Annotated in this window: 204 protein-coding genes, 6 tRNA genes, 1 pseudogene and 1 riboswitch (2 of these 212 running past the window's edge); of the genes and pseudogenes, 80 read left to right on the top strand and 131 right to left on the bottom strand. The window is 71.7% G+C overall.

Annotated features, from left to right (window positions below; genetic code table 11):
* The 5 genes from ABC270_RS07535 to ABC270_RS07515 all read right to left on the bottom strand — a co-directional run.
* On the bottom strand, positions 1-2,213 hold the 5' portion of the coding sequence (locus tag ABC270_RS07535; RefSeq protein WP_412880207.1) for an FtsK/SpoIIIE family DNA translocase. The gene continues 715 nt to the left of window position 1, outside the view; 2,213 of the gene's 2,928 nt are visible here — the first part of the coding sequence; the start codon lies at positions 2,211-2,213; its stop codon lies off the left edge, out of view.
* Positions 2,214-2,338: 125 nt separating this feature from the next.
* The gene (locus ABC270_RS07530; protein WP_412880206.1) at positions 2,339-4,015 is read right to left on the bottom strand and encodes a ribonuclease J; all 1,677 of its coding nucleotides are present in this window, start codon (positions 4,013-4,015) and stop codon (positions 2,339-2,341) included.
* Positions 4,016-4,063: 48 nt separating this feature from the next.
* Positions 4,064-5,041, bottom strand: a complete 978-nt coding sequence (dapA, locus tag ABC270_RS07525) for a 4-hydroxy-tetrahydrodipicolinate synthase (RefSeq protein ID WP_022903605.1) — start codon at positions 5,039-5,041, stop codon at positions 4,064-4,066.
* A 316-nt stretch (positions 5,042-5,357) separates the two neighbouring features.
* Positions 5,358-5,867 carry a dihydrofolate reductase gene (locus tag ABC270_RS07520; protein WP_412880205.1) on the bottom strand — a complete coding sequence of 170 codons (510 nt, stop codon included), beginning with the start codon at positions 5,865-5,867 and terminating at the stop codon, positions 5,358-5,360.
* Positions 5,868-5,920: 53 nt separating this feature from the next.
* Positions 5,921-6,778, bottom strand: a complete 858-nt coding sequence (locus tag ABC270_RS07515) for a thymidylate synthase (RefSeq protein ID WP_412880204.1) — start codon at positions 6,776-6,778, stop codon at positions 5,921-5,923.
* Between the two features lie 28 nt (positions 6,779-6,806).
* On the opposite strand from ABC270_RS07515, the gene ABC270_RS07510 reads away from it, so the two are divergent.
* Positions 6,807-7,727, top strand: a complete 921-nt coding sequence (locus ABC270_RS07510; RefSeq protein ID WP_412880203.1) for a TIGR01777 family oxidoreductase — start codon at positions 6,807-6,809, stop codon at positions 7,725-7,727.
* 59 nt (positions 7,728-7,786) lie between these two features.
* On the opposite strand, the gene ABC270_RS07505 is transcribed toward ABC270_RS07510, so the two are convergent.
* Together ABC270_RS07505 and ABC270_RS07500 are read right to left on the bottom strand one after the other, a co-directional pair.
* Positions 7,787-8,197, bottom strand: a complete 411-nt coding sequence (locus ABC270_RS07505; protein WP_412882054.1) for a tetratricopeptide repeat protein — start codon at positions 8,195-8,197, stop codon at positions 7,787-7,789.
* A 52-nt stretch (positions 8,198-8,249) separates the two neighbouring features.
* Complete coding sequence (locus ABC270_RS07500) at positions 8,250-8,996, bottom strand: 4-hydroxy-tetrahydrodipicolinate reductase (RefSeq protein ID WP_412880202.1); 747 nt, start codon at positions 8,994-8,996, stop codon at positions 8,250-8,252.
* A 23-nt stretch (positions 8,997-9,019) separates the two neighbouring features.
* On the opposite strand from ABC270_RS07500, the gene ABC270_RS07495 reads away from it, so the two are divergent.
* Positions 9,020-9,529, top strand: a complete 510-nt coding sequence (locus ABC270_RS07495) for a GNAT family N-acetyltransferase (protein WP_412880201.1) — start codon at positions 9,020-9,022, stop codon at positions 9,527-9,529.
* 60 nt (positions 9,530-9,589) lie between these two features.
* Here the strand turns inward: ABC270_RS07495 and ABC270_RS07490 are convergent, their stop codons facing one another.
* Complete coding sequence (locus tag ABC270_RS07490) at positions 9,590-10,192, bottom strand: histidine phosphatase family protein (protein ID WP_412882053.1); 603 nt, start codon at positions 10,190-10,192, stop codon at positions 9,590-9,592.
* 8 nt (positions 10,193-10,200) lie between these two features.
* Positions 10,201-11,535: a M16 family metallopeptidase gene (locus tag ABC270_RS07485; RefSeq protein WP_412880200.1), complete on the bottom strand. Its 1,335-nt coding sequence runs from the start codon at positions 11,533-11,535 to the stop codon at positions 10,201-10,203.
* A 245-nt stretch (positions 11,536-11,780) separates the two neighbouring features.
* Here ABC270_RS07485 and ABC270_RS07480 point away from each other — a divergent pair, with 245 nt between their 5' ends.
* On the top strand, positions 11,781-12,428 hold the full coding sequence (locus ABC270_RS07480; protein WP_412880199.1) for a TetR/AcrR family transcriptional regulator: 648 nt from the start codon (positions 11,781-11,783) through the stop codon (positions 12,426-12,428).
* A gap of 264 nt (positions 12,429-12,692) precedes the next feature.
* Positions 12,693-13,220 carry a YbhB/YbcL family Raf kinase inhibitor-like protein gene (locus tag ABC270_RS07475; protein WP_412880198.1) on the top strand — a complete coding sequence of 176 codons (528 nt, stop codon included), beginning with the start codon at positions 12,693-12,695 and terminating at the stop codon, positions 13,218-13,220.
* Positions 13,221-13,433: 213 nt separating this feature from the next.
* Here ABC270_RS07475 and ABC270_RS07470 read toward each other — a convergent pair whose 3' ends face one another.
* The gene (locus tag ABC270_RS07470) at positions 13,434-15,707 is read right to left on the bottom strand and encodes a polyribonucleotide nucleotidyltransferase (RefSeq protein ID WP_412880197.1); all 2,274 of its coding nucleotides are present in this window, start codon (positions 15,705-15,707) and stop codon (positions 13,434-13,436) included.
* A 303-nt stretch (positions 15,708-16,010) separates the two neighbouring features.
* On the opposite strand from ABC270_RS07470, the gene ABC270_RS07465 reads away from it, so the two are divergent.
* Positions 16,011-17,243, top strand: a complete 1,233-nt coding sequence (locus ABC270_RS07465) for a coiled-coil domain-containing protein (RefSeq protein WP_412880196.1) — start codon at positions 16,011-16,013, stop codon at positions 17,241-17,243.
* Positions 17,244-17,418: 175 nt separating this feature from the next.
* Here ABC270_RS07465 and ABC270_RS07460 read toward each other — a convergent pair whose 3' ends face one another.
* The 5 genes from ABC270_RS07460 to ABC270_RS07440 form a co-directional block, all read right to left on the bottom strand.
* Entirely contained in the window at positions 17,419-18,381 is a 963-nt protein-coding gene (locus ABC270_RS07460; RefSeq protein WP_412880195.1) for an FAD:protein FMN transferase, read from the bottom strand.
* The gene (locus ABC270_RS07455) at positions 18,381-18,644 is read right to left on the bottom strand and encodes a hypothetical protein (RefSeq protein WP_412880194.1); all 264 of its coding nucleotides are present in this window, start codon (positions 18,642-18,644) and stop codon (positions 18,381-18,383) included. Before ABC270_RS07455 ends, ABC270_RS07460 begins: the two co-directional genes overlap by 1 nt.
* 111 nt (positions 18,645-18,755) lie before the next feature.
* Complete coding sequence (locus ABC270_RS07450; protein WP_412880193.1) at positions 18,756-19,373, bottom strand: CE1759 family FMN reductase; 618 nt, start codon at positions 19,371-19,373, stop codon at positions 18,756-18,758.
* 164 nt (positions 19,374-19,537) lie between these two features.
* On the bottom strand, positions 19,538-19,807 hold the full coding sequence (gene rpsO / locus ABC270_RS07445) for a 30S ribosomal protein S15 (protein ID WP_058725132.1): 270 nt from the start codon (positions 19,805-19,807) through the stop codon (positions 19,538-19,540).
* A gap of 102 nt (positions 19,808-19,909) precedes the next feature.
* On the bottom strand, positions 19,910-20,356 hold the full coding sequence (locus ABC270_RS07440) for a VanZ family protein (RefSeq protein ID WP_412880192.1): 447 nt from the start codon (positions 20,354-20,356) through the stop codon (positions 19,910-19,912).
* Between the two features lie 103 nt (positions 20,357-20,459).
* On the opposite strand from ABC270_RS07440, the gene ABC270_RS07435 reads away from it, so the two are divergent.
* The 3 genes from ABC270_RS07435 to ABC270_RS07425 are packed head-to-tail and all read left to right on the top strand — an operon-like array spanning position 20,460 to position 22,919.
* Positions 20,460-21,512 (top strand): glycoside hydrolase family 6 protein, encoded by a 1,053-nt coding sequence (locus tag ABC270_RS07435; RefSeq protein WP_412880191.1) that lies wholly within the window; start codon positions 20,460-20,462, stop codon positions 21,510-21,512.
* 47 nt (positions 21,513-21,559) lie between these two features.
* A complete protein-coding gene (locus ABC270_RS07430; protein ID WP_412880190.1) occupies positions 21,560-22,609 on the top strand; it encodes a M4 family metallopeptidase in 1,050 nt (349 codons plus the stop codon).
* A gap of 40 nt (positions 22,610-22,649) precedes the next feature.
* Positions 22,650-22,919 carry a protealysin inhibitor emfourin gene (locus ABC270_RS07425; RefSeq protein ID WP_402744376.1) on the top strand — a complete coding sequence of 90 codons (270 nt, stop codon included), beginning with the start codon at positions 22,650-22,652 and terminating at the stop codon, positions 22,917-22,919.
* 435 nt (positions 22,920-23,354) lie between these two features.
* Here the strand turns inward: ABC270_RS07425 and ABC270_RS07420 are convergent, their stop codons facing one another.
* The 3 genes from ABC270_RS07420 to ABC270_RS07410 all read right to left on the bottom strand — a co-directional run bounded on the left by ABC270_RS07420 (position 23,355) and on the right by ABC270_RS07410 (position 26,960).
* Positions 23,355-25,598, bottom strand: a complete 2,244-nt coding sequence (locus ABC270_RS07420) for a HelD family protein (protein WP_412880189.1) — start codon at positions 25,596-25,598, stop codon at positions 23,355-23,357.
* 154 nt (positions 25,599-25,752) lie between these two features.
* Positions 25,753-26,589, bottom strand: a complete 837-nt coding sequence (locus ABC270_RS07415; protein WP_412880188.1) for an aldo/keto reductase — start codon at positions 26,587-26,589, stop codon at positions 25,753-25,755.
* Positions 26,589-26,960, bottom strand: a complete 372-nt coding sequence (locus ABC270_RS07410; RefSeq protein WP_022902133.1) for an FKBP-type peptidyl-prolyl cis-trans isomerase — start codon at positions 26,958-26,960, stop codon at positions 26,589-26,591. Before ABC270_RS07410 ends, ABC270_RS07415 begins: the two co-directional genes overlap by 1 nt.
* 69 nt (positions 26,961-27,029) lie before the next feature.
* Between ABC270_RS07410 and ABC270_RS07405 the strand changes: the two genes are divergently transcribed.
* Together ABC270_RS07405 and ABC270_RS07400 are read left to right on the top strand one after the other, a co-directional pair.
* A complete protein-coding gene (locus ABC270_RS07405) occupies positions 27,030-28,346 on the top strand; it encodes an MFS transporter (protein WP_412880187.1) in 1,317 nt (438 codons plus the stop codon).
* A 203-nt stretch (positions 28,347-28,549) separates the two neighbouring features.
* Positions 28,550-29,629 (top strand): YihY/virulence factor BrkB family protein, encoded by a 1,080-nt coding sequence (locus tag ABC270_RS07400; protein ID WP_412880186.1) that lies wholly within the window; start codon positions 28,550-28,552, stop codon positions 29,627-29,629.
* A gap of 19 nt (positions 29,630-29,648) precedes the next feature.
* Here ABC270_RS07400 and ABC270_RS07395 read toward each other — a convergent pair whose 3' ends face one another.
* From ABC270_RS07395 to ABC270_RS07385, 3 genes are all read right to left on the bottom strand, one after another.
* The gene (locus ABC270_RS07395; RefSeq protein ID WP_402744371.1) at positions 29,649-31,121 is read right to left on the bottom strand and encodes an aspartate ammonia-lyase; all 1,473 of its coding nucleotides are present in this window, start codon (positions 31,119-31,121) and stop codon (positions 29,649-29,651) included.
* Between the two features lie 191 nt (positions 31,122-31,312).
* On the bottom strand, positions 31,313-31,609 hold the full coding sequence (locus tag ABC270_RS07390; protein WP_412880185.1) for a hypothetical protein: 297 nt from the start codon (positions 31,607-31,609) through the stop codon (positions 31,313-31,315).
* Between the two features lie 55 nt (positions 31,610-31,664).
* On the bottom strand, positions 31,665-32,921 hold the full coding sequence (locus ABC270_RS07385) for an inorganic phosphate transporter (protein ID WP_412880184.1): 1,257 nt from the start codon (positions 32,919-32,921) through the stop codon (positions 31,665-31,667).
* A 116-nt stretch (positions 32,922-33,037) separates the two neighbouring features.
* On the opposite strand from ABC270_RS07385, the gene ABC270_RS07380 reads away from it, so the two are divergent.
* The 3 genes from ABC270_RS07380 to ABC270_RS07370 all read left to right on the top strand — a co-directional run bounded on the left by ABC270_RS07380 (position 33,038) and on the right by ABC270_RS07370 (position 36,852).
* Positions 33,038-34,726, top strand: coding sequence for a cation:proton antiporter (locus tag ABC270_RS07380; protein ID WP_412880183.1), 1,689 nt, complete (start codon positions 33,038-33,040; stop codon positions 34,724-34,726).
* A 124-nt stretch (positions 34,727-34,850) separates the two neighbouring features.
* On the top strand, positions 34,851-36,389 hold the full coding sequence (locus tag ABC270_RS07375) for an ABC transporter permease (protein WP_412880182.1): 1,539 nt from the start codon (positions 34,851-34,853) through the stop codon (positions 36,387-36,389).
* Positions 36,390-36,567: 178 nt separating this feature from the next.
* The gene (locus ABC270_RS07370) at positions 36,568-36,852 is read left to right on the top strand and encodes a hypothetical protein (protein ID WP_412880181.1); all 285 of its coding nucleotides are present in this window, start codon (positions 36,568-36,570) and stop codon (positions 36,850-36,852) included.
* Here the strand turns inward: ABC270_RS07370 and ABC270_RS07365 are convergent, their stop codons facing one another.
* The gene (locus tag ABC270_RS07365; protein ID WP_412880180.1) at positions 36,853-37,353 is read right to left on the bottom strand and encodes an 8-oxo-dGTP diphosphatase; all 501 of its coding nucleotides are present in this window, start codon (positions 37,351-37,353) and stop codon (positions 36,853-36,855) included.
* A gap of 52 nt (positions 37,354-37,405) precedes the next feature.
* Here ABC270_RS07365 and ABC270_RS07360 point away from each other — a divergent pair, with 52 nt between their 5' ends.
* A complete protein-coding gene (locus ABC270_RS07360; RefSeq protein WP_290132328.1) occupies positions 37,406-37,756 on the top strand; it encodes a tryptophan synthase subunit alpha in 351 nt (116 codons plus the stop codon).
* Positions 37,757-37,846: 90 nt separating this feature from the next.
* Positions 37,847-38,737: an aminodeoxychorismate lyase gene (locus ABC270_RS07355; RefSeq protein ID WP_412880179.1), complete on the top strand. Its 891-nt coding sequence runs from the start codon at positions 37,847-37,849 to the stop codon at positions 38,735-38,737.
* 85 nt (positions 38,738-38,822) lie between these two features.
* On the opposite strand, the gene ABC270_RS07350 is transcribed toward ABC270_RS07355, so the two are convergent.
* Complete coding sequence (locus tag ABC270_RS07350; RefSeq protein WP_412880178.1) at positions 38,823-40,022, bottom strand: amidohydrolase; 1,200 nt, start codon at positions 40,020-40,022, stop codon at positions 38,823-38,825.
* Between the two features lie 180 nt (positions 40,023-40,202).
* Between ABC270_RS07350 and ABC270_RS07345 the strand changes: the two genes are divergently transcribed.
* Together ABC270_RS07345 and ABC270_RS07340 are read left to right on the top strand one after the other, a co-directional pair.
* Complete coding sequence (locus tag ABC270_RS07345; protein ID WP_412880177.1) at positions 40,203-41,393, top strand: Fic family protein; 1,191 nt, start codon at positions 40,203-40,205, stop codon at positions 41,391-41,393.
* Between the two features lie 188 nt (positions 41,394-41,581).
* Positions 41,582-43,765, top strand: coding sequence for a S9 family peptidase (locus tag ABC270_RS07340; protein ID WP_412880176.1), 2,184 nt, complete (start codon positions 41,582-41,584; stop codon positions 43,763-43,765).
* 47 nt (positions 43,766-43,812) lie between these two features.
* On the opposite strand, the gene ABC270_RS07335 is transcribed toward ABC270_RS07340, so the two are convergent.
* From ABC270_RS07335 to ABC270_RS07325, 3 genes are read right to left on the bottom strand one after another with little or no spacing between them, the layout of a single operon-like run.
* Complete coding sequence (locus ABC270_RS07335) at positions 43,813-45,354, bottom strand: CYTH domain-containing protein (RefSeq protein ID WP_412880175.1); 1,542 nt, start codon at positions 45,352-45,354, stop codon at positions 43,813-43,815.
* Positions 45,351-46,163 carry a hypothetical protein gene (locus ABC270_RS07330; RefSeq protein WP_412880174.1) on the bottom strand — a complete coding sequence of 271 codons (813 nt, stop codon included), beginning with the start codon at positions 46,161-46,163 and terminating at the stop codon, positions 45,351-45,353. The genes ABC270_RS07335 and ABC270_RS07330 overlap by 4 nt, the downstream gene beginning before the upstream one ends.
* On the bottom strand, positions 46,160-46,498 hold the full coding sequence (locus tag ABC270_RS07325) for a PadR family transcriptional regulator (RefSeq protein WP_412880173.1): 339 nt from the start codon (positions 46,496-46,498) through the stop codon (positions 46,160-46,162). The genes ABC270_RS07330 and ABC270_RS07325 overlap by 4 nt, the downstream gene beginning before the upstream one ends.
* An 89-nt stretch (positions 46,499-46,587) precedes the next feature.
* Between ABC270_RS07325 and ABC270_RS07320 the strand changes: the two genes are divergently transcribed.
* Positions 46,588-46,860: a mycoredoxin gene (locus ABC270_RS07320; RefSeq protein WP_058724840.1), complete on the top strand. Its 273-nt coding sequence runs from the start codon at positions 46,588-46,590 to the stop codon at positions 46,858-46,860.
* Positions 46,861-46,990: 130 nt separating this feature from the next.
* On the opposite strand, the gene ABC270_RS07315 is transcribed toward ABC270_RS07320, so the two are convergent.
* The gene (locus ABC270_RS07315; protein ID WP_412880172.1) at positions 46,991-49,126 is read right to left on the bottom strand and encodes a DEAD/DEAH box helicase; all 2,136 of its coding nucleotides are present in this window, start codon (positions 49,124-49,126) and stop codon (positions 46,991-46,993) included.
* Positions 49,127-49,634: 508 nt separating this feature from the next.
* On the bottom strand, positions 49,635-50,879 hold the full coding sequence (locus tag ABC270_RS07310; RefSeq protein ID WP_412880171.1) for an aminoglycoside phosphotransferase family protein: 1,245 nt from the start codon (positions 50,877-50,879) through the stop codon (positions 49,635-49,637).
* Between the two features lie 80 nt (positions 50,880-50,959).
* Between ABC270_RS07310 and ABC270_RS07305 the strand changes: the two genes are divergently transcribed.
* A complete protein-coding gene (locus ABC270_RS07305) occupies positions 50,960-51,991 on the top strand; it encodes an FUSC family protein (protein WP_412880170.1) in 1,032 nt (343 codons plus the stop codon).
* 223 nt (positions 51,992-52,214) lie between these two features.
* On the opposite strand, the gene ABC270_RS07300 is transcribed toward ABC270_RS07305, so the two are convergent.
* Entirely contained in the window at positions 52,215-52,544 is a 330-nt protein-coding gene (locus tag ABC270_RS07300) for a hypothetical protein (protein WP_412880169.1), read from the bottom strand.
* Positions 52,545-52,747: 203 nt separating this feature from the next.
* On the opposite strand from ABC270_RS07300, the gene ABC270_RS07295 reads away from it, so the two are divergent.
* The gene (locus ABC270_RS07295) at positions 52,748-53,425 is read left to right on the top strand and encodes a response regulator transcription factor (protein WP_058724844.1); all 678 of its coding nucleotides are present in this window, start codon (positions 52,748-52,750) and stop codon (positions 53,423-53,425) included.
* A complete protein-coding gene (locus tag ABC270_RS07290) occupies positions 53,422-54,960 on the top strand; it encodes a sensor histidine kinase (RefSeq protein ID WP_412880168.1) in 1,539 nt (512 codons plus the stop codon). The genes ABC270_RS07295 and ABC270_RS07290 overlap by 4 nt, the downstream gene beginning before the upstream one ends.
* Positions 54,961-54,976: 16 nt before the next feature.
* On the opposite strand, the gene ABC270_RS07285 is transcribed toward ABC270_RS07290, so the two are convergent.
* The 15 genes from ABC270_RS07285 to rplU all read right to left on the bottom strand — a co-directional run bounded on the left by ABC270_RS07285 (position 54,977) and on the right by rplU (position 71,169).
* The gene (locus tag ABC270_RS07285; RefSeq protein WP_412880167.1) at positions 54,977-58,450 is read right to left on the bottom strand and encodes an error-prone DNA polymerase; all 3,474 of its coding nucleotides are present in this window, start codon (positions 58,448-58,450) and stop codon (positions 54,977-54,979) included.
* 10 nt (positions 58,451-58,460) lie between these two features.
* A complete protein-coding gene (locus ABC270_RS07280; protein ID WP_412880166.1) occupies positions 58,461-60,008 on the bottom strand; it encodes a DNA polymerase Y family protein in 1,548 nt (515 codons plus the stop codon).
* A gap of 155 nt (positions 60,009-60,163) precedes the next feature.
* Complete coding sequence (locus ABC270_RS07275; protein ID WP_412880165.1) at positions 60,164-60,973, bottom strand: hypothetical protein; 810 nt, start codon at positions 60,971-60,973, stop codon at positions 60,164-60,166.
* Positions 60,974-61,078: 105 nt separating this feature from the next.
* A complete protein-coding gene (locus ABC270_RS07270; protein WP_412880164.1) occupies positions 61,079-62,587 on the bottom strand; it encodes an anthranilate synthase component I family protein in 1,509 nt (502 codons plus the stop codon).
* Entirely contained in the window at positions 62,566-63,504 is a 939-nt protein-coding gene (locus ABC270_RS07265; RefSeq protein WP_412880163.1) for an aldose 1-epimerase family protein, read from the bottom strand. Before ABC270_RS07265 ends, ABC270_RS07270 begins: the two co-directional genes overlap by 22 nt.
* Positions 63,505-63,605: 101 nt before the next feature.
* A tRNA-Ala gene (locus ABC270_RS07260) sits at positions 63,606-63,681 on the bottom strand.
* A gap of 119 nt (positions 63,682-63,800) precedes the next feature.
* On the bottom strand, positions 63,801-64,172 hold the full coding sequence (rsfS, locus tag ABC270_RS07255) for a ribosome silencing factor (RefSeq protein WP_412880162.1): 372 nt from the start codon (positions 64,170-64,172) through the stop codon (positions 63,801-63,803).
* A 130-nt stretch (positions 64,173-64,302) separates the two neighbouring features.
* The gene (locus ABC270_RS07250; protein ID WP_412880161.1) at positions 64,303-65,670 is read right to left on the bottom strand and encodes a hypothetical protein; all 1,368 of its coding nucleotides are present in this window, start codon (positions 65,668-65,670) and stop codon (positions 64,303-64,305) included.
* The gene (gene nadD, locus ABC270_RS07245) at positions 65,667-66,266 is read right to left on the bottom strand and encodes a nicotinate-nucleotide adenylyltransferase (RefSeq protein ID WP_290132347.1); all 600 of its coding nucleotides are present in this window, start codon (positions 66,264-66,266) and stop codon (positions 65,667-65,669) included. The genes ABC270_RS07250 and nadD overlap by 4 nt, the downstream gene beginning before the upstream one ends.
* An 11-nt stretch (positions 66,267-66,277) precedes the next feature.
* Entirely contained in the window at positions 66,278-66,484 is a 207-nt protein-coding gene (locus ABC270_RS07240; RefSeq protein ID WP_058724852.1) for a hypothetical protein, read from the bottom strand.
* Between the two features lie 36 nt (positions 66,485-66,520).
* Entirely contained in the window at positions 66,521-67,786 is a 1,266-nt protein-coding gene (locus tag ABC270_RS07235) for a glutamate-5-semialdehyde dehydrogenase (protein ID WP_412880160.1), read from the bottom strand.
* 321 nt (positions 67,787-68,107) lie between these two features.
* On the bottom strand, positions 68,108-68,923 hold the full coding sequence (gene proB / locus ABC270_RS07230; RefSeq protein ID WP_412880159.1) for a glutamate 5-kinase: 816 nt from the start codon (positions 68,921-68,923) through the stop codon (positions 68,108-68,110).
* Between the two features lie 7 nt (positions 68,924-68,930).
* The gene (obgE, locus tag ABC270_RS07225; protein ID WP_412880158.1) at positions 68,931-70,490 is read right to left on the bottom strand and encodes a GTPase ObgE; all 1,560 of its coding nucleotides are present in this window, start codon (positions 70,488-70,490) and stop codon (positions 68,931-68,933) included.
* Between the two features lie 101 nt (positions 70,491-70,591).
* Positions 70,592-70,846, bottom strand: coding sequence for a 50S ribosomal protein L27 (gene rpmA / locus ABC270_RS07220; RefSeq protein ID WP_022904186.1), 255 nt, complete (start codon positions 70,844-70,846; stop codon positions 70,592-70,594).
* A 14-nt stretch (positions 70,847-70,860) separates the two neighbouring features.
* Positions 70,861-71,169, bottom strand: coding sequence for a 50S ribosomal protein L21 (gene rplU / locus ABC270_RS07215; protein ID WP_058724856.1), 309 nt, complete (start codon positions 71,167-71,169; stop codon positions 70,861-70,863).
* A 179-nt stretch (positions 71,170-71,348) separates the two neighbouring features.
* On the opposite strand from rplU, the gene ABC270_RS07210 reads away from it, so the two are divergent.
* Positions 71,349-71,621, top strand: coding sequence for a DUF4031 domain-containing protein (locus ABC270_RS07210; RefSeq protein ID WP_412880157.1), 273 nt, complete (start codon positions 71,349-71,351; stop codon positions 71,619-71,621).
* A gap of 113 nt (positions 71,622-71,734) precedes the next feature.
* Here the strand turns inward: ABC270_RS07210 and ABC270_RS07205 are convergent, their stop codons facing one another.
* Both ABC270_RS07205 and ABC270_RS07200 read right to left on the bottom strand, forming a co-directional pair.
* Entirely contained in the window at positions 71,735-72,640 is a 906-nt protein-coding gene (locus ABC270_RS07205) for a hypothetical protein (protein WP_412880156.1), read from the bottom strand.
* 2 nt (positions 72,641-72,642) lie between these two features.
* Complete coding sequence (locus ABC270_RS07200; RefSeq protein ID WP_412880155.1) at positions 72,643-75,495, bottom strand: Rne/Rng family ribonuclease; 2,853 nt, start codon at positions 75,493-75,495, stop codon at positions 72,643-72,645.
* Positions 75,496-75,832: 337 nt separating this feature from the next.
* Between ABC270_RS07200 and ABC270_RS07195 the strand changes: the two genes are divergently transcribed.
* Both ABC270_RS07195 and ABC270_RS07190 read left to right on the top strand, forming a co-directional pair.
* The gene (locus ABC270_RS07195) at positions 75,833-76,435 is read left to right on the top strand and encodes a vitamin K epoxide reductase family protein (RefSeq protein WP_412880154.1); all 603 of its coding nucleotides are present in this window, start codon (positions 75,833-75,835) and stop codon (positions 76,433-76,435) included.
* A gap of 101 nt (positions 76,436-76,536) precedes the next feature.
* Positions 76,537-77,388: a DsbA family protein gene (locus ABC270_RS07190; RefSeq protein WP_412880153.1), complete on the top strand. Its 852-nt coding sequence runs from the start codon at positions 76,537-76,539 to the stop codon at positions 77,386-77,388.
* 311 nt (positions 77,389-77,699) lie between these two features.
* Here ABC270_RS07190 and ABC270_RS07185 read toward each other — a convergent pair whose 3' ends face one another.
* Genes ABC270_RS07185 through ileS form a run of 5 tightly spaced genes read right to left on the bottom strand, consistent with a single transcriptional unit; the run spans position 77,700 to position 84,175 of the window.
* Entirely contained in the window at positions 77,700-78,548 is an 849-nt protein-coding gene (locus ABC270_RS07185) for a DsbA family protein (RefSeq protein ID WP_412880152.1), read from the bottom strand.
* Between the two features lie 37 nt (positions 78,549-78,585).
* On the bottom strand, positions 78,586-79,005 hold the full coding sequence (gene ndk, locus ABC270_RS07180) for a nucleoside-diphosphate kinase (protein WP_412880151.1): 420 nt from the start codon (positions 79,003-79,005) through the stop codon (positions 78,586-78,588).
* Positions 79,006-79,038: 33 nt separating this feature from the next.
* Positions 79,039-79,473, bottom strand: coding sequence for a DUF4233 domain-containing protein (locus ABC270_RS07175; protein WP_412880150.1), 435 nt, complete (start codon positions 79,471-79,473; stop codon positions 79,039-79,041).
* Positions 79,470-80,936, bottom strand: coding sequence for a bifunctional folylpolyglutamate synthase/dihydrofolate synthase (locus tag ABC270_RS07170; RefSeq protein WP_412880149.1), 1,467 nt, complete (start codon positions 80,934-80,936; stop codon positions 79,470-79,472). Before ABC270_RS07170 ends, ABC270_RS07175 begins: the two co-directional genes overlap by 4 nt.
* Complete coding sequence (ileS, locus tag ABC270_RS07165) at positions 80,933-84,175, bottom strand: isoleucine--tRNA ligase (RefSeq protein ID WP_412880148.1); 3,243 nt, start codon at positions 84,173-84,175, stop codon at positions 80,933-80,935. The genes ABC270_RS07170 and ileS overlap by 4 nt, the downstream gene beginning before the upstream one ends.
* 250 nt (positions 84,176-84,425) lie before the next feature.
* On the opposite strand from ileS, the gene ABC270_RS07160 reads away from it, so the two are divergent.
* A complete protein-coding gene (locus ABC270_RS07160; protein WP_412880147.1) occupies positions 84,426-85,463 on the top strand; it encodes a cation diffusion facilitator family transporter in 1,038 nt (345 codons plus the stop codon).
* A 77-nt stretch (positions 85,464-85,540) separates the two neighbouring features.
* Here the strand turns inward: ABC270_RS07160 and ABC270_RS07155 are convergent, their stop codons facing one another.
* Positions 85,541-87,046 carry a hypothetical protein gene (locus tag ABC270_RS07155; protein WP_412880146.1) on the bottom strand — a complete coding sequence of 502 codons (1,506 nt, stop codon included), beginning with the start codon at positions 87,044-87,046 and terminating at the stop codon, positions 85,541-85,543.
* Between the two features lie 118 nt (positions 87,047-87,164).
* Positions 87,165-87,782, bottom strand: coding sequence for a TetR/AcrR family transcriptional regulator (locus tag ABC270_RS07150; RefSeq protein WP_412880145.1), 618 nt, complete (start codon positions 87,780-87,782; stop codon positions 87,165-87,167).
* A gap of 31 nt (positions 87,783-87,813) precedes the next feature.
* Here ABC270_RS07150 and ABC270_RS07145 point away from each other — a divergent pair, with 31 nt between their 5' ends.
* The 4 genes from ABC270_RS07145 to ABC270_RS07130 are packed head-to-tail and all read left to right on the top strand — an operon-like array spanning position 87,814 to position 93,068.
* Positions 87,814-89,472: an ABC transporter substrate-binding protein gene (locus ABC270_RS07145; protein ID WP_412880144.1), complete on the top strand. Its 1,659-nt coding sequence runs from the start codon at positions 87,814-87,816 to the stop codon at positions 89,470-89,472.
* 40 nt (positions 89,473-89,512) lie between these two features.
* A complete protein-coding gene (locus tag ABC270_RS07140; RefSeq protein WP_412880143.1) occupies positions 89,513-90,529 on the top strand; it encodes an ABC transporter permease in 1,017 nt (338 codons plus the stop codon).
* Positions 90,526-91,413 carry an ABC transporter permease gene (locus ABC270_RS07135; RefSeq protein ID WP_412880142.1) on the top strand — a complete coding sequence of 296 codons (888 nt, stop codon included), beginning with the start codon at positions 90,526-90,528 and terminating at the stop codon, positions 91,411-91,413. The genes ABC270_RS07140 and ABC270_RS07135 overlap by 4 nt, the downstream gene beginning before the upstream one ends.
* Positions 91,410-93,068 carry an ATP-binding cassette domain-containing protein gene (locus ABC270_RS07130; RefSeq protein ID WP_412880141.1) on the top strand — a complete coding sequence of 553 codons (1,659 nt, stop codon included), beginning with the start codon at positions 91,410-91,412 and terminating at the stop codon, positions 93,066-93,068. The genes ABC270_RS07135 and ABC270_RS07130 overlap by 4 nt, the downstream gene beginning before the upstream one ends.
* 263 nt (positions 93,069-93,331) lie before the next feature.
* Here the strand turns inward: ABC270_RS07130 and proP are convergent, their stop codons facing one another.
* Positions 93,332-94,909 (bottom strand): glycine betaine/L-proline transporter ProP, encoded by a 1,578-nt coding sequence (proP, locus tag ABC270_RS07125; protein WP_412880140.1) that lies wholly within the window; start codon positions 94,907-94,909, stop codon positions 93,332-93,334.
* A 258-nt stretch (positions 94,910-95,167) separates the two neighbouring features.
* Between proP and valS the strand changes: the two genes are divergently transcribed.
* Positions 95,168-97,759 (top strand): valine--tRNA ligase, encoded by a 2,592-nt coding sequence (gene valS / locus ABC270_RS07120; protein WP_412880139.1) that lies wholly within the window; start codon positions 95,168-95,170, stop codon positions 97,757-97,759.
* An 86-nt stretch (positions 97,760-97,845) separates the two neighbouring features.
* Positions 97,846-98,073 carry a hypothetical protein gene (locus ABC270_RS07115; protein ID WP_412880138.1) on the top strand — a complete coding sequence of 76 codons (228 nt, stop codon included), beginning with the start codon at positions 97,846-97,848 and terminating at the stop codon, positions 98,071-98,073.
* A 179-nt stretch (positions 98,074-98,252) separates the two neighbouring features.
* On the opposite strand, the gene ABC270_RS07110 is transcribed toward ABC270_RS07115, so the two are convergent.
* Positions 98,253-99,089 (bottom strand): alpha/beta fold hydrolase, encoded by an 837-nt coding sequence (locus ABC270_RS07110; protein ID WP_412880137.1) that lies wholly within the window; start codon positions 99,087-99,089, stop codon positions 98,253-98,255.
* Between the two features lie 122 nt (positions 99,090-99,211).
* On the opposite strand from ABC270_RS07110, the gene ABC270_RS07105 reads away from it, so the two are divergent.
* Positions 99,212-99,796 carry a TetR/AcrR family transcriptional regulator gene (locus ABC270_RS07105; RefSeq protein WP_412880136.1) on the top strand — a complete coding sequence of 195 codons (585 nt, stop codon included), beginning with the start codon at positions 99,212-99,214 and terminating at the stop codon, positions 99,794-99,796.
* A gap of 256 nt (positions 99,797-100,052) precedes the next feature.
* On the top strand, positions 100,053-102,080 hold the full coding sequence (locus ABC270_RS07100) for a M3 family metallopeptidase (RefSeq protein WP_412880135.1): 2,028 nt from the start codon (positions 100,053-100,055) through the stop codon (positions 102,078-102,080).
* A 224-nt stretch (positions 102,081-102,304) separates the two neighbouring features.
* Here the strand turns inward: ABC270_RS07100 and clpX are convergent, their stop codons facing one another.
* The gene (gene clpX / locus ABC270_RS07095; RefSeq protein ID WP_242090858.1) at positions 102,305-103,585 is read right to left on the bottom strand and encodes an ATP-dependent Clp protease ATP-binding subunit ClpX; all 1,281 of its coding nucleotides are present in this window, start codon (positions 103,583-103,585) and stop codon (positions 102,305-102,307) included.
* Between the two features lie 218 nt (positions 103,586-103,803).
* On the opposite strand from clpX, the gene ABC270_RS07090 reads away from it, so the two are divergent.
* Positions 103,804-104,520: a YcnI family copper-binding membrane protein gene (locus tag ABC270_RS07090; RefSeq protein ID WP_412880134.1), complete on the top strand. Its 717-nt coding sequence runs from the start codon at positions 103,804-103,806 to the stop codon at positions 104,518-104,520.
* A gap of 71 nt (positions 104,521-104,591) precedes the next feature.
* Positions 104,592-105,197 (top strand): copper resistance CopC family protein, encoded by a 606-nt coding sequence (locus ABC270_RS07085; protein ID WP_412880133.1) that lies wholly within the window; start codon positions 104,592-104,594, stop codon positions 105,195-105,197.
* Between the two features lie 168 nt (positions 105,198-105,365).
* Here the strand turns inward: ABC270_RS07085 and ABC270_RS07080 are convergent, their stop codons facing one another.
* The 5 genes from ABC270_RS07080 to ABC270_RS07060 form a co-directional block, all read right to left on the bottom strand.
* Positions 105,366-106,025 (bottom strand): ATP-dependent Clp protease proteolytic subunit, encoded by a 660-nt coding sequence (locus ABC270_RS07080; protein WP_058725494.1) that lies wholly within the window; start codon positions 106,023-106,025, stop codon positions 105,366-105,368.
* Between the two features lie 29 nt (positions 106,026-106,054).
* A complete protein-coding gene (locus tag ABC270_RS07075; RefSeq protein WP_058725495.1) occupies positions 106,055-106,684 on the bottom strand; it encodes an ATP-dependent Clp protease proteolytic subunit in 630 nt (209 codons plus the stop codon).
* A gap of 158 nt (positions 106,685-106,842) precedes the next feature.
* Positions 106,843-108,150, bottom strand: coding sequence for a trigger factor (tig, locus tag ABC270_RS07070; protein ID WP_412880132.1), 1,308 nt, complete (start codon positions 108,148-108,150; stop codon positions 106,843-106,845).
* Between the two features lie 36 nt (positions 108,151-108,186).
* Positions 108,187-108,263, bottom strand: a tRNA-Pro gene (locus ABC270_RS07065).
* A gap of 136 nt (positions 108,264-108,399) precedes the next feature.
* Entirely contained in the window at positions 108,400-108,690 is a 291-nt protein-coding gene (locus ABC270_RS07060; protein WP_412880131.1) for a hypothetical protein, read from the bottom strand.
* A 54-nt stretch (positions 108,691-108,744) separates the two neighbouring features.
* Between ABC270_RS07060 and ABC270_RS07055 the strand changes: the two genes are divergently transcribed.
* A tRNA-Gly gene (locus ABC270_RS07055) sits at positions 108,745-108,815 on the top strand.
* Between the two features lie 145 nt (positions 108,816-108,960).
* Here the strand turns inward: ABC270_RS07055 and ABC270_RS07050 are convergent.
* The 9 genes from ABC270_RS07050 to ABC270_RS07010 form a co-directional block, all read right to left on the bottom strand.
* Positions 108,961-109,251: a DUF1905 domain-containing protein gene (locus ABC270_RS07050; protein WP_412880130.1), complete on the bottom strand. Its 291-nt coding sequence runs from the start codon at positions 109,249-109,251 to the stop codon at positions 108,961-108,963.
* Between the two features lie 16 nt (positions 109,252-109,267).
* Positions 109,268-110,968, bottom strand: a complete 1,701-nt coding sequence (locus ABC270_RS07045; protein ID WP_412880129.1) for a glycosyltransferase — start codon at positions 110,966-110,968, stop codon at positions 109,268-109,270.
* Positions 110,965-112,125 carry a hypothetical protein gene (locus ABC270_RS07040; RefSeq protein WP_412880128.1) on the bottom strand — a complete coding sequence of 387 codons (1,161 nt, stop codon included), beginning with the start codon at positions 112,123-112,125 and terminating at the stop codon, positions 110,965-110,967. The genes ABC270_RS07045 and ABC270_RS07040 overlap by 4 nt, the downstream gene beginning before the upstream one ends.
* A 243-nt stretch (positions 112,126-112,368) precedes the next feature.
* Positions 112,369-113,328: an endo-beta-N-acetylglucosaminidase H gene (locus tag ABC270_RS07035; protein ID WP_412880127.1), complete on the bottom strand. Its 960-nt coding sequence runs from the start codon at positions 113,326-113,328 to the stop codon at positions 112,369-112,371.
* Positions 113,329-113,412: 84 nt separating this feature from the next.
* Positions 113,413-116,457: an alpha-mannosidase gene (locus ABC270_RS07030; protein ID WP_412880126.1), complete on the bottom strand. Its 3,045-nt coding sequence runs from the start codon at positions 116,455-116,457 to the stop codon at positions 113,413-113,415.
* A gap of 74 nt (positions 116,458-116,531) precedes the next feature.
* Positions 116,532-117,902, bottom strand: a complete 1,371-nt coding sequence (locus tag ABC270_RS07025; protein ID WP_412880125.1) for a glycoside hydrolase 5 family protein — start codon at positions 117,900-117,902, stop codon at positions 116,532-116,534.
* A gap of 11 nt (positions 117,903-117,913) precedes the next feature.
* Complete coding sequence (locus ABC270_RS07020) at positions 117,914-118,879, bottom strand: carbohydrate ABC transporter permease (protein ID WP_412880124.1); 966 nt, start codon at positions 118,877-118,879, stop codon at positions 117,914-117,916.
* Positions 118,876-119,748, bottom strand: coding sequence for a carbohydrate ABC transporter permease (locus ABC270_RS07015; protein WP_058725503.1), 873 nt, complete (start codon positions 119,746-119,748; stop codon positions 118,876-118,878). Before ABC270_RS07015 ends, ABC270_RS07020 begins: the two co-directional genes overlap by 4 nt.
* A complete protein-coding gene (locus ABC270_RS07010; RefSeq protein WP_412880123.1) occupies positions 119,748-121,037 on the bottom strand; it encodes an ABC transporter substrate-binding protein in 1,290 nt (429 codons plus the stop codon). Before ABC270_RS07010 ends, ABC270_RS07015 begins: the two co-directional genes overlap by 1 nt.
* Before the next feature lie 101 nt (positions 121,038-121,138).
* Here ABC270_RS07010 and ABC270_RS07005 point away from each other — a divergent pair, with 101 nt between their 5' ends.
* Both ABC270_RS07005 and ABC270_RS07000 read left to right on the top strand, forming a co-directional pair.
* On the top strand, positions 121,139-122,176 hold the full coding sequence (locus ABC270_RS07005) for a LacI family DNA-binding transcriptional regulator (protein WP_412880122.1): 1,038 nt from the start codon (positions 121,139-121,141) through the stop codon (positions 122,174-122,176).
* Between the two features lie 137 nt (positions 122,177-122,313).
* Complete coding sequence (locus tag ABC270_RS07000; protein ID WP_412880121.1) at positions 122,314-122,466, top strand: hypothetical protein; 153 nt, start codon at positions 122,314-122,316, stop codon at positions 122,464-122,466.
* A gap of 132 nt (positions 122,467-122,598) precedes the next feature.
* Here ABC270_RS07000 and ABC270_RS06995 read toward each other — a convergent pair whose 3' ends face one another.
* From ABC270_RS06995 to ABC270_RS06985, 3 genes are read right to left on the bottom strand one after another with little or no spacing between them, the layout of a single operon-like run.
* Positions 122,599-123,444 carry an EamA family transporter gene (locus tag ABC270_RS06995; protein ID WP_290132390.1) on the bottom strand — a complete coding sequence of 282 codons (846 nt, stop codon included), beginning with the start codon at positions 123,442-123,444 and terminating at the stop codon, positions 122,599-122,601.
* Positions 123,445-123,455: 11 nt separating this feature from the next.
* On the bottom strand, positions 123,456-124,118 hold the full coding sequence (locus ABC270_RS06990; RefSeq protein ID WP_412880120.1) for a response regulator transcription factor: 663 nt from the start codon (positions 124,116-124,118) through the stop codon (positions 123,456-123,458).
* Between the two features lie 18 nt (positions 124,119-124,136).
* On the bottom strand, positions 124,137-125,657 hold the full coding sequence (locus tag ABC270_RS06985) for a sensor histidine kinase (protein ID WP_412880119.1): 1,521 nt from the start codon (positions 125,655-125,657) through the stop codon (positions 124,137-124,139).
* Between the two features lie 95 nt (positions 125,658-125,752).
* On the opposite strand from ABC270_RS06985, the gene ABC270_RS06980 reads away from it, so the two are divergent.
* Entirely contained in the window at positions 125,753-126,328 is a 576-nt protein-coding gene (locus tag ABC270_RS06980) for a hypothetical protein (RefSeq protein ID WP_412880118.1), read from the top strand.
* A gap of 79 nt (positions 126,329-126,407) precedes the next feature.
* Here the strand turns inward: ABC270_RS06980 and ABC270_RS06975 are convergent, their stop codons facing one another.
* Genes ABC270_RS06975 through ABC270_RS06945 form a run of 7 tightly spaced genes read right to left on the bottom strand, consistent with a single transcriptional unit; the run spans position 126,408 to position 134,947 of the window.
* Complete coding sequence (locus tag ABC270_RS06975; RefSeq protein ID WP_412880117.1) at positions 126,408-128,075, bottom strand: dipeptide ABC transporter ATP-binding protein; 1,668 nt, start codon at positions 128,073-128,075, stop codon at positions 126,408-126,410.
* Positions 128,072-128,656 carry a GbsR/MarR family transcriptional regulator gene (locus tag ABC270_RS06970; RefSeq protein WP_412880116.1) on the bottom strand — a complete coding sequence of 195 codons (585 nt, stop codon included), beginning with the start codon at positions 128,654-128,656 and terminating at the stop codon, positions 128,072-128,074. Before ABC270_RS06970 ends, ABC270_RS06975 begins: the two co-directional genes overlap by 4 nt.
* The gene (locus ABC270_RS06965; protein WP_412880115.1) at positions 128,653-130,062 is read right to left on the bottom strand and encodes a serine hydrolase domain-containing protein; all 1,410 of its coding nucleotides are present in this window, start codon (positions 130,060-130,062) and stop codon (positions 128,653-128,655) included. Before ABC270_RS06965 ends, ABC270_RS06970 begins: the two co-directional genes overlap by 4 nt.
* A gap of 41 nt (positions 130,063-130,103) precedes the next feature.
* Positions 130,104-130,994, bottom strand: coding sequence for an ABC transporter permease (locus ABC270_RS06960; protein WP_412880114.1), 891 nt, complete (start codon positions 130,992-130,994; stop codon positions 130,104-130,106).
* The gene (locus ABC270_RS06955; protein WP_412880113.1) at positions 130,991-131,932 is read right to left on the bottom strand and encodes an ABC transporter permease; all 942 of its coding nucleotides are present in this window, start codon (positions 131,930-131,932) and stop codon (positions 130,991-130,993) included. Before ABC270_RS06955 ends, ABC270_RS06960 begins: the two co-directional genes overlap by 4 nt.
* Entirely contained in the window at positions 131,932-133,335 is a 1,404-nt protein-coding gene (locus tag ABC270_RS06950; RefSeq protein ID WP_412880112.1) for a M14 family zinc carboxypeptidase, read from the bottom strand. Before ABC270_RS06950 ends, ABC270_RS06955 begins: the two co-directional genes overlap by 1 nt.
* A gap of 16 nt (positions 133,336-133,351) precedes the next feature.
* Positions 133,352-134,947 (bottom strand): peptide ABC transporter substrate-binding protein, encoded by a 1,596-nt coding sequence (locus tag ABC270_RS06945; RefSeq protein WP_412880111.1) that lies wholly within the window; start codon positions 134,945-134,947, stop codon positions 133,352-133,354.
* A gap of 180 nt (positions 134,948-135,127) precedes the next feature.
* Between ABC270_RS06945 and ABC270_RS06940 the strand changes: the two genes are divergently transcribed.
* Together ABC270_RS06940 and ABC270_RS06935 are read left to right on the top strand one after the other, a co-directional pair.
* Positions 135,128-135,769, top strand: a complete 642-nt coding sequence (locus ABC270_RS06940) for an FMN-binding negative transcriptional regulator (protein ID WP_412880110.1) — start codon at positions 135,128-135,130, stop codon at positions 135,767-135,769.
* Positions 135,766-137,238: an amidohydrolase gene (locus tag ABC270_RS06935; protein ID WP_412880109.1), complete on the top strand. Its 1,473-nt coding sequence runs from the start codon at positions 135,766-135,768 to the stop codon at positions 137,236-137,238. The genes ABC270_RS06940 and ABC270_RS06935 overlap by 4 nt, the downstream gene beginning before the upstream one ends.
* Before the next feature lie 15 nt (positions 137,239-137,253).
* Here the strand turns inward: ABC270_RS06935 and ABC270_RS06930 are convergent, their stop codons facing one another.
* Genes ABC270_RS06930 through ABC270_RS06920 form a run of 3 tightly spaced genes read right to left on the bottom strand, consistent with a single transcriptional unit; the run spans position 137,254 to position 139,342 of the window.
* On the bottom strand, positions 137,254-138,183 hold the full coding sequence (locus ABC270_RS06930; protein ID WP_412880108.1) for an Fpg/Nei family DNA glycosylase: 930 nt from the start codon (positions 138,181-138,183) through the stop codon (positions 137,254-137,256).
* Positions 138,184-138,201: 18 nt separating this feature from the next.
* The gene (locus ABC270_RS06925) at positions 138,202-138,690 is read right to left on the bottom strand and encodes a ribose-5-phosphate isomerase (RefSeq protein ID WP_412880107.1); all 489 of its coding nucleotides are present in this window, start codon (positions 138,688-138,690) and stop codon (positions 138,202-138,204) included.
* Positions 138,691-138,712: 22 nt separating this feature from the next.
* Positions 138,713-139,342 (bottom strand): helix-turn-helix domain-containing protein, encoded by a 630-nt coding sequence (locus tag ABC270_RS06920; RefSeq protein WP_412880106.1) that lies wholly within the window; start codon positions 139,340-139,342, stop codon positions 138,713-138,715.
* Between ABC270_RS06920 and ABC270_RS06915 the strand changes: the two genes are divergently transcribed.
* Positions 139,341-139,868 carry a GNAT family N-acetyltransferase gene (locus tag ABC270_RS06915; RefSeq protein WP_412880105.1) on the top strand — a complete coding sequence of 176 codons (528 nt, stop codon included), beginning with the start codon at positions 139,341-139,343 and terminating at the stop codon, positions 139,866-139,868. The genes ABC270_RS06920 and ABC270_RS06915 overlap by 2 nt on opposite strands.
* A gap of 214 nt (positions 139,869-140,082) precedes the next feature.
* Here ABC270_RS06915 and ABC270_RS06910 read toward each other — a convergent pair whose 3' ends face one another.
* Positions 140,083-140,724: a mycothiol-dependent nitroreductase Rv2466c family protein gene (locus tag ABC270_RS06910; RefSeq protein WP_412880104.1), complete on the bottom strand. Its 642-nt coding sequence runs from the start codon at positions 140,722-140,724 to the stop codon at positions 140,083-140,085.
* Positions 140,725-140,848: 124 nt separating this feature from the next.
* Here ABC270_RS06910 and pepN point away from each other — a divergent pair, with 124 nt between their 5' ends.
* The 3 genes from pepN (at position 140,849) to ABC270_RS06895 (ending at position 145,004) form a co-directional block, all read left to right on the top strand.
* Complete coding sequence (pepN, locus tag ABC270_RS06905) at positions 140,849-143,389, top strand: aminopeptidase N (RefSeq protein WP_412880103.1); 2,541 nt, start codon at positions 140,849-140,851, stop codon at positions 143,387-143,389.
* Between the two features lie 84 nt (positions 143,390-143,473).
* The gene (locus ABC270_RS06900) at positions 143,474-144,523 is read left to right on the top strand and encodes a mechanosensitive ion channel family protein (protein ID WP_412880102.1); all 1,050 of its coding nucleotides are present in this window, start codon (positions 143,474-143,476) and stop codon (positions 144,521-144,523) included.
* Between the two features lie 10 nt (positions 144,524-144,533).
* Positions 144,534-145,004: a globin gene (locus ABC270_RS06895; protein WP_412880101.1), complete on the top strand. Its 471-nt coding sequence runs from the start codon at positions 144,534-144,536 to the stop codon at positions 145,002-145,004.
* Between the two features lie 100 nt (positions 145,005-145,104).
* Here ABC270_RS06895 and ABC270_RS06890 read toward each other — a convergent pair whose 3' ends face one another.
* Together ABC270_RS06890 and ABC270_RS06885 are read right to left on the bottom strand one after the other, a co-directional pair.
* Positions 145,105-145,947, bottom strand: a complete 843-nt coding sequence (locus ABC270_RS06890) for an NAD-dependent epimerase/dehydratase family protein (protein ID WP_412880100.1) — start codon at positions 145,945-145,947, stop codon at positions 145,105-145,107.
* 100 nt (positions 145,948-146,047) lie between these two features.
* Complete coding sequence (locus ABC270_RS06885) at positions 146,048-146,749, bottom strand: DUF8185 domain-containing protein (protein ID WP_412880099.1); 702 nt, start codon at positions 146,747-146,749, stop codon at positions 146,048-146,050.
* 44 nt (positions 146,750-146,793) lie between these two features.
* Between ABC270_RS06885 and ABC270_RS06880 the strand changes: the two genes are divergently transcribed.
* Complete coding sequence (locus ABC270_RS06880) at positions 146,794-147,648, top strand: acyl-CoA thioesterase (RefSeq protein WP_412880098.1); 855 nt, start codon at positions 146,794-146,796, stop codon at positions 147,646-147,648.
* 78 nt (positions 147,649-147,726) lie between these two features.
* Here ABC270_RS06880 and ABC270_RS06875 read toward each other — a convergent pair whose 3' ends face one another.
* The gene (locus tag ABC270_RS06875) at positions 147,727-148,182 is read right to left on the bottom strand and encodes an acyl-CoA thioesterase (protein WP_412880097.1); all 456 of its coding nucleotides are present in this window, start codon (positions 148,180-148,182) and stop codon (positions 147,727-147,729) included.
* Positions 148,183-148,212: 30 nt separating this feature from the next.
* Positions 148,213-149,898 carry an energy-dependent translational throttle protein EttA gene (ettA, locus tag ABC270_RS06870; protein ID WP_412880096.1) on the bottom strand — a complete coding sequence of 562 codons (1,686 nt, stop codon included), beginning with the start codon at positions 149,896-149,898 and terminating at the stop codon, positions 148,213-148,215.
* 193 nt (positions 149,899-150,091) lie between these two features.
* On the opposite strand from ettA, the gene ABC270_RS06865 reads away from it, so the two are divergent.
* Entirely contained in the window at positions 150,092-150,817 is a 726-nt protein-coding gene (locus ABC270_RS06865; protein WP_412880095.1) for a hypothetical protein, read from the top strand.
* Positions 150,818-150,987: 170 nt separating this feature from the next.
* On the opposite strand, the gene ABC270_RS06860 is transcribed toward ABC270_RS06865, so the two are convergent.
* The 3 genes from ABC270_RS06860 to msrA all read right to left on the bottom strand — a co-directional run bounded on the left by ABC270_RS06860 (position 150,988) and on the right by msrA (position 152,655).
* The gene (locus ABC270_RS06860; RefSeq protein WP_412880094.1) at positions 150,988-151,683 is read right to left on the bottom strand and encodes a single-stranded DNA-binding protein; all 696 of its coding nucleotides are present in this window, start codon (positions 151,681-151,683) and stop codon (positions 150,988-150,990) included.
* 162 nt (positions 151,684-151,845) lie between these two features.
* Positions 151,846-152,091, bottom strand: a complete 246-nt coding sequence (locus ABC270_RS06855; RefSeq protein WP_412880093.1) for a methyltransferase — start codon at positions 152,089-152,091, stop codon at positions 151,846-151,848.
* A 36-nt stretch (positions 152,092-152,127) separates the two neighbouring features.
* A complete protein-coding gene (gene msrA, locus ABC270_RS06850; RefSeq protein WP_412880092.1) occupies positions 152,128-152,655 on the bottom strand; it encodes a peptide-methionine (S)-S-oxide reductase MsrA in 528 nt (175 codons plus the stop codon).
* 181 nt (positions 152,656-152,836) lie between these two features.
* Between msrA and ABC270_RS06845 the strand changes: the two genes are divergently transcribed.
* Positions 152,837-153,163: a hypothetical protein gene (locus ABC270_RS06845; protein ID WP_412880091.1), complete on the top strand. Its 327-nt coding sequence runs from the start codon at positions 152,837-152,839 to the stop codon at positions 153,161-153,163.
* A gap of 88 nt (positions 153,164-153,251) precedes the next feature.
* Entirely contained in the window at positions 153,252-154,442 is a 1,191-nt protein-coding gene (locus tag ABC270_RS06840; protein WP_412880090.1) for a hypothetical protein, read from the top strand.
* A 105-nt stretch (positions 154,443-154,547) separates the two neighbouring features.
* Here the strand turns inward: ABC270_RS06840 and ABC270_RS06835 are convergent.
* Both ABC270_RS06835 and ABC270_RS06830 read right to left on the bottom strand, forming a co-directional pair.
* A tRNA-Arg gene (locus ABC270_RS06835) sits at positions 154,548-154,620 on the bottom strand.
* A gap of 14 nt (positions 154,621-154,634) precedes the next feature.
* On the bottom strand, positions 154,635-155,195 hold the full coding sequence (locus tag ABC270_RS06830; protein ID WP_412880089.1) for a P-loop NTPase family protein: 561 nt from the start codon (positions 155,193-155,195) through the stop codon (positions 154,635-154,637).
* A 154-nt stretch (positions 155,196-155,349) separates the two neighbouring features.
* On the opposite strand from ABC270_RS06830, the gene ABC270_RS06825 reads away from it, so the two are divergent.
* From ABC270_RS06825 to ABC270_RS06815, 3 genes are read left to right on the top strand one after another with little or no spacing between them, the layout of a single operon-like run.
* Positions 155,350-156,063: an acylneuraminate cytidylyltransferase family protein gene (locus ABC270_RS06825; RefSeq protein ID WP_412880088.1), complete on the top strand. Its 714-nt coding sequence runs from the start codon at positions 155,350-155,352 to the stop codon at positions 156,061-156,063.
* A complete protein-coding gene (locus tag ABC270_RS06820; protein ID WP_412880087.1) occupies positions 156,060-156,932 on the top strand; it encodes an N-acetylneuraminate synthase family protein in 873 nt (290 codons plus the stop codon). The genes ABC270_RS06825 and ABC270_RS06820 overlap by 4 nt, the downstream gene beginning before the upstream one ends.
* Complete coding sequence (locus ABC270_RS06815; RefSeq protein WP_412880086.1) at positions 156,929-158,329, top strand: DUF6716 putative glycosyltransferase; 1,401 nt, start codon at positions 156,929-156,931, stop codon at positions 158,327-158,329. The genes ABC270_RS06820 and ABC270_RS06815 overlap by 4 nt, the downstream gene beginning before the upstream one ends.
* Here ABC270_RS06815 and ABC270_RS06810 read toward each other — a convergent pair.
* Entirely contained in the window at positions 158,258-158,533 is a 276-nt protein-coding gene (locus tag ABC270_RS06810) for a YbbN family protein (RefSeq protein WP_412880085.1), read from the bottom strand. The two genes, ABC270_RS06815 and ABC270_RS06810, sit on opposite strands and share 72 nt — an antisense overlap.
* A gap of 28 nt (positions 158,534-158,561) precedes the next feature.
* A complete protein-coding gene (locus ABC270_RS06805) occupies positions 158,562-158,852 on the bottom strand; it encodes a hypothetical protein (RefSeq protein ID WP_058726796.1) in 291 nt (96 codons plus the stop codon).
* 61 nt (positions 158,853-158,913) lie between these two features.
* Here ABC270_RS06805 and ABC270_RS06800 point away from each other — a divergent pair, with 61 nt between their 5' ends.
* From ABC270_RS06800 to ABC270_RS06780, 5 genes are all read left to right on the top strand, one after another.
* A complete protein-coding gene (locus ABC270_RS06800) occupies positions 158,914-159,369 on the top strand; it encodes a MarR family winged helix-turn-helix transcriptional regulator (RefSeq protein WP_412880084.1) in 456 nt (151 codons plus the stop codon).
* Positions 159,366-160,604 (top strand): MFS transporter, encoded by a 1,239-nt coding sequence (locus ABC270_RS06795; protein ID WP_412880083.1) that lies wholly within the window; start codon positions 159,366-159,368, stop codon positions 160,602-160,604. Before ABC270_RS06800 ends, ABC270_RS06795 begins: the two co-directional genes overlap by 4 nt.
* A 100-nt stretch (positions 160,605-160,704) precedes the next feature.
* Positions 160,705-161,340: an oligoribonuclease gene (orn, locus tag ABC270_RS06790; RefSeq protein ID WP_412880082.1), complete on the top strand. Its 636-nt coding sequence runs from the start codon at positions 160,705-160,707 to the stop codon at positions 161,338-161,340.
* 75 nt (positions 161,341-161,415) lie between these two features.
* A tRNA-His gene (locus ABC270_RS06785) sits at positions 161,416-161,491 on the top strand.
* Positions 161,492-161,753: 262 nt separating this feature from the next.
* Positions 161,754-162,098 (top strand): metallopeptidase family protein, encoded by a 345-nt coding sequence (locus tag ABC270_RS06780; RefSeq protein ID WP_412880081.1) that lies wholly within the window; start codon positions 161,754-161,756, stop codon positions 162,096-162,098.
* Between the two features lie 79 nt (positions 162,099-162,177).
* On the opposite strand, the gene ABC270_RS06775 is transcribed toward ABC270_RS06780, so the two are convergent.
* The 5 genes from ABC270_RS06775 to ABC270_RS06755 form a co-directional block, all read right to left on the bottom strand.
* The gene (locus ABC270_RS06775; RefSeq protein ID WP_412880080.1) at positions 162,178-162,741 is read right to left on the bottom strand and encodes a nucleoside/nucleotide kinase family protein; all 564 of its coding nucleotides are present in this window, start codon (positions 162,739-162,741) and stop codon (positions 162,178-162,180) included.
* Positions 162,734-163,513, bottom strand: coding sequence for an energy-coupling factor transporter transmembrane component T family protein (locus ABC270_RS06770; RefSeq protein ID WP_412880079.1), 780 nt, complete (start codon positions 163,511-163,513; stop codon positions 162,734-162,736). Before ABC270_RS06770 ends, ABC270_RS06775 begins: the two co-directional genes overlap by 8 nt.
* 38 nt (positions 163,514-163,551) lie before the next feature.
* On the bottom strand, positions 163,552-165,156 hold the full coding sequence (locus tag ABC270_RS06765; RefSeq protein WP_412880078.1) for an ABC transporter ATP-binding protein: 1,605 nt from the start codon (positions 165,154-165,156) through the stop codon (positions 163,552-163,554).
* Positions 165,153-165,803 carry an ECF transporter S component gene (locus ABC270_RS06760; RefSeq protein ID WP_412880077.1) on the bottom strand — a complete coding sequence of 217 codons (651 nt, stop codon included), beginning with the start codon at positions 165,801-165,803 and terminating at the stop codon, positions 165,153-165,155. Before ABC270_RS06760 ends, ABC270_RS06765 begins: the two co-directional genes overlap by 4 nt.
* Positions 165,798-165,907: riboswitch (TPP riboswitch) on the bottom strand. (Overlaps the previous gene by 6 nt.)
* 98 nt (positions 165,908-166,005) lie before the next feature.
* Positions 166,006-166,329, bottom strand: coding sequence for a hypothetical protein (locus ABC270_RS06755; protein WP_058726789.1), 324 nt, complete (start codon positions 166,327-166,329; stop codon positions 166,006-166,008).
* 130 nt (positions 166,330-166,459) lie between these two features.
* Here ABC270_RS06755 and glgX point away from each other — a divergent pair, with 130 nt between their 5' ends.
* The 3 genes from glgX to treZ are packed head-to-tail and all read left to right on the top strand — an operon-like array spanning position 166,460 to position 172,883.
* Positions 166,460-168,667, top strand: a complete 2,208-nt coding sequence (gene glgX / locus ABC270_RS06750) for a glycogen debranching protein GlgX (RefSeq protein ID WP_412880076.1) — start codon at positions 166,460-166,462, stop codon at positions 168,665-168,667.
* The gene (gene treY, locus ABC270_RS06745; protein WP_412880075.1) at positions 168,664-171,132 is read left to right on the top strand and encodes a malto-oligosyltrehalose synthase; all 2,469 of its coding nucleotides are present in this window, start codon (positions 168,664-168,666) and stop codon (positions 171,130-171,132) included. The genes glgX and treY overlap by 4 nt, the downstream gene beginning before the upstream one ends.
* A complete protein-coding gene (gene treZ / locus ABC270_RS06740; RefSeq protein ID WP_412880074.1) occupies positions 171,129-172,883 on the top strand; it encodes a malto-oligosyltrehalose trehalohydrolase in 1,755 nt (584 codons plus the stop codon). Before treY ends, treZ begins: the two co-directional genes overlap by 4 nt.
* An 89-nt stretch (positions 172,884-172,972) precedes the next feature.
* Here the strand turns inward: treZ and ABC270_RS06735 are convergent, their stop codons facing one another.
* Together ABC270_RS06735 and ABC270_RS06730 are read right to left on the bottom strand one after the other, a co-directional pair.
* On the bottom strand, positions 172,973-173,767 hold the full coding sequence (locus tag ABC270_RS06735) for a polyprenol monophosphomannose synthase (protein ID WP_412880073.1): 795 nt from the start codon (positions 173,765-173,767) through the stop codon (positions 172,973-172,975).
* A 190-nt stretch (positions 173,768-173,957) separates the two neighbouring features.
* Entirely contained in the window at positions 173,958-174,962 is a 1,005-nt protein-coding gene (locus tag ABC270_RS06730; protein WP_412880072.1) for an aldo/keto reductase family protein, read from the bottom strand.
* A 197-nt stretch (positions 174,963-175,159) separates the two neighbouring features.
* On the opposite strand from ABC270_RS06730, the gene ABC270_RS06725 reads away from it, so the two are divergent.
* The 3 genes from ABC270_RS06725 (at position 175,160) to ABC270_RS06715 (ending at position 177,563) form a co-directional block, all read left to right on the top strand.
* Complete coding sequence (locus ABC270_RS06725; protein WP_058726641.1) at positions 175,160-175,720, top strand: YceI family protein; 561 nt, start codon at positions 175,160-175,162, stop codon at positions 175,718-175,720.
* 290 nt (positions 175,721-176,010) lie between these two features.
* Positions 176,011-176,577: a TIGR03086 family metal-binding protein gene (locus ABC270_RS06720; protein ID WP_412880071.1), complete on the top strand. Its 567-nt coding sequence runs from the start codon at positions 176,011-176,013 to the stop codon at positions 176,575-176,577.
* On the top strand, positions 176,574-177,563 hold the full coding sequence (locus ABC270_RS06715) for an aldo/keto reductase (protein ID WP_412880070.1): 990 nt from the start codon (positions 176,574-176,576) through the stop codon (positions 177,561-177,563). The genes ABC270_RS06720 and ABC270_RS06715 overlap by 4 nt, the downstream gene beginning before the upstream one ends.
* Positions 177,564-177,719: 156 nt before the next feature.
* Here the strand turns inward: ABC270_RS06715 and ABC270_RS06710 are convergent, their stop codons facing one another.
* Positions 177,720-178,688: an oxygenase MpaB family protein gene (locus tag ABC270_RS06710; RefSeq protein WP_412880069.1), complete on the bottom strand. Its 969-nt coding sequence runs from the start codon at positions 178,686-178,688 to the stop codon at positions 177,720-177,722.
* Positions 178,689-178,787: 99 nt separating this feature from the next.
* Between ABC270_RS06710 and ABC270_RS06705 the strand changes: the two genes are divergently transcribed.
* A complete protein-coding gene (locus tag ABC270_RS06705) occupies positions 178,788-180,473 on the top strand; it encodes a long-chain-fatty-acid--CoA ligase (protein ID WP_412880068.1) in 1,686 nt (561 codons plus the stop codon).
* A gap of 126 nt (positions 180,474-180,599) precedes the next feature.
* Here the strand turns inward: ABC270_RS06705 and ABC270_RS06700 are convergent, their stop codons facing one another.
* The 9 genes from ABC270_RS06700 to ABC270_RS06660 form a co-directional block, all read right to left on the bottom strand.
* On the bottom strand, positions 180,600-182,501 hold the full coding sequence (locus tag ABC270_RS06700) for an APC family permease (RefSeq protein ID WP_412882052.1): 1,902 nt from the start codon (positions 182,499-182,501) through the stop codon (positions 180,600-180,602).
* 109 nt (positions 182,502-182,610) lie between these two features.
* Positions 182,611-183,459 (bottom strand): ABC transporter permease, encoded by an 849-nt coding sequence (locus tag ABC270_RS06695; RefSeq protein WP_412880067.1) that lies wholly within the window; start codon positions 183,457-183,459, stop codon positions 182,611-182,613.
* Positions 183,456-184,484, bottom strand: a complete 1,029-nt coding sequence (locus tag ABC270_RS06690; RefSeq protein WP_412880066.1) for an ATP-binding cassette domain-containing protein — start codon at positions 184,482-184,484, stop codon at positions 183,456-183,458. Before ABC270_RS06690 ends, ABC270_RS06695 begins: the two co-directional genes overlap by 4 nt.
* Before the next feature lie 87 nt (positions 184,485-184,571).
* Positions 184,572-185,297: a hypothetical protein gene (locus ABC270_RS06685; RefSeq protein ID WP_412880065.1), complete on the bottom strand. Its 726-nt coding sequence runs from the start codon at positions 185,295-185,297 to the stop codon at positions 184,572-184,574.
* Positions 185,298-185,379: 82 nt separating this feature from the next.
* Complete coding sequence (locus ABC270_RS06680) at positions 185,380-186,960, bottom strand: inositol monophosphatase family protein (RefSeq protein WP_412880064.1); 1,581 nt, start codon at positions 186,958-186,960, stop codon at positions 185,380-185,382.
* Positions 186,957-188,012: an ABC transporter ATP-binding protein gene (locus tag ABC270_RS06675; protein ID WP_412880063.1), complete on the bottom strand. Its 1,056-nt coding sequence runs from the start codon at positions 188,010-188,012 to the stop codon at positions 186,957-186,959. The genes ABC270_RS06680 and ABC270_RS06675 overlap by 4 nt, the downstream gene beginning before the upstream one ends.
* A 35-nt stretch (positions 188,013-188,047) precedes the next feature.
* Entirely contained in the window at positions 188,048-188,860 is an 813-nt protein-coding gene (locus ABC270_RS06670; protein WP_412880062.1) for an ABC transporter permease, read from the bottom strand.
* A complete protein-coding gene (locus ABC270_RS06665) occupies positions 188,857-189,894 on the bottom strand; it encodes an ABC transporter permease (protein WP_412880061.1) in 1,038 nt (345 codons plus the stop codon). Before ABC270_RS06665 ends, ABC270_RS06670 begins: the two co-directional genes overlap by 4 nt.
* Positions 189,891-191,048: an extracellular solute-binding protein gene (locus ABC270_RS06660; RefSeq protein WP_412880060.1), complete on the bottom strand. Its 1,158-nt coding sequence runs from the start codon at positions 191,046-191,048 to the stop codon at positions 189,891-189,893. Before ABC270_RS06660 ends, ABC270_RS06665 begins: the two co-directional genes overlap by 4 nt.
* A 215-nt stretch (positions 191,049-191,263) precedes the next feature.
* Here ABC270_RS06660 and ABC270_RS06655 point away from each other — a divergent pair, with 215 nt between their 5' ends.
* The 3 genes and pseudogenes from ABC270_RS06655 to ABC270_RS06645 all read left to right on the top strand — a co-directional run bounded on the left by ABC270_RS06655 (position 191,264) and on the right by ABC270_RS06645 (position 192,689).
* On the top strand, positions 191,264-191,677 hold the full coding sequence (locus ABC270_RS06655; RefSeq protein ID WP_412880059.1) for a DUF3054 domain-containing protein: 414 nt from the start codon (positions 191,264-191,266) through the stop codon (positions 191,675-191,677).
* Positions 191,674-192,279 (top strand): annotated as a pseudogene (locus tag ABC270_RS06650) (LacI family DNA-binding transcriptional regulator); the annotation flags it as partial. The gene ABC270_RS06655 and the pseudogene ABC270_RS06650, both read left to right, overlap by 4 nt.
* 152 nt (positions 192,280-192,431) lie before the next feature.
* Positions 192,432-192,689, top strand: coding sequence for a substrate-binding domain-containing protein (locus ABC270_RS06645; protein WP_412880058.1), 258 nt, complete (start codon positions 192,432-192,434; stop codon positions 192,687-192,689).
* A gap of 41 nt (positions 192,690-192,730) precedes the next feature.
* Here the strand turns inward: ABC270_RS06645 and ABC270_RS06640 are convergent, their stop codons facing one another.
* Together ABC270_RS06640 and ABC270_RS06635 are read right to left on the bottom strand one after the other, a co-directional pair.
* Positions 192,731-193,384 (bottom strand): spermidine/putrescine ABC transporter substrate-binding protein, encoded by a 654-nt coding sequence (locus ABC270_RS06640; protein WP_412880057.1) that lies wholly within the window; start codon positions 193,382-193,384, stop codon positions 192,731-192,733.
* Between the two features lie 70 nt (positions 193,385-193,454).
* Positions 193,455-194,369 carry a DUF3097 domain-containing protein gene (locus tag ABC270_RS06635; RefSeq protein WP_412880056.1) on the bottom strand — a complete coding sequence of 305 codons (915 nt, stop codon included), beginning with the start codon at positions 194,367-194,369 and terminating at the stop codon, positions 193,455-193,457.
* A 79-nt stretch (positions 194,370-194,448) separates the two neighbouring features.
* Here ABC270_RS06635 and ABC270_RS06630 point away from each other — a divergent pair, with 79 nt between their 5' ends.
* The 7 genes from ABC270_RS06630 (at position 194,449) to ABC270_RS06600 (ending at position 202,827) form a co-directional block, all read left to right on the top strand.
* Complete coding sequence (locus ABC270_RS06630; RefSeq protein ID WP_412880055.1) at positions 194,449-195,498, top strand: zinc-binding dehydrogenase; 1,050 nt, start codon at positions 194,449-194,451, stop codon at positions 195,496-195,498.
* Between the two features lie 278 nt (positions 195,499-195,776).
* Positions 195,777-197,012 carry an ROK family protein gene (locus ABC270_RS06625; protein WP_412880054.1) on the top strand — a complete coding sequence of 412 codons (1,236 nt, stop codon included), beginning with the start codon at positions 195,777-195,779 and terminating at the stop codon, positions 197,010-197,012.
* A gap of 114 nt (positions 197,013-197,126) precedes the next feature.
* A complete protein-coding gene (locus tag ABC270_RS06620; protein ID WP_412880053.1) occupies positions 197,127-198,467 on the top strand; it encodes an extracellular solute-binding protein in 1,341 nt (446 codons plus the stop codon).
* Positions 198,467-199,537: a carbohydrate ABC transporter permease gene (locus tag ABC270_RS06615; protein ID WP_412880052.1), complete on the top strand. Its 1,071-nt coding sequence runs from the start codon at positions 198,467-198,469 to the stop codon at positions 199,535-199,537. Before ABC270_RS06620 ends, ABC270_RS06615 begins: the two co-directional genes overlap by 1 nt.
* Complete coding sequence (locus tag ABC270_RS06610) at positions 199,537-200,433, top strand: carbohydrate ABC transporter permease (RefSeq protein ID WP_412880051.1); 897 nt, start codon at positions 199,537-199,539, stop codon at positions 200,431-200,433. The genes ABC270_RS06615 and ABC270_RS06610 overlap by 1 nt, the downstream gene beginning before the upstream one ends.
* 7 nt (positions 200,434-200,440) lie before the next feature.
* The gene (locus ABC270_RS06605; protein ID WP_412880050.1) at positions 200,441-201,772 is read left to right on the top strand and encodes a 6-phospho-beta-glucosidase; all 1,332 of its coding nucleotides are present in this window, start codon (positions 200,441-200,443) and stop codon (positions 201,770-201,772) included.
* Entirely contained in the window at positions 201,769-202,827 is a 1,059-nt protein-coding gene (locus ABC270_RS06600; protein ID WP_412880049.1) for an N-acetylglucosamine kinase, read from the top strand. Before ABC270_RS06605 ends, ABC270_RS06600 begins: the two co-directional genes overlap by 4 nt.
* A gap of 325 nt (positions 202,828-203,152) precedes the next feature.
* On the opposite strand, the gene gap is transcribed toward ABC270_RS06600, so the two are convergent.
* The 11 genes from gap to mnmA all read right to left on the bottom strand — a co-directional run bounded on the left by gap (position 203,153) and on the right by mnmA (position 218,755).
* Complete coding sequence (gene gap, locus ABC270_RS06595; protein WP_412880048.1) at positions 203,153-204,208, bottom strand: type I glyceraldehyde-3-phosphate dehydrogenase; 1,056 nt, start codon at positions 204,206-204,208, stop codon at positions 203,153-203,155.
* Positions 204,209-204,302: 94 nt separating this feature from the next.
* Positions 204,303-205,253: a GlxA family transcriptional regulator gene (locus tag ABC270_RS06590; protein WP_412880047.1), complete on the bottom strand. Its 951-nt coding sequence runs from the start codon at positions 205,251-205,253 to the stop codon at positions 204,303-204,305.
* 59 nt (positions 205,254-205,312) lie between these two features.
* The gene (locus ABC270_RS06585; protein WP_412880046.1) at positions 205,313-206,032 is read right to left on the bottom strand and encodes a methyltransferase domain-containing protein; all 720 of its coding nucleotides are present in this window, start codon (positions 206,030-206,032) and stop codon (positions 205,313-205,315) included.
* A complete protein-coding gene (locus ABC270_RS06580) occupies positions 206,029-207,270 on the bottom strand; it encodes a type III polyketide synthase (RefSeq protein WP_412880045.1) in 1,242 nt (413 codons plus the stop codon). Before ABC270_RS06580 ends, ABC270_RS06585 begins: the two co-directional genes overlap by 4 nt.
* A 221-nt stretch (positions 207,271-207,491) precedes the next feature.
* A complete protein-coding gene (gene gatB / locus ABC270_RS06575) occupies positions 207,492-208,994 on the bottom strand; it encodes an Asp-tRNA(Asn)/Glu-tRNA(Gln) amidotransferase subunit GatB (protein WP_412880044.1) in 1,503 nt (500 codons plus the stop codon).
* The gene (gene gatA, locus ABC270_RS06570) at positions 208,994-210,538 is read right to left on the bottom strand and encodes an Asp-tRNA(Asn)/Glu-tRNA(Gln) amidotransferase subunit GatA (protein ID WP_412880043.1); all 1,545 of its coding nucleotides are present in this window, start codon (positions 210,536-210,538) and stop codon (positions 208,994-208,996) included. Before gatA ends, gatB begins: the two co-directional genes overlap by 1 nt.
* A gap of 12 nt (positions 210,539-210,550) precedes the next feature.
* On the bottom strand, positions 210,551-210,850 hold the full coding sequence (gatC, locus tag ABC270_RS06565) for an Asp-tRNA(Asn)/Glu-tRNA(Gln) amidotransferase subunit GatC (RefSeq protein ID WP_058725353.1): 300 nt from the start codon (positions 210,848-210,850) through the stop codon (positions 210,551-210,553).
* Positions 210,851-210,975: 125 nt separating this feature from the next.
* Entirely contained in the window at positions 210,976-213,342 is a 2,367-nt protein-coding gene (locus ABC270_RS06560) for a transglycosylase domain-containing protein (RefSeq protein WP_412880042.1), read from the bottom strand.
* 333 nt (positions 213,343-213,675) lie between these two features.
* Positions 213,676-215,037, bottom strand: coding sequence for an alpha/beta hydrolase (locus tag ABC270_RS06555; protein ID WP_412880041.1), 1,362 nt, complete (start codon positions 215,035-215,037; stop codon positions 213,676-213,678).
* Between the two features lie 182 nt (positions 215,038-215,219).
* Positions 215,220-217,559, bottom strand: a complete 2,340-nt coding sequence (gene ligA, locus ABC270_RS06550; protein WP_412880040.1) for an NAD-dependent DNA ligase LigA — start codon at positions 217,557-217,559, stop codon at positions 215,220-215,222.
* 65 nt (positions 217,560-217,624) lie between these two features.
* Entirely contained in the window at positions 217,625-218,755 is a 1,131-nt protein-coding gene (mnmA, locus tag ABC270_RS06545; RefSeq protein ID WP_412880039.1) for a tRNA 2-thiouridine(34) synthase MnmA, read from the bottom strand.
* Between the two features lie 38 nt (positions 218,756-218,793).
* Here mnmA and ABC270_RS06540 point away from each other — a divergent pair, with 38 nt between their 5' ends.
* The 3 genes from ABC270_RS06540 to ABC270_RS06530 all read left to right on the top strand — a co-directional run bounded on the left by ABC270_RS06540 (position 218,794) and on the right by ABC270_RS06530 (position 221,149).
* Positions 218,794-220,140, top strand: a complete 1,347-nt coding sequence (locus ABC270_RS06540; protein WP_412880038.1) for an MFS transporter — start codon at positions 218,794-218,796, stop codon at positions 220,138-220,140.
* A gap of 106 nt (positions 220,141-220,246) precedes the next feature.
* A tRNA-Leu gene (locus ABC270_RS06535) sits at positions 220,247-220,326 on the top strand.
* Between the two features lie 127 nt (positions 220,327-220,453).
* A complete protein-coding gene (locus ABC270_RS06530; RefSeq protein ID WP_412880037.1) occupies positions 220,454-221,149 on the top strand; it encodes a DedA family protein in 696 nt (231 codons plus the stop codon).
* A 211-nt stretch (positions 221,150-221,360) separates the two neighbouring features.
* Here the strand turns inward: ABC270_RS06530 and rdgB are convergent, their stop codons facing one another.
* Genes rdgB through murI form a run of 3 tightly spaced genes read right to left on the bottom strand, consistent with a single transcriptional unit; the run spans position 221,361 to position 223,530 of the window.
* The gene (gene rdgB / locus ABC270_RS06525; RefSeq protein WP_412880036.1) at positions 221,361-221,957 is read right to left on the bottom strand and encodes an RdgB/HAM1 family non-canonical purine NTP pyrophosphatase; all 597 of its coding nucleotides are present in this window, start codon (positions 221,955-221,957) and stop codon (positions 221,361-221,363) included.
* Positions 221,954-222,688 carry a ribonuclease PH gene (gene rph / locus ABC270_RS06520; RefSeq protein ID WP_412880035.1) on the bottom strand — a complete coding sequence of 245 codons (735 nt, stop codon included), beginning with the start codon at positions 222,686-222,688 and terminating at the stop codon, positions 221,954-221,956. The genes rdgB and rph overlap by 4 nt, the downstream gene beginning before the upstream one ends.
* Positions 222,685-223,530, bottom strand: coding sequence for a glutamate racemase (gene murI / locus ABC270_RS06515; protein WP_412880034.1), 846 nt, complete (start codon positions 223,528-223,530; stop codon positions 222,685-222,687). Before murI ends, rph begins: the two co-directional genes overlap by 4 nt.
* Positions 223,531-223,654: 124 nt before the next feature.
* On the opposite strand from murI, the gene ABC270_RS06510 reads away from it, so the two are divergent.
* On the top strand, positions 223,655-224,944 hold the full coding sequence (locus tag ABC270_RS06510; RefSeq protein ID WP_412880033.1) for a nicotinate phosphoribosyltransferase: 1,290 nt from the start codon (positions 223,655-223,657) through the stop codon (positions 224,942-224,944).
* A gap of 9 nt (positions 224,945-224,953) precedes the next feature.
* Here the strand turns inward: ABC270_RS06510 and ABC270_RS06505 are convergent, their stop codons facing one another.
* The 3 genes from ABC270_RS06505 to ABC270_RS06495 all read right to left on the bottom strand — a co-directional run bounded on the left by ABC270_RS06505 (position 224,954) and on the right by ABC270_RS06495 (position 228,311).
* Entirely contained in the window at positions 224,954-225,214 is a 261-nt protein-coding gene (locus ABC270_RS06505; protein WP_022904204.1) for a DUF3039 domain-containing protein, read from the bottom strand.
* A gap of 260 nt (positions 225,215-225,474) precedes the next feature.
* Positions 225,475-227,046 (bottom strand): ABC transporter permease, encoded by a 1,572-nt coding sequence (locus tag ABC270_RS06500; protein WP_412880032.1) that lies wholly within the window; start codon positions 227,044-227,046, stop codon positions 225,475-225,477.
* Positions 227,022-228,311, bottom strand: coding sequence for an ABC transporter ATP-binding protein (locus tag ABC270_RS06495; protein ID WP_412880031.1), 1,290 nt, complete (start codon positions 228,309-228,311; stop codon positions 227,022-227,024). The genes ABC270_RS06500 and ABC270_RS06495 overlap by 25 nt, the downstream gene beginning before the upstream one ends.
* Positions 228,312-228,635: 324 nt before the next feature.
* On the opposite strand from ABC270_RS06495, the gene ABC270_RS06490 reads away from it, so the two are divergent.
* Positions 228,636-229,331 carry a phosphocholine cytidylyltransferase family protein gene (locus tag ABC270_RS06490; RefSeq protein WP_412880030.1) on the top strand — a complete coding sequence of 232 codons (696 nt, stop codon included), beginning with the start codon at positions 228,636-228,638 and terminating at the stop codon, positions 229,329-229,331.
* Between the two features lie 86 nt (positions 229,332-229,417).
* Positions 229,418-229,898: the 5' portion of an ABC transporter permease gene (locus tag ABC270_RS06485; RefSeq protein ID WP_412882051.1), read on the top strand. It continues 299 nt past the right edge of the window; the window shows 481 of its 780 coding nt (coding positions 1-481); the start codon lies at positions 229,418-229,420; its stop codon lies beyond the right edge, outside the window.

The raw sequence follows: 229,898 nt of genomic DNA, 5'->3' as shown, positions 1-229,898 counted from the left end.
GGGCGCTGCGTCGCGAGCACCAGGTGGATGCCGGCGGCGCGGGCGAGCTGGGTGATGCGCACGATCGACTCCTCGACGTCCCTCGGGGCGACGAGCATGAGGTCGGCGAGCTCGTCGACCACCACGAGCAGGTACGGGTACTTCTTGAGCTTCCGCTCGCTGCCCGCCGGCAGGATGATCTCGTTGTTCTCGATCGCCTTGTTGAAGTCGTCGACGTGGCGGAACCCGAACGACGCGAGGTCGTCGTACCGCATGTCCATCTCCTTCACGACCCACTGCAGTGCTTCCGCAGCCTTCTTCGGGTTCGTGATGATCGGTGTGATGAGGTGCGGGACACCGGCGTAGATCGACAGTTCGACGCGCTTCGGGTCGACGAGCACCATGCGGACCTCGGACGGCTTCGCGCGCATCAGGAGCGAGGTGATCATCGAGTTGATGAACACCGACTTGCCGGAACCGGTGGAGCCGGCGACGAGCAGGTGCGGCATCTTCGCGAGGTTCGCGACGACGAAGCCACCCTCGACGTCCTTGCCGACACCGATGGTCATCGGGTGCTTCGACTTGCGCGCCGCGTTCGACCGGAGGACGTCGCCGAGCGACACCGTCTCGCGATCGGTGTTCGGGATCTCGACGCCGATCGCGCTCTTGCCCGGGATCGGCGAGAGGATGCGGACCTCGTTCGAGGCCACCGCGTACGACAGGTTCTTCGACAGCGCCGTGACCCGTTCGACCTTCACGCCGGGCCCGAGCTCGATCTCGTAGCGCGTGACCGTCGGCCCACGGGAGAACCCGGTGACCTTCGCGTCGACCTTGAACTCGGTGAGGACGCCGGTGATCGCCGCGACGATGTCGTCGTTCGCCTGGCTGCGCGCGACCGAGGGGGTCCCCGCGCTCAGGGTGGTCGCCGCCGGCAGCCGGTACGGCTTGTCCGGGTCCTCGTCGTCGGCGGTCGCCGTCAGGCCGTCCGCCGCGTCGTCCGCGGGGTCCTCGGCCGGGAGGCTCGGGGAGACCACCGGGGACACCCCGACATCCGGACGGGTCGCCTCGCCCACCGTCGGCTCGGCCACGGGAGTGGGTGCGGGTGCGGCAGGGACCTCGGCGCCGAAGTCGCGGAGCGCCTGCTCGGCCTGCTCGAGGTCCTGTTCGACCGAGTCGTTGAGGTTCACGGACCCGGGCTCGGACGGTGTGTGGTCGACGAGCCCGGCGGCTGCGCCCGCGTTCGGCGAGACCGACGGCGGCGCGGTGGGGGCCGCCTGGGTCGCCGCCGCGGGCAGCACGGGGCTGTCGAAGGCCGGGTCTTCCTCACGCCCGGACTTGTTGCGCCGCCACCACGGGACGGTCTCCACGGCCTCGTCAGCCGGGGCGCCGTCCTCGCCGAAGCCGAGGTCGTCGAACAGCTGGAACTCCTGCGAGTCCTTCTTCGCCCTGCCACGCGGCTTCCGCGGGGTCGGCTCGGGGACGGCGTCGACTGCCTCGTCGACGGGGGCCGGAGCGCCGAAGAGGTAGGCGTAGAGCTCGTGCAGTCGTCGCCCGGTCTTGTTCGGCGGCGTCTTCGTGATGATGAACAGCGACAGGACGAGGAGCACCACGGCCACGGGCACGGCGACCCACGCGGTCGCGATCGTGACGAGCCACCCGATGACCACCCAGCCGAGCACCCCACCGGCGGCGGCGAGGGCGGGCATGCCGTCGGACGCGCTCGGGGTCCCGCCGAAGACGTGGCACAACGACGAGATCGAGACGAGCAGGATGCCGAGACCGATCCCGATGCGGGTGTTGTCGTGGACCGAGGCCGGGTGCCGGAACAGCCACCCGGCGAACACGACCATGATGACCGGCAGCGCGAAGGCGAGCCGCCCGAACAGGCCGCCGAACGTGTAGGCGTCGAGGTTGACCGACACCGCGCTCGTCGGGTTGAGCCACTCGACGACCGCGCCGGCGATCGCGAGCAGGACGAGCAGGAACGGGAAGCCGTCGCGACGTTGGTCCTTCTCGAGGGACTCCTTGCCGAGGACGCGGAAGAGCGCGCCGACGCCGTGCGCCATCGCGAGCCACGCGGTGACGAGCGGGTTCTGCTCACGGAACACCGGCGGTTGCGTGGCCGGCGGGAGCTTCTTCGTCGTGGCCTGGGTGCGCGACGTCCCGCGCGTCGTGCTCGTGCGCGACGACGAGGACGCGCGTGAGCGCGTGGTCGACTTGGTGCCTCCGGCCATGGGCAAGACCCTAATCCTGCCCGCGGACAAACGAGCGGAGGCCCGCCGCAGCGTCCGTGACGGACGTGCGGCGGGCCTCCAGGCCGACGGCGCAGGCGCAGGGCGCGCGAGCGCGACCGTGACTGCTACGCCTCGATGACCACCGGCACGATCATCGGGCGACGGCGGTGCTTCGAGTTGACCCAGCGGCCGACCGTACGACGGACCACCTGGCTGAACGCGTGCTGGTCGCGCGTGCCGTTCGCGGCGGCCTCGGCAAGCGCCTTCGCGATCTGCGGGCGGACGTCGTCGAAGACGGAGTCGTCCTCGGCGAAGCCGCGCGACTGGATCTCCGGGCCGACCACGCACTGTCCGGTGGTGAAGTCGACGGCGCAGAAGATGGAGATGAACCCTTCTTCTGCGAGGACCCGACGGTCCTTGAGGTCGGCTTCGGTGATCTCACCCACGGTCGAACCGTCGACGTACACGTACCCGACGTCGAGCTGGCCGGCGACGCGGACCTCGCCGTCCTTGAGGTCGACGACGATGCCGTCCTGCCCGAGGATCACGTTCCGCGGCGGGACGCCGGTCTGGATCGCGAGGTCGGCGCTCGCGTACAGGTGGCGGTGCTCGCCGTGCACGGGGAGCACGTTCTTCGGCCGCAGGATGTTGTAGCAGTAGAGCAGCTCGCCGGCGCTCGCGTGTCCGGAGACGTGCACCCGCGCGTTGCCCTTGTGCACGACCTTCGCGCCGAGCTTCGTCAACCCGTCGATCACCCGGTAGACGGCGTTCTCGTTCCCGGGGATGAGCGACGAGGCGAGGATGACGGTGTCGCCCTCGCCGATCTCGATCTGGTGCTCGAGGTTCGCCATGCGCGCGAGGACGGCCATCGGCTCGCCCTGCGACCCCGTCGACATGTAGACGATCTGGTCGTCCGGGACGTTCTTCGCCTTCTTGGTGTCGATGAGCACGTCGTCCGGCACGCGGAGGTAGCCGAGCTCGGCGGCGATCGTCATGTTCCGGATCATCGAGCGCCCCATGAACGCGACCTTGCGGTTCGCGGCGGCCGCGGCGTCGAGGACCTGCTGGACACGGTGCACGTGCGACGAGAAGCTCGCGACGACGACCTTCTTGCGGGCGCGCGTGATGATGTTCTCGAGAACCGGGCCGATGTCGCGCTCGGGGGCGGTGAAGCCCGGGACGTCGGCGTTCGTCGAGTCCGGCAGGAACAGGTCGACGCCCTGCTCGCCGAGGCGGGCGAAGGCACGGAGGTCCGTGATGCGGTCGTCGAGCGGGAGCTGGTCCATCTTGAAGTCGCCGGTGTGCAGCACGCGGCCCGCGGGGGTCGTGATCGCCACGGCGAGGGCGTCCGGGATGGAGTGGTTGACCGCGACGAACTCGAGGTGGAACGGGCCGAGCTGCTCGGTCTGGTCCTCCTGCACGACGAGCGTGTAGGGCTTGATCCGGTGTTCCTTGAGCTTCGCCTCGACGAGCGCGAGGGTCAGCGTGGAGCCGATCAGCGGGATGTCGCCCTTGAGCTTCAGCAGGTACGGGACGGCGCCGATGTGGTCCTCGTGCCCGTGCGTGAGCACGACGCCGAGCACGTCGTCGAGACGGTCCCGGATGGGCGCGAAGTCCGGCAGGATGAGGTCGACACCGGGCTGGTGCTCCTCCGGGAACAGCACGCCCGCGTCGACCACGAGGAGCTTGCCCTCGTACTCGTACACGGTCATGTTGCGACCGATCTCGCCGAGCCCACCGATGGGGACGACGCGGAGGGTGCCGGCTTCGAGCGGCTGCGGTTCGGAGATCTGGGTGGGCATTCGGTCCTGACTGTCGTGCGACGCGCTACCGCTGCGCCGCGGTCTTTCCTAACGTGTGGTGCCTGGCACCTTCGGCAGTGCGCCGCCGGCCGCTGCGTTGCGGTCGGGGCGGAAGTTCGAGAAGTCGGCACCGGGGATGTCCCGGACCGCTTCGAGCGAGGTCTCGATGGCGTAGGCCTCGGTGTCCTCGGGGCCGACGAGCGGGAGCCGGACACGCGGGCTCCCGATGCGGCCGAGCCCGTGCAGCACGTACTTCGCCGCGACGGTCCCGGGGACGTGGGTCATGATCGCACGGACCAGGGGTTCGACGCGCTTGTGTTCGGCGGTCGCGGTCGCGAGGTCGCCGCGGTTCACGGCGTCGACGATGGTGCGGTACGGCGTGCTCGTGATGTTCGCGGTGACACCGATGAGCCCCGTGGCGCCGATGGACAGGTGTGGGAGCACGTTGGTGTCGTCGCCGGAGAAGTACATGAGGTCGGTGTTGTTGAGCACCCGGGACACCTCGGCGAAGTCGCCCTTGGCGTCCTTCACGGCGAGGATGTTCGGATGGTGCGACGCCCGCACGATGGTCTCGTACGTGATCGGGATGCCCGTGCGACCGGGGATGTCGTAGAGGATCACCGGCAGGTCGGTCGCGTCGGCGATCATCCGGAAGTGGGTGAGCACGCCCGCCTGGGTCGGCTTGTTGTAGTACGGCGTGACGATCATGACGCCGTCCGCGCCGGCCTTCTCGCTCTGCTTGTAGAGGTGGATGGCGTGCGCGGTCTCGTTCGAGCCACCGCCCGTGATGATCTTCGCGCGGCCGGCGGCGACGGACTTGCCGACCTCGACCAGGCGGAGCTTCTCGGGGTCGGTGAGCGTCGACGTCTCGCCGGTGGTGCCCGTGACGACGATGCCGTCGGCTCCGGCCGTGATGCAGTCGTCGATGTGCTGCTCGACGCCGGGCCAGTCGACCTCGCCGTCGGCGGTGAACGGGGTCACGAGGGCGACGAGGACCTGACCGAAGGGATTCTCACGCGTGGACACGGGGACCAGCGTACCGGGGTCGGGCGGCCGGCCCGCAGTCCGCCCGGACGGTGCGACGTCACGTCGGCACGGAGGCGCGGTGCGGCCCCGGCGCGGCTGCTGCCGGCCGCGGGCGGTCGGGTCCGGAGTGGAACGCCCCGCACGGCGCGGTTCGCATCCGCACAACCGAAGACGGAGCGCACCACGCGAATCCGCAGTGCGCACTGCTTTTGGTTGTGCGCTGGTCGCGCTGCGCCCGACGCGGCGCGGCGCGCTGCGCGCTCAACGCGGCGCGCAACGCGCGGCGCGCAACGCGCGGCGCGCAACGCGCGGCGCGTTACGGGCGGCGCGCTCCGCGCGCGCGCTCCGCGCGCCGCCACTCGAGGAAACGGAAGCGCGTGCCGCCGACGCGCGACTCGTGCCACGGGCCCTCGTCGGCCAGCACCCACCCGTCGCCGAGCTCCGGCGCGACCGTGTCTCCCGGGACCTCGACGTCGACGACCGTCTCGAACACCCGGTCGGCGAAGGCGAGCCCCGCGGCGTACACCTGCCCGCCGCCGATGATCCACACGGGCTCGTCGGTGTCGAGCGCCGTCGCGAGGTCGTGCACCACCTCGGCCCCGGCGGCAGCGTCCGTCGACGCCCACGATGCGTCCCGCGTGAGCACGACGTTCCGACGCCCCGGCAGCGGCCGGAAGCGCGACGGCAGGGACTCCCACGTCCGCCGGCCCATCACCACCGTGGCGTCGCCCGTGACCTGCCGGAAGTGGGCGAGGTCCTCCGGGACGTGCCACGGCATGCCGCCGTCGGCCCCGATGACCCCGGACCGCGACCGCGCCCAGACCATGCCGACCCCGTGCACGGGCTCCGTCCACCCGCCGGGTGCAGCAGCGGACGGCATCAGACCGCGACCGCGGCCGCGATGGTCGGGTGGTGGTGGTAGCCGACGACCTCGATGTCCTCGTACACGTAGTCGTCGATGGAGTCGCGCGGCGCGAGCGTCAGCGTCGGCATCGGGTACGGCGTGCGGGTGAGCTGCTCGCGGACCTGCTCGACGTGGTTGTCGTAGACGTGGCAGTCGCCGCCGGTCCACACGAAGTCGCCGACCTCGAGCCCGGTCTGGGCCGCGATCATGTGCGTGAGGAGCGCGTACGAGGCGATGTTGAACGGCACGCCGAGGAACATGTCCGCGCTCCGCTGGTAGAGCTGGCACGAGAGCTTGCCGCCGACCACGTAGAACTGGAAGAACGCGTGGCACGGGGCGAGCGCCATGTCCGGCACGTCCGCGACGTTCCACGCGGACACGATGAGGCGACGCGAGTCCGGATCGTTGCGGATCTGCTCGATGACCTGGGCGATCTGGTCGACGTGCTCGCCCGACGGGGTCGGCCAGGACCGCCACTGCACGCCGTACACCGGGCCGAGGTCGCCGTCCTCGCCCGCCCACTCGTTCCAGATGCGGACGCCGTGCTCCTGCAACCAGCGGGCGTTGCCGTCGCCCCGCAGGAACCACAGCAGCTCGTACGCGACCGACTTGAAGTGCACCCGCTTGGTCGAGATGAGCGGGAAGCCCTTCGAGAGGTCGTAGCGCAGCTGGGCACCGAAGATGCTGCGCGTGCCGGTGCCGGTGCGGTCTCCCTTGGGCGCGCCCTCCTCGAGCACACGACGCAGCAGGTCCTCGTAGGGAGTCGGGACGGTGGGATCGGGCTGCACGGTCTCGTCGGTCACGACCACGAGCCTACGACGGACCGGGGACATCTCCGGGTTCCTGAGTAGCGTTGTGGGCATGCCCGACACCACTCCCCAGCCCCTCTCGATCGTGGTCGCCGGCGCGTCCGGCTTCATCGGCACACCGCTGGTCCGCGCACTGCGCGACGCCGGGCACCGCGTCTCCACGCTCGTGCGGCGCGAGCCGCACTCCCCCGCCGAGTTCCGCTGGGCGCCCGGGTCGCGGCCGCTCGACCCCGCGGTGCTCGACGGCGCTGACGTCGTGGTGAACCTCGCCGGCGCGAACATCGGCAAGCTGCCGTGGACGGCGTCGTACAAGCAGGAGATCCTGCGGTCGCGGGTGTCCGCCACCGAGACGCTGGTCGAGGCGATGCGGCACGCGACGAACCCGCCGGCGCTCTTCCTGTCCGGCTCCGCGTCCGGCGTCTACGGCGACCGTCCGTCCGACGTGCTCGAAGACGACGCGGCCGCCGGCACGGGCTTCCTCGCAGAGGTCTGCACGGCGTGGGAGGGTGCGGCGAACGCGGCCCCGGACGGCGTCCGCGTCGTGACGCTCCGCACCGGCATCGTCGTCGGGCAGGGCGGTGGCGCGCTGGCCCCGCTCGTCCCGCTCACGAAGGCGGGGCTCGGCGGCAGGCTCGGCACGGGCGGCCAGTTCTGGCCGTGGATCGCCCTCGACGACGAGGTCGGTGCGATCGTCCACCTCGCCACGAACCCCGACGCCGCCGGGGTCTCGGGCCCGGTGAACCTCGCGGGTCCGGAGCCCGCCGTGTCCGACCGCATCACGCACCGCGTCGCGGAGGACCTGCACCGCCCCTACCTCTTCCGGATGCCCGAGTTCGCGCTGCGGCTCGTCCTCCGCGAGGCAGCGGACGAGATGCTCCTGTCGAGCCAGCAGATGGTCCCGACGAAGCTCCTCGAGTCCGGTTACGCCTTCCGGTACACGCGCGCCGAGGACGCGGTGGACGCCGCGTTCTGAACGCGACCGGGTGACGGGCCTGGAGGCACGGGGCGGGCCCGCCCCGTGCCTCCAGGCAGTCAGTGGCGTGCTCTGGTGAGCGCTTCGCGCATCGCTGCGCGCGCCCGCTTGCGGTCGCCGGCGGCGTCGTAGACGACACCGAGGCGGTACCAGCCCCGCCAGTCCGACGGGTCCTGCTCGACCGCCTCCTTGTAGCGCGGGAAGAGTGCGTCCGCGGCCTCGCGGGTCGGTCGGCCGGAGGGTCGGACCTCGACGACGTCGTCCGGAGCACCGCCCTCGGCTTCCAACCGGGCGCCGAGCCGGGTGATGCGGAAGCCGAAGCGGAGCTCGAGGACGAGCAGGAGGGCGCCGATCACCGCGACGACGAAGAGCGCGATGCCGATGCCGATCCCGACCGGCACCCCGGTGGCGATGAACGCGACCGCACGCTGCCCGACGAGCACGATGTAGAGCACGAGCAGCACCGCCATGAGCGCGGCGCCCCAGAACGGTGAGCGCAGAGCGGAACGCACGAGGTCCGCCTCAGCCGATGCCGAGGATGCTGCCGAGCCCCACGGTGAGGCCCCGCACCGCCCCGACCGCGGAGAGCGCGGCACGGATCCCGGCGACGTAGGCGACGTCGTCGTTCGTGTCGTGCCGGATGGTCAGGGTCTCCCCCGGGCCGCTCAGCAGGACGTCCTGCACGGCCTTGATCCCCGGCAGGCGCAGGGAGTGGATCGGGATGCTCGCGACCTGCTGCCCGCGGGCGCGCTGGTCGACGTGGGGTGCGTCGACCGGCCCGACCTCGCGGCGGGCGTCGGCGATGAGTTCCGCGGTCCGGACGGCGGTGCCGGACGGCGAGTCCACCTTGCCGGCGTGGTGGGTCTCGACGATCTCGACGGCGGGGAACCACGGTGCCGCGATCGTCGCGAGGTGGGTGCCGAGCACGGAGCCGATCGAGAAGTTCGGGACGACGAGGACGCCCTGGTCCGGTCGGGCCTCGAGTCCGGCACGGAGCTTGGCGAGTCGGTCCTGCGACCACCCCGAGGTCCCGACGAGCACGTTCGCACCGCCGGCGAGCGCGTTGTCGACGATCGCCGGGCTGAGCGCCGGGACCGTGACGTCGACGACCAGCTCGGCGCCCTGGAACACCGACGGCGGGGCCTCGTGCGCCCCGTCCCTGGAGGAGAGGCGGGCGACGAGCTCGAAGTCCGGCAGTTCCTCGACCACCGAGGCCACGAGGGCCCCGAGCCGACCGGTGGCGCCGACGACGGCGACGGGAGTGACCATGCCCTCCATCCTAGGATCGGGGCATGACCGTCGACGTCAGGACCGTGCCGGCCGACCTGCCCGAGGTGGACGCACTCCTCGACGCGTACCTCGACGAGCGGGAGCGCACGTTCCCGGCCGCGCAGGGGGCGTACGCACGGAAGCGGACGCCGGCAGCCGAGTTCGTGCCGCCGAACGGTGTGTTCGTGGTCGCGTACGACGACGGCGTGCCGGTCGGGTGCGGCGGGTTGCGACGTATCCCCGACGGCGTGCTCGACGGCGGAGCGGGCACCGCGGCCGCCACCGTGGACGTCCGCTTCGAGGTGAAGCACGTGTTCGTCGCGCCGGGCGGCCGCGGGCGCGGGGTCGCCACGGCGGTCATGGACGCCCTGGAGCAGCAGGCCGTGACGTTCGGTGCGACCAGCATCGTGCTCGACACGAACGACTCGCTCGCCGCGGCCGGCGCGATGTACCGCAGCCGCGGCTACGAGCGCACCGAACCGTTCAACGAGAACCCCAACGCGACCGCCTGGTACCGGAAGCCGGTCCGCTGACGCGACCTGTGCCTCCAGGCCGGGGTGGTGCGCGACGGACGCGACCCGCCGGAGCCGCGATCAGACGGGCTGGTCCACCGGCAGGCCGGTCCGGAACTCGACCGGCAGGTGCGCCAGGTCGTTCAGCGTGACGACCTCGGCGGGCTTCGCCGAGCGGATGCGGATGATCGTGAGGGCGGTGTGCGCCACGTTGGTGCCCATCCACCGCCACTCCGGTGCCTGGAAGGCCTCGCGCACGAACCAACCGATCACGGCGTTGTGCGTGATGAGGAGGTCGTGCCGGTCCTCGCGCGCCGGCGTGAACCACTCGGCCACGGCGTCGCCCATCTGGGCCTGGCCGGCGACGATCTCCTCCTCGGTGATGCCGCCGTACCAGCCATGGTAGGCGTGCGGCATGTCCGGGGTGGGTCCGGAGGGGATGCAGTCGAAGAGGAGCGTCGACGGCTCGGGCTGGATCGACGGCAGGCGCTGCGCGATGAACGCCGCGGTCTCGCTCGGGGCCTCGAGCGGCGAGTGGTACACGCCGTCGAACGGGACGCCCCCGAGGCGATCGGCGACGAGGGTCGCCTGACGCTTGCCGCGCTCGGACAGCTTGCCGTCGCGGAGTCCGTGCTCGGCGTCCTGGTGTTCACCGTGCCGGACCAGGTACAGGTAGTGCGACATGTCGATGCTCAACCCCCGGTGCTGATCGCCGTCTCGAGGTCCTCCCGGCGCACGGCGCCGACCACCGAGGTGATCATCGGGCGGGTCAGGAGGTCCGCCGCGAGTTCCTGGACGTCCGTGCGGCTGACGCGGTCGACACGCTCGAGCGCCGTGGCGAGGTCGGTGTACTCCCCCGTGCCGAGCTCGGAGCGCCCGAGGCGGGTCATGCGGGCGTCGGAGTCCTCGAGCGACAGGGTCAGCGCCCCCTCGATCTGGCCCTTCGCCCGCCGGAGCTCGTCGTCGGTGATGCCGTCGGACACCATCCGGGCGAACTCCTGGTCGACGATCTCGACCACACCCGGCACGTTGTCGGGCGCGCAGCCCGCGTAGACGCCGAACGCACCGTTGTCGAGGTAGGCGGGCGCGAAGGACGACACGGCGTAGGCGAGGCCGCGGCGCTCCCGGACCTCCTGGAAGAGCCGGGAGCTCATCCCGCCGCCGAGGACGGCGTTGAGCACGCTGAGCGTCGGGCGCCGTTCGTCACGGAGGTCGAGCCCCTGCGACCCACGCAGCATGCTGACCTGCTCGGTCGGACGGTGCACGACCGAGAGCTTCGGCACGGCCGGGTCGGCGACGGGCTGCGGCGTCCTGCGGGCGAGCGGTGCGGACCGTTCGGCGTGCTGGAACACAGAGGCCACGAGGTCGCGGAAGCGGTCGTGGTCGACGGCCCCGGCGGCGGTGACGACGATGCCGTTCGGCGCGTAGTGCTCGCGGTAGTGGGCGAGCACCTCGTCGCGCTGCACGGCGCGGATGCTGTCCGGGGTGCCGCCGATCGGCCGGCCGAGGGGGTGCCCGTCGAAGGCCGCGGCGAAGAAGGCCTCGCCCGCGACGTCGGCGGGGTCGTCGGCCGCCATCGCGAGTTCCTCGAGGATGACGCCGCGCTCGACGTCGAAGGCCTCGGGGTCGAGGACCGACCCGGTGACCATGTCGCCGATCACCTGCACGGCCATCGGGACGTCGGCGTCCCGGACCCGTGCGTAGTAGCACGTGTACTCCTTGGCCGTCGCGGCGTTGTGCTCGCCGCCCACGGAGTCGAACGCGATCGCGATGTCGAGCGCGCTGCGGGTGTCGGTGCCCTTGAACAGGAGGTGCTCGAGGAAGTGGGTGGAGCCGAACTGGCCTTCGCGCTCGTCACGCGAGCCGACCCCGACCCAGAAGCCGATGCTCGTCGAGGCAGCGCCGGGCACCGCCTCGGTGAGGACGCGGACACCGGAGGGCAGGACGGATCGGCGGACGAAGGCGCCTCCGGACGTCAGGAACGACGTGTCCGGGGCCTCCAGTGGCAACGGCACAGGGTGACTCATCGGAGACGAGCCTACTGACCGCCGACAGGCTTCCCCCCCAGTTTCGCCGCGGTTCACGACGTGCCTCGAACTGGGGTACACAAATTGAGGACAGACCGACTCGTCTGTCTGTCCTCCTTGTGCTATCGTTCTGTTACCGGATCGAAAGCCCCCCTAGATTCCGATCCGGTGGCTCGGGACATCAGTCCTGCGTGACCGTCTCCCCCCGATCGGTCACGGAGCCGATGAGCCCAAGGAGCCACGCTGTGACGGTCGATTCCCCCCAACCGGCCGTCCAGCGTCTCCTGGGTCCGAGCGATGACCTCGCGTCGCCGGGCGGGTCGAGCGTCCCCCCGGCTCCCCGCACCGGCGGCGCGAAGGTCCGCATCCTCGAGACCGCCACGCGGCTCTTCTACGAGGAGGGCATCCGGAACGTCGGCGTCGACCGCCTGATCTCCGAGGCCAGCGTCACGAAGGCGACGTTCTACAAGCACTACGGGTCGAAGGACAACCTGATCCTCGCCTACATCCGCGCCCAGCACGACGCGGTGGTGTCGAAGTTCGAGGCCATCGTCGACGGGGCCGCCTCGCCCGCCGACGCGATCCGCACCTGGGTCGCCGCCGTCTCCGCGCAGGTGGACCACGTCGACTTCCGCGGCTGCGCGTTCCTCAACGCCGCCGCCGAGTACCACGACCCTCGCGACCCCGTGCGTGAGGTCGTCGCCATGCACCGCGACTGGTACACGGACCGGCTCGCCTCGCTCCTGCAGGCCGCCGGGCACCCGCTCGCCGGTGACGGCGCGGACGAGTTGATGCTCGCGCGCGACGGCGCCATGGCCGGTGCGTACGCGGGTGACGCGATCGCCGCCACGGCTGCACTCGGGCGCGTGGTCGAGCGGGTGCTCGCCGCCTGACGCGCTGACGGCGCCGACCTGGCGCTGGCTCCGCCGTTGTCGCTGGCGGCGCTGTCGTGGCTCGCTCCGCCGTCGTCGCTGGCACTTCCGCGAAAGCGACAGTTCGCCGCACTGCCCCGCAGCACGATGTCGCTTCCGCAGCACGGACCGGCAGCTGCTGTCGCCTCGGCAGCACCGACCCCGGCCTGGAGGCACGGTGCGGGTCCGGCACGTCACGCACGTCCGGCTCGGCGCACCCCGAGCACACGGGTGTTTGCTGGCGGCATGACGAACGACCCGAACTGGAAGCTGCCCGAGGTCCCCTCCTTCGAGCTCACGAGCCCCGACTTCACCGAGGGCGGCGCGCTGCCCGACTGGGCCCGTGGCTCGGACGCCGGTGGCGAGGACCGCTCCCCCGCACTCGAGTGGTCCGGTGAGCCGGAGGGCACCCGGAGCTACGTCCTGACCGTGTACGACCCCGACGCCCCCACGGGCTCGGGGTTCTGGCACTGGGCGGTGACCGACATCCCCGCCGGCACGCACTCGCTCGAGCGCGGCGCCGGGACCGACGACGCGCTGCTGCCCGCGGAGGCCCTGCGGCGCCGCAACGAGTACGGCACCGACACCTTCCTCGGGGCGGCCCCGCCCGCAGGGCACGGCGCCCACCGGTACTTCTTCACGCTCAGCGCGCTGGACGTGCCCGTCCTCGAGGCGCCCGCGGACGCCACCCCGGCCGTCGTCGGGTTCCTGCTCCGCGAGCACCTGCTCGGCCGCGCCCAGCTCGTCGGCACGCAGGAGACCCCCGCCGCTTAGTCGGGCCACCGGCCAGCAACCGGGAGTCGGCCCGAGTCTCCGCTCCGCGGACACTTCCGTGGCTTCCGCGCCGCGGAACCGTCCGCACGGCCGAGACTCGGCTGGCCGGGACAACGGCGCTGCCCGACGAACGGCGGCGCTGCACCACGAACGGCGAACGGCCGCCGCTCCGGTCAGGAGCGGCGGCCGTTCGTACGTCGGGACGCGGGAGGATCAGCCCTCGGCGGGAGCCTCGGCGTGGGTCTCGTGACCCTTGCCACCCTCGGTGTCCACGTCGTCGGCGATGACCGGCGCGAGCGACAGCTTGCCGCGGTCGTCCACCTTGGTGACCTCGACCAGGATCTTCTGGCCGACGCCGAGCACGTCCTCGACGTTCTCCACGCGCTTGCCACCGGCGAGCTTGCGGACCTCGGAGACGTGGAGCAGACCGTCGCGGCCCGGGAGCAGCGACACGAACGCACCGAACGTCGCGATCTTGACGACCGTGCCGAGGAACTGGTCCCCGATCTCCGGGTTCGTCGGGTTCGCGATGGCGTTGACCTGGGCACGAGCGGCCTCGGCCGACGGACCGTCGACGGCGCCGATGTACACGGTGCCGTCGTCCTCGATCGAGATGTCGGCGCCGGTCTCGTCCTGGATCCCGTTGATCGTCTTGCCCTTCGGGCCGATCAGCTCGCCGATCTTGTCGACGGGGATCTGCACCGAGATCACGCGGGGCGCGGTGTCGGCCATCTCGTCGGGGGCGTCGATGGCCTCGTTCAGCACACCGAGGATCGCGGAGCGCGCCTCCTTGGCCTGCTTGAGCGCAGCGTCGAGGACCGACGAGGGGATGCCGTCGAGCTTCGTGTCGAGCTGGATCGCCGTGACGAAGTCCGAGGTGCCGGCGACCTTGAAGTCCATGTCGCCGAGGGCGTCCTCGGCACCGAGGATGTCGGTCAGCGCCGCGTAGCGGGTCTGGCCGTCGACGGTGTCGGAGACGAGGCCCATCGCGATGCCCGCGACCGGGGCCTTGAGCGGCACACCGGCGTTGAGGAGCGACAGGGTCGAGGCGCAGACGGAGCCCATCGACGTCGAACCGTTGGAGCCGAGGGCCTCGGACACCTGACGGATCGCGTAGGGGAACTCCTCGCGCGACGGCAGCACCGGCACGAGGGCGCGCTCGGCGAGGAAGCCGTGCCCGATCTCGCGACGCTTCGGCGAACCCACGCGGCCGGTCTCACCGGTCGAGTAGGGCGGGAAGTTGTAGTGGTGCAGGTAGCGCTTCTTCGTGACGGGCGACAGCGAGTCGATCTGCTGCTCCATCTTGAGCATGTTCAGCGTGGTGACGCCGAGGATCTGCGTCTCGCCGCGCTGGAAGATCGCCGAGCCGTGGACGCGCGGGATGACGGCGACCTCGGCGTCGAGCGGACGGATGTCGGCGAGGCCGCGGCCGTCCATGCGGACCTGCTCGGTCAGGATGCGGCCGCGGACGACCTTCTTCGTGACCGACTTGTAGGCGGCGCTGACCTGGCCGTTGGCGCTCTCGGGGAGCTCGCCGGCTTCGACCTTGGCGGCGACGGCCTCCTTGACGCGGGCCTTGAGGGCGTCGTCCTTGTCCTGACGCTCGAGCTTGCCGGCGATCTGGTAGACGTCCTTGAGCTCGTCGAGGGCGATCGCCTCGACCGCGTCGTAGACCTCGGGGGCGTACGGCGGGAAGACCGGGTAGTCTTGGATCTCCTTGGCCGACTGCGCGGCCATCTTCGCCTGCGCCTCGACGAGGACCTTGAGGAACGGCTTCGCCGCCTCGAGGCCCTGCGCGACGACGGCCTCGTCGGGCTTGGTGGCGCCGCCCTGGATGAGGTCCCAGCTGTGCTCGGTGGCCTCGGCCTCGACCATCATGATCGCGACGTCCTCGTTGCCCGCCTCGTCCGTGACGACACGGCCGGCGACGGTGAGGTCGAACACGGCGTCCGCGAGCTGCGACGCCTTCGGGAACGCGACCCACTGGCCGTCGATGAGCGCGAGGCGCACACCGGCGATCGGGCCGGAGAAGGGCAGACCGGAGATCTGCGTCGACGCGGACGCCGCGTTGATCGCGAGCGCGTCGTAGAACTCGTCCGGCGCGATGCTCAGGACGGTGATGACGATCTGGACCTCGTTGCGGAGGCCGTCGACGAACGACGGGCGCAGCGGCCGGTCGATGAGGCGGCAGACGAGGATCGCCTCGGTCGAGGGGCGGCCCTCACGGCGGAAGAACGAGCCGGGGATCTTGCCCGCGGCGTACGAGCGCTCCTCGACGTCGACCGTCAGCGGGAAGAAGTCGAAGCCCTCCCGCGGGTGCTTGCCGGCGCTCGTGGCCGAGAGGAGCATGGTCTCCTCGTCGAGGTACGCGGCGACCGCGCCCTGCGCCTGCTGTGCGAGGCGGCCGGTCTCGAACCGGACGACGCGCTTGCCGAACTTGCCGTTGTCGATGACGGCTTCGGCGAACTTGATCTCGGGACCCTCCAAAAGGGTGCCTCCTTGACGTGTTCTCGGCAGACCCGGCGACGGCACACGACGGTGCGTGCGCGCCGAGGTGTCGGGACGCATGTCTGGCCAGCAGTAGAAGCACTCGGGACACCTTGTCGGCCCGCGAGCCACCACCGATGACCAGCTCCGTGCCCGGTCTGCGCAGTGTTTGTGTGACGACCGGGTTCGATCCCGGTCGCGTGCCGGGGAACGGTCCCCGGACGAACAGGACTTTACCAGTCCTCAGGCGATCCGCGGGCGAGGCGCACGAGGAACCCGCGCGTGGCCGCTAGCGTACGGACCATGCGCCTCCCCCTCTCCGGGCGAGGGTTCGTCGTGGCCGCCGTGGTCGCGGGCGTGCTCGTCGCCCCCATCGTGACCGCGGCCCCGGCGAGCGCGACGACCTACCCGACGTGGCAGGACGTCCAGCGCGCGAAGGGCAACGAGCAGGCCAAGAAGGCCGAGGTCGACCGTGTGCAGACGGCCCTGCACCAGGTGCAGGCCGACGCCGCAGCGAAGTCCGCCGCGGCGATCACCGCCTCCGAGGCCGCCGACCGGGCCGACGCGGCCCTGGCGACGGCCACCCAGACCGCCACGAGCCTCCAGTCTCAGGCGGACAGCGCCTCGGCGACCGCCGAGCGGGCGCAGCAGCGCGCCGGGCAGCTCGCGGCCAACCTGTACCGGGACGGTGCGACCGACCAGATGTCCACGCGCATCGCGACCACGAAGGACCCGGGCCAGCTGCTCTACCAGCTCGGCGCGCTCGACCAGCTCTCGTCGACGTGGGCCGGCGTGATGGACGACGCGTCCGTCGCCGCGAAGACCGCGTCGTCGCTGCACGAGCAGGCGCAGCGTGCCGAGGACGAGCGGGCCGACCTCGCGTCCGCCGCCGAGGCGAAGGCCGCCGACGCGAAGTCGGCACAGGAGGCCGCGGATGCCGCGGTCGACGACACCCAGCAGCACAGCGACGAGCTCTACGCCCAGCTCGCGTCGCTGCAGGACACCACCGCGTCGGAGGAGCGCGGCTACCAGCTCGGCCTCCAGGTCGCGGCGCAGAAGGCCGAGCAGCAGCGCCGGCGCGAGGAAGCGGCCGAGCGGCAGCGTGAGCAGCAGGCAGCGGAGGCGGCGAACACCGGCCCCGCCACGAGCGGCAGCAGCAGCGGGGGCGGCAGCACGAGCGGCGGGTCGGGCACGAACTACCCGAGCACCGGCGGCGTGGTCGTCGACCCGGCGGGCGCCCAGGCGTACGCCCGGAGTGCGATCGGCGCCTACGGTTGGGGGTCGGACCAGATGGGCTGCCTGGTGTCGCTGTGGACGCAGGAGTCCGGTTGGCGGGCGAACGCCCTCAACGTCTCGAGTGGTGCGTACGGGATCCCGCAGGCGCTCCCCGCCGACAAGATGGCGGTCGCCGGTGCCGACTGGCGGACGAACGCCGCCACGCAGATCAACTGGGGCCTCGCGTACATCCACGACGCCTACGGGTCGCCGTGCGGCGCCTGGAACCACGAGATGAGCGTCAACCCGCACTGGTACTGACGCGACCGTGATCCGGCCTGGAGGCGCGTGGCGGCGCCGCCACGGGCCTCCCGTCCGGTGGGCGGCCACGCTGCGGGCGGGGCCCGGAGCGGTCGCCGGCGCTGGCTCCGCGCTGCGGGCGCGGCCCGGGGCGGTCGCCGGCGCTGGCTCCGCGCGGCGGGCCGACGGTGCGAGGTCAGGCTGCGCGTCCTGCGCCCTGCAGTCCGTCCTCGACGGGCCAGCCGCCGAGCCGGAGTACCTCGCCGGACGCGCTGACGAGCCGTGCTGCGTGACCGCTGGTGCGGAGCATCTCCGGCGCACGCCGACCCCGGACGACCGCGGCGGTCGAGAGCGTGTTCGCCGTCGCGCAGGACGGTGCCACCACGGTGACCGACCGCCAGACCGGCTCGGCGGGGAGCCCCCAGCGCGGATCGAGGATGTGGTGCCGCGCGTGCCCGTCCTGCTCCCACCGGCGCTTCTGCGTGCTCGACGTCGCGATCGACCAGCCCGACGCGACACGGACGTGGTCGACCGGGTCCGTGTCGAGGTCCTGCACCCGGACCTGCCAGCCGCCGGACGGGTCCGGGCCCGCCGTCGCGACGTCACCGCCGAGCGACACGAGCGCTCCGATGCCGAGGCGGGCGGTGATGCTCGCGGCGGCCATGTCGGCGGCGGCGGCCTTGGCGGTCGCGCCGAGGTCGAGGCGGACGCCGGCCGGCACCCGGAGGAAGGAGCCGCTGAGCAGGATGCGCTGCCACGCGGGGCGCGTGTCGAGCGCAGCCGCGACGACCGCGGGTTCCGGGGCGCCCGCTCCGTCGTCGGCGAGCGTGCCACCGTGGCGGTGGAACGCCGCGTCGTAGCCGAGCGACACCATCCGGTTGCCGAGCGTCGGGTCCACGTCGCCGTCGGTCAGTCGCGCGGCGTCGAGGGCCTGGTGCACGAGGGTCGCGAGGAGCGGCGACACCTCCGTTCCGCGCCCGAGCTCGGCAGCGCGGGCGACGAGTTCGGAGTCCTCTCGGAAGCGGCTGCAGGCGAGGTCGACGGCGTCGGTGATCTCGCGGACGCAGGCCTCGGCGGCGGCGAGGTGGCGTCGGTCGCGGTGGTCGACGACGACGCGGGCGGTGGTGGTCCAGAGCTCCCACTCGGTGGCAGCGCGCATCAGGAGCCCGTCGTCGTGGCGTCGGAGGACGAGTTCTGGCTGCCCTGGGTGACGCCGGACGAGCTGCTGCCGCTGCTGCTCGTGCCGCTGTCGCCGTTCGTGCTGCTGCTGTCGCTGCTCCCGCTCGTGCTCGTGCTCGTGTCGGTGCTCGTCGTCCCCTGCTCGTGCCCGACCCAGAGGCCGGCGCCGGTCACCATCGCGACCACCAGCCCGCCCAGGCTCACGAGCGAGCTCGTCGTCCACTTCCTGCCGTTGCTGCCCATCGTTCCTCCTCGTCTCGGTACGAGGCTGGCGGGCCGGCCGATGGACCACCCGGGAGCCGACTGCACCGATCCCGGGCGAACGCTCGGAGCCCGGTAAGAGCAGCAGCGCGGTCAGTGCCCCAGGCTGCCGAGCATCGCGGCGAAGTCCGGCGTCGCGGGGAGCGCGTCGGCCTGCTGCGGCACCCGGCGGGAGGACCGGACGGCCCACGCGAGATCGGCGCCGGCACGGCGGATGCGTCCCTCGAGCGCTGCGGCGTCGCCCTCGGTCCCCCAGTCGTCGGTCGCGGCGAACACCCCGGTCGGCACCGCGGCGGCGCGGAGGTAGGCGAACACCGGACGGAGTGCGTGCTCGATCGCGAGCGAGTGCCGTGCGGTGCCTCCGGTGGCGCCGAGGAGCACGGGCATGTCGGCGAGGGCGTCCTTGTCGATCACGTCGAGGAACGACTTCGCGAGCCCGCTGACCCCCGCGGTGAAGACCGGCGTGACGAACACGACCGCGTCCGCCTCGACCACGGTGGCGATCGCGGCTGCGAGGGCCGGCGCGGCGAAGCCGGTCAGCATCGCGTCCACGATCTCGTGCGCGATGGGTCGGAGCTCGACGTGCTCGACCGTGGCGGTGGTGCCGTCCGCGAGGAGCGCCTCGGCCGCAGCGCCGCCGAGGCGGTCGGCGAGCAGGCGGGTCGAGCTGGGGTCGGACAGTCCGGCGGAGACGACGGCGATGGTGGTCATGATGGCTCCCGGCTTTCGATGCGTTTGCATGAACATCATACGGAACCGACCGTCTGGCGCAAGCATTCCCGCCCGCGCTCCACGGGCCTCCAGGCCGGAGACGGACGAACGCCCGGCCTTCCGAGGAAGACCGGGCGTTCAGCCGAGCAGTGTCTGCGTGGGACTCAGCGGCGCAGGCCGAGGCGCTCGATGAGCGCACGGTAGCGGTTGATGTCCACGTCAGCGAGGTAACCGAGGAGACGGCGACGCTGACCGACCATGAGCAGCAGACCACGACGCGAGTGGTGGTCGTGCTTGTGCTCCTTGAGGTGCTCGTTCAGGTCGTTGATGCGACGCGTCAGAACGGCGACCTGGACCTCGGGGGATCCGGTGTCGCCCGGGTGGGTCGCGTACTCTTCGATGATCTCCTGCTTGACCTTCGCGTCAAGTGCCATGGATGATCCCCTTTCCTGTCCGTTGCGCGGTGCCCGTGCCTGCTGCACGAGCGCTCTTCGTCCGCGGCCGTTCGACGGCAACCGGAGAAGCCTACCAGGAGATCAGACGGCGCGGGGACGCAGGCGACGACGCCGAGGCGCGGGCAACAGGCTGCGGAAGAGGCCGACGAGCGTCGCCCCGAGGAGGCCGCCGAGCCCGTTCGACAGCACGTCGCGGGGATCCGAGACCCGGTTCGGCAGGAACGCACCCTGGTACTGCTCGATGCCGACCGAGAGCCCGACCGCGACGACCGCACCGAGCAACCACCAGCGCCGGGGCAACCAGAGCGCGGCGAGCATGCCGACCGGGACGAACATCGCGATGTTGGCGAGGAACTCCGTCCGGTCGTACGTCAGCCAACCGCTGCCCGTGATGCGCTGCGCCCACCGGATCGCGTGCTCCACGAGGGATCCCTGCGCAGCGGTGAAGACCTCCGGCGTCAGGGTCATCCGCCAGATCACCCAGGCGTAGGCCGCGGTGACGGCCAGGAGGAGGAGTTTCCGGAGCATCCGCAGAGTCTGACATGCCGCGTTCGGGAAACCCCTGGCCCACCGCTGGCAGAACACCCGGAGGGGTTCCCCGCTGCGCCGGTTCTCCTGGGAGCATGGGTCCATGACGGACCAGGGGAACCGCCGACGGGCGCCGCGACGGTCGTCGGCCGGGCGCCAGTGGACGTGGATCGGCGTCACCGCCGCCGTGGTCGTCGCCGTCGTGGCCGCCCTCGTGGTGGCACTCCCGCGAGGCGGCTCTCCCGACGGTCGCCAGGTCGTCGAACGCCGGACCGCCGCGCAGGCGTTCCCCGGGGGCCTCGCGGTCCAGCCGCCCGCCGAGAACCAACCCGGTCGCCGCGAGGCAGCGGCGCGGGCTGCCGGTCAGGACGCCACCGCGCAGCGGATCGCCGTCATCGCCGACCAGCCGATCGCCACCTGGCTGACCGACGACTCGGTCGCCGCCACGCGTTCCACGATCCGTGACGTCGTCCGGAGTGCGCGCCAGCAGGACCGCACCCCCGTGTTCGTGCTCTACAACGTGCCGGACCGGGACTGCGGCCACTACTCGAAGGGCGGCAGTACGGCGTCCGGGTACGTGCCCTGGGTCCGCGCGGCGGCCCGGGCGATGGCGGGGTCCCACGCCGTGGTGCTCGTCGAACCGGACTCGATCGCGCAGATCGCCGTGTGCGGGCGACTGAAGGACTCCCGCCTCCCCCTGCTGCGGAGAGCGGTGGACGCGCTCAGCGGGCACGGCCTCACCGTGTACCTCGACGGCGGCAACGAGGACCGTGTCCCGGTCGCCCGGCAGGCGTCGTGGCTCCGGCAGGCGGGCGTCGACCGGACCCAGGGGTTCTTCACGAACGTCTCGAACTTCTACCGGGTCGACACCGAACGCGCGTACGCCGACGAGCTCGCCGACCGCATCGGCGACGACCCGCACTTCGTCATCGACGTCTCCCGCAACGGGCAGGGCTGGCGCGGCACCTGGTGCAACCCGTCCGGAGCCGGACTCGGTCAGACCCCGCACGTCACCCGGGGCAGCACGCGCCTCGACGCCCTGCTCTGGGTGAAGACGCCCGGCCTCAGCGACGGGACGTGCAACGGCGGGCCCGCAGCCGGACAGTGGTGGGAGTCGTACGCGCTCGACCTCGTGGCGAACCGGAAGCGCGGCTGAGCTGGCCCTCACTGCGCGGTGTCGGTGCCCGGTGGTTCCATCGGGACATGACCCCGACCGTGCGCCTCCACTCCGTCGTCCCGCCGTACCTGCTCCGCGCCGTCGCCGAGGCGCCGGACCTCCCCCGGGCCTCCTCCGCCGCCCGGTCCGCACTGGCCTCGCTCGAGGTCGTGCAGCAGCCGAAGCACGAGCACCGCGAACAGCCGCAGGGCGTCAGCGGCACGGTCGACCGGTCACCGCAGCGGACGATCTCCGACGCGCACGGCACGACCACGCTCCCCGGCACGGCGGTCCGGCACGAGGGCGACCCCGACTCCGGCGACCCCGCGGTGGACGAGGCCTACACGGGGCTCGGAGACACGCACGCGTTCTGGCTCGAGGTCTTCGACCGCGTCTCCATCGACGGTGCCGGGCTGCCGCTCGACGCCACGGTCCACTACGGGCAGGACTACGACAACGCCTACTGGGACGGCAGCCGCATGGTGTTCGGCGACGGTGACGGTGAGGTGTTCGAACGCTTCACCATCGCCGTCGACGTGATCGGCCACGAGCTCGCGCACGGTGTGACGCAGTACACGGCCGACCTCACGTACGAGGGGCAGTCCGGGGCACTCAACGAATCGATCAGCGACGTCTTCGGCTCCCTCGTGCTGCAGTACTCCCGGAAGCAGACCGCCGAGCAGGCCTCGTGGCTCATCGGCAAGGGGCTCTTCACCCCGCGCGTGCACGGCGTCGCCCTCCGGTCGATGCGCGCGCCCGGCACGGCGTACGACGACCCGGTGCTCGGGAAGGACCCCCAGCCGGCGACGATGGCGGGGTACCTCGAGACGACCGACGACAACGGCGGCGTGCACACGAACTCCGGCATCCCGAACCACGCCTTCTACCTCGCCGCGACGGCGATCGGCGGCAACGCCTGGGAGGGCGCCGGGGCCGTCTGGTGGGACGCCCTCACCTCGGACGAGACGACGGAGTCGATCGACTTCGCGGGGTTCGCTTCCGTGACCGTCGACGCTGCGGCGACACGGTTCGGGTCGGGGTCGCGCGAGCACGCCGCCGTGCAGCAGGCCTGGCGGACGGTGGGCGTCATCGGCTGACGCTCCCCCGCACCGCCCCCGCTCGGCGTACGGTCGGGTCATGCACATCGAGGTCCGCCGGTCCGGAGGCTTCGCCGGCACCACCCGCGGCTGGCAGGTCGACACCGACGCCTGCGACGACCCCGCCGCCTGGACCGAACTGGTCGGGACGCTCCCCGGTGACGTCCCGGCACCGTCGCCGGCAGTCCGCGACGACTTCACGTGGACGATCACGCTCGAGCAGCGCACCGTGTCGATCCCGGGCAGTCGGCTCGACGGTCCGTGGGCGGCCCTCGTCACGCGCGTCCGCGACGAGGGCGACACCGTCTGAGGCGCTGCCGCGTCGGCCGGACGGGAGGGACGGCGTGGGCCCGCCACGCGCCTCCCGTCAGGCGCCGGCCGCGTCGAGCGCGCGCCGGACTGGAGGCGCGGCGCGGGCCCGCCACGCGCCTCCCGTCGGATGCCCGGCACGTCGAGCGCCCCCGGCACGTCGAGTGCGCGCGGTACGTCGAGCGCGGGCGGCACGTCGAGCACGCGCGGCACGTCGAGCACGCGCGGCACGTCGAGCACGCGCGGCACGTCGAGCACGCGCGGCACGTCGAGCACGCGCGGCACGTCGAGCACGCGCGGCACGTCGAGCACGCCCGTCGCGTCGAGCGCGCGCAGCGCAAGTCCGACGGAGCACGCGTCGAACGACACGTGCGTCGTCGAGCGCGGCGCGCAGCCCGATGTTGGCCGCACAGCACCACACGCGGCGGCGCGGGCCTCAGTCCACGTCGACGATCGTCAAGCGCCGCGTCGGCCGCGTCATCGCGACGTACACGGCCGCTGCCGCCCGCGCCGCATCGGCCCCGACGCGCTCCGGGTCGACGAGGAGCACCCCGTCGAACTCGAGGCCCTTCGCGTCCGCCCCGGTCAGCACCGTGACGGACCCCGGTCGTGGCGACCCGAGGGACCGGACGTCCGCCTCGGTCCGGGCGAGCCGGTGCCGCACGGTGTCGACGTCGGACTCCGGCACGATCACGCCGATGGTCCCGCTGCCGATCGCCGCGCGCTCGTCGTCGACCAGCGACGCGACGGTGTCGAGCACGTCCGACCGCGGGACGGACACGCGCTGCACGGGGTCGCCGTCGCGCACCGCCTCGGTCCGGGTGACCACGAGCCCGGCCGACTCCGCGTACTCCCCGGCGGCGAGCACGATCGACCGCGGCGTGCGGTAGTTGACCGTGAGCTCCTCGATGCGGTGCTCGATCGGCACCTGCGGTGCGCGGCCACGGCGGCGCCGGGCGAGCGCTCCGACGACGTCGTCCCAGGTGCGGGCTGCTCCCGGCGAGGATCCCTGCGCCATGTCCCCGACGATCGTGAACGACCGGAGCGGGTTCCGACGGGCGAGCACCCGCCACTGCATCGGGGAGAGCTCCTGTGCCTCGTCGACGACGATGTGCCCGTAGGTCCACTCGCGGTCCTCGGCGGCGCGCTCGGCCGTCGTGCGCGGGTCCCCGCCCTCGGCGAAGGACCCCGCGACCTGCTCGGCCGTGACGATGCCCTCGACCCCCATGTTCTCGATCGCCTGGCGCGCGTTCTCGATGTCGCGGTTGCGGCTGGCCTTCGCGGCACGCTTGGCGGCGCCGCCGGTGGGGTCGAACGGACCGAGGAGCTCGGCGGCCTCGTCGAGGAGCGGGACGTCCTCGACCGTCATCGCGGAACCGCGTGGTCGCAGCAGCAGCGCCCGCCGCTCCGGGGTCCAGTTCGGGGTGAGGGACGCGAGCCAGTTCGGCCGCGCGTAGAGGTCCTCGACGAACTTCTCCGGCGGCAGCGGGAGCCACGCGGTGTTGAGGAGGACGCGGGCGTCGTACGAGGACCGGATGTCCTCGCGGAGGACCTTCTCGTCGGCTTCGTCCACCGTGGTGCCGCGCTCGCGCAACTGGTCGGCGAGCAGGCGGGTCATCGCGTCGAGGGCGATCTTGTTGAACGTCACCCGGGCGACGTTGTGCGGCTTGCCCCGGTCCTGCGCACGCTTCATCGCGTCGGCCACGAGCTGCGGCGGGACGACCAGCCGCTCCCCCTCGACGTCGAGCGTCACGGGTTCGGTCGGCACGACCTGCCGCGACCGGACGGCACGGCGCAGCAGGGAGGCCATCTCCGCCGAGCCCTTCACGGCGGCGACGTCCCGGTGGTCGTGCGTCGAGGCGTGCACGCCCGGGTAGAGAGAGCCGAGGGACGCCATCACGACACCGGTCTCACCGAGGGACGGCAGCACCTGCTCGATGTACGTCAGGAACGCCGACGAGGGCCCGACCATGAGCACGCCCGACCCGCGGAGGCGCTCCCGGTAGGAGTACAGCAGGTACGCCGCCCGGTGCAGCGCGACCGCGGTCTTGCCGGTGCCGGGGCCGCCCTGCACGATGAGCACTCCCTCGAGCGGAGAGCGGATGATGCGGTCCTGCTCGGCCTGGATCGTGGCGACGATGTCCGTCATCCGGCCGGTGCGCTCGGCCGTGACGGCCGCGAGGAGTGCTCCCTCGCCCTGGAGGTGCGTGCGCTCGTCGTCGTAGAGGGAGGCGTCGAACACCTCGTCCTCGACACCGACGACCCTCCGCCCGTCGAGCGTGAGGTGCCGACGCGAGCGCATCCCCATCGGGTGCGCGGCGGTCGCCTGGTAGAACGCGCTCGCACCGGGCACGCGCCAGTCGAGCAGGAGCGGGCGGTGGTCGTCGTCGCGGAGGCCGACCCGTCCGATGTACCGGAACACGTCCTCGTCGCTGTCCGGCTCGGAGACCTCGAGCCGGCCGAACACGAGGCGGTCGCCGACGCGCTCGAGCGTCGCGATGGTGTCCTCGTAGAGCCGGGCGTACGCGTCGCGCTCGCTGCGGCTCTGGTGGTTCCCGCCGACCGCCTGACGGCGGGTCTCGGCGAGACGCTGTTCGGCCTCGGCGGTCAGTTCGTCGAGGCGGGCGAAGAGCCCGTCGACGTAGCCACGCTCGCGGTCGATCTCGGTCGGTTCGGACACACGCCACCCTTCGGGAAACAGGGGTGTCCAGTGTAGTCCCGCGGGACCGACACCGAGAACGTCGCGACGCGACCGCCGGCGCACGGGAGGCGCGTGGCGGACCCGCCACGCGCCTCCCGTCCGGAACCTGGTTCCGGCACGCCGGCCGGAGCCGCTACATCTCCTCGTGCGTGTCCGGGTCGCCGTCCCAGAGGCGCCCACGCTCGAGCGCGGAGATCGCCTGGACCTCGTCCTCGGTCAGTTCGAAGCCGAAGACGTCGAGGTTCTGCCGCTGCCGCTCCGGGTCGCCCGACTTCGGCACCGGCACGGCACCGAGCTGGACGTGCCAGCGGAGGACGACCTGGCCCGGCGTGACGCCGTGCGCCTCGGCGGCGGCGACGACGGGCTGCTCGCTCATGAGCTCCGACTGCTTCGCGAGCGGGCTCCAGCTCTCGGTCACGATGCCGAGCTCCTGGTGCACCTTCCGCAGCTCGGCCTGCGGGAAGTACGGGTGCAGCTCGACCTGGTTCACCGCCGGCGCGACGCCGGTGGCGTCGACGATGCGCTCCAGGTGGTCGGGCGTGAAGTTCGAGACGCCGATCGAGCGGACCTTGCCCGCGTCACGGAGGTCCACGAATGCCTTCCACGTGTCGACGAACTTGTCGACCGACGGGTTCGGCCAGTGGATGAGGTACAGATCCACGTGGTCGAGGCCGAGGTTCGCGAGCGACTCGTCGATCGACCGGTGCGCTTCGTCGTACCCGTGGTGGCGCCCCGGCAGCTTCGTGGTGACGACGAGGTCGTCACGGTCGACGCCGGACTCGCGCACCGCACGGCCGACGGCGTCCTCGTTGCCGTAGTTCAGGGCGGTGTCGAGCAGCCGGTAGCCGCTCGCGATCGCGGCGAGCACCTGCTGCGTGCCCTCGTCGCCGTTCAGGCCGTAGGTGCCGAGGCCGAGCTCGGGGAACCGGTGGCCGTCGTTCAGCTCGATCGTCGGGGCGCCGACCTGCATCAGCGGACCCCGAGCAGGTCGATGACGAAGATGAGGGTCTTGCCGGAGAGGAAGTGTCCGCCACCGGCCGGGCCGTACGCGAGCTCCGGCGGGACGACGAGCTTCCGACGGCCGCCGACCTTCATGCCGGGGATGCCCTCCTGCCAGCCACGGACGAGCGCCGCGAGCGGGAAGTCGATCGGCTCGCCGCGGTTCCACGAGCTGTCGAACTCCTCGCCCGACTCGTACTCGACGCCGGCGTAGTGGACCTTGACGGTCGAGCCCGCGGTCGCCTCGTCCCCGGAGCCCTCGACGATGTCGGTGATCACGAGCTCGGTGGGGGCCGGACCCTCGGGGGCGTCGAACTCGGGCTTGCTGTTGAGGTCAGTCATGCCCGCCAGTCAACCAGAGAGCGCGGTCCTGGCCGTGCAGCCCGATCGAGGCAGCAGAATGGTTCCACCGTGACACGATCCGACACCGCCCCGCGCCGCCGCCTGCTCGCCGACCTCACCCCGCTCCGCCGCTCCCCCGCGTTCGCGCGGCTCTGGGCCGGCACGGCGATCGCCGGCATCGGCACGCAGATGACCACCGTCGCGGTCGGCCTCGAGGTGTACGAGATCACCCACTCCACCTTCGCCGTCGCACTCGTCGGTGTGATCGCCCTCGTCCCGATGATCGTCGCGGGGCTCTACGGAGGCATGCTCGCGGACGCGTTCGACCGTCGGCTCGTGGCCCTCGTGTCGGCGGTCGTCGCGTGGGCTGCGGTGGCCCTCATCGCCGCGCACGCCTGGCTCGGGCTGCACAGCGTCGCGCTGCTGTACGTCCTCGCCACGGTGAACGCGGTCGCGGCGACGGTGAGCAACGCCTCCCGCTCGGCGATCGTGCCGCGGCTCGTCGGGACCGACCTGCTCCCGGCGGCGAGCGCCCTCGGTGGCATCGCGTCGGGGTTCCAGGTCACGGTGGGCCCGGCGATCGCCGGCGTCCTCATCGCCAGCGTCGGCTTCGCCCCGACGTACACGATCGACGTCGTGCTGTTCACGTTCGCGTTCCTCGGGGTGTTCACACTGCCGCGGATGGCTGCCGAGCACGACGCCCTCCGACCCGGGCTGGGCTCGTTGATCGAGGGGGCGCGGTTCCTGAAGCGCTCGCGGAACATCACGATGACGTTCGTGCTCGACATCATCGCGATGACGTTCGGCCAGCCGCGGGTGCTCTTCCCCGCGATCGGCGCGCTCGTCATCGGCGGCGGCTCGATCACGGTCGGGACGCTCACCGCCGCGTACGCGATCGGCGCCCTGCTGTCGAGCGTGTTCTCCGGCCCGCTCGGCCACGTCCGTCGGCAGGGCGAGGCCGTCGGCTGGGCGATCACGGCGTACGGCGGGGCGATCGCCGCGTTCGGGGTCACGATCGCGGTCGCCCACACACTCGGCGGGCGGTCCGGCGAGCGCTTCGATGCCGGGATCCTGCCGGCCCTCGGACTGGCGGCGCTCTTCCTCGCGATCTCCGGCGGCGCCGACAACGTCAGCTCGGTGTTCCGGAACACGATCCTGCAGGCAGCAGCCCCCGACGGGATGCGCGGGCGCCTGCAGGGAATCTTCATCGTCGTCGTCACGGGCGGTCCGCGGGTCGGGGACCTGTACGCCGGGCTCGTCGTCGCGGCGGGCATCGCCTACCCGCCGATCATCGGGGGCGTGCTCATCATCGGGCTCGTCGCGCTGCTGCTCCGGCTCGTGCCGTCGTTCCGTCGGTACGACGCGCTGCACCCCCACGCGGACTAGCGCCACGCGACTCGGCTGCCGCGCCGCGAAAGCGACAGTCTGCTGGCATGCGACAGCGACGAACTGTCGCTTTCGCGACCGGCGGCGGGGCCGGTGCCGCGCGTCTGTCGCTTTCACGACGTGGCCGCGACCGACCGGCGGCCTGGAGGCGCGTGGCGGGCCCGCGCCGTGCCTCCCGTCCGATTCCAGGTAGTTTCGTGACCATGCCGGAACCCGACGCGCGCGCCATCCAGCGGACCGGGGTCCGCGCGGTGGTCCGGCGCACCTACCACTCGGTGATCCGGCACCGCGTCGTCGACGCGGCGGCGTCGCTGACGTTCTTCGCGACCCTCACGGTGTTCCCGACCGCACTCGCCGTCGTGTCGGCACTGGCCATCGTGGACCGGTCGGGCGACGGGCTCGAGGACATCATCCAGATCCTCGGGTTCATCGTGCGACCAGAGACCGCGCAGCACCTCGAGGAGCCGCTTCGGCAGCTGCTCACGCTCGACAACCCGTGGCTCGGGTTCGCGACCGGCGTGGTCCTGACACTGTGGTCGCTGTCCGGGTACGCGACCGCGTTCGGCCGGGCGATGAACACCGCCTACGAGGTCGAGGAGGGGCGGCGGATCTGGAAGTTCCGCAGCATGATGCTCCTCGTCACCCTGCTCGTCATGGTCGGCGGTGCGATCGCGATCCTCATCCTGCTCGGCACGCCGACGATCGCCGCGGCGGTAGTCGACCAGATGGGCTGGCCGGTGTGGGTGGACGACCTGTGGAACGTGGCGAAGTGGCCCGTGCTCGCCGCGGACCTCGTCGTCATGGTGGCGGTGCTGTACTACGCGACGCCGAACGTCCGGACCCCCCAGTTGCGGTGGGTGTCGGCCGGTGCCGCGTTCGCGATCGTGACCTGGGCGATCGCGACGGTCGGCTTCGCGGTCTACGTCGAGACGATCGGTGCCGGCAACCGAGCGTACGGGTGGCTCGGCGGCGCGATCCTGCTGCTCGTGTACCTGTACATCTCGAACTTCGTGCTCGTGGTCGGCGGGGAGCTCGACTCCGAGGTCATCCGTCTGCGGCAGCTGCTGGCCGGCATCGAGGCGGACGAGTCGATCCGGCTCCCCCTCCGCGACGTCACGCGCAACTTCACGCTGGCCCGGTGGCGGGACGCCGACATCGCGACCGCACACCACGTCCGGGTCGAGGCGGCGAAGCTCCCCCGCGACGACGAGGACTCCGCGCAGGCGGAGCACCTCCGCGACCTCGCCGGCAAGGTGCAGGTCAGCGAACCCCCGATGCCGTAGCGGCACCGGGGGTCACGCCTCAGCGCTCCCGCGCCGCCTGGTCGAGCATCTCCTCGGTGACCACCGGGATCGCGCCCGTCGCCAACTCGATGCCCGACAGCCGCGCCGGCGACAGGACGCGCTGCACCTGGTCCTCCTCCATCAGCCCGGCCGCCGTGACGAGCGTCGCGATCGGCGTCGAGGTGGTCAGCGCCGTGTGCGCGATCGACGCCGCCGCCGCGTACCCGATGTACGGCGTCAACGCGGTCACGACGCCGACGTTCGTGTCCACCTGCGCCGCGAGCTTCGCCTCGTTCGCCTCGATGCCGGTGACGCAGTGCACGCGGAGGGTCTCGCAGCCGTTCGCCATCCACTGCAGCGACTGCATGATGGAGTGCGCGATGATCGGCTCGAAGGCGTTGAGCTGCAGCTGCCCGCCCTCGGCCGCCATCGTCACGGTGGTGTCCGCCCCGACGACCGCGAACGCGATCTGGTTCACGACCTCGGGGATCACCGGGTTGACCTTGCCGGGCATGATCGACGAGCCCGCCTGGCGTGCCGGCAGGGTGATCTCCCCCAGGCCGGCCTGCGGCCCCGAGGCGAGGAGCCGGAGGTCGTTGCAGATCTTCGAGAGCTTCGCAGCGCTGCGCTTCACCGTGCCGGACAGCGTCATGAACGCCCCGGCGTCGCTGGTTGCCTCGATGAGGTCCGGCGCGGTCACGACGTCGAGGCCGGTCGCGATCTCCAGCTGCCGCCGGACCTCGTCGCGGTACAGCGGGTCGGCGGTGATGCCGGTGCCGATCGCCGTCGCGCCGAGGTTCGTCTCCGCCAGCAGCGGCATGACCTTCGACAGCAGGAGGACGTCCTCCTGGATGGTGTGCGCGAAGCCGGTGAACTCCTGTCCGAGCGTCATCGGCACGGCGTCCTGCAGCTGGGTCCGGCCGATCTTCAGGACGTCGGCGAAGGCCCGTCCCCGCTCCGCGAACGCGTCGGACAGCGCCTCGAGCTGGGTGTTGAGCCGCCGGACGCCGAGGATCATCGCCAGCTTGATGCTCGTCGGGTACGTGTCGTTCGTCGACTGGCTCCGGTTCACGTGGTCGATCGGGTGCAGGTACGCGTAGTCGCCCTTCTCCCGGCCGAGGAGTTCGAGGGCGCGGTTCGCGAGCACCTCGTTCGTGTTCATGTTCGTCGACGTGCCGGCGCCGCCCTGGACGACGTCGACCACGAACTGGTCGCGGAGTCGCCCGTCACGGACCTCCTGCGCGGCCGCGTCGATGGCGTCGGCGCGCTCGCCGTCGAGTACCCCGATCGCCTTGTTCGCGCGGGCCGCTGCCTGCTTGACGGTCGCGAGGGCCTCGATGAGGTCCGGGTACACCGCGATGGGGACGGACGTGATGGGGAAGTTCTCGAGCGCCCGGAGGGTGTTGATCCCCCAGTAGGCGTCGGCCGGGACCTCTCGGCTGCCCAGGGAGTCGGTCTCGGTGCGGGTGGGTCGTGGTGCGTCGTTGCTCACCCGGCCCAGGCTAGTCCGAACCGTCCGGCCGGTCCTGGTGCGCGGCCGGGCGCGTTTCGACTCGCGCCCGACGCGACCCGGTGGCGGCCTGGAGGCTCGTGGCGGCGCCGCCACGAGCCTCCAGGCTGTCCCGGGGCCGCGTCAGCGAGCCGCAGTGCACGCGCAGGTGTGCTGCGGCTCCGCGACGCGGGTCAGTGGAACTGCGGGACGATGAGGTAGATGCCGTAGAGCACGGCGGCGGCGCTCACCGCGAAGCAGGCGATCGCGAGCGACCGGTACAGCCGGACCCCCGGCGGGGTTCGCCCCGGCAGCGGGAACCCGGCCGTGGCCGGGCCGACGGTGCCGTCGTCCTTGACCGTGTACTTGCCGGCGCGGGTGTCCGCGGCGCTCCAGAACCGGAGTCCGACCGAGTACACCGTCACGACGAAGCACGCGGCGACGACCGAGACGACGGCGACGCTGACGAAGGCCAGCCAGTCGATGCCCATCAGGCTTCCTCTCCGTCGACGACGGCCAAGCGGTACGAGTCCGAGGCGATGCGCATCAGCGACGACCTCCCTTGCGTGCGGCCATGCGGCGCAGGGTGCGCTCACGGCTCAGCTCGGCACGGCGGGCCGAGACCACCTCGGCGCGCTTCTTGCGCTGCATGTCGCGGCGCTCCTTGCGGGTGAGGACCGCGTTCGCGGCCACGTCCACCTCGATCGCGGCGGCCTGGTCGTGCGGCTTCCGGAGCGACCAGAGGTACAGCCCGAGGATCACCGCGGCACCGACGACGGCGTCGATCACGAGGCCGAGGACGCCGATGCGGGCGATGCCGGACGCGACCGCGCCGACCGCAGCAGCGGCGGGCAGCGTGATGAACCAGGCGATGACGATCTTGCCCGCGGTCGACCACTGGATCTTCGACCCGCGACGACCGAGGCCGGCGCCGATGATCGAGCCGGACGAGACCTGCGTGGTGGACAGCGCGAAGCCGAGGTGGCTCGAGGCCAGGATCGTGGCGGCGGTCGAGGCTTCAGCAGCGAAGCCCTGCGTCGCGCGGATCTCGGTGATGCCGGAGCCGAGCGTCCGGATGATGCGCCACCCGCCGGTGTACGTGCCGAGGGCGATCGCGAGGGCACAGGCCACGACGACCCAGAACTGGACGCCGTGGTCCGCCGACTGCGCACCGGACGCGATGAGCGTGAGCGTGATGACGCCCATGGTCTTCTGCGCGTCGTTCGTGCCGTGCGCGAGCGACACCATCGAGCTCGTGAAGATCTGGCCGAAGCGGAAGCCGCCGCGCTCGTTCGGGAACACCGGGCGTCGGGTGATCCGGTACGCGATGCGCGTCGACAGGAACGACACCAGCGCCGCGATCACGGGCGACAGGAACGCCGGGATGATCACGACCGTCAGCAGCGCCGCGTAGTTGACGGAGCCGAAGCCCGCGCCGACGATCGCGGCACCGATGAGCCCGCCGAACAGCGCGTGCGACGACGAGGACGGCAGCCCCCGGAGCCACGTGATCATGTTCCACACGACCGCGCCGATCAGCCCCGCGAAGATCATCTCCGGCGTGATCGCCACGCCGCCCGGCCCCTCGTTGATGAGGCCGTGCGAGATCGAGGTCGCCACGGCGGTGCTGAGGAACGCACCGACGAGGTTGAGCACCGCTGCGACGGTGACCGCGACCTTGGGCTTCATGGCGCCGGTCGCGATCGGGGTCGCCATCGCGTTGGCGGTGTCGTGAAAACCGTTTGTGAAGTCGAAGAAGAGGGCCAACGCGATGACCAGGACGACTATGAGTGTGATGTCCACCGCGGGAAAGTGTCCCAGGCGACCGGCCCGAGCACAAACCCTGCCGTTCACCTCGTGTCCACCTGTGCTGTCGATCCGTTCAGGAACGGAACCATTCCGATGACAGAATGTTCCTCATGGACCCGGTCGAACTGCTCATCCTGCTGATCGGCTCGCTGGCGGTGACGGGGTTCGCCCGGGCGAAGGGACTGCCCGCTCCCCTGCTCGTCACCGCCGTGGCCCTCGCGGCGTCGTTCATCCCCGGGCTGCCGCACATCGAGATCGACAGCGAGGTCATCCTCACCGTCGTGCTCCCCCCGCTGCTCTACTCGGCAGCGCTCGACGTGTCGTGGCAGAGCTTCCAGACGTCGATCAAGCAGATCCGACGGCTCGGCATCTTCCTCGTGATCGTCACGGCGCTGGTCGTCGGCGTCGTCGCGTACTTCCTCATCCCGGACATGACCCTGCCGGCCGCGATCCTCCTGGGCGCGATCGTCGCCCCGCCGGACGCCGTGTCCGCGGCGGCGATCGGTCGGAAGCTCGGGCTCCCCCGGCGTGTGATGACGGTGCTGTCCGGCAAGAGTCTCATCAACGACGCGGCCTCGCTGACGCTCGTGCGGGTGTTCACGCTCATCATCGCGGGGACGTCACTGACCATCTGGCAGGACCTCGGCATCTTCGGGCTCGCGATCGGCGTCGGCCTCGTGGTCGGCGGGGTGCTCGGCGTCCTCGTGCACTGGATCCGGATGCGGATCAACGACCCGGTGGTCGAGACGATCATGAGCATCCTGCTGCCCTTCGTCGCGTACATCGGCGCGGAGCACCTGTCCGGGTCCGGCGTGATCGCGGTCGTCACCGCGGGCCTCTACATCGGCTACAACTCGCCGAAGGAGGGCTACGCCACACGGCTGCAGGAACGTCCGCTGTGGACGAGCATCGACGTGATCCTCGAGGGCTTCGTGTTCGCCCTCATCGGCCTCCAGCTCAACGACGTGGTGCAGAAGCTGGTCGCGAGCGAGCGGAGCCTCGGCGAGACGCTGACCGCGGCGCTCGTGATCCTCCTCGTCGTGATCCTCGTCCGGCCCCTCTTCGTGTTCGAGTCCTACGTGCGCAACCGGATCAACGGACGCTGGCTCCGGCCCCTGCGCATCCGGCTCTCGCGCGGGCACCCCTCCCTGCGGTGGATCCGCGGTTCCGCGGAGCCGAAGCTCAACTGGCGCGAGCTCACCGTCATCTCGTGGACCGGCATGCGCGGCGTGGTCACGCTCGCCGCCGCGGTCTCGGTCGTGGCGAACCCGACGGAGATCCCGGCGCAGGACACCATCTTCGTGATCGCGTTCATCGTGACGGTCGGCACCCTCCTGCTCCAGGGCCTGACGCTGCCGTTCGTCATCCGGGCACTGAAGGTGCAGGACCCCGAGGAGGGCATCCAGGACGTCCGGAGCGAGATGCGGCTGAACGAGCGCACCACCCGCGCAGCGATCGACCTCATCGAGCAGCGACGGCCGGAGTGGGGCGAGCGCTTCGGGGTCGAGGCCACCGACGTGTTCGTCGCGCGGCTCAAGGCCCGGCTCGAGCGAGCGGCGGAGACGTTCCGGCAGGACGCCGTGGAGGAGGAGACCGAGGACCAGCAGCTGCCCTCGCGGCTCCGGGGCTCGCAGATGCAGGACATCCGGCGCGACCTGCTCGACCGGCGCCGCGAGATCGTGCTCGAGGAGCGCGAGAAGGGCAACCTCGACGAGGAGGTCATGCGTCGGGTGCTCGTGACGCTCGACGCCGAGGAGCTCGCGATGGACTCGGCACAGGCGTCCCGCAGCCGGAGCTGACCTCCCGCACGACCGCACGCACGGCACACCCGTGGCGGCCGGACCGCACGCACCGCGCCCCGGTCGCTGTCGGACGTCGCGGCGTATCCTGGCGCTCCGATCGAGAACAGGAGCACGTGGCCGAGTGAGCACCCCGCGGAACGACCTCCCCCAGAAGCGGACCACCCGCCCGTCGACCCGCGGCACGCGTCCCCGCCGAGGGTCGTCCGTCGCAGGACACCGTCGGGTCCGCCAGGCCCCCGTCCCCGAGCCGCAGCGCATCAGTCGGTACCGGCGGTGGTACGGCACGCTCCACCCGTCGCTGCAGCTCATCGGCCTGCAGCTCTGGATGCCGCTGTTCTTCATCGTCGGCTTCTGCCTCTGCTACGTGTTCGCGTTCCACGCACCGCACCCCCACGACGTCCCGGTCGCGCTCGTCGGCAGCGACCCGACACTCGTCGCAGCCGTCGGGAAGGCCCTGCCCGGCGAGTACGTCTTCCACGTCTACGACTCCCTCGCGAGCGCGAAGCGCGACGTCCTCGCCGGCAGCATGGCCGTCGCGTACGACCCGTCGGCGAACGAGTTCTACAAGGCCAGCGCCCATCAGTTCCAGGTCGCCTCACTCGTGCCCGCCACGCTGTCCGCGGTGATCGAGGCGGGCGGTGCCGCGGCACCGAAGGTCACCGAGCTCGCTCCGCTCCCGGCGTACGACGAGTACGGCACCGTGTCGATGTACGTCATGCTCGCGTGGTGCATCGGCGGCTACATGGTGGCGATGTTCATCGGGATCATGGGCGGCCCGCTCCGGCACCGCGTGCGCATGGCCGTGATCGTCATCGGCGGGCTCGTCATCTCGCTCATCACGAACACCCTCGCGGGCCCGGTCGTCGGCGCGATCCACGGGCACTTCGTCCCGCTCGTCCTCATCGCGTGGGGCTGGATCGTGGCGATCGGCCTCGCGGTCAACGGCCTGAGCTACTTCGCCGGCCGGTTCATCGCCGCTCCGGCCATGATCTGCTTCGTCTTCCTCTCGATGCCGTCCTCCGGCGGCGCCTACCCGAAGTGGTTCATGCCCGAGCCCTTCGCCTGGCTGAACAACGTCGTCGTCGGATCGAGCATGGTCGACATGATCAAGCACCAGATCTACGGGGTCGGGCCCGGACTCACGCGAGGGCTGATCACGATGGCCTGCTACGCCGCTGCGGGGCTCGTCCTCATGTACTTCGGCAAGATGTGGTGGGAGCACCGACGCATCCGCGCGATCGTCACCGGCAGGACGACGATGTTCCAGGACGCCCAGAACGCGAACCGGGAGTTCCTCGGCAAGCAGCGCGACCAGGAACTCGAGCGACACGGCCTCACCTCGACCGAGACGGGCACCCTGACGGTCCTGCGCGACGACGACTGGGAGGACGAGCGCGTCGGCGGTGACGTCTTCATGGGCGGCCGCGACGGGCTCGAGACCGAGACGACACCCACCGGACGGATCCCGGTGGTGCGTGCCGGCGAGCGTTCCGCTCCTTCCGGACGGCCGGGAGGCCCGACCAGCGGCCCGCGCACGCGTCCCGTCCCACGGGTGGACGGCTCCAGGGCGCCGGCCCGCTCCGACGCGCCGGCTCGCTCGTCCGCGCGGAGCGGCGGCTCCTCCGACGACCGCCCGCACGGACGGCACGCCGAGCGCTGACGCGCACGCCCCACTGCCCCAGCCCAGCGCCGCGGCCCGGTCGCGGCGGCCCCGTCCCGCGGACGAGTATCGCGCAGCCTCTCGGTCGCAGCGACCGCCGTCGCGATGACGCCGCGACCCTGCCCGAGCGTCGGACCGTGGGCACGGGCGGCCACCGCGCCGGGCGTATCCTGGGCGCATGAACCCGCGCATCGCCTGGCACCGCGTCCTCGTCACCGTCGTCGTCGTGTTCCTCGCCCTCGCGGTCGTGTTCTACGCGCTGAGCGTCTTCCTCGCACCCGACGGCCGGAACACCGCCGGACTCTTCGTCGGGTGGGCGATGTTCGCGATGATCGGAGCGATCGGCTTCGGCATCGTCGACTTCTTCGTGCGGCCGCTCGGTGGCCGCAGCGGCGATGCGGACGTCATGGCCGCGGCCGAGGAAGCACGGACGGGCAGCACCCGCACCCAGCAGGCGCGCTGATCACGCCCCGGTGAACCCCGCCACGGTCGCGTTGTCCTCCGCGAACGTGAACCGCGCACGGACGCGTCCACCGGCGAGCACCCCCGGCAGCCAGTACCTCGCGTCGTCCCACATCGCGTCGTAGGGCACGGCCCCCACCGGGATCCAGCGCGGCACGAGCTCGTCGCTGCCCGTGGGGTCCCCCTGCCACCGACGGCAGACGAAGACGTCCGACACCTGCGACCAGGACGGCCGGAACGGGAACCGGTAGTCCAACGTGCCCCGCGCCTCCAGGTCGTCGGGGTCGAGCCGCAGTCCGACCTCCTCGGCCACCTCGCGGACGGCCGTGTCGACCGCAGCCTCGCCGGGCTCGCGCTTGCCGCCCGGCCCGACCAGCCGACCGGTCCCGAGGCCGCGACGCTTCTCCCCGAGCAGCACCTCGGGGCCGTCAGCTCCATCGCGGAGCAGGTACACGACGACCACGGCCGGGTGCTGGATCGTGCGGTCGGCGCGTTCGGTCACGCCCCCAGTGTGGCGTACGCTCGTTGCATGGCAGGCGTGCTGCGGGGGCATCATGGCTGAGTCCCGCAGGTCGGGGCGCAGCCTCGAAGTGCTGCGTGCCGAGGCCGCCGAGGAGATCTCGATGCTCGTCGAGCACCGGAGCCGGCAGGGCGAGGACCCGTGGGACTTCATGCCGACGCTGCCGACCGTCGACGAGCAGGTCGTGCTGATCCTCCGGGCCGACTCACTCGAACTCGACGCCGCGATCGGCAAGCGGAGCGCCCAGTGGTCGATGCACCCGGCGTCCGGTCAAGGCACCGCGATGGGTGAGGAGTACCACCGCCTCCGCCGCATCGCCCTGCAGCACCCGGAGCTGACCGAGGCGGTCTGGAAGCTCATGGGTGCGCTGCCCGACGCGAGCTGACGGGCGCTGGCGGCGCCAGGCACCGTCCGGAGCAAGGGCCAGGCACGGGGTCCGGAGCGGGGGCCAGCCGCGCTGCGGTTGGATGGGGGCATGACCGAAACCGTCCTCGCGATCCTCAACCAGCCTTCCCGCGACGCCGCGCCGCACGACCCGGACGCCGACACGTTCTGGTTCGCCGCTCCGCTCGAGGAGCACGTGCAGGTGCAGGACCTCGGGATCATCCGCGGCGACGGCGTCTTCGAGACGATCACCGTGGTGGACGGACGACCGCAGGCGCTCGAGCCGCACCTCGCCCGGTTCGAGCGGTCCGCCCGCATGCTCGACCTGCCCGTGCCGGACGCCGAGGCCTGGCGTCGCACGATCGAGGCCGTGTGCGCCGAGCTCGACCCCGTCCGCGAGGGCTTCGTGAAGACCGTCCTCACCCGCGGCGTCGAGGGCTCCGACCGGCCGACCGGGTGGGCGTACGCGGCACCGTCGGGCGACCAGACCCCTGCCCGCACCGAGGGCATCTCGGTCGTGACGCTCGACCGCGGCTACCGGCACGACGTCGAGCGGACGTCCCCGTGGCTCCTGCAGGGCGCGAAGACGCTGTCCTACGCGGTGAACATGGCGGCGCTGCGCGAGGCCGACCGCCGCGGGGCCGACGACGCGCTCTTCGTCTCGACGGACGGCTACGTGCTCGAGGGCACCCGCGCGAACCTGATCATGTCCGTCGGCGGGCGGCTCGTGACGCCCCGCACCGACATCGGCATCCTCGCCGGCACCACGCAGGCCGACGTCTTCCGGTTCGCCGAGGAGGCCGGCATGGACACGTCCTACGAACTCGTGACGCTCGCCGACCTCGAGGCCGCCGACGCCCTCTGGCTCGTGTCGAGCGTCCGGCAGGCGGCCCCGATCCGGTCCGTGAACGGGGTCACCCGGGCGATGGACCTGCCGCTCACCGAGCGCATCAACGAGTTCCTGCTGTCGCGCGAGGCGTGACCGGTGCGGGTCGCGTCCGACGCGACCCGTGGACGGACCGGAGGCACGGTGCGGGCCCGCACCGTGCCTCCGGTCCGTCACTTGGTCACCACCGGTCGCTGGTGACGCCCTGCCCGTCGGCCCACTCGAAGACCTGGGCGCCCTCGATCCAGACGCGCGTCGCGCGGCTGGTCGCGGCGAGCGGGTCGCCGTCCCAGAGGACGAGGTCGGCGTCGTGGCCGACCTCGAGCCGGCCGACGCGGTCGCCGAAGCCGAGGATCTCCGCCGGGTTGACGGTGAGCGCCTCGAGCGCGGTCTGCCAGGGCAAGCCCTCCTTGACGGCGGCGGTGGCCTGGTCGACGAGCATGTTGATCGGCACGACCGGCGCGTCCGTCGTGATGGCGACGCGGACCCCGGCCGCGGCGATCGTGGCGAGGTTCGGGATGCCGCGGTCGCGGAGCTCCACCTTCGAGCGGCTCGTGAAGAGCGGTCCGTAGATGACCGGGATAGCCTTCTCGGCGAGGACGTCGGCGATCTTGTGGGCCTCGGTGCCGTGGTTCACGACGAGCCGGTAGCCGAACTCTTCGGCGAGGCGGATCGCGGTCGCGATGTCGTCGTGGCGGTGGGTGTGCTGGTCCCAGGCGAGCTCGCCGTCGAGCACGCGGACGAGGGTCTCCTTCGTGAGGTCGCGGGCGAACGGGTCGCCCTTCGCCTCGGCGGCGTCGCGAGCGGCGCGGTAGTTCTGCGCCTCGACGAAGGCGTCGCGGATGATCTTCGCGACGCCGAGGCGGGTGGACGGGGTCTGCCCCTTGCCGCCGTAGACGCGCTTGGGGTTCTCGCCGAGGGCGCTCTTGACGCTCACCGAGTCGGAGATGAGCTGCTCGTCGATCGTCCGGCCGCCCCAGGTCTTGATCGCGACGGTCTGGCCACCGATCGGGTTGCCGGAGCCGGGCTTCACGACGATGCTCGTGACACCGCCGGCGAGGGCGTCGCGGAAGCCCTCGTCCTGGATGTCCACGGCGTCGATCGCCCGGACACCGGCCATGTTCGGGCCGGTCATCTCGTTGGTGTCGTTGCCGGCCTCGCCGTTGGCCTCCTCGTGGATGCCGACGTGCCCGTGCGCCTCGACGAAGCCGGGGACGAGCCAGGCTCCGGCGGCGTCGACGACGGGCATGCCGTCCGGCGGTGAGACGTCCGGGCCGATGGCCGTGATCTTCCCGTCCTCGACGACGACCGCCCCGCCGTCGAACTCCGGGGAGGTGACGGGGACGACGTGGGCACCGGTGATGGCGAAGGAGTTGGTCATGCATGCCACGGTAGCGGCGCCCGTGCATACGACATCCGGATTCGTGGCGGCGTGCCCGTGCGCGGTCGTACCGTGCGGATCGTGCACCATCCGCTGACTCTCACCACCCGTTCGACACAGTCCGCGCATGCGCTGCCCTGCTCCACACAGGCGGAGCCGTCGCCCGCGGCGCGTGCCGGGGTGCGGGCGCTCGTGCCCTGGCCGGCGCACACGCGGGTCGTCGTGCCGTGGCGGACCCGTGCGCGCGGGCCGAAGGCCGACCGGATGCTGCGCGAGGTCACCGCATCCGTCCCGCCACGGATCGGAGCCGCGGAGTGGTCGCCCGGTGACGGCACCGGACAGCTCCTCGCGCACGCGGCACACGCGCTGCGCACCCTCGACGCGGAGCACGGGCACGTCCTGTCCGGGCTGTCGGCGATCCTCGTCCGCACCGAGGCGGTCGCCTCGTCGCGGCTCGAGCACGAGCACGCGACCCTCGACGACCTGGCACGCGCCTCCGTCGGCGGACGGGCGAACCCGAGCGCCACGCTCGTCGTCCGTGCCGGCGCGGCGCTCGAGCGCCTCGCATCGAGTGCCACGGACGGCGCGGTCACCGAGCAGGCTCTCCTGTCCGCCCACCGGGCGCTCATGGTCGACGATCCGGTCGATGGCCCGTACGCCGGGCGCTACCGCGACGTCCAGAACTGGATCGGCGGCGGCACCACACCGCGCCTGGCGACGTACGTGCCGCCGCCCGCCGCCGAGGTCCCGGGGCTGGTGCACGACCTGCTGGACTTCGTGCACCGTGACGACCTGCACCCGATCGCGCAGGCCGCCCTCGCCCACGCGCAGTTCGAATCGATCCACCCGTTCACCGACGGCAACGGTCGGATCGGCCGCGCGCTCATCGCCGCGGTGCTCCGTCGCCGGGGGCTGAGCGTGTGCGTCACGGCGCCGGTCGCCGTCGTGCTGGCCGCTGAGCGTGCGCGGTACTTCGACCTGCTCGCGGCGTACCGGGACGGCGACGTGGACGACCTCGTCCGCGACCTGGCGATCGCGGTCGGCACCGTCTGCGACGAGGCGACGGTCTCGGCCCTCTCACTCCGCGAGCACCGGGCGTGGCTCGACGGCCTCGGGCTCTCCCCTGCCCTGGTCGGCGTGCTCGCGGCGGAGCCGTCGGTGACCGAGGAAGTGCTCGACCGGTTGCTCGGCGACCGGGTGGACGCGGTGGTCCGGCGTCTGTGCGGTGCCGGCGTACTCCGACCGCTGACCGAACGGCGTCGGCGGCGGGTCTGGCGGGTGGAGGGCGTCGCTGCCGAGTACGAGGCCTTCGCCGCTCGGGTGACCGACGCCGTGCGGGCGCGGTCGAGAACACTCGGCCGGGTCGCGTGACAGTCGGGTGCGGCCGAGCGACCGGGCGGCCGGGCGGCCGGCGTCATGGCCGGCGCGGCCCGGCTGGGTTGCGTGACCACCGGCGCGCCCCGGGCCGTTCCGCGCGACCGCCGGCGCACACCGGGCCGTTCCGCGTGACCGCTGGTGCAGCCGGGTTGCGGCACGGCCCCTGCGCATAGGGTGGGACGGTGAGCAGCGAGCACGAACAGGCCACCCCGCCCACCGCCGCGAAGCGCCCGGTCACCCGGACGCACCACGGCATCGACTTCGTCGACGACTACGAGTGGCTCCGTGACAAGGAGTCCCCGGAGACGCTCGCGTACCTCGAGGCGGAGAACGCCTACACCGACGCCGCGACCGCGCACCTCGCCCCGCTGCGCGACCGGATCTTCGGCGAGGTGAAGTCCCGCGTGCAGGAGACCGACCTCTCCGTCCCCGTCCGGACGGGCGGGTGGTGGTACTTCACCCGTACCGCCGAGGGGTCGCAGTACGGCGTGCAGTGCCGGGCGCCGATCAGCGGTCCGGACGACTGGACGCCCCCGACGATCGAGGCCCCCGCCGACGGCGGGCCCGGCAGGCTCCCGGGCGAGGAGGTCGTGCTCGACGGCAACGTCCTCGCCGAGGGACACGACTTCTTCTCGCTCGGGTCCTACGACATCTCCGACGACGGCACCCGGCTGCTGTACGGCGTCGACGTCGCCGGTGACGAGCGCTACACGCTGCACGTGCGCGACCTGACGACGGGTGCGGACCTCAGCGACGAGATCCCGAACACCGGTGCCGGCGCCACGTTCGACCCGTCGGGTCGCTTCGTCTTCTACCCGACGGTCGACGACTCCTGGCGTCCGGACCGCATCTGGCGGCATGCCGTCGGCACACCTGCCTCCGAGGACGTCGTCGTGTTCGAGGAGTCCGACGACCGGTACTGGGTCGGTGTCGGCGTCACCCGCTCGTCGCAGTACATCGTCATCGAGCTCGGGTCGAAGATCACCTCCGAGGCGCTCGTGCTCGACGCGGCCGACCCCACCGGCGAGTTCCAGGTCGTCTGGCCGCGGCGGGAGGGCGTCGAGTACGAGATCGAGCACGCCATCGTCGGTGGCAGCGACCGGTTCCTCGTGCTGCACAACGACGGCGCCGAGAACTTCGAGCTGGTCGACGTCCCCGCCGACGACCCCACCTCGGAGCAGGACCGCCGCGTCGTCGTCGCCCACCACCCGGAGCGTCGGATCGAGTCGGTCGACGCGTTCGCCGGGCACCTCGCCCTCGAGTACCGGTCCGAGGCGCTGCCCCGCGTCGCGATCATCCCGATCGAGGACGACGGCTACGGCGACGCGCACGAGGTCCCGTTCGACGAAGCGCTCTTCTCCGCCGGTCTCGGCGGCAACCCCGAGTGGGAGCAGCCCACGCTCCGGATCGGCTTCACGTCGTTCGTGACCCCGTCCGAGGTGAGCGACCTCGACCTGGCGACCGGCGAGGTCACCGTCCTCAAGCGTCAGCCGGTGCTCGGTGGGTACGACCCGGCCGACTACGTGCAGGAGCGCGACTGGGCCACCGCGGCGGACGGCACCCGCGTGCCGATCTCGCTCGTCTGGCGCCGTGACGCAGTCGACGCCCGCCAGCCCGCTCCGCTGCACCTCTACGGCTACGGGTCGTACGAGCACTCGATCGACCCCGGCTTCAGCGTCATGCGGCTGAGCATGCTCGACCGGGGTGTCGTGTTCGCCGTGGCCCACGTGCGCGGCGGCGGCGAGATGGGTCGGCACTGGTACGAGGACGGCAAGACCCTCACGAAGAAGAACACCTTCACCGACTTCGTCGCGGTGGCATCGCACCTGATCGACAGTGGGCGCACGTCCGCCGACCGGCTCGTCGCCGAGGGCGGGAGTGCCGGTGGACTCCTCATGGGCGCCGTCGCGAACCTCGCTCCCGAGCGGTTCGCCGGCATCCTGGCGGCCGTCCCGTTCGTCGATGCGCTGACGAGCATCCTCGACCCGGACCTGCCGCTGACGGTGATCGAGTGGGACGAGTGGGGCGATCCGCTGCACGACCCCGAGGTCTACCGGTACATGAGCGAGTACTCGCCGTACGAGAACGTCCGCGACGACGTGCAGTACCCGAAGATCCTCGCGGTGACCTCGATCAACGACACCCGGGTGCTCTACGTCGAGCCCGCGAAGTGGACGGCGCGTCTGCGCGAGGTCGGTGCGCCGGTGCTGCTCAAGACCGAGATGGCGGCGGGGCACGGCGGCGTGAGCGGCCGCTACGACTCGTGGCGGGAGCGGGCGTTCGAGCTCGCGTGGCTGCTCGACACGCTCGGGCTGGCCGAGGTCTCCCCGGCAGCGGCTGACGCCGAGCCGATCGCCGCCGGCTGAACGCTGTGCCGGTGCCCATGCCGCAGGGCTGGGCACCGGCGCGGCGCTCACACGCGGTTGAGCGTGTGCACCGCCTCGTCGTAGGACTGTTCGGCGAGCCGGACGCGGTCGCCCGCGAGGACGCCGTACCCGAACGTCACCTCTCCGCCGCGCTCCGCGATGCCCGAGTTGACCCGGAGCTGCTCGAGCGCGTGCAGTGACCGGACCCGCTCGGTGAGGACCTCGGCCGCGTTGCCGATCCGCTTCCACAGCGCGTGCGGGAACGCATCGTCGCCGAGGACGTCCATCGCCATCCGAGCACGGAGCGTCGCCGTCCACGCCAGCTCGGTGGCGGCGAGGGCGGCGGCCTCACGCTCGACCACGGCCACCTCGGCGTCCTCGTCGGCGACGGCGTCGCGCACGAGGTCGCGCACGCGGGGCTTCTCGATCGCGGAGACGTCCTGCGCGACGTGCTTCGGGGAGCGCAGGGCCCACGCGGTCGGCTCGGGTCGTTCGACGGCGTCGTCGAGCGCGTCGAGGAGCTCGAGGAACGGTTCGGTGTGGAGGAACGCCACGACGTCACGGATCGCGTTGGCGCGCCGTTCGCGGGTGGCCGCGAGGATGCGCTCGCGGGTCATCGCGTCGACGAGGGCGTCCTGCGCCGGGGTGGATGCCCGGGGCAGCCGATCCACGAGGTACTCGGCGAGTGCCGCCCGCGCCGTCACGACCGCGAGCGCGTCCGCGGCCTCGGCGGCGCGGTCGAACTCCGCGGTCGGCGCGAACGCCGGTCGGTAGGAGCCGAGGACCGCTGCGATCCCGAGCGCGGTCGAGGCGATCTCGCGGAGGTCGACGGTCGGCGCGGTCGCCTGGTCGCGCAGGTCGGCCTGCTGCTCGAGCAGCGCGGCGCGCAGCTTCCGGAGGCGCTTCGTGAGTGCGCGGGCGGCGGTGCCCTTCTCGGGCTTGTCGCCGGTCTGGAGGCGCGGTGCCGGTGCACCGGCGAGCCCGCGTGCCAGCTTGGACGAGACGGCGGCGGGGCCGGCCCCCACGGCCGCGAAGCGTCCGTCGAGGGCGGCGAAGAGCTCGTGGGCGATCTGCTCGTCCACGCCGCCGACGGTCTCGACCTCGACCTCGCGCCAGGTGCGCGGCGTCTCGGGGGCGTCGTCGTCGAGGCGCTGTGCCCGGACGGTGTCGTCGGCGAGCTCGGCGATCTGGTCGCCGTCCTCGTCGAGGAGCCGAGTGACGGTCCGGGTGGTGGTGATCCGCACGACGGGACGCAGGCCGCGCCCACGGCGTTCGGTGAAGAGCGCCGCGAGGACCTCGTCCGGCACGGTGTCCGCGTCGTCGGTGAGCGGGAAGTGCTGCTCGTGCCGGACGGTGTCGGAGGCAGCGCGCTTGATGTGCCAGCCGGCGTCCGCTCCCCCGGTGCGGCGGCGGACGGTCACGCGTGCCGCGACGAGGTCGTACCGCTCGGTGTCCCAGTAGGTGGCGTCGAGTTCGAACGGCTCCTGCCGGTCGGACTGCAGGATGCCGCCGACACCGATCAGGTCGGGCAGGTCCCCGCCCGCCGGCAGGTCGTAGGTGCGCTCGATCTCGAGGTGCGTGTCACTCACGCGCTCTTGTCTACCAGGGCTCCCTCGGGTGCCACGAACCGTCGGGGACGATCGGTGGAGAACCTGCTGGCGACGAACCCGGCGACGACGAGCGAGAGGTACGGCACGCCGAACAGGATCGGGTTCCACTGCGCCGGCAGCAACGTCCACAGCGCCCCGGTGTGCTCCGCCTGCACGAGGACCATCGGGAGCGCGGCGAACGTCCAGGCCGGCCAGGGCGTGCGCGTCGCGACGAACCACCCGACGAGGGGCAACAGCGTCAGGAGCAGGGAGAACTCGAACGGGACCGGCACGACCGACGAGAGGGACGGGAGGAGGACCATCACCACGGTCGCCGCGAGGACCGTGCTGGCACCGATCCACCGTCGGGGAGTACTCGCCTGCAGCACGAGGATCGCGAGCGCGACGGCCACACCGGGCACGACGTGCACGAGTGCCTCCCCGACGAGCGTCCCGACGACGCGTTCGGTCCACGATCCGGAGTTCGTCTGCAGGAGCAACCACACACCCGACGCGACGAGCGACACCACCGCCACCGCCACGAGGACGGGCACGGTCCGGACGCGGTGCGGTTCGGGACGGACGTCGAGCGGTGCTGCGGTCATGGTGGTCCCCCAGGTGGTGCGACGATCGGCACGGCGGTGGAAGAGCGCCGTGGTGAAGGCGCCGAACGCGAGTGCGGTCGGCGAGAGGTCGAGTTCGGGAGCGCCCTGCACGTCGGCGACCCACTGCTCCCGGCGGACCGCGCGGTGCGCGGCGGGCGAGATCGCGACGGCCGCAGCGACGAGCACGCGGTCGAGCGCTCTCACGACGCCACCGGCCGGTTGGTCGGACGGGTGCGGCCCGTGGAGCGTGCCACGGCCCGTGCCGTGTCGGCCCGGGCGTCGACGAGCTCGCGCGCCGCGACCGCTCCGTCTCCGGTGAACTCGTAGAGCCGTCGTCGCGGCCCGGACCGCTCGGCGTCGTCGTCCCAGCTCGACCGGATCCACCCGAGCTGCTCGAGCCGCTCGAGGATCGGGTACACCGTGCCGGCCTGCCGCCCGGTGGCCTTGATGACGAGCAGCCCCCACGTCGGCTCGTCGGCGGTGAGCAGCGCGTCGAGAACCTCGAGCGTGGGGGCGGTCACGCGCCTGATCGGTTCCATGCACTGAACCTACCTATGTAGAACAAGCCCGTCAAGCTATGTAGGACAAGGTGGACGCCATGCCCAGACAGCCGGGTTACCCTGAGCGCATGAGCGAGACGATCACCCGTGACCAGTTCGTGCCCGAGGCCGGCGGCGTCACGATGTTCACGACGAGCTGGTGCGGCTACTGTGCCCGGCTGAAGAACCAGATGACGAAGGCCGGTGTGCCCTTCCGCGAGGTCGACATCGAGCAGACCCCGGGTACGGCCGAGCTCGTCGCCGAGGTCAACGGCGGCAACCAGACCGTGCCGACGCTCGTGTTCCCGGACGGCAGCACGGCGACGAACCCCTCGCTCGCCGAGGTCCAGTCGCGCGTCTGACGCGCCGAACGCCTGGGAGCGGCGGCCGCCGCACGAGCAAAGCCCGCCGGCACCACGTGGATCCGTGGTTCCGGCGGGCTTTCGTCGTGCGGACGCGAACGGCACCAGGCCGCCGCGCCTGCGCCGACCGCTACCGCGCCCCGCGCTCCAGCGCCTCGGTGAGCAGCGCCGCCATCGCGTCGAGCTGGATGTCGCCCGAGTCGACGATCTCCTCGTCGGAGCCGTCGAGCGCCCGAGCGGCCAACGAGGCCTTCGAGTCGATGAGGTCGGCGATCTTGGTGTCGATCGTCTGTGCCGCGATGATGCGCCACGCCGTGACGGGCTCCTCCTGCCCGATGCGGTGCACGCGGTCGATCGCCTGCGTCTGCTCCGCACTCGTCCAGGACAGCTCGGCCAGCACGACGTTGGACGCGACCTGCAGGTTGAGGCCGACGCCCGCCGCGGTGAGCGAGCAGACGATGACGGCGACGTCGGGGTCGTTCACGAACGAGTCGATCTCGGCGGTGCGCTGCGTCGGCGTCTGGTCGCCACGGATCGTCGCCGTGCGCAGGCCGCGGCGCGCGAAGACCTCCTCCGCCTGGTCCATCACGTCGAGGTGCTTCGCGAAGAACACCACCTTGCCGACGTTCGACGCGAGCTGCGCTGCGTAGTCCGCGGCGAGCTGGGCCTTGGCGCGACCGATCCGCCGGACCATCGAGAACACGTTCTCCCCGGTGGACGAGGCATCCTGGTCCTCGAGCTCCCACCGCGCGACCTGGCGGACCAGCTTGTGGTCGATCCCGACGACCGGGTCCTGCCCGGTGCGGGCGTCGAGGGCCTGGTGGTAGCGGCGGACGAGCTTCGCGGTGAGCTCGCGCTCGGCGTCGCGGATCGAACGGCCCTCTTCGCCGTCGAGCTCGACCGGGATGTCGGCGATGCGACGGGCGGGGATGTCCGCGGCGACGTCGACCTTGCGGCGTCGGACGATGCCGAGGTCGATCACGGCCTTCCGTGCCTCGGTGAAGAAGCCCGGGTCGGCCGGCGTCAGACCGATCTCCTCGAGCTCGTTCATGAGCTTCGCGCGCGGCTTCTTGTCGTCGATCCAGCCGAGGAACTCCCAGATGGTGCGGAAGTCCTCGACGGAGTTGATGAGCGGCGTACCGGTGAGCGCCATGAGCAGCGGCGAAGCGACCCGGGAGCGGATCTTCTCGGCGAGCTGCAACACGAACCGGGACCGCTGCGAGTCCTTGTTCTTGATGAAGTGCGCCTCGTCGACGACCATGCCCTTGAACCCGAACGAGCCGAGCCAGCCGACGTGCCGGTCGAGGATCTCGTAGTTCACGATGACGACGTCGGCGAACCCGTCGAGGTCGTCGCCGTCGCCGTGGATGACGGTCGCGGTCCGGTTCGGGATCCACCGTGCGGCTTCGCGCGCCCAGTTCGTCTTGACGACGTTCGGGACGACAACGAGCAGCGGGAACGCGTTCGCGGCCTCGGCGGCGAGGAGCGACTGCGCGGTCTTGCCGAGGCCGGGTTCGTCCGCGAGGAGGAACGTGCGGTGCCCCTGCGAGGCGGCGGCGACGAGTTCGGCCTGGTGCTTCATGAGCGTCGTGCCGGACTTCGAGTGCAGCGTCGTGGGCTCGGGCAGCGGCATCGACGCCGCTCCCCCGCCCGCGCCGTACTCGAACGACTTGAACAGCGGACCGAAGAGCTCCCAGTTCGCCAGCCGACGCGGGTGTGCGACGGGCTGGTCGGCGAGCGCGAAGTCGGGCGCGAGGAACGGGTTCGCGAGCTGGCGCTGCACGACGGCCTGCGGCACGACCGATCGCACGGGGGTCTCGACGGTCGGCGCCGGTTCGGCCGCGATCACGAGGTCCTCCGGCTGGAGTTCCATGCCGCCGGCGATCATCATGTCGCGCTTGACGGTGCGGGTGGCCTCGCTGACCGAGGCCTCCTCGGTGAGGAGCTGGATCACGCTCGTGTCGCGCGCAGCCGTCTTCGCGAGGATCGTCGCCACGCCGTCGAGCCGCTTGAGCTGCTCGGCGCGCTGCGCGTCGGTGAGGTCCGTGTCCGCCTTGACCCGTGCGCGTTCCTCGCGCATGAGCAGGGCGACCGCCTGGAACTTCGAGCGGTTCGACGCCTTGAGCGGTCCGCGCTGGGCCGCCGCCTCGACCTCGCGCACGGCGCGGGCGAGGACGGGGATGACGCCGTCGTTGTCGAGCGGCCTGGTGCGGCGCGACGCGGTCCGCGTCCCGCCGGCTGCACGCCGGGTGCCTGATCGAGCCAACGCTCCTCCTGTTCCGCCCGTTCGTCACGGGCGAGCCGCCGATCGGCGGAAGTCTCCGTCCGGGTCCAGGTGGTCCCGGCGCATCGCGGGCCACCGTGGCCCGTCGTCCGCCGGTCCCCCACCGCCACGCTTCCGGAGCGTCCGCGGTCGGTTCCGCGCGGGCGCCTGCGCCACCACTCGGGTGACCGTGACGGCCCGCGCCGGGATCCGGCGCCGTCACACGCACGTGGCGCCCCCTCGGGGCGGCCACGGATCCGGCACCCGCGTCCGCCAAGTGGCAGACCGGTCCTGTCTGGATGCGACGGGACGCGCAGGCACGCGGTACGTGCGCGGTCAGTTTACTCCTCGACCACCGACGGAGGCGACTCGACGCTGCCCGCGCGCGTCGTGCCTCCAGGCCGGCGCGTCCGGACCCGACCGGAAGGCGCGGTTCAGGACCGGCGGACCGGCGTCGGACCCGTGGTCGGGACCCGACCGGGAGGCGCGGTGCAGGACCGGCGGACCGGCGTCAGACCCGCGGTGCGGAGCGCGGGCGGACGACACCGTCGGACGGGGCGACGGGGGTCGCCTCGGCGAGCGCAGCGCGCGTCGCCGCGAGCAGTTGCTCCGCGGTGGCGATCCCGGTGGCTGAGCCGGTCGTCGCCTGTCCGCCCGCGTGGGCGAGGAGCTGCGCGCCGATGGCGGGACCGATGCGGTCGGCCTCGGCGGGGTTCCGTGTGACCCAGTCGCGGGCGATCGCGTCCGCGAGCCGTTCCGCCGCCGCACCGCGGTCGGCGTCGCCGCGGGACCGGTGCCAGAGGCCGGTGACCACCAGGTGCGCGACCACGGCGCCCACGTCGCGGACGGGGTAACCCCAGCCCGCGGTGTCGATGTCGAGGAGGCCGGAGATGCGCCAGGGCTCGTCCTCGTCGACGAAGACCTGCTCGAGGTGGAGGTCACCGTGCACGACCTGCTTCGTGCCGCTCGTCCACCCGATCGAGCGCCGGCCGATCGCGTCGTACAGCCGGTCGATCTCCTCGGCGTCCTGCGGCAGCGCGGCGACCAGCGTGCGACGGTGCCAGTCCGCGTGGTCCATGGCGTCCGCTCGGGCCTGCTGGGTCATCGGGACCGTGGCGATCCGTCCGGAGAGCGCGGCGAGCGACGCCACGAAGCGCGGGTCGTCGGCGATGTCGAGGATGCGGCTGCCCGCCGGGACGCCGCGGATGCGTTCGAGCACGAGCAGCCCGTCGCCGCGGCTCGACAGCACGCGGGGAACCGGCAGACCGGCCGCGACGAACTGCTCGTGCGACCGGACGATCGGAGCGACGCGGTGCGGACGGACGACCTTGAGGAACACGGTGCCCTCGGGGGCGTCGACGCGGACCACGGCGCGCTTGCCCGGTCGGTACGCGGCGACCGTCAGCGTGGGGTCGGTGACCGGCATGCCGAGCGTGGTGAGGAGTTCGGCGACGGCGTCGCGGTACGTGACCTGCGGCAGGACCGGCAGGCCGGGGTCGTTCGGGTACGCCCACACCGAGACCGGCTCGCCGGTGGCGGGGTCCGTGACGATCGCGCTGTTCTGGTCGTGCGCGCCGCCGGTGTCGACGTAGGTCAGGACCGTCGCGCGCTGCCCTCCGCGGTCGACCGTGTCGACCTCGTAGCCGTAGAGGTAGCCGTTGCCCGACGGCTCGACCGAGTGGGCGCGTGCAGCCACGACGGAGGTCCCGGAGCCGGCGAAGGCCTGCGGGATGACGCGCTCGTGGTTGGGCCACACGGGATCAGTCAACCGTGTCCGCGCGGTTTCGTCGCGTTCGTGCACGGCCGGTCGTGCGGCTCGTGGCTACCGTGAGTGACGTGAACCCGGTCGCGAGGCTCCGCAGCTCCAGCCGCACCCCCTTCCTGCAGGTCGTCAAGACCGCGGTCGCGGTGGTCGCGGCGGTGCTCCTCTGCCGCCTCCTCATCCAGGGGCCGTTCCCGACCTTCGCGGCCATCGCTGCGCTGCTCGTCGTGCAGCCGAGCATCAACCAGTCCTTCGTGAAGGGGCTCGAACGGAGCGCCGGGGTCGTGCTCGGGGTCGTGCTCGCGACCGCTGTGCACCTGCTGCTCGGGGACAGCGTCTGGGTGGTGCTGCTCGTCGTCGTGCTCGCGATCCTCATCGCCTGGGCCCTGCGCCTGACCCCGACGTCCGCGACCCAGGTCGGCATCAGCGGCATGCTCGTCCTCACCGCGGGCGTCGTCACGCCGAACTACTCGGCCGACCGGATCCTCGAGACCGTCGTCGGCGCGGTCGTCGCCCTCGTCGTGAACGCCGCGCTCGTGCCGCCGGTGCTGCTCGAGCCGGCGCACCTCGCCGTGGCCCGGCTCGCCCGCGACACCGCAGCGGCGTTCGAACGGATCGCGGTCGGGCTCACCGAGGGGTGGGAGCACGACCGGTGGCACGAGGCGCTGCTGCAGGCCCGTGCCCTTCGGTCCCAACACCTGCGTGCCGAGGCGTCGATCGGGGCCGCACGCGAGTCCCTCACGATGAACCCGCGACGGAGCCGACACCGGGACGTCCTCGACCGGGATGCCGCGGTCGCCGAGCACCTGCGTGTGCTCGTCACACGGGTCACCGGCATGACCCGCGCGATCCGGGACAACACCGGGCCGGACCTCGTCGCCGACCCGGTCGTCGGGCGGATCGCCACCGAGGTCGCACGGATCGGGGCCGACGTCCGGGCGCTCAGCCAGCGGGTCGAGGCGAGCGATCTCCCCGTCGTGGAGGAGCCGGCGTTGACGGCGCCGCTCGAGGTCCTGCGGCCGAACTCACAGCACTGGATCCTCATCGGGGCGCTGCTCGAGGACATCCGGCGTGTGCGCGAGGAACTCCTCGGCGAGGACGACTGACGCGGCACGCGGTCGGCGACGGCACGGCGCGCGGTACGGCGCGCGCCGTGCGGCGCGCGCCGTTCGGCGCCCGGTACCGCGCCCGGCGTGCCCGAGTCTCGTGCTGGCGGACACTCCTCGTGCGCGGGAGCACGAGGACCGTCCGCCAGCGCGAGTCGCCGCGGCCTGCACCCGAGACGCGGCACCACCGGCACGAGGCTCGTGGCGCTGCCGCAGGCGCGCGTCAGCGTCGGGCGGCCACGGCCTCGGCAGCGGTGTGGACGATGGAGTCCCACAGCTCGGTCGACGGCACCACGGCGCCGGCGTCGAGCACGTCGGCCCGGACGACCTCGGCGTCGGCGAAGCGACAGATCTCCGCGACCGCGGCGTCGGCCCCGGCCTCGAGCGCTGCGCGACTCGCCACGTCGGGCACGGCCGTCCGGAGTTCCGCGACGACCCTCCCCCGCCGCTCGTCCGCGAGGTCCTCGAGCGTGCAGACGCTCTTCCACGCTGCGTCGAGTTCGATCCGGAGCCGGATGATCGCCGGGTGGTCCGACGTCTCGGTCATGGTCATGGTGGTGCCCCCGTGCTGACCCAGCGTCGGGCGCGCTCGGTCCGTCCGCAGCCTAGCAACGAAGAGAGCGGTCCTCACGTCCCTCGAACGCGGGACAGAACGTTCTACTACGAGAACGTTCTGTGACGAGATTCAGCAGGATCGGCCCAGGGGTCTCCCACGCGTACAGGTTCGATGCCACGATGGGGGCGAGGAGGTCCACTATGCGGTTGTTGGTGGTCGAGGACGACGACGAGATGCGCGCCCTCATGGAACGCGGACTCGCTGCCGAGGGGTACCGCGTCGTCGCGGTCGAGAACGGTGTCGAGGCGCTCATCGCACTCGGGGAGCAGTCGTTCGACCTGGCGGTCGTCGACGTCATGATGCCCGGCATGTCCGGCTTCGAGCTCGCCCGACGGATCCGCGAGCGGGAGGACCCGGTGCGCATCCTGCTGGTCACCGCTCGTGACGCCGTCGACGACCGTGTGTTCGGTCTCGACGCCGGCGCGGACGACTACCTCACGAAGCCGTTCGCGTTCGCCGAGCTCACCGCACGTCTCCGCGCGCTCGGCCGACGCGAGACCGCCGGCGCGCCCCGCACCATCGAGGTCGGCGACGTGGCGATCGACTCCGAGGCGCGTCGCGTGGCGATCAAGGGGCAGCGCGTGGCGATGAGCCCGACCGAGTTCGCGCTCCTGCGGCTGCTCGCGCGGTCCGTGGGCAGCGTCGTCGACCGGCCGAAGATCCTCGAGGAGGTCTGGGACGGTTCGCAGCACGTCGATCCCAACGTCGTGGAGCAGTACATCTCGTACCTCCGCAAGAAGCTGACCGCGCACGAGGCGACGGTGGCGATCTCGACGGTCCGCGGACGCGGCTACCGCCTCGACCTCGTCGGAGCGTGAGCACCACGACCCCGGACGGCCGGTCGGACGCGCCGACCGGCCACCGGGGCCTGATCCGCCCGCTGCGACTGCTGTCGCTGCGGGCCAGGATCACGATCGGGTCGACGGCGATCGCGGCGGTCGTGATCGTCCTGCTCGTGCTCGTCATGCGCTTCCAGGTGGTCAGCGTCGTCGCGAGCGCCACCCGGACGCTGCTCGACGCTGACGCTGATCCGTACGTCGCGACCCTCGAGGTCGACAGCGACCCGGACCTCTCGCAGCCCGGGAACGCCCAGCTCGTCGCGGTGGTGTCCCCCTCCGGTGACATCGTGCTGTCGACGATGCCCGGTCGGCTCGAGCGGGCGCTCGGCAGCCTCACCGAGGAGCGGGCCGGCACCCGGGTGATCGACGTCGCGAGTTCGCAGTACCGGATCGTCGTCGAGCACCCCGTCAACCGAGCCGGCCGGTGGACCGTGGTCGCCGCGCGCAACTCCCAGGCCGAGGCCCTCGTCGTCGACGACCTCACCACGACCCTGTCCCTGACCGGCCTGGCGATCCTCATCGCGTTCGGTGTCGCGTCGTGGGTGCTCGCGACGACAGCGCTGCGACCGGTGAACCGGATGCGGCGCGAGGCCGAGCGGCTCTCGGTCGCTCCCGAGCGCGCCGAACTGCCGGTGGGCCCGGCCCAGGACGAACTCGCATCGCTCGCGACCACCCTCAACGCCTTCCTCGCCCGGACCAGACAGGCGACGGAGCGCGAACGCCAGATGGTCAGTGACGCGAGCCACGAGCTCCGCACGCCGCTCGCGATCCTGACGACCCAGCTCGACCTGGCGTCGCTGGACGGCGACGACGCGACCGCCCTGGCAGCCCACATCGAGCGCGCCAAGCTCAGCGTCGCTCGTCTGTCACGGCTCGCGAACGACCTGCTCGCGCTCTCCCGCATCGAGGAGTCGGAACGCCGGGAGCAGGACGGCGCCGAGCAGCCCACGACGGGGTGGTCCGACCTCGGTGACGAGGTCATGGCAGCCGTCGACCGCGTCCGGCTCATCGCCTCGGCGAAGGACATCACCGTCGACTTCGACCTCGAGGCGCCGACCACCCACGGGCGGACCGTGACCGGCGGCTCCGGTGGTTCCGGAGCAGGGACCGACGACTCGTCCGAACCGCGGTACCGGCTCGACACCGGTGGCATGGCGCAGCTCGTCACCAACATCGCCGGCAACGCGGTGGCGGCGCTCCCGCGCGGCGGCGGGATCTTCGTCTCGTGGCGGAGCACCGACGGCGAGGGGATCCTGCAGGTCACGGACGACGGCCCCGGAGTCCCGGAGTCGTTCATCCCGGTGGCCTTCGACCGGTTCACGCGTCCGGACGAAGCCCGCAAGTCGCGGCCGAACCCGGATCCCGCGACCGGTGCGATCACCATGCCCGGGGGCTCCGGACTCGGGCTCGCGATCGTGCGGGCGATCGCAGAACGGGCGGGAGGCACGGCGTCCCTCCGCAACGTCCGCTCCGGTGGCCTCGAGGTCACCATCACGGTCCCCGAGGCTCGGTAACGCTGCGGCACACCGGTCACTGGAAGTCCCGCGACCGGGTCCGCACCGCCAACGGCAGGCGCTCCATCCGGTCAGCCACCACGTTGACCACGCCCTCGGCGGATCGTTCGAGGATGCCCCGCACGATCACCGCGGGCGACTCACGAGCGGTCCGACGGTAGCGCCCCCACACCCCGACGCTGCAGATCACGTTCACGAGCCCCGTCTCGTCCTCGACGTTCATGAACGTGATGCCCGAGGCCGTCGCCGGACGCTGCCGGTGGGTGACGATCCCGCCGACCTCGATCCGCCGGCCGTTCTCCGCCGTCATGGTGTCGGCGACGCTCAGCACACCTCGACGCTCCAGCACCGGTCGGACGTGTCGGACGGGGTGGTCGTCGGTCGTCATCCCCGTCGACCACATGTCCGCGATGAGGACGTCTCCGCTCGTCATCTGCCCGAACAGCGGCGGTTGCACGACCACCTGGGTGCCGGGGAGCTGGTCCGGTCGTTCCGCCGCGGCCTGCCCGGCGGACCAGATGCCGCTCCGGCGGTCCTCGCCGAGGGAGGCGAACGCATCGGCAGCGGCGAGCGCCTCGAGCTGCGCCGTCGTCAGTCCGACACGGCGGGCGAGGTCGGACATGTCGGTGAAGGGCCCGTTGGCCCGACGCTCGGCGACGATCCGCTCCGCGCTGCGGCGGCCGAGGGAGGTCACCTCGGCCAGCCCGAGCCGGACGGCGAACGCACCGTCGCGGCGGTGCCGGGCGGTGTCGTCCGGCAGCGAACGGTCGAACGGCGGCACCTCGGGCTGCTCGTCGGCCAGGCAGCCGTCGTCACCGGTCGTCACCGGCCCGCCAGCACCGGCTGCAGCACCGTCACTGTCACTGTCACCGGAAGCACCACCAGGACCGGCACCGTCGAGCGGCTCCATCGTGGCGTCGACCTCCGACCGCAGGATGTCCGGCCGGAGCACCCGCACGCCGTGTCGACGGGCGTCCGCCACGAGTGTCTGCGGTGAGTAGAACCCCATCGGCTGCGCCCGGAGCAGCGCCGCGAGGAACACCCCGGGGTAGTGCAGCCGCATCCACGCGCTGGCGTACACGATGAGCGCGAAGCTGATGGAGTGGCTCTCGGCGAAGCCGAAGTTCGCGAACGCCTGGATCTTGGCGTAGATGGCGTCGGCGTCGGCACCGTGGATGTCGTTCCGCGCCATCCCCTCGTAGAGCTTCTCGCGCAGCCGTTCGATCTTCTCGTGCCCGCGCTTCGACCCCATCGCGCGTCGGAGGAGGTCGGCGTCGTCGCCCGTGCACCCGCCGACGACCACCGCCATCTGCATGAGCTGTTCCTGGAACAAGGGGACGCCCTTGGTCCGGGCGAGGACCGGTTCGAGCAGTGGGTGCGGGTACGTGATCGCCTCGGCACCGCTGCGGCGCCGGATGTACGGGTGCACGGCGCCGCCCTGGATCGGACCCGGACGCACGAGCGCGACCGCGATGACGAGGTCGTAGAACTCGCGGGGCAGCAGCCGCGGCAACGACCCCATCTGCGCGCGGGACTCGACCTGGAACACCCCGATCGTATCGGCGCGGCAGAGCTGGTCGTAGACGCCGGGCTCCTCCTTCGGGATGGTGTGCATGTCCCACCGCTCACCGCAGTGCTCCGCGGCGAGGTCGAACGCGTACTGGAGCGCGGCGAGCATCCCGAGCCCGAGCATGTCGAACTTCACGAGCCCCATGTAGGCGCAGTCGTCCTTGTCCCACTGCAGCACGGTGCGGCCGTCCATCCGGGCGTGCTCGATCGGGACGACCTCGCCCACCGGCCGGTCGGTGAGCACCATGCCGCCCGAGTGGATGCCGAGGTGCCGCGGGAACCCGAGCACCTGCTGCGCCATGTCCACGACGGGCCCAGGGATGTCGTGGTCCTGGCTCTCGGTCACGGACCCCCACCGTTCGACCTGCTTCGACCAGGCGTCCTGCTGCCCGGGGCTGTGCCCGAACGCCTTCGCCATGTCGCGCACGGCGCCCTTCGGCCGGTAGGTGATGACGTTCGCCACCTGTGCCGCGTTGAACCGGCCGTACTTCTCGTAGACGTACTGGATGACCTCTTCACGACGGTCCGAGTCGAAGTCGACGTCGATGTCGGGCTCCTCGTCGCGCAGCGCCGACAGGAACCGCTCGAACGGCAGCCCGTACCGGATCGAGTCGACGGCGGTGATCTCGAGCAGGTAGCAGACGGCGGAGTTGGCGGCGGAGCCCCGGCCCTGGCAGAGGATCCCCCGCTGCCGGGCGAACTGCACCATGTCGCGGACGATGAGGAAGTACCCCGGGAAGTCCTTGTCCTCGATGACGGCGAGCTCCCGTTCGATGCGGGTCCGTTTCGCCGGGTCGACCCCGTCGTCACTGCCCGGGTAGAACCGCCGAGCACCCTCCCAGGTGAGCTCACGGAGCCACGACATGGTGGTGTGGCCCTCCGGGACGTCGAGCTTCGGCAGGCCGGGCCGCGCGGTCTTCAGCGTGAACCCGAGCTCGTCGGCGAGGGTCACGCTGTGCTCGACGGCTCCAGGCCACCGGGCGAAGCGTCTGGCCATCTCGGCACCCGAGCGCAGGTACGCCGTGTCGGCTGCCGGCAGCCACCCGTCGATCTCGTCGAGGCTCCGTCGTGCCCGCACCGCCGCGAGCGCCGAGGCCACGGGGAACCGGGCCGGGGTCGCGTAGTGGACGTTGCCCGTCGCCACCACGGGCAGGGCGTGCCGTGCGGCGAGCGCGGCGAGGAGGTCGTTCCGGGCGGAGTCCAGCGGATCGCCCTGGTCGGTGAGCTCCACCACGACGTGGTCGGTGCCGAACCGGTCGAGCAGGAGGCGCAGGGCGACCTCGGCCTCGGACTCGCCGCCCCGCTCGAGCGCCTGCCGCACAGCACCCTTGCGGCACCCGGTGAGCACCCGCCAGTGACCGCCGGCCCGTTCCGCGAGGTCGTCGAGGTCGTACTGCGGCCGCCCCTTCTCGGCACCGGCCGCCAGGTGGGCGCTCGTCACCGCCCCGGCCATCCGGTGGTAGCCGTCCTGCCCGTCGGCGAGGAGCAGCAGGTGCGTGCCCTCGGGGTCGGGGACACCGTTCTGCGGTTCGGTGAGCCCGAGCGACAGCTCGGTGCCGTAGACGGTCGCGATCCCCGGGTACGACTCGGCTGCCTCGGCCATCCGGGCGACACCGTAGAAGCCGTCGTGGTCGGTCAGCGCGAGCCCGTGCAGGCGCAGTCGTGCGGCCTCCTCGAAGAGCTCCTCCGGAGAGCTCGCGCCGTCGAGGAAGCTGAACGTCGAGTGCGCGTGCAGCTCGGCGTACGGCACGACCGGACCGGAGTCGTCGCGGCGGAGCGCCGGCGGCACGTACTTCTCGCGCTTCCGCGACCAGGCGGGACTGTCGCCGCCGTCGCCGGCGTGCGTGCTGCCCGGACTGCGACGGTCGGACAGGGCACGCTCGAACTGCGACCACGGGATCGGGGGGTTGCTGTAGCCCATCAGGTGCTCCTCACGTCGCCACGGCCTCGGCCCACCACCGGTGGTCGGCCAGGACGAGGTACCAGGCCCGTCCCCCGTCGTCGACGAGCTGGAGCCGGTGCAGGCGTCGACCGCCGGACTCCCACCAGCGCACGACGAGCGGCCACGGTCCCGCCCACGCGGTCACCGGCCCGAACCGACCGCCCCGCTCGCCCTCGGCGCGGAAGCGCTCGGGCTCGCCGGTGAGCACGCCGCGCTCGTCGACGTCGACGGTGATGCCGGACGCGGTCTCCACGTCGACCGGCCGCGGACGGTCGAGCACCGTCGCCGGTGGTGGCCCCGGGAGCTTGCCGGGCCACGGGCGGTCGCGGACGGTCGCGAGCGCACGCTCACCGCCGACGGGGGCGTCGCCCCACGGGACGAGCACCACACGCTCGGCCAGCGTCCGGCCCCCGCCGATCCGCGGGGTGACGACACCGTCGTGCCCGACGAGTCCCTGGACCCGCGCGAGTCCGTGGTGCACCCGTTCGTCGGGCCCGGAGCCCCAGAGTCCGCGCTCGTGGTTGGCCGTGTCGTCGACCGCGACGGGTTCGAGCACGACCTGCACGACCGGTGCCTCGAGCCCGGTGGGGTCGACCCCACCGGCGAGCTGCCACCGGACCCGGTCGACGACGTCGGCCGCGTCGAACCAGCGCGGGTGCACCCACACCCGTTCGAGCAGGATGTCGCGTTCGTCGACGATCCCCACCCGGATGCTCGTCGCGACGAGCCCGGCGACACGGAGGCGCTCGGCGAAGTCGTCGGCCGAGCGCCGGAACGCGAAGGCCACCTGGTCGGCGCGGTCGAGCGGCGGCTCGAACGATGCCTCGACCCGGAGTTCCGGCGGCACCTCGCGCGCGGCGATCTCGCGCGGGTCGCGCCCACCCGCGAGCCGGTGCAGGAAGGCGCCGGCCTGCCCGAAGCGGTCGCGCACCTGCTCGTCGCCCAGGGCGGCGAACCCACCGAGGGTCGTGATGCCGAGCCGGCCGAGGAGCATCGCGAGGTCGGCGTCGCCGAGCACCCCGAGCGGCAGGTCGGCGAGGAACGGTGCCGAGCCGCCGACCGGGACGATCCGGGTCCGCTCCCCCGGCCGCACCGGACGGGCACGAGCAGCCTGCTCGGCGGCGAACGGGGTGTCCGCGACGCCCACCCGCACCCCGGGGGCGCCGTGGTCGGCGGCGATGCCCGCGAGCGTGGCGGCTGCGGCCCGCTCGCCGCCGTAGTACCGTGCCGGTCCGCGTGACCGGAGCGCGAGGGTCCCCGGGCGGAGGACCTTGACCCCGGGGACCGCCGCCTCGACCGCACGGATGACGGGCTCGAAGGCGCGGTGGTCGAGGGCGTCGTCGTAGGGCTGCACGACGAGCCCCGGGCAGCGCGCCTGGGCTTCCCGCAGGCGGAGCCCGCGTGCGACCCCGTGCTGCCGGGCGCTCGCGGAACAGGCGAACACCTGCCCGCCGGCCACGACGGCGAACGGCTGTTCCGGCGGCTCGCCGGCCGCACGAGCAGCGGCGACCACCGGCCAGTCCGGACACCAGAGCACGATCGTGCGCGTCGGCGGGGCCTCGGGGACCGCCCCGCTGCGCAGGACAGGAGCACTGCCCCCGTGCAGCGCCGCCCCCGCGCCGGACGCCCCGGTACGAGGCACGCCGACCCGGGGAGCTGCACCGCGGGACGCACCGGCCCGGCCCCGCGGGCTCACGACGCCACCGCCACCGGGCGCAGCACCGGACGCGACGCCGTTGCCGGTTCCACCGGACGGACCGCGCCGTCGGCCGCGGGCAGCAGGAGTTCGGCGCTCACCGGACGGACCGCACCCGCACGTCCGGTGGCCGTCACCGTGACCCGCCGCTCGGACAGGTAGCCGTGCCCGCGCCCGATGCCGCCCCAGTCGGAGGCGGTGACCTGCAGCGAGACGTCGGCCCCCGGCCAGGACCCGAGCGAGACGAGCGCACCGCCGCGCTGCCGGAGCCGGGCGGCGAGCCGGGAGACGTCCCCGGGCACCACGCGACCGAGCGGCCGGGTGAGCACGATCTGCGCGACGTCGACGAGGGCGGCCGTGACCGTCAGCCACTGGTCGCCCGGATCCGGCACGAGCACCAGCCGTTCGAGGTCGATCCCCGCCGCGGCTGCCGCTTCGACCCCGAAGGACGGCACCCCGACGACCGCGCACCAGGCCCCCTCGGCAGAGGCCGCCTGCAGCATCGTCATCGCCAACAGCACCGAGTCCTGCACGACGTACGTGCCACCGACCCGGATCGCACCACCGGGCAACAGTGGCGCGATCGCCGGCGCCGTCGGCAGTCCGACGACGGTGTCGACCCGCGTCGCCTCCATCTCGGCGACGCGGGACCGCAGGCTCGTGATCCGCTCGAGTGCCGCACGGGCGTCCCCGAGGTGGTCGACCCGACGGACGGGCCGGGCAGCACGGTCCGTCCGGGGAGACCCGTACGGATCCCCCGGCGCCGCGAGTGCCGCTGCCGACTGCATGCCCTCATATTCGAACATGTGTTCGATGATGTCAATCGGGTCCGACATCCTGTGGACAGTCCGCCCGAACAGACGTTCGACACGCCGGGGTCGACGAAGATCGTCAGCCGGAACGCGCCCCGGTCACCAGCGCGCGACGGCCCCCACGCCGCCCAGCACCGATCGGGTCTTCGTCTCGACCTCGTCCGCCTCGTCACCGGGGTCGGACGACCACGTCACCGCACCGCCGGCCCCGAGGGTCCGAGCGAGCACCCGGCCGTCGTCGTCGACCACCGTGACCAGTGTGCGGATGACCACCGACAGGTCCACTGCACCACTCGCCGAGAAGTACCCGACCGCACCCGAGTAGACCCCCCGCGGCGCACCCTCGAGCCGGTCCGCGATCGCCGTGGCGCTGCTCTTCGGCGCGCCCGTCATCGATCCCGGCGGGAACGCCGCCCGCACCGTCGCAGCCCGCGACGCTCCCGCCGGCAGCACCGCGGACACGGTCGACACGAGCTGGTGCACGCTCGCGTAGGTCTCGACGGCGCACAGCCGGTCGACGTGCACCGACCCCGGCACCGCCGTCCGCAGCAGGTCGTTGCGGAGCAGGTCGACGATCATCACGTTCTCCGCGCGGTCCTTCGCGCTCGCGGCGAGGTCCGCCCGCACCGCCGCGTCGACCACCGGGTCGGTGGCACGACGCCGGGTCCCCTTGATCGGCTCCGCGGTGACCACGCCGTCCGCCATGATCCGCAGGAACCGCTCCGGCGACCGGCTGGCGACGCGGAGCGCGCCGAGACGGAGGTACGCACCGAACGGCACGGGGTCAGCGGCCCGCAGGCGCAGGTACTCGACGAGGTGGGGATCCGTGCCGGGGGCGACCCGTGCCTCCAGGCCGGGCACCGCGAACGCGGTGGTGAGGCAGACCTGGAAGGCGTTGCCCTCGCGGATCTCGCGTCGGCACGTCTCGACGGCCGCCTCGTAGGCGACGCGCGTGACGCGCCCCTGCGCTGGGACGGCCGGGAGGCCCGGGGGCACGTCGACGACGTCGGCGCGCGCGGGCAGGACGGTCGCCTCCTCGAGCCAAGCCCGGTTCGCCGCGCTGGCGTCCGGCTCCGTGCCGGCGACGAGGGCGAGCGCCCACGCGGCGCCGTCCGGACCGACGACGACGGCGCGGTCGACGAACCGGAGTTCCGCGTCGGGGTGATCGGTCGCGGACCGGTCGGGACCGCCGACCTCACGGCCCAACTCGTAGCCGAGGAACCCGGCCCAGCCGAGCGCGAAGCCGCACCCCGCGACCGGCTCGGCCAGCCGCGGCGTCCGCGCCAGCAGGTCGTCGAGCACGGTGAACGCGGGCTCGTCGGAGATCCGGGACGGCCCGAACCACGTCCGGGCGGCCGGGGCGACGTCGACGACCGCGTGCCGCCGCTCGTGCCGGAACCGCGTGGCGAACGGCCCGTCGGTCACCGCGAGCACCGACCAGGCCGCCCGCTCCGCCGCCAGGGCTGGTGCACCGGCCGGCAGGCCGGAGTCGAGCCAGACGACGTCGGCCGTGCCGTCGGCGAGCAGTCCGAGGTCGGGCGCGCCCGCGAGGCGTCGGACCTCGATCCGCACCCCGGGGTCGTGGGTCAGATCGCGGCGATCGTCCATGCGGCGGTGTGCGCGGCACCCGGTTCGAGCACGAGCAGCCCGCGGTCGGCGCCGGTGTTGAACGCGTCGGGCGCGCAGGTCATCGGCTCGACCGCGAGGCCCGACCGGTGGTACTCGGGGACGACGTGGTCGGCGGTGTGCACCTGGACCCAGCCGCACTCGGCGCCGAAGGACGCTCGGACGCCGTGCCCGTCCGCGGCCACGACGTCGATCACGGCCGTGCCCTCGGCGTCACGGACGAAACCGGTGAAGGCGTGGTCGATGAAGCGCGGTCCGATCACGGTGGGCTCGCGCAGGTCAAACTCGTCGTGCACGGGCACGAGGGCGGTGGGGACCAGCCGGTCCGCGGTGACCTCGAGCACCTCCGCGGCGGGCAGGGTGAGCGTCCAGTCGTCGACCGATCCGGCGCCCGCGACGAGGTACGGGTGCGGGCCGGTCCCCCACGGCGCACGGGAGGGTCCGGTGTTCCGACCGGTGACCGCGGTGTGCAGTCCCTCGCCGTCGAGGCGGTACTCGACCGTGACGACGACGCGGTGCGGGTACCCCTGCTGCGCCGGGACCGTGGTGGTGAGCACGGCACGGTCGGACTCGTGGGCCTCGACGGTGAAGTCCGCCCACCCGACGAGGCCGTGCAGGGCGTGCTGACGGGTCGGCTCGGTGAGCGCGAGCTCCTGTTCGGCACCGTCGAACGTGTAGCGGCCGTCGACGACACGGTTCGGCCACGGCGCGAGGACGGCACCGCGGAAGACCGGTCGGACCTCGTCGGCGTCGAAGGGCACCACGAGGTCGCGCCCGTGGAAGCGGAGGGTACGGAGCGATGCGCCGACCGTGGCGATGTCGGCGGTGTACCCGTCGGCGGTGATCGTCAGCTGCGATCCGGACAGCGGGGCGCCCTCGCCCACGTGCTCAGCACTCATGGGGTCAGCGTATCGGGCGGGAGCGGCCCTGCCGGACTCGCTCGTACCGTGTGCCACAACGGCGAAAGCCCCGCTGTTCCAGAGGACAGCGGGGCTTTCGGTGGTGGATCTGAGGGGACTCGAACCCCTGACCCCCTGCATGCCATGCAGGTGCGCTACCAGCTGCGCCACAGACCCGTTCGGTGTTGCTTCGTACCTTCGGTTCCCCGGAGGCACCATAGAAGCGTACACCATGCGAACACCCGGGAACGAAATCGTCACCGTCACCCGGGCGCGTCGTGCTCGACCTGCCCGGGTCAGCCCTGTTCGACGGGCAGCTCGAGCGGGATCGTCGGGCAGTCGGCCCAGAGCCGCTTGAGGGAGTAGTACTGGCGGTCTTCCTCGTGGAAGACGTGCACGACGATGTCACCGAAGTCGATGAGCACCCAGCGCCCCTCGGAGCGACCTTCACGACGCAGCGGCTTCGCGCCGGCCTCGATGAGGCGTTCCTCGACCTCGTCCGCGATCGACAGGACGTTCCGCTCGTTCCGTCCGGTCGCCAGGAGGAACACGTCCGTCAGCTGGAGCGGCCCGGTCACGTCGAGCGCGACGAGGTCCTCGGCCTGCTTGGCGTCGGCCGCGGTCGCAGCGATCTGCACGAGTTCGAGTGCGCGTGAGGAGGCGGGCACGCAGTTCCTTCCGGTCGTCGCCCGACTCGGTGCCGGACTGGGGTGCCGAGGGATCGGCCCCGTCATCATAGGTCAGACATCGGACACCGGCCAGCCAGACCCAACGAGGGCGCGGTCGTGCGCCTGCGTCTCAGCCGAACGGGTGCGTCGTGAGGAGCGCGACGATGATCACGGCCGCCGCAGCCACGCCGACGGCTCCGACCGACACTGCGAGGACCATCGGGGTCTTCGACTCCTTCGGCTTCGCCGCCGCGAGGACGACCTGCCGCGTGGAGGTGTGGCTCGACACCGCGCGGCTCGCACGGATCGGACTGGCGTCGGTCTCCGGCTGTTCGTCGTGCTGCTCGAGCAGACGGTCGACCTCGGCGCCGTCGATCGGCCGGTGCGACCCCGTCGAGGAGAGCGATGCCGGCAGGTCGATCGAGCCGGTGAGGATGACCTCGCCGGTGGCGTTCAGTGCACCCGTGGGGTCGGCGAGCGCCGAGTTCGGCAGCACGATGGCGTTCGGGTTCGACGCGGCGACGCGGCGGGTGCCGGTCTCCTCGTCGTGGACCTCCGCGTCGTTCGAGTCGTGCGCGAGGGCCGACCAGTGTCCGGTCGGCGGCTGGAACGCGGTCGTGACGGGCTTGGGCTCGACCGGACGCTGGAACGCCGCCGGCACACCGGAGGACGTGGCGGGGTCGGCGGCGGGCCGCTGCACGGGCGTCTCGTTCGTGTCGCCGTCGAGGGACAGGGGGAAGACCCCTGGTGTCGCAGCGTCCACGGGGGGCAGCTTCGGCGCGATCGGCGCTGACGGGGTCTCCGCCGCGTCGGCGGCCGGCTCGGTCCCGGTCGTCGGAGCGGTGTCGTCGGCTGGTGCCACCGCGGCGTCGGCGTCATGCGGCGCCCAGGTCGAGCGGTGTCGACGGGGCTCCTCGGCGTGCGCCGCGGCTTCCTCGAGGGGCTCGACCGCGTCGGGCGAGCCGTCGGCTTCCGTGGCTTGGTGCACGACGGCCTCGTCCAGCGCGGCCGGCGCCTCGGCAGCGTCGGCTGGATCCGCGGACGGCTCGGACCCGTCGCGGCTCGGCGAGGACGCGACGGGCGAGGAGTCGGCTGAGACGGCCTGGTCGTCCTCGAGCGTGGACACCGACCCGATGACGTCCTGGACCGTCCGGTCCGACGACTGGGGTGTGGGGTTGCGCAGCGGTACGGGCAGGACCGCCTGGACCTCGGCCTCACGCATGAGGCGGAGTTGCCGCCGGGTGAGACCGCCGGTGCCCGGCACGATCTCGGTCGCGGACGCCGGCGGCACGTCGGGGACGCCCGCCTGCGCGGCACCGGCCGGAGCCGGGGCGACGTGCGAACCAGGCCGTCGACGGGCCTGCTCCGAACCGTCGGTGGACGTGGGTGCGGCGACGGTGGGCGGCGGTGTCACGGGCTGGCCACCGGCGGCGGCAGCGCGCTCCCGCTCGCGCGCCTGGCGCCGCGACAGTGGCGGCTGCGCGTCGGACGAACTCATGCAACGCTCCGATACAGATGGTGCTTGGAGATGTACTGGACGACCCCGTCCGGCACCAGGTACCAGACGGGGAACCCGCGCCGGACCCGATCGCGGCAGTCGGTCGACGAGATCGCCAGCGCGGGCACCTCGAGCAGACTGACGTCCCGCTCCGGCAGGCCGGTGATGCTCAGGGCGTGGCCCGGGCGCGTCACGGCGACGAAGTGCGCGAGGTCCCAGAGGCCATCATGGTCTTTCCAGTCGAGGATCTGCTGAACGGCGTCCGCGCCCGAGATGAAGACGAGCTGCGCGTCCGGCCGCTGCTCGTGGAGGTCCCGCAGGGTGTCCACCGTGTAGGTGGGACCCGGCCGGTCGATGTCGACGCGGCTGACGGTGAACATCGGGTTCGAGGCCGTCGCGACCACCGTCATGAGGTACCGGTGCTCGGCGTCCGTGACGTCGGACTTCATGTACGGCTGACCGGTGGGGACGAACACCACCTCGTCGAGGTCGAAGGCGCGCGCGACCTCGGACGCGGCCACGAGGTGGCCGTGGTGGATGGGGTCGAACGTGCCACCCATCACACCGATGCGCGGCCGCCCCGAGCTCTCCAGCATGGGGTGACGGATCAGAGCTTCGTGTGGCCGAACTCGTCGACGCCGGTCTCGTGGTGACGAGTGGCCTCGAACTTGTGCGAGTGGCGGTACGCGACGTCACGGAAGCTCCACGTCACGAACCCGAGGAACGCGAAGAAGAGGGCACCGACGAGCGGGAAGACGTACGCGGGGACCCCGGAGGCGTTCTCTGCGGCTTCAGCGAGGAGGGTCATCGTCATGTGCTCCGTTCGGTCGGTGGAAAGACGCCGTTCAGTCTAGCCGCGGATCTGGCCCTGACCGCGCACGATCCACTTGGTGCTCGTGAGTTCGGGCAGCCCCATCGGCCCGCGGGCGTGCAGCTTCTGTGTGGAGATGCCGACCTCGGCACCGAAGCCGAACTCGCCGCCGTCCGTGAAGCGTGTGGAGGCGTTGACCATCACGACCGCCGAGTCGACGCCCGCGAGGAACCGCTCCGCGGTGTCGACGTCGTTCGTGACGATCGACTCGGTGTGGTGCGTCGACCAGGTCGCGATGTGCGCCATCGCCGCGTCGACGTCCGGCACGACACGGATCGAGAGGTCGAGATCCATCGACTCCGTCGCCCAGTCGGCCTCGGTCGCGCGGAGCACGCCGGGCACGATCGAACGGGTGGCGTCGTCGCCGCGCAGCGTCACCCCGGCAGCCCGGAGGCGGTCGGCCAGCACCGGGAGCAGGCGTTCCGCCGCACCTTCGTGCACGAGGAGCGTCTCGAGGGCGTTGCACACGCTCGGCCGCTGCACCTTGCTGTTGAGCACGATGTCGACGGCACGGTCCTCCGGCGCGGACTCATCGAGGAACACGTGCACGACGCCGGCTCCGGTCTCGATGACGGGTACCTGGGACTCCGTGACGACCGTCTGGATGAGCGACGCGCTCCCCCGCGGGATGAGGACGTCCACGAGTCCCCGGGCCCGCATGAGCTCGGTGGCGCCCGCACGGCCGAACTCGTCGATGGTCTGGACCAGCTCGCGCGGCAGCCCCACCGAGGCCACCGCGTCCTGGATGCGCGCGACGAGCACGGCGTTCGTGCGCTGGGCCGCCGACCCGCCGCGGAGCACGACGGCGTTGCCGCTCTTCAGCGCGAGGCTCGCGATGTCGACGGTCACGTTCGGCCGTGCCTCGTAGATCGCTCCGACGACGCCGAACGGCACGCGCACCTGGGTCAGCTGCAGACCGTTCGGCAGCACGGAGCCGCGGACGTTCTGGCCGACCGGGTCCGTCAGACCGATGACGTGCTCCACGGCGACGGCGAGGGCGTCGATCCGTGCCGCGTCCAACCGGAGTCGGTCGAGCAGGCCGGAGGACAGTCCGCCGTCCTCGCCCGCGACGAGGTCCTCGTGGTTGGCCCGGACGATCTCGTCGGTCGCGGCGCGGACCGCGGCGGCGATCGCGCCGAGCGCCGCGTCCTTGACGGCCGTGGTCGCGGTCGCGAGCACCGACGCCGCGTCGCGGGCGGCCACGAGCTTGTCGGTCAGGGTCGGAGCGGGTGCGGTCAGCGACATGGCTCGATCATAGGTCCGCCTCCCCCGCGATGACGCGGTGCGTCCCGCGCCTGTGGAACCGACCTGGAGGCACGCCGCCGGTGCAGGGATCGTGTCACGTCGCTCGCGTCCCGACGCGCGCGACCGGCGTCGGCGGCCGGGCACGACACGCCGCGCGCGCGGCACGGCAGGGGCAGGAACGATCGCGTTCCCGCCGAGGGAGCGACGGATCGCGACCGCTCGACGGGCGCTGCCGAGCGCGCCGGGGCGAGCCGCGCCGCCAGGCCGCGTCGGACCGCACCAGAGCACCCGGCCGCACCGGAGCACCCGGCCGCACACCCGCTACGCCCGCGGCGCCGCCTCGAACCAGGTGCCGACGTGCTCGCCCGCCAGCGCGGACGCCACCAGCGACGTCGCCGTGACGAGCACCGACGTGCCGGCGTCCGCCGCGAGCCGAGCCGCCGCGACCTTCGTGCCGGCGCCCCCGGTCCCGACACCAGCGGCGCCGATCGACCCGAACGTGACCCCGTCGAGCCCGTCGCCGTACGGCACGTGCTCGATCGGCTCCGCCCCGGGTTGCTGCGGCGGCTTCGTGTAGAGCGACTCGACGTCGGAGAGCAGCACGAGCGCATCGGCCCCGAGGAGCCGGGCCACGAGCGCCGCCAGCCGGTCGTTGTCACCGAACCGGATCTCGTGCGTCGCGACGGTGTCGTTCTCGTTCACGATCGGCAGCACCCGCAGGGCGAGCAGCCGGTCGATCGCCCGCTGCGCGTTCACCCGGTGCGTGGGGTTCTGCAGGTCGCCGGCGGTGAGGAGGATCTGCGCCGCGACCACCCCGTGCCGGTCGAGCTCGTTCTGGTAGCGGAACATCAGCACGTTCTGCCCGGTCGCCGCCGCTGCCTGCTGGGTGGCGAGGTCGTCGGGGCGCCCCTCGAGCCCGAGGAACGGGAACCCGGTCGCGATCGCGCCGGACGACACCAGCACCACCTCGGTCCCCCGGGCGTGGGCCGCTCCGAGGGCGTCGACGAGCGCGCCGATCTGCCCGACGTTGTCGCCGCTCACGGAGGACGAGCCGACCTTCACGACGAGTCGACGCGCGCGCGGGATGTCCGCGCGCGAGCGCACCGGGCCCAGGTCGGTGTCGGTCGCCTCGGTCATGCCCCGGTCAGTCCTTGCCCTCGTGGTGGCGCTCGACCTCACCCGAGAACGGGTCCGCGTCGTCCGCGTCGTCGTCCGCCCAGAGGCCGGAGACGCGCTCCTGCTCGAGCTCGGCGCGGGCCGCGGCCTTGGCGTCCATGCGCTCGAAGTACTCCTCGCGGCGCTCGTTGCGGGTCGGGCGGGAGCTGCCGCCGATGCGGGAGTCGGTGCCGCGCGCGCTCGTGATGAGCTCGGCGGTCGAGGTGAGCGTCGGCTCCCAGTCGAAGACCGTGCCGCCGTCGCCACCGATGACCACGGTGGACCCGGCGACCGCTCCGGCCTTGAAGAGGCCGTCCTCGACGCCGAGCTTGGCGAGACGGTCTGCGAGGTAGCCGATCGCCTCTTCGTTGGTGAAGTCGGTCTGCTGCACCCAACGCTCGGGCTTGGCACCGCGGACGCGGTAGAAGCGGTGCTCCTCGCCGCCCTCGGCCCGGACGGTGAAGGGGACCTCGTCGACGGCCTTCGGGCGGAGGACGATGCGCTCCGGCTGCGGCTCGACGGCGCGCTCGGCACGGGCGCGCTCGACGATGTCCGCGAGGGCGAAGGTCAGCTCGCGGAGCCCCTTGTGGGAGGCCGTCGAGATCGGGAAGACCCGGTAGCCACGGCCCTCGAGCTCGGCGCGCACGAAGTCGGCGAGCTCCGCGGCGTCCGGGACGTCGATCTTGTTGAGCGCGATGAGCTGCGGGCGCTCGAGCAGCGGCACCTGGCCCTCGGGCACCGGGTAGCGCTCGAGCTCGCCGAGGATGACGTCGAGGTCGCTGATCGGGTCACGGCCCGGGTCCATGGTGGCGCAGTCGATGACGTGGAGCAGGGCCTCGCAGCGTTCGACGTGGCGGAGGAACTCCAGTCCGAGCCCCTTGCCCTCCGATGCGCCCTCGATGAGGCCCGGGACGTCGGCGACGGTGAAGCGGGTCGAGCCGGACTCGACGACGCCGAGGTTCGGCGTGAGGGTCGTGAACGGGTAGTCGGCGATCTTCGGCTTCGCGGCGGAGATCGCGGCGATGAGCGACGACTTGCCCGCGCTCGGGAACCCGACGAGGGCGACGTCGGCGATCGTCTTCAGCTCGAGGCTGACGTCGCCGGACTCCCCCGGCGTGCCGAGGAGCGCGAACCCGGGGGCCTTGCGCTTCGTCGTCGCGAGCGCGGCGTTGCCGAGGCCGCCCTGACCGCCAGCGGCCACGACGACGCGCATGCCGGGCTCGGTCATGTCGGCGACGACCTCACCGCGCTCGTCGTGCACGACGGTGCCGATCGGGACGGGGAGCTCGAGCGTCTCGCCGCTGATCCCGCTGCGCATGTCGCCCATGCCGGGCTGGCCGTTCTTCGACGAGCGGTGCGGCGAGCGGTGGTACCCGAGCAGGGTCGTCACCTGCGGGTCCGCGACGAGCACGATGTCGCCGCCGTCGCCGCCGTTGCCGCCGTCCGGGCCGGCGAGGGGCTTGAACTTCTCACGGCGGACCGACACGCAGCCGTTGCCGCCGTCCCCCGCGCTGAGGTGCAGGGTCACGCGGTCGACGAACGTCGCCATGGGTCCACTCCTAGGTGTTGCTGGAACTTCTGGTGCAGAAAAGAGAACGGGAGGGGCGGGCACGTGGCCCGCCCCTCCCGCAGAGTCAGATCGTGGGTCGCTTACGCAGCGCCGACGATGTTGACGACCTTGCGGCCGCCCTTGGTGCCGAACTCGACCGCACCGGCCGAGAGGGCGAACAGCGTGTCGTCGCCACCGCGGCCGACGTTGGCGCCCGGGTGGAAGTGCGTGCCGCGCTGGCGGACGATGATCTCGCCCGCGTTGACGACCTCGCCGCCGAAGCGCTTCACGCCGAGGCGCTGCGCGTTCGAGTCACGACCGTTGCGAGTGGAGCTCGCACCCTTCTTGTGTGCCATCTTCTACTCCCGCCTTACGCGATCTCGGTGATCTTGACGCGGGTGAGCTCAGCGCGGAAGCCCTGACGCTTCTTGTACCCGGTCTTGTTCTTGAACTTCTGGATGACGACCTTCGGGCCGCGGAGGTCCTCGAGCACCTCGGCGGTGACCGTCACGTTCGCGAGCTCGGTCGCGGCCGAGGTGATGGTGTCACCGTCCACGAGGAGCACCGGAGCGAGCTTGATCTTGCCCTTGTCGTCGGCCTTGGCACGGTCGATCGTGAGGATCGTGCCGACCTCGACCTTCTCCTGACGGCCGCCGGCGCGCACTACTGCGTAAACCACGTGGAATTCCTTACGTACTCTGCTTGAGGGAAGTCTCGGGTGCCCACTGCTGCACGAGCGGCTCCCGGGGAGGCCGGGCCCGATCGGCGACGCAGGCAGAACGGCCCGCTGACACCAGGGATCGAGAATACTCGATCCCACCGCGTCCGGTCAAACGGCGACACACGTACCATTGGCGGGTGACCGTCCTGATCGACCCGCCGACGTGGCCTGCGCACGACACGTTGTGGTCGCACCTCGTCAGTGACGAATCGTACGACGAACTGCACGCCTTCGCGAGTGCCGCAGGTCTCCCCCGGCGCGCGTTCGACCACGACCACTACGACGTGCCGATGGCCCGCTACGACGAGCTCGTGGCCGCCGGGGCGAGCCCGGTGACCGGCCGGGAGCTCGTGCTCCGACTCATCCGCAGCGGCCTCCGCGTCGCGCAGCGGGACAAGCGCCCGTCCTGACGGACGGCGCCGCACGCACCCGTCCGGCGCCGGGACCGGCCTGGAGGCGCGGCTCGACCCAGTCACGCCGGTCCGGGTCCTGTGCGTGGTCGGGGCACAAGTCCGTGGTCGCGTCAGCGCTGCGGCGGACCCCAGGGGTTCGCCGGCGGCTGCTGGTGCTGCCCGGCAGGCGGCGCATACGGGTTCGGCTGCTGCCCGGCAGGCGGCGCGTACGGGTTCGGCTGCTGCCCGCTCGGCGGCGCGTACGGGTTCGGCTGCTGCTGCCCGGTCGGCGGCACGGAGGAGCCCGCCGGTGGGTGTCCTGGGCCTCCCGCGCCCTGCACGGTGGCCGCGGGCACGGCATCGGGCTGCCGGAGCGTCCCGGGGGCGCCCAGGGGCCGGCGCGTGCCGCCCCGGGGACGCCCGAGCCACAGCCACGCGCCCGTGGTCGTGGCCACGAGCATGAGCGTCAGCGGGAGTCCGCTCTGCAGCGGCACCGTCACGATGCTCGTCACGAGCCGTGCGGCACCGGAGCCGCGGACCACGCCGAAGGCCCCGGTGAAGACCCCGACGAGCGCCAGCGCGACCGTCCCCGCCGCCCCGGCGAGCACGGCACGCAGGAGGATCACCGGCAGCGGACTCCGCCGTGCGACGGGGACCAGGAACGCCAGCGCGAGGAAGGCTCCGACGTGGAACGGCAGGGGCGCGAGGAAGACCCCGTGCACGAACCCGGCGACGAGGCTGTCCCCCGCGCCGTACTGCGCGAACGGACCCACCACGAGGGAGGTGCCGAGGAGGCCGACGAGTCCGGACACGAACTCGACCACGACCACCGTGACGACCGCGATGAGGGCGCCGGTCGTGTTCGTCAGGGAGGCACCCGGAGCGAACGCGCGACGGGGGTCACCGGTCGGACGTCGACGCTGCGGAGGGGCCGGCGGCGCGTACGGCACACCGGCCGAGGGACCCGGCGCGGGCTGCTGCCAGCCCGCGCCGTAGTACCCGCGGTCGTGCTGGCCCGGGTCCCCCGTGTTCGTCACGCTCAGTTCCCCACGATCACGGTGCCGTCCTCGGGCGTGTCACCCTCGGTGGACGCCGGTGCGCTGATGCTCGGGGAGGAGACGCGGCGGGAACGCGAGCGGCCCTGGCCGGGCTGCTTCGGCTCCGGGAGCGCGTTGAGGACCGAGTCGAGCAGCGACTCCGCGTCCGCCGCGGGCACGGCACGGGGCTCGCGCTTCGTGACGGCGACGGGGATGTCGAGGATCGCGACGGTGTTCTCGGTCGGGGTCACCGGGGCGCTCGAGCTGACCCGACGGCGAGCCGGGGGCGTCGTGGTCGGGACCGGCTCGGCGGTCGCGGTCTGCGGCTCCGCGACCGGAGCGGCGTCGACCGGGTCCGCGGGGGCGTCCGTGACCGACGACGACTGCTCGCCGGCGGATGCGATCCCGGACGCCTCGGCGGACGCCGACGCCTCGGTGGCCTGCGGCTCACCGCCGCTGCGGCTGCCGCGACGACGACGACGCTTCGGACCACCCGAGGACTCGGCGGGAGCCTCGGACGAGGACGTCGAGGACGTCGCCGGAGCCGGTGCCTCCGGAGCCGATTCCGGCGTGGTCGGGCTCGCGACACCGGTGACGGCCACACCGCTCACAGCAGCGGCCTCGGCGGCGGCGCGCTCCTCGTGCGGGAGCGTCGACGCCGCGATGCGGGACAGGGCGTTCTTCACGTCGTCGGTGATCTGGTGGGTCTGCGAGCCGTGGCCGGCCGACACGGCACCACCGTTGCCGTTCGACCCGCTGTTGCCGCCGTTGCCGTTCGGAGCGCTGCCGTTGCCGCCGCGGCCCTTCCGACGACCCTTCGAGGGGCCGGGGTCCGCGTTGTTGTCGTTGACCTTGGCGTTGACCTCCTCGAGCGACTCCCGGAGCCCGACGCCGATCTTCTTGCGCGTCATCTGCACGAGACCGAGCGAGGTGACCTCGGCGACCTGGTGCTTCGTGCGGTCGCGGCTCAGGCACTCGACGAGTCGACGCAGCACGAGGTCGCGGTTGGACTCGAGCACCATGTCGATGAAGTCGACGACGATGATGCCGCCGATGTCACGCAGTCGGAGCTGGCGGACGATCTCCTCGGCGGCCTCGAGGTTGTTCTTGGTGACGGTCTCCTCGAGGTTGCCGCCGGACCCGACGAACTTCCCCGTGTTGACGTCGACGACCGTCATGGCCTCGGTGCGGTCGATGACGAGCGAACCACCGGAGGGCAGCCACACCTTGCGGTCGAGGGCCTTCTCGATCTGCTCGTTGAGCCGGTACTCCTCGAAGGAGTCCGGGCCGTCGTAGATCTCGACGCGGTCCTTGAGGTCCGGCGCGACGGCGTCGAGGTAGTCCTCGATGGTCCCGCGTGCGGCGTCGCCGTCGATGATGAGCTTGGTGAAGTCCTCATTGAAGACGTCACGGACGATCTTGACGAGCAGGTCGGGCTCGGAGTGCAGCATGACCGGGGCATGCCCGCCCGCGACCTTCTTCTGGATCGCCTCCCACTGGCTCGTGAGGCGCTGCACGTCGCGGGTGAGCTGCTCCTCGGTCGCGCCCTCGGCCGCCGTGCGCACGATGACGCCGGCGTGCTCGGGCAGGACCTCCTTGAGGATCTTCTTCAGGCGCGCCCGCTCGGTGTCGGGCAGCTTGCGGGAGATGCCGTTCATCGAGCCGTTCGGCACGTAGACGAGGTACCGACCGGGCAGCGAGACCTGCGAGGTGAGTCGGGCGCCCTTGTGGCCGACCGGGTCCTTCGTGACCTGCACGAGCACCTTGTCGCCGGGCTTGAGCGCCGACTCGATGCGACGACCGTGGCTGGTGTCGACGGAGTTCCAGTCGACCTCGCCGGCGTAGAGCACGGCGTTGCGACCACGACCGATGTCGACGAACGCCGCCTCCATCGAGGGCAGCACGTTCTGGACCTTGCCCAGGTAGACGTTGCCGATGAGCGAGACGTTGTGCGACTTCGTCACGTAGTGCTCGGCGAGGACACCGTCCTCGAGCACGCCGATCTCGATCTTCTGCGAGCTCGAGCGCACGATCATCTGCCGGTCGACGCTCTCGCGGCGGGCGAGGAACTCGTCCTCGGTGATCACCTGACGGCGACGTCCGGCGTCACGGCCGTCGCGGCGACGCTGCTTCTTGGCCTCGAGTCGGGTCGACCCCTTGATGCGCTGCGGCTCGGTGATGAGCTCCGGCTCACGCTCACGCTCACGACGGCGCGGCTCTGCCTGCTCGGCGGCGCCTCCGAACGCGCTGCCACCGCGACGACGGGACCGGCGACGTCCGCCGCCCTGCTCGTCGTCGTCCTCGGGAGCGGAGCGGGGCGCACGCGGCGGCAGGTCCGGGAGGACCGGCGCGTGGAAGATCAGGCTGGTCGTGCTGGTCGCGCGGGGCACGTACGGCTCGTCCGCGGGCTCCGCCGGACCGGAGGCGCTGCTCGCGTCCGCCGGGGCCGTCACGTCGTCCGCGGGGGCCGTCACGTCCGCCGCGGGGGCGGCTGCGGTCTCCGTGGTCGCGTCGTCCGCGGCGACCACCGGCAGGTCGCCGGTGAGGGTGCTCACGTCGTGCGGCTCGTCGGCGCCCGCCGTCGTCTCGACCGCGACCGACACCTCGGGTGCCGCGTCGTCGGTCACCGCGACGGTCTCGGTGCCGACCTCGACCGAGGCATCGGCGCCCGGTGCTTCCGCGGCCGGCGCAGCGACGGCCTGCGAGCCGGCCGCCTGCTCGACGGGAGCCGACTGCTCGACGCCACCCCGGGCCTCCAGGTCGGCCGACCGTGCCCGGCGACCGCCGAACAGGCGGCTCCGGCGCTTCGGCGCTTCGTCGTTCTTCGTGTTGTCGTTGTTGTTCTGCTCCACCATGGAACTGGTGCACTCCTCGGCCCCGCTCGCGCCCTGTCGGGCGGCGGGAATTCTCGTGTGGCGGGTGGCGTCCACGCCCCCGTGCTCGTTGTCGTTCGCGACCGGCCCGCGGCAACTTGTGGTGCGTCCGCGTCCGTTCGTCCCCGGGCACCCGGCCTGGGCTTCGCGGAGCGTCGGAGTGACGCGTGTTCCGGTCGCGGCACGCTCTCACCGTGCCTGTTCGGTCCGGGACCAGCCCGGAAAGCTCACGCCGCGTGACCGTGTCCGGTCGTGCGACCCCACCATCATCGCATGCCCCTCACGGAAACGACCGGATCGCGCGTGCGATGATGACCGCGTGAGCACGCCGCGTACCCTCCACCGCCGTCCGATCGCGATGGGGGTGTTCCTGCTCGTGACCGGCGTCGTCGGGCTGTACGCCTCCTTCCGGCTCGTGCTGGACGAGTTCGCGAAGTACGAGAACCCCAAGACCGCGCTGTCGTGCGACGTCAACGTGTTCGTGAACTGCTCGGACGTGATGACGAGCGCGCAGGGGCACCTGCTCGGCTTCCCGAACCCGCTCCTCGGTCTCATGGGCTTCGTCGCGCCGATCGCGGTGGCCGTCATGCTGCTCGCCGGGTTCCGGAACGGTTCGCGGTGGTTCTGGATCACCTTCAACGCGGGCGTGTTCCTGGCCTGGGTGTTCGTGACGTGGCTGTTCACCCAGACCGTGTGGTTCATCGGGGCCCTCTGCCCGTGGTGCATGCTCGTGTGGTCGATGACGATCCCGATGTTCTGGGTGTTCACGATCTGGAACGCCGCGCAGGGACGCTTCGGCGCCGGGGTCGAGCGCATCGGCAAGACCCTGCTGCCGTTCTGCTGGGCGTTCCCGCTCGCGAACTACCTCGTCATCGCGGTCTCGATCATCATCGTCTTCCCGCGGATCTTCCAGAGCTTCTGATCCCGGCGGCCCATCCCACTCGGTGACGTGTCACCGGATTCCTGGTGCCTTCCCAGCCAGGCCGCCCCGGAGGTGCGCGCCCGGCACCTACGCTCGAACCGATGAGCGAGAACCAGGGCAAGAAGGCGCGTCGGGACGAGGCACGTGAGCGTGCACGGATCGCACGCGAGAAGCAGCAGGCGCGTCGCCGCCGCAACCGGACGCTGACGATCAGCGGCATCATCGTGGGCGGCCTGGCGGTCATCAGCGCGATCGTGCTGGTCGTCGCGAACTCGGTGCAGCCAGCGGGTCCGGGTCCGGCGAACATGGCGAGCGACGGCATCGTGCTGCACGGCGTCGACGGCAAGATCGAGCCGGTCACGACGAAGGCGATCCCCGAGGGCGGGAAGCCCACCGCGACGAAGCAGGACGACTCGGTGGCGAACATCACCGTGTACTCCGACTACATGTGCCCGTACTGCAACCAGTTCGAGACCGCGCAGATGTCGCAGATCCAGCAGTGGGTCGAGAACGGCTCGGCGACGCTCGAGCTGCACCCGTTCAACCTGCTCGACCGGGTGTCGCTCGGGTCGAAGTACTCCACGCGATCCGCCGCCGCAGCCGCCTGCGTCGCGAACGACGACCCGCAGGACTTCCTCGCCTACAACACCGCGCTCTACGCGAACCAGCCGTCGGAGAACACGCGCGGCCTGACGAACGACGAGCTCGCGTCGCTCGCGGCCAAGGCCGGGGCGACGAGCAAGGACGTCGCGACGTGCATCACGGACCAGCGGTTCGCCGGGTGGGTCGCGGACGCCACGAACCGTGCGCTCAACGAGAAGATCCCGAACTCGTCCCTCGACAAGGTGACCGGGACGCCGACGGTCATCGTGAACGGGAAGCAGTACACCGGCTCGCTGACCGACACCGACGCGTTCTCGGCGTTCGTCCTGCAGAACGGCGGCAAGGCGTAAGGCCTCCCCGCGACACCGACCCGGCAGCCCCTGCGCCGTCCCCTCGAGCGGACGGCGCAGGGGCTGCCCGCTTGCGTGCTGCTGGGAGCTGACGGACGGCGGCGGCCGGCTGCGGCGACGGGTCCTTCCGGACGTCCTCGCTGGCCGAACGGGCTCCCACGCGGTCGACTCGGCGGCTCCGACCGGGCGCCGATCGTCCGCACCTCCACCGGACCGTCCGACGGCGGCCCGCCTCGGCCCGTGGGTCGCTGGTCCGAGCAGAACGCCCCCGTCCGATGCGGAGCGGGGGCGTTCTGGCTGTGGTGCCGGGCCTACTTCGCGGCGGCGTCGATCTTCGTGATCACGTCCGTCAGGTTCGCGAGCTTCTCGCCGTTCACCAGGACGGTCGGGGTGCCGAAGCCCTGCGTGCCCTGCAGTGCGGGATCGTTCACGACGGTGTCGGTGGACCGGGTGACCCAGCCCTTGAACTGCTCACTCGAGAGGCAGTCCGCGACCTTCGCGCTCGTCGCTCCGCCCTTGTCGACGAGGTCGGCGATCTGCTTGTTCGTGAGCCCCGCCGTACCCTCCTCGGGCTGGTTGTCGTAGAACTGCGTCTGGACGTCGAGGAACTTGTCCGGCTCGTAGTTCGCGACGCACATGGCTGCGTTCGCGGCGCGGCTCGCGTACCGCGTGTTCTGGTAGCTGCGGTCGAGGATCGACACCGGCTGGATCGCGAGCGTCACGTCGCCCGACTTCACCTTGTCGAGGATCTGGTCGGCGTAGGCCGCCTCGAACTGCTTGCAGACCGGGCAGGCCCAGTCGATGTACTCGGTCACCTGGACGGTGCCGTCGGGACCGGTGGTGGGCTTGGGCGACGCGGACGCGTCCGCCGAGACCGCGCCGGAGGTCACGGGTGTGACCGTGCCGTCCTTCCCCGTGAACTGGATCGCGCCCGTGATCATGTTCTTCGGGCCCGTGGCCGAGACGGTGTTGGCGTTGTTCACGTTCACCACGACGATGGCGACGATCGCCGCGACCGCGATGATGCCGAGGCCGATGCCGCCCTGCAGGAACCACTTGTTGCGGCGCTTGCGGCGGCGCTCGGCCTCGGCGCGCTGGCGGGCGACGTCACGGGCGTGCGCGCGCCGCTCGTTCTTGCTCGGTCGGTCGTTGTTCGTCATGCCGTTCGCTCCTGCGGTCCCGCGTGTCGGTCGTCGCTCACGCGAACCAGAGGCCGAGCTCGCGGGCCGCCGACTCCGGCGAGTCCGAGCCGTGCACGAGGTTCTGCTGCACCTTGAGGCCCCAGTCGCGGCCGAGGTCACCGCGGATGGTGCCGGGTGCAGCCGAGGTCGGGTCGGTGGTGCCGGCGAGCGAGCGGAAGCCCGCGATGACGCCGTTCCCCGCGACACGCACGGCGACGATCGGGCCGGACTGCATGAACTCCACGAGCGGCTCGAAGAACGGCTTGCCCTGGTGCTCCTCGTAGTGGGCGTCGAGCAGGTCGCGCGGCGCGGTCAGCATCTTCAGGTCGACGATCTCGTAGCCCTTGGCCTCGATCCGACGGAGGATCTCGCCGGTGAGCTGGCGGGCGACGCCGTCGGGCTTGACGAGGACCAGGGTCTCTTCGAAGTCGGACATGCAGAACTCCTTGACGGGGTCGTGGGGTGGTGGTCAGCCCTCGCCGGCAGCGGCTCGTCGTGCGGCGTTCTGCCGGTCGAGCTGACCGCCCTTGACGAAGCAGTAGACCCACAGCGCCAGGAACACCGCGCCCACCGCGAACATGAACGGTTCGATGAAGCCGGTGGCGAGGATGGCCGCCTGCAGCAGCCACCCGAACCATACACCGGCGCGGTTGCCGGTCAGCCGTGACGCCAGCGCCAGCACCACGATCGCGCCGATGCCGCCGCCGAACGCGACGAGCGGCGGCAGCGTGTGCTTGCCGAACGTGACGAGCATCGGGAAGAAGAACATCACGGCCTCGAGCCCGAGGGTGATCGCGAGCAGGCTCTCGCGTGCTCCGCGGTCGCGCCGGGGCCTCCGCTGGCGCGGCGTACGGGCCGCCTTCGTCGGTCGTCCCGGCCTGGAGGCGCGGTTCGGCTCCGTCACTTCGCCCCGCCCTCCGCGTGCACCAGGTCCATGACCGCGCCCACCATCACGATGGAGCCGGCGACCAGGACAAGGGCGTCCTCCGCGTCCGCCTCGTCCGCGAGGTCGCGCGCCTCCTGCAGCGCCTGGTCGAGCGCCGGTTCGACGACGACGCGGTCCGCGCCGACCTCGTCGACGACGATCCGCGCGAAGGCGTCGGCGTCGAGCGCCCGCTCCCCCGGCGGCTGCGTCACGACGAAGGTCTGCACGGTGTCCTTGAGCGCCCGGACGAACCCGCGGGCGTCCTTGTCGCCGAGGATCCCGACGACGCCGACGACGTGCTCGGACGGGAAGGCCACCGGGAGCGCGTCGGCCAGGGCCCTGGCGCCGTGCGGGTTGTGCGCGGCGTCGACGACGACCACGGGGTCCTGCGCGATCGGCTGGAGCCGTCCGGGGCTCGTCGCTGCGGCCAGCCCCTCGGACAGCACGTCCTCGTCGAGCGCCTGCGAGCCACGGCCGAGGAACGACTCGACCGCCGCGATCGCGACCGCGGCGTTGTGGGCCTGGTGCGCACCGAACAGCGGCACGAAGAGGTCGTCGTAGGTGCCGGCCAGGCCCTGCACGCTGACGAGCTGCCCGCCGACCGCCGGGGTGTCGCTCGTGACCCGGAAGCCGGTGCCCTCGACCGACAGGCTCGACTCGGTGAGCTCGGCGGCCCGTTCGAGCTCGGCGAGCGCGTCCGGGGTCTGCGCGCTGGACACGACCGCCGACGAGGGCTTGATGATCCCGGACTTCGTGCGCGCGATCTCGGCGACGGTGTTGCCGAGTTGCTTCGCGTGGTCCATCGCGATCGGAGTGAAGACGGCGACCTGGCTCTGCACGACGTTGGTGGAGTCCCACTCGCCGCCCATGCCGACCTCGATCACCGCGACGTCGACCGGTGCCTCCGCGAAGCAGGCGAGCGCGAGGACGGTGAGCGCCTCGAAGAACGTCAGCGGCAGCTCGCCCTTCGCGGTGAGCTCCTCGTCGGTCATCTCCAGGATCGGGGCGATGTCGTCCCAGTTCTCGACGAACCGGTCCGCGGCGATCGGCTCGCCGTCGATGACGATGCGCTCCCGGATCGACACCAGGTGCGGGCTCGTCATGAGTCCGGTCCGCAGGCCGTGGGCGCGGACGATGCTCTCGGTCATCCGGGCGGTCGAGGTCTTGCCGTTCGTCCCGGTGATGTGGATCACGGGGTACGACAGGTGTGGGTCGCCGAGGAGCTCGACCGCACGACGGGTCGCGCTCAGCCGGTGCTCGGGGGCCTGCTCGCCGATCCGGGCGTACAGGGCCGCCTGCACACGGCGGACCTCTTCGTCGTCCCCGTCCGCCGGGGACGGGTCGACCGGGGTGTGCGCTGCGGGACCTGCGGGGATCTCGATGCCATCGGCGCCGGCATCCTCGTCGTCGTACCCGTGCTCGTGCTCGTTCTGCTCGCTCATGCGCGTGCCACCTCCACGGACACCTTCGCTGCCTCGCCGACGTCGGTCGCCGTCGCGCCCGCGGCGAGCGGGACGACCTGGACCGCGGTCGCGAGGGTCTCCCCCGCGATGAGGTCGCGGTGGGTCCGGACCGCGTCGGCGGCGTCGTCGGACACCCCGAGCGTCAGGGCGATGCGGTCGCTGACGTCGAGGTCGGCGTCGCGGCGGGCCTGCTGGACGGCGCGGACGACGTCACGCGCCAGGCCCTCGGCCTCGAGCTCGGGCGACGTCACCGTGTCGAGCACGACGAAGCCGCCGCCGTCGAGGAACGCCACGGCCACCGAGTCGTCCGCCACCGTGAGGTCGAGCGAGTACTCGCCCTCCACCAGGTCGACGCCACCGACCGTCACGCCGGCCTCGGTCGCGACCCAGTCACCGCGCTTGGCGGCCGGGATGACCTGCTGCACCTGCTTGCCGATGCGCGGCCCGGCGGCGCGGGCGTTGACGGTGAGCTTCCGCTCGATGCCGTACTGCGCCAGCGACTCCTCGGCCTGCTGCTCGAGCACGACCCGCTTGACGTTGAGCTCGTCGCGAAGGATGTCCGTGAACGGCTCGACCGCCGCGGGGTCCGGCACGACGAGCGTCAGCGTCGCGAGCGGCAGCCGGACGCGCTTGCCGGTGGCCTTGCGGAGCGCGAGCCCCTTCGAGGCGACGTCGCGCACGCGGTCCATGGCGGCGACGAGGGCGTCGTCGGAGGGGAACTCGTCGGCCGACGGGAAGTCCTCGAGGTGCACCGAACGGCCACCGGTCAGGCCCTTCCAGACCTCCTCGGTGACGAGCGGCGCGAGCGGCGCCGCGACGCGCGCGAGCGTCTCGAGCACGGTGTACAGCGTGTCGAACGCGGCCCGTGCCTCGGGGCTCGACGCCGCGCCGGCCCAGAACTTGTCGCGCGAACGCCGCACGTACCAGTTCGTGAGCACGTCGGCGAAGTCGCGGACGGCCTGCGCCGCGAGCGGGGTGTCGAGCGCGTCCAGGTGCTCCGTGACGTCGGCGACGAGCACGCGGGTCTTGGCGAGCAGGTAGCGGTCGAGCACGTCGGTGCTCGCGGTGCTGCGCTGCGCCTGGTACCCGTCGGCATTGGCGTACAGGGTGAAGAAGTAGTACGTCGACCAGAGCGGGAGCAGGAACTCGCGGACACCCTGGCGGATGCCCTCCTCGGTCACGACGAGGTTGCCGCCGCGGATCACGGACGACGACATGAGGAACCAGCGCATCGCGTCGGCACCGTCACGGTCGAACACCTCGGACACGTCCGGGTAGTTCCGCAGCGACTTCGACATCTTCTGGCCGTCGGAGCCGAGGACGATGCCGTGGCTGATGACGTTGCGGAACGCCGGACGGTCGAACAGCGCGGTGGACAGCACGTGCATGACGTAGAACCAGCCGCGGGTCTGACCGATGTACTCGACGATGAAGTCGGCCGGGTTGTGCGCCTCGAACCACTCGCGGTTCTCGAACGGGTAGTGCACCTGCGCGTACGGCATCGAGCCGGAGTCGAACCAGACGTCGAACACGTCCGAGATGCGCCGCATGGTCGACCGGCCCGTCGGGTCGTCCGGGTTCGGGCGGGTCAGGTCGTCGATGAACGGACGGTGCAGGTCGACCTCGCCGTCGGCGTTCACCGGCAGCCGGCCGAAGTCCCGCTCGATCTCCTCGAGCGAGCCGTACACGTCCGTGCGCGGGTGTGCCGGGTCGTCCGACTGCCAGACAGGGATCGGCGTGCCGAAGTAGCGGTTGCGCGAGACCGACCAGTCGATCGCGTTGCCGACCCACTTGCCGAACTGGCCGTCCTTGACGTTGTCCGGCACCCAGTTGACGTCCTGGTTGAGCTCGCCCATGCGGTCGCGGAACTCGGTGACGCGGACGAACCACGACGAGACCGCCTTGTAGATGAGCGGCTTGCGGCAGCGCCAGCAGTGCGGGTAGCTGTGCTCGTAGGACGCCTGGCGGAGCAGGCGGCCGGCGTCGCGCACGGCCTTGGTGAGCGGCTTGTTCGCGTCGGACCAGAGCATGCCCGCGACCTCGCCGAACTGCGAGGTGAACACGCCGCCCTCGTCGAGCGACAGCACGACGGGGATGCCGGCGGCCGCGCAGACCTCCTGGTCGTCGGCGCCGTACGCCGGGGCCTGGTGCACGATGCCCGTGCCCTCGCCCGTCTCAACGTACTCGGCCACGAGGATGCGCCAGGCGTGCTCGTAGCCCTCCGCCTCGGCCAGGAAGTCGAACAGCCGCTCGTACCCGACGCCGTCGAGCTCGGTGCCGGCGACCGTGCGGAGCACGGCGGCGAGCGCGTCGTCCGCGCTCTCGTAGCCGAGGTCCTTCGCGTGCGCTGCCACGGTGTCGGACGCGAGCAGGTACGAGGTGACACCGGCGGCGCCACCGTCAGCCGCGCCTCCAGGCCCTGCCGGGACGACCGCGTACGCGATCGACGGTCCGACCGCGAGGGCGGCGTTCGTGGGGAGGGTCCACGGGGTCGTCGTCCACGCGAGCGCGCGCACCCCGGTGAGTCCCAGCTCGTCGGCGCGGGCCCCGCGCAGCGGGAACGCGACCGTGACGGACTGGTCCTGCCGCGACTGGTAGACGTCGTCGTCCATGCGGAGCTCGTGGTTCGACAGCGGGGTCTGGTCGTTCCAGCAGTACGGCAGCACCCGGAAGCCCTCGTACGCCAGGCCCTTGTCCCAGAGCTGCTTCCACGCCCACAGCACGCTCTCCATGAACGTGACGTCGAGGGTCTTGTAGTCGTTCTCGAAGTCGACCCAGCGCGCCTGCCGGGTGACGTACTGCTGCCACTCGTCGGTGTACTGCAGGACCGACTTCTTGGCGGCCGCGTTGAAGACGTCGACGCCCATCGCGTCGATCTCGTGCTTCTCGGTGATGCCGAGCTGGCGCATGGCCTCGAGCTCGGCGGGGAGGCCATGGGTGTCCCAGCCGAAGCGGCGGTGCACCTGCTTGCCGCGCATGGTCTGGTAGCGCGGGAAGACGTCCTTCGCGTACCCGGTGAGCAGGTGGCCGTAGTGCGGCAGGCCGTTGGCGAAGGGCGGGCCGTCGTAGAACGTCCACTCCGGGCAGCCCTCGCGCTGGTCGATCGAGGCCTGGAAGGTACCGTCGCCCTTCCAGAAGGCGAGGATCCCCTGCTCGACGGCGGGGAAGCTCGGCGAGGGCGTGACGCCGTCGGCGTCCGAGTTGAGCGGGTAGCGCACCTGGGGGCTCCTGTGGGTTCGGTTCGTCTCCACGAGGACGGAGCGTGCTCCGCGGTACCACCTCGCTTGCCGGACGCTGCTCGCGCTGCGACCGACCGCTCGTTCGCCGGATGGGGGTGCGGTCCGGTCCGCCCGGTTCTACTGCCGGCCGTCGGTCGTGCCGACTGCCGGGTTCTTCCGGAGGCTCCCCGGTGATGGCCGGTTCGACGCCTGCTGGGACGAGTCTACCCGAGCGGAGCATGCTGGAGCGATGCCCTCCTCCGATGAGCCCGAGCGCCCCGAATCGCTCCTCACCGTCATCATCGCCTTCGCGGCGAACCTGCTCGTCGCGATCGCGAAGACCGTCGCCTCGCTGCTCTCCGGCTCGGCGTCCATGACCGCCGAGGCCGCGCACTCCTGGGCGGACACCGGCAACGAGGTCTTCCTGCTCGTGGCGGAACGACGCGGCGCCAAGCCCCGGGACACCAAGCACCCGCTCGGCTACGGACGCGAGACCTACATCTGGTCGATGTTCGCCGCGTTCGGGCTCTTCACCGCCGGTGCCGTCGTGTCGATCTGGCACGGCATCACCGAGCTGGGCGAGACCGGCCCCGCGGAGGACCTGCTGCTGAACTACCTCGTGCTCGGCGTCGCGTTCCTCCTCGAGGGCACCAGCTTCGTGCAGGCGTACCGACAGGCGCACGGTGCCGCCACGAAACGCCGCGTCCCGGTGCTCCGCCACGTGCTGCAGTCGTCGAACCCGACGCTCCGGGCGGTGTTCGCGGAGGACGCCGCGGCGCTCATCGGCCTCGTGATCGCGTTCCTCGGCGTCTTCCTGCACCAGGTCACCGGGCTCGCGGTGTTCGACGCGATCGGCTCCATCGCGGTCGGGCTGCTGCTCGGCGTCGTGGCCATCGTCCTCATCGAGCGGAACCGACGCTTCCTGGTCGGTGAGGCCACCTCGCCCGAGCTCGAGGACGCGGTGCTCTCCGAGCTGCTCCGCCGGCGCGAGATCGAGCGGGTCACGTACCTGCACCTCGAGTTCGTCGGGCCGTCGCGGGTGTTCCTCGTGGCAGCCGTCGACCTGACCGGGAACGAGGACGAGGACCACGTGGCGGTGCGGTTGCGTCGTGTAGAGGCGTCGTTGGAGGAGAGCCGGTACATCGAGGAGGCGGTCCTGACGTTGAGCATCCCCGGCGACGAGTCGCTCGTCTCCCGCGGCGACGGTGAGGTGCCCGCGACGGTGCGGGACGGCACCGTGGAGGACGTCGCATCAGGCGGGGCCGGGACGCTGCGGACCGAGCGGTAGGAGCGCGGCAGCCGCCGACAGTGCGGCGCCGGGCGCTGGCGGGCACCCGCGTGCGCCGGGCCCCTGGCCGGCCGCGTTCAGCGTTCCCGGACCAGCGAGGCCCGGCCGTCGTGCACCCGGACGGCCTCGTCGCCCCGCACCACCCACACCCGGAGGAAGTCCAGTCGGAACGCGGTGAACCGGTGCGGCTCGTCGGCGAGCAGCCGGCGGAGCGCGGGGCGCATCGGGAACCGCGCATCGGCTCCCGCGACGACGACCCCGAAGTCCCCGCGCGCCGCCGCGTCCGTCGAAGCGCGACGCCCGGTCCAGTGCGAGAACGCCGACCGCGGCGACCCCGCGACGAGGATCCGGTCGGCCGGCGGCACACCGCGGTCGGCGAGCACGGCACCGAGCCGGGCGTACCCGGTCTCCCGGCTGTCGGCGACGGTCCGCACCACGATCGCGGCGGGGAGCACGGTGAGGGCGACGGCCACGACCGCGAGCACGGTCGTCCACGGTGGTCGCAGGCGAGCGATCCGGACGAGACCGGTCGCGGCGAGCGCGATCACCCAGGGCATCCACGCGTCGTAGTAGTACGGCAGCGCGACCTGTGCGGTGCAGTAGAAGACCACGAGGGCCGCGAGGGCGATGCCGAGCACGGCGACGAGGCGGTCGGGACGGACCACGACCGCGGCGAGCAGCCCGAGCACGAGCACGACGACGGTCGGCCAACCGACCCCCTCGACGACCCGGGCGGCGTTCGCCCACCACGGCGCGAACTGGTACTGCCGGCCGAGCAGCGTCGTCGTGTGCCCGTCGACGTCGTGCGCCGTCTGGAACGCCAGCATGAACCGGATCGCGCGGACCCCGCCGACCGGCAGGTAGACCGCCGCGAAGACGACGAGGAAGGACACCGCGGCGACCGGGGCACCGATCGCGTAGGCGCGCCACCGTCGGTGGAGTGCCGGCAGGGCGGCGATCGCGAGGAACACGACCGCGGTGGACACCTTCGAGGTCACGGACAGGGCGAACAGCGCACCGGACAGCGCCCACCACCCCCCGGACCACCACCGACCCCGGGCCCCGTCCGGTTCCCGGGTGGTCGCGTGCCAGGCGACCGCGACGGCGGCCACCGCGAAGAAGACCATGAGCGGCTCGAGCAGCGCCAACCGGTCGATCCGCACGCCGGCGCCGGAGGCCACGTCCGCCCAGGTGGCCGCGGCCGCGCGCGGGGTGCACCACCACCAGCCCGCCGCGAGGAGCGCGCCCCAGAACCCGATCGGTCGGCGCAGCCAGGCGAAGAGCACGACGCCGGTGCCGAACGAAGCGGTGGCCGCGACGACGCGCGCCGCACCGACGCCCTCCCCGAGGACGAGCTGCACGAGTCCGTAGAGGTACTTCGCCGTCGGCGGGTGCTGCAGGTTGCCGCTCAACGTCCCGTGCACGTACTGCCACCCGGCACCGGCGTAGGTGAACTCGTCCACGTACTCGGTCTGCCGTCCGAGGTTCCAGTACGCGACGTACAGCCCGGCGACCACGACGACGACCAGCGCGGTCGTCCGGACCGCACTGCGGCGTCCGGGGCTGCGGAGGGCTGGGGGCACGGCGCCCGATCGTAGTGAGCGGCCCCGGACCGAGCCCGTGACGGAGCAGCCCGTTCCCGCGGAAGCGCTCAGGCGCCGGGCGGTGCAGTGCCCCTGCCGTCTCCGGTCGTGACGCCCGTCACGCGGCGTCGAGGCCGTCCGCGACGGGCGTGAGCGCCGCCGCGACGTACTCGACGAGCGGGCCGCGGCCGACGCCGTCGCCGACCCACACGCCGAAGGCCGCAGCGGCGGCGCCGAGCAGTGCACCGGAGACGGTCTGCGGCCAGAGCGCCCCGGTCCGGTCGCCGGTGCGCCGGGCGACGTACCCGGCGACCGCGCCGTGCTGCTGCATCACCCGCGCAGCGACGCTCGCCACGAGTTCGGGCCCGATCCCCATCACCTCGGCCTGCGCGACGGCCCACGGCACCCGCTCCGGGTCGTGCTGGCGTGCTGCGGCGAGCAGGGCGTCCTCGACGGCGCGGACCGGGCTCGGCTCGGCGGAGGCGTCGAGCAGCGCGGGGATCGCGGCGACCGCGGCGTCGAGTTCGAGCCACATGACGTCGGACTTCGCGGCGAAGTAGTTGAAGAACGTGGCGCGGCTCACCCCGGCGCGTGCGGCGATCTGGTCGACGGTGGTCCGGCCGTACCCCTGCTCGAGGAAGAGTTCGGCCGCGGCGTCGGCGAGGACCTCGGCGCTGGAGCGCCGTGGCCGACCGCCGCGGCGAGCCCGGTCGTCGTCGCCGTGCTCGAGGTCCATGCGCCCAGTAAACCGCTAGACTCGATGAGCCATGAAGTTGGACTCAGTACAGAAAAGCCGCGCGCGCGTCGTGGCCTCCCTGGCGGGCGCCGCCACGATCCTCCTGGCCGTCACCGCCTGCACCGGCGGCGGAGGCGGGTCGACGAGCAGCACGCCCGTGGCGGGCGGGACGCTCGTCTACGCGTCCGGCGACGCCGAACCGACCTGCCTCGACCCGCACGTCGGCGGCAACTACCCGCAGGCGCTGCTGTCCAGCCAGTACATCGAGGAGCTCACCGCACTCGAGGACGGCCGACCGGTCCCGGCGCTGGCGACGTCGTGGAAGACCTCCGACGACGGCAAGACGCTCACCTTCCGGCTCCGCGACGACGTGACGTTCACCGACGGCACCCCGTTCGACGCGGCTGCGGTCGTGGCGAACATCGAGCACGTGCAGGACCCGGCGACGGCGTCGAGCACCGGGTACCTCGCGCTGCAGTCGATCACGAAGGCCACGGTGACCGACGACCACACCGTCACGCTCACCCTGAGCCGTCCGGACAGCGCCCTGCTCGAGTCCTTCTCGCAGCCCTGGGTCGGCATGGAGTCCCCGAAGGCGCTCGAGCGCTCCCAGGCCCAGAACTGCGAGTCCCCCGTCGGCACGGGACCGTTCCGGGTCACCGACTGGAAGCACGGCGACCGGGTCACACTGACGAAGAACGCCGACTACACGCCCCTCGGCAAGCCCGCCGGCAGCACCACGAAGCCCCGGCTGAGCGGGATCACGTGGCGCTTCCTGCCCGACTCCACCTCGCGCTACGCCGCGCTGCAGTCCGGCCAGGTCGACGTCATCGACAACGCACAACCCGACCAGATCCGTGCCGCGAAGGCCGGTGGGTCGATCCGCGACCTCGATGCTCCGCGCCCGGGCGCCTCCAACCGCCTCGAGCTGAACTCCGGCCACGGGGTCTTCCAGGACGAGGCCGTCCGGAAGGCCTTCATCCACGGGGCCGACGTCGACCCCGGCATCAAGTCGCTCTTCCTCGGCACCGCGAAGCGCTCGTACGCACTGCTGTCGAGCGTCGAACCGTTCGCGTACTCCGCCGACGGCGACGAGCTCTTCGACCACGACGCGGCGCAGGCGCGCAAGCTCCTCGACCAGGCCGGCTGGAAGAAGGGCTCGGACGGCATCCGCACAAAGGACGGCAAGCGTCTGACCGTGACGTTCCCGGTGTCGACGAACCAGTCGATCCCCGCCGAGCGCAGCCTGTTCCAGCAGATCCAGGCCTCCGAGAAGGAGGTCGGCTTCGACGTGGAGATCAAGGAGCTCGACCTCTCCAGCTGGTACGCGGCCCTCGCGGCGAACCAGTACGACGTCGTCAGCGCGCCGTACACGAAGGTCGGCGCCGACGTGCTCCGCATCCTGTACGACAGCGCGAGCATCAAGCCGGCGCCGTCGGGCTACTTCGCGAACCTCGCACAGCTCGACGACCCGACGGTCGACTCGCTCCTCGAGCGTGCCGCGCAGACCGCCGACACGCACGACCGCGGCGAGCTGTACGAGCAGGCGCAGAAGGACATCCTCGCCAGCGCGACGGTGCTCCCGCTCTACGACCAGCAGAACCACTTCCTCGTCTCCACGAAGGTGCACGACGTGCGCACCACGGCCGTCTCCACGCCGTGGTTCGGCTCGGCGTGGATCGACCGCTGACGCGCATCCGCGCGCACGACGACCGGACGGGAGGCACGGCATGACCCCGACGCGCCGCCGACGCTCCGGCGCGTGGTCGCGCTGGACGCTGTGGGGGCTCGGCCGCCTGGCCGGCGGCATCGGCGTGCTGTGGGCCGTCGCCACGATCGTGTTCGTCGCGATCCGCCTCATCCCCGGTGACCCGGCGCTCGCGATCCTCGGCGGGCCGGGGTCGCAGGCATCGGCCGCCGCGGTCGACCAGGTCCGGCACGAGTACGGGCTCGACCGCCCGGTGCTCGTGCAGTACGCGGTGTTCCTCGGACGACTCGCCACCGGGCAGCTCGGCGACTCGTACGCGTTCCGGACGCCGGTCGCGACGCTCCTGGCCCAGGAGCTCCCGGTCACGCTGACGCTCGCGGTCGCGGGGCTCGTCGTCGCCTGGGCGCTCGCGCTCGTCGCCGCGTGGTGGTCGACCCAGCGCGGGCGGATCGCCGCGGGCGTCACCGGGGCGATCACCGTCACGGCCAGCGTCGCCCCGCACTTCTGGCTCGGCAGCGTCCTCATCGTCGTGTTCGCGACCGCGCTCGGCTGGGCCCCCGCGGTGAGCGACGGCACCGTGCGGGGGTGGCTCCTGCCCGTGGTGACGGTCGCGGTCCCGGTCGCCGGGTACCTCGCCGAGACCGTCCGCGACGGCATCGTCGACGCACAGCGCTCCGCCTTCGCCCTCGCCGCACGGGGCCGTGGTGAGCACCGGACGGGCGTGTTCCTCCGACACTCGCTGCGCCACGCGGCCCTGCCCGGGCTCGCGCTCTCGGCGTGGGCGTTCGGCTCGCTCGTCTCCGGGGCCGTCGTGGTCGAGTCGGTGTTCGCCCTGCCGGGCATCGGACGGGCCCTCGTCACCGCGGTGACCCAACGCGACATGCCGCTCGTCGCCGGGATCGCGCTCGTCTCGGCGGCCGCCTACGTCGTCGTGCTCGCGGTCGCCGACCTCGCCGAGCGCGTGGTCGACCGGCGGCCCCGTCGTCCCGGTGCCGTCCGCACCCGACGTGGCCGCGCTCAGCCGGTGGGGGCCCGGTGAGCGGCATCCTCGACCCCGCGACCCCGACCGCCGACCCGGCCACGACCCGCGCTCCGTCCGGGGGTGCCGAGCGACACCGTGGGGGGACGCTCGGCACCGCCGGGTGGGTCGCGACCGTGGTCGTCGCGCTCGCCGTGGTCGCGGCCGTCGCCCCCGGACTGCTCGGCGGCGCACACCCGCTCGCCGTGCACCCCGACGAGGCCCTGCTCCCCCCGTCGGGCGCGCACCCGTTCGGGACCGACGAGTCCGGACGGGACGTCCTCGCCCGCGTGGTCGCCGGCACCCGGGCGTCGCTCGTCGTCGGGGTCGCAGCCACGCTGGTCGGCGCCGTCACCGGCGTGCTGCTCGGGCTCGTCGCTGGGCTCGGCGGCCGGGTGCTCGACACCGTCGTGGGCCGCGTGACCGAGGTCGCCTTCGCCCTCCCCCTGCTGCTCGTCGCCCTAGTCGTGATCGCCGTCACCGGACCGGGCCCGGTGCCCGCTGTGTTCGCCGTCGGGTTCGCGACCGCGCCCGGCTACGCGCGCATCGTCCGTGGGCTCGTGCGGACGGCGCGGGAGTCGCAGGTCGTCGAGACCGCGGTCCTGCTCGGCCGCTCCTCCGCGCGGATCGTCGTCCGACACGTCCTGCCCGCCGCGCTGTGGCCGGTCGTCGCGGTCGGCACGCTCGGCGTCGGGCAGGCGGTGGTGTGGGCATCGGCGCTGAGCTACCTCGGCGTCGGCACCCCGCCGCCGGCGCCGGAGTGGGGTGCGATGCTCGCCGACGGCCGGACGTACCTGCAGACCGCCCCGTGGATGAGCACCTTCCCCGGGCTCGCGATCGTCGTGCTCGCGACCGCCGTCACCGTGCTCGGCCGTGCGCTCCGACGACGAGGTGACGCCCGGTGACCGCCGCGGCCCTCGCGGTCGACGGGCTCTCGGTCGCGATCGACGGCGTCCGCATCGTGTCCGACGTCTCGCTGCAGGTCGCGGCTGGCGAGTGCGTCGCGCTCGTCGGCGCCTCCGGCTCGGGCAAGACCGTCACGGCCCGGGCCCTCCTCGGGCTCTCCGCCGACCGAGCGATCGTCGACGCTCGACGGCTCGACGTCGCCGGCACCGACGCCCGGACGCTGCGGGAGCGCGGTTGGCGGCAGCTCCGCGGATCGGCGGTCGGGTACGTCGGACAGGAGGCCCTCGGTGCCCTCGACCCGCTCCGCCCGGTCGGGCGCGAGGTCGCGGACGCCCTGCGGCTGCACACGACGATGACCGCCGCCGAACGGGTCGACGCCGTCCGGGCCGCACTCGCCGGGGTCGGACTCGATCCCGAGATCGCGACCGACGGCCGGCTGGCCGGGACGCTCTCGGGCGGGATGCGGCAGCGGGCCCTCATCGCCGCCGCCACCATCGGTACCCCCGCGCTCGTCGTCGCGGACGAACCGACCACGGCCCTCGACGCCGGGGTCGCCGTCACGGTCATGGAGCAGTTGCGCCGGGCCCAGCGGGGCGGCGCGGGGTTGCTCGTCATCACGCACAACCTCGGGCTCGTCGCCGGGTGGGCCGACCGCGTCGCCGTGGTCTCCGACGGCCGGATCGTCGAGCAGGGTCCGGTCGACCGCGTGTTCTCCGCTCCGGAGCACCCCGCCACCGCAGCCCTCGTCCACGCCGCGCGGGCCGGCGCCGCGCCCGCGCCCGCACCCGCTCGGTGCGAGCTCCCACGCACCGTTACAGACTCAGGATCCCGCACCGTGACGGGGATCTCGCACGGTGATGCGGGGACCTCGCACGGTGCGAGGGAGCGGCTCCTCACCGCCGAGCAGCTGCAACGCTCGTTCGACGACACCGCCGCCGTCCGGGACGTCTCGTTCGCCCTCGACCGCGGCCGGGTGCTCGGGGTCATCGGCGGGTCCGGGTCGGGCAAGACGACGCTCGCGCGCATCCTGCTCGGCCTCGAGACCCCGGATGCGGGCTCGGTCGCGCTGGACGGCGAGGCATGGGCACCGCTGCCCGAACGCGACCGACGCGCCCGTCGACACCGCATGGCCGCGGTGGTGCAGGATCCCGGCGCGACGTTCGACGAGCGGTGGGACGTCGAGCGGGTGCTCGCGGACGCGCTCTCGCGCGGTGCCGAGCGGCGGGCGCGCGGCGAACTCGGTGCGCGGGTCGACGCGGCCCTCCGGCAGGTCGGACTCGACCCGGCGCTTCGGTCCCGCTCGCCCCTGACCCTCTCCGGCGGCCAGCGGCAGCGGCTCGCGATCGCTCGGTCCCTCGCCACGGAGCCGGAGGTCCTCGTGCTCGACGAACCCGTCACGGCGCTCGACGCGACCGTGCAGGACGCCGTGCTCGGGTTGCTCGAGCGGCTGCGCGACGAGACCAGCGTGGCGATGCTCTTCGTGTCGCACGACCTGCGGGCGGTCCGACGGCTCTCCGACGACGTGCTCGTGGTGCACGAGGGGGCCGTCGTCGAACACGGCCCCGCGGCGCGGGTGTTCGCCCACCCGGCGCACCCCGTCACGGCCCGGCTGCTGCACGCCGCCGACGTGCTCGCCACCGGCCCCGACGCCTGACGCGCCCCCGCAGCCGCAGCCGCAGCCGCAGCCGAGACTCGGCCCCGCGGATAGTTTCGCGACGGGTGGGCCGCGAAACTGTCCGCCCACCCGAGACCCGCGGCAGCCCGGCCGCCCGGCAGCCCGGCAGCCCGGCAGCCCGGCAGCCCGGCAGCCCGGCAGCCCGGCAGCCCGGCAGCCCGCAGCAGGGCGACCGGACGACGGAGGCGCGGTGCGGGACGGACCCGCACCGCGCCTCCAGGCCGGTCGACGACCGACGGTCGTCAGGAGCCGGCAGGCTCCTTGTGCTCGTCACTCGCTGTCGGAGCATCGCCGCTGATGATCGGGATCTCGCTCGTCGAGAAGTCCTTCGCCCACTCGGACTGCGCGAGGTCGGACTCCGGGTCGTTGTAGTCCTCGATGACCGCCGCGATCTCGTCCTCGTGCGCGACCGTCGGACCGGACCCCATCAGCGGGGTGGCCGCGGTCTCCTTCGTGAAGTACACCGCGACGAGACCGATCACGGCCGCGAGCATGAGGTAGAACGCAGGGATGTCCTCGGCCCAGCCGAACCCGGCACCCTTCGCCGCGTTGATGAGCGCCGCGGTCGCGAGCGGGGTCGTGCCGCCGAACAGCGAGACCGACACGTTGAACGCGATCGCGAGTGCGCCGTAGCGGATGATCGTCGGGAAGAGCGCGGGCAGCGTCGACGGCATCGTGGACGTGAAGGTCACGAGCACGAGCCCGAGGATGAGCAGGCCGAAGAACACGCCGACACCGGTGCCGCTCTGGACGAGCTTGAGCGACGGCCACGACAGCAGCAGGAACCCGATGCAGCCGACGGCGAGGACCGGTCGACGGCCGAACCGGTCGGACAGCCGCCCGCCGAACGTGATGACGACCATCATGAGGATCATCACGATGACGATCAGGATGAGGCCGAAGGTGGCGTTCTGCCCGAGGTTCTGCTCGAGGTAGGTCGGCATGTACGACAGCAGCATGTAGTCGGTCACGTTGAAGACCAGCACGAGGCCGATGCAGATGATGAGCCCGCGCCAGTTCTCGGCGAAGAGCTTGAGGAACGGGGTCTTCTGCGACTCGCGCTCGGCCGCCTGCTCCTGCTGCTTCTGGAAGGCCGGGGTCTCCTCGAGCTTCAGGCGCAGGTAGAGCCCGATGAGCCCGAGCGGTCCGGCGACGATGAACGGGATGCGCCAGCCCCAGCTCAGCAGGGCGTCCTCGGAGAGACCGAACTGCAGGGCGGTGACGATCGACGCGCCGAGCACGTAGCCCGCGAGCGTGCCGAACTCGAGCCACGAGCCCATGAACCCGCGGCGCTTGTCCGGCGAGTACTCGGCGATGAAGGTCGCGGCACCGCCGTACTCACCACCCGTCGAGAAGCCCTGCACGAAGCGGGCGACGAGCAGCAGGACCGGGGCCCAGAAGCCGATCGACTGGTACGAGGGGATCAGGCCGATCATGAGCGTGCCGGCGGCCATCAGGATCATCGTCAGCGCGAGGACCTTCTGCCGGCCGATCTTGTCGCCGATGGGTCCGAACACCGCGCCGCCGATCGGGCGAACGATGAAGGCCGCCGCGAAGAAGCCGAACGTCGCGACGATGTTCGCAGCAGGGTCGCCCTTCGGCAGGAAGACCTGCGAGATCGTCACGGTGAGGTACGCGAAGATGCCGAAGTCGAACCACTCCATGGCGTTGCCCAGGGCGGCGGCCGCGACGGCGCGCTTGAGCAGCGACTCCTCGACGACGGTGACGTCGTCCTTCGTCAGCTTGCGGCGGGCGCGCTTCACGGCGCCCTTCGTGCGCAGCGGCCGATCGCCGTTCGCGTGTGCTTCGTTCGGTGCCAAGTCGTTCCTCCGGTAGTGCTGTGTCTTGCCTTCGGGCGCCCGGCGGAAGCGTCACTGCAGTCCTCGCGAACCCCGCGTCCGCCGGACAAACTCCGACAGACTATCAAACGCCCGGCGTGTCCGTCAGGTCGGTGTGGTAGCGGCCGTCGGCGATGACGGCCCGAACCGCTACGATCAGGGATACCGCGCGATGCGCGCGGACACTCAGGCACCTCACCACGGACTCGGTGCCGCACATACCGATCGAAAGGCGCTGCCATGACGAAGCCCATCCCCGACAAGCCGACCGTCGACGGTCTCGAGGACGCCTGGGGCCCCGTCTGGGAGCAGGACGGCACCTACCGCTTCGACCGCGACAGCGCGACGAAGGACGCCGTCTACTCGATCGACACCCCGCCGCCGACCGCCTCCGGCTCGCTGCACATCGGTCACGTGTTCTCGTACACGCACACCGACCTCAAGGCCCGGTACGAGCGCATGCGCGGCAAGCACGTCTTCTACCCGATGGGCTGGGACGACAACGGCCTCCCGACCGAGCGCCGCGTCCAGAACTACTACGGCGTCCGCTGCGACCCGCAGCTCCCCTACGACCCCGCGTTCGTCCCGCCGTTCGAGGGCGGCGACAACAAGTCGAGCAAGGCCGCCGACCAGCTGCCGATCTCCCGCCGGAACTTCATCGAGCTGTGCGAACGGCTGACCGTGCAGGACGAGCAGCAGTTCGAGCACCTCTTCCGCACGCTCGGCCTGTCGGTCGACTGGACCCAGTCGTACCGCACGATCGACGACACGTCCCGCGCGAGCGCCCAGCGCGCCTTCCTCCGCAACCTCGGGCGCGGCGAGGCCTACCAGGCCGACGCCCCGACGCTCTGGGACGTCACCTTCCGCACGGCCGTCGCCCAGGCCGAGCTCGAGGACAAGGAGATGCCGGGCGCGTACCACGGGCTGGCCTTCCACCGCACCGACGGCGGCGAGGACGTCGTCATCCAGACCACCCGCCCCGAGCTCCTCCCCGCGTGCGTCGCCCTCGTCGCGCACCCGGACGACGAGCGCTTCCAGGACCTGTTCGGCACCACCGTCCGCTCCCCCCTGTTCGACGTCGAGGTCCCCGTCCTCGCGCACCACCTCGCCCAGCAGGACAAGGGCGCCGGCATCGCGATGGTCTGCACGTTCGGTGACACCACCGACGTCGTCTGGTGGCGCGAGCTCCAGCTGCCGAACCGCGCGATCATCGGCTTCGACGGCCGCGTGCGGTCGGACGAGCCGACCTGGATCGAGAGCGCCCGCGGCAAGGAGCTCTACGCCGAGATGGCCGGCAAGACCGTGTTCTCGGCGAAGAAGGTCGTCGTGGACGCCCTCACCGAGTCCGGCGAGCTGATCGGCGACGTAAAGACGATCAACCACCCGGTGAAGTTCTTCGAGAAGGGCGACAAGCCACTCGAGATCGTGTCGACCCGCCAGTGGTACATCGTCAACGGCGCCCGTGACGAGCAGCTCAAGTCGACGCTGCGCGCCCGCGGCGAGGAGATCGCGTTCCACCCGGACTTCATGCGCGTCCGGTACGACAACTGGGTCGGCGGGCTCTCCGGCGACTGGCTGATCTCCCGCCAGCGTTTCTTCGGCGTACCGCTGCCGGTCTGGTACCCGCTCGACGTCGACGGCAACCCGGTGTACGACCAGCCGATCGTCCCGACCGAGGACCAGCTGCCGGTCGACCCGGCGTCCGAGCCCGCTCCCGGCTACGAGGAGTCCCAGCGCGGCGTCGCCGGAGGCTTCCAGGGCGAGCTCGACGTCATGGACACCTGGGCCACCTCGTCGCTCACCCCGCAGCTCGCGGGCAAGTGGGAGTCCGACCCGGAGCTGTACGACCTGGTGTTCCCGTACGACGTGCGGCCGCAGGCACAGGACATCATCCGGACCTGGCTGTTCACGACCGTGCTGCGCAGCCAGCTCGAGGCGGACGTCGCTCCGTGGAAGCACGCTTCGATCTCGGGCTTCATCGTCGACCCCGACCGCAAGAAGATGTCGAAGTCGAAGGGCAACGTCGTCACCCCGCTGTCGATCCTCGAGCAGCACGGTGCGGACGCGGTCCGGTACTGGGCGGCATCGTCGAAGCTCGGCACCGACGCGGCCTTCGACCCGCAGAACCCGAAGCAGATCAAGGTCGGACGTCGTCTGGCGATCAAGGTCCTCAACGCCGCGAAGTTCGTCTACGGCTTCCCGCTGCCCGAGGGCGCACACACCGTCACCGAGGCGCTCGACGTCGACGTGCTCGCCGAGCTCGGGTCGGTCATCGAGCAGGCGACGGCCGCGTTCGACGCCTTCGACCACGCCCGCGCCCTCGAGGTCACCGAGCGGTTCTTCTGGACGTTCTGCGACGACTACCTCGAGCTCGTGAAGGAACGCGCCTACGGCACCGCGACCGACGCGACGCACGAGACGCAGGCGAGTGCGGTCCTCGCGCTCCGCGCTGCGATCGACGCGCTGCTCCGCCTGCTGGCACCGTTCCTCCCGTTCGCGACGGAGGAGGTGTGGGCCTGGACCCACGAGACCAGCGTGCACCGGGCCTCCTGGCCGACGCGGGCCGAGCTGCCCACCGAGGCCGAGCCGACCGGGCTGCTCGCGGCCGTCGGGCAGGCACTCATCGGCATCCGCGGCGCGAAGACGGCGGCGAAGGCCTCGCAGAAGACGCCCGTGACGCGCGCGGTCGTCGCGGCCCCGGCCGAGACGCGAGCGCTGATCGAGCGTGCGGCGGTCGACCTCGCGGCCGTCGGCCGCATCGCCGACCTGTCGTTCACCGACGGGTCGGAGCTGGCCGTCACCGACATCGAGCTGGCGGAACAGCCGGCGTAGGGTCGCGTGGGCCGGCCGGGTCGCGAGGGCGACCGGCCGGCCACACCGGACGGGAGGCACGGATGCAGTTGGGTACGCGCTGGAGCGTGGGTGGGCAACCACCTGCGCGACTGCCCGAGACGATGGTCGTCGCCGTGCGCGGTGTCGAGGACGAACTCGCGGCGGAGTCCGTCGACACGGCGACGTGGGGCTGGACCCTGACGTTCCTCGAGGGCAAGCCGATCGTCGAACTCGACGACGGCACGTCGATCCACCTCGACCCTGCGGGGCACGCGCAGGTGACGAACCCGGACGACGCGCCCGAAGAGGACTGAGCGCCGGGTGCTCGCTGCGGTTCGCGGGGAGCGCCTCGTCTGTAGCGCGATCCGCGTCTGTGGCGCGATCCGCCGTCCGTGGCGCGATCCGCGTCCGCACAACCGAAGTCACCCCGAACCACGGAGAACCGTGGTTCGGGGTGACTTCGGTTGTGCGCCGACCGTCGACGCCGTGCGCCTTACTTCGTGAGCCAGCCCAGCAGGACCTCGTTGACCTCGGCGGTGTGGGTCGTGAGCAAGCCGTGCGGGGCGCCCTCGATCTCGACGTACTCCGCGTGCGGCAGGGCCTTGGTGAAGCGCCGTCCGGTGGCGTCGATCGGCAGGATGTTGTCCGACGTGCCGTGCACGATGAGCGCGGGGACGGTGACCTTCGGGATGTCCTGACGGAAGTCGGTCGGCCAGGTCAGCGGTGCTGCGGCGGACGCGATCGAACCGGAGCCGGCAGCGACGTTCCAGGCGTTCCGGACCTGCTCCTCCGAGATCCGCGAGCCGAGGTTCTCGTCGAGGTTGAAGAAGTCCTGGTAGAAGTTCGTGAAGTACGCGTACCGGTCCTTCTCGACGTCGGCAGCGATCCCCTCGAAGAAGGACATCGGGCCGGCACCGTCCGGGTTGTCGTCGGTGATCGCGAGGTACGGCTCGAGCGACGCGAGGAAGGCGACCTTGGCGATGCGGTCCTCACCGTGGCGGGCGATGTACCGGGCGATCTCGCCGGTGCCCATCGAGAAGCCGACGAGGATCACGTCACGCAGGTCGAGGGTCTCGAGGACCGTGTGCAGGTCGTCCGCGAAGGTGTCGTAGTCGTAGCCGGTCGACGGCTGCGAGGACTGGCCGAACCCGCGGCGGTCGTAGGTGACGACCCGGTAGCCGGCGTCGAGCAGCGGCGGGACCTGGCCCTCCCACGAGTTTCCGTCGAGCGGGAAGCCGTGGATGAGGACGATCGGCTGGCCCGACCCCTTGTCCTCGTAGTGGAGCGCGATGTCGACGCTGTTCTCGGTCCCGACGGTGATGCTGCCCATGGTCGTTCCTTTCCCCTGAACGATGCGGAGAACGGTCGTTCTCTGCGATGTCGTCTACACTAGAGAACGATCGTTCCCCACGCAACACGGGAACGGTGAACACGCAGGGAACGGGGTACGACATGGTCACCAGCACGGTCGAGGCCGACACCAGGGCCCACATCGTCGACGTCGCCGACGAGCTCTTCTACGCCCGCGGCATCCAGGCGGTCGGCATGGACGAGATCCGCACCCGGGCCGGGGTGTCGCTGAAGCGGCTCTACAACGCGTTCCCGGGCAAGGACCAGCTCGTCGCGGCGGTGCTCGCAGGGCGGCACGACTACTGGGAGCGCGGGATCGCACAGGCCGTGGCGGCAGCCGATGGCCCGCGAGACCGACTCCTCGCGATGTACGACTTCCTCGAGCAGTGGTTCGGCGACGACACCTTCCGGGGCTGCGGGTTCATCAACGCCTTCGGCGAGCTCGGCGCGACCTCGCCAGCGGTCGCCCGGATCGCTCGGGAGCACAAGGAGTCGTTCCAGCGGGCCGTCGCCCGGCTCGCGGCCGACGTGGTGCCCGACCGTCAGGCGGCCGAGGAGCTCGCCGCGCAGCTCGCGCTGCTCGCCGAGGGCGCGCAGACGACGGCCGCGATCGCGGGCGACGCTTCCCCGGCCGGCCACGCGCGCCGCGCCGCCGCGATCCTGATCGACGCGGCCACGCGCGCCTGAGGCGCGTGCCAGGTCGTTCCGGGTGTACCCGGTCGTTCCGGGCGTACCCGGTCGTTCCGGGCGTACCCGGTCGTTCCGGGTGTACCAGGCTGTTCCGGGCGTACCCGGTCGTTCCGGGCGTACCGGGTCGTTCGTTCCGACCAGGTACGCCCGATCGCGCCATCCATCGCGGTCGACATGGGAAAGAACGCGCGTGTCGACGGACTGGAGGCGCGGGTCGGGCCCGCCCCGCGCCTCCAGTCCGTAGGGTGGCGACATGGCAACCCCGTTCGACGAACCGAGCACCCTCCCCTACGCCCTCCCGCCGTTCACCGACGTCCGGCTCGAGCACTTCCGTCCGGCCTTCGACGCCGGCATGGCCGACCAGCGCGCCGAGGTCGAGGCGATCGCCGCCGACCCCGCCGAGCCGACGTTCGAGAACACCCTCGTGGCGCTCGAGCGGTCCGGGCAGCGGCTCGCCCGCGTCAGCCACGTGTTCTTCACGCTGTCGTCGGCGGACTCGACCCCGGCGTTGCACGACCTCGAGGCCGAGGTCTCGCCGCTCCTCGCCGCGCACCGGGACGCGATCACCCTCGATGGCCGTCTCTACGCCCGCATCGAGGCGGTCCGTGCCGGGCTCGACGCGCGTGACGACCTCACCGACGAGGACCGCCGCCTCGTGGAGCGGACGCACACCGAGATGACGCTCGCCGGAGCCGGCCTCGACGCTGCCGGCAAGGAACGCCTCACCGCGATCAACCAGGAGCTCTCGACGCTCACCACCACGTTCGAGCGGAACCTGCTCGAGGACACCAACGACCTCGCCGTGCACGTCACGGACGAATCCGAGCTCGAGGGCCTCGACGACGGCGCGAAGTCCGCAGCCGCCGGGGCCGCCGCGGACCGCGGACTCGAGGGCTGGCTCATCACGCTGCCGCTCTACACCGGGCACCCGTGGCTCGGGTCGCTCGCCGATCGGGGCCTGCGCCGGCGGATCATGGAGGCGTCGCTCGCCCGCGGTCGTCGCGGCAACGAGCACGACAACCGCGAGGTCCTGCTCCGGATCGTCCGGCTCCGCGCCGAGCGCGCCGAGCTGCTCGGTTTCCCGAACCACGCCGCGGTCGTCACGGCCGACGAGACCGCTGGCACCCCCGAGGCCGTCGACGGGCTGCTGTCCTCGCTCGTGGGGGCCGCCGCCGCGAACGCCGACGACGAGCGGTCCGTGCGGTCCCAGGTCGTCGGGTTCGACGTCGAAGCATGGGACTGGGCGTACGCGACCGAGCTCCTCCGCGGCCAGCAGTTCGCCGCCGACAGCTCGGCGCTCCGCGCGTACTTCGAGGCCGACCGGGTGCTGCACGACGGCGTCTTCCACGCCGCGAACGCCCTCTACGGCCTGACGTTCACCGAGCGCCCGGACCTGCACGGCTACAACGACGAGGTCCGGGTCTTCGAGGTCCGCGGAGAGTCCGGCGAGGAGGTCGGGCTCTACCTGCTCGACCTCTACACGCGGGACGGCAAGCGAGGCGGCGCGTGGATGAACCCCGTCGTCGAGCAGTCGCACCTGCTCGGCACGCTGCCGGTCGTGGTGAACAACCTCAACGTGGCGAAGCCCGCCGCCGGCTCCCCCACCCTGCTCATCCAGGACGAGGTCGAGACGCTCTTCCACGAGTTCGGGCACGCGCTGCACGGGCTCATCGCGCGGACGACGTACCCGCGGTTCTCCGGCACGAACGTCGAGCGCGACTTCGTCGAGTTCCCGTCGCAGGTGAACGAGATGTGGGTGTCGTGGCCGTCCGTCCTCGCGAACTACGCGAAGCACCACGAGACCGGTGAGCCGCTGCCGCCGGAGCTCGTCCTGGGGCTCAGCGAGTCCGAGGGGTTCAACGAGGGGTTCTCGACGACGGAGTACCTCGCTGCCGCGCTCCTCGACCAGGCCTGGCACCGGCTGTCGGCCGCGGAGGCCGCTGCGGTCACCGACGTCGAGGCGTTCGAGCGCCAGGCGCTGCAGGACGCCGGCATCGCCGTCGAGGCCGTCCCGCCGCGCTACTCGTCGACGTACTTCGCACACACGTTCTCGGGCGGGTACGACGCGGGGTACTACGGGTACATCTGGTCCGAGGTGCTCGATGCCGACACCGTGGAGTGGTTCCGGGACAACGGGGGCCTCTCGCGCTCGGCGGGCGAACGGTTCGCGACCCGACTGTTGGGCGTCGGTGGATCGAAGGACCCGCTGGAGGCGTACCGCGACTTCCGCGGGCGTGACGCCGAGGTGGGGCCACTGCTGCGGCGTCGCGGGCTCGAGTAGGACCGGACGGCACGCGAGCCGCACGCGGGTGACACGCGAGCGGCACGCAGGCGGCACGCCGGCGGCACTGCCCACACCGTCGAACCACGAATCCGACGTCGAACCAGTCCTGAAGGCTGGTTCGACGTCGGATTCGTGGTTCGGAGCGAGAGCCCCCCGAAGCGGCTCGGGGCTGTTCGGAGCGAGAGCCCGCCGGAGCGGGGTCCGTCCGGGCAGCGAACGCGTTACGCGGACTTCTCGATGCGCTTCGCGCGCGGGCGCGGCACGATCGTCGGCGCGGCGTTCTCGAGCACGGACTCACGGGTGATCACCACGCGTGCGACGTCGTCGTCCGAGGGCACGTCGAACATCACCGGACCAAGGACCTCTTCGAGGATGGCGCGGAGCCCACGAGCACCCGTCTGCCGCAGCACCGCGAGGTCGGCGATCGCCTCGAGGGCTCCCCGCTCGAACTCGAGCTCGACGCCGTCGATCTCGAACATCCGCTGGTACTGCTTCACGAGGGCGTTCTTCGGCTCGGTGAGGATCTGCATGAGCGCGGCCTGGTCGAGCTGGGACACCGTGGTCACGACGGGCAGACGACCGATGAACTCCGGGATGAGCCCGAACTTGTGCAGGTCTTCCGGGAGGACGTCGGAGAAGAGGTCCTGCTGGTCGAGCGGACTGTGCAGCGGTGCACCGAACCCGATGCCGCGCTTGCCGACGCGCGACGACACGATGTCCTCGAGCCCGGCGAACGCCCCCGCCACGATGAACAGCACGTTCGTCGTGTCGATCTGGATGAACTCCTGGTGCGGGTGCTTCCGGCCGCCCTGCGGCGGGACCGAGGCCGTCGTCCCCTCGAGGATCTTGAGCAGCGCCTGCTGCACGCCCTCACCCGAGACGTCACGGGTGATGGAGGGGTTCTCGGCCTTGCGGGCGATCTTGTCGACCTCGTCGATGTAGATGATGCCGGTCTCGGCGCGCTTGACGTCGTAGTCGGCGGCCTGGATGAGCTTCAGGAGGATGTTCTCGACGTCCTCGCCCACGTAGCCGGCCTCGGTCAGTGCGGTGGCGTCGGCGACCGCGAACGGGACGTTGAGGCGCTTCGCGAGCGTCTGCGCGAGGTAGGTCTTCCCGCAGCCGGTCGGGCCGATGAGCAGGATGTTCGACTTCGCGATCTCGATGTCGTCGCGGTCCTCTGCGGCGGTGATCTGCCCCTGCGCGCGGATGCGCTTGTAGTGGTTGTAGACGGCCACGGCGAGCGCGCGCTTCGCGGGGTCCTGACCGATCACGTACTCCTGCAGGAAGTCGAAGATCTCGCGGGGCTTCGGGAGCTCGAAGTCGCCGCTCGCGGTGTCCTCGCCCGCCTCGGCCAGACGCTCCTCGATGATCTCGTTGCAGAGCTCGACGCACTCGTCGCAGATGTAGACGCCCGGGCCGGCGATGAGCTGCTGGACCTGCTTCTGGCTCTTGCCGCAGAAGGAGCACTTGAGCAGGTCAGCGCTCTCTCCGATGCGTGCCATGTGCGTGCCCTCCCTCGGCCGTGCGACGACTCCGTCGGAACCGACGCCTGACGATCCTCCCGGCGCTGATCCACCGGCTGTGTCCGAGCCTAACCGCAACCGACGACAGCCACCGCGACGCCCGGCCGGTTTCGCCGCGCGCGTTCGCCCAGGGCGTTCGATCCTGCTACCGTGTCCGAGTCGGCTCTACAAGTTGTAGAACTCTCGGAAGGAAGTCCATGCCCAAGCGCGTCGCCGTCGTCGGTGCAGCAACACTCGGCGTCACCGCCGCGATCGTCCTCGGCACGGCAGCGGCTGCCAGTGCCCACGTCGAGGCGACCGCCACGTCCACCGCCGCTGACTCGTACACGACCGCGACGTTCTCGGTGCCGCACGGCTGCGACGGCTCCCCGACCACGAAGCTGACCTTCCACGTGCCGGAGAGCATCATCGAGGTGACCCCGACCGTCAACCCGAACTGGACCATCACGAAGACCACCGAGCCGTACACGAGCCCCTCGTCCTCCGCCGACGACGAGTCCGCGGAGGACGCCGGGCAGCGCGTGACCTCCATCACCTACACGGCGAAGACCCCGCTCCCCGCCGACGAGCGCGACACGTTCTCGCTGTCGTTCTCCCTGCCGGACGGCAAGCCCGGCGACCGTGTCGAGCTCCCCGTCACGCAGACCTGCGAGAAGGGGTCCACCGAGTGGGACCAGCACCAGCAGGACGGCAAGGCCGAGCCGGAGCACCCCGCCCCGTCGATCGTGCTGACGAAGGCCGTCGCCACCGAGGCCGATGGGGATCCCGTCGAGACCGCCACCGCGTCGGACAACACGAGCACGAGCAGCGGGCCGGACCTCGTCGGGCGCTTCCTCGGACTGGGCGGACTCGTGCTCGGCGCGGCCGCCCTGGTCGTCGCGGTCGCCTCGACCCGTCGACGGACCGGCAAGTGACGACTCGCCTCCAGCGACCGGCTGCGCGTGCACCGCACGGTCGGTTCCGTGCGGCCGGGAGGCTCGTGGCCGTGTCCGCCACGGCCCTCACGATCGCTGGCGGTGCGGTCCTCGGTCTCGCGGCTCCTGCCAGCGCCCACAACTACATGATCGCCTCGACGCCGAAGGTCGACGGGACGCTCACGTCCCTGCCGAAGGCGTTCGAGATCACGACGAACGACAAGCTCCTCGACATCGGCGGATCGAACGCCGGGTTCGCCTACCGGATCGTCGGTCCCGACGGGAAGTACTACGAGGACGGCTGCCTCGACGTCGACGGGCCCTCGATGACCACGAAGGCCGCGCTCGGAGCCTCCGGGAAGTACACCGTCGAGTGGCAGATCGTCTCCGCGGACGGGCACACCGTCTCGGACGAGTACACGTTCACGTGGAAGGCGCCGTCGGGCTTCACCCCCGCGAAGGGTGCCGCCGAGCCGCCGACGTGCGCGACGGCGTCCGGCGGGTCGACCGAGGCCCCGACGAACGGCACCGCGTCGGGTGCGACCGACTCGGCGACCACGGACGCGCTCTTCATCGGCGCCAGCGGGGTCGTCGTGGTGGGCGCGGTCGTCGCGGTGCTGCTCCTCCTCCGCCGACGCCCGGCAGCGCCGTCGCCCGACGACCCCGACGACGACTGACGCGGAGGGACGGACCCGCACCGCGCCTCCAGGCCGGTCGTCCAGCCGATCGTCCGGAACGCGGTTCCGCGGGCCACGCACATCCCGCAACGCACGAGACGAGACGAACGCGCCCGTGCACGCACGAAGGCCCCGCACCGGACGGTGCGGGGCCTTCGTGGTGCAGCGCTACTTGACGAGCGCCGGCACGTTCTTGCGGCTGGTGAGGACCTGGTCGATCAGGCCGTACTCCAACGCCTCTTCGGCGGACATGATCTTGTCGCGCTCGATGTCGTTGTTGACCTGCTCCGGCGTGCGGTTCGAGTGCTTCGAGAGCGTCTCCTCGAGCCAGGTGCGCATGCGGAGGATCTCCGCCGCCTGGATCTCGATGTCCGACGCCTGACCGCCACCCTGCTGGGTCGCCGGCTGGTGGATGAGCACACGGGCGTTCGGGAGCGCCAGACGCTTGCCGGGGGTACCGGCAGCGAGGAGCACCGACGCCGCCGAGGCAGCCTGGCCGAGGCAGACCGTCTGGATCTGCGGACGGATGTACTGCATCGTGTCGTAGATCGCCGTCATCGCGGTGAACGAGCCACCGGGCGAGTTGATGTACATGACGATGTCGCGGTCCGGGTCCATCGACTCGAGCACGAGCAGCTGCGCCATGATGTCGTCAGCCGACGCGTCGTCGACCTGGACGCCGAGGAACACGATGCGGTCCTCGAAGAGCTTCGCGTACGGGTCCTGCCGCTTGTAGCCGTAGGCCGTGCGCTCCTCGAAGCTCGGGAGGATGTAACGGTTCGACGGAGCCGGGACGTTCTGCGCGCCACCGAGCATGGGGAGATGCATTCTCGTTTCCTTTTCTTCGGTGGGTCGGGTCAGGACTGGGCGCCGGGCTCGGCCGCGTCGGTGGGGGTCTCGCCGTCGCCGACGGTTCCGCCGCCGCCGACGACCTCGGCCGCCGAACCACGGAGGTGGTCGACGAAGCCGTACTCGAGGGCCTCCTGTGCCGTGAACCAGTTGTCGCGGTCGTTGTCCTTGAGGATCTGCTCGATCGACTTGCCGGTCTGCTCCGCCGTGAGCTCGGCCATCCGCTGCTTCATGTCGAGGATGACCTTCGCCTGCGTCTGGATGTCGGCAGCGGTGCCGCCGAAGCCACCCGACGGCTGGTGCAGCAGCACGCGCGCGTTCGGGGTGATGTAGCGCTTGCCCGGGGTACCCGACGAGAGCAGGAACTGCCCCATCGAGGCCGCGAGGCCGATGCCCACGGTGACGATGTCGTTCGGCACGAACTGCATCGTGTCGTAGATCGCCATGCCGGCGGTGATCGAGCCGCCGGGCGAGTTGATGTAGAGGTAGATGTCCTTCTCAGGGTCCTCGGCCGCGAGCATCAGCAGCTTCGCTGCGATCTCGTTCGAGTTGTCGTCGCGGACCTCGGAGCCGAGCCACACGATCCGGTCTCTCAGAAGGCGGTCAAAAACACTGGGGTTCAGTGTCGCTTCGGCCATGGAAAAGCTCCCGTTCAGTTGTCGCTTGATGTCGAACTTATCGGGTGCAACGCACCACTTCGCGTCTGTTCGCTGTGGGCGGTCGGATCGCGCCGCACAACGGACGGGAGGCGCGGTGCCAGCTGGCACCGCGCCTCCCGTCCGCAGGGTGGGAACGCTTACTCAGCGTCCTCCGCCGGGGTCTGCGCGACGCCCGCCGTGAAGGCGGAGAGGTCGACGTCGCCGCCGTTGGAGTCCTTGACGGTCACCTTGGAGAGGACGGTCGCGACGGCCTTCGAGCGGGCCACCTCGCCGACCATGCCCGGGATCTGCCCGTTCTGGTCGATGACGCGGATGAACTCGGCCGGCTCCATGCCGTACTGCGCGGCGGCCTGGATGAGGTACTGCGTGAGCTCCTCCTGCGAGACCTGGATCTCTTCCTTCTCGGCGATCGCGTCGAGGAGGATCTGCGAGCGGAAGGCCTTCTCGCTGGACTCGGCGACCTCCTTGCGGTGCTCGTCGTCCTCGAGGCGGTTCTCCTGCTCGAGGTGACGGTGCACCTCGTCCTCGATGAGCTTCTCCGAGATCGGGATGTCGACGTCCTCGATGAGCTTCTCGACGAGCTTGTCGCGAGCGGCAGCGCCCTGGCCGAAGGTCTTCGACTTCGCGATCTGCTCCTTGAGGTCCGCCTTGAGCTCGTCGATCGTGTCGAACTGGCTCGCGATCTGCGCGAACTCGTCGTCGGCCTCGGGGAGCTCGCGCTCCTTGACGGCGGTGACGGTCACGGCGATCTGCGCGGTCTCGCCCTCGCGGTCGCCACCGACGAGCGTCGACTCGAAGGTCGTCGACTCACCGGCGGTGAGGGACTCGAGCGCTTCGTCGATGCCCTCGAGCAGGTCGCCCGAGCCGATCTCGTAGGAGACGCCGGTGGCCGAGTCGACCTCGTCGTCGCCGATCGTGGCGGTGAGGTCGATCTGCGCGAAGTCGCCCTTGGTCGCCGGACGGTCGACCGTGACGAGCGTGCCGAAGCGGGTGCGCAGGTTCTGCAGCTCCTCCTCGATCTCCTCGTCGGTGACGTCCACGGCGTCGACCGTGAGCTCGTAGTTCGCGTAGTCCGGGAGGTCGAACTCCGGACGGACGTCGACCTCGAACGTGAGGACGAGGTCGCCCGTGAAGTCCTTCACGTTCGGGAGCTCGGCGACGTCGGCCTCGGCGCGGCCGAGGATGCGCAGCTCCTGCTCCTCCACCGCCTGGCGGTAGAAGGTGTCGATCGCGTCGCCGACGGCGTGGTTCAGGACCTCGCCACGGCCGACACGCTGGTCGACGATCGCCGGCGGGACCTTGCCCTTGCGGAAGCCCGGGATGTTGATCTGCTCGGCGATGTGCTTGTACGCGTGGTCGATGCTCGGCTTGAGGTCTTCCGGCGTCACGTTCACGGTGAGCTTGACGCGGGTGTCGCTCAGCTTGTCGACGGTGCTGGTGGCCAAGGGATGTACTCCTGTTGGTTGACGTTCTTGTGGACCTGGTCGGGGCGACAGGATTTGAACCTGCGACCTCCCGCTCCCAAAGCGGGCGCTCTACCAAGCTGAGCTACGCCCCGTTTGACTGGGCCAGGGTGGCCGGACACACCTCACGGCGCGGACGACCCCGATGAGTCTAGCGGTCTGCCGGCGCCCGGTTCCCGGGAGCCCGGGAGCGTCGTGGATCCGCTCGGCTCAGCACGCCCTGTGGAGGGATCAGTCGTCCTCGGCGCGCCGCCGGAGATCGCGCCGCCACCGGAACCCGACGAAGACCTGCACAGCAGCGGCCCCGAGCACCAGCACGATGCCGAGGACGATCCGCCAGACGTGCAGCAGCGCGTGCTCGGGCTGCCCCTGCGGATCGCCGAACAGCGCCGGTCGGAGGGAGAACACCACGGCGGCGAGCAGCACCAGCACGTAGGAGACGACGCGCGAACGCCTGATCCGACGGCTGTCGTCGTCACTCGGCGGGAGGACGACACGGGAGCGTCCGTCGTGGAGTGGCATGTCGGTCGCTGTTCGTCCGCTACGATGGTCGGGCTGCGACTCGTGCGCAGCCGCGGGGATGTAGCTCAATGGTAGAGCCCCAGTCTTCCAAACTGGCTACGCGGGTTCGATTCCCGTCATCCCCTCCGTATCGATCAGGCGCTCCGCGCCGATCGCCGGTCCTGCGCTCCCGCGCCGATCACTGCGGCGACGGTGCCACCCGGAGGACGCTCCGCGCCGATCGCCGGTCCTGGGCTCCCGCTCCCGTCACGGCAGCGCCGATGCCACGGCTCAGGCGTCGCCGAAGGTGAGCGTCACGTGCGTGACGTCGCCGAGTTCGACGCCCGCGCGTCGCCGCTCGGCCGCGCGGAGCGGCACGAGGTAGCCGCCGTCCTTCGGGAACAGCGAGGTCGTCCAGGTGACGGTGCCGATGGAGACCCGAGCGGGGATCACACCCCAGCCGTACGTCAGCATCGGCGCGAGCTCGTGGATCGTCTCGGCAGCGTCGGGCGGGACCACGGCGTAGACGAACGGCGCCGGACCGCGCCACTCGATGACCTCGCCGTCGAACTCGACCTCCACGCGGCGATCGTACGGCTCAGGCCGTCGTCTTCGTCAGCCCGTGCTCCGTCTTCTCCCAGTAGTGCGGCCGGGTGATCAGCTGCCAGAGACCCTTGTACGCGGCGACCGAGTGCAGGATCCAGTACACGGGGTTGAGGAGCGCCCACCCCATGAGGTCGAAGCGAGCCCGCTTGTACGGCCCCATCATCGTGAGGTAGATCATCGTCGCGTTGCCGAGGAGGAAGTCGAGCACGCAGAGCCAGAGGACCGGCGCGGGGAACACCGGGGCGGTCCACGCGGACGGGAGCACGAGCGTCGCCACGGTCACGACGATGCCGGGCAGCATGCCGAGGAACGTCAGCGGGGTCCCGGCGATCAAGAGCGCGAACGCCGCGGCACGGCGGATGCCGATCTCAGCGACGAGCGCCCGCGGCCGCCGGGCGTGCACGAGGGCGGTCTGCATGTAGCCCTTGATCCAGCGGGAGCGCTGACGGACGAAGTTCGGGATCGAGGTGTTCGCCTCCTCCATCGTCGTCGAGTTGACCACGGCGACGCGGTACCCGACGGCGGATGCCCGGATGCCCAGGTCGGCGTCCTCGGTGACGTTGAAGGGGTCCCACCCGCCGAGTTCCCGGAGCAGGTCCGTGCGGAAGTGGTTCGAGGTGCCGCCGAGCGGGATCGGCAGCTGGCGTGCGTCGAGTCCCGCGAGCATGTAGTCGAACCAGTACGAGTACTCGAGCGTGAACATGCGGGTCAGCGCGTTCTCGTCGGCGTTGAAGTAGCTCAGCGCCGCCTGCACGCACACGGTGTCGTCCCCGGCGCGGTCGAAGGTCAGGAACACCTTCTTGAGCTGGTCCGGGTCGGGTCGGTCCTCGGCGTCGTAGATGACGACGTAGTCCCCCTGCGCGATGGCGAGCCCGACGTTGCAGGCGCGCGGCTTCGTCTGCGGTGACCCGGGCGGCACGATGACGATCCGCATCCAGTCCGGCGGTGCGGCGTCGAGCACGGCCTCACGCGTCTCGTGATCCTCCGCCTCGACGAGCACGAGGACCTCGAGCCGGTCCTTCGGCCAGTCGAGCACCTCGAGGTTGCGCACCAGGTCGCGCACGATGTTCGCCTCGCGGAAGACGGGCACCAGCACGGTGTACGTCGGCAGTGCGTCGTCGTCGAGCGCAGCGACGTCCTCGGCCGAGACCTGCTCGACGAGGTCGAACCGGGCCCCGACCATCGACACCCAGAACTTGAAGACGATCCCGGCGAGGAAGCCGAGCGAGAGCACGGCGGTGGCGAGGGCGGCCGTCGTGCCCGGGGCGAGCACCATGCAGGCGGCGAAGACGAGCAACGCAGCGGCGCCACCGATCCGCTGCCCGCGCGACAGCACGGTGCGAGCGGACAGCGCCGGGTTGGTCCTTGCCAGCCCGTGGGCTGCGAGGTCGGCGACCTCTTCCTCGAGCTCGTACGCGACGCGCTGCCGGACGTCCGCCTCGGATGCGGAGCGGAGCACGACCGGTTCGCCGAACTCCTCGGTGAGCGCGGCGCGCAGGACGTCCGGGTCGGACCGGCCGCTCGTCAGGACGAGGACGCCCTCGCGGATCCGAGCGGAGGCGACCCACCCCTCCTCGACGTGCCGCTGCACCGAGCAGCGGTGCGGCGGACGCCAGTCGGTCTCCTCGCCACGGTGACGACCCCGCGCGACGACGGTCGGCGAGCCGGCGCGATCGGGGACGACGGCGGTCATCGGACGAACACCGCGACGATCGCGTGCATCCACTCGGCGACGACCTGGCGCTCGAACGCGGCGACCCACGCGAGCGGGACCTGCAGCACCGCGAGCACCACGACGAGGGTGCTCGTCACCCGCCCCTTGACCGGCGGGAGGATCGCGATGGCGACGCTGAGCATCGTCACGAACACGTTGCCGGCCGCGGCGACCGGGACGAGTCCGACGGCGTACCCGCCGATCGTCCCGGCGAAGAGCGCAGCGACCAGCGCGACCGCTCCCGGTCGGCGGACGAGCAGTGCCAGGGTGGCACCGGCGACGAGCATCACCACCAGGAGCAGGCCGTCCGCCGAGGCGAACAGGTGCTGCAGCGCGGCGATCCGTTCCCCCGACACCGAGATCGACCCACGGAGTGCCGCAAGCGGGTCGTGGAGCACGATGAGGTCGAGCGCGGCGGTGGAGAGCGCGACGGCTGCACTGGGGAACACGAGGACGAGCACGTTCGCCCTCCGGATGCCCGCTTGGTCGTGCCGCGCGAGGTCGAGCACCGGTGCTGCGAGCGCGGCGATGGCGACGTACAGGAACCCCATCGGATCGAGCAGTGTCGAGAGCATCAGGAGGAGGCCGGCGCGGAACCCCGACTGCGTGTCCCCCCACGCGAAGAAACGCACCATGTCGACGACCGCGAGGGCGAAGAGCGCGATGCCGAGGAACGCCTGCAGGTCGTTCAGCGCGACGAACGCGTAGAGCGGGTTCGCCCCGAGCGCGATCGTGAACGCGACGATCTCGCGCGTCCGGAGCCCGCGGCGGCGCATGTCCTGCGCGAGGAGTTGGAGCAGCACACCGGCTGCGATCCCGCCGGTGACCGCAGCCCCGTCGATCCCGAAGGGCATGAAACGCAGGATCACGCCGGACAGCAGCGGGTAGAGCTGCCCGATCGCCTGCACGACCCCGCCGTCGAGCGCGGAGGTCGCACGATCCAGGGTCGCCTGGTTGCCCGTGAGCCCGAGGAGCGGCGTCGGGGTGATCCTCGACGCGAGGACCGCGAGGAGGACGTAGGGCAGCGCGAAGGCGGCGCGGAGCAGCCACCGCACGGCGACGGGCGGCAGCGGGCGCAGGGTCGCCGGAGCCGCACCGGACAGGGCGGGACGCGGTCGGGAGAGCGTGACGGTCATGCGGCTCCTTCGGGTGAAGCGCACAGGGGTGTCCTGTACCGTCCATTCCACCTCGCGCTCTGCGGACACACCAGCCCACGAACGGGGTACAAGCCAGTCCCCCTTCCTGCCGACCGCGACGGACCTCCGCGGCGCTGCCGGGACCTGCCGTCGGAGGCGAGCAGCGAGACGGACGCGCCCCGCGCCTCCAGGCCGGAGCCGGAAGCGCGGGGCGCGCGGGGCGAGCCGCCGGAGCGGACCGCGTCAGTGGTACGTCGCCGCCTGTCCGTACAGGACCTGCGTGAACGACGAGACGTACGGCGAGACGTCGCCGTCCGGCAGGTTGTACGTCATGAAGACGCCGTAGCCGTCCGTCGTGGTCCGCGTCGCGAGCGAGACGGCCGTCGACTGCGGGGTGTTCTGGATGTCGACCGCGGCCGCGGACAGCTGCGACTTCGTCAGCCCGGGGATCGACGGCGCCGAGTACGTGCCGTAGTAGGGGTTCCAGGCGTAGTCCAGCTGCGAGCCGATCGCGCTGCTCGACGACGACAGGGCGTCCGACGCCGGGCCGATGTCGTAGAACGAGATGAGCTTGCCGGGCATGTCCGCACGGAGCGCGCTGATGAGCCACCCGATCGACTGCTGGTTCGGCTGCGGCGTTCCGTTCACCCCGTAGTCCGAGTACTCGTCGTCGAGGTCCACCCCGTCGAGCCCGTACTTCGCCACGGTCGCCGAGACCTGCGCGGCGAAGTCCTCCGCGGCCGCCTGCGTCGGGAAGTTGGCGATGCCGGCGCCCTGGTGGTTGCCGAGGATCGACAGCGAGACCTTGATGCCCTTCGCCTGCAGCGGCCGGATCTGGGTCGCGGCGTCGTCGAGCGTGCGCTGCACGTTCTCGTTGTTGTAGAGGACGGCCTTCGACCCGTCCCAGTTGATGTTCGCGGCGAAGATGATCGCGACGTCGAAGGCGTTCGCGCCGTTCGCCAGGGTGTACCGGCCGACGTTCGACAGCTGGTCGTTGTTCACCTCGACGTAGGCGATGCTCGTCGGCCCGCTCTTCTTCGGTGTCGCGTGCGGCTGCGCACCGTGCCCGACGCCGTGGTGGGCGCCGACACCGTGCGACAGCCCGGTGGGCGACGGCGCCGCCGAGGCTGCGGACGGCACGAGCGGTGCCGCGACCATCGCGGCGATGGCCGCGACGATCCCGAACTTCGTGGACTTCTTCATGGCACTCCTCTTCGAGCGGTGAACCGGACGGCTGCTGCCGACCGGGGCCACCGCCGGGGCACCCGGAGCCCCGGCGGCGGGGTCTCAGGCGGTGGTCCGTGCGAAGCGGAACGTCCGCACCTCGTAGGCGTCGACCGGGAAGGCCGCGACGCCGTCGGTGACCGCGGCCACCCCGGGCAACGCGGCGTCGGGCTCCTCGAGCAGCGTGACCTCGACCGGGTCGCCGAAGACCGCCCCGCCGTCAGCGTTCCCGACAGCGATGCCGCCGGTCCCCCGACGTCCGGACGGCTCGTACACGCGCACGACCAGGTCGCCCGAGCGGTCGTCGGCGAGCTTGACGCTCGACAGCACGACGTCGCCGGACACCTGCACGAGCGGCTCGAACCCGCGACCGCCCGTGACCACCCGCGGCGAGGCGTTCATGACGACGCCAGCCGCCGTCGCCCCGAGCTGGTCGGTCCCGATGACCATGCCGTACCGGTGGGTCTGCACGCCCTGGTCGGTCTCCGGGTCGGGGAACCGCGGGGCCCGGAGCAGCGACAACCGCACGGTCGTGGTGACGTGCCCGTCGACGGCGTCGCGCGTCGTGTCGAACCCGTGGATCGAGTCGTTCACGAGGGCCACGCCGAACCCGGGCTCCTCGATCAGGACGTAGCGGTGCATCGACGTCTCGAACTTCGCGGCCTCCCACGAGGTGTTCGTGTGCGTGACACGCTTCTGCGCGCCGAACTGCGTCTCGGCGACCGTGTGCTCGGCGCGGACGTCGAGCGGGAACGCCACCTTGAGGAACTTCTCGGTCTCGTGCCAGTCGGTCACCTGCGCGAACTCGAGCGTCCGCGAGTCCGGCTCGAGCGTGATCTCCTGCGTGACGGTCGAGTCGCCGAACGCCCGGGCGACGGTGACCCGCGCGATGCCGGCCGCGTCGACCGACGCGTCGAGCGAGGTGACGTCGACGAGGTCCTCGACCCGGTTCCGGTAGTACCGGTCGACGTCCCACGCGTCCCACATGTTCGGGAAGTCCTGGTGCAGCTGGAGCAGGTTCGCGACCTGCCCGGGCGCGACGGCCTCACGACCCGTCGTCAGGTCCACGGCGCTCGTCACGAGGCCACGGTGGTCGATGACGATCCGGACCAGCTCGTTCGTCAGCACGTAGCCGCCGTCCTGCTCGGTCAGCGCCACCGGGGTCGCCTCCGGCAGGTCGGTCGCCACGATCGCGCCCTGCGCGGGTGCGCCGGCCTGGAGGAACGGGGCCGGGTTGACGACGACCGTCGCGTCACCCGCCCCGGCCAGTGCCGACAGGGCGTCCGCGATGACCGTTTCGAGGCGCGCGGCCGTCTCGGCGTACTTCGCCACGGCTTCGCGGTGCACCCACGCGATCGACGTGCCCGGCAAGATGTCGTGGAACTGCTGCAGGAGGACCTGTTGCCAGAGCGCGTCGAGCTCGTCGTACGGGTAGGCGAAGTCGGTGCGGACGGCGGCGGTCGCTGCCCAGAGTTCGGCCTCGACGAGCAGCTGCTCGCACCGACGGTTGCCCTGCTTGGTCTGGTGCTGGCTCGTGAGCGTCGCCCGGTGCAGCTCGAGGTAGAGCTCCCCCACCCACACCGGCGGGTTCGGCAGCTCGGACTTCGCGCGGTCGAAGAACGCGTCCGGGTGCTCCCAGCGGACCTTGGCGCTGCCTTCGAGATCGGCGAGCCGGGCGGCCGTGCCGGTCATCTCACGGGTCGTGCCACCGCCGCCGTCGCCCCAGCCGACGGGTGCGATCGACCCCGTCGCCAGCCGGTTCTCGCGGAACTGCCGGGAGGCCTTCGCCACCTCTTCTCCGGAGAGCCGCGAGTTGTACGTGTCCATCGACGGGAAGTGCGAGAACACCCGCGAACCGTCGATGCCCTCCCAGAGGAACGTGTGGTGCGGGAACTTGTTGACCTGGTTCCACGAGATCTTCTGCGTGAAGAACCACTCGAAGCCCGCGCGGCGCATGAGCTGCGGCAGGGCGGGCGAGTAGCCGAAGCTGTCCGGCAGCCAGACACCCTTCGGCCGGATCCCGAACTCCCGCTCGAAGAACCGCTGCCCCTGCGAGAACTGCCGCACGATGCTCTCGCCCGTCGGCATCACCGTGTCGGACTCGACCCACATGCCGCCCAGGGGCAGGAAGCGTCCGGCCTCGACGGCGGCCTGGACCCGGGCGTACACCTCGGGCCGGTGCTCCTTGATCCAGGCGTACTGCTGCGCGCTCGACATCCCGTAGAGGAAGTCGTCGGTCTGGTCGATGAGCTCGGTCATCGTCGAGGTCGTCCGGGCGACCTTGCGGATCGTCTCGCGGACGGGCCAGAGCCAGGCGGAGTCGATGTGGGCGTGCCCGATCGCCGAGATGGTGTGTGCCGAGGCGTCCGCAGGAGCGGCGAGGACGTCGGCGAGCGCGGCCCGGGCGTCCGCGGCGGTCTCCGCGATGTGCTGCAGGTCGAGTCGGTCCAGCGCGTCGTCGAGCGCCTGCAGGATGCGCATCCGTCGAGGACCCTCGGGCAGCTGCGCCTGCAGTTCGAGGAGGACCTCGAGGTCGAGCGCGAGTTCGTGCACGTCGGACTCGAAGACGGCGAGGTCCATCCGACGGGACGTGTAGAGCCGCTTCGGGGACGAGGTCTCGACGTCGCCCTCGTGCGTGACGAGGAAGGGGTGGTAGTCGAGCAGGACCGGGTTCGACGCGGCCTCGACGAAGAGCTCGACGGTCTCACCACCAGCGGCTTCCTCGGCGATGAGCACCCACTGGTTCCGCGGGTTGATCGACTTCACCGGGGTGCCGTCGGCGAGGTACACGAGCCCCTCGCACTGGAAGCCGGGCATGTTCTTGTCGAACCCGAGGTCGATCACTGCCTCGACGCGGCGACCCGCCCAGTCCGTCGGCACGGTCCCGGTCAGTCGGAACCACGTCGTGCCCCACGCCGCGCCCCAGGTCGTGCCGACCTCGTACGGCTCGAAGTCGAGCGCGAGCCCCGACGCCGGTGGGATCGGCTCCCCCGGCAACTCGTGCCAGGCGGTGTCGAGCGGTGTCGCCGTGGCGTGCACCGCGGGCAGGATCCGCTCGTCGAGGACCCGGCGGGCGCGTCCGGTGGTGAGGGGGATGTCGTCGTGCATGGGGTCCTTCCGGGAGGGAGGGCCGGCGTCGCTGCCGGCAGCAGGGCTGGTGGGTGTGTCGAGCTGGTGGTCGGTCAGGGCATGGTCGCGGGGTGCGCGACCGAGAGCGCGGTACCGTCGAGGTCCGCCGGCACGTCCACGATGCTCGTGATCCCCCGTGCGGCGCGGAGCGCGCCGTCGGCGAGTCGGGAACGCAGGACCACCTGGGGGCCCCGGCCGTCCTCCGCGGACTCGGCGAGGGCGAGCCACGCGGCGGCGAACCGGCCGCCGGGCGCGCAGTCGGCCCGGGTGCCGTAGCGCGGCGAGCCGTCGGGCAGCACGTCGTCGAGGACGAGCGCGGTCGAGGGCGGCTCGGCCGGCGAGCGCACCTCCGCACGGGCGAGCGCGGCGAACGCCTCCCCCGCCGGCTTCAGCGCGCCGTCGTTCGTGAACAGGCCGAGGTCGTACTCGAGCTCGGGGAAGTCGGCGAGCGACCGGGAGACGTCGTGCGAGCACCACCACGTGACGCCGAACACGTCCTGCGCGCCGGCGACGTGCCGGATCGTCCGCTCGGTGAACGCCGCGGCGTCCGTGGGAGGGACGACGTTCGTCGGGGCGCCGACCTCCTGGAGCCAGTTCGGCCGACGGGGCTCGCGGTTCCATGCCGCCGCGAGCTGGAGCAGGTACTCCCCGTGCCGGACCGACCCGGCTCCGAGCGGTCCGTGCAGCGCCGCGGTGCCGTTGAACACCCACGAGTGCGTGATCGTGGCGTCGCCGTGGTCCGCCGCGTGCTCCGGCCCGAAGGGCTGCGCGTCGTCGTACCAGGCCGCGTCGTACTGTGCGACGGTGACCAGCGGCCCCGGCCGCGACCGGGCGGCGGGCCGGACCGACCTGTCGGAGCCGAGCGGAGCCTCCAGGCCGACGGCACCGACCCCGTCCCTGCCGACGGCGCCGAGCCCCCGTCTGGCGGCCGCGACCATCGTCGCAGCCCACGCGTGCCCCTGCTCCGCCGTGATGTCGTGCGGGGCGGGGTGCGGCGCGTGCGCGAACTGGTTGACCTCGTTGCCGATCGAGATGCCGAGCAGGTTCGGCTTGTCCGCGACGGCACCGGCGAGCGCCTCGACGTAGGTCGCGGTCGACGTGACGACGTCCGGATCGGTGAACATGTTCCGGCGGTGCCAGCTGTCGAGCCACGACGGCACGAAGTCGAAGCTCGACAGGTGCCCCTGCAGCGCATCGACGTTGACGTCGAGCCCGAAGGACCCGGCGAGGTCCACGACCGTGGCGACGTCCCGCAGCGCCGAGGCCCGGATGAGCGTCCGGTTCGGCTGCACGACCGGCCAGAGCGGGAAGATCCGCACGTGGTCGGCGCCGAGCGACGCGATCGCCTCGAGGTCGCGCGCGGTGTCCGACGCCGAGAAGTCGAGCCAGGAGTGGAACCACCCCACGGCCGGGGTGTAGTTCACGCCGAAGCGCATCAGCCCTTCACCCCGCCCTCTTCGACGCCCTTGAAGAAGAAGCGCTGGAGCACCGCGAAGATCACCGCGATCGGGATGAACGCGATCATCGTGCCCGCCGCGATCATGCGCTGGTCGGTGGCGAACGTCCCCTGGAGGTACTGCAGGCCGACCGTGAGGGTGAGGTTCTGCGGCGACTGCAGCACGATGAGCGGCCAGAGGAAGTCGTCCCAGGCGCCGATGAACGAGAAGATCGCGATCACCGCGATGGTGCCCTGCACGGCCGGCAGCGAGATGTACCGGAGGCGCTGCATCGCGTTCGCGCCGTCCATCACCGCGGCCTGGTCGATCTCCTCGGGGATCTGGCGGAACGCGTTGAACATGAGCAGGACGTTGAGCGCCGCGATCATGCCGGGCAGGGCGACACCGACGAGGTTGTCGGCGAGGCCGAGGTCCTTGACGGTGACGAACTGGCTGATGATCGTCGCTTCGCCGGGCAGCACGAGGGTGGCGAGGAAGAGTCCGAGCACGGCCTTCCGGAAGCGCCACTGCAGGCGGGCGAGGGCGAACCCGGCCAGCGTCGCGAAGACGATGTTGCCGAGGACGTCGATCGCGGCGACCAGCAGCGAGTTGCCGATGTACCGCCAGACCGGGATCGCGGCAGCCACCTTGAGGTAGTTCTCGATCGTCGGCTCGGTCGGGATGAACGACGGGTTCGCGGTGTAGATGTCCTCGCCGGCGCCCTTGAGCGAGGTCGAGAGCTGCCAGAGGAACGGGCCGATCGTGATGAAGAGGACGACGATCAGCAGGACGTAGCGCACCACCTTCTCGCGGGTGGACATGACGCCCCAGACGACGCGGCGCCGCTTGCGGGGCTGCCTGGAGGCTCGGTTCGGCTCCGTCGCGCCGGTCACGTCCGGCGCGGGGGCCGCCGCGCCGGCGGCGCCCCCGACGACCGGCTCGGTCGTGTTCGTGGTGTTCGTCACTTGTCGGCCTTGCTGTTCATGCGGGCGAGGGCGAGCATCGGGATGAGCGTCACGACGAAGAGCAGGAGGCTCAGGGCGGACGCGTAGCCGAGGTTGCCGGTGAAGCCGCGGGCGTACTGCTGGATGAGCATGACGAGCGAGTTGTCCTGCCCGCCGGGGCCACCCGTGCCGTTGGTGAGGATGTAGAGCTCGCTGAACACCCGGAGCGCGGAGACGCACACGAGGATGCCGACGAGCGTCATCGTCCCGCGGACCCCGGGCATCGTGACCGACCAGAACCGCCGTACGGCTCCGGCACCGTCGAGCGCCGCAGCCTCGTGCAGGTCCTTGCCGACGTTCCCGAGGGCCGCGAGGAAGATGATCATGTAGTAACCGAGGCCCTTCCAGACCGTGAGGCTGATCGCGCTGATGAGCAACAGCCACCGGTCGGTGAGGAACGGGATGCCCGCCCCGCCGAGGGCCTTCACGATCTCGTTGATGACCCCGCGGTCGTCGAGGATCCAGGTCCAGATGAGACCGACGACGACCGCGGAGGCGATCACGGGCGTGTAGTACGCCGTGCGGAAGAACGCGATGCCGGGGAGCTTCTGCTGCACGAGCACCGCGATGAGGAGCGGCAGCACGGTGAGCAGCGGCAGGCACACCGCCATGTAGATGACGCTGTTGAGCAGCGCCTCCCACACCTGCGGATCGGCGAGCAGGGTCCTGAAGTTCGCGAGACCGACCCACTGGCTCACGCCCCCGAGCGGGCTGGCGTTCGTGAACGACAGCCGGACGGTGTTGATCGACGGCCAGAGGCTGAAGGCGAGCAGCCAGACGAGTGCCGGCAGGACGAGCAGCCAGGGCGTGAACCAGCGGTTGGCGCGCATCAGCTGTTCGCCAGCAGGGTGTTCATCTTGGTCTGCGCCGTCTGGAGTGCCTTCTCCGGGGAGACCTGGCCCTTCATGGCGAGGGCGATCTGCTGGTCGAGGAAGTCGGTCATGGCGGAGTTCGCCTGGACCGGGTTGAGCACCTTGGCCTGCTTGAGGGCCTCGTTCGCGAGCACGCGGGCCTTGCCGTTCACGGTGCCGTCGTCCTTCGAGAAGTACGGGTCCGACTGCGACGACGTGGTCGACGGGAAGATGTTCACCAGGTGGGCGAAGGCCTCCTGGTTCTTCGCGTTCGTCATGTACTGCGCGAACGCCTCGGCGGTGGCGAGGTGCTTCGACTTGCTCGACACGGACAGGCCCTGCACGTACAGCGGCGGGGTGTCGAGTGCCGGGCTGACCGTGACGTTGCCCTTGAGCGACGGGTTGTTCTTGATCATGTCCGACAGGGCCGTGGCGCCGCCGGTGGTCCACGCGACCTTCTGCTGCGTAAACAGCGTCGAGTTGCCGAGGTAGTCGCTGTTCAGCACGTTCGAGGGCATGTAGCCGTCCTGGTACGCCGTCTTGTACCGGTCGATGAGGTCGGCGGCCTTCGACGAGTCGGCGAAGGTGAACTTCGTGCCGTCGCTGTTGAGGACCTTGACGCCGGCGAGCGTGAAGTCGCCGAGGCCGGGCTTGCGGCTCATCAGGTAGTCGTCCGGGCACTGCTCGTGCATGGTCTTCGCCTGCGTGAAGAGGTCGTCGGTGGTCTTCGGCGGGTTGTCCGCGTCGAGCCCGCACTTGTCGAACATGGACTTGTTCCAGTAGTCGACGTCGGTGTTGAGGTACCAGGGGTACCCGTAGGTGCCGTTCATCCCCTTGTACTGGTACGAGTCGAGCGCGCCGGCGACGTAGGTGCTGGCGAGCTTGCTGTCGTCCTTCGACACGTCCTGCAGGAACCCACGCTTCGCGAGCGGCAGGGCGATGTCCGGCGGCAGGTTGATGACGTCGGGCAGCGTGTTCGACGAGGCCTGGCTGAGCACCTTGTCCGCGTAGCCGTCGCCCGGCTGGTCCTGCAGCTTCACCTTCGCGTCCGGGTGCTCCTGCTCGAAGCCCTTGATGACACCGTTGAGGTAGTCCGTGTACGTCGGCGTGAGCGCCCAGGTCTGCAGCGTGATGGTGCCGTCGATCTTCCCGCTGCTTCCGGTCGCAGCGCCACCGCCGCTCGAGCAACCGGTCAGGGCGAGTGCTGCCGCTGCGGCCGTGGCGAGCAGGGCGACGGCGCCGCCCCGCTTGCGTGTCGTGGTCCTCATGGGATGTGACTCCTTCGTCATCGTGCTCAAACGGTTCAGTTCCTGTCGCCGAACCAGCGCGTGGCAGCGACGATGCACGACTAAAACGCTATAGTCAAGCCGTGGCCTCGAAACGCCGGACGACGATCGCCGACATCGCAGCGCGCGCCGGCGTCTCCATCAGCGCGGTCTCCTTCGCGCTCAACGACCGGCCGGGGGTCTCCCCCGAGACCCGGCTCCGGGTGCAGCAGATCGCCCGCGAGCTCGACTGGCAGCCGCACACGGCAGCGCGGGCGCTCGGGGGCGCGAAGGCGGGGTCGATCGGCTTCGTGCTGAACCGCCCCGCCCGCACGCTCGGTACCGAGTCGTTCTTCGGCGACCTCATCTCCGGCATCCAGCTCGGGCTCGCCGGCAGCCACGTCGGCATGAACCTCCTCGTCGCCCGTGACGCGGAAGAGGAACTGGGCACCTACCGCGACTGGTGGCGCGGGCACCGGGTCGACGGCGTCATCGTGATCGACCCGCGGCGTGACGACCCGCGGCTGGCCCTGCTCGCCGACCTCGGGATGCCGACCGTGGTCGTGGGGTCGCACCCGTCCCCCGCCGGTTCGGCGCCCTCGGTCTGGATCGACGACTCGGACGCGACCGACACCGTCCTGCGGTACCTGCTCGCGCTCGGCCACCGACGGATCGCGCACGTCGCCGGACGTCCGGAGTACGAGCACACCGCGATGCGCATCGAACGGGTGCGGTCCTTCGCGGCCGCCGGGGACCTCGACGACGCGGTGTCCGTGCCGACCGACTACTCGGCCGAGGCCGGCGCCCGGGCCACCCGGGAGCTCCTGTCCCGTCGGGAGCGCCCGACCGCGATCGTCTACGACAACGACGTCCTCGCCGTCGCCGGGCTCGGCGTGGCGAGCGAGATGGGCGTCCACGTCCCCGGCGACGTGTCGATCGTCTCCTTCGACGACTCCGCGATGGTGCGCCTCGTGCGGCCGGCGATCACCTCGCTCACCCGTGACACGGTCGAGCTCGGGCAGCGGGCGGCCACCCTGCTCCGCGCCCAGATCGACGCGACGGAGCCCCTCGCGTCCCTGCCCGGGCCGGCCCTGACACTCAGTGTGCGCGAATCCACCGGGACCGTCCGCGTCGCTCGGTGACGCCTCCCGGAGTCCGCACAGCGCACTGCATTGACATGCGCGGACATGGCGAGGATCGTTTACGCCACACCGGTACCGCAAGTAACTCGATGATCGAGACTTTCGATCACGCGACCAACGTACTGGGAGGAGGCACCATGAAGAAGAGTGAGGTGCCGTCCTGGGTCGCGCACGTGCTCACCCCGCCCGAGGTCATCTCGGCGTACGTCGAACGACGGATCAACGATCCGGCGCTCCTGTCGGGTGAGTCGTCAGAACCCACGTACGCGGACTTCCTCCGCGACGAGTAGACGGGTCTTGTCCGGACCGGAGGCCCTGCTCGCGTTCCGTCCGCACGGAACGTGGTGCGGGCCTCCGGTCCGAGTCCGGGCCACTTCCCCCCCCCCCCCCCGCACTGTCCCTGCGCACCGTCGCCGGCGGCTTCAGGCGCGCCTGCGGCGTGCGGACAGCGTGACGCCGACGCTCGCGGCCGTCACGCAGGCGAGCGCCGCGACCTCCTGGGCCGACAGTCCCTCGGCGAGGACGACCAGTCCTGCCAGCGCCGCGATCGCCGGCCCGAGGCTCTGCAGCACACCGAACACCCGTGTCGGCATCCGGCGGAGCGCGAGCATCTCCAGCGCGTACGGCAGCACGCTCGACAGGACCGCGACGGCGCCGAACACGAGCAGCAGCGACGGATCCGCCGCGACACCACGCACGGCCTCGCCAGCACCGAACGGCAGCGCCACCAGCATCGCGACGAGCATCGACACCGCGAGGCCGTCCACGCCGGGGATCGCCTGCCCGACGTGCCGGTTCATCACGATGTAGCCCGCCCAGCACCCCGCCGCGAGGACCGCGAAGAGCACCCCGGCCACGGACGTGACGGCGGACGGCCCGACCCCGAGCAGCACGACGCCGGCGAGCGCGAGCAGGGCCCAGAGCGCGTCCCGCCAACGTCTGGTGTGCACGAGTGAGAGGGTGAGCGGCCCCAGGAACTCGATCGTCACCGCGACCCCGATGGGGATGCTCGCGAACGCGACGTAGATGAAGACGTTCATGCCGCCGAGCGCGACCCCGAGTGCGACGGCGCCGAGCCACTGCGCTCGTGTCCAGTGCCGCACCCGTGGCCGCACGACGAGGGCGAGGACGACGGCACCGATCACCAGGCGGAGCGCCGCGGCCCCGACGGAACCGACCTCGTCGAAGCGGGTCTTCGCGATCGCCGCACCGAGCTGGACGGAGACGATCGCCGCGAGGGCGAGGAGCGGGGCGGGGACGCGCGTCACGGGTGTCGCGCTCAGCCGAGGTAGGCGAGCACGGCGAGGACGCGGCGGTGGTCCTCCCCGGTGTCCTCGAGGGCGAGCTTGCCGAAGATGCTCGACACGTGCTTCTCCACGGCCCCGGTGCCGATGACGAGCGCGCGGGCGATGGCCGCGTTCGTGCGCCCCTCGGCCATGAGTCCCAGGACCTCCCGTTCACGCGGCGTGAGGGCCGCGAGCGGGTCGCGGCGGCGGCTCATGAGCTGCGTGACGACCTCGGGGTCGAGGACCGTCCCGCCGGAGGCGATCCGACGCACCGCGTCGTCGATCTCCTCGAGCCGGGTCACGCGGTCCTTGAGGAGGTAGCCGATGCCGGTCGCCCCGGCGGCGAGGACGTCCTCGGCGTAGGTGGCCTCCACGTACTGGGAGAGCAGGAGGACACCGGTGCGCGGGCTCACACGTCGGGTCTCGACCGCTGCCCGGACCCCCTCGTCCGTGAACGTCGGGGGCATCCGGACGTCCATCACCACCACGTCGGGGGCATCGTCCGGCAGGGTCGCGAGGAAGGACTCGGCGTCGGCGTGCTGTCCGACCACGTCGATGCCCGCTTCGTCGAGCACGCGGGCCAGCCCTTCGCGGAGGAGCACCGCGTCGTCGACGACGACGGCCCGGATGCGTGGTGCACCCGGGCCGTCGCTCATGCCGACGATCCTACCGACCTACCGGTGCTGGACCGGCACCCCGTTCAGTGCACCGAGCGGGATGCGCGCGGTCGCCTCGGTCGGGCCGCCCGCCGGGCTCGACACCGTGAGTTCGCCGTCGAGGGCGCGCATCCGGCCCATCAGCCCCTCGATGCCGTGGCCCTCCGCCGGACGGGCCCCGCCGCGGCCGTCGTCGGTGACGCTGACGGTGAGGTACCAGACCCCCGAGGCATCGACCACGAGGCCGAGGTACACCGCCGCCGTGGAAGCTCCGGCGTGCTTCGTCGTGTTCGTGAGCAGCTCGCTCACGGTGAAGTACACGTTGCGCTGGATCTCGGTCGCGAGCTCCAGGCCGTCCGGCAGGCGGACCTCGAGCCCGACGGGGATCGGCGTCCGGGCGACGAGGGCCTCGAGGGCGGCGACGAGCCCGCGGTCGAGCAGGATCGGCGGTGCGAACCCGCGGGACAGCGCCCGCAGCTCGTCGAGGGCGTCCTGCGCGTGCGTCGAGGCCTCGCCGATGAGCTGCCTGGCCTTCGCCGGGTCCTTGTCGATCGCACGCTCGGCCGCAGAGAGGTCCATCCGGAGCCGGACGAGGCGCTGCTGCGGGCCGTCGTGCAGGTCGCGCTCGATCTGCCGGAGCGCCTGCCCCTCGGCGGTCACGGCGCCGGCACGGGACGCCTGGAGTCCCGCCACGCGGCGCTCGAGGACCTCGGCACGGAAGCCGCCGAGCAGGCCGAAGTCGATCCACCAGTGCGCGAGTACGGAGCCGCGCGCCCAGAGCGGGAACAGCGCGACCGACGCCGCCATCGAGAGCAGGCCGAGGAACCCGAGCGTCACGACCGAGGCGCTGTCGAGACCGCCGAAGTACCCGGCCGACGCCCGGTTCAGGACGGCGATCCCGCCGACGACGATCGGCCAGGTGAAGCCGGCGATGAGGAGAGCACCGCCACCGACGGTGACGAGCGCGGCGATCGGGTAGACCACGGCGGCGTGCAGCAGGTACAGCCAGTAGTGCGGGTTGGCGACGGCCGAACCGGTGCGGGTCCACCAGTTCTGCTGCCACCGGGGCGTCCAGTCCACCGGACGGATCGGACGCCGGTCGGCCCACCCGATGCGGAGCTTCTCGAACTGCCCGAGCCACCGCGCGACGAACAGCGCGATGAAGAACATGAGCAGGACGAACGGGTTGAAGAGGTCACGGAAGCCGCCACCGAGCACCGCTGCGGGGAACGCCGCGTACAGCGTGCAGAGCAGCACCGCGGTCAGGGCCATGTAGCCGAAGTCACGGGGCAGTCGGCGCCAGGCCTCGCGGTAGAAGGCGCCGGCGGTCATCCCGGAGCCGGTCCCGCCGGCGCCCGCCGTCGCCGTGCCGGCGCCGCCGGGGATCCCACCGCCGGGCGGCTGCTGCGACGGCGGGGGCGTGCCCTGCCAGCCGGGTGGCGGGGTCGGCTGCTCGGGCATGGGTCGTGTGGCTCCTGTCGGCAGCGAGTCGTGCAGCGGGACGGTCTCGGCCTGGTCGAGGCGGGCGGTGTCGGTCATGACACCAAGCCTCGCGTCGGGGCCGTCGTCGTCCCATCCTGCCGTCTCCCGGAGTCGGGGTGGGGTTATCCCCCGCCCGGGCGTACGCTGCGGTCATGCACAGGAGCACGGGGGAACGCTGGATCGCACTCGCTGCCGTGGTCGCGGCCCTCGCCCCCGCGGTCCGGGGTGCGCTGGAGTCCACGATCGTGTTCGTCCCGCCGACCTGGCTGGTCGCCGGCTCGGTCCTCGGTGCGCTCGGTGCGGTGGTCGTCCTCGCCGCGGGCTGGCGGAGCCGCGCGAGGGCGACCGTGACCTTCGCCCTCGCCACGCTCCTGTACGCCGTGTCGTGGCCCGTCCCCGGGATCGTGGGGTCCTTCGCGGCGCTCATCGCGGTCGTGCTGCTGCTGGCGTTCGGCGTCCAGGTGGTCCGCGGTTCGTCGGGCTTCCGCCGGATCCTCGGGTGGGTCGTGGCGGTCGGCGGCGGCCTGCTGGTGCTGGCGCACTTCGCGCTGAGCTGGTTCGCTCCGCTCGCGGCGGTGTCGCAGAGCGCGCTGGAGGTCATCGTCCTGGCGCCCGGCGTGGTGCAGGCCGTCGCCTACGGGGCCGCGGCCGTGCTCTTCCTGCCGCCGCTGCTGCGTCCGGTGCGGGACGGCGCCCACGCACTCTGGTCGACCGCCGAGGTCCGCTGACCGCTCCTCCGGGAACGGAACTCCTGCCCGTACCGTCCGGCGGCGCCCGGTGGGGGCCGAACCGGCGGAGGGGCGACCGTCAGGACGGGAGTGCGGCCAGCCGTTCGGCGCGACGAGCAGCCTGCTCGACGGGATCAGGGACCGGCGCGGCCTGCACGAGACGCCGTGTGTAGGCGTCCTGAGGGGAGCGGAGGATCGCGTCGCAGGTGCCCTCCTCGGCGATCTGCCCGCCGTGCAGTACGACGACCCGGTCGCAGAGGGAGTCGACGACGGCGAGGTCGTGCGTGATGAAGAGACACGCGAACCCGAGGCGCTCCTGGAGCTCACGGAACACGTCGAGCACGCGGGCCTGGACGGACACGTCGAGGGCGCTCGTCGGTTCGTCGGCGACGAGGAGCGCCGGGTCGAGGGCGACCGCGCGGGCGATCGCGACCCGCTGCCGTTGCCCGCCGGAGAGCTCGTGCGGGTACCGCTCGGCGAAACCGCCGTCGAGTCCCACGTCGGCCAGGAGGCGCTCGGTCCGTTCGGCGACCTCGGCGGCCGGGAGGCGGAGGATCTGCCGCAGCGGCTCGGCGACGGTCTGGCCGACCGTGTACCGCGGGTTCAGCGATCGCAGCGGGTTCTGGAAGACCACGCCGACCCGCTGCCGCATCGCTCGGCGGTCCGGACGGCTCGCGGACGCCACGTCGGTGCCGTCGACGAGGACGCTCCCCGATGTGATCGGGGCGAGGCCGACGGCGGCCCGGCCGATCGTGGTCTTGCCGCTGCCGGACTCCCCCACGAGCCCGACGATCTCACCGCGCCGGACCGCGAACGACACGTCGTCGACGGCGCGGAAGCGTCCGCGGAGCGCACCGCCGTACTCGACCACGAGTCGCCGGACGTCGAGGACGGGCGCCGCGACCACCGAGGCGGGGGCGAGCCGTGCCTCCAGGCCGCCCTCGTCGACGGCGCTGCGCCCGCCCAGGCGGGGCACCGCGGCGAGCAGTTCCCGGGTGTAGACGTGCTCGGGCTCCGTGAGGACGTCGACCGTGCCGCCGGTCTCGACGACGCGGCCGCGGCGCATGACGACGACCCGGTCGGCGACGTCGGCGACGACGCCCATGTCGTGCGTGATGAGCAGGATCGCGGTGCCGGTGCGCGCTCGGAGCGATCGCAGCACGTCGAGCACCTCGGCCTGGACCGTGACGTCGAGGGCGGTGGTGGGTTCGTCGGCGATGAGCAGGTCCGGGTCCGCGGCGAGCGCCATCGCGATCATCACGCGCTGGCACTGGCCGCCGGAGAGTTCGTGCGGGTACTGGCCGAGTCGTCGCTCGGGTTCCGGGACCTCGACGGAACGCAGGAGTTCGATCGCCCGAGCCCGGACGGCGGCGCGGTCGAGTCCGGCCTCGGCGCGGCGGACGGCCTCGGCGAGCTGGAACCCGACCGTGAGGACGGGGTTCAGCGCGGCCGACGGGTCCTGGAAGACCATGGACACCCGGCGTCCCCGGACCGAACGGAGGGTGCGCTCGTCGGCACCGAGCACCTCGAGGTCGCCGATCCGGATGCTCCCGGTCGCACGGGCGCCGTCGGGGGCGATGCCCATCGCGGTCATCGCGGTCATGCTCTTGCCGGAGCCCGACTCCCCCACGACCGCGACGACCTCGCCACGGCCGACGGTGAACGAGGCATCGTCGACGGCGCGGACGGTCTCGCCCTCCACGTCGAAGGTGACGGTGAGGTGTTCCACGGCCAGGACGTCGCTCACGGTGTCTCCGATCGGTCGGTGTCGTCGCGGGCGGCCTTGAACGCCTCCCACTCCTCGAGCATCTTGAAGTGGTACCCGCGCAGCCACTGCATGTAGTCGCGGCCGTTGCGCAGCCGTTCACGGACCTCGGCGTCGACGTCGCCGGAGCCGGTGCGACCGCCGGCCTCGACGATCGCGAGCCCGCGCCCGATGACGTCCCGCTGCCGGTCGAGGTACCGCCGTTCCCCGGCGAGCCACGAGCCCCAGACGTCGGCCTCGGCGCGGAAGTAGTGGCTGCGCTCGCCGGGGACGGTGTGGCGCTTCACGAACCCGCTGTCGACGAGGCGACGGGTGGACATGGAGATCGAGCCGGAGCTGGCGCCGAGCGCGGTCTGCAGGTCGGACGAGGACGAGTGCGGGGCGCGGGTCATCATGAGGTACCCGAGGACCCGGGCGTCGGTGAGCGGCGTGCCCGCCAGCTCGCTGAACATGAGCGCGAACTCCTCGACGAACGCCTGCCGTGCCGGTTCGAGGACGACGTCGTCGTGCGGCTCGTCGGCGCGCCCGTCCGCGGTGGTCGGCGCCGGGTCCCCGCCCGTCATGCTTCGAGTCCCGCGGCGACGGCGGCTGGTTCCACCGGGATCGCCCACGGTTCCTGCGTCATGCCGCCGCCCGCCCGGATCGACCGGACGGCTCCGTCGGCGGCGCGGTCGTACACGATGTCCTCGTCGATCGAGCCGAAGCGGTTGCCGTGGGTCATGCGGAGGGTGTCGGCGTCGACGACCTCGAGGCGGGTGGGTGACTCGAGCGGTGCGGGCGCGGACGGGTCGACCTCGACGAGGCGGTCCCCGATCAGCGCGACGTCGGTGACGCCCCACGGGTTCGCGAAGCGTCCGGTGAAGGTGGCCGCGTCGACGTCGTCGGGCACCGCCGCTCCGGGCGCGTCCTCGGCGGCCGCGGCGTCGAGCATCTCGATGATCGCCGTCGCGATGAGGGTGGCGGGCCCGGCCGCGGCGCTGGTGAGCACCGACACGACGAGCCCCGACTCCGGGTCGAACATCGACTGGGTGATGTGGCCGGGGAAGCCACCGGAGTGCCCCCGGATCTCTCGGCCGCCGATCCGGTCGACGACGAAGCCCGCCCCGTAGCCGCGGTCCGCGACGTCGTCGGTCGAGCTCCACGCCTTGCGCTGGGCGAGCCGCTTCGAGTGGTCGCTGAGCAGCGTCCCCTGCCCGATGACGTGCTGCGAGAAGTACCGCACGAGGTCGGACGCCGTGCCGTGGAACCCGGTCGCGGCGGCCATCGCCCGGGTGTCGACGTGGTCGATGCGGTGGCGACGGCGGTCGGTGTGGAACCCGGTGTACCCGACGACGAAGTCGTCCGCCCGCGACGGGTCCCAGTCCGGGCCGGTGTTCCGCAGGCCCAGCGGCTCGGTGATCGACTCGCGGACGAAGTCGTTGTACGAGCGCCCGGAGACCGCCGCGATGACGAGCCCGAGGAGCGAGTAGCCGAGGTTCGAGTAGTTGAACGACGAGCCCGCGGGGACCTTCTGCCCACGGTCCAGCACGAGCGCGAGCAGCTCCTGCTCGTCCGGGAACGGCCGCAGCAACGACCAGTAGTCCCCGTCGTGCCCGTCGCGGATGACGCCGGCGCCCATCTCCATGAGCTCACGGATGGTGGCGTCGGCGATCGGTGAGCCGCCCTCGACGAGCGCCGGGACGTACGTGCCGACCGTGTCGTCGAGGCGCAGGGCCCCGCGTTCGGCCAGCTGCAGGAGGGCGGTGGCGGTGAACGTCTTCGAGTGCGAGGCGATCCGGAAGAGGTCCGTCGTCGTGAGGCGTCGCTCGGCCTCGACGTCGGCGTGTCCCCAGGCTTCCTCGAACACGACCGCTCCGCCGTACCCGATGGCGACCTGCACGCCCGGCACACGGAGCTGCCACACCTTGTAGGACACCCAGTCGTGGATGTAGGGCAGGGTCTTCCGGTACGCGGCGAGGGTGTCGGTCACTGGGGTGTCCTTTCGGAGGGGCGGTGGTCACGAGTCTGACGTCAGCGTCGTCGCGGGTCGAGCGCAGCGCGCAGCGTGTCCCCGAGCGCGATCACCGACAGCACGGTGATCGCGAGGAACGCGGCGGGCGCGATGAGCATGTGCGGTGCACGGAGGAACTGGGAGGTGGCGGCGGACAGCTGGAGCCCCCAGGAGATGGCCGGGCTCTCGAGCCCGATGCCGAGGTACGTCAGGGACGACTCCGACACGATCACCCCGCCGACGGTGATGGTCGCGAGGACGAGCAGCGGCGAGACCGAGGACGGCAGCACGTAGCGCGTCGTGATGCGCCAGGTGGAGAGCCCCATCGTCCGTGCAGCGAGGACGAACTCGGCGTTCCGGACGCTCCGCACGCTGGAGCGGACGAGCCGTGCCATCGTCGGCCAGCCGAACAGGGCGAGCACGAGCGAGACCGTCAGCACCGAGCGTTCGCCGACGCTGTTCAGGACGACGACGGCGCCGAGGAGGAACGGGAACCCGAGGAACACGTCGGTCAGGCGGGCGAGCACGGCGTCGACCCACCCGCCGACCATCCCGGCGACGGTCCCGACGACCAGTGCCACGATGCCCGCGAGCACGGTGGTGAGCAGCGCGACCGCGATCGACGACCGCGTGCCGAAGACCACGTTCGCGTAGACGTCGCAGCCCTGCAGGTCGTAGCCGAAGGGGTGGCCGGCGCGCGCTGGGGCGCCGCTCCGGCCGAGGTCGCACGCGCGGGGGTCGCCGTGCCCGAAGAACCCGGCGAAGAACGACGGGAAGACCGCGACGAGCAGGACGACGACGAGGACGCCCGCCGGCAACCAGAAGCCGGGCTTGCGGACCGCCGCGCGGAGGGGGCGCCGCCGGGTGACGACGGACGGTTCGACGGTGGCGCCGATGTCGGAGGTGGTCATGCTGCGGCTCCGGTCCGGACGCGCGGGTCGAGTGCGGCGTGCAGCAGGTCGACGAGCACGCTCGTGACGAGGAACACCAGGATGAGGGCGGTCGAGATGCCGACGACGACCGCCCCCTCGTGCGACCGGATCCCCTGGAACAGCAGGTTGCCGACACCGGGGAGGTTGAAGATCCCCTCGACGATCACGGTGCCGCCCATCAGGTAGCCGAGGTCGGTGGCGAGGTACGTCGCCGTGGGGATGAGCGAGTTCCGCATCACGTGCACGCCGACGACACGACCCGGCGCGAGTCCCTTCGCCCGAGCGGTGCGGACGAAGTCGGCGTCGAGCGTCTCGATCATCGACGTGCGGGTCAGCCGTGACACCGCGGCGAGCCCGAACAGCGCGACCACGAAGGCCGGCAGGACGTAGGCGGTGGGCCAGCCCGCGGTGGCGCCGGCGACCGGGAACCAGTGCAGGCGCACCGAGAACACCAGCTGCAGAGCCACACCGAGCACGAACACGGGGACCGCCCCGACCACGATCGTGCCGACCAGGACCGTCTTGTCGAGGACGGTGCCGCGCCTGAGGGCCGACAGCACGCCGAGCCCGATGCCGAGCAGGATCTCGATCGCCCAGGCGGTCAGCGCGAGCGTGATGGTCACGGGCCACCGGGCCGCCATCTGTGCGCCGACGGACTGCCCGCTGAAGTCGGTGCCGAAGTCGCCGCGGAACAGCCCGCCGAGGTACTGCAGGTACTGCAGCCACAGCGGCTGGTCGAGGTGGTACTCGGCACGGAGCGCTCGGACGACGGCGTCGGTGAGCGGCCGGTCCCCGCCGAGCGCCTTGATCGGATCGCCCGGCAGCGCGAAGGTCATCGCGTAGATGAGGAAGGTCACGCCGAGGAACACGACGACCAGGCCGCCGAGTCGGCGGGCGACGGTGACCGCCGGGCGCATCACGCGCCTCCCGGCCCGGTCGCCGCGACCAGGGTCGGACGGGAGGCGCGGGTGGGCTCCGACACGTGGACCGCGCAGGCGAGGATCGCGCCGAACTGCACCCCGACCAGCTTGCTGATCGGGATCGGCTCGGCTCCGGTCGCCTCGTCGGCCTGCCAGGTCGCGTAGCGCTCGGCGAGGCGGTCGCGCAGCCGCCGGAGCGGCGCCGGCGCGGTCCCCGCGACCGTCTCGGCCTCGAGCGCACGGAGCAGCATCCCGCCGTAGCGGAGCCGGAAGCAGCGGACCAGGTCCTCGCGCCCGAACCGCTCGGCGACCGTCGCCGTCCGGTCCGCGGGTTCCCGGTCGGCGCGGGCCCGGTCGGTGGCAGCCGTCCCGGCGAGCATCGGGACGAAGGCGCGCGAGGCCTCGAGGAACGGCGAGTCGATCGTGAGCATCGGGGACGCCTCGTCGAGGATCGCCTGCAGCTCGGCCCCGGAACCGCCCAGGGCGTCGGCGCAGCGGCGGAGGAGGTCCGCGTAGGACTCCTCGGTCGGGGACTGGTCGTCGGCGTCGGGGTGACTCCAGTAGGGCAGCTCCGCCACCATGCACAGGGTCCCGTGCCGTGCTGCCCAGGCGGCGCTCGATCCGCCGTGGATGTGCTCGCGGGGGTCGACGCCGAGGCTCTCCAGGTACTCGTAGGCCACCTCGACGCCGTCCATCGCGAACACCGCCGGGGCGAGCGTGCGCAGGTGCGGCGACTCGGGCTCGCCCGTGTCGAGCGGGAGGCCGAGCGCCGCCGGCACCGCGTGCAGGGTGTCGACGACGTCGGGCAGGTCCTCGGACAGGTAGTAGTAGACGCCGCCCATCTCGCCGTTGTGCAGCGAGACGAGCAGGTCCGGTCGGGTGTCGTCGATGAGCCGCATGAACGCGAGCGTCTCCGGGAGCACCCGGTCGAAGTACACCGACCGGTAGCTGTTCGGGAACGTCCACTCCACCTGGCTGTCCGGCGCCGGACGGTGGAAGTGCCGCGCGTACGTCACCCGGTCGTGCGGGTCGTGGAACCAGGCCTCGTTGAGCCGCATGCCGTCCGGGTCGATCGTCGGCACGATGTGCCACGTGGTGTCGAGCGTCGCCGCGGTCGCCGTGTCCTCGAGCAGCCACGTGGCGAGGTGCAGGGCCGTCCACGAGCCGATCGGTTCGTTCGGGTGCACGCCGCCGACGACGACGGCGGCGTGCGACCCGGAACCGATCCGGTAGCTCTGCAGCGGTTCCCCGAGGCGGCTGGTGCCGATCCGGGTGACCGTGACCTGCCCCGGGTGCGCCGCGACGAGCGCGTCGAACGCGGCGTGGAGGTCGTCGACGACCGGGAAGCCGTCGCGTTCGGGGACCTCGGCCGCGAGGCGGAGGACGGTGCGCTGGTCCATCGTGTCGTGCCGGTCCCTACTTGACGGTGATGCCGGGGACGACGGGGCTGCCGTCGACGGCCGGGAGCGAGGCGATCTTGTCGCTGACGACGTAGGCGTACTTGTCGAAGAACGTCGGGACGACCGGGAAGTCCTCCAGGACCGCCTGCTGCGTCTTCGCGTAGTACTCGTTCGCCTCGGCCTGCGAACCGGCGGAGTCGGCCTTCGCGAGGAGCTGGTCGACCTCGTCCGACTGGTAGTAGCCGGTGCAGGCGGCGCAGCCACCGGCCGCGGTGAAGAGGGCGCGGAGGGTGTTCTGCTGGCTGGCGTAGAGCGCGCCCCAGTGGCCGAAGTGCGGGCCCTCGATCTTCTTGTCGGTCAGCTCCGAGTAGTACGACGCCCAGTCCGTGGTGGCCTTCGCGACCGTGTCGACGCCGAGGTTCTGGCGGATCTGGTTGGCGTAGGCCTGGTACAGCGAGTCGAGGCCGTTGCCACCCGGGTAGACGAGCGTGATCGTGCCGTCGAACCCGCCGGCCTCCTTCAGGAGCGCCTTGGCCTTCGACGGGGAGAACTCGCACGCCTCGCCGCAGATGCCCTCCTGCGTGCCGGACATGTTCGGCGGCGTGAGGGCGGTCGCCGGCTCGTACAGGCCGCCGTAGATCGCCTTGTTCACCTGCTCGCGGTCGATCGACATCGAGATGGCGCGGCGGACGTCGGGGTTCGAGTAGCGGTCGTCCCAGAGCGGGAAGCCGAGGTAGTCGATGCCGGGGGCGTCGAACGAGTGCAGTCGGTCGCCGAAGTCGGAACCGGCGCTCGTCATCTTGTCGGCCGGCAGGAAGAGCACGTCCGCGTTGCCGGCGAGCACGTCGGTGTAGGCGGTGTTCATGTCCGAGTAGCTCTTGAAGGTGACGTCCTTGGTCTTCGCCTTCGTGCCCTCGTAGCCCTTCCACGCGGTGACGGTGAAGGGCTGGTTCGCCTTCCACTTCTCGGTCATCTCGTAGGGCCCGTTGCCGATCGGCTTCGCGTCGTAGGCCTTGAGGTCGTCGTAGGCGGCCTCGGGCATCGGGTAGAACGCGGTCTGCGCCTGGCTGAGCTGGAGCGGGAACTGGCTGTCGGCGTGGTCGAGGGTCACCGTGAAGGTGTCCTTGCCCGTGACCTTCAGGCCCGACATCTCCTTCGTCTTCGGGGTGCCCGACGACGGGTTGAGGTCGGAGTACCCGACGATCGAGGCGAGCTCGCCGCTGTTCTCCCACGCGTTCGGCCCGTAGGCGGTGTGGTTCCACGCCTTGACGTAGCTCTCGGGCGTGACCTCCTCGCCGTTCTGGAACTTCCAGCCGTCGCGGAGGGTGATCGTCCACGTGGTGTTGTCGCTCGACGTGACGCTCTTCGCGGCGACGTCGTGGAGCGTGCCCTTCGCGTCCGTCTCGGTGAGCGGCGCGAACAGGCTGAGCACCTGCGTGAACGCCACGGTCTGGCGTCCGGGGGTCAGGTGGTCGGGCTCACCCGTGGCGTAGACCAGGCTGCCGCCCGCTCCGGAGGTCTGGTCGGCGGTGCTGCCCGCCGAACACCCTGCTGCCACCAGTGCCACCGTCGCCGCCGCTGCAACCGCGGCGATCGTCGTCCTGCCTCGCATGTCGTGCTCCTCGGGTCCCGCTCCCGGGTCCGGCCCGGTCGTCGTTGTCGAGGAAGCTAGGGCCGGCGGAATCCCCACCACAAGACTTGTTTCAATGATCTCTGAAACCTTCACCGCGCTGAAACACCGCGGAAACGACACCCGTCGCGCGTGGGTGCCCGGGTGTGCCACGCTCGACCCATGCGGCACACTCCCCACTTCCTGATGACCGACGTGACCGAGGTCCGTCGGCTCATCGCCGAGAACCCGTGGGCGACGATCGTGTCGCACACCGCCGCCGGACTCGTCGCGTCCCACTACCCGGTGCTGCTCGACACGACGGCGAGCGCCGACACCGGAACGGCCGAGATCGTCCTCGTCTCCCACGTCGGCCGCCCCGACGAGGTCGCGCACGAGCTCGGGCAGCACGAGGTGCTCGTCGTGTTCCAGGGCCCGCACGGCTACGTCTCCCCCGCCTGGTACCCGCCCGAGCAGTTCGTCCCGACGTGGAACCACGTGACCGCCCACTGCTGGGGCACGCCGGAGATCCTGTCCGACGAGGAGAACTTCCGGGTCCTCGGCGAGCTCGTCGACCACTTCGAGCAGGTGATGCCGGAGCCGGTGTCGCTCGAGGTCGACGAGCAGACCGCACGCGGCATGGCGAAGGGCACCGTGGGCATCCGCATCCGGGTCACCCGGTTCGACGCCCGCGCCAAGCTCTCGCAGAACAAGGCACCCGAGGTCGTCGAGCGGATCGTCGCGGGACTGCGCGGCGACGGCCCCTACGCGTCGCCGGCGCTCGCCGACGAGATGGCCAGGGCACACGGGCTGGAGGCGCGGTGACGGAGACACTGCTCCGCACCGTCCGGCGGGTGGGGACGTCCGGCGCCCCGTCCGACGTGCTGCTCGTCGACGGGCGGGTCGCCTCGATCGCGCCGGCCGGCACGCTCGACCCCTCCGGTCCGGACAGCGAGGTCGTGGAGGCGTCCGGCGCCTGGCTCGGCCCGGGACTCGTCGACCACCACGTGCACTTCGACCAGTGGGCGCTCGTGCGTCGGCGCATCGACGTCTCCGGCTGCGACTCCGCCGAGGCGACCGCGGCCCTCCTGGCGGACGCCGCGCGGACCGGTGTGACGGACCGTGTGCTCGTCGGTCACGGCTACCGCGACGGGATGTGGCCACGCCCCGCACGACGCGAGCTGCTCGACCAGACCGCACCGGGCCTCCCGGTCGTCGTCATCAGCGCCGACCTGCACGCCGTGTGGTGCAACACCCTCGCGCTGACGCACTTCGCCGCGCTCGTCGGACGGCCGCTCCCGGTGGGCGACGACGGCGTCCTGCGCGAGCAGGACGCCTTCGACGTGACCGGCGCGCTCTCCCGCGTTCCGGACGACGTGCTCGACGGCTACGTCGCGGACGCGGTCGAGGCGGCCGCGGCGCGCGGGGTGACGCGCGTGCGCGACCTCGAGATGGTGTTCGGCATCGACCGCTGGACGCGTCGTGTGCGGGCCGGGACGGACGGCCTCCGGGTCGACTCCGGCGTCTACCCGGGCGAGCTGGACGCCGCGATCGCGCGGGGCCTCCGGACCGGCGACGTCGTCGACGGCACCAGGGGACTGGTCCGGATGGGTCCGTTCAAGGTCATCACCGACGGTTCGCTCGGGACCCGGACGGCAGCGATGGCGGACGGGTCCGGGATGCTCGCGTACGCCGTCGAGGACCTCGTCGCGATGGTCCGCCGGGCCGTCGACGCCGGCCTCGTGCCCGCGGTGCACGCGATCGGCGACCGGGCGAACACCCTCGCACTCGACGTGTTCGAGGCCGTCGGGGCCCGCGGCACGATCGAGCACGCGCAACTCCTCGTGGAAGCCGACGTCGAGCGGTTCGCGCGCCTCGGGGTCGCCGCGTCCGTCCAGCCCGAGCACGCCATGGACGACCGGGACATCGCCGACCGCTACTGGGCGGGCGTGACCGACCGGGCCTTCCCGTTCGCGTCCCTCGACCGTGCGGGGGCGACGCTCCTGCTCGGTTCCGACGCGCCCGTCGCGCCGCTCGACCCGTGGGTGTCGATGGCCGCGGCGGTCGGACGGGACCGCGACGGCCGCGAGCCGTGGCACCCCGCCGAACGACTGGCAGCGACGACCGCCTGGCGCGGGTCGACCGAGGGCCGCCGGGTCGGCGTCTCCGTCGGCGACGTCGCCGACCTGGTGCTGCTCGCCGCCGACCCGCTCGCCGCGTCACCGATCGAGCTGCGCGGGATGTCGGTGCTCGGCACGGCGATCGCCGGACGGTTCACCCACCTCGACCTGTGAGCGGACGGACTCGGGCTACTTCTGGTCCTTCGGGCACCAGTAGAGCTTCCGGCCGGCCATGTCCGCCATCCTGATCTCGGTGCCGCACACCCGGCAGGGCTCGCCCTCGCGGTGGTACACCCAGTGGCGGTCCTTCCGCGACCGCACGGCCTTGGCGTGGTCGGCCTCCGAGAGCCCGTCCATCGTGAGCATGAGGCCGTCACGGACGCCGGCGTGGAGGAGCACCGACCAGTCCCGCCACAGCGCCTTCGCCTGCTTGACGGTGAGCCTGTTCCCCGGCTTGTACGGGTCGATGCGCTGCCGGAAGAGCAGCTCGGCGCGGTAGATGTTGCCGATGCCGCTCACCACGGACTGGTCCATGAGGAGCTGGCCGATCGTGACGCGACGCTTCCGGACGTTCTCGACGAAGGTCTTCTCGGCTTCGGGACCGTCGTCGTTGATCGGGTCCGGGCCGAGCTTGTCGAGTGCCTTCTGGACGCCTGCCGGATCCTCGACCACGCACGCGGTCGGACCGCGGAGGTCGGCGACGGTGTCCTCGGTGAGGATGCGGACGCGCACCTGGCCGACCGGGTCCGGCGGGAACGACTCGATCGGGTCCTCAGCCTTCTCCTGCTCCGCCATGCGGTACCGCGCGAGCCGCGGCGCACCGATGGAGGACAGCGACTCCTCGCCGTCACCGTCCTCGGACAGGGCCTCGGCCGAGGAGACCACGCCCGCGAAGTCCCACGCGCCGTAGAGGCCGAGGTGGACGCGGAGGAACAGGTCGTCCTCGAACTCGAGGAACATCTGCTTGCCGACGGCCCGGGCCGCGACCATGCGCTTGCCGTCGAGCTTCGTCGCTCCCGCGGCGAACCGCCCCTGCGGACTCGACACCTCGCAGCGCTTGCCGACGAAGTGCCGGGTGAACTGGTTGGCGATGCGGTGGACGGAGTGACCCTCGGGCATGGAGCCTGTCTACCCGGCCTACTCGTCGATCTGCTTACCGGCGATGTGCCCCGTCGTCTCGTACTCCGCCAGCTGCGCGATGCGACGAGCGTGACGCTCCTCGCCGGAGAACGGCTCCGCGATGAAGAGGTCGACGAACCGGATGGCCTCGTCCTCGGTGTGCTGGCGGGCGCCGATCGAGATGACGTTCGCGTCGTTGTGCTGGCGGGCCAGCAGCGCGGTCGACTCGTTCCAGACGAGCGCGGCCCGGATGCCCTCCACCTTGTTCGCGGCGATCTGCTCGCCGTTGCCGGAGCCACCGAACACCACGCCGAGGGCCTCGACCCCGGCGCGCTGGTCCTGCACCACGGCGTGTGCGGCGTTGATGCAGAACGAGGGGTAGTCGTCGAGCGCGTCGTACTCGGTCGGACCGTGGTCCACCACCTCGTGCCCGGCCTCCGTCAGGTGCTGGGCGAGGGTCTTGTTGAACTCGAGGCCGGCGTGGTCCGTTCCGAGGTGGATGCGCATGGCCTCGATCCTATTCCTGCGCCTACCGCCCCCTGACCACGACCACGACGTACCGCGTGGGCTCGTCGCCGGTGTTCCGGTAGACGACGTCGGCCGGCTCGCCGAGCTCGATCCGGTCCCCCGTACCGAGGCGCGTCACCGCGTCGCCGACGACGAGTTCGAGCGTGCCGTCGAGCACCCAGATGCAGTGCCGCAGGAAGGCGTACGCGGACGCCGGGTAGGCCACTTCGCGGCCGGCCGGGAGGCGCACCTCGGTCACGTCCACGGGGAAGTCCGCACTCGAGACGGGTCGCCGTCGGTACCCGGTCTCGGGATCGGTCCAGGAGTCGGCGGTCGCGCCGCGCTGGACACCGCGCGCCTGGTCGGGGTCGGTCGCCCGGGGCACCTCGTGTTCGAGGCTCTCGTCGAGGAGCTGCGAGACCGTGAGCCCGAACGCCCCGGACAGCCGCCCGAGGATCGTGGCCGTCGGGCTGGACACCCCGCGTTCGACGCGGTTGATCATCGCGCGGGAGACCCCGGACTCCTCGGCGAGCTCGGTGAGGCTCCACTTCCGTTCGGTCCGGAGTCGGCGGAGTCGTTCCCCGAGCCGCCGCTGCTCGGCGTCGTCGGGCGTTTCCACATCCGCCGCGACGTCGTCTACGATCTGAGACATGGCGACAGCATATGCGACGAACTTGACGGGTCCGGTCACGGTGCGCGACTGCGAGCCACGTGACCTCGACGTCGTGCACGCGCTGCACGTCGACGCCGTGCTGCACTCCACCGCGATCTGGCAGGACGAACCGCACCCGCGCCCGTGGTTCGACGCCTGGCTCGTCGAGCGGCAGCAGGGTGGGTTCCCCGTGCTCGTCGCCGAGGTGGAGGGCGTCGTCGCCGGTTACGCGAGCTACAGCGGCTTCCGACCGCACCCCGGCTACCGGCACACCGTCGAGCACAGCGTGTACGTGGTGGAGCGGTTCCGCGGCCGTGGCGTCGCGACCGTGCTCATGGACGCGCTCGTTGCTCGGGCGCGCACCGACGGCCACCACGTGCTCATGGCGGGGATCTGCTCGTCGAACACGGGGTCGATCGCGTTGCACCAGCGGCTCGGGTTCGTGACCGTCGGCGTCCTGCCGGAGGTCGGGCGGAAGTTCGACCGCTGGCTCGACCTGACGCTCATGCGGCTGCCGCTGTCCTAGCCGCCTGCCGAGGCCGTGCCAGCGCGCCGGCGACGACCCGCGCCTCCCGGCCGTCACGATTGCCGCGCCGCCGCCGGCTGCCCCGCACAACCAGGGTCCGATCGACCCGGACGTTCCCGCGGTTCCGGGTGTCTTCGGTTGTGCGGCGACCATCCGCACCACGCGTGCGGCGGGGCGGGGGCGGGACGAGCCTCCCGGCCGACCGCCCCGCGCTTCAGTCCGTGGTGTCGAAGATCGGGCCGACCGTCCGCGAGCGCTTGAGCTCGAAGAACCCGGGGTACTTCGCCACCGCGACGACGCCGTCCCAGAGGTCGAGCGCCTCCTGGCCCTTCGGTGCCGGGGAGATGACGGGCCCGAAGAACGCGGTGCCCTCGACGGCGATCACCGGGGTGCCGACGTCCTGGCCGACGCGGTCGATGCCGTCCTGGTGACTCGCACGGACGGCCTGGTCGACCTCGTCGGTCCAGGCGTACTCGACCAGGTCGGCCTCGAGGTCGAGCTCCGCGAGCACGGCGGGGACCACCTGCTCGGGGTCGCTCTCCTGCCGGTGGTGGATGTGCTCGCCGAGCGCGTCGTACAGCGGCTTGACGATCGCATCGCCGTGCCGGAGCCGGGCGGCGGTGACGATGCGGGGGTAGACCTGCCCCGCCGTGAGGCGCTCGCGGTAGTGCTCCGGGACGTCCTGGTGCTCGTTGAGGACGAAGAGGCTCATCACGTGCCAGGTGACGTCGATCGGGCGCTGTCGTTCGACCTCGCCGACCCAGCGGCTCGTCATCCAGGCCCACGGGCAGTTCGGGTCGAACCAGAAGTCCACAGCGGTGCGTTCGGTCGGGTTGTCCACAGTCGTGTCGGTCACGGATGCGAGCGTACGCGCGCTCGCTAGGCTGGAGTCGACCGTCCCGCCGGTGCACGACGCCGCGCCGGGGCCCCTCGCACGCGGACAACGACCGTCCGCGTCCCCAGTGGAAAATGGAGCGTCCGTGCCCGGAGAGAACCTCACCCGAATCGAAGCCCAGGAGCGCGCCGCGATCGTCGACGTGCAGTCGTACGAGGTCGAGCTCGACCTCACCCGCGGCGCCGAGACCTTCGGCAGCACCACGCGCGTGCGGTTCACCGCGACCGCCGGGGCATCGACCTTCATCGACGCGATCACGAAGACCGTGCACTCCGTCACCCTGAACGGCACCGCGCTCGACGTGGCGGCTGTCGACGACGGTGTCCGCATCCAGCTCGACGGGCTGCAGGAGCAGAACGAGCTCGTCGTCGTCGCCGACGCGCTGTACACGAACACGGGCGAGGGGCTGCACCGCTTCGTGGACCCCGTCGACGACGAGGTCTACCTGTACTCCCAGTTCGAGGTCCCGGACTCGCGGCGCATGTTCGCCGTCTTCGAGCAGCCCGACCTCAAGGCCGAGTTCTCCTTCACGGTGACCGCGCCGGCCCGCTGGCAGGTCGTGTCGAACTCCCCCACTCCCGAGCCGCACGTCGACGGCGACGTCGCGACGTGGTCGTTCGCCCCGACCGCGACGATCTCGAGCTACATCACCGCGCTGATCGCCGGCCCGTACGAGGTCGTGCGCGACGAGCTGACCAGCCGCGACGGCCGGACGATCCCGCTCGGCGTCTTCGCGCGGAAGTCCCTCGCCGAGTACCTCGACCCGGAGTACGTGTTCGACATCACCAAGAAGGGCTTCGCCTACTACGAGGAGAAGTTCGACGTCCCGTACCCGTTCGAGAAGTACGACCAGCTCTTCGTGCCGGAGTTCAACGCCGGCGCCATGGAGAACGCGGGCGCGGTGACCTTCACCGAGACCTACGTGTTCCGCTCGAAGGTCACCGACGCCATCAAGGAGCGCCGGGTCGTCACGATCCTGCACGAGCTCGCGCACATGTGGTTCGGCGACCTCGTCACGATGAAGTGGTGGAACGACCTCTGGCTCAACGAGTCCTTCGCCGAGTGGGCATCGACCATCGCGACTGCCGAGGCCACCGAGTGGACCGAGGCGTGGACGACGTTCCAGGCGATGGAGAAGTCGTGGGCGTACCGGCAGGACCAGCTGCCCTCGACGCACCCGATCGTCGCGACGATCAACGACCTCGAGGACGTCCAGGTCAACTTCGACGGCATCACGTACGCCAAGGGCGGCTCGGTCCTCAAGCAGCTCGTCGCGTGGGTCGGCATCGACGCGTTCTTCGCGGGCGTCTCCGCGTACTTCAAGAAGCACCACCACTCGAACACCGAGCTGCGCGACCTGCTCGTCGAGCTCGAGGCCACCAGCGGCCGCGACCTGTCCGAGTGGTCGAAGCTCTGGCTCGAGACGGCCGGCGTGAACACCCTCCGCCCGGAGTTCGACGTCGACGCGGACGGGACGATCACGTCGTTCGCGGTCCTGCAGGAAGCCCCGACCGAGTACCCGACGCTCCGCCCGCACCGCCTGGCGATCGGCGTCTACACGGCGGCCGAGGGCGGCAAGCTCGAGCGTACCCACCGGGTCGAGATCGACGTCGACGGCGCCCGCACCGAGGTGCCCGAGCTCGTGGGCGTCCACCGCGGCGACCTCGTGCTGCTCAACGACGACGACCTCGCCTACGCGAAGATCCGCCTCGACGAGCAGTCGCGCCAGACCGCGATCGCGCACCTCGCCGACATCGCGAATCCGCTCGCCCGCTCGATCGTGTGGGGCGCCATCTGGGACGCCACCCGCGACGCCGAGGCCCCCGCGAGCGACTACGTACGGCTCGTGCTCGGCAACATCGCCACCGAGACCGAGTCCACGACGATCCGCACCACGCTGTCGCAGTTGCTGCTCACCGCGCGGAACTACGTCGCACCGGCGAAGTCCGAGGCGACGATCCGGCAGGTGGGCGACGCGCTCTGGACCCTCGCGACCGAGGCCGAGGCGGGCTCCGACGCACAGTTCCAGTTCGTGAAGTTCTTCGCGCAGATCCCGTCGACCCCGGAGCACGTGGCGACCCTGCAGGGGCTCCGCGACGGCTCGGTCACGCTCGACGGGCTCGAGATCGACACCGACCTCCGCTGGGAGCTGCTCGAGGGCCTCGTGCTCGCCGGCGCCGCGGACGGGTCGGACGTCGACACCGAGCTCGCTGCCGACAAGACCGCGTCGGGCGAGCAGGCCGCCGCGCGTGCCCGTGCGGCGATCCCGACGGCCGAGGGCAAGCTCGCCGCGTTCTCGTCGCTCGTCGACTCGGACGCGCTGCCGAACGCGATCGTCCGGCAGACGACGGTGGGCTACCAGCACGTGAACAGCCCCGTCGTGCTCGAGGGCCTCGTGCCGAAGTACTTCGACGTCCTCACCCGCATCTGGGCCGAGCGCAGCTACCACATGGCCGACACGATCGTCACCGGGCTCTACCCGGCGCCGCTCGCCTCGGTCGAGCTGCGGGACGCCGCGCGGGCGTGGCTCGAGGCCAACCCGGAGACGCCGGCGCTCCGTCGCATCGTGACCGAGAACCTCGCGGGCACCGAGCGAGCGCTCCGGGTCCAGGCGGCGGACGCCTGAGCCACGGGCACAGACCGCTGACGGGCGGGGTCTCGGTGTTCCTCACGGGACGTCAAGGCCCCGCCCTCTAGCATCGATCGGATCATGCTCCTCGCCGCATCCACCAACGCAGCCGTGAACTCCGCCCTCGACGACTTCTGGAGCGTCTGGGGCAAGCCGATCACGATCGTCATCGTGATCCTCGCCGCGATCGTCGTGCGACTGGTCCTCCGACGGATGATCACGACCGTCGTGAACCGCGTCGTCCTCGGGGTCAAGAAGCGCCAGGGCACGACCGACACGCAGGCGCTCATCGCCTCACCCGTGCAGACCGCCCGTGTCGTCCAGCGCACCCGGACGCTCGGCAGCGTGCTCGAGAACCTGGCAACGGTGATCGTCGCCGTGATCGCGCTCGCCATCATCATCTCGACGGTGTTCCCCACGGCCGCCATCGGCCTGGTCGGTGGCGCCTCCGTCGTGGCCGCCGGTCTCGCGGTGGGCGCGCAGAGCATCGTCCGCGACATCCTGTCCGGCATCTTCATGATCCTCGAGGACCAAGCCGGCGTCGGTGACGTCGTCGACACCGGGCAGGCAACCGGCGTCGTCGAGAACGTCGGTCTCCGCGTCATGCAGATCCGCGACGTGAACGGCATCCTCTGGTTCGTGCCGAACGGTCAGATCCTGCGCGTCGGCAACCTCTCGCAGGGGTGGTCGCGCGTCCTCGTGGACATCACCGTCCCGTACGACACCGACATCGACGCCGTGCAGGACGCACTGCTCAAGGCCGCCGTCACGATGTCGCAGGAGCCCCGCTGGCGCCAGCGCATCGTCGAGAAGCCGGAGATCTGGGGGCTGCAGTCGATCACGGACGCGGGCATGGTGTTCCGACTCGTCGTGAAGACCCGCGCGTCCGAGCTCGACGCCGTCGGCCGCGAGCTCCGCGTCCGCCTGAAGCGCTCGGTCGACGACCTCGGGGTGACCCTGCCCGCGATGGCGATGATCATGCCCGCCGGCTGGGAGAACGCGACCTCGATCAACGGCCTCCGCACCGTCAAGACCCAGCCGACCCCAGCCCCGACGAAGTCCCGGAAGCCGAAGCGGAACCTCCTCGGCCAGGCCATCCGGACGGACGACGACACGACCGACCAGAAGTGAGCCGTACCGCATGACCGACGACGCCGCCCCGAGCGGCATGCCTCGACCCGCCGGCGTCCCCGCGCAGCCGATCACCCTCCGCGTCGGCGAGCACGGCGTCTCCGCCACGGGTTCGCTGTACGAGCGCATCGGTGGTGCGCCGACGTTCGACCGGCTCGTCCGCCGGTTCTACGAGGGCGTGCAGCAGGACGACGTCATCTGGCCGATGTACCCGGCGGACGACCTCGAGGGTGCGATCTGGCGCCTCTCGGCCTTCCTGCAGCAGTACTGGGGCGGCCCAGGGACGTACAGCGAGGAGCGTGGCCACCCGCGCCTCCGCATGCGGCACAACCCCTTCCGCATCACGCCCGACGCCCGTGAACGGTGGCTGCACCACATGCACGAGGCCGTCGAGTCGCTGGGGCTCGCGCCCCTCGACGAGGCCGAGCTGTGGGCGTACCTCGACCGCGCCGCGCACGCGATGACGAACACGTTCGACTGACGTCCGTCACCTGGTCGCCACGCACCGGACGGGAGGCACGGTGCGGCGCCGACCCGCGCCTCCCGTCCGGTACGTGGCCGGGACGACGCCGGAGGCGAGGTCAGCGCACGTACGACCCGTCGGCCAGGTCCTCGACGAGCGACGGCCGCGTCGGGTTCCACCCGAACGCGGCGCGCGCGTGCGCGCCGGAGGCCTCCTGGTGGAGCAGCAGCGCGTCCGCGAAGGCGTCGCCGAGCCGGCCGCGGGACTCGTCGACGCTCTCCGCGACCACCGGCGATCCGTGTGCTCCCGCCTCCGCGATCTCCCGGAGCGTCGGGTTGTCCCCGGTCGCGGCGACGACGTAGCCGTCCCGCTCGGCGCGGTGGAGCGCCAGCACGTAGAGCTCACCGAGATCGTCGATGTGCACCGTGGTCCACCGCTGCGATCCGTCGCCGACGAGTCGGACCTCGTGCTCGCCGTCACCGACGAACATCGCGGGGATGCCCGCACCGCGGCCGTAGACGATGCCCGGGGCGACGATGGTGGTGCGCGCGGAACTGGCCCGGACCGCCGCCTCGTTCGCGACGCGCCATGCGGTCAGCGCGGGCGGGTCGATCGGGGACTGCTCGGAGATGTCGGTCGAGTTGCCGAAGGTGAAGATCCCGCCCGTGTGGACGAACGGCTTCGGGGTGCCCTCGAGTGCGTGGAGCACCGTCGCCGTGAACCCGGGGTCGACCTGCTCGGCGGAGGCGGTGTGCACGACACCGTCCGTCTCGTGCGCGAGTCGCTCGACGACCTCGGTGTCGGTCACGTCCCCGACGACGGCGTGTCCACCGGCGTCGCGGACCCGTTGGGCCTTCTCGTCGGAGCGGACGACCGCGGTGACCTCGTGCCCGTGGGCGATGAGAGCGCGGAGGACGGAGGAGCCGATGTAGCCGGAGGCGCCGGTGAGGAAGACGTGCATGCGCCCAGCCAACCACGGCGTTCCCGGTGCCCGCTGGCCGCCCGGACGAGGGCCGCGCGAACTGTCGCGCGCGCGGTCACGTGGCGCGTCGCGGGGACCGTCAGGAGCTGAGCGACCAGGCCCGCCGCTTCACGAGCACGTGTCCGCGCGACGTGGTGAGGCGGCTCCACGGACCGGTCTCGAACACCCGGACGGGGTCGTGGCCGAGGAACCCGAGGCTCTCCCCCGCGAACCCGGCACCCGCGGGCAGGTGCTCGATCATCGGGATCGGCCGTCCCCAGACCTCGGACCGGACCCGGCGGACGATGGCGTCCCCGGCGTTCGACGGGACGGCCTCGGCGACCTCGGCGATGCCGGACTTCGCGGCGCGCTTGAGCAGTTCGGACGACACGTCCGGGAGCGGCACCCACCCGCCCCGCGGCGGGGAGATGGCTGCCCACGTCACGGTGTTGACCTCGTGCGGGAGCTCGACCTCGATCGGGGTCGCACGCGTGGGGTCAGCGCCTTCGGCGTGCTCGGCGTCCTGCGCTTCGGCGAGCAGCCGGAGACGTTCCTGCAGCGAGGCGAGCGGGACCACCGCGTCGATCGTGGCGGGTTCGGCGAGGGAGAACGTCCGGAGCCCGAGGACCGTCGGCAGTTCGTCGAGCAGACCCACCGGGTAGAGGATCGCCGTGTAGACCGCCAGGACGCCGGAGTCGGCGATGAGTCGGACCGAGCCGTCCTCGACCCGGGCGGCGCGTCCGAGGTAGGTGCGGAGGTCACCGAGCGAGGCGACGTCGGGGAGGGTGAAGGTGGTGCCCATGTCCTGTGGATCCTACCGGGGCGGTCGCTTCGTAGGATGTGCCCGTGAGTGAACCGGACTTCCTGCGGACCCTGCGGCTCGACGACACCGGCGCGAGCACCGGCGAGACGATCCTGACCGGGGCCAGCCACTGGTCACCGAACGGGCGGGTCTTCGGCGGGCAGGTGCTCGCGCAGTGCATCGTCGCGGCGCAGGCCACCATCGAGGACCGCGACATCCACTCGATGCACGGGTACTTCCTCCGACCGGGCGACACCGAACTCCCGATCACGTTCGGTGTCGAGCGGATCCACGACGGCCGGTCGTTCGCGACCAGGCGGGTGCAGGCGTACCAGCAGGGTGTGCCGATCTTCTCGATGATCGCCTCGTTCCAACGCCCCGACGACGGTGTCGAGCACCAGGATCCGTTCCCGGTCGACACCCCCGCTCCCGAGGACCTGCCGTCGGCGGCCTCGATCCTCTCCGCGATCGACCACCCGGTCGCCCGCGCCTGGGCCGAACGCTCGATCGACCTCCGACACGTCGAGGGTCCGGTGTTCGTCGACGTGCAGGGCGAACGCCTCCCGCACCAGGCCGTGTGGTTCCGCGTGGACGGCGACCTGCCGGAGGACCCGGCGCTGCACCGCGCCGTGCTCGGCTACGCGAGCGACCTGTCGATCCTCGAGCCCGTGATGCGTCGTCACGGGGTCGCGTGGGGCACGCCCGGCGTGAAGAGCGCGAGCCTCGACCACGCGATGTGGTGGCACCGCGACGGCCGCGCCGACGACTGGGTCCTGTACACGCAGGAGTCCCCGAGCGCACAGGGCGGTCGGGGACTCGCGTTCGGTCGGATGTTCTCGCGGGACGGCCGCCTGCTCGCGAGCGTCGCGCAGGAGGGGATGATGCGCGTCCCGCGGTGACGGGTGGCGCTCCCCGCCTCGGTCCGCGCCGGCGTCGCTTCCCCGGGGCACGTCGGTCCGACGCCGGGAGCACGCCGGTCAGGGGCGTGAGAACCGGACCGGGTCCTGGATGTACGGCTCGCAGGCCGCCCGCTCGGCCTCGGTGAGACGCCTGGGCCGGTTGGTCTCGGCATCGACCATCACGAGGGCCGTGGTCGCACGCGTGTAGAGCTCGGCCGGCTCGTGACCGACCGGGGTCCAGACCTCGTACGACACGTCGATGCTCGCGCCACCGATCCGGCCGATCCACATCCGGATGTCGAGCGGTCGGCGGAAGTACGGGATCGACGCGAGGTACTCGAGCCGCTGTGCCGCGATGACGGTCATCGTGCCCGATCCCGGGCGGCCGTCGATGATCGGCTCCGGGATCGACCCGTCCGCGCCGACGTCGTCGGGGTCGGCGCCCCAGAACCCCACGATGCGCGCCTCTTCCAGGAGGCGCAGCATCGCGGAGTTGTTGACGTGCCCGTACGCGTCGATGTCGCTCCACCGCATGCGGATCGGAGCGTGCAACACCGCCACGGGTCAGTCGCGGGTGAGCTTGCGGTACGTCGCGCGACCGGGCTTCGCGGCGTCGACACCGAGGCGCTCGATCTTGTTCTCCTCGTACGCCTCGAAGTTGCCCTCGAACCAGTACCAGTTGGGCGTACCGTCCTCGTTGAGCCCCTCCCACGCCAGGATGTGCGTGGCGATGCGGTCGAGGAACCACCGGTCGTGGGTGATCACCACGGCACAGCCCGGGTACTCGAGCAGCGCGTTCTCGAGGCTGCCGAGGGTCTCGACGTCGAGGTCGTTCGTCGGCTCGTCGAGGAGCAGGAGGTTGCCGCCCTGCTTCAACGTCAGCGCCAGGTTGAGACGGTTGCGCTCACCACCGGAGAGCACGCCGGCCTTCTTCTGCTGGTCCGGGCCCTTGAAGCCGAACTGCGACACGTAGGCGCGCGACGGGATCTCGGTCTTGCCGACCTGGATGTAGTCGAGCCCGTCGGACACGACCTCCCACAGGTTCTTGTTCGGGTCGATGCCGCCGCGGCTCTGGTCGACGTAGGAGATGTCGACCGTCTCGCCGATCTTCAGCGTGCCGCCGTCGAGCGGTTCGAGGCCGACGATCGTCTTGAACAGGGTGGTCTTGCCGACGCCGTTCGGGCCGATGACCCCGACGATGCCGTTGCGGGGCAGCGTGAAGGAGAGGTCGTCGATGATGACCCGCTCGCCGAACTGCTTGTGCAGCTTCTCGGCGTCGATCACCTGCGAGCCGAGCCGCGGCCCGACCGGGATGACGATCTCCTCGAAGTCGAGCTTCCGCGTGCGCTCGGCCTCGGCGACCATCTCCTCGTAGCGAGCCAGGCGCGCCTTCGACTTGGCCTGACGGCCCTTCTGGTTGCTCCGCACCCAGTCGAGCTCCGAGGACAGCCGCTTCGCGAGCTTGGCGTCCTTCTTGCCCTGGACCTCGAGGCGGGCGCGCTTCTTCTCGAGGTACGTCGAGTAGTTGCCCTCGTACGGGTACAGGCGGCCGCGGTCGACCTCGGCGATCCACTGGGCGACGTGGTCGAGGAAGTACCGGTCGTGGGTGACCGCGAGGACGGCACCGTGGTACTGCTGCAGGTGCTGCTCGAGCCAGAGCACCGACTCGGCGTCGAGGTGGTTGGTGGGCTCGTCGAGGAGCAGCAGGTCGGGCTTCTGCAGCAGGAGCTTGCAGAGCGCGACACGGCGCTTCTCACCGCCGGACAGGTGGGTGACCATCTCGTCCCCCGGGGGGCACTGGAGCGCGGCCATGGCCTGCTCGAGCTGCGAGTCGAGGTCCCACGCGTCGGCGGCGTCGATCTCCTCCTGCAGGGTGCCCATCTCTGCGAGGAGCGCGTCGAAGTCCGCGTCGGGCTCGGCCATGAGCGCCGAGATCTCGTTGAAGCGGACGACCTTGCCGTGGATCTCGCCGACGCCCTGCTGGACGTTCTCGAGGACGGTCTTGTCCTCGTCCAGCTCAGGCTCCTGCATGAGGATGCCGACGGTGAACCCGGGGGTCAGCTTCGCCTCGCCGTTGGACGGCTGGTCGAGACCCGCCATGATCTTCAGGATCGTCGACTTGCCCGCACCGTTCGGTCCGACGACGCCGATCTTCGCGCCGGGGAGGAACGACATCGTGACGTCGTCGAGGATCAGCTTGTCGCCGACCGACTTGCGGGCGCGGACCATCTGGTAGATGTACTCAGCCATATCGCGGTCAAGTGTAGTGACCCGAGCGGCGGACCGCGCGGCGGGCGTGACCGGGACGGGGCGCGACTCCGCCGGAACGCGCAGGTACCCCTTCGGGGGCTGACAAGCAGCGGTCGGCCGACGTACGGTACTTGCATCATCCGCCGGCGGGACCCGAAACCACCAGCACGGCTTCGATCAGGACCAGGACCACATGGCGAACAACCGACTCCGACGCCTCATGCTGCCCATCGTCGGCGCGCTCGCGCTGGGCATCGCGGTGTCCATCCCAGCAGCGCCCGCATCGGCCATCACCACCCCGTCGGGCACGCCCTACGTGACCTACACGGCGAACATCAGCGCCAAGGGGTCCGGTACGGGCTACTCCTCCTACATCAACATCCACGACGCGCAGAACAACGCGATCTCGTTCGGCATCCAGTCGGACAGCGGTTCGCCCCAGAGCAAGGGCAAGCCCCGCTACATCTGGGAACGCGTGCAGAACGGCAAGTTCACGTACGGCTACCTCGACGCGGCGTCGAACAACCTCACCCCGGTCGGCCTGCGCTGGTGGACGAACGACACCGTGGCGCTGAGCGTCAACCACCGGACGGTCGCCACCGTCAAGGTCAACCTCGAGCCGAGGCTGTTCTTCAACGCCGAGGCGAACGCGCGGCTGAACGGCGACGTCGTCCACTCGACGGTGCAGAACGTGAGCATCGCCGTCGGCAACGTCTCCGGGCGCAAGGGTCTGAACGGCACCTGGAACACGGGCTTCTCCTTCCACGGGCTCAAGGCGAAGCAGACGAACTCGGCCAAGCAGCAGGGTGCGAGCTTCGCGATCGACGGCCGGGTGTCCGGTCTCGCATCGGGGCACAACTGGGACACGGACCAGGTCTCGGGCATCGCGATGATCGCCCAGTACTGGAACGGCCGCTGAGCCGCCGGCCGCTGAGCCCGCCGGCGCACCGCTGAGCCCGCCGGGCCGACGGCCTGTCCGGCACCGTCGGACGACGGTGCTCCGGCGGCACCGCGCGTCCGGTGCAGGCGGTCTCCCGGAGCGCCGGCCACCACCGGGTGGCCAGCACTCCTGCACGGGAGTCGCCGGGTTCAGGCCGCGACCCCGCCGACGTACGGGTCCTCCGGCTCGTGCCCGTCGACGTCGTCCGGATCAGGACCGACCGGCCGGACCGCGCGCGCTGTGCGAGCGGTGCCGGACGCCCCGCCCGGTGCTGGCTCACCGAGGATCGCCGCCGCGTGGCGATCCGCCTCGGCGGCGTCCGGGAGCTGTTCACCGTCGTGTTCGTCTCCCGCACGCGTACCCGGCTCGTCGTCCGGGCCGTCGCCCGGGTCGTCGTCGGGGAGGGCCGGGTCGTGGCCGTGGACCTCGCCCGTCTCGAGGTCCACCCGCGAGCTGTCCACGGGCGTCGCGGCGACCTCGTTCGCCTGGCGCGGGACGCGGATCCAGTTGCTGATCCCCCATGCCAGGTCGTGACCGATGCCCTCGGCGTCGACCTCGACCGAGGTGCCGCCACGGCCGTCGCGCTCCCACGTGCGGATGCGGACGCGGCCCGTCACAACGATGCGGTCGCCCTTCTTGAGCGACTTGTGGACGTTCGCCGCGAGCGACCGGAAGGCCGTGACGGTGAACCAGTTGGTCGTCCCGTTCGTCCAGACGCCGGTGGCGCGGTCGAACCGGCGCGACGGTGACGCCAGACGGAGGCTCGTGATGGCGACACCGGTGTCGGTGACCAGGTGTCGGGGTTCGGTGGCGACGATGCCGCAGATCGTGATCGTGTCGTTCATGGTCCGATCGTCGCGAGACCCGGGTCGCGTCAGCGGCCCGGGTCTCGATCTGTGAGTGACGGTCCACTCAGCGGCGCCTGTGCAGGGACGGTGATCCGTGCCTCCAGGTCGTGGCGGACGCCGCGACGATGACCGGCACCGCCGAGCCGATGGTCGGCCCACTCAGTGGGCGCGGAACTCCGGACGGTCCGCGAGGGGTCCCATCGCGGCGTGGACCGCGCTCTTGGCGGAGTCCAGCGACGGGAACACCGATCCGGTGCCGCGTCGACCGAACAACTCCACGTGGAAGCCGTCCGGCTGTCGGTGGATGCTGCCGACTGCGCCGGCCGGCCCCACCGCCACCCACGTCCCCGCGTCACTCGTCGTCGAGTCACCCGTCGTGCTGTTCGTCATCGTGTTGTTCGTCATCGATCGACCACCTCCTCGTGGCCCCGACGCCCGTGGCTAGGACGCCAGGATGTACTGACTGTAGGCCTTGCGGACCTTGTTCACCTTCGGCAGCGCCACCGCGAGGCAGTAGCCCTGACCGGGGTTCTTCGCGAAGAAGTCCTGGTGGTACTCCTCCGCCCGGTGGAACGTCGTGAGCGGCTCGATGGTCGTCACGACGCCGCCGTCCCAGATGTCCGAGGCGCGTTCGATCGCGCGCTCGAACAGCGCGCGCTGTTCGTCGTCCGCCGGGAACATCGCCGAGCGGTACTGCGTGCCGACGTCGGCACCCTGGCGGTTCAGCTGGCGCGGGTCGTGGAGCGTGAAGAAGACGTCGAGCACCACGTCGGCCGGCAGCACCGACTCGTCGAAGGTCACCGCGACGGCCTCGGCGTGACCGGTCGTACCGGTGCAGACGAGCTCGTAGGTCGGGTCGTCGGTGGTCCCGCCGACGTAGCCGGACACGACGTCCTGCACACCCTGGAGGGTGCGGTACACCGCGTCCAGGCACCAGAAGCATCCACCAGCGAGCACGAACGTCGTCATGCAGGCCACGCTACCGCGCGCGACGTCAGGGCCCACTGGGAGTCCGGGAGGCGGTCCTGCACCGCGAGCGGCCGGGGACGCGCATCCACAGTCCCGGCTCCCTGCCCCGGCGTGTCGGTGGTCGTCCGTAGCGTCATGCCCACGAACCACCGACACACCGAACGCACCACAGGAGGACACCGTGCCGACCACGACCGTGCCGACCCAGACCGTGCCGACCCAGACCGTGCCGACCACGAACGAGCACAGCACGACCGAACCGGCCTTCCGGCTCCGCACGTCCTCCGTCGCCCGTAGCCGAGGCGACCTCCGGATCCTCGACGTGCGGGACGACCTCAGCCGCGTGACGCGCGCCAACGGCGAGATCGTCGGCTACGTGGACCGCGTGGACGTCGCCGGCGGCACCGCCTACCGCGCACGACGTTACGTCGCCACCGAACGCCGCTTCGTCGAGTTCCCCGACGTGTGGTCCGCCGACGACGCGGTGGACTGCCTGCGGTGGGGCTGATGCACCCCGCACCGTGCCGGCTCGGCGGATGCGCGGATCGCCGGGTGGCCTCCCCGCGGTCACGCCGCACGGTCGGTACGGTTCGCGCATGAACTGGTGGAACGACCTGATGGACTGGACCGCGTCGGACGCGGGATGGCGGGTGCTGTCGGGCGCCATCATCCCCTTCGTCGCCATCGTGGTGGCCGGCGTCGTCGCCGCGCTCATCGGCCGCGGAGCGACCAAGCGGGTCGTCACCCTGCAGGAGCGCGAGGCGAAGAACGCCGCCGTCGCGGCGATCATCTCCGCGGCGCGGAAGGCCGCGACGTGGGGGTCGCTCGGGCACGAGGAGCGCGCCTACGCCGATCACCTGGCCGAAGACGCCGACGTCCGGCTCCGGCTCCTGCCCGTGAGCGGTTCGCCGATGGCCGCCAACTGGGCGCAGCACGAGATCGCCGACATCAAGAAGAACTCGTCGACGTTCTCGTTCCAGGCGGAGCAGTCCCTCGCCGAGTTCCGTGACCGTCTCCTCGAGTGGCAGGCGCGGCCGAACCGCGCGCGCAAGCTGTTCAAGAGCGATCTCGAGCGGTGGAAGTTCGAGACCCCCGACCCGGACGCCGAGCTCGTCAAGCGGCAGCAGGACTGGAACGCCGACCAGGCTTCGGCGCGACAGCCCGACGCGCAGACGCCGTCGACGACGTCGCTCCGGCCCGCTGCCCGGCCGGGAGCCCCCGCCGCTCCGACCTCGTCAGCTGCGACCAGCAACGGGTCGGCCCCGTCGAACGGGCCCGCCGGGTCGCCCGCCGGCCCGCAGGGTGCGACGGCAGCGACCACGCCGCTCGGCGATGGTCTGACCCGCCCGTACGGCGACGTGTCCGGTTCGTCCGCGCAGGCAGCGGTCCGGCCGACCCTCGGAACCCCGGCCTCACGTCCGGCCTCCGCACCGGCGACCAGCGCACCGGCCGCCGACGCACCGGCAGCCGGCGCACCGGCAGCGACCGCACGGCCGGTCGTGCAGCGTCGCAGCGACGACGACGAGACCGACGTCGTGGACGACGTGGTCCGGCCCGGCACGCAGGACCGCGAGGTGCCGCCGCCCGTGGCGCGTCCGACCGCCGCCGACGCACACGTCAACCGCCCTGCTGCGACGGTCTCGACGCCGAGCACGAAGTCCGTGTCGACGCGGGTCGACGGCGCCGCTGCGGAGCCGTCCGACGCGCACGAGACCGACGAAGCACCGTACACGCAGCCGATCAGCGCCAACGAGATCCGTCGGCGGTCGTCCGACGACGACGACTGACGCGGTCGCCACGCTGACGCCTCGGCCACTCGCGCGGGTCGCCGCCGGCACCGCGGCGGAGACGAGGAGGCCGCCACCCCGAGGGGTGGCGGCCTTCGCCGTCGGTGCCCCCGGCAGGAATCGAACCCGCGACACGGAGGGTAGAAACCACCTGCTCTATCCACTGAGCTACGGAGGCGGACGGCGACGATTCTAGACCGCGGGACGCGCCAGGCGCTGGACGAACACGTCGACCTCCCGCTGGGAACGGAGGTGCACGATGCGCAAGTGCGGCGCAGACCGTTCGAGCGGCGGTACTCGCTCGCGGAACGCGTTTCGGGTCGAGATCCCCCAGCGCAGGATGTGCTCACGGTCAGTGAAGAAGGTCCACAGCGACGGTTCGACGTTCCCGTTCCAGAGCACCTGCCGACGGAGGCGTCGCCGCAGTGTCCGGCGCAGCAGCCGCCAGAGCGTGACCCGGGTCGGCAGGTCCACCCACACGAGGGTGTCGGCGCGGTCGACGAGCATCGCGCGCACGGGGGCGTACTGCCACTCCGTCACCCAGGCCGCCTCGCTCGTGAAGCGGTCGACGTCCTCGACGAAGGTCGGTCGCGGTTCCCAGTCCGGCCCGTGGAAGAGCGCGTCGATCTCGGTGTGCGGCACGGCGAGCACGTCCGCGATCCGGCGGGCGGTGGTCGTCTTCCCGACACCGGACACCCCGGCGACGAGGACCCGGCGCGGGCGGGGTTCGAGGACGTCGTCGGCGGAGCGCACCGCACGACCCTAGCCCCGACGACGGACGGCCCGCAGCCCGGACGCCCGTCGGCCCGCAGCCGCGTCGTCGGAGAGCCGTCGTTTCCTGTGTGCTTCCACTGGTGGCCGTCTCGTGTTCGCCTTCGCGACACCGCGTCTCCGTAGCGTCCGGCGCATGAGCTCCATCGGCCGCGTCCTCGCCGTCGTGCCCGCGCGCGCCGGCTCGAAGGGCATCCCCGGGAAGAACCTCCGTCAGGTGGGTGGCCGGAGCCTCGTCGCGCGGGCGGTCGACGCTGCGCTCGCGACCCCCTCGATCGACACCGTGGTGGTCTCCACCGACGGACCCGACATCGCCGACGAGGCCCGTGCCGCGGGCGCTCGGGTGCTCCACCGCCCCGCGGACCTCGCGGGCGACACCGCTTCGAGCGAGTCGGCACTCCTGCACGTGCTCGACGTCCTCGAGCAGATCCACGACGAGGTCCCGGAGGTCCTCGTGTTCCTGCAGGCGACCTCGCCCTTCACGGACCCCGGCGACCTCGACGCCGCCGTCCGCCGCGTGCTCAGCGGTGCCGCGGACGTCGTGTTCGCCGCGGCGCCGTCGCACGCGTTCCTCTGGCGCGTGGACGCCGACGGTCAGGCCCGTGCCGTGAACCACGACGCCGCCGTCCGCCCGCGTCGGCAGGACCGCGCCGCGGAGTTCCGGGAGACCGGGGCCTTCTACGCCCTGCGGGTCGACCGGTTCCGGCGGCACCGGCACCGGTTCTTCGGTCGGACCGAACTCGCCGTCGTGGACGCCGCCACCGCGGTGGACGTCGACGACGAGACCGACCTCTCCGTGGCCCAGGCACTCGCCGCCACGCTCGTCCCCGCACCGAACGGAGCACCATGACCGTCACCATCGGCTCGTCCACGATCGGCGCCGGCCACCCCGCCTACCTCATCGGGGAGATCGGCCTGAACCACAACGGCGACGTGGACATCGCGAAGCGACTCGTCGACGTCGCGGCCGACGCCGGACTCCAGGCCGTGAAGTTCCAGAAGCGGACGCCGGAGATCTCGACGCCGGAGCACATGAAGAACACTCCGCGCAGCACGCCGTGGGGCGACATGACCTACCTCGAGTACCGGTACCGGGTCGAGTTCGACCGGGAGCAGTACATCGAGATCGGGGACCACGCCACCCTGCGTGGGCTCGACTGGTTCGCGTCCCCCTGGGACGTGCCGTCGGTGCACTTCCTCGAGGACCTCGGTGTCGTCGCGTACAAGATCGCCTCGGCGTCCGTGACCGACCTCGAGCTGCTCACCGCCGTCGCCACCACGGGGAAGCCCGTGATCCTCTCGACGGGCATGTCCACGCTCGAGCAGATCGACCGCGCGGTCGCGACGCTCGGCACCGCCCGGCTCGTCCTCATGCACGCGACGTCGACGTACCCGCTGCCCCCGGAGGAGGCGAACCTCCGCATGATCGACACGCTCGCCAACCGGTACGCGGGCGTCCCCGTCGGGTACTCCGGCCACGAGCCGGGGCTGCAGATCTCGCTCGCCGCGATCGCCCTCGGCGCCACCGCCCTGGAGCGGCACATCACGCTCGACCGCACCATGTGGGGCTCCGACCACGCGGCGTCGCTCGAGCCGCACGGGCTCGCGACGCTCGCCCGCGACGTGCGGATCATCGAGACCGCCCTCGGCGACGGCATCAAGCGCATCTTCCCGGGCGAGGAGGCACCCCTCGCCAAGCTCCGCCGCGTGGTCGCGTGACGGACGTCGCGGACTCCTCGACGGTCGGCCTGGAGGCACGGCGCACCTCGGCCGCGCCGGCCCGCCGCCGCAGGGTGGTCGGCCTGGTCGACACCGACTCGTTCGCGAAGTGGGGCGCCCACCTGCTCGCGACCGCTCCGGCGCACTGGGACCTGGTGCTCCTGACGGTGCGGACGCCGCGGACGGCGAGCACGGCGCAACTCCGCTCGGCCTTCCGGGGGCTCGACGAGCGCTTGGCGCACCTCGCCTCGCGCCCGCCCGAGCCGACCGACGTGGACGCGATCGTGCGTCGTCTCCGCGATGACCCGCCGGACGCGGTGCTCGTCGCGCTCATCGGACCGGTCGCGGAACTCGTGATCGACCAGGTGCACCGTCACGTGCACGACCGCCCGGTCCTCCTGACCGGGCTTCCGGGGATCTCGTACCCAGCGAAGTGGAAGGGCGTGTTCCTCCGCGCCCGCGCCGACCTGTTCGTGCTCCACAGCCACCGCGAGGTCCGGGCGTACGACGAGCTCGCCCGCGCGGGCGGAGTCGAGCCGGCGTTCGCGCTCGCCACGCTGCCGTTCGCCCGGCCGGCGCGGTCCCGTCGCGACGTGCCCGGAGGAGGGTCACCCGTGCGCGACTCGATCGTGTTCGCCGCGCAGCCGAGCGTCCCCGCCGACCGCGCCGACCGCCAGCGGATCGTGCAGTGGCTCGCCGCGACCGCGATCAGCCACCCGCAGTGGCGGGTCGTCATCAAGGTCCGGGCGACGGCGGGCGAGCAGCAGACCCACCGTGAGGAGCACCCCTACGCGGACCTCGTCCCCGCGGACGCGCCGTGGAACCTCGTGGTGGAGTCGGGCCCGATGGCCGAACACCTCACCCGTGCGGTGGCGCTCGTCATCGTGAGTTCGACGGCCGTCCTCGAGGCCGTGGCCGCCGGGGTGCCCGCACTGACGCTGACGGACTTCGGCGTCGGTCCGCAGCTCATCAACGAGGTCTTCGTCGGCAGCGGACTCCCGGGTGACGCCACCGACCTCATCGCCGGGCGCTTCCGTGAGGTGCGACCCGAATGGCTCCGCGACAACCACTTCCACCCGCCGACGGACGACGACTGGACGGATCGTGCCAAGGACCTCATGGCACGACGGGACTCCGGTCGGCTGACCGATCGACCGGCCGCGCGGCGGAGTCGAGGCGGGGCGCTGCGCCGGGCCTGGGAGCGGAAGAACGCACTCGGACGCGACGACCGGTCGCTGCTGGGCAGCGTCGCGCTGCTCGTGGGGACACCCGTCCGCCGGACGAAACAGCTCGTTCGGAAGGTGATCCGTGCCTCCAGGCCGGCCTCAGCCGTCGGCGGGCGGGAGGGCCTTCGCGAGCGCGACCAGCAACTGGTCCCGCGTCGGTACGCCCGGTGAGCGGAACGCCTCGGACCCGTCGTCGCCGCGCACGATGATCGTGGGCGTCGACCGGATGCCGAGGCGTTCCGCAGCGTCGGGGTGCGCCGCGACGTCACGTTCGGACACGGTCAGGCCGGGCACGAGCGCGCCTGCCTCCGCGACGACGCGTCGGGCCGCGGCGCACGGAGCGCAGAAGGCCGAGGTCCAGAGGTCGAGTCGCACGGCGGGGTCAACGCAGCACGGTGCCGGTTCACTCCCGGTCGAACTCGCCGGAGCGGTCGCCGCGGTCCTGCAGGTCGTCCACCGGGTCGGAGTCGGACGGGTCGTAGGTGTACTCGCCGGAGGTCTGGTCGAGCACCTGGCGCGACTTCGTGAGGCGGTAGGCGAACGCGGTCTGCAGGCCCTCGACGTCGGCGTAGACGGTGATCTCCTCGTCCAGCGCGTCACCCGTCGCGGTGCGGGTGTCGGTCGTGCCGTCGAAGGGGCCGCCGTGGAAGATCGCGGTGTACTCGTCACCCTCGGAGATCGTGATGTCACTCATGCATCCCTTGTACCAGGGCGCACCTGTTGACTGATCCATAGCAGGGCTATATAGTTTTGCTATGGAAACATCCCGCGAGCAGACGGTCGAGACGCTCCTCGTCTCCGTCAACCGCCTGATCCGCACCGCCGTCCGGTCCACCGGCAACACGACCTCCCCCGCGGTCTGGCGGACGCTCGGCATCCTCGAGACCGAGCAGCCGCTCCGCCTCGGCGAGCTGGCCGAAGCATCCCGGGTGGCCCAGCCCACGATGACCCGCCTCGTCGCCGGCATGCTCGACGACGGCCTGGTCTCACGGACGGTCGACCCGGATGACTCGCGGGGACAGCTCATCTCGATCACGGACGCCGGGCGCGACCACCTCGTCACGTGGCGCGCCGTCCTCACGCGGACGGTCGGGCCGCTCTTCGCAGACCTCACCGACGACGAGTGGGACGCGCTGCACGAAGCGGCCGCCATCATCGCCGCCCGGAGCACCACCACCAACACCACCACACGAACGGAGATCTCCGCGTGAACGCCCACGCACCCGCCGCCTCCGGCAGCATCCTCAAGCAGTCCTCCGCGGTCTGGGCCATCGCCTTCGCCTGCGTCGTCGCGTTCATGGGCATCGGTCTCGTCGACCCGATCCTCCCCGCGATCGCGTCGTCCCTCAAGGCCACCGCAGCGCAGACCGAGCTGCTCTTCACCAGCTACCTGGCCGTCACGGGCGTCGCGATGTTCTTCACCAGCTGGGTGTCGAGCCGCATCGGACCGAAGAACACGCTGCTCATCGGTCTCGCGCTGATCGTGGTGTTCTCGGTACTCGCTGCCACCTCGAACAGCGTGTGGAGCATCATCGACTTCCGCGCCGGATGGGGCCTCGGCAACGCGCTCTTCATCTCGACCGCCCTCGCGACGATCGTCGGCGCGGCGTCCGGCGGCACCGCGTCCGCGATCATCCTGTACGAGGCGGCGCTCGGCCTCGGCATCGCGATCGGGCCGCTCGTCGGCGGGCTGCTCGGCACCGTGAGCTGGCGCGGACCGTTCTTCGGGGTCACGACGCTCATGGCCATCGCGTTCATCGCCATCGTGACGCTGCTGAAGTCCTCGGGGCTCGAGAAGCCGACCCCGACGAAGCTCTCCGCACCGTTCCGCGCCCTCGGTCGTCCGGCCCTCGCGGCCCTCGCGGTGACCGCGCTGTTCTACAACATCGGCTTCTTCGTCCTGCTGGCGTACACGCCGTTCCCGCTCGGCTTCGGTGCGCTCGGCATCGGGTTCACGTTCTTCGGCTGGGGCGTCGGACTGGCGATCACGTCGGTCTGGGTGGCGCCGATGCTCACCGCGCGGCTCCGCCGCACGACGGTGCTCAAGATCGCACTGCCGCTGCTCGCGCTCGACCTGTTCGCCGCGGCCGTGGTCGTGTCCTCGCAGGTCGGCCTGATCGTCTGCGTCATCGTCGGCGGCCTCGTGCTCGGCGTGCTCAACACCGTCCTCACCGAGTGCGTCATGGAGGCCACCGACCTCCCCCGCAGCGTCGCCTCCAGCGCGTACTCCGCCGTGCGCTTCATCGGCGGTGCGATCGCCCCGCCCGTGGCGACCCTCCTGGCGGACGCCATCGCACCGAGCGCCGCCTACGTGTTCGCCGGGGCATCGGTCGCGATCGCCTTCGTGGTGGTCGCCGCCACGACCCGCGTCCTGCGCCGGGTCGACGACGGACCGGAGTCCGAGCGGGTCGAGGCCGAGGCGGTCACCGCCGGCGAGATGGTCTGACGCACGTCCTCCGCAGCGAGGATGCACGGGCACCCCGACCAGGACGGCCCCGCCACCACCCGTGGCGGGGCCGTCCGCGCACGGGAATAGGATCGACGACATGGCAACTGCGAACGACCGCCTCGTCTGGATCGACTGCGAGATGACGGGCCTCGACCTCGCGGTCGACGAACTCGTCGAGGTGGCCGTCGTCATCACCGACTTCGACCTCGTGCCCGTGCACCCCGGTTTCGACATCGTGATCAAGCCGGACCAGTCCGCGCTCGACAACATGAACGAGTTCGTGACGAACATGCACACGACGTCGGGCCTCATCGAGGAGATCCCGGACGGCGTGAGCCTCGCCGACGCCGAGTACCAGGTGCTCGAGTACATCCTCGCGCACGTGCCGGGCGAGGGCACCGCTCCCCTGGCCGGCAACACCATCGGCACCGACCGGGCGTTCCTCGCGAAGTACATGCCGCGGGTCGACAACCACCTGCACTACCGGAGCGTCGACGTCTCGAGCATCAAGGAGCTGTGCCGACGCTGGTTCCCGCGCGTGTACTTCAACGCGCCGGAGAAGCACGGCGGCCACCGCGCCCTCGCCGACATCCTCGAGTCGATCCGTGAGCTCGAGTACTACCGCCGCGCGGGCTTCGTCGCCGACCCCGGCCCCTCCACCGAGGACGTCCGGGCCGTCCAGGCCGAGGTCGTGGCGAAGTGGGAGCCGCGGCTCGCCCAGCCCGCCGAGTGACGACACGCGTGGTCGGAGAGCGGCCGCGCATGTACTACTATTGAGTGGTCGCGCCGGTCACCCGGTGTGGACGTGGTGGGTATAGCTCAGTTGGTAGAGCGCCTGGTTGTGGTCTAGGAGGTCGCGGGTTCGAGACCCGTTACTCACCCCACGTCGAAGAGCCCCGGTCGGTCGACCGGGGCTCTTCGCATGTCCGAGGGTGTCCGCGCCGTCCGGACGCGGCGTGCACGGTGCGACCCCGCACGCACCTTCTTTCCCATGCCGGCCGCGATGGAATGACGAAACGGGCGTAGCGGGTCGGAACGAACGACCACCTACGCCCGAAAACACCACTCACGCCCGGAACGACCCACCACGGGCAGCCGCAGCCCGCAGCCACCGCCTGACCGCCGGTGTGCGACGATCGACGGGTGATGGAGATGTCCCCCGACGACTTCGAGCGGCTCGTCACCGACGAGCTCGACCGGCTGCCGGACGACATGCTCGACGGCCTCGACAACGTCGCGTTCGTGGTCGAGGACGCTCCCGAGGACGGCTCCGACCTCTTCGGCGTGTACGACGGCGTCGCTGCCACCGAGCGCGGCCAGTACGGGTTCGGCGAGCTCCCGGACCGCATCGTCGTGTTCCGGGAAGCGCACCTGGCGGAGTGCGACACCGAAGCGGAGCTGCGCGACGAGGTGCACACGACCCTCGTGCACGAGATCGGCCACTACTACGGCATCGACGACGAGCGTCTGCACGAACTCGGCTGGGCGTGACCACGAGACGCGACCACGCACGCAGCGACGCCACCACGCACGCCGCGACGAGCGCGCACGGTCGGCAGCGACTCGCGGTTCAGGTCCGGATGACGACATCGGCCAGGCGCACCGGGTCCTCGGCAGCGATGAACGCCCGTTCCTGCGCCGCCCACCGGTCCCACTCCCGGGCGAACACGTCGCCGTCGCGACCGATCGCCCGTCGCCACCGTTCGTCGTCGTCGGCCTCGAGCCACACCCGCAGGCCCGCGAGCGGTGCCGAGGCTCGCGACAGGGCCCCGCACCCCTCGACGACGAGCGGCAGGTCCGGGTCGACGGCCGTCCAGCCCGCGGGTGCCGAGGCATCCCAGTCCCATCGACGATGTCCCGAGGGCGGACCGAGCACGTCGGTGACGACGGCGTCCGCCGCGGCGCGGAGCCCGTCCCATCCCGGGTAGACGTCGTCGAGGTGCACGAGCTGGGCGTCGAGCTCCTCGGCGAGGGCGTCCCCGAGGGTCGTCTTGCCGGTCCCCGAGCGCCCGTCGAGCAGCACCACGATGCGAGCGCCCGCCGCGGTCGCGTGCCGGACGCGTGTCGCGAGCGATCGGGCGAGGGCCGCGACCGACACGACCCTGCCATCGGCGCCGGCCCCGTCGTCAGGCACGCCAGGTCCCCGCCGCGACCGCGACCGCGGTGGCGACCACGCCGATCCCGACGAGCACCGCGACCATTCCCCACTCCGGACCCGAGAAGCGCGCCGGCCGCGCCCAGGTCCGACGTCCGGGCGCTCCGAACCCCCGGGACTCCATGGCGACCGCGAGGGTGGTCCCGCGGCGGAGTGCGAGCACGAGCAACGCGAACGCCATCGACGCTGCGCGGCGGACCCGTCCGGTGTCGGCGAGGCCTCGTGCCCGGCGGGCCATGGCGAGCTGACGCCAGTCGTCGCCGAGCAGGGTGATCATCCGGACGGCCGCGAGCGCACCGAGCACGAACCGCGCCGGCAGCCGGAGCACCTGCGCGAGACCGTCCGCGAGGTCGGTCGGGTCGGCGCGGACGAACAGCACGACCCCGGGCAGCCCGATCGCGAGCACCCGGAGCGCGGTGGCGAGCGCGAGCGTCAGGGAGCCGTCCGTGACGTGCGCGAAGCCGAGGTCGAACCACTCCCGTCCGGAGGGCCGGCCGTACAGCGCGATGCTGAGCGCGGTGAGCGGGACCGCGAGGAGCACGGGCGAGGTGCGGAGCAGCAGGGTCCGCGGGGGGATGCGGAGCAGCGGCAGGAGCGCGAGCTCGAGCCCGAGGGCGACGGCCGCGGAGACCACGTCGAGGCTGAGGACGAGGAACACCCCCAGGCCGAGGACCCCCAGGAGCGAGGCGACGGGCTGGACGCCGCGGATCCCGCGGGCGGCGGGTGGCGGCAGGGGCCGGCCGGGAGGCACAGGGGACGTCCGGCGCGCAGGAGCGCTCGACGGGGCGGTCACCGCTGCACCCCCGGAGCCGTCGGGACTCCCGGAGCCGCCGGTACTCCCGGCGCCGCCACGGCGTCGGCGCGCGCGGCCGACGGCGTCGCCGGCACGTCCGTCGCGACGTCCCTGCGCGCGTCCCGCGGGCGGGTCACGCCGTCGGGAGCGAGCACCACCTCCTCGGCGTCGAGCGCCCGGACGAGGTCGCGGTCGTGCGTCACGGCGACGACCGCGGTGCCCGCGTCGGCCAGGGCACCGAGGTACCGCACGACCGACTCCCAGGTGGCGCGGTCCTGGCCCGACGTCGGCTCGTCGAGGACGATCACCGGCGGACGGCTCGCGACGACCGCAGCGATCGCGAGCCGCCGTTGCTCGCCACCGGACAGGGTGAACGGGTTGGCGTCCGCGAGGTGGGCGAGGCCGAACTCCTCGAGGAGCTCCGCGACCCGTTCGTCGGCGCCGACCTGCCCGAGGGCACGGGGTCCGGCGGCGACCTCCTCACGCACGGTCCGCGCGACGAACTGGTGCTCGGGGTCCTGGAAGACCGTGCCGATGCGTGCGGCGAGCGCTCGGCTCGACCACGCGTGCGGTGCCGTGCCGCTCCCGGCTGCGAGCTCGGGCGCCGCGGTCAGCGTGCCGTCCGCGGGTCGGAGCAGCCCGGCGAGCGTCAGGCCGAGCGTCGACTTGCCGACGCCGTTGGGACCGGTGACGGCGGTGACGTCCGCGGACCGGACGGTCAGGTCGATGCCCTTCCCCACGGGCTCTCGCCGGCCGCGGGCCGTGCCGAGCCGTGAGGCGCGCAGGAGCTCCGTGGAGCGACCAGGTCGGCACTGCCGAGCGCTCCCCCGGCCGGGCTCGGTGCCGGGTACCCAGACCCCGGCGGCCGTCAGCGCGGGACCGTGCGTCGTGAGCACCGTCTCGGGCTCGCCGTCCGCGACCACCCCGCCGCCGGGTTCGAGGAGCACGAGCCGGTCGACGAGGTCGAGCCACGTGCCGATGCGGTGCTCGACGACGAGGAGGGTCGCCCCGGTGGCGTCGAGCAGGGACCGGACGGCGTCGTGGACCTGGTCGACGCCGGACGGGTCGAGGTTGGCGCAGGGCTCGTCGAGCACGAGTGCCCCGGGCTGCATGGCGAGCACCCCGGCGAGCGCGAGTCGCTGCCGCTGCCCGCCGGACAGCTGCGCGGTGCTGCGGTCGAGCGGCAGGTCGAGGCCGACCACCTCGAGGGCGGTCCGGACACGCTCCCAGGTCTCCGCTCGCGGGACCCCGGCGTTCTCGCACCCGAACGCCACGTCGTCGCCGATGCGCGACATCACCGTGTGTGCCTCCGGGTCCTGCATCACCAGACCGACGCGGCCGCGGGCGTTGCGGGGCTCGGTGCCGTCGACGAGCACCGCGCCCTCGACCTCGGCGGCGGTGGCGTCGATTGCATCGGGCTCGTCCGGCAGCACGGCGGCGACGGCACGGAGCAGCGTGGACTTGCCCGCGCCGGACGGGCCGACGATCGCGACCCGCTCGCCGGGCTCGACGACGAGGTCGACGCCGCGGACCGCCCACCCGGGACGCTCCGGGTACCGCCACCCCCAGCCGTCGAACGCGATCCGGGCGCCGGTGGTCACCGGACGGAGCGCCGGCTGCTGTGCTCGCGACCGGCGGCGAAGGACGACAGCACCCCGGTGCGTGCGAGGGCCCGGACCAGGAACCACGAGCCGACCCCGGCGATCACCGCGCCGGAGATGACGGCGCAGACGATGTAGACCACCTTGAACCCGATCGCGTAGCCGGGGTACCAGAGGATCGAGTCGTTGATGCCGAGGGCGAGGCCGGCGGCGGCTCCGGCGAGCGCGACGACCGGCAGGCGGTAGACGCGGTACAGGAAGAGCGCGAGGACGAGCTCGGCGCCGAGGCCCTGCACGAGTCCGGCCTCGAGCGTCCCCCAGCCCCACTGCGTGCCGAAGAGCGCCTCGACGGACGCGGCGACGATCTCGCCGTAGAGCGCGGCGCCGGGCTTCCGGACGACGATCGCGACGACCGGGCCGGCGAGCAGCCACACGCCGCCGAACAGCGCCTGGGTGCCCGGCAGGAGGAGCGCCGTCGCCGCGCTGAGCGGCTCGTACGGGAACTCCCAGACCTTGAAGACGACACCGATCGCGACGGCGAGGACGCTGGCGACGACGATGTCGACGACCCGCCAGCGCAGCGAGCGCCGCGGGGCCGGGGCCGTCCGATCGGTCGTGGGGACGGTGGACTGGATGCGCGAAGGCATGGTGGTGACTCCTCCCTGCGCCGGCATGATCCGGATCAGGTTCGACGGTCGGAGCGCCATTCGCTCCCTCTCAGCCCGGTGACCGGACTCCCGTGTGTGTGCCAGCAGTGTACTGCTCGGGCGAGCCACGTTGCGCGCGGTGCGCGCGGGACGGCCTGGAGCCACGTGGCGGCGCCGCCACGTGCCTCCAGGCCGTCGTCCGCTACTTCTTGAGGACCCGCACCAGCTTCCGGAGCACCGTGCCGGTCACCCAGATCACCGGGATGCTCACCGCGAGCAGCGAGATGAGGTTCGGTTCGAACTCGAGGTCCTTGCCGGGACGACGAACGTACGCGCCGACCGGGATCGAGGTGCCGCCGCCACCACCGCCGCCGCCGTTCTCGTCGTCCCCGCCGCCGCCGAAGCCGAACCAGGCGATGGAGACCGGGATGAGCGTCTGGTCGCCGACCTCGACCGGCTCCCCGTAGTTCGTGCCGACCCCGACGGGGCGCACCTTGTCTGCGATCTGCGTCACGATGTTGGCCATGCGCGCGAGGCTACTCGGAGCTCCCTCCACAGGTGGGTGAGCACGGGCTGTCCGTCCACGACTGGGGCTTGTCTGCGGACGCGGACGGGTGGCGCCGATATGTTGGCGCCACCCACACCTGGAGGACCGCTTGCACACCTGGCCCGGCAATCCGTACCCGCTCGGCGCGACCTACGACGGCAGCGGCACGAACTTCGCCCTGTTCAGTGAGACCGCGGACCGCGTGGAGCTCTGCCTGTTCGACGAGGACGGCACCGAGGAGTGCGTCGACCTCGTCGAGGTGGACGCCTACGTGTGGCACGCGTACCTGCCGAACATCGGACCGGGGCAGGAGTACGGCTTCCGCGTGCACGGACCCTACGACCCGGCGAACGGCCTGCGGACGAACCCGAACAAGCTCCTGCTCGACCCGTACGCGAAGGCGACGAGCGGCGACATCGACTGGGACCAGGCGCTGTTCTCGTACACGTTCGGCGACCCGGACTCCACGGACGACCAGGACTCGGCGCCGCACATGATGAAGGGCGTCGTGATCAACCCCTTCTTCGACTGGCAGGGCGACCGGCCCCCGCGGATCCCCTACGGCGAGACGGTGATCTACGAGGCGCACGTCAAGGGGCTCACCGAGACACACCCGGACGTGCCGGAGGAGCAGCGCGGCACCTACGCGGGCGTCGCGCACCCGGCGGTCATCGCGCACCTCCAGCGACTCGGCGTCACGACACTCGAGCTCATGCCGGTGCACCAGTTCGTGAACGACTCGACCCTGCAGGAGAAGGGGCTGTCGAACTACTGGGGGTACAACACCATCGGCTTCTTCGCCCCGCACTCGCACTACTCGTCCGCCGGGGACCGCGGGCAGCAGGTGCAGGAGTTCAAGGCGATGGTGCGCGAGCTGCACCGTGCGGGCATCGAGGTCGTCCTCGACGTCGTGTACAACCACACGGCGGAGGGCAACCACCTCGGCCCGACGCTGTCCTTCCGCGGGATCGACAACGCCGCGTACTACCGCCTGGTCGAGGACGACAAGCGGTACTACATGGACACCACCGGCACGGGCAACTCGCTCAACGTCGGGCACCCGCACTCGCTGCAGCTCATCATGGACTCCCTGCGGTACTGGGTGACCGAGATGCACGTCGACGGGTTCCGCTTCGACCTCGCGGCCGCCCTGGCGCGGGAGTTCTACGAGGTCGACCGGCTCGCGGCGTTCTTCGAACTGGTCCAGCAGGACCCGATCGTGTCCCAGGTGAAGCTCATCGCCGAGCCGTGGGACGTCGGGCCCGGCGGTTACCAGGTCGGCAACTTCCCGCCGCAGTGGTCGGAGTGGAACGGCAAGTACCGCGACACCGTCCGGGACTTCTGGCGCGGGGAGCCCTCGACCCTCGGCGAGTTCGCGTCGCGCATCTCCGGTTCGGCCGACCTCTACGAGCACGACGGCCGGACGCCGAAGGCGAGCATCAACTTCATCACCGCGCACGACGGATTCACGCTGTACGACCTCGTCGCCTACAACGAGAAGCACAACGAGGCCAACGGCGAGGACAACAACGACGGCGAGAGCCACAACCGGTCGTGGAACTCCGGTGTCGAGGGCCCGACCGACGACCCGGAGATCACCGCGCTGCGACTCCAGCGTCGGCGGAACTTCCTCGCGACGCTGCTGCTCAGCCAGGGCGTGCCGATGATCGCGCACGGCGACGAACTCGGGCGCACGCAGTCCGGGAACAACAACGTGTACGCACAGGACTCCGCGATCAGCTGGATCGACTGGGAGCACGCCGACGACGACCTCGTGCAGTTCACGGCGGACGTCGTGAAGCTGCGGCACGACCACCCGACGTTCCGGCGGACGCGCTACTTCAACGGGCGTCCGGTCCGCCGGGGCGAGGGCGAACCGCTCCCCGACGTGGTCTGGCTCACTCCTTCCGGCGAGGCGATGGACCCGGAGGACTGGGACTCGGGCTTCGGCAAGAGCGTCGGCATGTACCTCAACGGCGACGGCATCCGCGGCCGTGACGCCCGCGGTGAGCGGGTGAGCGACGTCGCGTTCATCACCTACTTCAACGCGCACGACGGTGTCGTCACCTTCACCCTGCCGCCGGAGGAGTACGCGCCGGGCTGGACGGTCCGCATCGACACGGCCGACCCGGGCGCTCGCGAGGAGGTCCTCGACGCCGGTTCCGTGCTCGACGTACCCGCACGGTCGATGATCGTCCTCCGAGAGGAACCCGACCACGAGGTCCGGACCACCCCCGTGGACGCGACCTCCACCGAGCCGAGCACCCCGAAGAACCCGGCCGGAGCCCCCGCGCCGTCCGACGAAGGAACCCGATGAGCGCCAGGCGCGTCCCCACCTCCACCTACCGACTCCAGATCACCCCCGACTTCGACCTGTCGCAGGCGCGGGAAGTCGTCGACTACGTGCGCGACCTCGGCGCCGACTGGCTGTACCTGTCGCCCGTGCTGCAGGCAGAACCCGGTTCGCAGCACGGCTACGACGTCGTGGACCACACACACGTCGACACCGAGCGCGGCGGCGACGAGGCCTTCCGGGCGCTGGCCGAGGCCGCGCACGCGGCGGGGCTCGGTGTGCTCGTCGACGTCGTCCCGAACCACGTCGGGGTCGCCACGCCGTCGGTGAACCCGTGGTGGTGGTCGCTGCTCGAGCACGGCCAGGGCTCACCGGTCGCGTGGGCGTTCGACGTCGACTGGGCGGCCGCCGACGGTCGCATCCGCATCCCGGTGCTCGACGACCGCCTGCTCGACGCCGTCGAGCTCCGCGACGGCCGGCTCCACGTCGGCGAGACCGCGTACCCGACCGCTCCGGACACGGTGCACGAGGGCGACTCCGTCGCGGACGTGCACGACCGGCAGCACTACGAGTTCGTGCACTGGAAGCGCGCCGACCACGAACTGAACTACCGGCGGTTCTTCGCGGTGAACACCCTGGCGGCGATCCGGGTCGAGGAGCCCGAGGTCTTCGCCGCCTCGCACGGTGTGATCGGCGGGTGGTTCCGGGACGGCCTCGTGGACGGTCTGCGCATCGACCACCCCGACGGCCTGTACGACCCGGCCGGGTACCTCGACGACCTCGCCGAGCTGACCGGCGGCGCCTACACGCTCGTCGAGAAGATCCTCGAGCCGGGCGAGGAGCTGCCGGCGTCCTGGCCGGTCGACGGCACGACGGGGTACGACGCCCTCGGTGTGGTGGACCGCGTGTTCGTGGACCCCGCCGGCCGCGAGGCCCTGACCGCGGCGTCGGGAGCCGAACCGGCCGACTGGCAGCAGCTCACGCACGACACCCGACGCGGCATCGCCGACGGCATCCTCGGGAGCGAGGTCCGGCGCCTCGCGCGACTGCTCGCACCGACGACGGAAGGCATCCCCGAGGACCGCGTCGTCGACGCCCTCGCCGAGCTCATCGCGTCCTTCGACGTGTACCGGACGTACCTGCCCGAGGGCGGGCACCACCTCATCGCCGCGCTCGAACGCGCTGCCGAGGCACGTCCCGACCTCGACGACGTCATCGACCGGATCGCGCCGACGCTCATCGACCCGGAGTCCGCCGCCGCGGTGCGCCTGCAGCAGACCTCCGGCATGGTGATGGCGAAGGGCGTCGAGGACACCGCGTTCTACCGGACCTCCCGCCTGACGAGCCTGAGCGAGGTCGGCGGCGACCCGAGCGTGTTCGCCGTGTCGGTCGCGGGATTCCACCAGGCACAGCGCGACCGCCTCGGCAGCTGGCCGCACACGATGACGACGCTGACCACCCACGACACCAAGCGGAGCGAGGACACCCGCGCCCGCATCGCCGTGCTCGCCGAGATCGCGGACGAGTGGTCGTCGACCCTCGACCGGCTGCGGTCGCTCGCACCGCTCGAGGACGGCGTGCTCGCCGACCTGCTGTGGCAGGCGATCGTCGGGGCGCGGCCCGCCAGCCGGGAGCGCCTGCACGCGTACGCCGAGAAGGCATCGCGCGAGGCCGGCGACAGCACCACGTGGACGGAACCGGACGAGGACTTCGAGCGTCGGATGCACGCGCTCGTCGACGCGGCGTTCGACGACCCGGCCGTGGTCGCCGTCCTCGACGCGCTGGACGAGCGGATCGACCAGGCCGGCTGGTCGAACGGCCTCGGCGCCAAGCTCGTGCAGCTCACCGCCCCCGGTGTGCCGGACGTCTACCAGGGCACCGAGACGTGGGACCGCTCCCTCGTCGACCCCGACAACCGCCGCCCGGTCGACTACGCCGAACGCCGCCACGTGCTCGCGACCCTCGACGGACCGGAGGAGTCCGGGCCCGAGCGCCTGCCCGTGATCGGCCTCGACGGCGCCGCGAAGACGCTCGTGACGAGCCGCGCGCTGCGCCTGCGACGAGACCACCCCGAGCTCTTCACCCGGTACCTCGGGCTCGAGACCAGCGGCGTCGCCGCAGACCACGTGGTCGCGTTCGACCGCGGCGGCGCCGTGACCATCGCGACGCGCCTGCCGATCGGCCTGGAGCGCGTCGGTGGCTGGGGCGACACCCTGGTGCACGCGACTCCCGTCGAGCGTGTGGACCTGCTGACCGGGAGGCGCGTCCCGGCATCCCGGGGCATCCCCCTCGCCGAGGTGCTCGCCGACCTCCCCGTCGCCCTCCTCGTGCCCGCCGCCGTCGCCGACGGCACGGAGCGCGAGTCCGCCGGCGCGGCCGCTGCCGTTGCCGCGTCGGACGGCGACACCGCCCACCCGTCGAGCACGATCGACGACGAACCCGAGTCCGAGGCGCAGGCCGAGGTCGAGATCCTGGAAGGCCACGCATGACCGTCCCCGCCCGTTACGCCGTCTGGGCGCCGGACCCCGACCGGGTCCGGCTCGTCGTCGACGACGTCGAGTACCCGCTGACCCGCGGCGCAGACGACTGGTGGACCACCGACGCGGTGCTCCCCCACGTCGGCGCCCGCTACGGCTTCCGCATCGACGACGACGACGCGGTCTGCCCCGACCCCCGGAGCCGGTTCCAGCCCGAGGGGGTGCACGGCCTGTCGGAGGTCGTCGACCCCGGACGCTTCGCCTGGACCGACGACGCCTGGACCGGTCGCCCGGCCCGCGGTGGGGTGATCTACGAGATGCACGTCGGCACCTTCACGCCCGAGGGCACGCTCGACGCCGCGGCCGCACAGCTCGAGCACCTCGTCGAGCTCGGGGTGTCGTTCGTCGAGGTCCTCCCGGTCAACGGCTTCAACGGCGAGTGGAACTGGGGCTACGACGGCGTCGCCTGGTACGCCGTGCAGCACTCCTACGGCGGGCCGGACGCGTACGACCGCTTCGTCGACCGGGCGCACGCGCTCGGGCTCGGCGTCGTCCAGGACGTCGTCTACAACCACCTCGGACCGAGCGGCAACTACCTGCCGTTGTACGGGCCGTACCTGCTGCAGGGCCTCGGCAACACGTGGGGCGACTCCGTGAACGTGGAGCACCCCGAGGTGCGGCGCTACGTGCTCGACAACGTGCGGATGTGGTTCCGCGACCACCACGTCGACGGGCTCCGCCTCGACGCCGTGCACGCGATCCGCGACACCACCCGGCCGCACATCCTCGCCGACATGGCCTCCGAGACCGACGCGTACTCGGCGTTCGTCGGGCGGCCGCTGTCGCTCATCGCGGAGTCGGACCTCAACGACCCGGTCATGTTCCGTCCGCGGGAATCCGCCGGGTACGGGCTCGCCGGGCAGTGGTCCGACGACTTCCACCACGCCGTGCACGTCGCGCTGACCGGCGAGACGAACGGCTACTACGGGGACTTCGCGCCGCTCGGCGCGCTCGCGAAGGTGCTCGAGCACGGGTTCTTCCACGACGGCACCTGGTCGTCGTTCCGGAAGAAGCGGCACGGGCGGCCGATCGACCGCGGGACCTCGCCGACGACGGCACTCGTCGTCGCGAACCAGAACCACGACCAGATCGGGAACCGCGCCGCCGGTGACCGCCTCGCGGCGACCCTCGACGACGAGCAGCTCGTCATCGCCGCGGCGCTGACCCTGCTCGGACCGTTCACGCCGATGCTGTTCATGGGTGAGGAGTTCGCGGCCTCGACCCCGTGGCAGTTCTTCACCTCGCACCCGGAGCCGGAGCTGGGGAAGGTCACGGCCGAGGGGCGCATCAAGGAGTTCGCGGAGCACGGCTGGGACGAGTCGGTCGTGCCGGACCCGCAGGACCCCGAGACCTTCCGTCGGTCCAAGCTCGACTGGTCGTCGCTCTCCGGGGAGCGCGAGTCGACGATCCTCACCGCCTACCGCGTGCTCGTCGCCCTGCGCCGCACGGAGCAGGCCTTCGTGGACCACCGCTACGAGGCGAACGCCGTCCGGTTCAGTGAGGACCGCCGCTGGCTCGTGCTGTCGCGGGGGCTCCTCGGTCCGGACGCGGGTCCCGTGCACGTCGTCGTGAACTTCCTCGACGACGTCGCCGAGGTGCCGGTGCCCACCGCCTCCGGTGAGGAGCTCTACCGCTTCGGCGAGGCCACGGTCGAGCGCGGGTGTGTCCGGTTCACCGGTCGTGGTGTGGTCGTCGTGCGCTGAGCGGACCACCGCCGACACGGTGAGAGCCCCGTCGACCGATCCGCGAGAGCGGTCGACGGGGCTCTCGTCGTGTGCCGTGCGCCAGGACGTCAGGCGGCGCGGCCGGACACCGCGTGGGCGTTGGTGCGGACGGAGGGCAGGCGTCGGTGGTCGCGGACGAGGGCCCGCACCTCGCGGAGGCGTCGGTCGATGCCCCACTTCGTGACCAGGGTCAGGGACTCGCGGACGATGTTGCCGCTCATCTTCGACACCCCGTGTTGGCGTTCGGTGAACGTGATCGGGGTCTCCACGACCCGCAGCCCCGCCTCGAGGGCACGCCAGCACAGGTCGACCTGGAAGCAGTACCCCTTCGACGCGATCCCGTCCAGCTCGATCCGCTCCAACGCGCTGCGGGTGAAGACCCGGAACCCGCCCGTGGCGTCACGGACCGCGATCCCGAGCGCGACCCGGGTGTAGAGGTTCCCGCCGCGGGAGAGCGCCTCGCGGTACCACGGCCAGTTCTCGACCTGCCCGCCCTTGACCCACCGGGAGCCGAGGACGAGGTCGTTCGTGTCGGCGAGTTCGAGCATCCAGGGCAGGTACTCGGGGTGGTGGGAGCCGTCGGCGTCCATCTCGACGAGCGTGTCGTAGCCGTGCTCGAGCCCCCAGGCGAACCCGGCGAGGTACGCCCCGCCCAGGCCGTCCTTCACGGTGCGGTGCAGCACGTGCACCCGGTCGGTCTCGGTCGCGAGCTGGTCGGCGATCTCCCCGGTGCCGTCGGGCGAGTTGTCGTCCACGACCAGCACGTGCACCGACTCGCCGGTCGCAGCGAGGGTGCGCGCCACGATCGGACGGATGTTCTCCGCCTCGTCGTACGTCGGGATGATGACCAGTGACTCGTTCATGGGGTGCTCCTTGCTCGCAGGCCAAGGTATCGGTCGCGCGGTGCGAAGGTGCCGCGACACCACTTCGAACCCGGACAGGGTCCCTCCGAGCGGGCTGACCGGTTCCTGGGTGCCCACGCGACCGCACGGACGACGGGAGGCACGGTGCGGAACCCGCACCGTGCCTCCCGTCAGTCCGTCGGCGCGCTGATCAGGCGACGCGCGAGGCGGGCGAGACCGTCTTCGCGACGTCGCGCTCGGGGATGTCCCCGAGTGCCGCGTCGATCGCGGCGAGCGCGTCGGCATCGAGCCGCACGCCGGACGCCTTGACGTTGTCGGTGACCTGCTCCGGACGCGAGGCCCCGACGATCGCCGAGGCGACGTTCTCGTTCTGCAGGGTCCACGCGATCGCGAGCTGGGCGAGGGTCAGGCCCGCCTCGTCGGCGACGGGCTGCAGACGCTGGACGGCTTCGAGGACCTCGTCGCGCATGAACCGCTTGATCATGTCGGCGCCGCCCTTCTCGTCGGTGGCGCGCGAGCCCTCCGGGAGCGGCTGGCCCGGCTTGTACTTGCCGGTCAGCACGCCCTGGGCGATGGGCGACCAGACGATCTGCGAGAGGCCGAGCTGCTTCGAGGCGGGGACGACCTCGCCCTCGATGACCCGCCACAGCATCGAGTACTGCGGCTGGTTCGAGATGAGCTGGAAGCCGAGCTCCTTCGCGAGCGCGGCGCCGGCGCGGATCTGCTCGGCGTTCCACTCGCTGACACCGATGTACAGCGCCTTGCCCTGTCGGACGACGTCGGCGAAGGCCTGCATGGTCTCCTCGAGCGGCGTCTCGTGGTCGTAGCGGTGCGCCTGGTAGAGGTCGACGTAGTCGGTCTGGAGGCGCTCGAGCGACCCGTCGATCGACTCCATGATGTGCTTGCGGCTGAGCCCGGTGTCGTTGTGGCCCTTCGGGCCGGTCGGCCAGTACACCTTGGTGAAGATCTCGAGCGACTGCCGCCGCTCGCCCTTGAGTGCTTCGCCGAGGACCGTCTCGGCGGCGGTGTTGGCGTAGGTGTCGGCCGTGTCGAAGGTGGTGATGCCGGCGTCGAGCGCTGCCCGCACGCACTGGGACGCGACGTCGTTCTCGACCTGCGAGCCGTGCGTCAGCCAGTTGCCGTAGGTGATCTCGGAGATCTTGAGTCCGGAGTTGCCCAGGTACCTGAATTCCATGCCGTCGACGCTAGTGGTTCGGGCACCACGGAGAGGGGCAGTGACGGTACCCGTGAGCGCGATGCGACCTGTTCCCCAACAATTGGTTGACGCTTCAACCAAACGGGTGCAGAATGGCGTACAGTTCAAGTCGATGCAGGTGCATGGAGTAACTCCGCGCCGGCTCGGGACCGCAGACACCGTTCGAAGGACACACCATGACGCTCACCGCTTCCGCCATCCCCGGCTACCAGACCGGCACCTGGAAGATCGACCCGACGCACTCCGAGGTCACCTTCTCGGTCCGCCACCTCGCGATCAGCAAGGTCAAGGGCTCGTTCGAGCGCTTCGACGCCACGCTCGTCACCGCCGAGAACCCGCTCGACTCGACCCTCGAGGCCTCGATCGACGTCGCGAGCGTCAACACCAACCAGCAGCAGCGCGACCAGCACCTCGCGACCGGCGACTTCTTCCTCGCCGAGGAGCACCCGCAGATGACCTTCCGTTCGACCGGCATCCGCGAGGACGGCGACGACATGCTCATCGACGGCGAGCTCTCGCTGCGCGGCGTCACCAAGAACGTCACCCTGAAGACCGAGTTCGGCGGCGTCACCACCGACGGCTACGGCCAGGTCAAGCTCGGCGCCGAGGCGACGACCAAGATCGACCGCACCGAGTTCGGCGTGAACTGGAACGCGGCGCTCGAGGCCGGTGGCTTCACGCTCGGCAACGACGTGACCATCAACCTCGACGTGCAGTTCGTCCTCCAGGCGGCCTGAGCACCACCTACTCCGGTGACGTCGGCCCGGCCGGTCGCCGAAGCCTGAGGTCCGCCTGACCCGCGCGACCTGAGGACACCGAACAGCAGCACTGCAGCACCCGCCTCGACGCCCCGGCTCCTCCCCCACGGAGCCGGGGCGTCGTCGTGTCCACAGATCCGCAGGCGCCCGCTGGTCGAGAGGGCTCGGCGCAGTAGCGTGTGGAGCACGGGAATCGCCCGACCGGAGCACGGGTTCCGGTTCGTGGCGCCCGCCGCCGCACCACCCGCACCACGGACAGGAGCACCCGCATGGCCACCGACTGGATCGCACTGCAGGCCCTCGCAGCCGCCGAGTTCGGCCGCCGCGTCGCCGCCGTCACCGACTGGGACGCCCCCACCCCCGACTCCGAGTGGACCACCCGCGACCTCGTCACCCACGTGGTCGACGAGCAGCGCTGGATCCCCCTCCTGCTGACCGGGTGCGAGTACGCCCAGGCCGAGGCCGACCTCGAGCCGATCGGGGACGACCTCACCGCCGAGTGGGGGAAGCACGCGTCCCGCGCGACCGAGGCATGGCGCAACGCCCCTGCCGACGTCCCCGTGCACCTCAGCACCGACGTCGTCCCGGCGCACGAGTACCTCGCCGAGCAGACGAGCGACATCACCATCCACACCTGGGACCTCGCGCGCGCGACGGGCTCGGACGAGACGCTCCCGGCCGAACTCGTCGAGGCCGTCTGGCACCGCTTCGAGCCGAAGATCGAGGACCTCGCCGCCACCGGCCTCTACGCACCGCCGGTCCAGGTCCCCGACGACGCCCCGCTGCAGGTCCGGCTCCTCGCGGTCACAGGGCGCGATGCCAGGGTGGACGCATGACCACCGACACCACCAGACTCGGCGCCACCGGCCTCGAGATCAGCAGCGTCATCCTCGGCATGATGTCCTACGGCGACCCGGCGAAGGGATCGCACGAGTGGAGCGTCGGCATCGACGAGGCCCGCCCGTTCGTCCGCCGCGCGTACGAGGCCGGGATCACGACGTTCGACACCGCGAACGTGTACTCCGCCGGCAGCAGCGAGGAGATCACGGGTCAACTCCTCAAGGAGGTCGCTCCGCGCGAGGACGTCCAGGTCTTCACGAAGGTCTTCAACCGGATGCGGCCCGGTCGGAACGGCGCCGGACTCTCCCGCGCGGCGATCATGCACGAGATCGACGCCTCGCTGACCCGTCTCGGCACCGACTACGTCGACCTCTACCAGATCCACCGCTTCGACCCGGACACGCCCGTCGAGGAGACGATGGAGGCGCTGCACGACGTCGTCAAGGCCGGCAAGGCACGCTACATCGGTGCGAGCAGCATGTGGGCGTGGCAGTTCGCCGAGATGCAGCACGTCGCCGAGCTGCACGGCTGGACGCGGTTCGTCGCCATGCAGGACCAGTACAACCTCCTCGAGCGCGAGGAAGAGCGCGAGATGCACCCGTTCTGCGCCCACACGGGCGTCGGTGTGATCCCGTGGAGCCCCCTCGCCCGCGGCCGCCTCACGCGTCCGTGGGACGCGCAGGGTTCCGGCTCGCGCGCCGACACCGACGAGTTCGGCAAGACGCTCTACCGCCAGGACGAAGCGGCGAACCGCGCGATCGTGGACGCGGTGGCGCAGGTCGCCGACGAGCGCGGCGTCCCGATGGCACAGGTCGCCCTCGCGTGGGTGGCCGGGAAGTCCGTGGTCAGCGCGCCGATCGTCGGCGCGACGAAGGAGCACCACATCGACGACGCGGTCGCCGCTGCGTCCATGGAGCTCAGCGAGGACGAGGTCGCGCGGCTCGAGCAGGCGTACACGCCCCGGGTGCCGTCCGGTTTCTGACGACGGCACGAGCAGCCGGGAGGCGTGGGGCGGGCCCGCCACGCACCTCCTGGCAGACGACGTCGAGCCCGCCACGCGCCCACCGACCGACGACGAGGCCATCGCTGCGCGCCGCAGGCCCGGTCAGCGGGCTCGTTCCCGCTCGGCCGGAGCGCTTCAGGACGCCGCGGCGGACTCGTCGGGGTGCGAGCCAGCGGATCGACCCGCCGGCTCGGCAGACTCGGCGGCCAGCCGCGCGATGCGCCGCCTGGCCGCGGTCTCCGTGTCCGGCCGCCCACCGAGGACCCCGGTCATCCCGTCGATGACGAGCCCCGCGGCCCGACGCGACGGGAACCCCAGCGGCCCCACGGTCGGCACCCGGAGGTCGAGCATCTCCCGGTGCCGTGGGTCGAGCGTCGACACCGCCCCCGCGAAGAGCGCCCGGTAGCCCGGGCGGAGCAGCCTCGCGAGCGGCGGGTCCTTGATGAACCGGACGACCTCGTGCGTCCGCGCGGTGGCGATCAGCTCGCCCCGCTCGAGGTAGCCGTCCATCTGCGCACGGAGCTCGGCCTCCGACTCCGGAGCGTCCGCGACCCCCATGAGTCGTCCGGCGGTGGCCCACTCGCGGACGTACGCGTCGGCTCCGCCGGGGATCGGCTCACCCCACGTCTGCGCGCTGCGGAGGAAGGCGTCCGTGAACGCGAGGTGCACCCAGCGCGCGAGGTCCGGGTCGTTCGCCGCGTACGGCCGCGTCACCCCGTGGCCGTCGACGTACTCGCCGCGGACCTTCTCGTGCAACCGGACGACCCAGGCACTGGCGTGCTGCGCCGCGGCCCGGTCGCCGTGCGAGACCGTGTAGATCCACCGGATCGTGCCGGCGAGGCGCCCGAACGGGTCCTCGCGGTAGCGCGAGTGGTCGACGACCCCGGCGAGGGCACCCGGATGGAGGGCCTGGACGAGCAGCGCACGGACCCCGGCGAGCACGGTCTGCCTGCCGCCGTGGACGCTCCACGTCGCGGACCCCGGGCCGAAGTACCCCGCGTCGGAGCCCTGCTCGAGGGCGTCGATCCACTCGGGACGGCCGGGTGAGCCGCCCGTGAAGGTGTCGTCGAGTCGGGAGCGGAAGGCGTTCGAGAGCGAGGCCATGACCCCATGTTCCGTCCGGCCCCTGACACTCCGCCGAGGACATCGACGCAGTGCGGCGCTTCCCAGGCGCCCGAGGGTCCGGCCGCTAGGTTGGTCGGCGTGAGCATCGACACGCCTCGTCCCTGGCTTGCCTCGTACGCCCCGGGGGTCCCGCACGACATCGACGAGCCCACCGGCTCCCTGTACGACCTGGTCGAGGAGTCAGCGCGGCGCTTCCCGAAGCGTGTCGCCCTCGAGTTCTTCGGCCGGACGACGACCTACGCGGACCTGCAGGAGCAGGTGCTCCGCGCCGCGAACGGCCTCCGGAAGGCCGGGGTGACGGCCGGCGACCGGGTGGCGATCGTGCTGCCGAACTGCCCGCAGCACGTCGTCGCCTTCTACGCCGCGCTCCGACTCGGCGCGATCGTCGTCGAGCACAACCCGCTCTACACCCCGCGCGAGCTCCGACACCAGTTCGAGGACCACGGCGCGAAGGTCGCGATCGTGTGGGACAAGTCCGTCGCGACCGTGCAGGACTTCCCCGCCGACGTCGCCCTCGACACGATCGTCTCCGTGGACCTCACCCGGGCGATGCCCCGCACCACGCGGTTGGCGCTGTCGCTGCCGGTCGCGAAGGCCCGCGAGAGCCGTGCGAAGCTCACCACCACGGTCCGCGGTACGACGAAGTGGGACGACCTCGTGGGCAACCGGAAGCTGTCGAAGCGTCACCCGCGCCCGGCCACCGACGACGTCGCGCTCATCCAGTACACCTCCGGGACGACGGGCACACCGAAGGGGGCGGTGCTCACCCACGGCAACCTCGTCGCCAACGCCGCGCAGGCACGGGCGTGGGTGCCGCAGATCCGCCGCGGTGACAACACCGTGTACGCGGTCCTGCCGATGTTCCACGCGTACGGCCTCACGCTCTGCCTGACCTTCGCGATGAGCATGGCCTCGCGCCTCGTGCTCTTCCCCGCGTTCGATCCGGCCCTCGTGCTCAAGGCGATGCGGAAGCACCCGCCGACCTTCCTCCCGGCCGTCCCCCCGATCTACGCCCGACTGCAGCACGCCGCGGACTCGGCGAAGGTCTCGCTCGAGGGCATCGAGATCGGCATCTCCGGCGCCATGCCGCTGTCGCAGGACGTCGTCGAGCCGTGGGAGGCCCGCACCGGTGGGTACCTCGTCGAGGGCTACGGGCTCTCCGAGTGCTCCCCCGTCCTGATGGCCAACCCGGTGTCTCCGGAGCGCCGTCTCGGATCGATCGGTCTGCCGCTGTCGTCGACCGAAGCACGCGTGGCCGACCCCGACGACGCCACGAAGGTCCTCGGGACGGGTGAGGCCGGCGAGCTGCAGGTCCGTGGCCCGCAGGTGTTCCGGGGCTACTGGGGCAAGGCCGAGGCCACCGACGAGGTCTTCACCGCCGACGGTTGGTTCCGCACGGGCGACATCGTCGCGATCGACCCGGACGGCTACGTCCGGATCGTCGACCGTCTCAAGGAGCTCATCATCACCGGCGGGTTCAACGTCTCACCGTCCGAGGTCGAGGACACCCTCATGCGCCACCCGAGCGTCCGGGAGGTCGCCGTGGTCGGCATCACCCAGGGCGGCAACGAGCAGGTCGTCGCCGCGGTCGTCCCGAAGGACCCGTCGTCGTTCGACGCCGATGCGCTCCGTGCGTGGTCGCGCGAGCACCTCACCCCGTACAAGGTGCCGCGGCGCGTCGTCGTGGTCGAGGACCTGCCGCGCTCGATGATCGGGAAGGTGCTGCGTCGCAAGGTGCGCGACCAGATCACCGGCGGCTCCTGACGCGACCGGCACGACGGACGGGAGGCCCGTGGCGGCGTCGCCACGGGCCTCCCGTCCGTCGTCCGGTTCCGTCGACGGCACGCGCGGTCGCGCCGCTCGCGCCCGTCGCCACCACGCCGCGCGGCGTCAGGACACGTGGACGCTCGGCCGTCGGTGCACGTCGGGCTCGGCCTCACGCAGCACCTCGCGGGTCACCGGGGCGACGTCGCCGACGCCCGTGAACACGAAGCGGAGCGCGTTCTGGATCGGGCTGCCCTCGTTCCACTCGAAGTAGATGCTCGGGACGACCCCTGCGAGGTCGCGGATCGCGAGCAGCGTCGACGCGATGGTGTTCGGCACGTTGCCGGACCGGACCCGCAGGACCCGGTGGCCGTGCACGACGTGGCCCTCGACGACGAGGTCCTCCTCGAAGTCGGACGAGTCCGCCGGCAGGACCTCGAGGAACATCGTCGGGACGCGCGCCGGGATGCCCGAGTCGCGACGTTCCTCCCGTCCCTTCGACCGGTACGCCTCGGCCGTCCCCGCTCCCGGCTCGTTCGCGATGATGCAGACGGAGCTGAACTGGTCGGCGTCGGCCTCGACGAACTGCCGGGCGACGGCGTCGAGCTCGATCGACGACGCGCGGAGCTCGAACGACCGCCGGACGCGTGAGATCAGCGAGACGACCACGATCGCGATGATGAACACCGCGGCGATCCGGACGCCGTCCGGGCGTTCGATGACGTTCGCGACCGTCGTGTAGACGAACACCACGGTGATGATCCCGAAGCCGATCGTGCGCTTCTTCTGCCCCTTGCGCCGCGCCGAGAGCGTCACCGCGACCGCCGCGCTGGTGATGAGCACGAGCACGCCCGTGGCGTACGCGCCGCCCTGCGCGTCGACGTTCGCGTCGAACAGGATCGTGATGGCGAACGCGATGAGCGTGAAGATGACGACGAGCGGCCGGGTGGCGCGGGCCCACTGCGGCGCCATGCCGTAGCGCGGCAGGAAGCGCGGGACGAGGTTGAGCAGCCCGGCCATCGCGCTCGCGCCCGCGAACCAGAGGATCGCGACGGTCGAGAAGTCGTAGACCGAGCCGAAGACCCCACCGAGGTACTCGTGCGCGAGGTAGGCGAGCGCGCGGCCGTTCGCCTGCCCGCCGGGCTGGAACTCGCGCTGCGGGATGAGGAACGTCGTGACGATCGACGAGGTGATGAGGAACGAGCTCATGATGATCGCCGCGACGGTGAGCAGGCGCTTCGTCCCACGGATCCGGCCCTCGGGTCGCGCCGAGCCGGCATCGGACGCGTCGCCGCGCACCTGCGGCATGACGGCGACACCCGTCTCGAAGCCGGAGAGGCCGAGCGCGAGCTTCGGGAACACCACGAGCGCTATGCCGATCATGACGAGCGGGTTGCTGTGCTGGGTGGTCAGGCCGCTCCACCAGTCGCTCGCGACCACCGGGTTCTCGAACACGTGCGCGAGCGCCACGACGACGACCACGGCGTTGAGCGTGAGGTACACGGCGACGAGCCCGACCGCGATGCCGATGGCCTCCCGGAAACCTCGGAGGAACACCACCCCGAGCAGGAGGAGCAGGGCGAGGGTCAGCGGCACCGGGATCTCGGTGAACCAGTGCGGGGTGAAGGGGTTCTCGGCGATGTGCGCCGTGGCGTCGGCGGCCGACAGCGTCATCGTGATCATGAAGTCCGTGACGGCGAACCCGAGCAGCACGAGCACGAAGAGCTTGCCGGCCCACCAGGGCAGGAGCTTCTCGAGCATCATGATCGACCCCGCGCCCTTGAAGCTGTCCTGCGCCACCCGGCGGTACACGGGGAGCGCGCCGAACAGGGTCACGAGCACGAGGACGATCGTCGCGATGGGCGAGAGCAGCCCGGCGGCGAGCGCGGCGATCGCCGGCTGGTACCCCAGCGTGGAGAAGTAGTCGACGCCGGTCAGGCACATCACGCGCCACCAGGAGTGGGTCTTCTCGACCTCGACCTGGTGCGGCCCCTGGTGGGACGCGCCACGCTCGGTGCCCTCGAGCATCCAACGCTTGAGGCGGCTTCGACGCTCGGGCAGGCGTCGGGGTTCGGTGGCGGTCACGGGATGATGCTAAGCGGTCTCGGCGTCGTCGCAGTGCACCCTGTCGCGCTCCTCACTTCGTGCTGATGCGGGTGTACTTGTTCACGGCCCACGGGACGAACACCACGAGCATGACCGCGATGCCGATGAGCACGGTGACGACGGGGTGCTGCATGGTCCAGATGTCCGGCACGGGCGCGGACCCCACGTTGCCGAAGAGCTCACGGGCGGCCTGCACGAGGGAGGACACCGGGTTCCACTCCGCGAACACCCGCAGCACGAGCGGCAGCGTGTCGCTCGGCACGAACGCGTTCGAGATGAACGTCAGCGGGAACAGGATCATGAACGAGGCGTTGTTGATCACCTCCGGCGTCTTGACGCTCATCCCGAGCAGCGCCATCACCCAGCTGAACGCGTAGCTGAAGAGCAGGAGGAGCGCGATGCCTGCCAGGAACTCGAGCGGTGAGGAGTTCACCCGCCATCCGACCGCGAGCCCGGTCAGCATCATGATGACCATCGAGATGCCGTTGAGGACGAGGTCGGAGTTCGTGCGGCCGATCAGCACTGCGGAGGCCGACATCGGCAGCGTGCGGAAGCGGTCGATCAGCCCCTCCTTGAGGTCCTGCGCCATGGCGGAGCCGGAGAACGTCGCCCCGAACACCACCGTCTGGGCGAAGATGCCCGCCATCAGGAACTGCGTGTAGTCGGTCCCCTCGACCGCGATCGCGCCGCCGTACACCTGGCTGAAGAGCAGCACGAACATGATCGGCTGCAGGACCGCGAACACGAGCATGTCGGGCGACCGCTTGATCTTCGTGAGGTTCCGCTTCGTGACGGTCCAGCCGTCCTCGAACCAGACGGCGACCGGCGAGGTGATCGCGACGGGGAGCGCCCGACCCGGCGCCGTGACGGTGGCGGTCATCGCGTCGACTCCTTCTGCTTCTGCTGCTGCTGCTTCGTGCGCCTCGGGTCTGCCGCGGTGTCGTCCGGTTCGTCCTCGGTCGCGGCGTGGCCGGTGAGCCGGAGGAACACGTCGTCGAGCGTGGGGCGGCGCATCCCGGCATCGTGCAGGTCGATGCCAGCCTCGCCCAGGTCGGCGAGCACCCGCTGGAGCGCGGCCGGCCCGGCCTCCACCGCGATGGCGTACGTCCGACCGTCGCCGGAGACCTCGACGTCGCCGACCCCGTACCGGCGGAGCGCGGTTGTGGCGGCGTCGCCGTCCGCTGCGTCGACCAATGTCACCACCACGCGGTGTCCGCCGACCTGCGCCTTCAGCTGGTCGGCGGTGCCCTCGGCGATCACCGTGCCGCCGTCGATCACCGCGATGTCGTCGGCGAGCCGGTCGGCTTCCTCCAGGTACTGCGTCGTCAGGAGCACGGTCGCGCCGTCGGCGACGAGGCCCTCGATGATGTCCCAGAGGGCGAGCCGGCTGCGGGGATCGAGTCCGGTGGTGGGCTCGTCGAGGAAGAGCACGCGCGGGTTCATCACGAGGGCGCCGGCGAGGTCGATGCGACGACGCATGCCGCCCGAGAAGCCCTTGACCGGTCGGTCTCCGGCCTCGGACAGGTCGAAGACGTCGATGAGCTGCCGGGCCCGCTCCCGAGCGGTCCGACGACCGAGGTGGTACAGCCGACCGATCATCTCGAGGTTCTCGAACCCGGTGAGGTTCTCGTCGACCGCGGCGTACTGCCCCGAGACGCCGATGGACCGACGGGTTGCCTGTGGGTCGCGCACGACGTCCACACCGTCGATCGTCGCCGTGCCGCCGTCGGGGGTGATGAGCGTCGTCAGCACCTTGACCGTGGTGGTCTTGCCCGCGCCGTTCGGACCGAGCAGTGCCTTCACCGTGCCCTGCGGCACGGACAGGTCGAGCCCGGCCAGAGCGTGCACCGGGCCCGACTTGGACCGGTAGGTCTTGGTCAGTCCACCTGCTTCGATGATCGCCATGTCGCTCCCTGGTCGAGCATGGAGAATACCAGTGTGTCAGCGGGTGACCGGACACCTGTGGACGGCCGGACCCCGGTCGTCCGGGGCTCAGATGTCGAAGTCACCACCGAAGTCGCTGCCGAAGTCGCCACCCCAGTCGGAGCCGCCGTCGGCAGACGCTTCGTCGTACCCGCCACCAGTGTCCCCCGAACCGCCGTCATCCGCAGCGTCGGTACCGCCGTCGAACGATCCGGGGTCGGGCAGGAAGGCGCTCATGATCGCTGAACCGATGACGTAGCCCGCGACGGTGCCGAGGATCGACGCGCCGACCATGCGGCCGAACGACGGGCCCTGGCGTCCGCCGAACGCTCCGCCGCCGCCCATCCCGCCCAGCGAGCGCTCCATGAACCCCGGCTGCCGGATCTCCGACCGTGTCGCCGCCTGGGCGAGGGACCGCGGGTCGTCGCCGCGCGGGGCCTCACCCGCGGGGGCGCTGCGGGTGAACTCGTCGTAGACCATGCGCCGCTGCTCGGGCGTCAGGGTCGCGAAGGCCTCGGCGTGCACCTCCTCGATCCGCTCCGGGGGCGCGGTGCGGAGCAGGTAGCGGTAGCGCTCGACGGCGCGTTCGTCCTCGGCCGACCCGGCCTGCGCCGTCGGTCCCCCTGCAGGAGCGCCTGCCGGTGCACCGGATCCCCACTGCGGCGCTCCGGACGGCACCTGGTACGACTGCTGCCCGTAGCGGTAGCCCTGCTGCTGGGGCTGCTGGGGCTGTCCCCACTGGTTCTGGTCCTGGGGGCGCTCGGGGCGGCCGAGCAGTCGATCGAGGAAACCCATGGTCCGTGCTCCTTCGGGAGGTCGGTGCGGTGCTGGGATGCCGAGCCTACGAGCGACGGGCCGCCGCTCCCTGTACGCCGACTCAGAGAACGCCGAGCGCCGACCTCCAGACCGCGTGCAGCTCGTCCGCGGCACCCGGGTGGGCGACGAGGAACGGCTCGCCGAGCGGGGGGAAGGCGTCGACAGGGCCGACGCGTGTCAGCACCACCCCGCCCGCCTCGTGCACGAGCAGCACCGCGGCGCCGTGGTCCACCGGGTGGAACGCCGACACGCATGCGCCGATGCCGCGTCCGGCGGCGACCTGCGCGATCGTCAGCGTGCCGGAGCCCAGCACACGGAGCGTGCACGACCGCTCCGCGAGGGCGTCGAGGAGCCTCCCGAACCCGGGCCACGGCCGGTGCCCGTCGAGCTCGGTGCCGACGACCGCGCCGGCGAGCGGACGCGGGTCGTCGTCCAGGCGCAGGGGTCGGTCGCGCAGGACGGCCCCGCGACCCCGCCGGGCCTCGAGGACCTCGCCCCGCCACGGGTCCGCCACGACACCGACGACCGGGTGACCACCACGGGTCAGGCACAGCGACATCGACGTCCACGGGACGCCGTTCGCCAGGTTGGTCGTGCCGTCCACGGGGTCGAGGTACCAGCGGTGCCGGTCCCCCGGTGCCTCGCCGTACTCCTCGCCGGTGAAGCCGTGGGTCGGGAAGGCCGCGCGGACCCGTCCGCGCACGTGCTGTTCGACGAGGCGGTCCACGTCCGTGACGAGGTCTGCGGGGTGGGCCTTCGTCGCGACCTGGCCGACCGGGTGTTCGCGGGTGAAGGCGATCACCTCGTGCGCGATGCGGTGCGCGAGGGCCTGTGCCCGGGACGCGACCTCGGCCTCGGTGGGCTCGTGCTCCGGTGCCGGCCACCCGTCCCGCTCGGCGGCGGCGAACGCTCCGATGATCGTGGCGAGGTCGTTCGTCGTCACGGAGTCCGCACCGAGGCGCGCGGCCCAGACGGCGAGCTCCGGGTCGTCGACCGTCCACACGGACACCTGCAGCCCCAGGTCGTGCGCGGCCCGGACGGTCGCCGGCGTGAGGAACGCGACGTCGAGGTTCAGCGTGCTCGGGGCGAGCGCCTCGAGGTCGGCGCCGGTCGGCGGCTCGAGCGACTCCCACGCCAGCCAGACGTCCGCGTCGGGCAGCACCGACCGGACGGCCGCCATCGCGGACGGCGCACCGCACCACGCGACCGGGGTCGACGCCGTCGTCGTGGCCACGGTCTGCGCCGCGACCACGGCGTCCACCGGGTCGGTGAGGTCGACGAGCAGGGTGCTCCGGCACCCGTCGAGCCGCTCCAGCACGGCGTCGAGCCGCGGGATGCGGTCGAGGCCGTTGCCGAGCCGTGCGACCTCGCACCACGGGACCTCGTCCACCCGGCGGGCGTCGCCCCACATCCGCCCGAGGGTCTCGTCGTGGAGCAGGACGGCGACGCCGTCCGACGTGCGTCGGACGTCGACCTCGATCGTGCCCGCGCCGAGCGCCTCGGCGACCGCGACGGCGGGCAGGGTGTTCTCCCGACGGACGCGCGGCGCACCGCGGTGGGCGACGAGCCGGGGCGGAGCCGCACCGTGCCTCCCGTCCGGACCCGTGGCGACCGCCTGCGGGACCGCGACCTCCGCGCTCATCGCGCACCCCCGACCAGCGCGCCGTCGCGGTAGACGAGCACGTGACCGAGCCGGACCCCGACCTCAGCGCCGACGGCGGGCGGCGGTCCGTTGACGAAGGCGCGGAGCTCGTCGTCGTCGGCACGGAGCACGACCTCGGCGAAGTGCCCGCGCATGAGCACCCGCGAGACGGTCGCCGTGAGCGGCGAGTCGTCGCACAGCTCGACCTGCTCCGGTCGGACGAGCACGGTGTCGCCGGGGTGGCTGTCGAGGCCGAGCGCGAAGCGGCCGTGGACCGTGCTCGTCGTGCCGATGAACGAGGCGACGAACTCGGTGGCGGGGCGGGCGTACAGCTCCTCCGGTGCGGCGATCTGCTCGATGCGCCCGTCGTGCATGACCGCGATCCGGTCGGAGATGCTGAGCGCCTCGTCCTGGTCGTGCGTCACGATCACGGTCGTGATGCCGAGACGCTGCTGGATGCGCCGGATCTCGTCGCGGACGGTCACCCGGAGCTTCGCGTCGAGGTTCGACAGCGGCTCGTCGAGGAGCAGGACGTCCGGCTCCTGCACGACCGCGCGGGCGAGGGCGGCCCGCTGCTGCTCACCGCCGGAGATCGCGGTCGGCTTCGACGCGGCGTGGTGGGTCAGCCCGACGAGTTCGAGGGCGGCCCGCACGCGCTCGGCGGTCTGCTGCCGCGGCACACGTCGGGTCCGGAGCGGGAAGGCGACGTTCTGGGTGACGGTCATGTGCGGCCACAGCGCGTAGTTCTGGAACACCATCGCGCTCGGTCGGCGTTCGGGCCCCGCGTCGGTCACGTCCCGGCCGCCCATCGAGACGCTGCCGGCGTCGACGGGCAGGAACCCGGCGACCATGCGGAGCGTGGTGGTCTTGCCGCAGCCCGAGGGACCGAGCAGCGAGACGAGCTCGCCCTCGGCGACGTCGAGGTCGATGCCCGCGACCACCTCGCGGCCGCCGAGGGTCTTGCGGAGGCCGCGGACACGCAGTCCGCCGCCCCGGCCTGGTGCTGCCTGGAGGCCCGGGGCGGGCTCCGCCAGGAGGGTCGCGTCCGTCATCGGGTCGCCTTCCGTGCTGGTGCTGGTGCTGGTGGTCATCGGATCTGGAAGCCGTCCGCGAGGCGGCCGCCCATGATGTGCCGGCGCGCGAGCAGCAGGAGCACCACCGACGGGATGCTCAGCGCGATCGCGAACACGGCGGACACCTGCCTCGGCGAGTTGAGAACGAGCGAGTACATCGCGGTCGGCATCGTCATGTAGGTCGGAGCGCCGACGAGGTACGTCCCCTGGGCCTCGTCGAACGAGGCGAGGAAGCTCATGACGACGGCGACGAGGATGCCCGGCCAGGCGATCGGGAACGTGACCGTCCAGAAGGTGCGCCACCGCCCGGCTCCGGCGTCGCGCGCGGCCTCCTCGAGCGACCGGGGCACGGCGGAGAACGCTGCGGCGGGCAACCACGTCATGAAGACCACGCAGCCGAGGACGTGCACGATCAGGATGCCGGTCACGGTGTTCATCAGCCCCAGGGCAGTGAACATCGCCGACATCGTCACGAACAGGCCCATCTTCGGGAAGGCGTTCGTCGCGAACAGCCCGACGAGGACGACCCGCCGACCGGGGAACTCGATCCGGCTGATCGCCCACGCCGCCGGCAGGCACACGACGGCGGCGACGAGCACCGTGAGCGGCGCCAGCACGAGGGAGTTCTGGATCGCGACCCCCAGGGTCGGGTCCTCGAAGACCGTCGACCACCACCGGAGGGTCCACCCGTCCGGCAGCAGGTGCGGGTAGGTCCAGCTCGTGGCGAACGCCCGGACGGCGAGCCAGAGGAGCGGTCCGGCGATGAAGACCGCGAGGACGACCGCGGTCGCCCAGACCAGGACCGAGCCGGCGATGCGTGTGATCACGAGTGCGCCTCCTTCGTCGTGAGCTCGCGTGCGTTGGTCCGGACCGTCGAGCGCAGGTAGGAGACGCTCGCCGCTGCGGCGAAGGCGAACACGATGAACGCCATCGCGGTCGACTGCTGCGGACGGTTGTAGGCCTGGAAGTACTTCGAGATGTCGACGCCGAGCATGGTGGGCGCGTTCGGACCGGTGAAGTACGGCACCGTGAACGAGCCGAGCACGCCGATCACGGTGAAGGTCGTCGCGATCACGAGCGGGGTCCTCGCCATCGGCAGGAGCACCTCCCAGACGACCCGCCAGGTGCTCGCGCCGGCGTCCCGCGCCGCCTCCACGAGGGCGTCCGGGGTTCCCTGGAGCGCCCCGGCGACCATGAGCACCGAGAACGGCAGGCTCGTCCAGACGCTGCCGAACACGACGGCGACGAGCGTGTACCCCCAGACCGGGACGTCGAGGCCGACCTGCGCGCCGAGGCTGCGGAGGAAGCCCTGCGCGTCCGTGAACGTCAGGACGGACCAGCTCGCGATCACCACCGGCACGAAGAGCGGGACGACCGCGAGGACGCTGAGGGTCTTGCCGACGAGTCCGCCGCGGAGCCGCAGGATGACGGCGACGACGACGGCGAGGGCGATCGTCAGGCCGGTCGACAGCGCGGTGACGCCGAGGGTCGCGCCGAGGTCCCGGAGGAACACCGGGTTGCCGAGCAGCGTGCCGTACACCGCGAGGGAGAACCCGTGCACGACGTCCTGCCCGATGTCGGCCAGGGCTTCGTTGAGGCCGCCGGTGAACCCGAGCGAGAACAGCGCGGCGTTCACCACCGGGACCCCGACGAAGAGCACGACGACGAGCACCGGGGCGGCGACGAGCGCGAGCCCGGTGGCGCGCGAGCGACGGGCCTGTCGGAGGCGGGCTGCACGACGGTCGGCGGGGCCGGCGTGGGCCGCGTCGCCAGCGCCCGCCCCGTCTCCGCGCCGCCCCGGGACGGGCGGGAGGCCCCTGGCGGACGCGCCACGGGCCTCCCGGTCGGTGACCTGGGTCACTGCGGGACCTTCGCGTCCCACGCCGCGTTCATGTCGGCGGCGAAGTCGGACTGGAAGCCGAGGCGGAGCTGCGAGGGGTTCGCGTCCGAGAACTGCTCGGCGACCGACTTCGGCAGCGTGTCGAGCGGGACGACCGGGTAGCCGGAGACGGCGGTCGCGACGAGCTGCTGCCCCTGCGAGCTGAGCACGAAGTCGGCGAGCTCCTCGGCGGCGGCCTTCTTGGCGGCCGGCTCCGTCTTCGGGATGCCGAGGAAGCTGGCGCTGCCCGTGAACGACGGGTCCGAGATCTGGACCGCCTTGACGGACTCCGGGATGATGCCGGTCTTCTGCGAGGTGATGAACTGGTCGCTCCAGACCGGTGCCATCGCTATCTGGCCGGAGCCGAGGAGCTGGACGACCTGGTCGTTGCCGTTCGGGTACACGCCCTTCTGGTAGGTCGACGGGCCGAGGTCCTTCAGGACCTGGAAACCCTTGTCCCACTTCGACTCGAGCGACTTGTCGTAGGTCGTCTGCATGGTCGTCTGCTCGGACGCGCTCAGGTACTTCGCGAGGACGGTCGCGACGAAGGAACCACCGGAGCCGCCCGACGACGGCGAGTTGTAGGCGAACTGCCCGGGGTGGTCCGTGATCCACGAGAGCAGGTCGTCGAGCGTCTTCGGCGGGTCGCTGACCTTCTTCGGGTCGTAGGCGAGGAGCACGCTCGAGGCTCGGTACGGGATCGCACTGTCGCCGCCCTGCTGCTTCGTCGCCGCGGGGACGTCCTTCAGGTTGGGGATGCCCTGCTCGTCGACCTTCGCCATGAGCCCGGCCTTGCCCGCGCTCGTCACGAAGCCCGCGTCGACGAGGTCGTACGCGACGCTCTTGCCGGCCTTGACCGCGGTGGCGAGGTTCGCCTGCGTCTGGGCGTCGTGCTCGCCGTGCAGGTCGATGCTCGTGCGGACCGAGATCTTCGGGTGCTGCTTCTCGAACGCCGGGATGAGTGACTTCTCCCAGAGGTCCTGGACGTTCGTGTCACCGCTGATGAACACGGTGAGGCTGGTCGTGCCGTTGCCGTCGTCGGCGGCGTTCGAGGCGTTGGCGCTCTGCACGCAGCCGGACAGCGCGACGGTCGCGGTGGCGGCGATCGCGAGGCCTGCGAGGACTCGGGTCTTCACGTCGGTTCCCTCCGTGGGGTGTGGAGTGGGGCGGGGTGGGGGTGCGCTGCAGTCGCCGGTGCGGGAACGTTCCCGCGCCGTCGACGAGTGTGGCGGCGGCGGGTGAACGCGAGGTGCCACAGGAGTCGCCGTCCGGTGAACTCCGCGCAGCCGGCGGCGACCGCCCCCCGGCGTCGGGGAACGGGCGCCCCGGCACGGGCTGCGACAATGGGGACGTGTCCACACGAACCTGGGGCTGGCTCGCAGCCGTCGTCGACGTCGTCCTCATCGTCCTGTTCGCGCTGATCGGGCGGTCGTCCCACGGCGAGGCGAACACGGCGTGGGCGCTCTGGACCACGGCCTACCCGTTCCTCGCGGGTTGGGCCATCGGCTACGTCTCGAGCGGAGCGTGGGGCCGACCACTCGCGTTCTGGCCGACCGGTGTCGTCGTCTGGGTCCTGACCGTGTTCATCGGCCTCGCGATCCGTGTCGCCACCGGCCAGGGAGACGTCGCCGGGAACCCGCTGCCGATCTCGTTCGTGATCGTGGCGACCATCGTGCTCGGCGTGTTCCTGCTCGGTTGGCGAGCCCTGACGCGGCTCCTCCAGCGGGCCTCGGCCGCACGGCGGGACCGCCGGACCACCGCGTGAGCGCGTCCCGGGGTTCCCAACCGACCATCCTCGACGTCGCGGCACGGGCGGGCGTCTCCAAGTCCGCCGTCAGCCGGGTGCTGTCCGGCACCGGACGCTTCTCGGACGAGACGCGTGAGCGGGTCGAACGCGCCGCCGCGGAGCTCGGGTACGTCGCGAACGCGATGGCACGCGGACTCGTCCGTGGCCGGACGCACACCATCGGGATGCTCGTCCGTGACGCGTCCTCGATGGTCTACACCGCTCTCCACGCCGTGATGGAACAGCGCGCGTCCGAGCTCGGGTACCGCGTCGTCACCACGACCGGCGTCGGCCGGGTCGAGGACGAGAAGTCCGCCCTGGCAGCGCTCGTCTCGATGCGGGTCGACGGCCTCGTGGTGTGCTCCGGCCTCCTGCCCGCAGCCGAGATCGCAGAGTTCGCACCGCGCATCGCGACCGTGGTCGCGGGTCGTCCGGAGCTGCACCCGGCCCTGTCGAGCGCCTACTGCGACGAGACCGACGGCGGCACACAGATCGCCGACGCCGTGGTCGACGCGGGCCACGAGCGGGTCGTCGTGCTCACCGTGCCGCAGGACGACGCCCTGACCCAGCACGCGCGGACGCAGGCGATGGTCGCGCGACTCCGGGCACGGGGTCTCACGGTCGTGGACATCGATGCGAGCTTCGTGCGTCCGCCGAGCGACGTCGCCGCGGACGTCGCCGAGACGGTCCGCGAATCAGCGGCGACCGCGGTCATGTGCCGACCGACCGGCTCATGCTCGACGTGTGCGACGCGCTGCGCAGGCTCGGCATCGAGGTCCCCCGCGACGTCTCGATCACCGGGTTCGACGGCGTCTACCCGCTCGCGAACGACTGGATCGGGTTCACGACGCTCGCGCAGCCGATCGAGCGGATCGGACGCGAGGCGATCGACCTCGTGGTCGCGCGCATCGACGACCCGGCGAGTCCCGTCGAGCACCGCTCGCTGCGCGGGACGGTGATCGCAGGGCGCACCCTGCTCCCCCGGCGCTGAGCGCGCGGGGCGGGCTCCGCGTGTCGAAGCACCGCCACCGTTCAGAACAGCCCGTCGCGCCGCTCCTCGCCGAGGCCGTCGAACCCGCGGAACATGTCGGACACGAGCGCCTCGATCTGCGGCTCGACCAGGCGCTCCACGGCCTCGGCGATCCGCGGCCGGTGCTCGATGAGCGCCAGGCACACCGCCGTCCCGGTGGCGCGGGCGCACTCGTCGGAGAGCTCGATCTCGTGCCGAAGCGCGGCCTTCGCCTCGTCGGACAGCGGTTCGCGGGGCGTCTGCTCCCCCGCCCCGGTGCCGGTCAGCTCACCGAGGGTGAACAGGAACGGCGATCCGGGCGAGGGCTCCGGGTCGACGTCGAGGCCCTGGAACTCGGGCGAGAGTCCCTCCGTCGGTTGGTAGCCCGCGTGCCGCTTGCGTGCGGCCGCGCGCTCGAGTTCGCGGTGCAGCAGCGGCAGGTTCTTCGCCGTGTAGTCGTCGACGGCGTCCTCGATGATGGTCGAGATCCGCCCGATCAGCGCGTGCTGGACCGCGTGCGGCACGTCCGGCCCGAACCCGGCGGCGCTCGCGATCGGCGATCCGGTGCACTTCCGGCAGATGCGGGTGCGCGGGCGAGCGGTGCCGATCTGCCAGCGCGGTAGCCACCGCAACCAGACGTCGACGGCGCTCCGCACGCGACCGTCGATGCCGTCCATCCCTCAACAGTAGGCCTGGAGGCCCGGATCACCCCCGCCATCACCCGCGCGTGGACGAAACGGCCGGGTTTCAGGCCGTGGGCTCCGTCACGAAGTCGATGAGCTCCTCGACGCGCCCGAGGAGCTGCGGCTCGAGGTCGGCGAACGTGCGCACCCGGCCGAGGATGCGTTGCCAGGCGCGGGCGATGTCGGCCTGCTCGGCGTGCGGCCACCCGAGGTGCTGGCAGATGCCCTGCTTCCACTCGATCGACCGCGGGATCGTCGGCCATGCCTCGAGGCCGAGCCGCGCGGGCTTCACGGACTGCCAGACGTCGACGAACGGGTGCCCGACGACGAGCACGTGCGCGCCCCACTTCCCGCGCATCACGGCGTCGGCGAAGCGTGACTCCTTCGACCCCGGTACGAGGTGGTCCACGAGGACCCCGACCCGGCGCTCGCGGGTCGGCCGGAACTCGTCGAGGACGTCGGCGAGGTTGTCGACGCCGGAGAGCTCCTCGACGACGACCCCCTCGACACGGAGGTCCGACCCCCAGACCTTCTCGACGAGTTCGGCGTCGTGCTTGCCCTCGACCATGATCCGCGACGGCAGCGCCACCCTGGCCCGCTGCTGCTCGACCGCGAACGAGCCGGACGCGGTGCGCAGGCGACCACCGTCGGTCGCGTGCCGCACCGCCGGAGCCGAGCCGGGCCTCCCGGCCGCTGGAGCGCCGCTCCCGGATCGCCCCACCGGCGCCTTGGGACGGCCGAGCGTGACGAGCTCGCCCTCGAGCAGGAACTGCCCGGTGAAGGGGAACGACCGCGTGCGGCCCTTCCAGTCCTCGAGCTCGACGTTGCCGGCCTCGAGCCGCACCACGGCGCCGGCCCAACCGGTCGCCGGGTCCTCCAGCACCATGTCACGCTCGAGCGGCACCTGCCGCACCTTCTTCACGCCCCGCGAGCGCCAGTCGCCCGAGAGGACGTCGTTGCCGTACCGGTCGTCGTCCACCCGCAGGAGCGTAGTGTCGACCCGGCCCAGGACGACGTCGACCGGCCGAGCACCCCACAACCCCGACGGAAGGCATCCCGTGCGCGCAACGATCATCCACGCCCCGAACGACATCCGTGTCGAAGAGCGCGACCAGCCCGCGATCATCACCCCGGAGGACGTCGTCGTGCAGGTCGTCGCGGCGTGCGTCTGCGGCTCCGACCTGTGGCCGTACCGCGGCGTGACCGCGACGAAGGAGCCGCACGGCATCGGCCACGAGCTCGTCGGGACCGTGGTGGCGGTCGGCGACGAGGTCACCGACCTGCACGAGGGCGACTTCGTCATCTCCCCCTTCACGATGAACGACGGCACCTGCCAGGCCTGCCGTCACGGCATGACCACCGGGTGCGAGCACCTCTCCGGCTTCGGCGGGTCGGACGCCTACGGCCACCCGGTCGGCGGTGCGCAGGCCGAGTACGTGCGCATCCCGGACGCCTCGGCCACCCTCGTGAAGGTCCCGGGTCCGGTCGACCCCGCGCTCGTCCCGTCGCTGCTCACCCTCTCCGACGTCTTCTCCACCGGGCACCACGCCGCCGTGTCGGCGCAGGTCGGCCCCGGACGCACCGTCGTCGTGGTCGGTGACGGCGCCGTCGGGCTCTCGGCGGTGCTCGCGTCGAAGCGACTCGGCGCCGAGCGCATCATCGCGATGAGCCGCCACGCGGACCGGCAGGCGCTCGCGCGGGAGTTCGGGGCGACGGACGTCGTCGCCGAGCGCGGCGCCGAGGGCGTCGCCGCGATCCGTGCGCTGCTCGGCGGCGACCTGGCGGACTCCGCGGTGGAGGCCGTCGGCACCGAGGAGAGCATGGACCAGGCCCTGCACTCGGTCCGTCCCGGTGGAGCGGTCGGCTTCGTCGGGGTCCCGCACGGGGTGCCGACGATCGGGACGCGGTACCTCTTCGACACGAACATCTCCGTGGCGGGCGGCATGGCACCGGCGCGGACGTACATCCCCGAGCTGCTGCCCGACGTGCTCTCGGGCGCGATGAACCCCGGCCGCGTGTTCGACCTCGAGCTGCCGCTCGACGAGGCCGCGGAGGCGTACCGGGCGATGGACGAGCGCCGCGCGATCAAGGTGCTGCTGCGCCCGTAGCGCGGCGCGGTGCGGCGCGGCGCGGCGTGCTCTGTCGCTTTCGCGAAAGCGACAGAGCACCACGAACAATCCGCGCTGCACTGTCGCTTCCGCGCTGCGGACGCCGGGACGAGCGGACGTCTCGTCGCTTCCGCGGATGCGTTCCGGTCGGGAGGCACGGTGCGGGTCCGCACCGTGCCTCCCGTCCGTCCGCCACTCGCGTTCCGCGGGACGGAATCCGTGTTTCGGATCTGTGAACAAACCTTTCAGTAAAGAAGGTTGTCCGTTACAGTCCTCGCATGAGCACTCGCGGACGCACCCCCGGCCAGCCCGGACTGCTGCGCGTGCTCAACGACCGCGCGGCCCTCGAGCTGCTGCTCGACGAGGGCCCCCTCACCCGCAACGAGATCGCCGGCCGCACCGGTCTGAGCAAGCCCACCGCTGCCGAGATCATCCGCCGGCTCGAGTCGGCCGACCTCATCCGGGCCGCGGGCACCGAGGCACAGGCCGGCCGCCGGGGCCCGAGCGCCGCGGTGTACGAGGCCATCACCGACCGTGACCTCGCGGTGGCCGTCGACGTCCAGCTCGTCGACGTCCGGTCCACCGTGGTCGACGCACTCGGGCGGACCTACCCCGTCGCCACGCACACCATGACGCCGGAGGAGATGCGCGGCCCCGGATCGCACATCGTGGCCGCGGCGATCGCGCGCGCCGCCGGTGCGGCCGGCATCGACGAGGACCTCGTCACCGCGGTCGCGGTCGGGGTCCAGGCCTCGGTCGACCACACCACCGACACCCTGATCTTCACCGACGGACTGCCCGGCTGGCCGCGCGACCGCGTCGCGGCGACGCTCTCAGCCGAGCTCGGCGTGCAGGTCGTCGTCGAGAACGACGCCAACCTCGCCGCGATCGCCGAGCGGAGCATGGGCGCCGGACGCACCGTCGGCTCCTTCGCCCTGTTCTGGATGGCCGAGGGTCTGGGCATGGCGCTCGACCTCGACGGCCGCCTGCACACCGGCGCCTCCGGAGCCGCCGGTGAGATCGGCTACCTCGGTGTCCCCGCGGACGCACGCCCCATCGACCCGACGGCCACGATCATTGCGGACCTCATCTCAGAGTCCGCGATCACCGCACTGGCCGCCGAACACGGGATCACCGCACCGGACGGCTCGCCTGCCGACTGGCGCGACGTGCTCCTCCAGCTGCCCGGGCTCCCCGAGCAGCACCCCTTCACGACCGCCCTCGGCGAGCGCATCGGGCACAACGTGCTCCCCGCACTCGCCGTCGCCGATCCCGAGACGGTCGTCCTCCACGGCCCGACCGGCATCGCAGGCGGTCCCGCCCTGGCCACCGCCGTGACCGCCTGGCTCCGGACCCGCACCCGCTGGTCCACGGCCGTCGTCGCGCCCGGTGTCCCCGACACCCCCGTCCTGCACGGTGCGCGTCACGTCCTCATCGACGTGGTGCGCTCCACGCTCGCCGGCCGGGTCGACCGCATCAGTGACGATGCGCCGGCCCCCGTCGAGCGCACCTGACCAGCACCACCCCACCCGCACCACTCGAGGCACCACCACCCGGCCCTGTCCCAGGGCTCTTCGGCGCGCCCGGAAACGGGCTCCGCCGGAGCGAGAGCAGAGAGCGAGTCCCACATGTCACTCCCCAGTCCCAGGATCCGGCGGATCGTCGCCGCGACCGCCGTCGCCGCCACCGGTGCGCTCGTCATCGCGGGCTGCAGTTCGGGCTCGAGCGCCGAGAGCATCGACAAGACCGCGCCGAAGGAGCTCAAGGGCACCGTCTCCCTCTGGCACTTCTTCACCGGTCGTGAAGCCGGCGTCGTGCAGAGCGCCGTCGACGGGTTCGAGAAGGCGAACCCCGGCGTCACGGTGGACATCCACGCCGGACAGGACGACGAGAAGCTGCAGAAGGCGATCTCGTCGGGCCAGAACATCGACGTCGGGCTGTCCTACTCGACCGCCATCGTCGGGAGCTTCTGCTCGTCCGGAGCCTTCCGCGACCTGACGCCGTACATCGACCGGGACAAGGTGAACCTGTCCGACATCCCCAAGGCGGTGCGTTCCTACACCGAGTACAAGGGCAAGCGCTGCACCCTCCCGGCACTCGCGGACGTCAGCGCGCTCATGTACAACAAGCCGCTGCTCGAGAAGGCGGGTATCACCGCGCCGCCGAAGACCCTCGACGAGCTGAAGTCCGACGCGCTCAAGCTCACGACCTACAACGCCGACGGCTCGATCAAGCAGCTCGGCTTCAACCCGCTGATCGACTTCTACGAGAACTCCCCCGAGCACTGGGCGCCGATGGTCGACGGCCGCTGGTTGGACAGCAAGGGCAACAGCGTGATCGGCACCTCGGCCGCCTGGAAGAAGTTGATCACCTGGCAGAAGGACTTCGTCGACGCGATCGGCTACGACAAGCTCAAGGCCTTCACGTCCGGCCTCGGGCAGGAGTTCGCCGCCGACAACGCGTTCCAGACCGGCCAGGTCGCGATGCAGATCGACGGCGAGTACCGCACGGCGTTCATCAAGGATCAGAAGCCCGATCTCGACTACGGGACCGCACCGACGCCGGTGATGGACGGACTCGGCAACTACGGCTCGACGTACATCGCGGGCAACGTCGCGGGCATCGCCAAGGGCTCGAAGCACCCCGAACTCGCCTGGGCGCTCCTGAAGTACCTGTCGACGAACACCGATGCGCAGGTCACGATGGCGAACGGGCTGAAGAACATCCCGACGATCACCTCGGCGCTCGAGTCACCGAAGCTGGAGGTCGACGAGAACTACAAGACCTTCGTCGACGTCGCCGGCAACAAGGACACGATGACCTCGCCCGGCACCGCGGACGGTGCCGCCTACATCGGCACGTTCACGAAGTTCTGGCAGGCGTACCAGGAGAACGGCGGGAACCTCGACCAGAAGCTGCAGCAGCTCGACCAGGACATCGACAACGCGAACCAGCTGGCGGGTCCGTGATGACCGACGTCACCACCCCCGGAACGGACAGCCTGGAGGCGCGGCCCACCCGCGCCTCCCGGCCCGCCTCCCCGACGCGGCAGGTCTCCGACCCCGCGGGCCGCACCACGCGTCCCTGCCGTCGGAACGGCTCGGGTCGGCGCCGCAGCGCCGAGGCCCGGCGTCGCATCGTCGCCCTGACGATGCTCGCCCCGGCGCTCCTCGGGCTCGTCGTCTTCTTCGCCTACCCCCTCGTCGCGTCGATCGTCTACTCGTTCACGCGGTACAACCAGCTGCAGGAGCCCCAGTTCGTCGGACTGCTCAACTACCGGTTCCTGTTCACGCAGGACCCGCAGATCGGCGCAGCGGTCGTGAACACGATCTGGTTCGTGGTGATCCTCGTCCCGGTGCGCATCGTGTGCGCACTCCTCGTGGCCGGACTGCTCAGCCGAGCGAAGGCCGCCACCGGGTTCTGGCGGACCCTGTTCTACCTGCCGGCCCTCGTGCCGCCCGTCGCGAGCGTCGTCGCGTTCGTGTTCCTGTTCAACCCCGGCACGGGTCCGGTGAACCAGATCCTCCGGGTCTTCGGCATCGACGGGCCGCTGTGGTTCAACGACCCGGCGTGGTCGAAGCCGTCACTCGTCATCATGGGCGTCTGGGTCATGGGCGACATCATGATCATCTTCCTGGCGGCGCTGCTCGACGTGCCGCGTGACCTCTACGAGGCCGCGTCGCTCGACGGCGCGAACGGCCCGCAGCAGGTGCGCCACATCACCCTGCCGACGATCGCGCCGGTGATCGGGTTCGCGGTCGTCACGGGGGTGATCGCGGCGCTGCAGTACTTCACCGAGGCGGCGGTCGCCTCCGGGGTCGCGTCCGGCAAGGCCACGATCGGCGGGGGGACGGCGGCGCAGCTCGGGTACCCGGGCACCTCGCTGCTGACCTACACCGAGCTGCTGTACCAGCACGGCTTCGCGAACTTCCAGTTCGGCTACGCGTCCGCGATGGCCGTCGTCCTGTTCGTGGTCACCGCGGTCGTCCTCGTGTTCACGATGCGCCGCATCTCCGTCTTCCGGCCCGAGGAGTCCTGATGACCGCCGTGTCCCAGTCCCCGCTCGCACGGGCACCACGCGGCGCCGCCCCCGGCGGCGCCGCCCGTGGCCCGCGTCGGAGCCTGCTCGTCTGGATCGCCGAGCACGCCGCCCTCGTGGCGCTCGGCGTCGTGACGATCGCACCGATCGTGTTCGTCGTGCTGACGTCGCTCATGTCGAGCAACCAGGCGCTGACGGCGTCGATCATCCCGAAGCCGTTCGACCTCGCGAACTACGGCCGGGTGTTCACCGAGCTGCCCCTCGCGCAGTGGTTCGGCAACTCGGCGCTGTACGCCGTCCTCGCGACCGCGTTCATGCTCGTGAGCTCCGTCCCCGCGGCGTACGCCCTCGCGCAGATCCGGTTCCGAGGTGCGAACGCGATCTTCACGATCATCATCGTGGCGATGCTCCTGCCACCGCAGGTCACCGCCGTGCCGGTCTACGTGATGTGGTCCGAGCTGCACCTCACCGGGACGCTCTGGCCGCTGATCCTGCCGAACCTGCTCGGCGACGCGTTCAGCATCTTCCTGCTCCGCCAGTTCTTCCTGACGATCCCGAAGGAGTACGGCGACGCTGCCCGCATGGACGGCTGCAGCGAGTGGGGCGTGCTCGCGCGGGTCGTCGTCCCGATGGCACGGCCGGGCATCGCGTCCGCGGCGATCTTCATGTTCTTCCACTCGTGGAACGACTACTACGGACCGCTGCTCTACGCGTCCGAGAACCAGGCCGCGTGGCCGGTGGCGTACGGGCTCGCCACGTTCCGCGGTCAGCACGGCACCGACTGGTCGATGACGATGGCGATGACCGTCGTCGTCATGGTCCCGGTCGTCGTCATCTTCTTCTTCGCACAGAAGGCATTCGTCGAGGGCATCGCGCTCACCGGCGTGAAGGGATAGCACCACAGTGAAACTCACGGTCATCGGTGGCGGATCCACCTACACCCCCGAACTCGTGGACGGCTTCGCCCGGCTCCGCGACCAGCTGCCGATCGACGAGCTCTGGCTCGTCGACCCCGATCCCGAGCGCCGGCGCCTCGTCGGCGGTGTGGCGCAGCGGATGTTCGCGCACGCCGGGCACCCGGGCACCGTCCACGTCACGGACGACGTGGTCGCCGGGGTGTCGGACGCCGACGCGGTCATGTTCCAACTCCGGATCGGCGGACAGGCGGCTCGGCAGCAGGACGAGACCTGGCCGCACGAGGCGTGCTGCATCGGCCAGGAGACCACGGGGCCCGGCGGGTTCGCGAAGGCGCTCCGGACCGTGCCCGTCGTGCTGGAGTACGCGGAGCTGGTCCGGCAGCACGCGAAGCCGGACGCCTGGATCGTGGACTTCACGAACCCCGTCGGCATCGTCACCCGCGCGCTGCTCGAGGCCGGGCACCGCGCGGTCGGGCTCTGCAACGTCGCGATCGGGTTCCAGCGCCGTTTCGCCCGCGAGTTCGCCGTCGCCCCCGAGGCGGTCCGGCTCGACCACGTCGGCCTGAACCACCTGACGTGGGAGCGTGGCGTGCACGTCCGCTCGGACGACGGGACGGAACGCGACGTCCTGCCGGAACTCCTCGCCGCCGACACCGGGGCGCTCGACCGGATGGCGGAGAGCGTGCACATGCCCGCAGACCTCATCCGGCTGCAGCACGCGGTGCCCTCGTACTACCTCCGCTACTTCGCCTCCCACGACGTCGTGCTCGAGGAGCAGCTCCACGAGCGCACCCGTGCGGAGGCCGTCATGGACACGGAACGCGCACTGCTCGCGAAGTACGCCGACGAGTCCGTCGTGACGAAGCCGGCCGAGCTCGAACAGCGCGGCGGGGCGTACTACTCGGAGGCCGCGATCGACGTGCTCTCCTCGATCCTCGGCGACCGCGGCGACGTGCAGGTCCTCAACGTGCGGAACGACGGCACGTTCCCGTTCCTCCCCGACGACCACGTCATCGAGGTGCCCGCCCGCGTCACCCGACAGGCGATCACGCCGCTGCCGGTCGCACCGCTCGATCCCGACATGGCGGGCCTCGTCGCGCACGTCGCCGGCTACGAGCGGCTCGCCCTCGAGGCCGCGGTGCACGGAGGGCGCGACCGCGTGCTCCGGGCGATGTGGGCGCACCCGCTCGTCGGGCAGGTCGACAAGGCCCAGCGGCTGACCGACCTGCTGCTCGCCGCCAACGCCGACCTGATCCCGTGGGCCGGCGGCACCGTGGGCGGGGCGGCCCACGGCACCACGCTCGCGGGGGCACGATGACGACCGCGGACGGCGTGGTCCGCGTGGCGACGGGCTCGGGCGGCTCCGACGACGTCGTGCTCGCCGTGGACGGTGGCGGCAGCAAGACCGACGTCGTCGCGATCGGCCTCGACGGGTCGTTGGTCGCCCACGCTCGCGGGCCGGGGTCGAACCCGCAGACCCGGGGTTGGGCCGCCGTCGGACCGGTGCTCGACGAGGTCCGGGCTGCCGTGCTCGACGAGATCGGCACCCGCGAGGTCAGGACGACGCACGTCTACCTCGCCGGGCTCGACCTGCACGACGAACTCGTCGCGGCCGAGGCAGCACTCGCCCACTGGTCGGAGGACGGCGGAGCACCGGACGTCCTCGACAACGACCTGTTCGCCCTGCTCCGCGCGGGGACGCTCTCCCCCGACGCCGCGGCGCTCGTCTGCGGCACGGGCATCAACGCCCTCGCCGTCCGGGCCGACGGCGCGACCATCCGCTACCCGGCGATCGGCGACGTCTCGGGTGACTGGGGCGGCGGCGCGTACCTCGGCAACCGGGCACTGTGGCACGCCGCCCGCGCCGACGACGGCCGCGGCCCGGCCACCGCCCTCGTCGACGCGGTCCCGCGGTCGCTCGGGTTCCGTTCCGTGCGGGAGGTGACCGAGGCCCTGCACTTCGGACGCCTCGACCCCGGAGCCGTCGGTCGGCTCTGCCCGGTCCTGTTCGACGTCGCGGGCGACGGTGACGCCGTCGCCCGGTCGGTGGTCGAACGACAGGCGGAGGAGATCGTGCTCATGGCATCGGTCGCGCTCGAGCGGCTCGGCCTCGGCGGTGTGGACGCCCCGGCGCCCATCGTGCTCGGCGGCGGGGTCCTCGCAGCACGCCACCCGCTGCTCGTCGAGCCGGTCGTCGCCGGGTTCGCCGAACGGGTGCCGGGGGCGGTGCCGACGTGGGTCACGGCGCCGCCGGTGCTCGGTGCGGGGCTCGCGGCGCTCGAGTCGGTCGGGGCCGGGCCGGAAGCGCTGGACCGGTACCGGGCAGCGGTCCTCGGCCGGGAGTTCGCGTCGACGGCCGCGCCGATCGTCTGACCGCACCACCGGACGGACGGGAGGCCCGTGGCGGCGCCGCCACGGGCCTCCCGTCCGTCGTGTGCGCGCTGGGTCTCGTGCGCAGCGCGGCGAGTCTCGTGAGGAGCGACGTGCCTCGCGCTCCTGGGCACGAGGGTCGTCGCTGAGCCCGAGTCTCGTCTGCGCGGACAGTTTCGCGACGTCCCGCCCGCGAAACTGTCCGCGGGGCCGAGTCTCGGCTGGCGTGGCGCAGCCAGCAGCGCGGCCGCGCCGCGGCGCCTCGCGGCGGCCGCTACCGCTAGACGGTGGCGCAGCCAGCGGCGCAACCGCGCGGCGGCCGCTCCCGCTACGCGGCGGTCGCGACCGCGCGCCCGAGGAGGCCGAGCGTGTCGACCACCCGGTTCGAGAACCCCCACTCGTTGTCGTACCAGGCGACCACCTTGACGTGCCGGCCACCGTCGACCCGGGTGAGGAGCGAGTCGAAGATGCTCGACGCCGGGTTCTGCTGGACGTCCGTCGACACGATCGGGTCGCTCGTGTACGCGAGCACCCCGGCGAGCGCTCCTCCGGCGGCGGCGCGGTAGGCCGCGTTGACCTCGTCGACGGTGACGTCCCGCCCGACGACCGTGTTGAGCTCCACGATCGACCCGACGGGCACGGGCACACGGATCGCGTCGCCGGAGAGCTTCCCGTCGAGCCGCGGGAGCACCAGACCGATGGCCTTCGCCGCGCCGGTGGTGGTGGGTGCGATGTTCACCGCGGCAGCGCGGGCCCGGCGCAGGTCCCGGTGCGGGCCGTCCTGCAGGTTCTGCTCCTGCGTGTAGGCGTGCACGGTCGTCATGAAGCCGTGCTCGATCCCGGCGAGGTCGTCGAGGACCGAAGCGAGCGGCGCGAGCGCGTTCGTCGTGCAGGACGCGTTGGACACCACGGTGTGCTCCTGCGGGTCGAACGCGTCGGTGTTCACGCCGTACGCCAGCGTCACGTCGGCGCCGGTCGCCGGAGCGCTGATGAGCACCCGTCGTGCGCCGGCTTCGAGGTGCTGTGCCGCGGCCTCCCGCGACGTGAACCGGCCCGTGGACTCGAGGACGACGTCGACGCCGAGGTCACCCCAGGGCAGTGCCGCCGGGTCGCGCTCGGCGAGGACGCGGATGCGGTGCCCGTCGACCACCAGGAAGTCTGTGCCGTCGTCGTGGGCGACCTCGACGGTCCCGTCGAACGGGCCGAGCGCGGAGTCGTAGCGGAAGAGGTGCGCGAGGGTCTCCGGTGCGGTGAGGTCGTTGACGGCGACGACCTCGAGACGGTCATCGTCCGTGCTGCTCGTGCCGGTCGTCCCACGGGCGATGAGCGCGCGCAGGGTGTTGCGTCCGATGCGGCCGAAGCCGTTGATGCCGATGCGGGTCATGGTGTTCCTTTCGTTCGGCCTCCATGCTCATCGGCGGCGGGACCTGTCCCCAGTGGCGCTCACGCCGTCTTGCGAAAGGATCTCGCCAAGATCGTCACTCCTGCCGGAACGTCCTCCGGTACGCCGTCGGCGTCACCCCGAGCACGCGTCGGAAGTGCAGCCGGAGGTTCGCGTCCGTCCCGAACCCCACGCGGCCAGCCACCTGGTCGACGGCCAGGTCGGACCGTTCGAGGAGCTCTCGGGCGAGGTCGATGCGAGCCCGCAGCACCCACTGCATCGGCGTGTACCCGGTCCCCTCGACGAAGCGGCGCGAGAAGGTCCGGGGCGAGACCGCCGCGTGTGCGGCCAGGTCGGCGAGGGTCAGCGGATCGCCGAGGTGCCGGAGCGCCCAGTCCCGCGTGGCAGCGTAGGTCGTGTCCGCGGGTGAGGGGACCGAGCGCTCGATGTACTGCGCCTGCCCGCCGCTGCGGTGCGGAGCGCTGACCAGGCGTCGCGCGACGTGGTTCGCGAGCCCGACGCCGTGGTCCCGCCGGACGAGGTGCAGGCAGAGGTCGATCCCGCTCGCCGCGCCCGCGCTCGTCAGGACGCTGCCCTCGTCGACGAACAGCACGTCCTCGTCGACGTCGACCGTGGGGTACCGGTCGCGGAGGACCCGCGTGTAGTGCCAGTGCGTCGTGGCCCGTCGGCCGTCGAGGAGCCCGGCCGCGGCGAGCGCGAACGCCCCGGTGGAGATCGCCGCGATGCGCTTCCCGGCCGCGTGTGCTCCCCGGAGTGCGCGGACGACGGACTCGGGCGGCGGGGTGTCGGCGGGGAAGCGGTAGCCGGGTACGAACACGGTCTGCGCCCAGTCCACGGCTTCGAGGCCGCGGCCGACGGCGTACGAGAGCCCGTCCCCGCCCCGCACCGTGCCCGCCCGCGGCCCGCAGACCCGGACCTCGTACGGCATGCTCGGGCGGTTCGAGAACACCTGCGCCGGGATCCCGACGTCGAGGGGCTTCGCACCGGGCAGCACGAGGACGGCCACGCGGTGCGGACGATCGGCCATGTGCCGACGCTAGCGGATCGTCCGCCGCCGCCCGGCCGAAGGCGCCCGACGCGAACGGATCACGTGTCCCGGACGGCGAGCACCCGGTGCGGGGAAGCAGCCTCGGCGGCCCAGCCAGCGGGGAGCACGCGACGGAGTTCGTCGACCGTGAAGCTCCGGCGGATGGACCGGAGGCCGTCGACCCGCACGAAGGTGCCCGCGGCGACGAGGGGCGAGGCCAGCGCGTACGAGCGGTAGGCGCTGCGCGAGCGTCGGATGTCGGAGTGCACGACCCGCGATGCGGCGAGCCGTTCGGAGTCGGCGAGGAAGGCCGGGCGCTCGTCGTCGGCGAGGTGGTGCAGGACGTGGTTCGAGACCACCACGTCGAAGCGCTCGCCGGCCGCGACGAGGTCGCCGCTGGACTGCTCGCGGAACGTCGCACCCCGCAGCCGCGACCGGTCGGCGGCGGCGATCGCTCGCGGATCGGGGTCGATCCCGACGACCTCGACGTCGAAGCCGTCGCTCGCGGCCCACCGGACGAGCGCGCGGGCGAGGTCCCCGCCGCCGCATCCGAGGTCGAGCACGCGACCCCGGCCGGACGGCGGCAACGCGGGCATCACGTGCGTCCGCCAGACCGTCCGCCAGCCGCTCACGAGGGCGTTCACGACGGCGAACCGCCGGAAGGTCCGGTCCAGCACGCGGGGGTCGCAATCGGGGTCGTCCATGAGTTCGCGCAGCGCGACGTCACGGACCGAGAGGTCGACCCGGAGGCGCGGCGCGGCGCCGTCGCGCCGGCTCACGACCGGCCCGCGGTCGCGCGGGCGCCGGTGGCGACCGCGGCGGTCGGGGCCGCACCGTCCGGCGCTCCACCGGTCGGCGCTCCTCCGGTCGGCGCTCCCGCGGTCAGCGCTTCGCCGGACCGCGTCTCGCCCGGCTGCGCCGGCGCTGCTGTGCTCACGGGCGCCGTCACCGTCAGGCGGGCGCACTCGACGGTGAGTCCGGGACCGAACGCGAGGGCCATGACCGGATCGCCGTCCTCGAGGCCGTTCCCGAGCGCCTCGGCGAGCACGAACAACACCGTCGCGCTCGACATGTTCCCGTGCTCCCGGAGGACCGTCCGGCTCGCGGTGAGGGCGTCGTCGGGCAACCCGAGTGCCTCCTGCGTCCGGTCGAGGATCGCCCGGCCACCGGGGTGCACGGCCCAGGTCGGTACGGAGGTCGCCGGCGCGTCGCCGAGCAGCGGGGCGACGGCGGCCCCGGCGTGCTGCCCGATGAGCTTCGGGACGGCGGTGGAGAGCACCATCTCGAAGCCCTCGTCGCCGATGTTCCACGCCATGTCCCCGGCGCCCTCGGACACGACGCTGGTCGCGAAGTCGGCGATCCGGAGGCCCGGTCCGTCGGCGGCCACCACGGCCGCCGCCGCGCCGTCACCGAAGACGCTGTTCGACACGATCTGGTCCGGGTCGTCCGAGGTCCGGACGTGGAGCGTGCAGAGCTCGGCGCAGACGACCAGCACCACCGCGTCGGGATCGGCGTCGACGAACGCCGCGGCGATCCGGAGCGCCGGGAACGCCGCGCAGCAGCCCATGAACCCGATGTGCTGCCGGAACACGGACGGGCGGAGGCCGAGCTGCTCGACGATGTCCAGGTCGGGTCCGGGCTGCGTGAAGCCCGTGCAGGACACCGTCACGACGTGGGTGATCGAGGCCGGCGCAGCGCCCGCGCGGGTGAGCGCATCGCGGGCGGACGCGACGAAGAGCGGCGGGGCGAGCACACGGTAGGCATCGTTCCGCGATCCGGTCGACGGGGAGACCAACGCACCTTCGACGTCGCGGAAGGCGCCGGCGTCCGCATCCGGGTCGAGTTCGGGGAGGACGGTGTGCCGTGTGTCCACGGCGGAGCCGTCGAACGCCGCACCGATGAGCCGCTGCGCCAGCCGGGTCGTGTCCGTCTGGCTCCGGAAGAGGTCACGGACGGCGGACTGTCCGAGCGTCGTCTGCGGGACGGCGGTACCGATGGCGCGGATCGTTGCAGACACGACTCATCCTGTCACCGAGTCGCTGACGCGTCCCCAGGTTGCGCGCCACGGCAGCCGTCGTGCCCGTGACGTCGGCACGACACCGGGTTGACACAGCACCGTGGAACGGACACAGCACCGTGGAACGGACACAGCACCGTGGAGAACCACGGTGCTGTGTCCGGAACCTGTTCCGCCGGCCTCGTCGCGCGCGGGCGAGCGGGGCACAGCGGAGCGGTTCGCTACTGCTGCGCGCGCTCGAGCACGAGCTCGCGGACGCGGGCCGCGTCGGCCTGGCCCTGCATGGCCTTCATGACCGCGCCGATGATCGCTCCGGCGGCCTGGACCTTGCCGTCCTTGATCTTCGCGAGGACGTCGGGCTGCGCTGCGAGCGCCTGGTCGACCGCCGCCGTGAGCGCGGAGTCGTCCGAGACGACCTTCAGTCCACGGGACTCGACGACCTCGGCGGGCGATCCCTCACCGGCGATGACGCCCTCGAGCACCTGGCGCGCGAGGCGGTCGGTGAGGTCACCGGACTCGACCAGCGCGATGAGCTCGGCGACGTGCTGCGGGGAGACGAGGTCACCGGCGGCTGCGTCCTGGGCGTTTGCGACGCGGGTGATCTCACCCGTCCACCACTTGCGTGCGGCCTGCGGCACCGCACCGGCAGCGACGGTGCCCTCCACCTCGTCGAGCAGGCCGCCGTTGACGACGTCCTGGAACTCCAGGTCGGCGAAGCCCCACTCGCCCCTGAGCCGGCGACGACGCGCGACCGGCGCCTCGGGCAGCGCGGCACGGAGCTCCTCGACGAGCGCGGGGTCCGGCACGACCGGCAGGAGGTCGGGCTCGGGGAAGTAGCGGTAGTCGTCCGCGTCCGACTTCGGACGGCCGGCCGACGTCCGGCCGGTGTCCTCGTGCCAGTGGCGGGTCTCCTGCGTGATCGTGCCGCCGGCCGCGAGGATCGCCGCCTGCCGCTGGATCTCGTAGCGGATGGCGCGCTCGACCGACCGGAACGAGTTGACGTTCTTCGTCTCGGTGCGGGTTCCGAGCTTCTCCTGCCCGCGCGGGCGGAGCGAGATGTTCGCGTCGCAGCGGAGGTTGCCGCGCTCCATGCGAGCCTCTGAGACACCGAGCGCACGGACGAGGTCGCGGATGACCTGCACGTACGCCGCCCCGAGTTCGGGAGCACGGTGCTCGGCACCGAAGATCGGCTTCGTGACGATCTCGACGAGCGGGACACCAGCACGGTTGTAGTCGACGAGCGAGTACTCCGCGCCCTGGATGCGACCGGTGGCACCGCCGACGTGCGTGAGCTTGCCGGCGTCCTCCTCCATGTGGGCGCGCTCGATCGGCACCTGGAAGATGGTGCCGTCGGCGAGCTCGACCTCGACCTCGCCCTCGTAGGCGATCGGCTCGTCGTACTGCGAGATCTGGTAGTTCTTCGGGTTGTCCGGGTAGAAGTAGTTCTTCCGCGCGAACCGCGACGACTCGGCGATCGAGCAGCCGAGCGCGAGCCCGAGGCTGATCGAGTACCGGACCGCCTGCTCGTTCACGACCGGCAGCGACCCGGGCAGCCCGAGGTCGACCGGCGTCACGTTCGTGTTCGGCTCGCCGCCGAAGAAGTTCGGCGCGTCGGAGAACATCTTGGTCTTCGTGCCGAGCTCGACGTGCACCTCGAACCCGAGCACCGGCTCGTACCGTTCGAGTGCCTCGTCGAAGTCCATCAGGGCTTCCTTCTGCGCCATCAGATCACGCCTTCCTGCGCGGCCGACTGCTGGGAGGCGTCCAGGTCGGGGATTCGGTCGATGAGCGGGGCGCCCCACTGCTGCTCGAGCAGACGCTCCAGCGCGGCGCCGTAGCGGTAGAGCCGGGCGTCCTCGCGCTGCGGCGCCATGAGCTGCACGCCGGTCGGCAGCGAGTCCTCCGGCGCGAGGCCGTTCGGGATGCTCATGCCGGGCACGCCCGCGAGGTTCGCGGGGATCGTGGTGAGGTCGTTGAGGTACATCGCCAGCGGGTCGTCCATGCGGTCGCCGAACGGCAGGGCGGTGGTCGGCGCCGAGGGGCTGAGGAGCAGGTCGACCTGCTCGAACGCGGCCGCGAAGTCACGCTGCACGAGCGTGCGGACCTTCTGCGCCGAGCCGTAGTAGGCGTCGTAGTAGCCGGCGCTCAGCGCGTACGTGCCGAGGATGATGCGTCGCTTGACCTCGGGGCCGAAGCCGACCTCGCGCGTGGCGGCCATGACGTCCTCGACCGTCGCACCGTTCTCGGGCGTGACGCGCAGGCCGAAGCGCACCGAGTCGAACTTGGCGAGGTTCGACGACGCCTCGGCCGGGAGGATCAGGTAGTACGCGCTGATCGCGTAGGCGAAGGAGGGGGCGTCGATCTCGACGACCTCGGCACCCGCCGACTCGAGGAGCGCGACGGTCTCCTGGAAGCGCTGCGTGACGCCGGCCTGGAAGCCCTCGCCACCGGCGAGCTCCTTGACGACCCCGACCTTCAGGCCACGCAGCGTGTCGGCCTGGAGCCCGGCACGAGCGGCGTCGGCCATCGAGGGCCACTCCCCCGGGATCGAGGTCGAGTCACGGGGGTCGTGCCCGCCGATGACGTCGTGCAGCAGCGCGGCGTCGAGCACCGTCCGCGACACCGGACCGATCTGGTCGAGCGACGACGCGAGGGCGATCGCACCGTACCGGCTCACGCCGCCGTACGTGGGCTTCACGCCGACGGTGCCGGTGAAGGCGCCGGGCTGCCGGATCGAACCGCCGGTGTCGGAGCCGAGCGCGAGGGGCGCCTCGTACGCGGCGACCGCCGCCGCCGAGCCACCGCCGGAGCCGCCGGGCACGCGGTCGAGGTCCCACGGGTTGTGCGTCGGGCCGTAGGCCGAGAACTGCGTGGTCGACCCCATGGCGAACTCGTCCATGTTGGTCTTGCCGATCGGCACGAGGCCGGCGGCGCGCAGCTTGGCGACCGGGGTCGCGTCGTACGGGGGCCGCCAGCCCTCGAGGATCTTCGAGCCGGAGGTCGTCGGCATGTCCTGGGTGCAGAGGACGTCCTTGACGGCCACGGGCATGCCGGCGAGCGCCCCGAGCTCGTCCCCGACGGCGCGGCGGGAGTCGACGGACTTCGCGACGGCCAGTGCGTTGTCGTTGACGTGGAGGAAGGCGTGCACGTCGCCGTCGACGGCGGCGATGCGGTCGAGGTGGGCCTGCGTGGCCTCGACGCTCGAGACGTCGCGTGCGACGAGCGCGTCGGCGAGCGCGGCGGCGCTCAGCTTGGTGATGTCGGTCACGGTCGTGTCCCCTTACTGCTCTTCGCCGAGGATGGCGGTGACGCGGAACCGCTCACCGTCGGAGTCGGGCGCGCCGGAGAGCGCCTGCTCCTGCGTGAGGGTCGTGCCGACCTCGTCCGGGCGGGTGACGTTCTCGAGCGGGACCGGGTGGCTCGTCGCCGGGACGTCGGGCGTCGCGACCTCGGTGACCCGGGCCACGCTCTCGACGATGTGCGCGAGCTCCCCGGTCATCTTCTCGATCTCGTCGGGCGTGAGTGCGATACGCGCGAGGCTCGCCAGGTGGGCGACCTGCTCGCTCGTGATGTCAGGCATGGTGCTCCGTCGATTGCGTTCGTGGGATGCGCACCAGTCTATTGCGGACGCCCGGACCGACCGTGCCCGGGTCACGACGGTCGGGGTGGTCCGGCGAGGCGGGGCCGAGCCGCGCCTCCCGGCCGTCACTTCCCGGACGCGCCGCCCGTGCCCGCTCCGCCGGTCTTCCCGGTCTTCCCGGTCTTCCCGGTCGTGTCGGCAGGCGCCGCCGGCGCACCCGTCTGCTGCTGCCCCGGCTGCTGCTGGGTCCCGCTCGTCGCCTGGTCTCCAGGCGTCGCGGGCGTCCCCGCCCCGTCGCCGGACTGCGAACCCGACGAGGACGACGAAGAAGACGAGGACGACGCGGACGAGGACGAGGACGCGTGTCCGATCATCGCCGGGTCCGGCGTCGGCAGCGCATCGCCGCCGTAGTGCCCGTCGAGGTAGGTCATCATCTGCTTGCCGACCCCGAACTTCGCGCTGTACCCGGTCGTGCCCTGCAGGAACGGCGTGTTCGCGAGCCCGACGTTCCCCTGCACGTTCCCGATCCACGTCGCGTTCGTGTACTTCGTCGTCGACGCGACGAGCCAGTTCTGCACGTCGCTGTCGGTCGTACCGGTCTTCGCGAACTTGGGCACCCCGTCGTTCGGGTTCGCGGTGACAGCCGTGCCGTTGCCCTTCAGCACGCCCTGGAGCGCGTAGTCCACCGTGCCCGCGACGGACGGGTCCACGCCCTGCGTGCAGGACGACTTCGTCGGCGAGATCTTCGTGCCGTCGGCCTCGGTCACGGAGTCGATCGCGGTCGGGGTGCAGACGATGCCGTCGTTCGCGAAGCCCGCGTACGCCTCGGCGAGGTCGATCGGCGACAGGTTGTTCGTCCCGAGGATCATCGACGGGACCGAGCTGATCTTCCCGCCATTCGCGAGGTGGATGCCCATCTTCTGCGCGAGGTTCGCGATGTTGCACAGGTCGAGCTGCTTGCCCATCGCGGCGAACGCGGTGTTGATCGACTCGCTCGTGGCGTCCTGGACGCTCATCGAGGCCGGGACCGCCTCGGCGTTCGCGACGTTCCAGTTCGGCCCGGCGATGTTCGCGCAGGAGTTCGTGAACTCGGACGTCGGGTACGAGTGCTCGGTCGTGCTGACCGAGTCGCTCAGCGTGTGGCCGGTGGCGAGCCACTCCGCGAGCGTGAACACCTTGAACGTCGAACCGGTCTGGAACCCGCCGGAGTTGCCGTACGCGGTGTCCGCGCTGTAGTTCACGGCGGTCGTGCCCGGCGCGCTGCTGTCGCCCTGCGTGTAGGCGGTGTTCTGCACCATCGACAGGATGCGTCCGGTCCCGGGTTCCACCGTGACGTTGGAGCCGCCGACATCGACGCCTGCCATGGTGGCCGGCACGTACGAGGACAGCGCCGCCTGCCCCTGCGCCTGCAGGTCGAGGTCGAGCGAGGTGTGGATCTGGAGCCCCTTGGTGTCGAGGGTGTTGATCCGCTCCGCCGCGGTCGCGCCGAACGCCGGGTCCTGCAGCACCTGGTCTCGGACGTAGTCGCAGAAGTAGCCCGCGTCGAAGCCGGTGGCGGCGGTCGAGCAGCCGTTCGCCGTCGCGGTGATCTTCGGCTGGATCGGCGTCGCGATGGCCGCGGTCATCTGCGCCTTCGTGATCGAGTGGTGCGCCTCCATCCGCCGGAGGACGTAGTCGCGACGCTCCTTCGTGAGCGCGTACCCGTTCGCCTTGCCGTTGTCCTTGTCGCTCGGCTGGTCGATGCGCAGGTTCGACGGGTTGTTGAGGATCGCGACGAGCGTGGCGGACTGCACGAGGGACAGGTCCTTCGCGTGCACCCCGAAGTAGTACTCCGCACCGGCCTCGGCGCCGTAGACCCGGCCGCCGAGTCCGACGATGTTGAGGTACCCGGTGAGGATCTGGTCCTTCGAGTACTTCTTGTTCACGGCGATGGCGTACCGCATCTCCTGCAGCTTGCGCTGCGGGGTGACGCCGGCCGCGTCCGCGTAGCAGGCGTCGACCTTCTTCTGCGTGTCGGCCGCGTCCTTGCCGGTCAGCGACTCGCACTGCTGCACGAGGACGTTCTTCACGTACTGCTGCGTGATGCTCGACCCGCCCTGCACGTCGCCGCCGACCGCGGTCGCCGCAGCGCCGCGGAGGGTGCCGATGACGTCGATGCCGCCCTCGTCGTAGAAGCGGGGGTCCTCGGTGTCGATCGCGGCCTGCTTCAGGGTCTTCGCCATCTGCGCGCTCGTCACGTTCGTCCGGTTCTCGGCGTAGAAGGACGCGATCTTGACCTGCTTGCCGTCCTTCGTCGCGTAGACGGCGGACACCTGCTGCGGCGTCTGGATGTCGAGGTAGTCGGGCAGGTCCTCGAAGAACGAGGCAGCGCTCGAGGCCCCCTCGCCGACGACGGCCACGGCGGGCGTGACCGCCACCGTCACGAGCAGCCCCGCGAGGACGGACATGCCGAGGAAGGTCAGGAGGGCCGCCGGCCACCGGATCACACGCATGGCGAGCACGCTAGGTGGGCGCCCTGGGTTGGTTCTGCCCCGGAACCACCGCAGACTGCGCCGTCGCTCAGGTTGTCGCTCAGGCTGACCGGCGCGCGGCTCGCGTCCCGCGTGGAACCGCGGATCCGGCCGGGAGGCACGGTGCGCGCCGGGCGGACCGGCCGCCGGTCACGATCGGGTCACGGTGCGCGGTCGCGGTCGCGGTGCCCGCCCTGGGTGAAAGGTCGCGACCGTGGCCGGCCCGCGCCCGGCCCTGGCCGGGACACGGCGCGAGGAGCCCGTCGCACCGTCCGGTGCGCGGGGCACGCGTCCCCACCCGGTCGCATGAGCGCGTCAGTCGCGCTGCTGGACGTCCTGCGGACGGACCAGGTACATGTCCGGTGTCCCCGGCACGCCACCGCCGCCGCTGCCTTCGCCCCGTCGGAGCTGTTCCCGCACCAGGTCGCCCCGGCCGACGGCGATGAGAGCCACGTCGTGCAGGGAAGCCGTGCCGGGCTTGAGGTAGTCGTTGTGTCCCGACGGACGACGGAACACGTCGCCCGCCGCACTGGTGTCCGCGTCCCCGGCGAGGTCGAGCAGGGTCGAGCCGAAGGACGCCGAGCCGGGATCGGTGCCGAAGTACCCGGACCCGGCGATCGGGTCGCTGTGCGCTCCTCCGACGTACACCTCGCCCGAGGGCACCGCGAGCTGCGATGCCGTCCGGACCGAGCTGCCGGGCGACCCGAGCACGGTGAGGCTGTCCGCGTGCATCCGACCCGATGCCAGGGCGATGAGCGACGTCGTCGATCCGTACGAGTGGGCGACGATGTTGAGCCGCGGCTGCTCGGCACCACGGACCTCCCGCAGCCCGGTCACCGCACGATCGAGCCGCTCGGCCCCGGTCCGTGCGAGCGAGAGCGACAGGATGTTCGAGAGGTCCGGCGTGCGGTACCCCATCCACGCCACGACGGCGACGCCGTGCCCGTGCCCAGCGGCGGCGACGGGCGCGAGGGTCGCCTGCTCCGTTGCGAGGTCGTTGGCGGTGTCGGTGAAGTCGTACATCTGCCCCGTGACGGTGAAGAACATCCCCGGGACGACGACGGTCACGTCCGCGGCGCTCTCGAGGTCCCCGATCGCGATCGCTGCCCGTCCGGCGCCACGGGTGTCGAGGGTGATGAGCGCACGTCGCGGGTCGCCGGCTTCGGACACCAGCGACCGGCGGACCTGCCCGAGCATCGCGGTCTCCGCGGCCGGCGTGGCGGGGTCGGCGAGCGCGGCGGTGAGCGTGGTGCGGTTCGCACGGTCCCGGACGGCGTACGGCACGCCCTCGAGGTTGCCGACGACGCCCGGGGCGAGGGTCTCCAGCACCTGCTGCTCGTCGTCACCGAGTCCGGCCCACCACGACGCGACCTGCCGCGCGGTCGGTGGGTCGTCCTGCACGGTGTCCACGACCGCCGGATCGGCAGCGACGCGCCGGAGGTCCGCCGTCGGCATCGACGCGAGGTCGTCGAGGAACACGCTGCCCGGGGCGTGGGCCACCGCGTCGGCGTCGACCTGTCCCCCGACCGCTCCGATCGGGGGTACTGAGAGCCCCTTGAGGACCTGCCCTGCGGTGTGCACGACGGCCTGCGGGGCGGGAGCGGGCACGGCAGGGGCCTCGACCACTCCCAGCGAGTGCATCGAGGCGGTGAGCAGAGCCGCGGCGATGAGCAGCAATCGGGTCTCCCCCGGGAAGGCCGTCTCGTCGTCTCCCTGCAGACGGCGAGTGATGCTTCGTCGAGTCTACGGAGATCGGCCCGTCTGGGAACATGCGCGTTGCAACTTGACCCCCCAATTGGGTGTGCCGGAGGGTGTGCCGCTCTCCGCGGACACGAGGGGGCTGTGCTCCTGAGGGCGTCTCAGCCCTCGGCCGGGCCCTCTGTGGCGTCACCGAGCGCCTCCGGACCCTCGGTCACGAGGAGACGGAACTGCTCGGCATCGATGATCCGGACCCCGAGTTGCTCGGCCTTCGTCAGCTTCGACCCGGCCCCGGGCCCGGCCGCGACGAAGTCGGTCTTCTTGCTCACACTCGACGCGGCCTTGCCACCCGCGGCCATGATCGCCTCGAGCGCTCCCTCACGCGTGTACCCCTCGAGCGACCCGGTCGCGACGACGGTCACGCCGGTCAGGACCCCACCCTCGGCCGCGGCCGCACCGGGCCCGGGGTGCCCGGGGATCGCGAAGCGCACGCCGGCGGCGGTCCACCGGTCGACGATGTCGCGGTGCCAGTCCACGTCGAACCAGTCGAGCAGGGCATCGGCGATGATCCCGCCGACACCGTCGACCGCCGCGAGGTCGTCGCGCGAGGCCGCGCGGATCGCCTCGAGGGACCCGAAGTGCGTGGCGAGTGCCCGAGCGGCGACCGGTCCGACGTGCCGGATGTTCAGCGCCACGAGCTGCCGCCAGAGGTCCTTCGTCTTCGCGGCGTCGATGTTCGCGAGCATCTCGAACGCGTTCTTCGACGGGTACCGGCTCGGCTCGCCCGTGTAGTCGGCGCCACGGGCATCCGGGTCGAACGGCGGGTCGGTCTTCTTGCGGGCGCGGCTGAACGGCGTCACGCGCTTCGGGACGCCGGCGTCGTCGGTCTTCTGCATGCCGGTCTCGGCGTCGCGGACGATCACCTCGATCGGGACGATGTCCTCCATCGTCAGGTCGAAGAGTCCGGCCTCGGTGACCAGCGGCGGGGTCTCCGGGTGCAGCGGCTGGGTCAGGGCCGCAGCGGCGACCTCGCCCAGCCCCTCGATGTCGAGCGAGCCGCGCGACGCGATGTGCTCCACCCGGCCACGGACCTGCGCGGGGCAGCTCTTCGCGTTCGGGCACCGCAGGTCCTTGTCGCCTTCCTTCGCGGGGGCCAGGGGCGTCCCGCACTCCGGGCACGAGGCGGGCATGACGAACTCGCGCTCCGAGCCGTCGCGCAGCTCGACGACCGGGCCGAGCACCTCGGGGATGACGTCGCCGGCCTTCCGGAGGACGACGGTGTCGCCGATGAGCACGCCCTTCGCCTTGACGACGTCCTGGTTGTGCAGCGTCGCCTGGCGGACGACCGACCCCGCGACCTCCGCCGGCTCCATCGACGCGAACGGGGTCGCACGGCCGGTGCGCCCCACGCTCACCACGATGTCGAGCAGCTTCGTGTGGACCTCTTCCGGCGGGTACTTGTACGCGATCGCCCACCGCGGCGCACGCGAGGTCGAGCCGAGCTCCTCGTGCAGCGCGAGGTCGTCGACCTTGATCACGATGCCGTCGATCTGGTGCTCGACCGATGCACGGCGGTCGCCGTAGTCACGGACGAAGCCGAGGACCTCGTCCACGGTGTCGAACACGCGGTAGTGCGAACTCGTCGGCAGCCCCCACGTCTGGAGCAGCTCGTAGACCTCGGACTGGGAGTGGGCCTCGGTCGTGCGCTCGAGCTCCCGCACGGGCCACGCGCCGATGCCGTGCACGAGCATCCGGAGCCGACGCAGGCGGTCGACCATGAGCGCACGCTTCGCCTCGGACTTGCCCTCCTCCTTCTGCCGGAGGGAGCCGGCAGCGGCGTTGCGCGGGTTCGCGAAGACCTTCTCACCCGCCTCGCGCTGCTTCGCGTTGAGCTCGTCGAACTCGGCGACCGGGAAGAAGATCTCGCCCCGGACCTCGACGATCGGCGGGTGCCCCGTGCCGGCCAGGCGGTCCGGGATCGTCCCCATCGTCCGGACGTTGCCCGTGACGTCCTCACCCACGACACCGTCGCCGCGCGTCGCAGCCGAGACGAGTCGACCGTCCTCGTACCGGAGGTTGATGGCGAGACCGTCGATCTTGAGCTCGGTGAGCCACCGCACCCGCTCGGCGCCGGCGTCGCGCTCGACCTTCGTCGCCCAGTCGGTCAGCTCCTCGGGGCTGAAGACGTTGTCGAGGCTGAGCATGCGCTCGGCGTGCTCGACCGGCGCGAACTGGGTCGTCTGCGCCTGCCCGCCGACGGTCTGCGTCGGGCTGTCCTCGGTCAGGAGTTCCGGGTGGAGCTCCTCGATCGCAGCGAGCCGGTGCTGCAGCGCGTCGTAGTCGGCGTCCGACGCGGTGGAGGCGTTGCCCTCGTAGTACTCGTGCCGCAGCTCGGTGATGCGCGCACGGAGCCGTTCGACCTCGCGCGCGGATTGTGCTGCGTCGAGCTCGGACGGGGCCGTCGTCTCGAAGGTCGCGTCGTCGGGCGTGCTGTCGCTCATGCCTCAGTTCTACCGGCAACCACCGACCGGGCGCGCAGCCGCGGTCCGCCCCGGGAGCGCCGCGTTCAAGCGTCGACCGACACCGCCGACGTCGCGTCGACCGGCACCGCCGACACCGTCGCGTCGATCGTGCACTGCCCGAGCACGCGCGTGCCGACGTACACCACGGCCGTCTGCCCGGGGGCCACCCCGGACAGCGGCTCGTCCACGTCGATGACGAGCCGGCCGTCCGACACCCGGGCGGTCGCCGCCACCGGGTCGGCGTGGGCGCGGATCTGCACGTCGCAGGCGAACGGCACCGACGGGTCGGCCGGGGCCGTGCCGGCCCAGGTGAAGCGGGCGCCGGACATCGAGGACACGTCGAGCGCCTCCTTCGGCCCCACCACGACCGTGTTCTCCTTCGGTCGGATCTCGAGCACGAACCGCGGCTTGCCGTCCGGCGCCGGACGACCGAGGTGCAGGCCGCGCCGCTGCCCGACGGTGTAGCCCGTCGCGCCCTGGTGCTCCCCCACGACCGTCCCGTCGCGCTCGACGACGTCACCGGGGGCCGTGCCGACCCGGTCCGCGAGCCAGCCGCGGGTGTCACCGTCGGGGATGAAGCAGATGTCGTACGAGTCCGGCTTCTGCGCCACGGTCAACCCGCGGGCGGCGGCCTCGGCCCGGACCTCGTCCTTCGAGGGCGTCGCACCGAGCGGGAACATCGCGTGCTGGAGCTGCTCGGCGGTCAGCACGCCGAGCACGTAGGACTGGTCCTTCGCCCACGCCGCGGCGCGGTGCAGCTCACGGGAGCCGTCCGGTGCGGTGACGATCGACGCGTAGTGCCCGGTCGCGACCGCGTCGAAGCCGAGGGCGAGCGCCTTCTCGAGGAGCGCCGCGAACTTGATCCGCTCGTTGCAGCGCATGCAGGGGTTCGGCGTCCGGCCGGCCTGGTACTCGGCCACGAAGTCGTCGACGACGTCCTCCTTGAACCGCGCCGAGAAGTCCCACACGTAGTACGGGATGCCCAGCACCGACGCCGCGCGCTGGGCGTCCATGGAGTCCTCGATCGTGCAGCAGCCCCGGCTGCCCGTGCGGAGCGTGCCGGGCATCCGGCTGAGGGCCAGGTGCACCCCGACCACGTCGTGTCCGGCGTCGACGGCCCGTGCCGCCGCGACCGCCGAGTCGACGCCACCGCTCATCGCTGCCAGTACTCGCATGCGTCCAGCGTAAGCACCGGCGTACCGTTGTGCGAACGATGCCCTCCGAGACCCCCGCCTTCGACCTCCGGGCGGTCGTCCTGTCCGGCTTCCTCCCCGCAGCCCTGTTCGCGATCGGCGAGGGAGCGATCATCCCGATCATCCCCATCGCCGCGGACAACCTCGGCGCCGGGCTCGCGTTCGCGGGCTTCGTCGCCTCGCTCATCCTCGTCGGCGAACTCATCGGCGACGTGCCGTCCGGTGTCGTCGTCGGACGGATCGGCGAGCGGAACGCGATGATCGGCGCCGCCGGGGTGTCGGTCGTCGGGCTGCTCGTGTGCGTGTGGTCGCCGAACCCCTGGGTCCTCGCGGTCGGTGTGTTCCTCGTCGGTGTCTCCACCGCGGTGTTCGCGCTCGCCCGGCACGCGTACATGACGACCGCGATCCCCGTCCACGTCCGGGCCCGCGCACTGTCGAGCCTCGGCGGCGTGTTCCGCTTCGGCTACTTCGTCGGTCCGTTCGTCTCGGCGGGCGTGATCCACCTGACGGGCGCGACGCAGAGCGCGTTCTGGATCCACGTCACCTGCTGCCTGCTCGCGGCGGTGGTGCTCCTCGTCATCCGTGACCCGGCGACGGGCGCACGCGGCTTCCGGAAGCCGACCCGCGCCTCCAGGCCGGACGCGACGGACAGGCCGGACGCGACGGACTTGCCGGGCGGGACGAACCTGACGACCGCGGCCGACAGGGCCCTCCCGACGGAACCGCCCACCGACACCGGCGCGCAGTTCGTGCAGGACGAGGCCCACGGACTCTTCCGCACGATCCGCACGCACCGCAAGGTCCTCCTCCGCCTGGGCAGCGGAGCCGGCCTCATCGGTGCGCTCCGCGCCGGACGGCAGGTGATCCTGCCCCTCTGGGCCGTGAGCGTCGGCCTGGACGACTCCACCGCCGCGCTCGTCATCGGCATCGCGGGAGCCGTCGACTTCGCGCTGTTCTACACGAGCGGGCAGATCATGGACCGTTGGGGACGGCTCGCGAGCGCGCTCCCGTGCATGCTCGGGCTCAGCGTCAGCTACTTCCTGCTCGCCTGGTCCGGGCACCTGGACGCGCGCGTCGGCTGGTTCGTCGCGATCGCGATCGGGATGTCGCTCGCGAACGGCGTCGGCTCCGGGATCCTCATGACGCTCGGTGCGGACCTCGCGCCGAGGGACCACCCGGCCCCGTTCCTCGGCGCCTGGCGCTTCACCGGCGACTTCGGCTCGGCGGCGGCACCGCTGCTCATCTCCGGCGTCACCGCCGTCGCCTCCATCGCGGTGGCGAGCGGCGTCATGGGTGTCCTCGGGCTCGTCGGTGCGGGCGTGCTGCTCCGGTACGTCCCGCGGTACCTCCCCCGTCGGTTGCGCTGACGGGCGCTGCGCGCGACGTCCGTCGCGTTCGGCGGGCCGTCCACCCGGCCTGGAGGCACGGTGCGCGTCGGCCCCGCCGGTCCCGCTCGGTAGACTGCCGCTGCTCGCGGGAGTGGTGGAATTGGTAGACACGCAGGATTTAGGTTCCTGTGCCCCGGCGTGAGGGTTCGAGTCCCTCCTTCCGCACGACAGACGGTTCTCCGCACGATGCCCGCGAACTCATACCGACGGCGGATGGTCCGGACACCCGGGGACGGTACCCTCGCATCAGCGGGGTCGTCCTCGTGTCCCCGCCCGCCCGACCGGAAGAACCATGCACTCCGTCGCTCTCGCCCTGATCCCCTGGCTGGATCCGCAGTACATCCTCGACCACTTCGGGGCCGTCGCCGTGCTCGTCGTCTGCGCGATCATCTTCGCCGAGACCGGCCTGCTCGTCGGGTTCATCTTCCCGGGCGACAGCCTCCTCGTCATCACCGGCCTCTTCGCCTTCGACCGCGGTGGCGCGATCGGCGGCATCCCGATCTGGGTCGCGGCCCTCATGATCGCGGCGTCGGCGTTCCTCGGCGGTGAGCTCGGTTACTACATCGGCAAGAAGGCCGGTCCGCCGATCTTCGAGCGCAAGGAGAGCGGCCTCTTCTCGAAGGCGAACGTCGACCGGACGAACGCGTTCTTCCACCGGTTCGGACCGCTCGCGGTGATCCTCGCCCGCTTCGTGCCCGTCGTGCGGACGTTCCTGCCGATCGCGGCCGGTGTCGGACGGATGAACTACAAGAAGTACTCGCTCTACAACGCGATCGGCGCCGTCATCTGGGGCGTCGGGGTCACGTTCCTCGGCTACTTCATCGGGCACATCCCGTTCGTGGCGCACATCGTCCGCTCCTACATCGACGTCATCCTGCTCGCCGCCGTCGTGGTCACGGTGGTCCCCATGGCGCTGACCTACTTCCGGAACGCCCGCAAGGCGAAGCAGGCGGAGCAGCAGCAGGCACCCGCCGTCGACCCGCAGTAGCGCGGCGCCGTCGCGCCGCGCGTTCGCGTTCGCGTTCACGTTGGCGTTCGCACCCCGTTCGCGTTCGCACAACCGAAGTCGCCCCGAACCACGTGATCACGTGGTTCGGGGCGACTTCGGTTGTGCGCAGGCCACCGACACCGACACAGGCACGGCACCGGCACGGCGACCCGCACGGCACCGGCACCGGCACCGGCACCGGCACCGGCCGCTACTCCGCGCCGAAGTACTCCCGCACGATCGGCGCGATGCCGCGAAAGGCCTTCGAGCGGTGGCTCAGCGCGTTCTTCTCGTCACGGGTCAGCTCGGCCGACGTCCGGTCCGCGTCGTCCGGCCGGAACACCGGGTCGTACCCGTGGCCCCCGTCACCGATCGGCTCCGTGGTGACCTCACCGTTCCACACCGCCTCGAACACGCGCTCGGTGCCGTCCGGGGTCACGAACGCCGCGGCGCACACGAACGCGGCCGTCCGCTCGACCACGCCCTCGAGGTTGCGGAGCAGCAGGGCGATGTTGTCCGCGTCGACCCGGGTACCCGCGTACCGCGCCGAGTGGATGCCGGGGGCACCGTCGAGGGCGTCCACGGCGATGCCGGAGTCGTCGGCGAGCGCCGGGAGGCCCGTGTGCGCGACCGCCGCACGCGCCTTGATGAGGGCGTTCGCGGCGTACGAGTCGCCGTCCTCGACGGGTTCCGGACCGTCGTAGCCGACCAGCTCCACACCGGCGCCGAGCGCATCGCCGAGGATGTCGCGCAGCTCGACGAGCTTGCCGGCGTTGTGGCTGGCGAGGACGACCCGACGGCCGGTCACGAGGCCTGCCCCAGCACCTCGCGCTGGATCGCGGCCAGCGAGGCGTTGCCCGCGAGGCCGAGGTCGAGCAGCGTGTTCAGCTCGTCGCGGTCGAACGGCGCGTGCTCGGCGGTCCCCTGGACCTCGATGAACTTCCCCGACCCGGTCGTGACGATGTTCATGTCGGTGTCGGCTGCGGAGTCCTCGGTGTACGCGAGGTCGAGCATCGGCTCGCCCCCGACGATGCCGACCGAGATCGCCTGCACGCTGTCGGTGAGCGGGGTGGCCTTCTTCGCGATGAAGCCGCGCTCACGGCCCCACTCGATCGCGTCGACCATCGCCACGTAGGCGCCCGTGATCGAGGCCGTGCGGGTGCCGCCGTCGGCCTGCAGCACGTCGCAGTCGATCACGAGGGTGTTCTCACCGAGGCCCTTCGTGTCGACCACCGCGCGGAGCGACCGACCGATGAGGCGGGAGATCTCGTGCGTGCGGCCGCCGACCCTGCCCTTGATCGACTCGCGCTGCATCCGCTCGTTCGTCGAGCGGGGCAGCATCGAGTACTCGGCGGTGACCCACCCGGTGCCCTTGCCGGCGAGCCAGCGGGGCACGCCGTTGGTGAACGACGCGGTGCACAGGACCTTGGTGTCGCCGAAGGAGATGAGCGCGCTGCCCTCGGCCTGCGTGCTCCACCCCCGCTCGATCGTGACGGGACGGTGGTCGGTCGCGGCGCGGCCGTCGGTGCGGGTGCTCATGGCGTCCTTTCGGTGTGGGGCAGCAGGATGGCCCCGGTCTGGAGGTGGCCGACGCTCGAGACCTCGGGACCGAGGAAGCGCCGGGCGAGCCGGATGAAGCCGTTCTTGTCGTCACCGGTCGCCTCGAACGCGTAGTCCGGCGGCTCCGGGGTGGTCCGTTCGAGCCCGTGCTCCACGAGCCGGCGGTAGACGTCGTTCGCGGTCTCCTCGGCGCTCGAGACGAGGGTGACGTCGGGGCCCATGACGTACTGGATCGCCGCGGACATCAGCGGGTAGTGCGTGCAGCCGAGGACCAGCGTGTCGACGTCGGCGGCCCGGATCGGGGCGAGGTACTGCTCGGCGACCGCGCGGAGCGCCGGCGACGAGGTGTCCCCGGCCTCGACGAACTCCACGAAGCGCGGGCACGCGGCGAGCGACAGGGTGACGTCGGCGGCGACAGCGAACGCGTCCTCGTAGGCCCGGGAGGCGATCGTCCCGACGGTGCCGATCACCCCGATGCGTCCGGTGCGCGTCTGCTTCACGGCGGCCCGAGCCGCGGGCTGGATGACCTCGACCACGGGGATGCCGTACGCCTGCTCGTACCGCTCCCGAGCGTCGCGGAGCACGGCGGAGGACGCGGTGTTGCACGCGATGACCAGCGCCTTGACGCCCTGCTCGACGAGGTCGTCCATCACCTCGAGCGCGTAGCGGCGGACGTCGGCGATGCGCTTCGGCCCGTACGGCGAGTGCAGGGTGTCCCCGACGTACCGGATGCTCTCGCGCGGCAGCTGGTCGATGATCGCCCGCGCCACCGTCAGCCCGCCGACCCCGCTGTCGAAGACTCCGATCGGTGCATCCGTCACACCCACCAGCGTACCGACCACGCGACGCGCGGACCGCGTGCCCACACGACTGCCCACCCGCCTGACCGGACCAGCAGCCGCCACCCCGTGCCTCCCGGCGGACCCCTGCCGTAGTGTCGGGGAGGTGACCAGCGCGCTCCTCACGGACCAGTACGAACTCACCATGGTGGACGCCGCCCTGAAGGACGGCACGGCCGACCGGCGGTGCGTCTTCGAGGTGTTCGCCCGTCGCCTGCCCGACGGCCGACGCTACGGCGTCGCGGCGGGGCTCGGCCGCTTCCTCACCGCGCTGGGGGACTTCCGGTTCGGCGACGACGAGATCGGGTTCCTCCGCGACCGCGGCGTCATCGACGAGGGCACGGCACGCTGGCTTGCCGACTACCGCTTCACCGGGAACGTCCGCGCCTACCGCGAGGGCGAGGTGTTCTTCCCGAACTCGCCCGTGCTCCAGATCGAGGGCACCTTCGCGGAGGCCGTCGTCCTCGAGACCCTCGCGCTGAGCATCTTCAACGCCGACTCCGCGATCGCGAGCGCCGCCGCGCGCATGGTCTCCGCCGCCGACCACCGCCCCCTCGCCGAGATGGGCTCCCGCCGCACGGGCGAGTGGAACGCGGTCGCCGCCGCCCGCGCCGCGTACATCGCCGGGTTCGGCGCGACGAGCAACCTCGAGGCCGGGCGCACGTGGGGCATCCCGACGATGGGCACCGCCGCGCACGCGTTCACGCTCCTGCACGACTCCGAGGAGGCGGCGTTCCGCTCGCAGCTCGACGCGCTCGGCAACGGCACCACCCTCCTCGTCGACACGTACGACATCGAGGCCGCGGTCGAGACCGCCGTGCGGCTCACCGACGGGAAGCTCGGGGCGGTGCGCATCGACTCCGGCGACCTGCCGTCCGTCGTCGCAGCGGTCCGGGCGCAGCTCGACCGGCTCGGCGCGACCGGGACGAAGATCACGGTGACGAACGACCTCGACGAGTACACGATCGCGGCGCTGCGGGCTGCCCCGGTGGACTCCTACGGCGTCGGCACGTCCGTCGTGTCGGGCTCCGGACACCCGGCAGCGGGCATGGTGTTCAAGCTCGTCGCGCACCGTGACGCCGCGGACGAGGCCTGGGTGCCGGTCGCGAAGAAGTCCGCCGACAAGGCGTCGACCGGCGGCCGCAAGGAGGCCGGCCGGCGGCTCCGCAACGGCATCGCGACCGCGGAGGTCGTGCTCACCCAGGGCTCGGTCGGGCCGGACGAGCGCCCGCTGCTCGTCCCGGTGGTGACGGACGGCGAGGTCGACCCCGCGTTCCTCGGCAGCAACGGCGTCGAGGCGGCGCGGAAGCACCACAAGATGGCGAAGGCCGAGTTGCCCGCCGACGCGTCGCGCATCGGTCGGGGCGACCCGGCCGTCCCCACCCTCGTGATCTGAGGGCGGCGGCTACTCCGCCTTCATGCGCTCGTAGATCTTCTTGCAGTCGGGGCAGACCGGGAACTTCTCCGGGTCGCGTCCGGGGATCCACTTCTTGCCGCACAGCGCCTTGACGGGCTTGCCGCTGAGCGCCGACTCGAGGATCTTGTCCTTCTTCACGTAGTGCGAGAACCGCTCGTGATCGCCGGGTTCGATCCCCTCGTCCTCGAGGAGCTTCTCGAGCTCGCGGTCCATCACGTCGAGGCCGCCACCGGGTTCCGTCATGCTCATGGGTCCAGGGTACGACGCGGCGGCCGGCGTGGCGACGTGGTGGACGACCGGACGGTCGCCACCGCCGGACGACGGCGTCGGTGCGGGCGTCCGCGACGGAGCCGGTGCCGGACGGGAGGCGCGGGGCGGGCCCACCACGGGCCTCCCGGCCGCCACCTGGTCACCGCACGCCGGTGGCGACGCGGACGGTCACGCTGGGCGGTGGGACCGGAGGCGCGCTCGGGCAGCAGGACGCCGCGCCGGCGGTGCCGCGAGCTCGCTCAGTTGCGCTGCGCCGCCGCCAGCAGGTCCGGTCCGCGCCGGTCGAACGCGCGGCCGCCGATCGCGACGCCGGCCACGAGGACCACCACGCCGACGACCGCACCGACGACCAGCGTCGTCGTCGCCCACGGGTCGGCGCCGTCGCGGAACGCGAGGACCGCGAGCCACACGGCCGGTACCGAGAACACCACGGTGCCGACGACCATCACGGACTGCGCGACCGTGGCGGTGACGCCGGCGGCCTGGGGCTGCTGGAAGGGGTGGTCGCCGGGCCGCACCGTCGGGTACGGCAGCAGGACGGAGACGATGCTCGACAGGCCGAGGCCGGCCAGCAGGGCGGACGCACCGATCCCGATGAGCACTGGGAACGCCACCCAGTCGCCGAAGAGCCGCGCGGAGACCGCTGCCCCCGCGACGAGTGCCGGGATCCCGACGACCAGGACGGGGACGACCCGGCCGAGCCGATCGCTCCACCCGGGTGCGCCGGAGGCCACGTGCAGCCAGACCGCGGTGTTGTCGTACGAGACGTCGTTGTGCGGCAGGAACCCGGCGATGAGCGCCATGAGCGGCAGCGGCACGAGCGCTGTCCAGTGCCACGGGACGCCGGCGACCCCGAGCGGGATGACGACGATCGGCACGAAGACGAGGATCAGGTACGAGGTGCGGTAACGCGGGTCGCGACCCCAGTACGTCAGGGCACGGGCGGCGACCGCGGCCACGGGCGTGGAGCCGAGCCGGTCGAACCAGCCGAGCCCGCGGTAGCGCCGACTGCGCGTCCGCGACTCGACGGTCTCGAGTGCGTGGCCCACCTGCGCCCACCACGCCCACGCGAGCAGGGCGGTGGTCGCGAGGGCGACGAGCAGCTTGAGCAGGCCCGCGCCGACGGCACCGACCGCTACGTCCGCCGGGACGGCCCACGCCGCACCCCACGGGGTCCACCCGGCGACGTCCGCGACCCGCTGCGTCTCGGCCCCCGCGGGGTCGATCCAGCCGCTGTCGACCAGGAGCGAGACCGTGGGGACGGCGAGGACCGCGATGACCAGCGCGACGAGCCAGCCGGCGTCCCGCGTGCGGTGCTGTCCGATCAGCCGGGACCCCGCCGTGGACGCGACCCGCACGAGCAGGGCGCACGTCGCGATCGCGAGGAGGCCACCGACGACCCCGAGGACCGCCGTGCCACCGCCCCGCATCCAGGTGACGGACTGACCCACGGCGACGATCGCCACCGCGACCACCGGCACGCCGACGAGGCCGGCGACGAACAACCCGACCGCGAGGTCCTTCCGGCCGATCCCGAACACGGCGAAACGGCGCGGGTCGAACTGGTCGCCGTGCCCCGCGACGAGCGGGACGACCGTGAACCCGAACGTGACGAGGGTGCCGACCGGGACCACGACGGCGCGCGCCGACTCCGGGTCGACCGTCCGCAGACCGGCGGCCACGACGGCGATCGCGACCGCGACGACGAGCCCGAGGAGGCTCCCGAGCACGACCAGGACCGAGCGACGCGCACTCCCCCGGACCCCACCCGCGAGCAGGTCGGCCCTCAGGCGGAGAAGCTGTGCAACCATTCCATGCTCTCTGCCACGACGCGGCCGCCCGCGAGTTCGACGAACTTGTCCTCGAGGCTCTTGCGCCCGCGGACCTGGGCCATCGTCCCGGAGGCGAGGACCTTGCCGCCGACGATGATCGCGACCGAGTCGCACGTGCGCTGGACGAGCTCCATCGAGTGGCTGGAGAGCACGACCGTGCCACCACCCGCCGTGTAGCGACGGAGGATCTCCGTGATGGTCGCGGCACTCACCGGGTCGACCGACTCGAACGGCTCGTCGAGCACGAGGACCCGTGGCGAGTGGATGAGCGTCGCGGCGAGCGCGATCTTCTTCGCCATGCCGACCGAGTAGTCCGCGACCTGGCGGCCGAGTGCCTCACCGAGACCGAATGCCTCGGCGAGGTCGGCGCTGCGGTCACGTGCTGTAGCGCCGTCGAGGCCCCGCAGCGTGGCGGAGTAGTAGAGGAGCTGCGCGCCGGTGAGGCGGTCGAACAGCCGGAGCCGGTCGGGCAGCACGCCGAGGCTCCGCTTGGCGGCGGTCGGGTCGGCCCAGACGTCGTGGTCGAGCACGGTCACGGTGCCCGCGTCCGGTCGGAGGAGCCCGGTGACCATCGAGAGCGTCGTCGTCTTGCCGGCGCCGTTCGGGCCGACGACGCCGAAGATCGAGCCCTGGCGGATCTCGAGGTCGACCTCGTCCACGGCGAGGGTCTGGCCGTAGCGCTTCACGAGGCCCTCGGCCCGGAGGACCACGGGCTGCTTCGGCGCGGCCGGCGCGGGGCGTTTGGGGGTGGCCCGGGGTGCTCGCTTCCCCGACGCCGCGCCGCTCGACTCCGTGGCCGTCGGATCCGTGCGGGCCGGGTCCGTGCTGCTCGGCGCGGCGTCCCGCTGCTCGGTCCGCTTCGGCGCGCCGGCCGGGCGCTTCACACGCCCCTTGGCGCCACGGGACCCCTTCGCGGACCCGCGCTCCGTGCTCGCCGCCCCGGCGACCGCCGCGGTCGCGCCGGGTCCGAGCGGATCGGCATCGTCCCGCGTGTCGTCAGTGGTCCCGCGCGTGTCGGCGGCGCCCGCACGTGGCCCGGTCGCGTCGCCCCCGGCCTCGCCCGTCGCGTCGTCGAGGGTCGTGGCGTCGACGCCGTCGACCTCGATCGTCGTCGCGTCGTCGGTCATCTCGTCACCAGCGGGCGCGTCACGCGCATCCCCGTCCCCCATGTCGCTCTCGGCCTCGGTCAGCCAGGCAGCGTCGGACGTCGCGTACACGTCCTCGTCGTCTGCTCCTGCGGCCATCGCCCCACCGTACCAACGGTCCGAGGACGGGTCGGCGACCGTGACCGGACCGTCACCCGCGTCGCCCGCGCGAGGGTCACGAATCGAGAACGAAGCGGATCCCGGTGTACCCCTCCGGCACGGTCGTTCCGTATCATTCACCGGGGCACGCCGAAGTGTTCACCACTTGGAAACCCGCTCGGGCCGGCCAACGTGATGCGACCCGCGCTGGGAGTCTGATCCGAGAAGCGCAGGGTTCACGGCGGATCCGGACCCTGCGGGAGCAGACTCGACCAGGCCCGCCCGTGCCCATCGGCGCGCGGGCGGACACCAGAAGGGACCAGCATGACCACGCAGATCGTCATCCTCGCCGCGGGGATGGGCAGCCGCCTCGGGCGCAGCCTGCCGAAGCCGCTGACGGAGCTCTCCGACGGCCGCACCATCATGCAGCAGCAGTTCGACAACATCCGCGCCGCGTTCGGTTCGAGCGCCCGCGTGACCATCGTCGTCGGCTACAAGTCGGAGTACATCGTCGAGGCGTTCCCCCAGGCGAACTTCGTCTACAACGAGTCCTACGACTCGACCAACACCTCGAAGAGCCTCCTCCGTGCGCTCAAGGCCACCGGCAAGAGCGGTGTGCTCTGGATGAACGGCGACGTCGTCTTCGACCCGCGTGCGCTCGTCCGCGCCGCCGACATGATCGACGAGGACCGCTCGTTCGTCAGCGTCAACACCGACAAGGTGTCCGACGAAGAGGTCAAGTACACCGTCGACGCCGAGGGCTTCATCGAGAAGCTCTCCAAGCAGGTCGTCGGTGGCCTCGGCGAGGCCGTCGGCATCAACTACGTCTCCGCTGCCGACAAGCAGGCGCTCGTCCGCCAGCTCGGCCGCGTGGACGACCAGGAGTACTTCGAGGGCGGCATCGAGGCTGCCATCGCCGAGGACGGGCTACGCTGGTCGCCGGTCGACATCTCTGACCTGTACGCGGTCGAGATCGACTTCGCCGAGGACCTCGAGCGCGCGAACAACCTGTTCGCCTGAACGACACCAGTCCCCTCGGCGGTTCCGCCCGGAGGGAAACCGTGACCACAGCGAGTGCGCCGACCGTGCCCGCGGCTGCTGCCCCGATGGCCAGCCGCAGTGCCGGTCGGCGCTATCGTCATGCCCTTCGGCTGCTGACCGTCCGCGACCTCCGGGTCCGCTACTCGACGTCGGCGCTCGGCTACCTCTGGTCGATCCTCGACCCGCTCGTGATGTCGGCCATCTACTGGTTCGTCTTCACGCAGGTGTTCCACCGCGGCAAGGTGGGCGAGGAGCCGTACATCGTGTTCCTGCTCTCGGCGCTCCTGCCCTGGATGTGGTTCACCGGCGCGGTCTCGGACTCCACACGGGCGTTCACGAGCGAGGCCAAGTTGATCCGCTCGACGACGATCCCGCGCAGCATCTGGGTCGCCCGGATCGACGCGTCGAAGGGCATCGAGTTCGTGCTGAGCCTGCCCGTCCTCGCGATCTTCGTGCTCGCGACCGGGGCACACCTCCACTGGGAGGTCCTGCTCTACCCGCTGGCGATCGTGCTCCAGTGCGCGCTGATCTACGGGCTCGGCCTCA

Source organism: Curtobacterium phoenicis (genome assembly GCF_047238015.1).
GTDB lineage: Bacteria > Actinomycetota > Actinomycetes > Actinomycetales > Microbacteriaceae > Curtobacterium.
This window is presented reverse-complemented; position numbering and strand designations above follow the sequence as displayed.

Excerpts from the sequence above, each read along its gene's own strand:
- ABC270_RS07530 (WP_412880206.1), bottom strand. The coding sequence starts at position 4,015 with ATGCCCACCCAGATCTCCGAACCGCAGCCGCTCGAAGCCGGCACCCTC.
- ABC270_RS07520 (WP_412880205.1), bottom strand. The coding sequence starts at position 5,867 with ATGGTCTGGGCGCGGTCGCGGTCCGGGGTCATCGGGGCCGACGGCGGC.
- ABC270_RS07515 (WP_412880204.1), bottom strand. The coding sequence starts at position 6,778 with ATGTCCCCGGTCCGTCGTAGGCTCGTGGTCGTGACCGACGAGACCGTG.
- ABC270_RS07510 (WP_412880203.1), top strand. The coding sequence starts at position 6,807 with ATGCCCGACACCACTCCCCAGCCCCTCTCGATCGTGGTCGCCGGCGCG.
- ABC270_RS07505 (WP_412882054.1), bottom strand. The coding sequence starts at position 8,197 with ATGGCGGTGCTGCTCGTGCTCTACATCGTGCTCGTCGGGCAGCGTGCG.
- ABC270_RS07500 (WP_412880202.1), bottom strand. The coding sequence starts at position 8,996 with ATGGTCACTCCCGTCGCCGTCGTCGGCGCCACCGGTCGGCTCGGGGCC.
- ABC270_RS07495 (WP_412880201.1), top strand. The coding sequence starts at position 9,020 with ATGACCGTCGACGTCAGGACCGTGCCGGCCGACCTGCCCGAGGTGGAC.
- ABC270_RS07490 (WP_412882053.1), bottom strand. The coding sequence starts at position 10,192 with ATGTCGCACTACCTGTACCTGGTCCGGCACGGTGAACACCAGGACGCC.
- ABC270_RS07485 (WP_412880200.1), bottom strand. The coding sequence starts at position 11,535 with ATGAGTCACCCTGTGCCGTTGCCACTGGAGGCCCCGGACACGTCGTTC.
- ABC270_RS07475 (WP_412880198.1), top strand. The coding sequence starts at position 12,693 with ATGACGAACGACCCGAACTGGAAGCTGCCCGAGGTCCCCTCCTTCGAG.
- ABC270_RS07465 (WP_412880196.1), top strand. The coding sequence starts at position 16,011 with ATGCGCCTCCCCCTCTCCGGGCGAGGGTTCGTCGTGGCCGCCGTGGTC.
- ABC270_RS07460 (WP_412880195.1), bottom strand. The coding sequence starts at position 18,381 with ATGCGCGCTGCCACCGAGTGGGAGCTCTGGACCACCACCGCCCGCGTC.
- ABC270_RS07455 (WP_412880194.1), bottom strand. The coding sequence starts at position 18,644 with ATGGGCAGCAACGGCAGGAAGTGGACGACGAGCTCGCTCGTGAGCCTG.
- ABC270_RS07450 (WP_412880193.1), bottom strand. The coding sequence starts at position 19,373 with ATGACCACCATCGCCGTCGTCTCCGCCGGACTGTCCGACCCCAGCTCG.
- rpsO (WP_058725132.1), bottom strand. The coding sequence starts at position 19,807 with ATGGCACTTGACGCGAAGGTCAAGCAGGAGATCATCGAAGAGTACGCG.
- ABC270_RS07440 (WP_412880192.1), bottom strand. The coding sequence starts at position 20,356 with ATGCTCCGGAAACTCCTCCTCCTGGCCGTCACCGCGGCCTACGCCTGG.
- ABC270_RS07435 (WP_412880191.1), top strand. The coding sequence starts at position 20,460 with ATGACGGACCAGGGGAACCGCCGACGGGCGCCGCGACGGTCGTCGGCC.
- ABC270_RS07430 (WP_412880190.1), top strand. The coding sequence starts at position 21,560 with ATGACCCCGACCGTGCGCCTCCACTCCGTCGTCCCGCCGTACCTGCTC.
- ABC270_RS07425 (WP_402744376.1), top strand. The coding sequence starts at position 22,650 with ATGCACATCGAGGTCCGCCGGTCCGGAGGCTTCGCCGGCACCACCCGC.
- ABC270_RS07415 (WP_412880188.1), bottom strand. The coding sequence starts at position 26,589 with ATGCAGGTCGGCGCCCCGACGATCGAGCTGAACGACGGCCACCGGTTC.
- ABC270_RS07410 (WP_022902133.1), bottom strand. The coding sequence starts at position 26,960 with ATGACTGACCTCAACAGCAAGCCCGAGTTCGACGCCCCCGAGGGTCCG.
- ABC270_RS07400 (WP_412880186.1), top strand. The coding sequence starts at position 28,550 with ATGCCGGAACCCGACGCGCGCGCCATCCAGCGGACCGGGGTCCGCGCG.
- ABC270_RS07390 (WP_412880185.1), bottom strand. The coding sequence starts at position 31,609 with ATGGGCATCGACTGGCTGGCCTTCGTCAGCGTCGCCGTCGTCTCGGTC.
- ABC270_RS07380 (WP_412880183.1), top strand. The coding sequence starts at position 33,038 with ATGGACCCGGTCGAACTGCTCATCCTGCTGATCGGCTCGCTGGCGGTG.
- ABC270_RS07370 (WP_412880181.1), top strand. The coding sequence starts at position 36,568 with ATGAACCCGCGCATCGCCTGGCACCGCGTCCTCGTCACCGTCGTCGTC.
- ABC270_RS07360 (WP_290132328.1), top strand. The coding sequence starts at position 37,406 with ATGGCTGAGTCCCGCAGGTCGGGGCGCAGCCTCGAAGTGCTGCGTGCC.
- ABC270_RS07355 (WP_412880179.1), top strand. The coding sequence starts at position 37,847 with ATGACCGAAACCGTCCTCGCGATCCTCAACCAGCCTTCCCGCGACGCC.
- ABC270_RS07350 (WP_412880178.1), bottom strand. The coding sequence starts at position 40,022 with ATGACCAACTCCTTCGCCATCACCGGTGCCCACGTCGTCCCCGTCACC.
- ABC270_RS07325 (WP_412880173.1), bottom strand. The coding sequence starts at position 46,498 with ATGGAACCGATCAGGCGCGTGACCGCCCCCACGCTCGAGGTTCTCGAC.
- ABC270_RS07320 (WP_058724840.1), top strand. The coding sequence starts at position 46,588 with ATGAGCGAGACGATCACCCGTGACCAGTTCGTGCCCGAGGCCGGCGGC.
- ABC270_RS07300 (WP_412880169.1), bottom strand. The coding sequence starts at position 52,544 with ATGACCATGACCGAGACGTCGGACCACCCGGCGATCATCCGGCTCCGG.
- ABC270_RS07295 (WP_058724844.1), top strand. The coding sequence starts at position 52,748 with ATGCGGTTGTTGGTGGTCGAGGACGACGACGAGATGCGCGCCCTCATG.
- ABC270_RS07285 (WP_412880167.1), bottom strand. The coding sequence starts at position 58,450 with ATGGGCTACAGCAACCCCCCGATCCCGTGGTCGCAGTTCGAGCGTGCC.
- ABC270_RS07275 (WP_412880165.1), bottom strand. The coding sequence starts at position 60,973 with ATGTTCGAATATGAGGGCATGCAGTCGGCAGCGGCACTCGCGGCGCCG.
- ABC270_RS07270 (WP_412880164.1), bottom strand. The coding sequence starts at position 62,587 with ATGGACGATCGCCGCGATCTGACCCACGACCCCGGGGTGCGGATCGAG.
- ABC270_RS07265 (WP_412880163.1), bottom strand. The coding sequence starts at position 63,504 with ATGAGTGCTGAGCACGTGGGCGAGGGCGCCCCGCTGTCCGGATCGCAG.
- ABC270_RS07250 (WP_412880161.1), bottom strand. The coding sequence starts at position 65,670 with ATGAGTTCGTCCGACGCGCAGCCGCCACTGTCGCGGCGCCAGGCGCGC.
- nadD (WP_290132347.1), bottom strand. The coding sequence starts at position 66,266 with ATGCTGGAGAGCTCGGGGCGGCCGCGCATCGGTGTGATGGGTGGCACG.
- ABC270_RS07240 (WP_058724852.1), bottom strand. The coding sequence starts at position 66,484 with ATGACGATGACCCTCCTCGCTGAAGCCGCAGAGAACGCCTCCGGGGTC.
- ABC270_RS07235 (WP_412880160.1), bottom strand. The coding sequence starts at position 67,786 with ATGTCGCTGACCGCACCCGCTCCGACCCTGACCGACAAGCTCGTGGCC.
- proB (WP_412880159.1), bottom strand. The coding sequence starts at position 68,923 with ATGACCGAGGCGACCGACACCGACCTGGGCCCGGTGCGCTCGCGCGCG.
- obgE (WP_412880158.1), bottom strand. The coding sequence starts at position 70,490 with ATGGCGACGTTCGTCGACCGCGTGACCCTGCACCTCAGCGCGGGGGAC.
- rpmA (WP_022904186.1), bottom strand. The coding sequence starts at position 70,846 with ATGGCACACAAGAAGGGTGCGAGCTCCACTCGCAACGGTCGTGACTCG.
- ABC270_RS07200 (WP_412880155.1), bottom strand. The coding sequence starts at position 75,495 with ATGGTGGAGCAGAACAACAACGACAACACGAAGAACGACGAAGCGCCG.
- ABC270_RS07190 (WP_412880153.1), top strand. The coding sequence starts at position 76,537 with ATGAGCGAGAACCAGGGCAAGAAGGCGCGTCGGGACGAGGCACGTGAG.
- ABC270_RS07185 (WP_412880152.1), bottom strand. The coding sequence starts at position 78,548 with ATGACGAACAACGACCGACCGAGCAAGAACGAGCGGCGCGCGCACGCC.
- ndk (WP_412880151.1), bottom strand. The coding sequence starts at position 79,005 with ATGTCCGACTTCGAAGAGACCCTGGTCCTCGTCAAGCCCGACGGCGTC.
- ABC270_RS07170 (WP_412880149.1), bottom strand. The coding sequence starts at position 80,936 with ATGAGCGAGCAGAACGAGCACGAGCACGGGTACGACGACGAGGATGCC.
- ABC270_RS07160 (WP_412880147.1), top strand. The coding sequence starts at position 84,426 with ATGCCCTCCTCCGATGAGCCCGAGCGCCCCGAATCGCTCCTCACCGTC.
- ABC270_RS07150 (WP_412880145.1), bottom strand. The coding sequence starts at position 87,782 with ATGGACCTCGAGCACGGCGACGACGACCGGGCTCGCCGCGGCGGTCGG.
- ABC270_RS07145 (WP_412880144.1), top strand. The coding sequence starts at position 87,814 with ATGAAGTTGGACTCAGTACAGAAAAGCCGCGCGCGCGTCGTGGCCTCC.
- ABC270_RS07140 (WP_412880143.1), top strand. The coding sequence starts at position 89,513 with ATGACCCCGACGCGCCGCCGACGCTCCGGCGCGTGGTCGCGCTGGACG.
- valS (WP_412880139.1), top strand. The coding sequence starts at position 95,168 with ATGACGAAGCCCATCCCCGACAAGCCGACCGTCGACGGTCTCGAGGAC.
- ABC270_RS07110 (WP_412880137.1), bottom strand. The coding sequence starts at position 99,089 with ATGGGCAGCATCACCGTCGGGACCGAGAACAGCGTCGACATCGCGCTC.
- ABC270_RS07105 (WP_412880136.1), top strand. The coding sequence starts at position 99,212 with ATGGTCACCAGCACGGTCGAGGCCGACACCAGGGCCCACATCGTCGAC.
- ABC270_RS07100 (WP_412880135.1), top strand. The coding sequence starts at position 100,053 with ATGGCAACCCCGTTCGACGAACCGAGCACCCTCCCCTACGCCCTCCCG.
- clpX (WP_242090858.1), bottom strand. The coding sequence starts at position 103,585 with ATGGCACGCATCGGAGAGAGCGCTGACCTGCTCAAGTGCTCCTTCTGC.
- ABC270_RS07090 (WP_412880134.1), top strand. The coding sequence starts at position 103,804 with ATGCCCAAGCGCGTCGCCGTCGTCGGTGCAGCAACACTCGGCGTCACC.
- ABC270_RS07080 (WP_058725494.1), bottom strand. The coding sequence starts at position 106,025 with ATGCATCTCCCCATGCTCGGTGGCGCGCAGAACGTCCCGGCTCCGTCG.
- ABC270_RS07075 (WP_058725495.1), bottom strand. The coding sequence starts at position 106,684 with ATGGCCGAAGCGACACTGAACCCCAGTGTTTTTGACCGCCTTCTGAGA.
- ABC270_RS07060 (WP_412880131.1), bottom strand. The coding sequence starts at position 108,690 with ATGCCACTCCACGACGGACGCTCCCGTGTCGTCCTCCCGCCGAGTGAC.
- ABC270_RS07045 (WP_412880129.1), bottom strand. The coding sequence starts at position 110,968 with ATGACCGCCGTCGTCCCCGATCGCGCCGGCTCGCCGACCGTCGTCGCG.
- ABC270_RS07040 (WP_412880128.1), bottom strand. The coding sequence starts at position 112,125 with ATGACCGTCACGCTCTCCCGACCGCGTCCCGCCCTGTCCGGTGCGGCT.
- ABC270_RS07035 (WP_412880127.1), bottom strand. The coding sequence starts at position 113,328 with ATGAAGAAGTCCACGAAGTTCGGGATCGTCGCGGCCATCGCCGCGATG.
- ABC270_RS07030 (WP_412880126.1), bottom strand. The coding sequence starts at position 116,457 with ATGCACGACGACATCCCCCTCACCACCGGACGCGCCCGCCGGGTCCTC.
- ABC270_RS07015 (WP_058725503.1), bottom strand. The coding sequence starts at position 119,748 with ATGCGCGCCAACCGCTGGTTCACGCCCTGGCTGCTCGTCCTGCCGGCA.
- ABC270_RS07010 (WP_412880123.1), bottom strand. The coding sequence starts at position 121,037 with ATGAGGACCACGACACGCAAGCGGGGCGGCGCCGTCGCCCTGCTCGCC.
- ABC270_RS07000 (WP_412880121.1), top strand. The coding sequence starts at position 122,314 with ATGAAGAAGAGTGAGGTGCCGTCCTGGGTCGCGCACGTGCTCACCCCG.
- ABC270_RS06990 (WP_412880120.1), bottom strand. The coding sequence starts at position 124,118 with ATGAGCGACGGCCCGGGTGCACCACGCATCCGGGCCGTCGTCGTCGAC.
- ABC270_RS06985 (WP_412880119.1), bottom strand. The coding sequence starts at position 125,657 with ATGACCGACACCGCCCGCCTCGACCAGGCCGAGACCGTCCCGCTGCAC.
- ABC270_RS06980 (WP_412880118.1), top strand. The coding sequence starts at position 125,753 with ATGCACAGGAGCACGGGGGAACGCTGGATCGCACTCGCTGCCGTGGTC.
- ABC270_RS06970 (WP_412880116.1), bottom strand. The coding sequence starts at position 128,656 with ATGACGGGCGGGGACCCGGCGCCGACCACCGCGGACGGGCGCGCCGAC.
- ABC270_RS06960 (WP_412880114.1), bottom strand. The coding sequence starts at position 130,994 with ATGACCACCTCCGACATCGGCGCCACCGTCGAACCGTCCGTCGTCACC.
- ABC270_RS06955 (WP_412880113.1), bottom strand. The coding sequence starts at position 131,932 with ATGCGCCCGGCGGTCACCGTCGCCCGCCGACTCGGCGGCCTGGTCGTC.
- ABC270_RS06950 (WP_412880112.1), bottom strand. The coding sequence starts at position 133,335 with ATGGACCAGCGCACCGTCCTCCGCCTCGCGGCCGAGGTCCCCGAACGC.
- ABC270_RS06945 (WP_412880111.1), bottom strand. The coding sequence starts at position 134,947 with ATGCGAGGCAGGACGACGATCGCCGCGGTTGCAGCGGCGGCGACGGTG.
- ABC270_RS06940 (WP_412880110.1), top strand. The coding sequence starts at position 135,128 with ATGCGGCACACTCCCCACTTCCTGATGACCGACGTGACCGAGGTCCGT.
- ABC270_RS06930 (WP_412880108.1), bottom strand. The coding sequence starts at position 138,183 with ATGCCCGAGGGTCACTCCGTCCACCGCATCGCCAACCAGTTCACCCGG.
- ABC270_RS06925 (WP_412880107.1), bottom strand. The coding sequence starts at position 138,690 with ATGCGCATCCACCTCGGAACGGACCACGCCGGCCTCGAGTTCAACAAG.
- ABC270_RS06915 (WP_412880105.1), top strand. The coding sequence starts at position 139,341 with ATGGCGACAGCATATGCGACGAACTTGACGGGTCCGGTCACGGTGCGC.
- ABC270_RS06920 (WP_412880106.1), bottom strand. The coding sequence starts at position 139,342 with ATGTCTCAGATCGTAGACGACGTCGCGGCGGATGTGGAAACGCCCGAC.
- ABC270_RS06900 (WP_412880102.1), top strand. The coding sequence starts at position 143,474 with ATGCTCCTCGCCGCATCCACCAACGCAGCCGTGAACTCCGCCCTCGAC.
- ABC270_RS06895 (WP_412880101.1), top strand. The coding sequence starts at position 144,534 with ATGACCGACGACGCCGCCCCGAGCGGCATGCCTCGACCCGCCGGCGTC.
- ABC270_RS06890 (WP_412880100.1), bottom strand. The coding sequence starts at position 145,947 with ATGCACGTCTTCCTCACCGGCGCCTCCGGCTACATCGGCTCCTCCGTC.
- ABC270_RS06885 (WP_412880099.1), bottom strand. The coding sequence starts at position 146,749 with ATGGGCACCACCTTCACCCTCCCCGACGTCGCCTCGCTCGGTGACCTC.
- ABC270_RS06875 (WP_412880097.1), bottom strand. The coding sequence starts at position 148,182 with ATGCGGTGGAGCGACATCGACGCGTACGGGCACGTCAACAACTCCGCG.
- ettA (WP_412880096.1), bottom strand. The coding sequence starts at position 149,898 with ATGGCTGAGTACATCTACCAGATGGTCCGCGCCCGCAAGTCGGTCGGC.
- ABC270_RS06865 (WP_412880095.1), top strand. The coding sequence starts at position 150,092 with ATGGCGAACAACCGACTCCGACGCCTCATGCTGCCCATCGTCGGCGCG.
- ABC270_RS06860 (WP_412880094.1), bottom strand. The coding sequence starts at position 151,683 with ATGAACGACACGATCACGATCTGCGGCATCGTCGCCACCGAACCCCGA.
- ABC270_RS06855 (WP_412880093.1), bottom strand. The coding sequence starts at position 152,091 with ATGACGAACAACACGATGACGAACAGCACGACGGGTGACTCGACGACG.
- msrA (WP_412880092.1), bottom strand. The coding sequence starts at position 152,655 with ATGACGACGTTCGTGCTCGCTGGTGGATGCTTCTGGTGCCTGGACGCG.
- ABC270_RS06840 (WP_412880090.1), top strand. The coding sequence starts at position 153,252 with ATGAACTGGTGGAACGACCTGATGGACTGGACCGCGTCGGACGCGGGA.
- ABC270_RS06825 (WP_412880088.1), top strand. The coding sequence starts at position 155,350 with ATGAGCTCCATCGGCCGCGTCCTCGCCGTCGTGCCCGCGCGCGCCGGC.
- ABC270_RS06820 (WP_412880087.1), top strand. The coding sequence starts at position 156,060 with ATGACCGTCACCATCGGCTCGTCCACGATCGGCGCCGGCCACCCCGCC.
- ABC270_RS06805 (WP_058726796.1), bottom strand. The coding sequence starts at position 158,852 with ATGAGTGACATCACGATCTCCGAGGGTGACGAGTACACCGCGATCTTC.
- ABC270_RS06800 (WP_412880084.1), top strand. The coding sequence starts at position 158,914 with ATGGAAACATCCCGCGAGCAGACGGTCGAGACGCTCCTCGTCTCCGTC.
- orn (WP_412880082.1), top strand. The coding sequence starts at position 160,705 with ATGGCAACTGCGAACGACCGCCTCGTCTGGATCGACTGCGAGATGACG.
- ABC270_RS06780 (WP_412880081.1), top strand. The coding sequence starts at position 161,754 with ATGGAGATGTCCCCCGACGACTTCGAGCGGCTCGTCACCGACGAGCTC.
- ABC270_RS06760 (WP_412880077.1), bottom strand. The coding sequence starts at position 165,803 with ATGCCTTCGCGCATCCAGTCCACCGTCCCCACGACCGATCGGACGGCC.
- ABC270_RS06755 (WP_058726789.1), bottom strand. The coding sequence starts at position 166,329 with ATGGCCAACATCGTGACGCAGATCGCAGACAAGGTGCGCCCCGTCGGG.
- treY (WP_412880075.1), top strand. The coding sequence starts at position 168,664 with ATGAGCGCCAGGCGCGTCCCCACCTCCACCTACCGACTCCAGATCACC.
- treZ (WP_412880074.1), top strand. The coding sequence starts at position 171,129 with ATGACCGTCCCCGCCCGTTACGCCGTCTGGGCGCCGGACCCCGACCGG.
- ABC270_RS06735 (WP_412880073.1), bottom strand. The coding sequence starts at position 173,767 with ATGAACGAGTCACTGGTCATCATCCCGACGTACGACGAGGCGGAGAAC.
- ABC270_RS06730 (WP_412880072.1), bottom strand. The coding sequence starts at position 174,962 with ATGGAATTCAGGTACCTGGGCAACTCCGGACTCAAGATCTCCGAGATC.
- ABC270_RS06725 (WP_058726641.1), top strand. The coding sequence starts at position 175,160 with ATGACGCTCACCGCTTCCGCCATCCCCGGCTACCAGACCGGCACCTGG.
- ABC270_RS06720 (WP_412880071.1), top strand. The coding sequence starts at position 176,011 with ATGGCCACCGACTGGATCGCACTGCAGGCCCTCGCAGCCGCCGAGTTC.
- ABC270_RS06715 (WP_412880070.1), top strand. The coding sequence starts at position 176,574 with ATGACCACCGACACCACCAGACTCGGCGCCACCGGCCTCGAGATCAGC.
- ABC270_RS06710 (WP_412880069.1), bottom strand. The coding sequence starts at position 178,688 with ATGGCCTCGCTCTCGAACGCCTTCCGCTCCCGACTCGACGACACCTTC.
- ABC270_RS06700 (WP_412882052.1), bottom strand. The coding sequence starts at position 182,501 with ATGCTCGAGGGCACCGAGCGTGGCGCGTCCCACCAGGGGCCGCACCAG.
- ABC270_RS06695 (WP_412880067.1), bottom strand. The coding sequence starts at position 183,459 with ATGACCGCCACCGTCACGGCGCCGGGTCGGGCGCTCCCCGTCGCGATC.
- ABC270_RS06690 (WP_412880066.1), bottom strand. The coding sequence starts at position 184,484 with ATGGCGATCATCGAAGCAGGTGGACTGACCAAGACCTACCGGTCCAAG.
- ABC270_RS06685 (WP_412880065.1), bottom strand. The coding sequence starts at position 185,297 with ATGGGTTTCCTCGATCGACTGCTCGGCCGCCCCGAGCGCCCCCAGGAC.
- ABC270_RS06680 (WP_412880064.1), bottom strand. The coding sequence starts at position 186,960 with ATGAGCGCGGAGGTCGCGGTCCCGCAGGCGGTCGCCACGGGTCCGGAC.
- ABC270_RS06675 (WP_412880063.1), bottom strand. The coding sequence starts at position 188,012 with ATGACGGACGCGACCCTCCTGGCGGAGCCCGCCCCGGGCCTCCAGGCA.
- ABC270_RS06645 (WP_412880058.1), top strand. The coding sequence starts at position 192,432 with ATGCTCGACGTGTGCGACGCGCTGCGCAGGCTCGGCATCGAGGTCCCC.
- ABC270_RS06640 (WP_412880057.1), bottom strand. The coding sequence starts at position 193,384 with ATGGACGGCATCGACGGTCGCGTGCGGAGCGCCGTCGACGTCTGGTTG.
- ABC270_RS06625 (WP_412880054.1), top strand. The coding sequence starts at position 195,777 with ATGAGCACTCGCGGACGCACCCCCGGCCAGCCCGGACTGCTGCGCGTG.
- ABC270_RS06620 (WP_412880053.1), top strand. The coding sequence starts at position 197,127 with ATGTCACTCCCCAGTCCCAGGATCCGGCGGATCGTCGCCGCGACCGCC.
- ABC270_RS06615 (WP_412880052.1), top strand. The coding sequence starts at position 198,467 with ATGACCGACGTCACCACCCCCGGAACGGACAGCCTGGAGGCGCGGCCC.
- ABC270_RS06610 (WP_412880051.1), top strand. The coding sequence starts at position 199,537 with ATGACCGCCGTGTCCCAGTCCCCGCTCGCACGGGCACCACGCGGCGCC.
- ABC270_RS06600 (WP_412880049.1), top strand. The coding sequence starts at position 201,769 with ATGACGACCGCGGACGGCGTGGTCCGCGTGGCGACGGGCTCGGGCGGC.
- gap (WP_412880048.1), bottom strand. The coding sequence starts at position 204,208 with ATGACCCGCATCGGCATCAACGGCTTCGGCCGCATCGGACGCAACACC.
- ABC270_RS06590 (WP_412880047.1), bottom strand. The coding sequence starts at position 205,253 with ATGGCCGATCGTCCGCACCGCGTGGCCGTCCTCGTGCTGCCCGGTGCG.
- gatB (WP_412880044.1), bottom strand. The coding sequence starts at position 208,994 with ATGGCGCAGAAGGAAGCCCTGATGGACTTCGACGAGGCACTCGAACGG.
- gatC (WP_058725353.1), bottom strand. The coding sequence starts at position 210,850 with ATGCCTGACATCACGAGCGAGCAGGTCGCCCACCTGGCGAGCCTCGCG.
- ABC270_RS06560 (WP_412880042.1), bottom strand. The coding sequence starts at position 213,342 with ATGCGTGTGATCCGGTGGCCGGCGGCCCTCCTGACCTTCCTCGGCATG.
- ligA (WP_412880040.1), bottom strand. The coding sequence starts at position 217,559 with ATGAGCGACAGCACGCCCGACGACGCGACCTTCGAGACGACGGCCCCG.
- mnmA (WP_412880039.1), bottom strand. The coding sequence starts at position 218,755 with ATGCGAGTACTGGCAGCGATGAGCGGTGGCGTCGACTCGGCGGTCGCG.
- ABC270_RS06540 (WP_412880038.1), top strand. The coding sequence starts at position 218,794 with ATGCCCTCCGAGACCCCCGCCTTCGACCTCCGGGCGGTCGTCCTGTCC.
- ABC270_RS06530 (WP_412880037.1), top strand. The coding sequence starts at position 220,454 with ATGCACTCCGTCGCTCTCGCCCTGATCCCCTGGCTGGATCCGCAGTAC.
- rph (WP_412880035.1), bottom strand. The coding sequence starts at position 222,688 with ATGAGCACCCGCACCGACGGCCGCGCCGCGACCGACCACCGTCCCGTC.
- ABC270_RS06505 (WP_022904204.1), bottom strand. The coding sequence starts at position 225,214 with ATGAGCATGACGGAACCCGGTGGCGGCCTCGACGTGATGGACCGCGAG.
- ABC270_RS06500 (WP_412880032.1), bottom strand. The coding sequence starts at position 227,046 with ATGGTTGCACAGCTTCTCCGCCTGAGGGCCGACCTGCTCGCGGGTGGG.
- ABC270_RS06495 (WP_412880031.1), bottom strand. The coding sequence starts at position 228,311 with ATGGCCGCAGGAGCAGACGACGAGGACGTGTACGCGACGTCCGACGCT.
- ABC270_RS06490 (WP_412880030.1), top strand. The coding sequence starts at position 228,636 with ATGACCACGCAGATCGTCATCCTCGCCGCGGGGATGGGCAGCCGCCTC.